Below are 230686 nucleotides of genomic sequence, written 5' to 3' on the forward strand. Positions count from 1 at the left end.
ATTCGCCTGGCATAATCATAAAATAACCGTTCGATCAATTTACATTGTCATTGAAAGTCTGGTAGTATATTTTCGTAACAGTAATTTATTTTACTGGCCTGAAAGCAAAAGCTTCACCGCAGCCTAAGGCCGTTAGCCGATTAAAACTATGGCCAAGAAGAAACAACCTGATGCCGCAAAGCCTGTTAACGAAAAGCCGCGTGTGCACAAAGATCTGGATGGATTTGATATTCAGATTAATTCCTTTGGTGAAATAACGACCAGTTTTGACATGGATCGTATCAATGCATTTTTGAATAAAAATGTGGATGATAAAAAACTTCGTGACCGGGAAGATATTCCGGGCAGGAAAACGAAGAAAGTGAAAGCCAAAAAAACAGAGGAAGAAGAGGAGGAAGAATAGTACTTGGTTGGTATAGTTACAGGTGAACTTGCGTGATTTTACTACAAACATATAAACTTCAAAAGCTAAAATGATCTCACACGAAATTGATTACAAGATTATCGGCGACGATATACAAATCGTGGAAATAGAACTGGATCCCAATGAAACGGTTATTGCCGAAGCCGGTGCTATGCTTTTTATGGAAGATGGTATTCAGTTTGAAACCAAAATGGGTGACGGATCTGAGGCCAATCAGAGTATCATGGGTAAGATCTTTCAGGCGGGAACACGTGTAATTACGGGTGAGTCGCTTTTTATGACACACTTTACAAACCGTGGTGTTGGAAAAAGAAAAGTCGCTTTTTCTGCTCCTTATCCGGGGACAATCATGCCGATCGATTTATCGAAAATTTACGGTAACGAATTGATTGTTCAGAAAGACGGGTTTCTTTGTGCTGCCTTGGGCACAAGTATGAAAATTCACTTCAACCAGCGTTTTGGTTCCGGCCTTTTTGGTGGTGAAGGATTTATTCTTCAAAAACTGAAAGGAGATGGAATGGCTTTTGTTCACGCTGGCGGCGTGGTGATAGAGCGACAGCTTAACAATGAATCGCTGAGAATTGATACCGGTTGCGTTGTTGCTTTTGAACAATCGCTTAGCTTTGATATCCAACGTTCAGGAGGATTAAAATCAATGGTTTTTGGTGGCGAAGGAATGTTCCTGGCAACACTTCGCGGAACTGGCCGTGTCTGGATCCAATCGATGCCAATATCTAAACTTATCCAGAGATTATCCATTGGCGGTGGAAATGCAAGAAAAGAAAGCGGTTCGGTAATTGGTGGTTTAGGGAGTTTATTTGAAGATTAATAAGGTTCAGTTCATATAGTAGAAGGTGAGTGTTTCGGCACTTACCTTTTTTTTATTTTAAAATATACACGCCTTTACCAGTTCCCAGCCAAATTTCACCTTCTGCATTTTGCCCGAAAGCGAAAATTCCTTCTGTACCTAAACGCTTGAAAACCCATTGATTGTCTATGAAAATTCCGCAATCATTTTCTCCTGAAAACGAAGCCCATAGCTGATCATTTTTATCTGTGAAAATCCTTTGTGTGTTATAAATAATAGCATTTTCATCAGGCAGGTTCAGGATTGTAGATTTGTTTCCATTGAATTTAAAAATTTGCGGACGTCCTGTTTTGATGGTACTTGAAAGTCCATAATTGAGGGATACAAACAGCTCATTTTGTTTGTTGGTAACGATATTCCCAAAATAATATGGTGTAAAGCCAATTTCGTTGGGGCCAAATACCGTCATTTGATCACCGGAAATCTGTGTGAGTGATAAGTTATTGATACCGTCATTAATTGCCAGCCAAATATTATCTTTCTGATCAATCGTCATGCTTTGAATTAGATTGCCAGGTAGTTTGGAGTTTTCCGGTGTAAAAGCAGTGAATTTCGTTCCGTCATATTTTACCAATCCGCCTGACTTAAAACTACTGCACGAAAACCAGATATTTTCAGCTTTGTCAATCAGAATAGAGCGGACATAATTTTTTTGTAAGCCGAAGGTTTTGGCATCATATCTCGTAAATTTTGAGCCATCATATTTGATCAGGTCATCGCTCCCAATCCAGATGTTGCCCGCTTTATCAATTTTAATGTCATTAATTGAAGCATTGGTAAGTAATGAATTAGAAGAATTAAATACCGTAGCAGTTTTTCTGTCATATTTTATCAAGCCTTGATTCAGCGTTCCCAGCCAGACTACACCGCTTTTGTCAAATGCAATGGAAATAATAAAATAATCTTTTAAAATAACATTAGAAAGTTCACCGGAATTGGGTTCTCCAGCTTCAAGTAATACAGGATTTGGACCGTCGCCTTTTTTACAGGAAACCAGTAATAAAAGAAGTACGAATAAAGTATAGTAATTTTTTTTCATTGTGTCAGAGGATATTAATGCATCATAGCATATTATTTACTGACAAATATAAATCACTAAAGGTTGTAATGTTATTGATAAATAGTTGGATTAAAGAAATATTACTAATTGTGTAGTAATTCCTGAATCTGTTACGATTTTTAAAATATAATTTCCGGTTGGCAGGTTATGTACAGGACGTATTGACAAAAGTCCGATGATCTCACTATCCGAAACAACAATCGGATGTTCACGGCCGCGAATATCAAAAATTGAACATTGAATGTCGGTTTCGATACGATCAGGTCTAATATAAAACTGTTGTTGGGTTACCGGATTTGGGAAAACCACAAAATTCGGCGGCGTTCCTTCTTTTAGAATTGCCAAAACCGTTGAATAAGATATCTCTCCATTTATATCTTCTCCTTTTATTCTGTAATAGAAACTTTCGTTGGCAACATTATCGTCAGAATAACTATAAACATGGGAGTTGATCTTATTATCCTGAGCGTCAAAACTGGCCAGATCGGAATATATTTCGCCATCAACGGTTTTTTGAAGAACCATCTTTTTAAGTAATGGATTAGCAGCAACGTGCCAGGATACTATGATGCTATTATCTGCTTTTCTGGCAGCAATGGTATTAATAAATTCAATTTTATTATAATTTTTGTTAACCAAAAATAATCCTGAAATACTTCCTGGAAGAATTGGGTTAATTGCTGACAATCTTATCCGGTAATGTCCATCGGGAATGTCAGTTGCAATTTGGATATTGGCCACATTTCCGCTGCCAGTACCAACCAACCGGACAAATTTCCCGGTTTCATCCAGTAATTCGGCTTGAACATTATTAGGGGCGAAGCCGGTACTATTGTAGGGTAAAGTAAAGGAAGCTCCAGGGAAAACTTTGGCAGGAACCAGACCGGTATGGATTGTAAATTTTGGTTGAAGTGGTATGACGGATTTAAATAATGAATCGGTAAGAATCCGGTTCCATGCCGTGGCTGCCAGTGTTAATCCTTGTTTCCCGCTAGTAATATTTTCAAAATGACCCTGTGATGGACGAGGAATTTGAACGGTGTCCAGATTGGGCCCTGCATAGGTATTAAAATTCGGCAAGGCAGATAATCTGATTTGCGCATTTTTAACCGCTGGTGGTGGATTTGGTAAAGTATAACTTACCGAGTTTCTGGCAATGATCCAGGAAGTGGGATAGCCCGAATCACGTCTGCTATTCTCAATCAGTGTTTTGATATTATTGAAATAATTTTCTTCTGTAAAATTAAGCTGAGCGTCATTTTCACCATGCGACCATAACACAGCTCTGAGTCCAAGTGACGAATTGAAATAACGAAGTGTGTTGACGACGTTACTATAAGGCTGCCGGTTAGGCCAGTATTTTCCTACATAAATATTAAAGGCATCTTTTCCAGAGGCAGCATCCCGGTAATTTTCAGAATTTGCGGCGGCCCAGGCTGCGTTGAAAAACAAAACAGGCGTATTCATTTTTTTTGAAATCATATCACCCAGTTCTCCCCAGTACCAGGAAGTTTCGCCGGAAGGGAAAATATTGCTTTTTGCAGTGATCGGAGCATATTCAGGCATTTGCATGGGTTCGTCCGCTGCAATGGTTATGTTTTCCGGGTTTAGGGTTTTATTAAGCGCATTGAAAGAAACCACCTGATCAGAGGCGTTTTTAGCGCCAAGATCTATTAAACCCATGGCGTTGGAATTTCCGGTAACCAGAAAAACTTCACCGATACCAACTCGGGCTATACTGGTAGAATCAACAATTCCTTTATCACCATACCCGATTATTTCCAGGCGATACCAGCCCGTTTCTGCCAGTAAAGTGGTATTTAAAAAACCTTGTTTTATTTGATCAGAAGTAAAAGAAAAATCTTGTCCGTTATGAGAATTAGTTTGATCGGGGATAAGCCGGGCTTCGATCCTGGAATATGAAAAGTGAGCGTAAGCAGTTATGGCAATGTTGGCGAAGCCGTTATTATCACGCTGAAATACCTGATTATTAACCGGATTTGAAATAATTAACTGGGCATATAAATTGGTAGTTACTGTTGTTAATAGTAATTCGATGATGATGAAAAATTGAATTTTGTAATTTTTTATTCTCATCCTGTTAGTTTTAGTCTCTGAACTTAAACGCAATTTGATATTAAATTTATATTTCAGACCATATTCTTAACGAAAAAAGCCAGCCCCGGCTTTTACGCTTGTGGGACTGGCTCAATTTAATCAGTACTATTTGAATTAATACCCAGGATTCTGAGGAGTCAGATTTGGGTTGTTTTTCATTTCCTGAATTCCCAATGGGAACAAAAGGTGTTTTGGTTGTAATGCAACACCCGCACCAACGTTCAGGTTAAGGTGACCAACAAACGGATCAAATCCTTTTGTTTTTTCATTGAATACTTTACGCAAACGAACCATATCAAACCAGGTAATTCCTTCGTAAGCGAATTCATACCAACGCTCTCTCAAAACGGCGTCGCGGAAAGAAGACTGGCTGAAAGTTCCGAAACCAGGTGTTGTCAGTTTAGAACGGTCATGCACTTTTTTGTAAGCATCATATGCTTCCTGTGTAGGTGCACCCAATTCGTTTTGTGCTTCTGCAAATATCAAAAGAACTTCTGCGTAACGAATCAACGGAACATTCAAATTGTTGTTACGTGTTCCCGGAACGCCTAGTGTACCATTTGCAGTCTGGTTGAAATGTTTGAAAACATAAGGAGCTCCCAAATCAAATTTCGCACCATTACCATTGGTATAGTAGGTCGTGTAAAACCATCCTTCCTGATCAACCGTACGAAGATCCCCTGTTTCATAAGAGCCGTAGAAAGAACGCGTTGGTACAGTACTTCCAGTTCCTCCCGGACCTGAATAGGTAACAGGCTTGAAGTTAGGATAATAATCTCCCAATGGATTACCTGCAACCGCAATGTTATACTGAATCATGAAGATGTGTTCAACGCGGTTTTTAAGATTTTCCTGATGAACTTCTTTATACGTACTGAACAGATTCAGTGTCGATGGGTTCGCTTTTGAATAATTGATTACTTCCAGTGCTTTATCTGCCGCAAGTTTGTAGTGCGTTGCGCCTTTACTTAGCGGGAAGCCAGCCATTGTCAAATAAACCTTTGCCAATAAAGACTTCACAGCCATTTGCGTAGCGCGACCGCTCGTTTCTGTAACTGGCAGACCAGCAGCTTCAGCAGCAAGCAAATCTTCAACGATAAGTTTGTAAACTTCTTCCTGAGGCGTACGTGACGGCAGGAAATCTGTGGAATTTGCTGTTTGCGGTGTAGTAATTAACGGAATGTCACCCCAAAGTCTTACTGCATAGAAATAAGCCCATGCACGAAGAAAGCGAGCTTCTCCCAGCAATTTTGTTTTCTGCGCATCAGTAGCCGGAGCAAGAAAAGGAATGGTAGGGATTTTGTCAAGTGCAAGATTGGCATTGGCAATAATTCTGTACAGACCATTATACCAGTTATTGACATGCGCCGTGTTTCCGTCATAAGTCAGCGAATAAAGGTTATTCAAATCTGAATTCTGACCTGTTTCTGTTGTAGCAGTTCCTGTCACTGCTTCCAGTAATTGCCAGTTTGCAGAGAAAATACCTGCTCCGTCACCATAAAAACGAAGTCCTGCATAAGTGGCAGCAACAGCCGCTTCTGCGTGATCCGGTATCGTGTAAAAGCTTTCCGGCGTCAGGTTGGATGGATCCTTTTCGTCAAGAAAGTCAGAACAACCTGTTGGGCCAAATAAAATGGATCCGCAGAGAAGTATCTTGGCTACATTTTTTAAATTATATAACTTCATAATCAATGTTTTTTAGGATAAATAAATTGGCCAATTAAAATGCGATCTGTAAACCTGCCATGTAAGTAGTTGGTTTTGGATAGCCGTGCCAGATCATACCTTGTGAGAATACATTGCTGTTTTGATCTCCGTTTGTTGGCGTAACTTCCGGATCACCATGTGGGTACTTGGTAAGCAAGAAGAAGTTCTGAGCAGAAAGATAAACTCTTAGTTTACTAAGTTTAAGTTTGCTGGTCACAGCCGATGGGAAGTTGTAACCTAACAAAAGGTTTCTTCCGCGAAGGAATGATCCGTCAAAAATCCAATGAGAATCCACGTTGGTAACATATCCTGCTCTTGTTTCCCGAATCTGAGCAACCGGTGTATTCTGGTTGGTTGGCGTCCATGCATTCAAAACAGTTGTGTAGCTGTTTGCAATAGAAACGCGGTCTTCACTTGGGTGAAGCGTCATGTCCATAACATCATTACCATAAGAATACTGAACATCAAACGTCAGATCAAAGCTTTTGAAACGAACTGTGTTTGAGAATGTACCCCATGCTTTCGGGCTACCATTACCAATGATCGAACGGTCAGCATCTGTAATGGCTCCATCACCATTAAGGTCTTTGTATTTAATGTCACCTGGCAACATCGTAAGGTTGTTACGGTAGCTGGTAAATTTGGCTGCTTCGTCTCTTTCAGCTTCGCTCCATGTTCCTAAACGAGTCAATCCCCAGAATGATCCTACTGGCTCGCCAATACGGATAATACCCGTTTGGTTTGTAAAGTTAGGACCACCTACTCCGAAGATATCCGAAGGTGTTGCCAATGAAAGTACTTTATTTCTGTTCAAGGAAATATTGAAACTTGTATTCCATGTGAAGTCACCTCTTTCGATATTAGTCGTGTTCAAAGTAAATTCAAATCCTTTGTTCTGCATAGAACCAATGTTCTTTCTGATTACAGCATAACCACTTGAACGTGGAACCGGTGCATCCAAAAGCATGTCGGTTGTTTTTCTGTAATAATAATCTGCCTCTACCGAAATTCTTCCTTTCAGGAAACTGATTTCAACACCTGCATCCGTTTGTGCCGTTTTTTCCCATTTCAAGTCGGGGTTAGCCAAACGGTTGATACCTGTACCGCTTACTTTCGTATCATTGTAAATTGTTGCATAAGTAGAGCTCAACAATGACAAAGATGAGTATGGAGGAATTTCAGAGTTACCAGTCAAACCGTAACTTGTACGAACTTTTAGGTTAGAGATCACTGAATTTCCTTTCAGGAATTCTTCGTCAGATACTTTCCATGCCAAAGCAGCAGATGGGAAAAATGCGAATTTGTGGTTTTCTCCAAATTTAGAAGATCCATCCGCACGTCCTGTAAAGGTAACCAGGTATTTGTCAAGCAAAGTATAGTTAACACGACCGAAGTACGAGTTAAACGCAAAGCTTTGTGCACCGGAAACATAAGGATTGCTGGAAGGAATATTAGCGCCAGCACCCAGGTTATCGAATCCAAAATAATCTGTTGCAAAGTTTTGAGCACCAATACCAGTTGTAGCTACATTGGTTTTTTGCCATGAAATCCCGGCAAGTGCATTAATTGCATGGATACCCCATGACTTGTTATAAGTCAAATAATTTTCCCATGACCAGAATGTTTCTTTCCTGTTCTCTTTCCTGGCAGTACCAAATTCAGAGATAGCCAATGTACGTGTCTGCGACTGATTTACTTCCTGGTTTATTACATTTATTCCCAATACAGAGCGCAATTCCAAACCTTTGGCAAGTGTAAGATTTCCATACAAGCTACCTAATGTGGTGGCTGTATTAACAATATACTTACGGCCAGACAATCTGTGGATCGAGCTGAAAGAGCCTTCAGCCTGTGGATAATCGCGGTTATTTGCAAAAGTTCCGTCTGGATATCTTACAGGAAGAAAAGGGAAATCCTCTACCATTTGACGAGGTACAGCATCGTTGATATCGACAAGGTTTTCACTTTGGTTGTTGTAGCTTAAAGTAGCTCCTATTTTCAACCATTTTTTTACCTGGTCATCAATGCTGAAACGAGTTGAATACCGTTTCAGATAAGATTCTTTCAACAAACCCTGATCGTTACGATAGCCAAGAGACAAAGCATATGTAGTTTTTTCATTTCCACCGCTAAAACCTAACTGATGGTTTTGAGAAATTTTATTCTGTGTTGCTTCTTTGAACCAGTCTGTATCGTAGTTTGGTTTGTAACTTCCATCAGCTGCCTGGGTGAAAACATCAGGATGCTGTAAACTGAAAGCAGCTCTACGTGTCTGAGGATTCAGGTTTGCATATTTTCCTGAAGACCAGCCAGCCGGGTCAAATTTTTCGATGTTTTTGTAGGCAAGATCTTCAACATCAAGATATTGCTGAGCATTCAAAACATGCGGTCTTTTTGGGCCTATTGTTGGAACGCTTACATCCACATTGTATGTTACAACGCCTTCACCTGATCTTCCTTTTTTAGTTTGAACAAGGATTACACCATTGGCACCTCTTGCTCCATAAATCGCCGTAGAAGATGCATCTTTCAATACTTCAACCGATACTATATCATTTGGGTTAATATAGTCAATGGCAGAGCTGTATTGATTTTGTGTTCCTTGCGGAAGCATTACTCCATCAACAACGTATAATGGGTTGTTTGATGAGTTGATGGAACTGAAACCACGGATACGGATATTACTTCTTCCACCCGGACGGCCTGAATTCACGTTCACCTGAACTCCGGAAACTTTACCCTGTAAAGCCTGATTTAAAGAAGGAGAAGGTCTTTCTTTCAATTGATCTTCTTTTACAGAACCAACAGAACCCGTTAAATCGGATTTTTTGGCAGTACCGTAACCGATAACAACAACCTCACTAAGCGCTTTTGTATCGGATTCGATAGCAACGTCAAGCGTAGAGCGGTTGCCCACCGCAACTTCCTGACTTACATAACCTACGAAACTGAATACCAAAACAGCACCGCTTTCAGGTACAGAAAGCGTGTAGCTACCCGTTCCGTCTGTTGTTGTACCAGTGCTTGTTCCTTTAATAACTACGTTAACACCTGGAAGGCCTTCGTTTTTATCTTTTTCAGTTACTCTTCCTTTAATTGTTCTGTCAGCCGTTTTTACTCCGGCCGAAGTAGAATTCGGTCCATTTGTTACTGTTTTCTCAATTCTGCCGTTGGCGTATGTTCCGAACGAACATACAAGCGCAAGCAGCATTAAAGTTGTTTTCTGTATGGCTCCTTTGAGAGGCATACTATTTCCGGTAATATTACTTTTCATACGATTGGTTGCTTAAATTATGAAAATGTTGTGGTATATTCTATTCACGCAGATGTTGTTAAAGTGAATGGCGTCATCTGCTGAATACAGCCTAAATTTTTGGTCAGGGGAGTTTTTTTCATAAGTGTTAATTGTGTTTAAGATTAAAATTGATTGGTACTAGGTAACTATCGCAATTTTCGATTGTTCAAATGCAGCGCCGTAAAGGCGAAATCTTTCATTCTTAATGATGTTACTGCTTGCCTGATTTAGCAAACTACTTATCATTGATAATTTCTGGATGGGGACTTTTCGAGTGTTTTTTTCTTTAATCTCTCTTAGTTTTATCTTAGAACGTATTTTTTCAAATACAGCATTGGAGTATTCACCATTTTGGGATTCGGGGAATACAGAATTAAGTTCTGGATTGTTCTCAAACGATTGATACCAGGCTTCCACTTCTTCACACTCTTGGGATGAGCAATTGCCGTTTAAATATTTATCCAAAAGTTCAGAAGGTACAGGTCTATTCATGAATTCATTCGTTTCGGATAAAAATTAATAGCTTTAATGCAAAAAAAAGAGCCTTTGTACAAGGACGTACAAGAGGCTCTGATACCTTAGTTGATTTATAAAAAAAAAGAAAATATTTTTATTTTAATGCTAAACTAGTTCAAGTGTCTGGTCTAATAAGTTGATTATGAGGGATAAGTAACAAGCTGCGGAGAATTCTCGAAGTTTAAAACGTATTGTATTTCTTGCTTTTAATAGGTGACTTTCAACCGTTTTTGGAGATACCTTAGAAAAGCTGGCTATTTCCTGAATCGTAAGTCCGCTCTCAAACATTTCGTAAGTGTTACGGCATTTATCTGGCAAAACAGAAATACTCTTGTCGTATGCAAATTTTAAATCATTATAAGCTATTTCTTCGTTTGTTGCTTGTTTATCTTCCTGTTCTGAGTAATTGTCGGGATAGGTAGCAATCTTGTTATTCTTACGGAAAAACGAAATGACAGCATTGCGTAAACAGGTGTGTACGTACGCATCAAACGTTTTAGCAACCATAATTTGATGTCTTTTAAGCCAGATTCCAACAAATAATTCTTGCACAAGTTCTTCAGACTGATCGCGATCGCGCAGCCTTTTATAAGCGTCGTTAAGCACCCGGTAAAAGTAGCGGCTATACAACTCTTCGAAAGCATCATGATTATCAAGCTTTATTTCAAGGAGTAGTTTTTCATCACTAAATTCCATAAACTGAATCCGCTTTGTTTTCATAAATTGATGTTTTTGTCGGGATGAGAGGAATACAATTTTAATATTGGAAATCTCTACTTTTTAATATTTCATGGCAATATTAGGATAAATAAGTAGAATATTTAAATACTATTTTAATATTAACATTAAAACCTCATTGCAAACGTTTGCAAAAAAAAACTCCTGCCAAAAAATAACCGTTTGTTAAAACAGCAATTTCCCGACAGGAGATAAATTTGAAACTTTATAACTTATACCAGATCAATTGTTTTTCCACCATTATGAACGGATTCGTCACAGGCAAATGCGATTTGTAAACTCGTTACGGCATCTTCCAAGTGATCTGTCAGATCAATATCTTCTTTTACGGCTTTCAGAAAATAAGCTTGTTCACGATTACACAATTCCTGATGATCCGGCTCGTCTTCCAGATTGATCCAGGTATCTTCGTGTACAAATTCATCTTTATCATTCAGCGCCGCATGGTGTACCCGGATAGATTCCGTTTTGGTATGCGCCTCTACCGATGAAGATTTTCCGGCTCCACCTGCATCTTTGGCAACGATGGAAACAGAACCTTTTGGTCCGATCACATCTTTTACAAAAAACGCCGTTTCACTGATCATCGGTCCCCAGCCTGCCTCGTACCAGCCAACCGAACCATCCTCAAACCAGATCTGAAGCTGGCCATAATTGTAATTTCCTTCCGGAATATCATCTGTCAAACGTGCTCCGATCGCATTGACGCGAATCGGTTTTGAGCGCGTCATCTGACACATGACATCAATATAATGCACACCGCAATCCACAATCGGGCTAAGGCTTTTCATTAAATTACGGTGAACCGTCCACATATACCCGTGGCTTTGCTGATTCAGGTTCATACGCATCACCAAAGGTTTTCCGATATTCTGTGCTTCTTTGACAAAACGTTCCCATGACGGATGATGGCGAAGAATATAACCAACTACTACTTTTTTGCCCGCTTCTTTTGCCGCTGCAACAACTCTTTTAGCGCCTTCAACAGAGGCAGCCAATGGTTTTTCTATAAATACATGCGCACCGGATTGTAAGGCCTGGATGGCAAAACTTTCATGGGTATCCGGATAAGTGGAAATACAAACCGCATCAGGTTTGGTTTCTTTTAAAGCCGTTTCATAATCACTGTACAAGGCATAACCGCCGCCAAGTTTTTCATTTAAAACTTCCTTGCTTTTTCCGGTTGAGACGATTCCGCAAATTTCGAAACCATCGGATAATTGATAGGCAATGGCGTGGGATGCGCCCATATTACCACAGCCGACCACCAGGACGCGCAACGGATTTTCTTTCATTGAAGCAGACATACGAAATGTTATTGTTTAATGATATTGGGTTGATAGGAATATTAACCCCAAAAATAAGGATTTAAATCCGTTTTAGGGAAAAATCCGCTGGAAGCAGTTCGGTTACAATTGACGGCGATATTGCTGCAAACTTCTCCTGAAATATAAATTGTAATATCTTTTTTTAAATGAACTAAAGGTTGCATACTGCACGAAATTTATCACCTCTTATAAGATGTTTTTCAATTATTCCGTTTCGGTTCCAGTTAACGGAGCCAAGTTTTTAACTTGCATTTGCATTCTTTTTGCCCTTACGATTTGTAACTGCGCATCCGCGCAGGAAGATTTTAAACCAACCCACGGACTTATTGACCGCGCATCTCTGGAAATGAATGCGTATCCGGAGGATAGCAGCGCGGAAGCTTTGGTACTTTATGATTTCGGAGAACTTAAATTCAGTTACCAAAATCATATCGGGCTTGTGCTTATTTTTGAATATCGAGCCAGAATCAAGATTTTGAAAGAATCCGGACTTGACCGTGCGTCGGTTTCCATTCGCTATGGTGAAGGAGGAAATCCCGAGAAGGATGAAAGTATCAGCGACATCTCCGGCTTTACTTACAACCTTGTTGGAAATAAAATTGAAACGGTTTCCATGCCGAATAAGGCTATTGTAAGAGAAAAACTTTCTGACAAATACTGGGTATGCAAATTCAACCTCCAAAATGTGAGAAAGGGATCTGTAATTGAATACACCTACACCAAAACTACGCCTTTTGCTTTCCGTTCGGAGCCGGATGACTGGACTTTTCAACAGGATATTCCCTGCAAATGGAGTGAGTACAAAATTACAATCCCAAATGTTTTTTATTATAAAATTATTTTTGGAGGTTATTTGCCGCTTCATATTGATAAGAAGGAAGATATTACAATCAATATCGGGCATCGGCAAATTGATGGCTCTGGGTTGGTGTATCGATTTGTTGTCAAAGATGCACCGGCGTTTGCAAACGAGTCTTACATTACAACATCGAAGGATTATGTTTCCAGGATCGCATTCGAACTTGCCAGTGTTCATATTTATGGAGAAGGAACGAAAAGTTACTCTCAAACCTGGCCTGATGTGGATAGAACTTTGCTTAACATCGGCAGTTTTGGGGGACAGTTGAAAAATTTTTCATTTATAAAGGAAATTACGGAAGATTTAGCAAAAAAGACATCAGATCCGGAAGGGAGAATGACGCTGGCGTATGACTACATTCGGCAAAATATTAAGTGGAATGGAGAGACCGGTCTTGTATCCGAAGGAGGCGTAAAAAAGGCCTTTGAAAATAAAAAAGGAAACGACAGTGATATTAATATGATGCTTACCAATTTGCTAAGACAATTGGGGCTTGAAAGTAATCCTGTCGTGCTGAGTACACGTTCACATGGAAGGATCAATGAAGAGATTCCTCTAATTGATGGTTTCAATTATGTGGTGAGTCATGTTAAAATTGGCGAAAAAGAATATCTGCTGGATGCAACGCAAAGAAATACAGCTTTGGGAATGTTACCTGAAAATGCACTTAATACAAAAGGAAGATTGGTTTTGGATGATGGGAAAGGACGTTTTGTTGATTTAAAATCAAAAGTTACTCTGGGGAAATTTCAAAGAATTGATGCTGACGTTTCACCCGAAAATGGGTTATTAAAAGGAAAGTATGTCATGGCCTTGAGTGGCTACGAAGCTTTGAGATGGAGAGATAAATATCTCTTGGAAGCGGAAGGAAACTTTTCTGAACAGGTGAAAAAGACGAATCCGGAGTGGGACATTGAAAATTTCAAAGTGTTAAACAGAAATGAAAAGTTAGGAGAACCCGTAGAAATTGCATACGATTTTGAAGTCGAAAATGATGGATCATCATCTGACATTTTTTATTTCAATCCAATGCTGGCCGGGAGGATTCATGAAAATCCATTTAAAGCTTTGAACAGGATATATCCGGTTGATCTGACGACGATGAGTTCAACTACATTTATTGGAAACTTTAAATTTCCCGAAGGTTATTATTTAGAACACATTCCCAAAACAGTCATTATTGCATTGCCGGAAAAAGGCGGGAGATTCACTTTTCAAGTAAAGCAAGAAGGAAATATGATTTCTGTAAACAGTATTCTCATGATTAACAAGTCCTATTTTTCTGCCTCGGAATACGAGGTTCTGCGGGAATTTTACGACCGGATCGTCGAAAAACATGCGCAGTCACTTGTTTTTAAGAAAAAGAAATAGACTTTATTGCGATGAAAAAGATAAATATTTCTTTTACGAAGACACTTCTTACTTTTTGTTTTTTTACAATAAACGGTTTATCCTATGCCCAGGATTTTAGCGTAAGTAAAATACCTTCAGAACTGCTTAAAGATGCAAATGCTGTCGTTCGGCTGGACGAAGAAACCTTTGAAATTTTATCCAAGGCAGAAGCTAAGCAACGCAACCGTTTAGTGGTGACAATCCTGAATGAAAAAGGAGAAGATACGTATAATGAGATGGTGGTCCGTCATGATAAATTTACGAAGATCACGGACCTTGCCGGAAACATTTATGATGCAGACGGGAAGCTGGTCAGAAAAATAAAAAACGCTGATATAAAAGAGTTTGGCTACGGCATAATTGGAAGTGATATAACGGATGCCAGGTTTAAGGTGATAGATTTTGGTCGAAAAAGTTACCCTTATCCTTATTCAATCGAACTTAGCTACGACACCAGAGATCGGAATATGATGTTTTATCCAAGTTGGGTTCCGACGAATAATGGCAAAGTTTCGATCGAATACTCTTCCTTCAAAATAAAAACACCTGTTGGTTTTACATTCAGATATAAAGAATACAATGGAGCTTCTCCGGTAAAAAAAACGATTGATACAGACGGTTTGCCACTGTACGAATGGACGATGAGAAACCACGCGGTTCTTGATAAAATGCCTTATCCTTTACCAGAAAATGAATTTTTGCCAAGAGTATTGACAGCACCGATTGCGTTTGAAATTCAGGAGTATTCGGGAATTTTTAATAACTGGGAAGATTTTAGCAAATTTTATTATACGCTGAATAAAAACCGTGATCAACTTCCAGCCGAGACGGTTGCAGAAATAAAATCGGTTGTGAAAGATGCCAAAACAGATCGCGAAAAAGTATTGCTCCTTTATAAATGGCTGCAGGCAAGGAGCCGGTATGTGAGCATTCAACTTGGTATTGGAGGTTGGCAAACAATTGACGCAACGACTGTTGCCGCGAAAGGTTATGGAGATTGTAAGGCACTTAGTAATTTTATGGCAGCGAGCTTAAAACAAGTTGGAATTACTTCGTACGTCGCTCTGATCAAAGCTGGCAATGAAGCTAAAAACAATCTGGACTTTCCAAGTAGCCAGTTTAACCATGTGATTACCTGCGCAATCTTACCAAAAGACACGATTTGGCTTGAATGTACGAGTCAGAATACGTCTGCTGGCTTTATGGGATCGTTCACGGGTAATCGAAAAGCTTTGCTGGTGATGCCTGAGGGAGGAAAACTTGTAATGACACATTTCTACGAACCTGGTGAAAATGCAGTGAGTCGCATCACAAATGCCAGGTTGGATGAAAATGGTAACGGAGAATTAAGTGTCAGGACTGACTTTAAAGGAATGCAACTGGAGGGCCGGGAAAGACTTTTGTATGGCTACACGAAGGAAGAACAAAAGAAATGGCTGCTAAGTAATTTGGAACTACCCAATATGGAGTTGGAAAACATTGAATATAGCAAGACTGATAACGGAATTCCAGTAGTGACAGAAAAGTTAAGAATTGTGGTTCGGAATTGCGCTACAAGGACAGGTGTCAGATTGTTTGTTAAACCTAATTTATTGACCAGACAGTTTGGCTTGCCAAATTCTTCAAAAGAACAAACGGCGGATTTTTATCTGCCTTTGTCTGATTATAATTTTACCGATTCGGATAGTGTGTTCTTTGAAATTCCGGCGGGGTTGAAGTTGGAAACTTCACTGCCGGTCTTAAAGATCGAATCCATTTTTGGCACGTATGATGCCAGTGCTACGTACGATAATTACAAACTTTCATATTCCAGAAAAGTTACCATGAAAGGAGGCCGTTTCGCCGCGGCGGATTATCCGAAGTGGATTGAATTTATCAAAAAAGTCAGAAAAGCGGACCGCGCCCAGGTTGTTTTTATTGAGACCAAAAGCTGAGCACCGGCGTTCATTTTTACCAATATTGATATTTTTCTCTTTTTGCAGTTGTTTCATGGCTTTTTAGGTATGAGGCAGCTGCATTTATGTTAAAATCTGTGTATTATTGATTAATACTAGAAATGTTTCCGCCAATTCAGCGAATTATCTTTGTTAAAAATCAGAATTCTTAATTTTATCAAAACATATATTATGAACAAGGCATCATGGCAGGGCGTATTTCCTGCACTCTTAACTCCGTTTAACGCTGACGATACAATTGATTTTGACATGTTTGAAAAAAATCTTTTGGCTCAGGTTGAAGCCGGAATTACCGGTGTTATTGTTGCAGGATCGTTAGGAGAAGCTAGCACTTTAACAACCGAAGAGAAATTCGAATTGGTAAAGTTTGCTAAAAAAGCACTTCCTGCCGACATGCCGGTTGTATTGTGTATCGCGGAACAATCCACTTTTGTAGCGGTAAATATCGCGAAACAAGCCGAAGCAATTGGTGCGGACGGACTGATGGTTTTACCTCCAATGCGTTACAAAGCGGATGATCATGAAACGGTTGTATATTTTTCAACGATCGCACAAAATACTGCGTTGCCTTTGATGATATATAACAATCCGGTGGATTATAAAATTGAAGTAACGCTGGATATGTTTGAGCAGTTATCTGCTTACCCAAATATTCAGGCGATTAAAGAATCAACGCGTGATGTAAGTAATGTAACACGTATTTTTAACCGTTTTGGAGATCGGTTCAAGGTTTTCTGTGGTGTGGATACGTTGATCATGGAAGAGGTTATGCTGGGCGCTGATGGTGTTGTTGGCGGACTTATTGATGCATTTCCAAAAGAAACGGTTGCGATTTTCAACCTTGTGAAAGCAGGTCAATACAAAGAAGCGCTTGCGGTTTACAGATGGTATCTTCCCCTTTTGGAACTTGATATTCATGCTAAACTTGTACAAAATATCAAGCTTGCTGCAACACTTGCCGGCATAGGTTCGGAGTTCGTAAGAGCGCCAAGATTAGTTTTGGATGGTGCGGAAAGGGAGAAAGTTTTGGCGATTATCAACAAAGCAATTGAAACACAGCCTGAGTTGCCGGAGTATCTTAATTTGGTAGTAGATTCTTCTCTGGTTTAGTATTTCATTGTTCCAGGATTTTCGGTAAGCTTTCGTTTTATGTTTTTGATTTGATAAAATCGGGAGCATAAAACGTAGCCAGATTTAATGATATCCAGTACTAAGCTATAAGAAGAGCTTCAAACGAAGCTTGCAAAAAGGAATAAAATTCTAAATGCGGATAGCAGGCAGTCAAAAGTTACAAAACAATGGATATCTCAAAAGAAGAATTAGACAAAATAGTTCAGAAAGCGCAGGACGCTTTTTTGATAAGCAAGAAATTTTCAATCCAAAAACGCGTCTCTTTTATGCGCGCCGTGGCGGATGAAATTGAAGCATTGGGTCCTGAATTAATCCAGACGGCTCAACAGGAATCCAATTTGCCTGAGGCTCGTTTGACAGGAGAAAAAGGCAGAACAATATTCCAGTGGCGTAGTTACGCAGATGCTGTTGAACGCGGCGATTCTCTTGACGCCAGCATTGATACTGCCAACGCAGAACGTACACCTCCAAAACCTGATTTGAGAAAAACATCTGTTCCTTTGGGGCCTGTTGTGGTTTTCGGAGCAAGTAATTTTCCGTTTGCCTTTTCAACGGCTGGTGGTGATACGGCAAGTGCTATTGGTGCAGGTTGTCCGGTTATAGTGAAAGCGCATGAAGGTCATCCGGTAACATCGGGAATTATGGCAGATGCTATTTCGCGTGCGGCGGAAAAAAGCGGAATGCCGGAAGGTACTTTTGCTCATGTTTACAGTTCCACCTACGAAACTGGTCAGCAATTGGTAAGTCATCCGTTGGTTAAAGCGGTTGGTTTCACAGGTTCTTACCTTGGAGGAAAGGCGTTGGTGGATCTGGCAAATCAACGCGAAGAACCAATACCAGTTTACGCTGAAATGGGTAGTGTAAATCCATTGTTTTTATTACCGGGGAAATTAAGCTCAGTTCCTCAGGAATTGGCAAAACAATATGCAGGTTCGCTGACTTTGGGTGTTGGTCAATTTTGTACTAATCCGGGATTGGTGGTCGGCATCGCCGGTGAAGAACTGAATCAGTTTATTGAAGCACTCAAAGAAGAAATTGTAAAAATTGCGCCGGGCGTAATGCTCAATAAAAAAATTGCAACCGGATATGCTGAAAGCCGTGAAAAAGTAATCGGTCAATCGGGTGTTGAAGTGCTTGCGGTTTCAGAAACGGAGGCAAAAGAAGGACAAGGAGTGCCAACCGTAGCAACCGTTGCAGGTGTTGAACTACTTGCGAACCCAGCCTTGCTTCATGAAGTTTTCGGGCCGTTTGCATTGATCGTTCAATGTAAAGATGCGTCTGAAATGTTAGCTGTAACAGAAAAACTGGAAGGACAACTTACCGTTTCTCTTTTTGCAACAAACGAAGATGTGGCTTCTCAGGAAGAAATTGTATCGCTTTTACAAACCAAATGCGGAAGGATTTTATTCAACAACTATCCAACCGGCGTTGAAGTTTCCAAATCAATGCATCACGGCGGACCGTTCCCATCAGCGAGTAACAGCGCGTTTACTTCGGTTGGTGCTGATTCGATCAAACGTTTTGTAAGACCATTGAGCTTTCAGAACTGGCCGGATGAATTTTTACCGGAAGAATTGCAAAACGCCAATCCGTTGAATATCTGGCGGACGGTTAATAATGAAAAGACAAAAGAGGCAATAAGCTGATTACAAAACGTATCAGTTAAGAACAACAAAGTAATTAAGATTAACCGCCAAGCTAAAAGCCAATTGCTATAAGCTAACAGCTAAAAAAATGCGTAAGACTTTTTTCTGTATAGATGCCCACACCTGCGGTAACCCGGTAAGAGTGGTTGCCGGTGGCGGACCATTGCTGCAAGGCAATAGTATGATGGAGCGCAGGCTTCATTTTTTGAGAGAATTTGACTGGATCAGAAAAGGATTAATGTTTGAGCCTCGCGGTCATGACATGATGAGTGGCAGTATTTTATATCCACCTGTTGATCCTGAAAATGATATTGGTGTTTTATATATTGAAACCAGCGGTTGTTTGCCAATGTGCGGGCACGGAACGATTGGTACGGTTACGATTGCGATCGAAGAAGGATTAGTAACACCGAAAATTCCTGGAAAATTGAGACTTGAAACGCCAGCCGGTTTGGTGCTTGTTGAATATGTGCAGGAAGGGAAAAAAGTCAAATCGGTAAAACTAATTAACATAAAATCGTTTTTAGCTGCTGAAAAGTTAACCGTTGAATGTCCTGATTTGGGAATACTAACCGTTGATGTTTCCTATGGTGGAAATTTCTACGCCATTGTGGATCCGCAGGAAAACTTCAAAGGTTTGGAACATTATACAGCTGATCAGCTGATTAGCTGGAGCCGTGTTTGTCGGAAAAGGATGAATGAACAATATACTTTTGTGCATCCGGAAAACGAACACATCAATGGATTGAGCCATTTCTTATGGGCTGGTGCCGTTTTAGATCCAACGTCAACGGCCAGAAATGCAGTTTTCTACGGCGATAAAGCCATTGACAGATCACCTTGCGGAACCGGAACTTCGGCTCGCATGGCACAATGGCACGCAAAAGGAAAATTGAAAAAAGGCGATAAATTCATTCATGAAAGTATTATCGGTTCCAAATTTATCGGAACTGTTGAAGATGAAGTAACGATCGGTGATAAACCGGCGATCATTCCAGGGATTGAAGGCTGGGCGATGGTGACTGGTTACAACACGATTATCATTGATGATGATGATCCTTATGCTTATGGTTTTCAAGTAATTTAAAGAAGCTTTTGGCTATTAGCGGTTGGCTTTTGGCTTTCGTTATTGTCTGATTTTTCAACCGAATTAATTATAAAATTTGTTGAAATAATTTTATAATTAATTCGGTTGGGATAACATAAAATTGTAAATTAAACCCGGTGGCCACAAGGCTAACAGCTTAACGCTAACGGCTAATAATATCATGGAATCAGTAGAAAAAGGAAAAGTTGTCATTATCGGAGGCGGGATTATGGGTTTGGCTTCTGCTTATTATTTGCTGAAAAGCGGATGGAAAGTAACGTTGCTGGATAAAAGTGATATGACAAATAATTGTTCTTTTGGCAACGCCGGGATGATTGTACCAAGTCATTTTATTCCTTTGGCTGCACCGGGAATGATTTCGAAAGGTATCAAATGGATGTTCGATAGCCATAGTCCGTTTTATGTAAAACCTTCACTTGATTTTGCACTGATTTCCTGGGGTTTGAAATTCATGAAAAGTGCCACGGCAAGTCATGTTGAACATTCGGCACCTTTTCTTCGTGATTATCATTTATTGAGCAGACAGCTTTACAGAGATCTAGCGAAAGAACCTGGCTTTGATTTTGGTTTGGAAACAAAGGGAATTCTGATGCTTTACAAAACAGAAAAAGCGGGAGAAGAAGAAATCCATGTAGGCCGTGACGCTCAGAAATTAGGATTAAATGTTGATGTTTTAAACAAAGAACAGGTTCAGGCATTGGAACCACACGCAAATCTGGACGTGATCGGAGCTGTTCATTATCGCTGTGATGCTCATTTATATCCCAATGCATTGATTCCGCAATTAATGGATTATGTCAAAAAAAATGGCGGAGAAATAAAAACAGACACTGAGGTTACCGGTTTCAACATCAAAAATGGAGAAATAAGAGCGGTACAAACCAACTCCGGAAATTTTGAAGGCGATCTGGTTGTGATGACGGGAGGTACCTGGCTTCCGCAACTTTCCAAGCTTGCCGGATTAACGATTCCGGTTATGCCAGGAAAAGGTTATTCGTTTATGGAATCCAATTCCGAGCATGAAATTATTCATCCATCCTTACTGATCGAAGCAAGAGTTGCCGTAACGCCTATGAACGGAAAAGTTCGTTTTGGCGGAACGATGGAAATTGCGCCGGTGAATGACAAAGTAAATATGAACCGTGTGGAAGGAATTGTCAATTCGATCCCAAATTATTATTCAGATCTGAAAACAGAATTGCCGGAAGTAAAAGATATCTGGTATGGTTTCCGCCCATGTTCTCCGGATGGGTTACCTTATCTTGGTTACAGTAAAAAATTGAAAAACCTGATCGTTGCCGGCGGGCACGGAATGATGGGAATAAGCCTGGGGCCTGCAACCGGAAAAGTGGTAGCAGAGCTGGCAGACAGGAAACCGACTTCCATCAAGATCTCGGTTTATGATCCACAGCGTTATAACTAATAACTGATTTCAGTATTTTAAAGGCGGGTATTTTCTCAAAAAATGCCCGCCTTTTTTATTTCAGGTCATTGCCAAGGATTTACTTTTTTTAAGAATAATATTCCTGACTTTTAAATTGTTACAATGAAATACCTCGACGTTCAAAGATTCACTTCCTGCTATTATCTTCTTTTTGGTTTTCTTTTTTGTTTTGGAAAAATTGAAAACGTAACGGGCCAGACTTCCGATAAATTCAATCTTTATAGTCAAACCAGCGAAACGGCTGGATTAGTTATTCAATACGATCAGGATCTGATCGCGATCCGGGATTTCTATTCTCCCGTTGTTCAGGGCCGTGGAGGATATGCGAATTACAGTCGCAACCAACCCTTAAATTCACCGGAGCAACGTAAACGCCAGACAGACCTTGATAACAATTATCTGGATCAGCTTGGTAAGCTGGACTTCAACGCCATGAGTATTTATGGTAAAGTTGATTATGTTTTGTTAAAAAGGAATATTGACGATCATTTAAGAGATTTGGCTATTGAAGAAAAACAATACGGACAAATCACAAAGTATATTCCGTTTGCCGATAAACTGTACCTGCTTGAAAAAAACAGAAGAAGAGGTGCAACGGTGAATGGGCAGGAAGTTGCCGGAATGTTAAACACCGTAAATAAAGAAATAAAAACAGCTTCTGATAACCTGAAAAAAGTTGAATTTCTTGATATGGCGCTGGCTTCGTTTAGCGAACAGGCGGTGAAAGGCCTTCAGGCCAGATTGAAAGGCGTAAACGATTTTTATCAGGGTTATGATCCGCTTTATTCCTGGTGGGTTCCGGAGACGTATGAAACGTTGGACAGTGCGTTGATGTCTTATGCCAAATTGCTAAAAAGCAAAGGGAAACTGGCTACCTCACAAAAGGATGATGGAAGCGGAATCACCGGCGTTCCCATTGGACGAGATGAATTGATCAGGCAACTCCAGGTAGAAATGATCAATTATACCCCGGAAGAATTAATTGAAATCGCCAATAAGGAATTTGCCTGGTGTGATAAGGAATTATTGAAAGCGTCCCAGGAAATGGGTTTTAAGGACGATTGGAAAAGTGCGCAGGAAAAAGTAAAAAACAGTTACGTTCCGGCTGGTTCACAACCCGAACTGATCCTGAAACTTTATAACGATGCCCAAAGATTTATCAAAGAATACGATTTGATGGATATTCCTCCAATCGCCGACGAAACCTGGGGAATGATCATGATGACCCCACAACGGCAATTGGTCAATCCGTTTTTTACGGGAGGTCGGGAAATCAGTATTTCTTATCCGACCAGCACGATGTCGCATGAGGATAAGCTGATGAGTATGCGTGGAAATAATCCTTATTTTTCCAGAGGAACAGTACAGCATGAACTCATTCCGGGGCATCATTTACAATATTACATGAGCAGTCGTTACAAATCGTATCGTGAAAGTTTCGGGACTCCATTTTATACCGAAGGCTGGGCTTTGTATTGGGAATTGTTACTTTATGACAAAGGATTTGCCAAAATGCCGGAAGAACGGATCGGTATGTTGTTCTGGCGGATGCATCGTTGTGCGCGGATTATTTTTTCGCTCAACTATCATTTAGGCAAATGGACACCGCAGCAATGCATCAATTTCCTGGTCGATCGGGTGGGGCATGAGAAGGCAAATGCCGAAGGTGAGGTCAGAAGATCCTTTGAAGGCGGTTACAGTCCTCTTTATCAGGTAGCATATCTTTTAGGTGGTTTACAGATTTGGAGCTTGAAGAATGAATTAGTGGATAATGGCAAGATGACCTATAAAAAATTCCATGATTTGATGATGAAGGAAAACAATATTCCGGTAGAAGTGCTTAGGGCAACTTTGACAAATCAGCCACCTGCAAGAGATTTTAAAACCAAATGGAAATTTTATAGTTCTAAATAATATTGTAGTTTCGGGAAACAAAAACAAAGCCTGAGTAAATCCAAACCTTTTATGTCACAAGAAAGTACGTCAGAAACTACTTCGTTTAAACCTACCCTTGGCCTTGTAGATGCCACCATGCTCGTCGCCGGAAGTATGATCGGTTCCGGGATTTTTATAGTAAGCGCCGATATTACGAGAAATACAGGAAGCGTTGGCTGGCTGATGGTTGTTTGGCTGATCACGGGCTTCATGACGCTGACTGCTGCATTAAGTTATGGCGAATTAAGTGCAATGTTTCCAAAAGCTGGTGGACAATATGTTTACTTAAAAGAGGCCTACAATCCATTAATCAGCTTTCTGTACGGTTGGAGTTTTTTTACTGTAATTCAAACAGCAACGATTGCCGCAGTTGCTGTGGCTTTTGCAAAATTTACAGCTTATCTATTACCGGTTTTTAGTGAAGATCTGGTCGCGATTGATCTGGGATTTATGCAGATAACGCCTGCGCAACTACTGTCGATTGTCGTCATTGTGCTGCTTACGTTTATTAATACACGTGGTGTAAATAGCGGCAAAATTATACAGACAACCTTCACTTTGGCAAAACTTTTAAGTCTTTTGGGACTTATCGTTTTTGGACTGCTTTTCATGAAACCGGAAATCTGGCATATCAACTGGGATTCAGCCACGATGTGGGATTTACATAAATTGAATCTTGACGGAAGTATAGAATCTTACACCACTTTTGCTGCTTTCGGAGCCATTGCGGCGTCTATGGTTGGATCTATTTTTAGTAGTGATTCCTGGAATAATGTAACTTTCATCGCAGGAGAAATTAAGAATCCTCAGCGTAATATTGGGTTAAGTCTGGCGCTGGGAACAATCATCGTAACCGTAATTTACGTGATGACAAATGTAATGTATACCGGTGTTTTGTCATTGCCTGAAATTGCGTCAGCTGATAAAGACAGGGTTGGGGTTGCCGCTTCTCACGTCATTTTTGGAAACTCGGGAACAATCATTATTGCGATTATGATCATGGTTTCGACTTTTGGTTGTAATAATGGCTTGATCATGTCAGGAGCCCGTGTTTATTATTCGATGGCGAAAGATGGGTTATTTTTCAAAAAAGTAGGGCAGTTGAACAAGAATTCTGTACCTGAAATCGGACTTTGGATTCAGTGTGTGATCGCTTCGTTATGGGCTTTGAGTGGAAAGTACGGTAATTTGCTGGATATGATTTCTTTCGTGGTTGTTGTATTCTATATGCTCACGATCATCGGAATTTTTATACTTCGTAAAAAGAGACCGAATGCCGAGCGGCCTTATAAAGCATTTGGCTATCCGTTTTTGCCGATTATTTACATCGTGATGGGCATGGCATTTTGTGTATTGCTTATCATTTTCAAACCGGAATATACCTGGCCGGGTTTAATCATTGTGTTACTGGGAATCCCGGTTTATTACCTGATCGCCAAAAAAGAAATTGTCTCCTAAATCCTGATTATAAAAATAATAAACAAGCTCATGAAAAGAATTTTTTATCCGATGCTGATGCTTTTTCCTGGTGTATTATTTGCGCAGGAAATTGATATGGATGCCATGGCCAAAATACGTAAAGAAGGTCTTGATAATTCAAAAGTAAAAGAAATTGCTCATCAGTTGACTGACGTTTCTGGTCCAAGACTTACCAACTCACCAGGTTTTCAACGCGCGGCAGAATGGTCGGTTGGTGAAATGAAAAAATGGGGTTTGACCAATTCGCGTATTGAAGAATGGGGTGAATTTGGAAAAGGCTGGCAGGTGGAAAAAAGCTATCTGGCGATGACAAAGCCTTATTATATGCCATTTATTGGTATACCAAAAGCATGGACTTCCGGAACTTCCGGCCCGATCAAGGGAGAAGTTGTGGTTGTTAATATTCAGAATGAAGAAGATCTTAAAAAATATGCAGACGGAAAGTTGAGCGGTAAAATTGTGTTGATGAAAAGTAACGTTGATACTGATCCAACTTTTAAACCGGATGCCGTTCGTTATACAACCGAGGATCTTGACAAAATGACGAATTCCCAGGCTTTTGGTCAGGGAAATTTTACACCGGAACAAGCGGAAAAAATGCGTACGATGCGATCTTTCCGCAGTAAGGTGGATAGCACGTTGAAAACGCAGAAAATTAAACTGGAATTAGCTGCAAGAAGTGGGAAACATGGAACCTTTTACACCAGTAATGGCGCTTCTTATTTAGGTAAATCTCCTTTGGCAGGCCCGTCTTTCGAAATGTCTCCTGAACATGCCGGATTAATTACCCGTTTGGTTGAAGATGGAATTCCGGTTACATTGGAAGCAGAATCGGCAACGACTTTCTATGACAAAAAACTGACAACTGGAAATGTAATCGCTGAAATCGCCGGAACTGATCCTAAGTTAAAAGACGAAGTGGTTATGCTTGGCGGCCACCTTGATTCATGGCACAGCGGAACCGGCGCGACTGATAATGCAGCCGGTTGTACGGTGATGATGGAAGCGATGAGAATCCTGAAAGCGTCAGGTTTGAAACCAAAAAGAACAATCCGGATTGCCCTTTGGTCCGGTGAAGAACAAGGATTGCACGGATCACGTAATTATGTAAAAAATACATTTGGCGATCCGCAAACGATGAAATTGCTTCCGGCGCATGAGAAATTGTCAGCGTATTATAACATTGATAACGGTACTGGCCGCATCCGTGGAATTTACTTGCAAGGCAACGAAGGTCCGCGTGCTACTTTTGAAAAATGGCTGAATTCATTCTCTGACATTATCGATCATCCAACGGTTACTTCAAGAAATACAGGTGGGACTGATCACCAGAGTTTTGATGCAGTTGGACTTCCGGGTTTCCAGTTTATTCAGGATGGAATTGAATACGGAACGCGTACACACCATTCCAATGCAGATACCTACGAACGTTTGGTGATGGATGATTTGAAACAAATGGCTGTTGTCGTTGCTGCTTTTGTGTACAATACGGCGCAAATGGATCAGAAAATTCCTAGAAAGGAATTGCCAAAAGCAAGAGGAGAACAGGGCGCAAGAAGATAGTTTTTCCTTACTGATATGTTAAATAATTGGCTAAAATACCTGAGGGTGTTTTAGCCTTTTTGTCTAATATAGCCGCATTAGCGAAAACTATAAAACTGTCTTTTGCTCTCGAAACGGCCACATTAAGCATATTGGGTTTGTTGTCGCGATCAAAAAACATAGTTCCGGAATCTCCTTTTCCATAAACCATAGAAAATAAAACAATCGATCTTTCTGCTCCCTGCAGCGCATGAACTGTACCGATTTTGAAAATACTGGTATTGAATCCTGCATTTTTCAAGGCAAGTTTTAAACTGTTTTTTTGTCCTGCAAAAGGTGTAATGATACCAACTGCATTTTCAATATTTCCATAATGCGTTTCGATTTGCTCTTTGTTTAAAATCAGCCAATTCACGATTGCCTCAACTTCATAAGGATTTGTTCTGCTGGAATTTACAGCGGTCGAATTTCCATCCACGTGTATGCAGTACATAGGCGGAAAAAGATTTGTCTTTTTCGCTTTTCCTTTCAGCGGTTTTCAATTGTCCGTTATAAGCTAAAACATTGCAATAGTTTATAATTTCATCATAACAACGTCGATGCTCAACCAGAATTACACCTTTTTCGTCCAGACCTATTTCTTTATATTGGCAGGCATTTTGCGCCATTTTCATGATACTTCCGGTAGATGCTAAAAATCCTTTTGGATCAAAAGACGTCTCAAAAATCGGATCAGAATAATCTTTAATTAACCCGACTTTTTTCAAATTACCGACGTCAATTTTATTGATAATATTCCAAACCGGTTCAATTTGTTTTACATCACCAACAATCACCGCTTGTTTGGCAAGAGAGAATGTTGCTGCACCAACTTCCGGAGAAACCTGCCCTGCTTCGTCCACAATCAGTAAATCGATAAAATCAAAAAGAGGCGGATTGTCGAAAATGTTTTTCCCATCTTCACTTTTCTTCAAAAACTTGAAAGCACTGAAAAACTTGGGTGACATATAAAACGTACTTACAAAACAGGGCGTCAACATAGCCTGGCGCGTCCATCTATTTTTCACCGCGTCAATACCTTTTTTATCAAAATTTGGGTCTTTCAAATCGGTATCGATTTTTGACAGCCACCGTGCCTCCCAATAATGCAGACTTAGCTGAAATGCTTTATGCCTTAGCGTTAGATCCAATTCGTCAAAAAAACAATTTGGTTTTGCTTTTTCCAAATTGCCTTCCTTTGAGCCATCGATTTTCAGATATTCAAACTTCCAGTATTCTTCCTCTGTTTTTGGTGGATTTCCCTGTATTGAATTTTTATTCTTCCAGCTTTTCCATTCAGTAACGGCTTTACTTATAGTTTTCGCAATTTTGATTTTTTTATCAATACAATCGAGTATTGCACTTTTTATAAATTCCTTATTTTCAAATAGTAACGAATCTCTCAGAATAATCCGGATTTCGGCAGCTCTGTTTTTTAAAGCAGATTGTAGGCCTAATGAGCAAAACAGTTTTCGGAAAAAGGATTCATTTTGGAAATATTGAATAATTTTTTCTTCTAAAATCATCAGGTTCGAGATGTCGTTGTTTACTATTTTTTCATCAATTATAGCTTTGGAATAATATGTTTCTTCCAGCAAGATTTGGTCACCGACATAGGTAGCCAAAATATTTTCTGCATTTAAGTATTCTTTCCATTTTAAAGAAGCGTCTTTTAAAGAAACCTGGATATCCATTATTTCACTTCGAAGTTTCTGGGTAATTTCTTCAATACTTAAATGTGAAGCATTGAAATAAACAGCACTTTTTTGAAGAAAACATTCCGTTGCCTTTTCCAGATATTCCTTGTTTTCGACTTTGCTGAAAAGTCCGTTACCATTCTGTTTTTTGTAATTTATTCCTTTTAATTCGGCCTCCGTTTTCCCATTTGAAGGCAAATAAGTTGCATAACCATCCAGCTCCGGAAGCCATCTTCCTTCCAGTTTTCCGGGTTGGGTTGATGATTTTGAAAAGCTGTCAATAATATTGGTAACGGCCTGGTTGTTGGTTGAGCAGGCTAATATCAAAGGTGGATTTTCACCAGTAATGGCACTTTCAACGATTTTATTAGCGACAATACTTTGCAGCAATGTCGTTTTTCCAGTTCCGGGAGGTCCGTTAACTGCGAAGATTCTATCGCTGTTCTGCAAAAATGTATACAAACCTTTTCTTTGGGAAATTGAAAGGGGGAAATCATATCCCATTTGCCCGACATGCAAAAAGTTTGCATCCATTAGTTTAGAAACGGGTAATGGCAAATTTTCTGTCTTATTATCCAGACTAATAAAGTCGGACAACAGTGGCGGAATAATAGTTTCGGCTGCAATCTTTTCGTAAAGCTGAATTATTCCAGCTGCGGCATTGATGTCTTCATCCGGCAATAAAATAATTGCACGATGTACTGTTTCATATCCGTCAGCCGAAAAAGTACTTATAGTTTGTTCAACAGCCTTCTGGAAAACATCTTTTATGTAGGTGATATAGTCTTGAAAAAATTTGTATTTCTCTTTTCTGAATGGCGTTGCTTTATCCACCTTTTCAACGGTACTGAAAATAAATTCGGATCGCTCATCAGCCAGTGGTTCAAGGTATTTTCTTTGAAAAACAGGAAATAATTCTTCGGGAATTGACAGAATTCCTTGTCTGTTAATCTTGGTATAATACCAAAACGGAAACTTGGTTTTTTTGTCTTTGAAGAAAATTAAATGTTCTGGTAAGGGAGTGATTTTTATTGGTGCTATTAAAATCTGAATCGTTTCCAGTCGTTCCCAACTTTTGCTGTCTTTGTCGGTGATACCTTTTTTCTTATTAATCCGCTCTTCTTCAAAGTCAATAAGTTCATTGACTTCCACTATTGAGGCAATCGTTTGAGAATCCATTTTGAAATCCTGTATTTCAAAATGTTTTAGTTTTTCGATATCAATGTCTGCTTTCAAAGAATCACTCAAACTCTTTTTCCAATAATTAATCCACTTTTTTTGCTGCATTTTTTCAATTTCTAATGTGTGATATTTGCCGTGAACGCTGCAAATTCTGATCAATTAATATACGTACTTTTTTCTCAAATCGCCTTAATCCCTAACCCCACCATCACCAAAACCACGATCCATCCAATAATTTGCAGAAAATAGGGATGTTTGTAAAGTCCCATAATTTTTGATTTCCTACTTGCCACTAACAGGATTCCCAGTGCTATTGGTAAAACGAATCCGTTAAGCGTGCCCACAAAAATCAATACTTTCACTGGTTTGCCAACAAAAAGAAAAACGGTGGTGGAAATAAGAATGAAAACGATGGTTAAGTAGGTATGGTATTTTTCGAGCAACGGGTGGAAAGATCTTAGAAAGGATATTGAAGTGTAAGCCGCGCCAACAACGGAAGTTATGGCCGCGGACCAGATCATCAATCCAAACATTTGTTTTCCAAATTGTCCTGCTGCATTTTCAAAAATAGAAGCGGTCGGGTTATCCGGATTGATATGTGCTCCTGTCAGAATTATTCCCAACGTGGCCAGAAATAGCAAGTATCGGATTATTGCAGTCACTAAAATTCCCGTTGCCGCGCCACGATTCACTTGTGGTAATGCCTCTTTTCCCTTCATGCCGGAATCTAAAAGTCGGTGTGCGCCGGCAAAAGAAATGTATCCGCCAACCGTTCCTCCAACCAAAGTCAGCGTGGAAGCGGCATCAAATTTTTCAGGTAAAAAGGTATGGTGAATAGCTTCCAAAAATGGAGGATGCGAAGTGAAAGCGACGTAAAGAATTAGCCCGATCATGATTAATCCCAAAATTTTGGAAAAAGTATCCATCGCTTTTCCGGCTTCTTTGAATAGAAAAATTCCTATTGCCATAGCAGCGCTTACGATAGCGCCTGTTGTTACTGGAACGCCTGTCATCGCCTCAATTCCTAATCCTGCACCGGCGACATTTCCGATATTAAAAGCAAGTCCGCCGACGACGATCAGAAAGGCCAGGAGATAGCCAAGTCCGGGAAAAAGCTCATTGGCAAGATCCTGCGCATGCTTTCCAGAAACTGTTACAATTTGCCAGATATTGAACTGAACACACAGATCAATAACAACAGAAATGAGGATTATAAAACCAAAACTGGTAGCAAGCTGGCTTGTGAAAACCGTAGTTTGGGTCAGGAAACCTGGCCCAACAGCAGAAGTTGCCATTAAAAAGGCTGCACCTAAAAGTGCTTTGGAGGATTTATTGGAAGCCATCTATTTTGTGTTACAAGGAGTGAAAAATGGGAGGTTACACAGAGTTTCACAGAGAAAAGGAGAGAGCCACAGAGGTTTATTTCTGAAATATTTAATCTCTTTGTCCCTCCTTTTTGAACTCTACGGTTCTCTGTGAAATCTAAACCGACGCACCGTATCCACCACCACCGGGCGTTTCGATTGTCAGGATATCGCCTGCCTGAACTTCCAGGCTGCATATTCCAGTTAGTTTTGTAATCGTATGATTTTTAGAACTCAGGGTATGTTGGCCAGTTTTTCCATCTTCACCGCCATGCAATCCGTAAGGTGCATAGTTACGATGTTGCCCTAAAAGTGTTACCTGCAACGGTTCAAGAAATTCAACTTTCCTGACAATTCCATCTCCGCCGTTAAATTTTCCATCGCCACCTGAATTTTTCCGAATTCCGAATTCTAATAAACGTACCGGATATTTTCTTTCCAATTGTTCAGGATCCGTGATTCTGGTATTTGTCATATGCTGATGAACTGCGGCTCGACCGTTAAAACCTGGCCCTGCGCCGACACCACCACCAATGGTTTCGTAGTATCCAAAGTTTTTATTTCCAAAAAGGAAGTTGTTCATCGTTCCCTGGCTGCAAGCCGCTAACTCAAAAGCCTTTAATAAGGTATCAACAAGTCGCTGGCTAACTTCTGTATTTCCTCCAACAACGGCTGGACATTTCAACGGATCATCAGAAAAATCAGGATGAAGAAAACTGTTATCGGGCAGAATAATTTCTACGCTTTTCATCAATCCGTCATTCAGCGGTACTTCCTTATTTATGAGTAATCTCAGTACGTAGAGAATGGCACTGTGTAAAATGGATATGTTGGCATTCAGATTATTGGGGTGAACGGAGGAAGTTCCTGTAAAATCAAAAACTTGTTTATCTTTTGAAATAGAAATGGAAACCTGTATCCGGTGATCGTCATCGAGAAATTCTGTGGCTTCAAATGTTTTGCCTTCTAACGGCTCTAACGCATTTTTCAATTGGAGAATGGCACTTGTTTTAAGCAAAGTCATGTATTTTTTTACAACATCAATTCCATGAATTTCGACCAGTTTTAATAGTTGCTCACTTCCTTTTCTTAATGCAGATAAAGCGGCAATGATATCGGCTTCGTTAGATAAAAAATTACGGGTTGGATAAGCGCAATTTGTGAAAAGATCATGAATTGTTTCCCATTGAAATTCACCCGCTTTCACCAGATATTGTGGAAGGATCACAACCCCTTCTTCGGCAAGACATGTAGCATCCGGCGGCATGGAGCCAGGCGTTTTTCCACCCATTTCAGCATGATGTGCGCGGTTTATAACATAACCCATACATTCTCCCGAATCTGTAAAAACGCCTGCAATCAAGGTAATATCTGGTAGGTGCGAGCCTCCATATTTTGGATGATTGGTGATAATTACATCCCCCGGACCGATATGAATTGCATCCCGCACCAGCCTGCCGCAAATTCCCATACTTCCCAAATGTACCGGAATGTGCTGTGCATTGACCAACAAATCTCCATCTGCATCCAAAAGCGCACACGAGAAATCCAGTCGCTCTTTTACATTAACCGAAAAGGCCGTTCTTTGTAACTGAACGCCCATTTCTTCTGCTATTGCTTTGAAACGATTTGTGAAAAGCTGTAGTGAAACTTCTTCACTATGTTTTTCCGAAACACTGGTTTGATTGCTCGTTTTGAAAACAATTGCATCTTTATTTCCCTGGATTACCAGTTTCCAACCTGCCGGAATATAGGCTGTGGAGGTATAACTGAGCAGTATGGCAGGGCCCGAAAATTCTTCTCCGGCTTCTAAAAGATCCCATTCATACAAATGAGAAGTGGGAGAATTATCCTGATTTTTTGATTTAAATATCGGTTTGACTTGTCGTAGAGAAGTAGCAGGATTACCATCTTTCAGAATGGTTTGTGATACCGGTTTTTCGGTTTTCTCCTGCACTTTAAGTCGTATACTTTCCAGCTCGATGACCACGTTTTCAGGATAATAACCAAATTGAGTTGTGTATAGAAGTTTGAATTCTTCAACGATCTGCTCATTTTTAAGGGCAATTTCAATGGTATTTTCTTGTCCCGCGAAACGTAAGAAAAGTGAGCAAAAAGCAATTTCATAATCAGTGATGTTTTGCTTTTGAAGTTCAGTTTCTGCGTTTTTCAATAATTCATTTTTCCAGATTTTGAGGTGAGCTTGGGCTTCTGTTAAAGGAAGTAAAACTTGTTTTGACACAATAGTACTGATCAGCGCTTCACCGATTCCTACCGCACTGAAAAGTCCTGCATCGTAAGGGATGATCACACTTTTTATGTCTAAAAGATCCGCTAGCTGGCAGCTGTGCAAACCACCGGCTCCTCCAAAGGTGATTAAAGTATAGTCCAAAGGATCAATACCTTTTTCAACCGAAATTTTTCTAATCGCATCGGCCATTTTTTCATTCGCAATTCTTTCAAGTCCGGTCAGGATTTCCTGTTCTGAAAGTAAATTTCCATTCTTTTCAAAAATGGTATTTTGTAATTTTTTGGTTGCTTCGATTGCAGCTTCGGGACGGATTGGAATACCAAATTTTGCAGGATCCATTTTTCCGAGCAGCAGATTTATATCTGTGATTGTCAACGGTCCACCTGCGCCATAACAGGCCGGACCGGGAGATGCACCTGCACTTTCTGGCCCGACTTGTAAAGTAAAACCATCAAACCAACAAACAGAACCTCCGCCAGCTGCAACCGTTTCTATGGCCAAAGTGGGATTGTGGAATTCAATTCCATCAATTTCCGTAATATATTTTAATTCCGGCTCACCATCAATTCTGGCTACATCCGTACTTGTACCACCCATATCGAAAGTCAGTACTTTGGAGAATCCATGACGTTTTGCAGCATGTGTTGCCGCCACGATTCCGCCAGCGGGTCCGCTAAGTAAACTGTCTTTTGCCTTGAAACCAGCTAACTGGGATAAACTTCCGGTGCTTGTCATGATTTTCAGGCTGCCTTCGTTCAATGCATTTTTAATATTGGTCAGATATTGATCTAAAACCGGATCAAGATAAGCGTTGACGACAGCCGTTTGTGTCCGTCTCAAATAATGTGAAAAAGGAAAAAGCTGAGAAGATGCCGAAACATATTTGGATCCGTTTTGTTTAAAAGCCGAGGCGACTGCGGTTTCGTGCTGATCATTTTGGTAAGAATGCAGCAATGAAATGGCGATGGAGTCAAAATGAATTCCCGGAAAAAGACTGAAATCCGTACTTTCCAGTTCTTTGATAACTTTCCCGTTCGCATCAAGTCGTTCATGAAGTTCAATGACATCATGATATAATAATTTAGGCTCCGGAATGTTGAGTTGAAAAAGTGAAGGGCGTTGCTGATTTCCTATATAAGGTAAATCTTTAAATCCTTTTGTAACAACCAGCAATGTTTTTGCACCTTTTCTTTCCAATAATGCGTTGGTGCCTTTTGTTGTTCCAAGACGCATTTCAATCGGTGGCAGCGGATTTTTTAGCGGTGTTTTGGTTAATAATCGGGCCGCCAGAACTGGCGCTTCTTCTCCACTGAATAATTCAAAATCTACACCTCCATTTTCAGGAATATCAGTATCAAGTGTAATGGATTGTTTTTCGTAATCAACAGAAACTAAGTAAGCCGAGGTTGCTGAAGTGCCAATTTTGACCTGATATCCTGTTAATAAATCTTCAGCGTGTTTCCAGGGAGATTCAAATTCGAAAGTAAACGGCCCGGTTTTACGAATAATTCTTCCTCGCAAACGCGCGGAACTGAGCACTTTTATTCTGGTGATTTCACCATCCGGATGAGTAGCAAGACAGTCTGTGAAGGTTCCTCCGGTATCAATACTGATTTTCCAAATGGGTTTTATTGACGTATTCAAAGTAATAGGATTAGCGCGAAAATATTCAGTTACCAAATTACATCGTATTTTCTACAAAACCACAGCGTGAGGAAAGGGATGATTAATTAGAAGAAAATCGATGATGTCCTGATATCTTACAGCGCTATATAACCTTTGGCGATTTTACTGTTTCCGAAATTGTAAACTTCGCCGATGTGACTGAGAAGTTTGTGATTAAAGTGCGGAAGAGTTTAAATAAATAATTTCTATACACTACCAGAAAAAATTAAAGGCTCCATGAAGGAGCCTTTTATAAATAACTGTTATCTTCAAATCTTAATTCAATCGTTTTGAAATAATATAAGTAATCCTCCTTAAAGCATCGTATGAATTTTTGTTTACTCTTATTATCAGTTCTTTTAAGTTTTGTGCTCTTTTTTTTAACATCTGTAAAATGTGGGTTATACAGTAAAATCAGGATTTCTTTTATATATTCTCTTGTTGCCAATGCAACGGCAGTGTTTATTTACAATGAAGTATTTTCATATTTTGATGCGCTGAATTCTACCTCAGCTTTCGTTTTCTGGCTGGGAGATATTGTACTGCTTCTTGCACTTGCAAGCTATTGGAAATCAGTAGGAAAAGTTGATTTTTCTAATTTGTCGGATATCATTGACGTCGTTAGATTGAAAGGGATAAGTCGGAGCAATAAGATAATTTTGATTGCCGCCTTCTTGTTTTTTATCCTTCCCCTGTCATTTCTGGCTGTATATTCTCCTCCAAATAATTTCGACGCACACAGTTATCATCTCAACCGAATTCTTTACTGGATTAATAACGGTAATCTTGATCATTTCCCAACCGTTCATATTCAGCAGCTTTATCTTAATGTATTTGCCGAATATATTGTTCTGGACACCGTCTTGCTGTCGGGCTCCGATTATTTTGCCGGATTGGTGCAGTTTTGTTCTTTTCTGGGCTCCCTCGCTGCAATAAGTCTGCTGGCAAAAAGATTCGGTTTAAAGCAGGAAGGACAACTGCTGGCGGTTATAATTTTGCTAACTCTTCCTATCGGTATTTTTGAAAGTACAAGTGCGCAGGTAGACTATGTCGCATGTTTTTTCTTTATTACTTTTGTATATTTTGGATTTGAGCTGCTGGAGAGAAAATCATGGCTTACATTATTGGTAATGCTTTTATCCTTGTCCTTTGGCGGATTCACAAAGTATACTGTATTCATTTTTGCTCTTCCTTTTACAGTTTATTTTGCGCTTCGAATATTGTTGCAGTACGGGTTTTTGTATGGTGTGAAAGTGCTGATACTGGCACTTGTCTTACTGGTTTTAACCTTTACTCCATTCTTTTATAGAAATTATCAGCTTTTCGGAAGTGTGATGAGCCCACCGGAAGATTCAACATTTTTTGCAGAGAAAATTCCGGTAGACAAGCATTCGGTCCTCTTTGCACTTTCGGGGATAATCAAAAATGTGGGTCTGCATCTCGGGCTTCCCAATACCAGTTTTAATGCGTTTCTATCTTCAAAAATAAATAACTTTCATCAGGCAATCGGCGTTGAAATCGATGACCTGGCGTTAAGGCTTGATCCGTTTTCCGTGCGTTATTCAGTACACGAAGACATGGTTCCTAATACGATACATATCTGGTTAATGTTACTAGCTACCATACCATTACTTTTTTTTAAGGGGACCCGCAATATCAAATGGTTCTGGCTCTTTTCTGTATTGGGATTCGTGTTGTTTTGCTCACTTTTAAAGTTTCAGCTATGGAGCACGCGGACGCATATGCCATTTTTTGCCATGGGGGCTGTACTGATAGCATACGTGTATTCCAAGGTTTTGAATTGGAATACCGGTTATCTCATTTTCCCTCTTATGCTGGTTTCTACGCTATTTGTATTCGGAAATCCGAACAAGGCTTTGCTTCCTGTCGGTTATTTTAGTAAAAAAATACTGGGACATATTCCGGTTGCCTTTTGTGTTACAGACAGCTTGCAGTCGAAAAAATACGAAAAAGATTTAGGAGCTTACTATGATTTTCCGGGAAAGGATAATTGTCATCCTTTAAAACAATTACCAGGTTATAAAGAACGCGTGAAGATTTTTAATATTCTTGAAAAGGAAGGATATTATGACGATGATAAATCGGCGACGGTTTTTGGTACAACCCGTACCAAGGCCTATTTTTTAAGTCATTTGGATGATTATTACGCTTTTGAGCCTTTATTAGAACATATTACCGGCGATAATAAAAATATCGGGGTTATGTTTAAAAAGGATGGGTTTTACAATTATTGGGCTGCTGTGGATATAAAACTGAAAAATCCCGGGCAGATGAGATACATCCGTTATCTGAAAGATTTTACTGCACTGAAAAATGGGCAAAATGATTTTTGTTATGATTATATTTTATGTGATGATGCAAGCTTGCTGAAAAAATTTGTACCAGAAAATAATATTGCAGAAATCCATAATACTTCTGTGTTTTACCTGGTTAAACTCAAAAATAGGAGTTGTGAACGGTTATTGTACTAAAAATCTGTTTACTTTAAACATTGGTTCGTTTTATCTGCTTTTTACTTTAACATGAAAAGAAATATACATTTTTACTGGATTATCCTGACGGTTTTTCTGCTTAAATCGGCAACTGTTTTTGCACAAACGCAGGATCCCGTTCAATTCACAATAACGATGGCAAATCCGGCGAATCATACTTTTCATGTGTTGATGGATTGTAAGGTTGGTCCGCACGAAACATCCAGATTGAAAATGCCCGCCTGGTCTCCGGGATATTACCAGATCATGGATTTCGAATCTTTTGTGAGCAACTTTCAGGTTACGGATCAGGCAGGTGCTAAATTGTTTTTTGATAAAAAAGGTAAAAATGAATGGCATGTGGAAAAAGCAAAAGCGACTTCTCTGCATGTCGAATATGATGTTTTAACAACAAGGGAGTTTGTAGGGACCAGTTTTGTAGATGAGGACCATGGCTACATTATTCCCGCTGGTTTATGCATGTATCTTGAAAACGAGATAAAAAGGCCTGTGGAATTGACCATTAAACCGTTTGACAAATGGAAGGATGTGGCAACCGGGCTGGATTTAATTCCGGGAAAGAATTTTACTTATGCTGCTCCCGATTTTGATATACTTTATGATAGTCCGATTCTGATAGGAAATCTTGAAGAATTGCCTGCATTCGACGTCAAGGGAATTCCACATCGTTTTATTGGTTATAAAATGGGAGATTTCGACAAGGCCAAATTTATGCAGGATATCAAGAAAATGGTTGAAGCGGCTTCCGCTGTGATCGGTGATATTCCTTACAAACATTATACATTTCTGGCCATAGGTCCTGGTGGCGGAGGTATTGAACATTTGAATTCGACGGCCGTAAGTTTTGATGGGAATCTGCTTAACGATCCCGTAAAACGCATCAAAATACTGAGCTTTTTAACACATGAATATTTTCATCATTACAACGTGAAAAGGATTCGCCCGGTGGAACTGGGGCCGTTTAACTATGATAAAGGAAGCAAAACCAATATGCTTTGGGTTTCGGAAGGATTGACCGTTTATTACGAATATCCGGTTTTGAACAGAGCAGGTCTTATGACCCAGACACAGGTTTTGGATGCCTACAAAGCTTTGATTTTAGCTTTGGAAACACAACCGGGAAGATTGTATCAATCTTTGGCGCAGGCAAGTGCGGAAACCTGGTCGGATGGGCCAAGCGGAAGAGTTACCGATGAATTTAACAAAACAATTTCCTATTACATCAAAGGCCCGATTGTGGGCTTGATGCTGGATTTTAAAATCAGGCATGAAACAAATAATAAGAAATCGCTGGACGATGTTATGCGTACTTTGTATCAGGATTTTTACCAAAAACAAAACCGCGGATTTACGGAAACGGAATTCAGAAAGGTTTGTGAGAAAGTAGCAGGAGCTTCACTGGATGAAATTTTTCATTACGTATATACTACCAAGGAATTGGATTATGTGAAATATTTCAATTATGCAGGATTGAATATTGATGTAACATCGAAACAAATACCTGGTGCTTATTTGGGTATAAAAGCAAAATTGCGGGATGACAGTTTGGTTGTTTCCAGCGTTGATTGGGATTCTCCGGCCTGGAAAGCAGGTGTGCGCAAAGGAAATGTGATACTTGATGTGGACGGCGCGCCGGCTTCCGAGACAAATATTGCGTACATTTTTATCGACAAAAAAGCGGGAGAAAAGATGAATCTGAATCTTGTGAAAAATGACACAAAAATTGCTTATCCGATTATTTTAGGAACAAAATCTGAACGTTCTTTCGCCATTAGTCCGGTTCAAAATCCGGATAAATTACAAATGTCGATTTTGAAAGACTGGGTGAAATAATGTCCGTTTTACAAAATTATTTCAGAGAAGTTTTTTGAAGAAATCACGATGATATTCACGCGGGGATTTTCCGATTGTCTTTTTAAAAACCCGGTTAAAATTGGTAACATTATCAAAACCTGTTTTATAGGAGACATCGGAAAAACTGTCGAATTTGCCCGAAACTACAATTTTACAAGCTTCATTGATCCGTACTTCATTTAGGAAACTGATCAATGTTTTGCCGGTATGTTTTTTGAAATAACGACAAAAAGCCTGTGGTGTAAGATTCGCGATGGAAGCGACTTCATTCAGGGTAATGTGGTTTTTATAGTTTCCTACAACGAACTGGAAAATCTGATCCATCCTTATTCCTTCAACATCGGACATTATTTGTTCATTGTTGTTGGTTGATAGCGGTTTGATATTTTTTAAAGTAGAAAAAAGATGAAGCAATTCAATGAAAGAAGCCACTCTCAAACTATCTGCTTTTTCCATTATTTCGGTCATTGTCTTTTTGACCAGATCATACGAAGTTTCCTGAATTTGCAGACCATTATGCATTCCCTCCACAAATTTCCGGATAGCGCCCATTTCCGGAAGCCGTAAGATATTTTGAAAAAGATGATCAGGATTAAAGAAAAATGAGATTTCATGTACGATCTTGTTTTGTGAAGGATCGTAATAGGACTCGTCACTTTTAAAAACATGTGACTGATTTGCACCGATAATATACACATCACCAGGTTTGAAGCGCTGCATATAATTCCCGGCAATGAGCATTCCTTCGCCTTCCTTAATCCAGGTTATCTGCACCTCCGGGTGTCTGTGAAGATGATTATAGAAATGTGGAATTACATTATCCTGGACTACAATCGTAGTTTCTTTGGCAACGGGAATAGTGAATTGGACAACTTTCATACTGGGTCAATTTCAACGGTACATTTCGGTAATTAAATATGCAAAAATTATCTATTTATTGATTGGGTTAATCTTGTTTAGGTTAATATTGGTATATTATTGCTTAATATTGAACAAAAAAATAGCCATCACTTTTCGGTGATGGCTATTTTTTATATTTAAAACTTTATTCCTTTACAACTTTCATAACACCCGTCATTAATCTCCAATGTCCCGGGAAAGTACAAACGTATGGATAGTCGCCCAGATCTTTCGGAACAACAAATCGCAGACGATAGGTTTGTTCAGGATTTACAAGCGGAGTTGAAGCGATAATTTGCGGAATATTCGGTACGTAATTTTTCTCTGCACCGTCTTTTGCCGTGATCATTTTATCAGCTGCGGCCCCAATAATTTCCTTTGTTTTCGGTTTTCCGATCACCATGTTATGCTGCATCGCATCCGGATTTTCAAAAACAATTTCAACCGTTTTTCCGGCAATTGCAGTGAATTCAGTAACGCTGAATTTCATTTCTTCACGAATCGCTTTAATACGAACGATCTGAACATTAGGATCCGACGTCACTTCATCTTTTATTCCGTAAGATTCCATCAGAACAGTAAGTTTTGCGCTCATGTCATCCTGCGTATTGGCTTTTATAGTCGCAAGTAAAGTACGATCAGCAGCGGTTGCAGTTTCCTTACGTTTTGGATTCCATGCACCAAGCACACCTTTCATGACAGCACTTCTTCCTTGTGGATCAAGATATTGTGCAGTATTGATCAGATCAATAACCTCACCGCCGGTTGCATAAGAAGTATATCCACGTGCAGCGCGTTCCAACGAAAAGTCAGAAAGGCGGTCCAGACGTTTAACTTCGAAACTTTTAGTCAATGTATTATTTTTATTTTCGTCTTTTTCAGGAACAACATTGTCAACGTCAACGGTCGCTGTTACATTAACTTTTCCAGCTTCATCAGAAGAAAATCCAAAAGTGCTTCTCCATGGGCCGTTATTACCTTCGGTAAGTTTAATAGTTTCGCCAGGAGCGATACCATTAACCAGCTGGCGGCTAACATAATTTGTATTTAACGAACGGCTTCTGATACCAACATTGACAATCGGAACCAGATCTTTCGGTACGGCAACGCTGCCCTGATTGGTAATTTCAATCGTCACTTTGGCGTATTCACGAACATATGGAGTCGCTGGTTCAATCGTAATATTGGTAATCGCCAGTTCCGCAGAACCCTGAACGGTAACCTTATTGGCTTCATTTCCTTCATGGTTCATTTTGGAATGATCCATAGCCATTTTGTTTTCACCAATGGTGGAAGGCTTTTGTAGTTTGGCCTTTTTAACACGTTCAGCTAAATAATCTTTCCGAAGTTTTCCATCATGGGAGTTTAAAATCGCAGCAAAAGCATCCGGCATCCAGCGATCATCAACTTGTGCATACGTGTCAAGAAGTCCTAAAACGGCACTTTCAATTTCAGGCGTCAATGGAATTTCACTAAAAGCTAAAAGACTGTTTAGTACCACCAATTGCTCTTTATCGTGCAAAGCATCAACAGAAAGTAATGTTTTTCCTGTTGTAGCCGTGCGTGGCAAAAACTGAACCGCTGTTTTACGAACAGCATTGCTTGGATGATTCAATGCGGCAGTCACAGCAGCTAAAACTGCCGGATCTTCAATGGCATTTAATCCTTGCAAAGTCCATAGAGCATGAATAGCAGCAGTATTTAATCCAACTTCGTCAACGGATTTATCATTAACCAAAGCAATCAATTGAGGAACAACATCTTTTTGTCCACGTTCAACCAGCAATCTTTGTGCATGGCGTCTCCATAACATATTGTTGTTTTTCAAAGTAGCAACCAATTCTTCCGGGCGACTTTTGCTCAAAGAAATCGGTGTATAAGCCGGTGCTTTTTTATATGCTACACGATACAAACGACCATGTGTGAAATCGCGCAAGCCAGTCTCATAAGCATTCCCTGCACCATTTTCAGATCCTTTTGGTGTTGGGTTATGCTGAATAATGTAGCTGTACCAGTCAGCAATCCACACAGCTCCATCCGGCCCAACTTCGGCGAAAACCGGAGCAACCCATTCATCAGCACCTGCAAGGAGGTTAAAGCCAAGATTATCTTCATAATCCGTTCCCTTTTTTACCATCATATTCTGGTGAAGAATATGTCCGGTCGGCTCAGAAACGAAAGCTACATTGTTCCAGTATTTTTTTGGAAATGCACGAGCAGTATAAAAATTTTGTCCTGCTGCGGCTGTAAATCCACCAAAAACATCCACCTGACGTACTTTTGGGGTAATCGGCTGCATGTCTTTATGCGTATCTGTACTGCGACTTCCGTTATCAACTTTGCTTGCTCCAAAATAACGGTTTGGAATAGCGCTGTACCAGCCGTGCGAGTTATTTGCAGTAGATCCAAATAGATCCCCAGCTTCGTTGAAACCTAAACCCCAGGTATTGTTGGAAGTTTTTGCAACGATTTCCATATCGGAACCATCCGGTTTGAAACGGAAAAGTGCCTGCCCGAAATCCAGAGAATCAGCTTTGCCAAATTTTCCTTTGTATCCCGAATATCCAACGGAACCATAAACCCAGTTGTCAAAACCATAATGCAAATTAGATGGGCCCGCATGTGTATCACCAGTACCAAAACCGCTGAAAAGAATTTTCTTCACATCCGCTTTGTCATCACCGTTAGTATCCTGCAAAAACAACATATGCGGAGCCTGAGAAACGATCAGACCGCCGTTTGCGAAAACAAGTCCGGTAGGGATACTCAAATCGTCGGCAAATTTTGTGAATTTATCCGCTTTGCCATCTTTGTCCGTATCCTCACAAATCAGGATATAATCGCTCCCGCCTGTGTTTTTACGTTCGTTTGGATAATCTTTTGTGATCAGTACAAACAATCTTCCCCGCTCATCCCACGTCATCGCAATCGGGTGCATTACGTCAGGTTCGTGTGCAAAAACATCCAGCGTAAAGTCTACCGGAATCTGGATATGCTTAACTGATTCTTCCGGAGAAAGCGGTAATTGCTGTAATTGAGGGCCAGGGCGCTGTTCGTAGTTAGGAAGTTTTGCTTCACGGTATTCGAACGGTTTTGGAGCCAAAGCGACGAAGGCCTTTTTTGCATCGTCATTGACAGCCCAAAGAATTCCTTTTTCTAACAAATCCTGAAATCCGGGAGTAGCCCAGGTACGCTCGTCGTGTCCGTAAGCCGTGTAAAATACCCGTCCTTTTCCATGCGTACGAACCCAGGTATAAGGTTCTTTTTCAACGCCTGGTTTGTCTTTCGCCTGATCTTTCTGGATAATGCGTTCGGTAAGGATTACATTGTCAGGCTGTAATAATTTGTGCAAATAGGTTTCATCAACCGTTTTGAATGGTTTTACACCGGCGATTGCAGGATGATCAGGTTTTGTCCAAACAGGCTGAATTGTATCCCAGGTATGTCTCCAGAATTGTCCGCCGATCAGCTTGACCACTTCCGGATTGTTACGGAAACAGTAAGAAGCACAGTGAACCGGAATAAAACCTTTTCCGCTCGCAACATAATCCAGTAACGCTTTTGCTTGCTGGGGAGCGATAGAATCCCAGTTTGCATAAAGCATTAATGCATCGTATTTATTTAAAGTCTCCGGATTAAGATCATTTAAGTCGTCCGTGTAAGTGAAGTTAATTCCCTTTGGCCCCAATGCAGCCATAATCTGTGGAACGCGTTCGGAAGATTTGTGATGACCAATGGTGTCACCCAGAAATAATACCTCAATCCTTCGGCCTTTGGCTTCTGTTTTACTCACAGCCGCGGTCTGCGAGGATTGATGGACGGCACATCCCAAAAGGAAAATGCCTAGTAAAAAGGATAAGGCTCTGGTTTTCATTTAATTGTTTAAATATGTTTTTGTATGCTGGTAAATGTTATAAGTGCTATACATCTTCTTTCTGTGATGCAGAGCATCATAATATTTTATAATACTCTATTTGTAAAGCTAATGTGGAATTCCATTAATCTCAACCAAACAACTTACGCATTCTTAAAATCAGGCAATTGAATCAACGCGCCACCTTGCAAAGCGGATTCATGTGCCAAAATCCCAACACTTGTCCAATTGGCTGATTGCCATGCATTTGGGAATGGATCACGATCTTCTATCAATGCGGAAATAAATTCGTTTGCCAAATGTGGATGTGAACCGCCGTGCCCACCGCCCTGAACGAACGAAAGGTGTGAATTATCATCCGCGTCATACACGCCATGGCCTGTAAATTGTTGAATTTCGGCAGGCAGCAAATGTGCATAATCCGGTGTTTTTACATGCTCCGCAATTTCATGTTCCGGTTTTTTTGCTGTATGAATCACCGGATCTTCACCTTCAATTAATGGCCATTCAAATGATTTTTTACTTCCGTATACTTCAAAACTTTCGCGATACTGGCGTGCCACATCAAAAAGAGAACGGTACACATATGCCGACAAATCACTGTCTTTAAATTTGATATGCGCCGATTCCACAGCAAAAGGAGAGTTGTGGATTTTGGCCAGATCCTCACTGATTGTTCCAGAACCGAAGCAGGAAACATATTCAGCTTCCAATTTTAACAAACCTGCAACAGGCCCAACGCAATGCGTTGCATAATGCATCGGAGGCAAACCAGGCCAATAGTCGGGCCATCCTTCCATATCCTGTTGGTGACTGGCTTTCAAAAATTGTATTTTCCCCAGTTCTCCTTTTTCGTATAATTCTTTCACAAACAGAAACTCACGTGCATAAACCACGGTTTCCATCATCATATATTTTTTTCCGGTTTCCTTACAAACTTTCACAATTTCCATGCAATCTTCAACACTGGTTGCCATAGGAACCGTACAAGCCACATGTTTTCCAGCACGCAATGCTTTTAACGTTTGTTCAGCATGGTTTGGAATAGGAGAATTAATATGAACGGCATCAACTTTTGGGTCATTCAAAAGGTCTTCATAACTTGTGTATCGCACATCAATACCATATTGGTCGCCAACGGCATTTAATTTCGATTCTGTACGCTGACAAATTGCGTACATATTAGCGTTGGGATGACGCTGATAAATAGGAATAAATTCGGCTCCAAAGCCGAGACCAACAATAGCAATGTTAATTTTTTGTGACATATAAAAGTAAAGGATTAGAGATTCGGTTTGGCTTGTTTGAAATTCAGATCCGGAATTTGAAACAGCAGATTTCAGGATATTTTCAATTTTAATAAGAATGAGTAATCGGATAGACCATAACTCGTTTATTGACAATACAATTTTACAGCAAAATAATGCTAAAAACTTTCTTTCTTTTGATTAGTAATGATCGTATTTTGACTTTTTTTTAAGTTTTAAATCTATTTAAAGCAAAATATGGCTATAAGGTGAAATTGACTAAATGAATATTTCAATCTTAATTATAAGTAATAAAATATGATTAGATCTGCTACACCGGCTGATGCGACGGCCGTAGCTCCGCTGATGATATTGGCGATGGGACATATTGCAGGGATTTTCGCAAAATCCGAAAATTATAAGGATGCCATTCCATTTTTTGAGATGTTTTTCAGGATGGAAGATAATCAATATAGTTACGCGAACACGTTGGTTTACGAGAATGAAAATGGCATAGCAGGTTCTGTAACTGGTTATGATGGGAAACGTCTTCATGAATTACGACAGCCCATACTAGATGAGTTAAGGAAATCAGATCCTGATTTTACCCCGAATGACGAAACGGAAGCTGGCGAATATTATCTGGATTGTGTCAATGTTGATGAAAACCAGCAGGGAAAAGGGATTGGGAAAATATTGATCAATGCTTTTTGCGATCTTGGTTTTAGTCTGGGTTATAAGCGGATCGGATTAATTGTTGATCTGGATAATCCGGCAGCAAAAAAATTGTATAAAAATCTGGGTTTTTATGAAGCCGGAAAAAGAAAATTTATGGGACATGACTATTTTCATATGGTAAAAGATTATGATAAAATAATGGGAAATGATTTCGCTAAATAGATTTAGCGTGATTCTTCCTTCGTAATTTGAAAAAACATTAACTTGTGCTCTCCTAACCTTTACAAAAGAATCATTTCTTGATGAAAACCCGTCTTATTTCTCTGGACGTCCTGCGCGGACTGACCATTATTCTCATGACGATCGTCAACAATCCGGGCGATTGGGGACATGTTTATTCACCGCTTTTACATACAGAATGGCATGGCTGCACACCAACAGATTTGGTGTTTCCTACCTTCCTTTTTATTGTAGGTGTCTCTGTCGTTTTAGCAACGCCGCAAAAAATCCTTAATGCAAATTCTTTTCAAAAAATAATAACCCGGACGCTTCGGATTTTCTGTCTGGGGCTGTTTTTAAGTTTTTTTTCGAAAATTCATGGGTTTGGACTGGAAGGTTTGCCGCTCTTGGGGTTTCGATTGATTTGGACAGCAATAATCGTTTTAGCTCTTTTCAATGATTATGATAAAAAGCTGCAATTTTACGTAGCGCTTGCTGTTTTTCTAACCATGCTAATTTTGGCCTTTGGTGGATTTAAGGACTATGAAACCGTCAGGATTCCAGGTGTTTTACAGCGGATCGCTATTGTTTATTTTATCGTTTCAATATTATATCTTAAAACAAACTGGAAAACGCAAGCTTTTTTTGGGGTTATAGTTTTGCTGACTTACTGGGCTTTAATGACATTAATTCCTGTGCCGGGCGTTGGAGAACCGAACTTTGAAAAAGGTACAAACCTGGGAGCCTGGCTGGATAATTATCTGCTTCCGGGCCATTTATGGGTTACTTCCAAAACCTGGGATCCTGAAGGAATTCTGAGCACGCTTCCAGCAATTGGAACAGGCATTGCCGGATTGTTGGTTGGGACTTTGCTTACAAATTCTTTTTCAAAAGACAAAAAGGCTCTGCATTTGTTGATAGGAGCTATTTTCGCTATTATTATTGGTTTGATCTGGAATGTTGTATTTCCGATTAATAAAGCACTTTGGACAAGTTCCTACGTCTTGTATGCCGCAGGAATTGCTTCACTTTGCCTCGTTATTTTGTACTACATTATTGACGTTTTAGGTATCTCGGGCTGGACGAAATTTTTCGTGATTTTTGGTGTCAATCCGATGGTTGTGTTTTTCTTTTCGGGGATTATTCCAAGGGTTTTGAGTGGAATAAAAGTGGCGTATCCAAATGATCCGGCGCACGAGCCGATTGGCTTGCAGGCTTACTTTTATGAATTTCAATTGTCACCGCTTTTTTCAGATCCGATCAATGCTTCACTGGCATATGCGCTAACTTATCTTGCGTTGTGGTTTGTGATTTTGTATATTCTGTACCGGAATAAGCTGGTGTTTAAGGTGTAGTAAGGTGCAGACTTTTTGTTTAAATTGTTAGTCTTAAAGAGAAACCGGCTTCGATCATTTTCGGAGCCGGTTTCTTTTTAATGTTTCCACTTTCCAAATTTTCCTTCCTGATAATCAGCATAAGCTTCCTGGATTTCCAATCGGGTATTCATCACAAACGGCCCCTGTGCTACAACCGGTTCATTGTTTGGCAATGCATGACCGATTAATAGCAGACTTTTTTCCGTTGCTTCCAGTTGAATTGTTCCTTCTTTCTCATCAAATTCGACCAGATTCAGTTTGTCGATTTTTTCGTTATTAACAATTAACTCGCCACTGATAAGATAAAACAATACGGTTCTTCCTTCCGGAATTGCAATAGAATATTTTCCTTGTTTTTCAAAATAAATTGTAGCGAGATGAATATCTGCTAACGATTGAATTGCGGCTTTTTCTCCTTCCCAATTTCCGGAAACGGCGTCGATTATTACTTTTCCTTCATCCAGAATTAAATGTGGAATTTCATCTTTTTGAAGACCAATATAGGCAGGATCAACATTTTTAAATTTGGCAGGAAGATTAACCCAAAGTTGAAGAATTTCAACATTGCCGCCATTTTTCAGGAATTCTTTTGACGAGTTTTCCGAATGGATAATTCCTTTTCCGGCCGTCATCCATTGAATTCCGCCGGCTTCAATTTTGCTGTTGTAACCCGTGCTGTCGGTGTGGACAATATCGCCGTCAATGATAAAAGTTACCGTTTCAAAACCTTTATGCGGATGTGGGCCAAAAGGCAAGCCGCGATTGTTGGCTGGATAAACCTGTGGTCCATGGTGGTTCAGGAAAAGGAATGGTTCGAGTGCATCGATCGCTACTTCCTGCGAAGGCATCACGCGATAGGTGTCCAAACCACCCATATCCGTATAACCGGCTTTATATTTTGCTGTGATCTTTTTCATCTGTTATTCTTCTGAAATGTATTTTACTAATGCGTTTTCCGGAAGAATAGTTTAGAAGACAATAGACAAGCTGGATTGTTATTTGCCACGAATGCACGAATGTTCACAAATTATTTATTCGTGAGCATTTGTGCATTCGTGGCATTTCTTTTTTTAGATGGTAAGGCATTTTTTTTTACCCGTCCGACCGGTATTGAAAATATCAATTTTAAAGAGAAATCAATTTGGGAATCGGTGGATTTTCAATATTTGATTTGATAAAAGAAAAACCGTCTTTGAAAGAATAGTTTAGAAGACAAGAGACAAGCTGGATTGTTATTTGCCACGAATGCACGAATGTTCACAAATTATTTATTCGTGAGCATTTGTGCATTCGTGGCATTTCTTTTTTAGATGGTAAGGAATTTTTTATTACCCGTACGACCGTTATTGAAAATGTCAATTTTAAAGACAAATCAATTTGGGAACCGGCGGATTTTCAATATTTGATTTGATAAAAGGAAAACCGTCTTTGGAAGAATAGTTTAGAAGACAATAGACAAGCTGGATTGTTATTTGCCACGAATGCACGAATGTTCACAAATTATTTATTCGTGAGCATTTGTGCATTCGTGGCATTTCTTTTTTTAGATGGTAAGGCATTTTTTTTTACCCGTCCGACCGGTATTGAAAATATCAATTTTAAAGAGAAATCAATTTGGGAATCGGTGGATTTTCAATATTTGATTTGATAAAAGAAAAACCGTCTTTGAAAGAATAGTTTAGAAGACAATAGACAAGCTGGATTGTTATTTGCCACGAATGCACGAATATTCACAAATTATTTATTCGTGAGCATTTGTGCATTCGTGGCATTTCTTTTTTTAGATGGTAAGGAATTTTTTTTTCCCGTCCGACCGTTATTGAAAATGTCAATTTTAAAGAGAAATCAATTTGGGAACCGGCGAATTTTCAATATTTGATTTGATAAAAGAAAAACCGTCTTTGGAAGAATAGTTTAGAAGACAATAGACAAGCTGGATTGTTATTTGCCACGAATGCACGAATGTTCACAAATTATTTATTCGTGAGCATTTGTGCATTCGTGGCATTTCTTTTTTTAGATGGTAAGGCATTTTTTATTACCCGTCCGACCGGTATTGAAACTGTCAAGTTTAAAGAGAAATCAATTTGGGAACCGGTGGATTTTCAATATTTGATTTGATAAAAGAAAAACCGTCTTTGGAATAATAGTTTAGAAGACAATAGACAAGCTGGATTGTTATTTGCCACGAATGCACGAATATTCACAAATTATTTATTCGTGAGCATTTGTGCATTCGTGGCATTTCTTTTTTAGATGGTAAGGAATTTTTATTACCCGTACGACCGGTATTGAAAATATCAATTTTAAAGAGAAATCAATTTGGGAATCGGTGGATTTTCAATATTTGATTTGATAAAAGAAAAACCATCACGCATCAATTGCTCTTCTGAATCAAACATTTTACGCCAAATATTAGCAACAGGCAGTTTCGGACTGAATGCTTCAATACTGATCCAGCCGTCATATTTCAGATCACGAATGGCTCCAAAAATTCCGTCCCAGTCAACATTTCCTTTTCCGGGTGTGGATCTATCATTTTCAGAAAGTTGGATGAAAGAGATTCTGTCGCCCATTTTTCTCATCGTGTCACCAATGTTTTTCTCTTCAATATTGGCATGAAAAGTATCAAACATAATCTTGCAATTCGGATGATTTACTTCGTCCACAAAACGAATTAATTCATCTCCGCAACTTGTCAGATATAACTCGAAACGGTTCAAATATTCGAGACCCAGAGTGATGTCAAGTTCTCCGGCATAATCTGCCAGTTCCCGGATACTGTCAACGCCCCATTTCCATTCGTCCGACGTCGCGGGCTGGCCGGTGAAAACGCCTAACGCGGAATGATATGGCCCCATTAATTTCGTTGCACCCAAAACCAGAGAACAGTCAATAACGCGTTTCAAATGCTCCAAAGTTGATTTGCGCATTACAGGATCGGCACTGATCAAATGATTGTCCGGACCGCAAATGGTATCTGTTTCACAGGATAATCCCAGGTCGTCCAGTTTTTTACGGAATTTAAACCAGTGCTCAGGATTTGTATTAAATATAGGGACCTCTACTCCGTCAAATCCAATTTCTTTTATCAGTTCGAGGGTAGGGAAAAGTGAGTCGTCAATTTGGTTTCCCCAAAGGAGAAGATTCATGCTGTATTTCATGCGGAGTATTTTTTTTAATACAATTTTACAACAACAAAATACTAAATACTTTTCGTCATTTGATTAGTACTAGCTGTATTTTGACTTTTGTTTAAATATGTTTGCTAATTTTGGCAAAATTCAGATAAGTCGTTTACTATGAAAGCTCCGATCCATAAAAATATTGAAAGTCAGGTACGCCTGGTTACGGTGCATGAATTAAAAGAGCCTCATTTTGATCCTAACTGGCATTTTCACCCGCATTACCAGCTTTTTACGGTTTTGGAAGGAACCGGAAAACGTTTGATCGGAGATTCTATTCATACTTTTGAACCCGGAGATACCGTTTTCCTGGGACCGGATATTCCACATTTATGGAGAAGCGATCCTGCTTATTTTGGAGGAAATTCAGAGATATCCACGCATGGTATCGTACTTTATTTTCAGGAAGATTTTTTAGGAAAAGATTTTTTTGAAAAATCGGAAATGCTTGCTTTGAAACAACTTCTGATAGATTCCAAACGCGGTATTGCTTACAAAGGAACGCTGCGTGATCATATCCGTCAGGAACTTTTGGAATTAAGAAATACCGAAGGATTTTCAGGGATTTTAAAGCTCCTTACTTTACTAAACAAACTTGCACACGAAGAAGGAGGCACACCGATAGCGAGTTATGGTTATGTCAATACCTACAAAGTTTCTGAAACAGAACGTATGCAAAAAGTGCATAATTATGTTCTTCAGCATTTTGCCCAGGAAATAAGGCTGGGCGATGTTGCTTCCTTGGCTGGTATGAGCGAGGCCGCATTCTGCCGTTATTTCAAAGCCCGTTCAAACAAAACATTTATTGATTTTGTCAATGAAATCAGGGTAGGGCACGCTTGTAAATTGCTCCTGGAAGATCAATTTACAATCGCCCAAATTGCCTATGACAGTGGTTTTGATTCCTTATCAAATTTCAATCGGAATTTTAAAAGATATATTGGACATACGCCACGGGAGTATAAGGGAAATTATTGATAATTATTTTGCTACTCGCTGTAAGCTGTCTGCCAAAAGCTACTTTAATTTAATACATACCCCAATTCCTTCATACGGTTGGTGAAAGCAGTTAATTTTGTATGTTCAATTAATATATGGTACTGTTCTGCCTTGACCACGAGTTTTCGTAAGACCTCGTCCTGTACAATCATACGCTGCAAGATTTTATTCCCCGGTGGAATTGAGAAGACGTGAATTTCCGATTGACTGTTAATACTTTTGCTGTTTGATACAAGTTCCTGTAAGTAGTTTTCCCAAAACGCAGGAAGTTTTTCACCGATGGTTTGTTTAAACAATACGATTTTATTCTGGATATCCCTGGTTGATTTGCATTCTTTCAAAAACTTTCCAGGGCTGAACTGATACCGGTTTTCGCTGACTTTATTCGCGTAACTACTTAGCATAGTATCCGCCAGAACGGGATCTCCTTCCACTCGAATGAAGGTACTGTTTTCATCAAAAGACAAAGTCGTTTGAAAATCAGTGGTAACGGGCGTGTAATCTTTGCTCAATCCCAGCACATAAGCGCCCATGGCTGTAATTCTGAACGCAAGAAGATTCTGATAGGCTGATTGCAGATTGGGAATGGCAGGATCCAGTGCAATGTCCATAAGTCCGAAAGAGGCCATCAAAAAGACATGAGCGGCGAGGTAGGGCTCCCCAACAAATTGTTGTGCGTTTCCGGAATACACGGAAATAGTTCTTTGGACCATCAAACCCTTACTGGATATTACAGAATATTCTGCTTCAATTTTGTCTCTGATCTGCCAGTCGAGCAGAGGTGAGATGTTGATAAAACGACTGTTAACGAAACTATTCAGATTGTCAAAACTTATCCATTGCCCCGGGGAAAGCTTACGAAATATTTCGATGATTGTTGCGGTGGTATTGAGCCTGTATTCATGATACTGAAAATAATTTATTCCTTTCAGATGCGTCAGCATATAAGGGGCCGCCTGCTTTTTGTTAAAGTCCCGCGCTAAAAGTGTTTTAATTGTTTCATGCGCAGACTGAGAAATCACCTTCATCTTGAAATCATCCGATAGCAAACCTGCGATGAGCAATGCTCTTACCGGCGTATCATCTGCGTTACCAAATGACGAAAGTTTCAGCGTTCGTGACATTTTTTTAGCAGATGCTGCATTCGGGTTTCCCTTCTGTGAATACTTGATATTTCCCTGGCTGTGGTACGAAATGATTCTCGGGAGTTCGGCGGTAATGATACTTTCAGTCAGATAGGTGACAAAAGGTTCGCCGGGTTCCTGGATAGGTTTGATATAGTAACCCTCAGGTTTAGGAAGATGGATAGCCAGTAATTTTCGAAGTTCATAAGGGATTGACAGCGAGATGCCTGTGTCCCGCAATTCTCCTTTTCTGTCTTCGTAATATCCGCTCGGCTCATAAAGCGTGATGAAATCTCCCCAGCGGGCCTTTATTTCCGGAATCAGCTGAACCACAAGATAATTGCTCCACAATTTTGCCAAATGCAGGAGTGGAGTGCCCAGAATTTCTTCCAGCTCTTTTCGGTCCAATGCATGGTTCCAGGTAGCCTTGGTCAGGATAGTTCTTTCATCTTCACTTAAATCGGCCACGTATCCGAACGCAATCTCTTCGTCGTTGTACCACATACATACGAGATCTGCTATTTCCTCTTTTGTAGTAATTTTCCGGATATCAATTTTACTGTAACTAAGGATCCGGCTTTCATATTTCGTATAGTTACGGATCAGAAATTTCTGGATTGGCGAATAGAAAAATTTCACAATGAAATCTTTGTTATTCTTCATGAGGTTTGCTTTAATAGCCTCAGATTCCTGCTTCGTCATCATTTTCCTAAAATAAATTCAATATCATCCTCACTCAGACTTTTCACAGAAGCGCTGTCACTGGAAATAATTGAATCCAGTAATGCACTTTTAACTTCCTGAAGTTTCAGTATTTTCTCTTCTATCGTACCCAGTGTAATCAGTTTGTAACTCATTACCTTTTTATTTTGTCCAATCCGGTGCGCGCGGTCAATGGCCTGGTTTTCTGCCGATTTGTTCCACCACGGATCAAAAATAAAGACCATGTCCGCAGCAGTAAGGTTCAGCCCTGTGCCTCCTGTTTTCAGGGTCAGTACAAAAACTTTACAATCCGGGTCATTTTGAAAACGGTCAACGAGCTGCTGCCGGTTTCTGCTACTTCCGGTCATGGTCACAAAGTCAATACCTCTCTTGTCCAATTCTTCGCCAATATCTTCCACAGCGGCCAGGTAATTGGCAAACACCAGAACCTTATGTTTGTTCGCAATGGCATCTTCGAGCTGCTCAATAAGGAGTTCTGTTTTTGGAGAATCTATTTTTCCGTCCGTTTGTGCTCCCGGAATGGACGCGATCTGCCGCAGTTCGTTCATAGCCTGAAAAACAAAAAACTGGGATTGTTGAATACCTTTCATCGCAACCTGCTGCTCAATGGCATCTTTATAATACAGCCGTCGCTGCTCGTAATATCTGGCCTGTTCAGGGCTCATTTCAACGAATAAAGTTTGCTCTATCTTATCGGGCAATTCTTTAAGTACATCCTTTTTTAATCTTCTGAGAATGAAAGGATAAATCTTCTTTTTTAATTCTATTGTTGCATCCTTGTTGTCATACTTTTGAATGGGCGTCAGGTAGTGCTGATTAAAACCCTCGGCGCTTCCAAACATAGCCGGGTTCAGAAAACGGAATAGGGCATACAGTTCTGAAAGATTGTTTTCAACAGGCGTTCCACTTAATGCAAGGCGGTAGGATGCGTTGAGAAGCAATACTGCTTTATGCAATTGACTGTTCAGGTTTTTTACAGCCTGGGATTCGTCCAGGATTGCGTAAAGGAATTTTTCATTCTTCCAAAATTCAATATCATTACGCACCATGGCATAGGTGGTCAGGATGATATTTACCTTTTGGACTTCTTCTTTATCACGGTTGGTACCATACCAGGTGTAAAAAGTGAGTTGTGGTGCAAACTTTTTCAGCTCATTTTCCCAGTTAAAGAGTAGTGATTTTGGCATGGCGATAATCGAAGGTAAACCGGTTTTATCTTTTTCATAAACTTCCGCCAGCAGTGTGATTGTTTGCAGGGTTTTACCCAAACCCATATCGTCGGCCAGGCAGCCGCCCAGTTTGTTTTGATGCAGATAGAGTAGCCACTTATAGCCCTGCTCCTGATAAGGACGCAGTTTTGCATTTATTTTTGGCAGTTTTATCTTTTTATCGGCAATCTGGTTAAAGCCTTCGAATATGTTTCTCGCTTTGCTGAACTGCTCCTTCGCTGCACGTTCTTCGATCAGTTCTTCAACCAGCGGAAGATCAAAAAAAGAAATTTCGATTTTGTCCTTATCTTTTTTCTTTTTGAAAAGCCGCTGGAGTTTCTGCATATACTGCTCATTGACCAGGGCCTGGCTGCCATCGGCAAGAATGATGTAGCGGTTTTTGTTGAACTGGTTTATCGCATCAAAAAGTGAAATCTTTTGGTCACCAAATTCGAGTGTGGCTTTTCCTTCAAGAAAATCAATACCGTGACCGACCTGCACATTCAGCTTCGGTGGGTTTACATTGATTTTGTAAGATTTTAACTTTTCGCTGCCTACAAGCGCATATTCTCCGATCAGGGAAGGGATATCCCGGTATATAAATTCCGAAGCGATATTCTCCGGAATAATAAGAAGGTTTTCTTCCTGGATAATTCCACCGGATACTTTCTTCTTTCCTTTTTCTACATGTTTATTAAGGGTTTTTTCAATATACGCTACATGCTGCTCAATGTGTACCTGCTCAATCGGACGGACGGTAATGGTTTCTTCCATTTCATTGATTACCGCAAAACGGAACAAGTCGTAGTCGTCCAGAAAATCAACATCGGTATTGGGCAAAAGCTGGCCGATGCGCAGGTAAAGCGAGTTATCAGCATCTACTTTTTCAAATATAAGTGCCGGTCTTGATTTTACAGGTTCGGCATCTTTCTGCACCGTATAATTTTCGTAAGACAACGTTACATTGTCGAGGTACGAAAAAAACAGAGAAAGAAATTTCTGCAAATCTGCAAGCGGTAAGGTTTTTAGATTGAAATTTTCCAATGAATGAAATAGAGCACCCACAGGCTCGGTTTCCAACACAGCGTTACTGCCAGCAAGCCATACATGTTCTTCATTAATAAACTGAAAATGGTTATGTTCGGCTTCAGGCGTATTCAATTCCAGTTGAGACGACAATGACTTATCACCTGTTTTGCTGAGTATTAATCTGAGCTGCGCTGTTCCATTTCCGGCTTTTATTACTTCATCGTCAGCATTTATAAACAGACCGCTTTCTAGTAATTGTGGGATCAGGTATGGATGCTCGTGAAGGTATAACCTGCTTTCAGGATTTTCCCAGTCAATAGTGAAATGGCTGCGGTCCCGGATCATGTGGATCGTTTTAGCTATACTACGCAATACGCCACTATACTGACGGTAACCAAAGGTTGCGTTTTTACCCGATTTGTCTACCGTTTCAATAAACGCACCCTGTGCATCGAACTGAAGAAGGAAAAAAAGTCCGTTGTCTTTCTTAGATGATATTTCTTTAAATTCTGTAAAAGACTTATTTCGCCTTAATTGCTCGAAAATAGACATGTTCGAAAATGTGTGATTGCTATTGTGTAAAATAAATCATCCATTATGATTTTGCCAAGTTTATAAACCGAATCTAAAGTGTATTTACGAAATACTTGCTTAGCTCATTATAGCCTGTCTCAATCGGGATATCAAATACATCAGTAGAATATTCTCCCGTCCAAACTCCGAACAATTGATGATTTTTTTCATGCTTGTTTTGAATTAGGGCTCCAAGTAATGTTACTAAATCTTTCTTACCCTGAACTGTGCAAAATTCAGTTTTATCTCTATTTATCCAGTTGATGGTAAAGTACCATAATTCTTTGTCTCGGACCTGAAACGGGAAATTTTTTAAATCGTTTCTGAAAGCCATTATATCTATTTTAACGTGGACAGATTTTACTCTCGTTTATTTACTTCTTATATCCTGGGCCTTTGACAAATCTTCCGGGTGTAGCACCAGTATGTTCACCATTTTTCAAAACAGCTACGCCGTTTACAAAAACATCAGAAATACCCGTGGCAAATTGCTGAGGTTTGTCGTAAGTAGCGTGGTCCTGTACTTTTTCAGGATCGAAAATTACTACATCGGCGTAGTAACCAACTTTAAGTTCGCCACGTTTTTTGAGTTTTAAATTGGTTGCGGGAAGTTTTGCCAGTTTATAAATGGCTTTTTCCAATGGTAATAATTTTTCTTCTCTCACATAGTGCCCGATCACACGTATAAAATTCCCATAAGATCTTGGATGAGGCTGGGATTTGAGGAATACGCCTTCAGGAGAATAACTTCCTGCATCCGAACCGAAACTCACCCACGGCAGCGCCAATTGTTTTTTTACAACATCTTCATTCATCATAAAAAACGCGACACCAATCCGGGTACTATCCTGCACGATCAGATCCATAGCAGTTTCTTCCGGCGATTTACCTCTGATTTTAGCTACGGCTGCAAGTGTTTTCCCAGTATATTTTTTCAATGAATCCTGATTAAAACCAAGTAACAAAACATTTTCCGGCGAACCTGCGGCGTAATACAAATTTTCCCAGTCAGCAGGATTTGTTTGCATTGCTTTCGCCATTTTAGAACGAATAGCCGGATCCTGCAAACGTTGCCATAATTTGCCAAAACCGCCATCCTGCAAAGAAGGCGGAAGTGAAGCGGTAAGTCCGGTAGCACCGGCCAGGTATGTGTACATATCCGCAGTTATATGCAGACCTTCGGCTCTTGCTTTTTCTATGCGTTTGATCACGTCGTCCATTTTCTTCCAATTGTCTTTTCCAGCCGCTTTCAGGTGATAAATTTCGGCAGGGATATTGGCTTCTCTTGAAATAGTAATCAATTCTTCCACGGCTTCGTCCAGTTTATTGCCCTCACTGCGCAAATGCGAAATATACATACCCCCATGTTTCGATGCTTCCTTGCAGAGCGCAATCAATTCTTGTGTATCTGCGAAAAAATCGGGAGGGTAAATTAATGAAGAACCAACTCCCATGGCACCTTCTTCCATGGCTTTTTTTACCAATAATTGCATAGTTTCCAATTCGGCAGGCGTGGCTTTGCGGTTATCTTCGCCCACAACATATGTCCTTACGGTGCCGGCTCCAATGAATGAAGCGACATTACAACTTATGCCTTTCTTTTCCAGGAAATTCAAATATTCTCCAACGGTATTCCATTCAACTTTGTATTTAATATCTCCCTGTCCATTCTGCATTTCGCTTTTCATTTTGGGGTTAAGCGGGCCCATGCTGCTGCCTTCTCCCATTACTTCCAAAGTTACACCCTGACGAATATCACTTTGGCTGCGGCCATCATGAATTAAAGATTCCGTTGCCCAGCTCAGCATATTAATAAAACCAGGTGCGATAGCTTGTCCTTTTACGTCTATTTCATTTGTAGCCGTTTCATTTTTCAGGTCGCCAATGAAAGCGATCGTATCAGCGTTAATGGCAATATCAGCTATCACAGGTTTTTCTCCGCTTCCATCGTAGATTGTTCCATTACGGATGATGGTGTCGTATTTTGTTTTGGAGGTGCAGGCGAAAAATATTGTACAGAAAAGGAGTGCAAGAGAATATTTCATTTTGGTTGAGGTTTATACTTCGCTAATATATTAATTACAGCAATAGTATTTACTCATAAGATCTATCTTTAAAGAGACATCTTAACCCCATTCACTTTTAACCAATTCTCATATTCCCGGAAGTTTGGCATTTGTTTATCAAGTTCATTCCAGAATTCCGCAGAGTGATTCGGATATTTAAGATGAACCATTTCGTGGGTAATAATATAATCAAGGACAGATACCGGTGCCATGGCGCATTTCCAATGAAATTTTAAACCATTACCCGGAGTCCAGGATGCCCAACGATTTTGAAGTTCCAACACTTTAACAGAAGTTGGTTTTAAAGGGAATTTTGCTTCTATCAATTTTAAGCGCTCTGTTATTTTTTGTTCAGCTTTATCCTTGTAAAAATCTTTGAAAAGTTTTTCAGCCTTTGAAAGATATTTTTTGTCTAACTGAAAATTCCCTCCTATAAGTTTTAAGGGCACCATTTGATCTTCTAAAATCGATAGGCGATAATTTCTTCCGAAATAAAGAAAGGATTGGCCATTGACAAATTCACGATTTACTTTTCCATGATTGAGCTCTTTCCATTGCGCAAGCTTTTTAAAAATTTGATATTCTTTTCCTTTTATCGCCGTTTCGATTATTTCGTCATTCAATGTTGCAGGTGCCAACACACTTACAGAACCGTCACGTTCGATAAAAATACTTACCGTTTTTCGGCGCTCGGTTTTGTTAATTGTTATGTCGATACCTTCTAGTTTCATCTCAAATCTGTTTCTCTGTTTTTTGCCAGTTTCATTAATTCAGCGGTCAGCTCCGCGGCTTTGTTGAGCAAACCTTCAATATTTGAATAATGTATTTCATCTTCGATAAGTCCTTCCATCTTCCGGATTTCAGGCTGCCTTGTCCAGAAATTTGTAACCGTTGCTGATTCTTTCAGCAAGCTTACAACCAGGATAGTTAACGCTTTTGTTTGTGCAATATTAGTCTCATCGTCGGTGATCAGGTTATTTTTTAGCAATTCGAAAAATGGAGCTTCTATTAGAGATATACCTTCTATTTCCGGTTGTCTTCCTTCGGCCATATCTGTTGCCAAAGTATTGAGTTCCTTTACAATTTCTTCCCAATTCTCTTTGTAGGCATTCAGGATCATTTCAAGGCGATCCTTGAAGCGGCTGTAAAGCGTTGGATCTTTGTCAAGATTTACTTTGATATGCCAACGAATGGCATGTTCCATTTCTGATGCTTTAGACCTTGGCGTTTTGTTTAAGTAATCAACCTTTTTATTAAATTCAGGAGAAAGGATTGAAACCTGTTGGACTTTTGTATCGATTCCTAAGGAAAGCAGATGTTTATCGATTAGTTTACGAACTTTTTCTGAAGCCCATTTCAAATCCATCGTATCATCTTTATATCTGTCTTTAATTCTCCAAAGTAAATAGCCCAACCGCTTGGCCGGAACCCAATATTCTACACCCGCTTGTATATTGAAAAGTAAATCCAGGCTATCAAAAAAGCTTTTCGAATAAGTAAGAAGTTCTGCTCTGAACTTCATATTTTTTGCTTTTTCAATACACTCCTCAGCAAAGTCAAACTCCTGATCCGAGTTAGTGAATTTCTGTTCCAGAAAGATATCGATCTGATTTAAATCATTATCCTTGAACAAATCGGTAAGTCTCTTGTAACGTGCTTCAAGTATTGGGATCTCTTTATTTATATCCCGAAACACTTCCATGAATTCTTGCAGACTGCTTTTATCCTTATCTGTATAAATAGCCAGTGCATCACTTAAATGTTTTGTTACTCCAAAATAATCAACAATCAGGCCGAAAGATTTTCCTCTTTTGGTTCGATTAACACGCGTGATCGCTTGAAATAAATCATGCTCTCTTAAACTTTTGTCCAGATACATTACCTGTTCCACCGGGGCGTCAAATCCTGTAAGCAGGCGATCACAAACACAGATCATTCCAATCCCTGTTTCCGGTTTGTCAAAATTGAAATCGGCTTTGAAGTTTTCGATTGCATTCATTTCAGAAGCATCTTTCCTGGCTTTACTGATATATCCCGGCTCATTGTTGCCAATACTGGAAACGATTGCAGCGACTTTTAGAAATTCCAGTTGTCTTAATTGTTCCGGATCTGCTTCATTTTCCGGCAATAGCTTCAACTCCGAGATTTTATTTTTGATCGCAATTTCAAGTTCATATTTATAACGAACCGCAGCTATAATACTGGAAGCAACGACTTGTGCCTTAAAACGATTGACAAGAATGTCGGTATAATAATGCTCTACAATATCTTTTGCTATGGCAGCAATACGCTCTTTTGATTCCAGATAGGCGATGACGGAACCGTACCGGCGTTGAATTTCTTCTTTTTCAGCCTGGGTTCTTTGCTCAAACATATCTTCAAACTCGGTATCGAAGGATTCCTTATCATCAAGCTGGTCTTTGGAAACCTTGCCGATATATTTGATTTCAACAGTTGCCCGATCTTTTACTGCTTTATCAAACTTGTAAAAATCAATAAAACCGCCGAAACGTTCATGTGTTTTTATCTCATGTCTCTCGGTTAACAGAGGCGTTCCTGTAAAACCAATCCGGACGGCTTTTGGAAATGCAGAAAATAAATTGTCTCCCATATCACCGCCCTGCGTCCGATGTGCTTCATCGATAAGCAGCAATATCCTTTCACTGTCATTAATGGTTTCAAACTTTTCAAACTTAGGAACAACACCGGCTTCAATAAGCGATTGGGCGGAAACGTTCTGGCTTTCATCCAGAAATTTGTGAATCATTACCATGTTCACGTCCCCGGTGTCATTACTTAAGCGAAATAATTTATTTCTTCTATCGATTCTGTGAACGGGTTCGCCAGTGAGCGCGGCAGTTTCCCAAAGCTGATCTTCCAGATCCGTCCTGTCAATGATAAAAATAATTTTTAGATCTCGCAGATCATCGCAGCTGCGAAGTTTGCGAATTAGGAAAACCATAGTCAAGCTTTTTCCGCTTCCCTGGGTATGCCAAACCACACCGCCTTTTTCCAACGGTGTATTCCCGGACCGGTAGTTTGCGATGATTTTTCCAACCGCACGGTATTGATTATAGCGGGCGACAATCTTAACTTCCACGCCTTTTTTTACTTCCATAAACAAAGTATAGTGTTTCAGGATGTCGACCAATATTTCTTTGTTCAACATGCCATGTATCAATACTTCCTGCCTTTCTTCATTGGGGGAAACAGCCACAGATCTGTATTCTTCGGGAAAAATATCGACCCAGTTGTTATAGAAATCAAAATCTGCATTGATCGTACCGACGCGCGCTTCTTTGCCGTGGGTAATGATGCTGAAAATATTGTAGTGGAAAAGCCGTTCTTCCCCTTCCTTAAATCCATAGTCGTCGTTTCTTGTATTGGCATAGCGTGTGACTTGTAAGTAAGCCTCACTTAATGGCTCAGCTACATCAAAGTCTTTGGCTTCTACTACTACAATTGGCATTCCGTTGAGGAATAAAACGATATCAGGAATAATTCCCGTACGGCTTGCACCCGGCGTGAGCAAGCGAAACTGATTAATGGCGATGAAAGAATTGTTGGCATAATTCCTGAAATCTACCAGACGAACCGTTGGGTTTTGCTCACCGGTTAATTCATTTTTTGCTACGCTTGTACCTTTTACCAGCAAACGGTGGATTTCTTTATTGGCATCGTGCAGACTTTTATTTGGAAAGTTTTGCAGCTCAAAAAGAATTTCATCGAGCTGTTTATCCGTTAGCCAGGTACGGCCATCGGCGGTAACATTTATTTTTTTAACGCTGTCTTTGAAAACTTTTGTCAGCATTACTTCTTTGAAACTGCTGCGCAAACTTTTAGCAGCTTCCTGCGGTACACCAAGTCCCTGATCTATCACCTGCCAACCCAAATGTCTTAGTTTTTCTAAAAAAGGTTTTTCAACATTGATGTACTCCGCCATATTAATTTTCTGTTTCTGAGAGGATAGATTCTTCCACGTTCACCAACTTTTTGCCGGAAAGCAAATCTGACATTAAGCCGGATTTTAGTTGGTTGAGTTTTTGAAGGTAGGTTTGTTCGTTTATTATTTTTTTGTTCAAAGTATTCAATCGCAAGCCAATTTGAAACTGTTCATTTGTTGAAGGAAGACCAATTTCATATTCACTAAAAAAAGAAGTTGGAACTCTCTGTTGGCCAGCAGAGCCAGACATTTTCCCTTCTGCTTTTAATCTAAATTCAACAGATGTAGTTAAAAAGAACAGAAAATGAATGGACTTTCTATCTATTGCTCTCAATACATGAAATTCCGTACTGCCAAAACCAAACATATTTTTAAGATTAACAGCCAGCGCTCCTTTTCCATTTTCCATACAAGGAGTAATTTTCGCAAATAGAATATCATTTTCTGTGAAGGAAGTAAACCCTTTCTTTACTACTTCTCTAATTTTTTTAGTATTGTTATTAATTATTTCGGCATCGTTACTTACGTCCTCCATCTTGAAAAATGAAACTTCATCATTGGTTGAAAGTTTACTTGACAAACTTGCTAGCGGATTTATTTCACTTATTTTTGACAAAGGTCCAACTTCCCATTCCTTAGGTACCATTCCCAATTTACTCTCCTTATACAACTCCGGCGCATCTTCATATTTAGGACGAAGTTTCCCCGTTTTAATATCAATGCCCCGTGTGAATAAATCTTGCAGCATACCTTGTTTGATGGCTTTGTATTTGGAAATGGCTGCTTGGGTTTTGGAGATTAGGGAATCGGCTGTTGAAAGTATTTGAGATATACACTTTTGTTCTCTTTTCTGTACTGGATACGGAAATTTAACTAATTCTAGATCTCCCTTTGAAATTTCAGCAAAGGTTGAGCCCGCACCTAAACGCTTTATTCTTTCAATGTAAAAACTTATACAATAGTATAGATAAAGTGAATCAAAATTAGAATTGGGAATTATACTTTTGCAACCTTGATTGGTTGTAAATTCCTTTTTTGCGATAGCGATATATCCAATTGGTGCTCTTGAAGAAATGATTATACTTCCGGCAGGTAGTAAATTTGCAGAAGAATTAAGCAGTCCCTCTTTTGAAATTTTTCTTGCACTATTTTCTATAAATGCAGATTTGGCCTTACTCAAATCAAATGGTGTAACAAAAAGAATTTCTCCATTCCAAAATCCAGCAACCGAGGTACTTGGAGTACCACCAGAAACTACATTACCTATTGTATTTAATTCAGTTTCTTTCCAATCACTCATGTCTTTTTTCTTAATAGATTCTTTTTCTTAAAGTGGCTTCTATGTGTGGTTTTTCCCATTTCTTAAAACCCACTCATTATCCAACTCAAACAAAATCCGATCCTGTTTGATCAGTTGTTTTAATTCTTCTTCTTTTGGTAAATAAAGCCGGTATTTACTGGCGAAGAGTTGTTCGTTTTTTGCCAGGACACTGTATTTCTACACGGCTTATAATTCGGTAATGCGTCCAGCTCAATTCAGTACGCACTGCGTTCCAAATTGGGAATGCTCTGTAAAAAGCACGGATATTATTCAGGTTATGTTCATCAAATCTCCTTTACTGAGGCAAAAAGAACATGCTACGATTCGATATTATTCATAACCCAATTCAACTAAAAATGAATTTAACAATTCCGTTTCTTTTTCACGTTGGCTTAGTATGCTGTGTAAAGGTGTTGTGTATTTGTTGTACAGGTTTTCAACTGCCAGCAATAAATTACGGTTATGTGTTTGTAAATATCCGTTGATGGTCTGATGCAACACAAGGTTCCATCTTTTCAATATAAGTTCTTTGGATTGCCCGGATGTTATTGCTTTTCGTGCGATGTCAACAAGGTTCTGTTTGCGGTTTTTAATTTCCCGGATTACTTTTTTGCATTGTTTCAGTTCTTCTTCCAATGCAGTATGTTTTGCAAAACGGCTTTCATCGGCTGAAATTTGTATATCCAGTTGTGTTATCCTGGCGCTTAATCCGGCTGCCTCAACTTTTAATAAATTGATGTCATTATTAAATAAATCGCCGGATTTTTCATTAGCTTTAATTCGCTTCTGCAAATTCCTATATTCTTTTTCTGCCTCCTTCTGCTCGCTTTTCAATACTTTGACAGACTCTTTATGCTCTTTTAGTTCTTTGTTTGGCCATACTTCATACTCTTCCTCTGTCCAGGTATCTTCTTCCAATTCATTTACTTCTGAAAAAATGGCCTCCAACTCCTCTTTTCTGGCTTCATTTGCGCGCAGTTCTCTCAAAATATCGGGATACTGACTTTCAAGGATTTCGTCGTCCGGTATCAGTTCCGCATTCCAGCCACTGGCAGCAACACTTTTCAAATCAATATTCAGCTCGTTCCAATAAGCAGCCAAAGCACCGCGGCTCTGGTAAGTATCCAAAACGGTACCGCCTTGATTTTTACCAAAAGGAAGAATTTCAAGTGATTCGGTAAAACTTTCAGAGAATTTTCTGTAAAGCGCAAATACATTATTGGTTTCGGGTAAAGATTCAAAATCTTTGACCACCTCAGACCACCATTTTTGAAGTCCTGTGGTGTAGTTTCCGAGCGTAGTGGTAACTTCCGGACTTTCGTCCAGTAGTCTTTTTATATCTTCTTTGCTTTCAATCGCGCCTGTAAATTGGAGATAACCGTCTTTTTGTCTGACAAACAATTTGTCACGAAGACCGGGATACGAATCAAATATATTTTGTAAAGCATCCACTTCACTTACCGGAACCCCGCCTTGTAAATGAGCGTGCACGTCGTGCGGTTCAGCCGGAGGGGCATTGTCCACAAATCTTCTGATGTTTAAATTATATTCCTCGGCAGCCAGATCTTTCTTCGTAACCAGTCTGCTGTATTTATCAATTGTTTTTTTGTGGCGATAGGTGAAAGCAATTTTTTCAATGTCTTCCGGACGCAATTTATTCTGGACCTTACCTTCTTTGAATTCGCGGTCAGCATTGATAAATAAAACCTGATCCCGTAAATGCGCTTCATGTTTATTGATGACAATGACAGAAGCAGGAATTCCAGTTCCATAAAATAAAGCAGGGGGTAAGCCAATCACTGCTTCAAGATACCCTTTATCAATCAGCCATTTGCGGAAGTTACGCTCGTCACCACCGCGGAATAAGACGCCATGAGGCATCACTACGGCCATTCGTCCGTTATTTTTAAGTGAAGCAACCATATGCTGGACAAACATGAAATCAGCTTTACTTTTGACGGGCATCCAGTAGTTGAAACGCTCCTTGAACTTCATGCCATCTTTGCTATAATTCTGGGAGAAAGGAGGATTGGCAATCACAATATCAAAAGTTCTTAACTCGGCACTTGCGCTTTTAAGTATTGGATTCATGAGCGTATCACCGTTCACAATATCACTATCGTAAATACCATGAAACAGCATATTCATTTTGCAAAGGCTCCATGTCGTGCCACTTTTTTCCTGTCCAAAAAGTGATAAGTTCCGGGAAGAGCCATACCGGTTCTCCACATAGTTTTTGCTTTCAATAAGAAGTCCACCGCTGCCCACAGTAGGGTCGTAAATCTCGGCATTCTGGTCCGGTTCAAGAATGTTGACCAGCAAACGAACAACCTCGTTGGGTGTATAAAATTCACCACCCTTTTTTCCGGCACTATCTGCAAAATATTTAATCAAAAATTCATAAGCGGCACCCAATAAATCAGGGAATTCGAGGTTTTCATCCTTTAAATTCTTCTGATTGAATTCGCGGATAAGATCCCGTAAATCCTCATCCGTAATTTGCTTGTTATTTTTACCAATACTTTTATTAAAGTTGATGGATTTTAATACGCCTTCGAGTTTATCAAGATTGGCATCTTCAAGGGCCCAAAGTGCCTTATTGAGCTGATCTCCAATTTCTTCCTGCAAATCTTTGATATAAGGGCGTTTCTCTCCTTTTTCATCTTCAATATAATCAGGATCACCATCAAGTTTTTTCCATCGGGCTGCCAGCGGGACATAGAAGTCGTACTCCGGGCATTTTGTTTTTCAAGTTCTTTGTAAATTACTTCTGGTTCCTGAAGGTGTCTTTTATCAATTAAATTCGTTTTTCTGGTATCCCTATGTGCTTCAAACTGATCATTTACTCTTTTAAGAAATAACATGGCAATGATATATTCCTTGTATTCCGAGGCGTCCATATTGCCACGCAAACTTTCGCAAGCTTCTTCAAGAAATGTTTCTAAACGGGAAAGGGAAAGCTTTTGTGTTGCCATTAAAGTAAATTGAAATCAAAAATCGATAATAAGCAAAGGTACGATTTAAGTAGATTGCAAAAGATTGATCCTGCAAAACAAAAAATCCTCCTCACCAGAAAAGTGAAGAGGATTTTTTGCGATAAGAAATTTTCAGCCTTTCACCTTGGTCGTTCCATAAGGTCCGCGTTGCGGTCTTGACAAAGTTGCGCTTGCCTCTTTATCACCTATAAAATCTTCTTTTTTGGGATCCCATTTAAGTTTTCTGCCAAGTTTCATAGCCGTATGAGCAAGGAGACAAGCGGTGCAGGAGCGCTGTGCGATTTCTGCATGACTTATCGTTTGTTTGCCGCTTTGGATACTTTCAATCCAGTTTTGATGTTGTTCCGGACTTTCATACAAATGAATTTCATTTTGTCCGATAACAGATCCCAGGATTTTCGGGTCACTGGCGTAAAATGCCTTATTTTCTTTGGCCGATTGTGCGGCACCTGGGTCAGAGGCTGTTACTCCCACATTGCCACGTGAAACAAAAATCCAGCCTTCTGTTCCTTCGAATTTTACGCCGTTTGGATTTGTTCCGCCAATTTCCATTTCGACTCCGTTAGCATATTTGGAATTAACTAAAAAGTCGCCATGAACGTCCCATAAGCCAGAGCCCGGAGCCGGAAATGTTGCCTTTCCTTCAATTTCAATAGGTCCTGTAAGTTCAGTATCCATTCCCCAGTGAGCTATATCAATATGGTGAGAACCCCATCCGGTAATCATTCCCGCGCCAAATTGTTCCAGGCGCAACCATCCCGGACGCTCGTTGAGCATATCTGTTTGGGAGTGAACACGATCAAGTGTGTAATAAATATCCGGAGTTGAGCCCAGCCACATATCATAATTCAAGTTAGAAGGAACCGGCATTTTTGCGGGATTTCCACCAGCAGGATCTCCCGGAAGTCCAACATACACTTTTTTCAACTTCCCGATTCTTCCGTTTCTTACCAGTTCACAAGTTCTTTTAAATTGCGGCCACGGGCTTATCGATCTTTGCTGACTTCCCAATTGGAAAATAACTTTTTTCTTGATCACCATGTCAGCCATTTGTCTTCCTTCACGGATCGTCAGGGAGGTTGGCTTTTGCATGTAAATATGTTTTCCGGCCACAGCCGCTTCCATAGCTGGTTGTGCATGCCAGTGATCTGGTAGGCTGATAATGACGGCATCAATATCTTTTCTTGCCAGGATTTCATGATAATCGTCGTATGTTTTTACGTCCAGATAATTTGCTTTTCCTGTACGTTCTGCATATTTTTTTTCAATCCAGATTTTTCCTTGTGCCAAACGGTTTTTGTCCAGATCCGCTACCGCTATCACGTGCGCAGCTTCATTTTTTATGATTTCGGGTAAATCGTGGGAGGAGCCTATACGGCCGAATCCGATTTGTCCGATATTGATTTTATTACTTGGTGCATTTTTGCCAAAAACACTAGCTGGAACAATAGTCGGGAACATGGACGCCGCTATAATACCTGCGGTACCTGTTCCGGCAGTTTTCAGGAATGATCTTCGGCTTTGATTTTTTTCTTCTGAGTTATGCATTGGATTCAGGATTTTAACTATGAATGAGATGGTCGCTCCATAGGGCCGATGCCCTATGTTAAGATATGTCGGCCTTTCAGGCCTTTGCTGTTTTGCTTTGTATTATGGCTCCGTAGGGCGTTGCCCTATGCTGAGATATGTCGGCCTTTCAGGCCTATTTCGTTTGGATTTCGTCTGATGGGGTTTTTGCGTAGGCTTTACTGTAATTTCTTGGCTTTTGAGGTCCGATTGCCCATTCAATTCCTCCGAGAATATGTTTACGTAAATCTTCTTTTAAATAATCCTCTTTTTCGTGTCCGATGGAAGTGTAGAAAGCGCGGCCTCCATCGTATTCGTGCCACCAAACAGATGGAAATATATTTCCGAAAGTATCAAGCGCTTTTCCCGCAGGTTTTTGAATGGTAGTATGATCGTTTACTGCCAGGACATTTAGATTCACGCTCATTTCTTTGAGGAAGTAAAATTCATCTTTATCACGGTTCCACTTTTTGGGTAAATGTGATAGGGAAGGATTTTTCGGATCAAGCACATTGACGGTAAAACTTTGTCCTGGTTCGTGCCAGAAGAAAGTTCCTCCCAACAAATTTTTAAACCATTTCCAGCTACGTTCGGTACCGCAAGCGGAATGCAAACCGACGAAATTTCCACCTGCCTGGATGTACCGCATCAATGCAACACGTTGTGCATCTGTATCAAAAACGTCATTGTTGGTGTTAGAAAATACCAATGCGTCGTATTGTTTAAGGTTTTCATCGGTGAATTTTGAAGGATCATCGCTTGCATCAACCGTAAAACCATACTGTTTTCCAAGGGCCTGAATCGCTTCAATGGAATTGGCAATATTGTCATGAATATAACCTTTGCCATTTTTGGTATAAACCAGGATCTTAACTTTGTTCCACTTGATTTTTTGTGCCTGTGCAGGTATGCTGAAAAATGCCAGTGACAGCACCACGATCAGGCATGTTAATTTTTCAAAAACTGTTCTTTTCATTATAGAATCGTTGACTTTTGAATTATGGTTAGGACTATTTTATCAAAACCCGATCGAGTTTCCGCCATCCACCGGAAGCGAAACGCCGGTAATAAATTTCGCTGCATTTGATGCCAGAAATACTGCTGCCCAACCTACATCATCTGGTTTTCCCCATGTTCCCATAGGCGTACGGTCCATGGCTTTATCTCTTCGTGAAGGATCACCGTTCATGGCGGTCAGCATCATGGGCGTTTCGATAAAGCCAGGAGCAACCGCATTTATTCTGACATTATAAGGTGAAAATTCTGTCGTTAAGGCTTTTACCATTCCTCCAACAGCAGATTTGGAAGCGGTATAAGCTACAACTCGGTCAATTCCGTAAATGGCTGCCATGGATGTGATCATGATAATTGATCCGGATTTTCGTTCGATCATTCGCTTTCCACATTCTCGTGTCATGGAGAAAACAGCGTGCAAGTTCGTTTGAATTACTTTGTCAAAATCTGCATCTGTCACTTCCACCGCGAACTTTTTCATATTGATCCCGGCATTATTAACCAAGATATCAATCGGTCCGCATTTGTTTTCAATCGCTTCTACAAGTGCCGGAATGGTTTCCAGTTGTGTAATGTCATTGACGAAATAAGTAGCTCCTGACCCTAACTTTTCCACTGTTTCCTGCAAGACACTTTCCCGACGGCCAGTCAGGACAACTCTTGCTCCGGCTTGAACCATACACTGTGCAATGTAAAATCCGATCCCGCTGCCGCCTCCGGTAATCAGGGCTAATTTACCTTCTAGTGAAAAAACTGTGGGCTGTGAGATTTCTTCTTTAAGAATTGATTCAGGCATTTTATTGAAAAATATAGAATGACAAAAATTTGTAAAATTATAAATTGGTACAACCAGTTAACAATTTCGACGTAACGGGTATAGTTATAATCTTTATATAAGGGATCTATTCAACGATCTTGAAATCCCCATTTCCAATCCTCTCAATTCTGCCAAAGCTTTCAAACGGCCTATGGCTGAGTAACCTGGATATGTCTTTTTATGTAAATCATCCAGCATTTGAAAACCGTGATCCGGGCGCATTGGTAATGCGAAATCAGGATAACCAGCTTCTTTACGTCTTTTTTCTTCTTTCAATAATGCTTTTACAACTTCATACATATCCACATCGCCGTTCAAATGTGGTGCTTCGTGAAAATTTCGGGTTCCTTCTTCACGTTTGGTGGTACGCAGATGCACAAAATGGATTCGGTCGCCAAAACGTTCGATCAATCCGGGAAGATCATTATCTTCTCTCACGCCCAAAGAGCCGGTACAAAAGGTAATGCCATTGGCCCGCACATCGCAAGCGTGCATTAATTGTTCAAAATCGTATTCTGTGCTTACAACACGTGGAAGGCCTAAAAGTGACCTTGGTGGATCGTCCGGGTGAATGCAAAGATTTATGCCCAGTTCCTGCGCCAAAGGTGCTACCTGGGAAATAAAATAATAAAGATTTTTTCTTAACTGGCTGTCATCAATATCCGCATATTGATCCAGTAAACTTTGAAAAACGTTAAGATTAAATGCTTCTTCCGAACCGGGTAATCCTAGCAAAACAGTGTTTGTCAATACCGAAATCTGATAGGACGACATACTCTGAAATTTGCTTTCGGCGGCAATTCTGGTTTCCGGCTCGTAATCCTGTTCTGCGCCGGGTCTTTTTAAAATAAATAAATCGAAAATGGCAAAATCCACCCAAACAAATCTAAGTGTTTTTGAACCTTCCGGCATTTCATAATCCAGGGCAGTACGCGACCAGTCAAGCACCGGCATAAAATTATAGCATACCGTTTTGATACCGAAGGCAGAAAGGTTTTTTAATGATTGTTTATAATTTTCAATATATAAATCTCGGGATGGAAGGCCTTTTTTGATATCCTCGTGTACCGGAAGACTTTCTACAACGGACCATTCCAGCGAAGAATATTGATTATTTTTTTCTTCAATTAATTTTTTGCGATTTTCAATTTCGGACAAAGTCCAAATATCACCAACCGGAATCTGGTGAAGCGCACTGACTACGCCGCTACATCCGGCCTGACGAATATCCATTAAGGAAACGGGATCATTTGGCCCAAACCAGCGCATGGTATGTATCATAGAAGAGCGGATTGAAAAGATTCGGAAATTTTAAAGGTATAAATATCTGAATATTAATTTGCATTGCAACCGATTGCAAAATTTTTTATCACAAAGCATACTTTTGTTGTTATCTTTCAATTTTACAATTATTATCCTCCGCTATGGACCGGGAAATTACCATTTACGATATCGCCAAAATACTTGAAATTTCACCGGCCACGGTCAGCAGAGCGTTGAATGACCATCCGGCGATTAATATTAAAACAAAGCTTTTGATATGTGAGAAGGCAGCAGAGCTGGGTTATCGTTCCAATACTTTTGCAAGTAATTTACGCAGACGAAGTACCAACACGTTAGGAGTAATTGTTCCGCGCTTGAATAGCCATTTTATGTCAGCGGTACTTGCGGGAATGGAGGTGGAAGCAAATGAATCCGGCTACAATCTTTTGATAAGTCAATCGCTGGAATCTGTTAAAAAAGAGATAGCCAACGCCAAAACAATGTTTAATAGCCGTGTGGATGGTTTGTTGGTATCTGTTGCTTATGATACTGATACTTTTGAGCATTTTGAAAGTTTTATAAAAAGGGGAGTTCCAATTCTGTTTTTTGACCGGATTATTGATCATCCAAAATGTAGTGGTGTGGTTATTAACAATGAACTTGCCGGATTTGAAGCGACGTCTCATTTGATAAATCAAGGCTGCAAACGAATCATGCACGTTACCGGGAATCTGAAAAGGAATGTTTACTCAGGACGATTACAAGGTTATCAAAATGCACTTTTTCAGAACGGTTTGACTTTGATGGATGATTTTGTGATGATAACGGATTTGAGCCAGGAAGCTGGAAGATCTGTCGCTCAGAGAATTGATGAAATGGAATTAAAACCGGATGGAATCTTTATTTCAAATGATATTTGTGCGGTAAGCTGTATGAAAGCTTTGACAGAAAAGGGATATAGTATTCCAAATGATATTGGCGTAGTGGGATTTAATAATGATCCGGTTTCACAGGTTATAGAGCCTAATTTAACAACTGTTCATTATCCTGGCCAACAAATGGGGGAAGTGGCTGTTCGGAGTTTAATTAATCATTTGAAGGGTATTGAGTATATTGATGTGTCCAGAACAATTGTCCTGGAATCTGAATTAATTATAAGGAAATCATCTGTAAAATAGTCTTTTTGTTTTGGTTAATTTCTTCAAGTTTCGTATGAAATTTAGCATAGTTTATTCTTAAAATGAATACTATGTTATTCAATTACAAATAATTATGAAACATTTGATTAAAATATAATCAAGAGGAATAATCGTTTACGATTTCAGATTTAAAATGTATTTTTGATAAAAATGAAAATCTTATGGAAGCGGTAGCCGAAAAACTTCACAGCCTGGAAGAGTACTTTAAGTTTTGCGAAACGCACGAAGGACGTTTCGAATTCGTAAACGGAGAAATCACAGAGATGTCGGGAGAATCGGTTACAGCGAATCAGATCGCTGGAAATATTCATAGGTATTTGGGAAGTCTGCTGGAAGATGAGCCTTATGTTTTTATTCAAAATTCTGTCAAATTACAAGTTGAAGAAGGAAAGATTTTTCGAATCCCTGACTTCTTCATTTTCAAAGAAGATGGTAATAAAGAAAAATACGCGACTGAACCACTATTGATTGTCGAGGTAATTTCTAAAAGTACCGAAAAGACTGATCGCACAGTAAAACTTAACGAATACAGATCGATAGCGTCACTACAGTATTATATTATCGTTGAACAGAACAACTGCCTGGCAGAAGTCTATACCCGTGAAGGCGAACGCTGGTATGTTGAATTTTATGAAAAAATGGATGAAACAATTAAGCTCATCCATTTCAACATAACATTACCGCTAGACAGGATTTATAAGAAAATTTCCTTTGAGAAAGAGGTCTGATTTCTATTTTGACGTATAAGATTTTACAAATATCTGCAAAGTCGTCCCCTTACCATTTTCATCTTTCACAGGTCTGTTAAAAGCAAATGTTTTTCCATCAAGCGCCCAGACAATATTGGTCGGAGCCGGTTTTGATGCTGTTGTTAGGGTTTGAAAACGATCTTTAAATGGGGCATTTCCCGTTTGACATAACATTATACTTCCATTGCATACATAACTTAGATGTTTGCCATCCGGATGCCAGCGTACATTCCCTGAAACATCCGATTCATGTTCTGTCAATTGTAAAGGTTTTCCGCCAGTTGGGGACAATAGAAATATTTGTACTATACCTTTTTCATCCTTCGCCAAATAAGCAAGAGAATTTCCATCTGGCGAAGACCGGACAACACCGGAACAGCCTGGAAATTTAGTATTAGCAGTGAAAGTCAATCTTCTTTGGACGGTACCTTTTGGCGGCATTGGAAATTCAGTTTTCGTTCCTTCCAATGGGCCATATTCTCCGGGTTTAGTAATATCATCAGGAATGTCAACCAAAAATACTTCTGGTATAGGCTTGCTATTTTTATCAACGACTGTACCCAGAAATGCTCTTGCGATCTGCATTTTTCCATCGGTGCGACGATAACCATGTGTTCCAACCCAGCTATCACTCACGGCATGGCTGATTTCATCACTGCCCGGTTCGGGCTCAGGTACTACACGAACCACCAGTGCACTGAACCATTCGCCGGAAACATTTTCAGCATTTTTGTCAACGTGAACCGACTTTATTTTTTTTGAAACACCAATCGTTCTGAGATTTTTTTTAACTCCGGTGGCATCTTCCAATGCCTTTAAAATTGCATCATTGTAAGTAAAACCAATCCAACGGCCATCTCCGCTCCATTCGTGACGGTGCGTTCCGCCGCGTAAAGCACCCGGCGTATATGGGTAAGTTACATCCCGCGCATCCACATATATAGGAACGTTAGGTTTTGCATCTTCAATGATTACACCGGTACGACGCCATTGCTGATATGGATTTTCTTTGGTACTATTTTCCAAACCATGAATAAAAACAACCGCTTTTTCCTTTGGACTATAGCTTACGGCACCAGCGCCTGGTCCCCAGGGTCCATTATTTTCAACCTTGAAAAGTACTTTTATTTCTCCCGTTTTCAAGTTGACTTTTTCAATTCGCGGAGATTCAGGAATTCCACCATCGTCCGTGCGGGTATCGTACACAAGCCATTCGTCGTCTGGAGAAAAATTATCATTATTATCCAGATCATGATTATAGGAGAGGTCATGCGTAATCTGTTTTTCTTCGGTTTCCTTTTCCAGTTGAGGAGATGACATGGATAATACTATTAACGTGAGAAATGCGGATAAAAATAAAGAGCTCATATATTCGATTATTTTGCCGGAGCGCTGATTACTCCCAGATATCTTCCCATCCAGTAAGGCAAAAGCCAGATGTCACCGGCACTTTCTTCGGATGTTCCACCCATGCCATTGCGATCCAGATCAAAAGTATTGCTGTTGTGACGTTTTACGGGTTTTTCATCTGGTGGTAAAACTTCCCTGGTTGTTTGTTTCCGGAAATTAGGCTCCATCAGTTCAATATCTTTTCTGTGGCTATTTTTGATTGACCAGTTGATCATGTCCATTGGATATTCCTGCAAGTACCAGACAGCCTCTTTCAAATCAAATTCATCTGTACCAGTTAAGGCGGTGAAAATATTCCAGGCACCGTCCTTTTCCGGTCGCTCTACTTGCCAATGATCCAGGATTTGCTTTTTGTAAGCCGTTTTCAACGTATCATTAAATGGATAGCGATACAATCCCCAGTAACCGATAAAGTACATTTCGTCATCCGAATGGTTCCATCCATCCGACATGTGTTTGGCATGTTCGTCGGCATCCGCAGGCGCTTTTCCGATTTCGCTCATCGGGCGCATCATGTTTTCATAGTAGCCGTATTTATTCATCAATTCGAACGCTTTGGCTTTATATTTTTCTTTTTTGGTAAAATAATAAGCCGTTTGAAGCATCGCAACAATATTGGAAGAATTCAGTTTCCTGTCTCCCACGTTGGTAGGAAAAGAATTTACATATTTAGGATTCCATTTTCCCCACATCGTAGGTTTTCCATCAAAATCGATCAGATACATATCATTTTTAACAATATGAGACATAACTGTATCCAAAAGCATAACGGCTTTTTTCTTCATAGGCTCATCATCGATCAGCTCGGCAATAGCACCAAAGGCGAAAACGTGGCCAATAATTTCATCGCTGCTGGTAGTTGATTTCCAGGTCCATTCCTTTTCAGGAGAAGGCTGCCAGCGATCAGAGTCAGAAAGATTTTCCTTATGTCCGCTTCGCTCAAAAGAGCGCGAAGGAAAACCCGGAACCGGATTTACAGTGTAAAGTCTTTCAATGGCATCCAGTGATTCGCGGCAATTTTGCAACGCAACCGAATCTTTGGTAGCGGCATAACGGAAAATTTCTCCACCCAAATACATCGTAGTCCAAAGTCCGTCATTGTCAGAATCGGACATATATCCCGTGGACAGATTTCCTTTCTCCATACCATCCAGGGAAGCGTTAAATCCATTGCGGATATGTCTCAAACGAACTTGCTCTTCAAAATAAATTGCCTTGTCCTGAAGAGTCATTTCTTTAAATGCAATTTGTCCCAAACCAGTCGTTGTCAATATTAAAACCGAATGCTCAGGACCTTCGGAAATTTGGATTACTTTATTGCCCGGTAGCCAGCGCTCGCCATAATAATAGTCGAATTTGTTATCAGACCGAAGAGCAAATGCACCCTGATCAGATCCAAACCAGATTTTTTCATTCACTTCCTGAACAAATGTGATGTTCGTTACAGGAAGTTTTTTATTAATGGCTCCAATTTGTTTTTTAGCAGCAGCATCAAATTCAATAATTCCGTCCGTTGTACCAATGATCAGTTTTTGATCCTTATTAACAACATCAAAGGAGGTGAAACCGGCACCGTCAAAAACTTTTGACAATGCATTTCCAGAAGATAAAACATATAAAGTTTTCTTGCCAAGAATCCAGAAATTGTCACCCTTTTCCTGATAACGGATCGCTACCGCCTCGTCGTCCGGTAAAACGCCACTGTAAAGATTTTTTGAATCTTTGATCAATTGTAAAGATTTTCCATCCGAAACCAGAAATGTGAAATCCTTTCCGCCTGCAAAAAGCTTAGCTCCGGGTAAGGTATGTTTTGAAAATAATGTTCCGGCCCAGGCATTACTGAAAAGGACTGAATCGCTCAAATACACCAGCTGTTTGTAGTAAATACCCGTTGCGGAAATCTTCTTGGATTTCATAAAACGGTAGGAATTATCAGGTTCTATCGAGCCGTGATACAGGAGTTTTCCATTGAAAGGATGTTGTAATCCCTCCTTTGCAAGAATCTGGATCACTCCGTTTCTGTCTGAATAAGCAGCCAGTAAATTTAGTTTTGTGGTGTCAGAATAATATTTGATGCTGTAATCCTGAACGAAAGGGTTGTCCTGGTGAACAGGCTGCTTCATAGATGATTTGCTGCATGAATAAAAAGTTAAAGCAGCACAAAACAGGAGGAGTGTTAAATAAAAGGGCTTATGCATAGGGTAAAATAAAAGGTTTAAGAATTAGGGTAGGGGGACCGCCATTATTGGTTCTACGACTACTTCACATTTTTCCGTCTTTCAAGCATTTCTTTCCAGGTAGTCAAAATGATTCCTTCGGATTTTATATAAGCTTTCAAATCCGGATCCAGCATCGAAAGCATATCCGCATAACGGGATCCGCCCGAAGCGCTGATGTGTTTGAACGCATCGGTAATATCGCTGCTGTGAACGATCATCATTGCAACACCTGGCTGCATTTTACCGAGCGTTTCTTTAAATTTTGTGGCTTTGTATTTTCCCCATTGTTCGGGAGTAACGTTATTTCCTTCGGGTTTCCATTCGCCGCTGTTTGTGTGTAAATCATCCAAAACAGGCAGACCCGCATTCCAGATTTTTTCACCAACAGCTTTTGATTCTTTTGTAATAGCAGTCTCAGGAAGTTTGGTGCCTTCTTTCCACTTTCCTTCTGCTCTTAATTTTTTGATCACCGGCGCATTCAGACATTCGATAAGTAATTTGTTATTTCCGCCGGGAAACATGACCGGAATTCCATATTCCATCCCGACTTTAATATATCGTTCGAGAAATGGGCCATGGGCAAATAATGTTCCCATGTGTGAATCCAGGTGTGTCGGTTTCAAACCCATTTTCAAGGCTCTTTCAACTTGTGCGCGGATTTCCTGTTCCACCATATCTGCATTTGCATTTTTAACAACCTGTTCTACTTCATGCCACATGCAGCCTTCGTCATCAACCAATCCCGGAGAATGTGCAATTCCGCCCAGCGGAGGCCAGCGATATTCCTGCCATTCGGAAGTGAGCGTAAGGTGCAGACCTGCGTCCATTTTCGGGTTTTTTACGGCATATTTTGTAAAAGCTGCTGCCCAGGGACAAGGCATCATAATACTGCACGAAGTGGCGATACCGTTTTCAATGGATTTAATTGCTCCCTGATTGGACGAATAAGACATACCGGCATCATCCACGTGAAAAATAATAACCTTCGCACCTTTTGGCCAGCCCAGTTTCTCAGCATAGGTCTGGGATGGCTGCGCCTTTACCTCGATAACTTTAAAAGATATCAGGATAAGAAATAGAAATAACGATGCTGTGTTTTTCATGTTTGTTAAAAGTCTGTTGAAGGTATACTACATTTTTAGGGTAAGGGACTAATAAAAAAATCACTTTATCATTCCCAGATACCTCCCCATCCAGTAAGGAAGCTGCCAGAAAACGGGCTCTCTTTCCGTTGAAGGATCGCCTCCGGTAGCTGTCCAGGGATTTTTGTCCCATCGTACGGTCATCCGTATACTTGCAGGTTGTATCACATCAACCTGAATATCTTCCAACACCGGTTTTCTGACAATTTTCAGATCTTCCCTTTTGCTGTGATCAATGTGCCAGTCGACCAGGTCAAGTGGGGTATCAACCAGAAAATCGACCGAGTTTTTTAGCTCCGTTTTTTTATTGGTACTATAACAATAAATGAAATTGATCAACGGGTTGTGATCTCCTTTTCTTTTTTCAAACCAGCGTTCCAAATGGGTTTTGTAAAATGCCAGACGTTCCGGATCCTTTTCACAATGGATAAGAATCGGGTAGAGGTAAGCTTGTAAAACAACGTCGAAATAAATAAACCAGGCAGGATTCTGATTGGTAACTTCCGACATATTTTTAAGGTAATTTTCTTTTTCAATCAGACGGAGATATTCTTTCTGATATTTTTCGTCTTCTGTCATATGATGTGCAAGCAGAAGAAAAGTCAGCATTTCCATGGAATTTTGGTTTCTGTCTGGAAGCCATTCCGGATCACGGTTCAGCTTATTCGGCGACCAGACTGACCATCGTGTTGGTTTTCCATCCACATCCATCAGATCAAGATTGTGTTTCATCAAATAATCAACAATCCGGCCAACATGTTTGGCAATAATTTTCTTTTGACTTTCATCCGCGGCCAGTGTATAATAAAAATAGTAACCGAACATATGTCCACACATTTCATCGCTGCTGGTATCGCCTTTCCAAAGCCATTTTCCATCTTTTGATTTATGCCAACGAACTTCAACCGGTTTGTTACGAGGTTCTTTTACAAGTTCATCCGCCAATTCTTTTTCAGTAAAAATGCGGTTGCCATCGTGTACATTTTTCCAGTCAGCAGGAACTATGGTACGGGCAAAAAATCCATCTGTACCGGTTACTTCCTGTAATAATTTCAAAAAGCCAAAAGCTTTTTTTGCGTTTTCTTTGGCTTCCGGATTTTTAGTGCTCGCATATCTGAAACTTTCCATGGCCAGGTTATTTCCTGTATATTCTCCGTCATTGTCGTCGTCCTCGGGAAGCCAGGAAGTGGTATCGCCCGGGGTGGTGAGATGGCACTGTCCCGCGATCCAGGGAGTACGGATGTGGCGTTTCATCAATACATCATTAAAGAAATCCTGTTTTTGTGCCAAAGTCATTTTCTTCTTTTTGATCGCGCTTACACCTTTTGGCGTCGCAATCCAGGCATTTCCATCGTTGTCAAAAGCAATGTCATTTACCTGATCATCCATCAGCCAGCGTCTGCTGAAACGTAATGAATGCGAGCCATTAGGTTGATAGCGAACAACGCCCGTTTGCGTACCAACCCACATAATACTATCTGGCGCATATTTTACAGAAGTGACATATACAGAAGGAATTCCATTTTCCGGTTGTAAAGTTCTTTCTGCTTCATCCGCATTTAGTATGGTAACGCCTCCCAATCCGCCTGCCCATAATTTTTGGTTCGCATCAAGCGCAAGACCTTTAACATAACCGCTGAGCAATTCTTTTGGTTTGTAAAAGTGCTGTGTTTCTTTTTCAGTCCAATGATACAATCCCACATCGGTTGCAATCCACAAACCATGCGCCTTATCGGAAATTACATCACGAATGGATTTAGGAAGAATTGTTTCTATTTTGACAAATCCTTTTCCCTTGTCAAACCAAAATCCATTTGGTCCCAAGGCATAAAGACCGTCGACAGTTTTACAAATAACAGAAACCGGACCTTTCGGTCCGGTAATCTTTTCTAATTTATTATTTTGAAAACACCAGAGCCCGTTCCAGGTACCAAGCCAGATTGTTTTGTTGTCAGTTGAAACGGCAAAAGAAGGTCCTGATTCACTTTCCGGAAGCATGGAATTCCATGTCGCGGAATCTTTCTTTTTTTGAAAAACGCCCGCCGCCGTAGCAATCCAGACATTTGATTCACCATCGACCGCTATGCTGCGTACGTTATTTGATTCAGGAGAATTGCCAACAGAATAACCTTCATGATATTCCTGCCAAAAAGGTCTATCCTGATAAACAGAATCATCAGAACCACTCTTTTTCCCACAAGAAAAAACAACCAAGCAACCCAAAAACAAAACCCCCGAAACTCGGCGCCAAAACTCCCGAAACCCTGCGTTTAACAAGTTCATGACGCGTAGTCAACGTTTTCCTGGAACAGCAAAGAAATTAATTTTTTATGCTGAGAGAAATCAGGAATAAGCAATTGTGCTCCTGCGCGGACAAGGCGCGGACGTTTTGCCGGATTGTGTCCGAAACGCTGCAATTCATTACTGGTTATCCCGACCGATACACCGCCAGCACGGCGACCTTCGCGGATTTCATCCGGACCGTCACCGAAAACAGCCAGTTCATTTCCTCGCAGATTATTGTCACGAATGATTTTTTCAATAATCATCTTTTTGGAAAACTTAGTATAATCTCTTAAAGCACCATAAATTCCACCATCAAATAAGTGCGCGTAGCCAAGCATTTCGGCTTCATGGCGGACATCTTCCGCATCCGTTCCACTGGCCAGATACATCGTCACGCCGCGTTCTTTTAATTCATAAAGGAAATCCACGGCACCTTTCATTATAAAATCACTTGGGCTTAATTCTCCGGCTTCAAGCTTTTCCATGCGCTTGTTCACCATTCCCATCAGGCCATCATTATAGATTTCTTTATATTGAAACTTATCCAGAATTTCATGTTCCGGGACATAGCCAAATTCACGAACCAGATTAACCAATCCTTCCATTTGGAAAATGGTCTGGATACCGGTTGTTTTCTGGATAAAATCCTTACATTTTTCATGCACTTTGTTAAATGTTGCGGAATCAATGGTATCATACTGACTGCCCAGGATCGATTTCATCATGACGGGTTCCATGATTTCTTCCCATCCCTGGCGCATAGAACTGATTGTTCCGTCGTGATCAAAAACGGCATAGCGAATATGCCCAAGACGCTCCATCACTTCCGGGCCGCAAAGTTCAAATTCCGTTTCCGGGACATATACTGCCTGCCGTTCATTTTCTGCAAGATCGGCGTTGTAGATGTAATCGGGCTCATGGCTGATCTTAATAATTTCTTCTCCTGTTGCAGTTCCAGTGGTATATAATTTCTGAACTGTTACTGCCGCTGCCAGGTTTGCAAACTCGGCAGCTTCGTCAGCCGGAATTCCAGCGGCCAGGCATAAAGTAAGTGCACTGATCGTTGTGTCTCCTGCTCCAACGGTATCCAGCTTCGCTTTTAATTGTAATCCGTGGATTTTGTAAATTCCATTTTCATCAAAAGCCAGAATTCCTCGCTCTCCGGATGTTACAAACACAGGTTTATTTGTTTTATCAAAAACCGCTTTACCATATTTCTTAACATCACCTGCAGGAATTATTTCGTCAGGACTAACCTGAACGCCTGAAAGCGAGGCGATTTCTCGATCATTTGCTTTCAATAAAGTATTTTTAAAACGATCATTGAAATGACGGGAATCCAGCATAACGATTTTATCGCTGTATTTTTCAAAAAGTTCATTAGCACGCTCAATGAACGATTCATTATTAATACTTCCGGTAACCTGCTGGTTGAAAATAACAGCGTCGTATTCGATCAGGGCATTTTCTATCGCTTCCAATATTTTTTCGTCGGTATCAATACTCCGTTCATTGAAAATACCGAAGTCAATTCTTGGTTCTTCCTGCCCGTCGATAAGGCGCTTTAGATAAGTATAGGTATTGAAATTATCTTGTTGTACAAAAAGTGACGTCGTATCTGCACCCAAAGCCTGTAACTGAGCATTTAATTCTCTTCCAAAAATATCATTTCCTATGGCACCAATAACCTTGATTTTGGAGGGATTCAGCGCTGAAAGATTGGCGACAACATTGCCGGCACCACCCGGCGTATAATAGTGGCGGGACACCGCTTGTGTTTTTAGTCCGGTTTCAACTGAAATCTCGGAACCCTGTTCATCGATAATCCAGTAGGAATCCAGGCAATAGTCACCATAAACCGCAATTTTAACAGTCGAAATTTTCTCCAGAATATTTTCAATTCTATTTTGATCCATTGGTCAGGCAGATTGTTATGTTTAGGAATTTAATTTTTTGAATATATTTTAGCACCTACGGGTTATCAATATATACTCAGCATGTAATAGGTTGGACTATCGGGGAGTGACTGATTTTTTACCCGGAGCATTCACATTTAGGAAGTTTATTTTTCTTTTTTATAATCCGGAAAAGGACTAAGAAAAATATTTTTTTAGATTAAAAACTGCCTGATTCTGAGCATTTGTGGCCTTTTTGAGAAATTATTATTACCTAATTATTAAATAAGTCTATTTTGCGCAAAATGAAGATATATTTACGCAAGTTGCGATATCAATTATCGAAACACCCCGTAAATTTATGATCATAATTCTACCTTCTTCATCAATACAAAACATTATAGAAGATTATAATTGCAAAAGATACAATTGTTAATATAGTGTTTCAACATATTTTATTTCACAATGCGCGGTTTTTAGGTTATTAATTAAGTTCAGTTTGTTCGAAATAAAATGAAATATTGAAAATAATATTAATTTGAGAATAAAATTAACGAAAAGCAGAACTTTAAAATAGACCGATTTTAGTTTTAATCCTGACCCAGTTTCCTTGACATAAACTTTTACGAACGTGGCCTATCCTGACGAAAAAACGCTGATCAAAGTAACGCAAGGCGATGAAGCAGCCTTTGCTGAACTTTACAATTATTACAAAATGCCCGCCCTGCGGTTTTCTATCTCGCTTCTGAAAGACGAAGAGGAGGCTGAAAATATGTTGCAGGATGTATTTGTGAAAATTTGGCTGAAGAGAGAGCAGATCAAACCAGACCTGAATTTTAATTCCTATTTGTTTACTTGTCTCAGAAACATGGCGTTTGACCATTTCAAGAAAATTGAGAAAAGTGAATTTCTTCGTAAACAATATATGGAAGCTATGAAGGTTTCTGTGGATGATGAAAAGGAAGAAAAAGAAAGACGTATTTCTTTGGTGCAGACGGCGGTTGATTCCTTGTCTGCGAAAAGAAAACAGATTCTTCGTCTCAATATTGAAGAGGGGAAATCGTATCAGGAAATTGCAGAATTTCTTCTGATTTCAAAAAATACGGTAAAAAACCAGCTTGTCAAGGCTAAACAAATTTTAAGAGAAAAGGTTGATTTTGCTTCTGCCTAGTTTCGTTATTTACTCATCGCTCGAATATTACCTTACCATTATACCCCGATAACTCTACACAAAATTCCTAAACCCGAAAAAGGAGCCGAAAGGCTCCTTTTTTTGTCAATACAAAAATAAATTTATTTCAAACCCGAAAGTTTATCAAGATCGATTGCACCTAAAATGCTTTTCAACTGGTCCACAGAAAGGTTATTTCCATTGACGTTAACAACAAATCTGTCAGCAACGAGCACGTTTAGTTCTCCGGATTTATTTTGGTTATCGTATTTTTCGTATCCTTTATATCCTTCCAGTTTCGTAGTTTTTTCATAACCTGTCGCAGTTTCCTTGTCGATATCAGCCATTGTCCACGCGGCTAATGCCATCGTAGCAACACCCGCTACGCCGCCTGTATCAAATATTTCAACGTGTGCAGATGCATCGCCGTCTCCGCTATACTTTGCCTCAGCTCTGGAAATTGTAAAACCCATCGCTCCGTTTTTTTCGCCGGTTGCTTCGGTTCTGCTCATTCCTTCGGCCTTTTCGGGTAACAATTCTTTCAGTTTGCGAAAATCAACCGGATCAACAGGCTCTTTGTTTTGCATCGTTTTTGCTTTGTCGGCAAACTGCTGCAATGCTTCCACCGCATTAGCGGGTGCTTCTTTTTCCTTTTCTTCCTCTTCTGTTTTTTTGCCACCGCAACCAGAAAGAAAGAGCACGGATGCAAAAGCCAGGGATAAAATAAATCTGTTTTTCATACGAGTAGGTTTATAAAATATTCGGGATAAGTGCAATTTAACAAAAAAACTATTCTGTTTGACAATCACGTAATTGACTACTCATTTCAGTTTATTACCCTATTTTTTGCGGCGCATTTTTTCTGGATTGTATGATGAAATAAAGGCCAAGAATAACGACAGGAATACTAAGAATTTGTCCCATATTCAGGGCGTAATTTGCTTCAAAAGCTTCCTGGTTTTCTTTCAAAAACTCATACAGGAATCTTAACGTAAATATCCAGACGAAGAAAATGCCAAGCAAAAGTCCACGCGGCGTGTTTTCCTTGAATTTATTCCATAAACCCAGTAAAATGAAGAATAAAATAAAGCTGGAGATCGATTCGTATAATTGCGCCGGGTGTCTCGGGATTTGCAAAAACTCGGTATTTTTCATGAAAATGAATCCCCAGGGCAGATCGGTTGGGCGTCCAACAATTTCAGAATTCATCAGGTTTCCAAAACGAATAAATGATCCTGCAAGCGCTACTAAAATAACCATGCGGTCGGATATCCATAAAAATGTTTGTCCTGTGGCTTTTCTGCTTCGTGAATAAAGAAGTAATCCGGCTATAATACCGATGACAGCTCCGTGACTGGCCAGGCCGGCATATGGTGGTAAAATTACTTCCAATGGATTTTTAAACAGCACTTCGGGCTCGTAAAAAAGGAAATGTCCAACTCTTGCGCCAACAACAGTAGAAATTACCATGTACAAAGTCAGTGCATCAATATCTTCAAGCGGTTTTTTTTCTTTTTTGAAGATATGGATCATAATTTGTTGCCCGATTAAAAAACCGGCAGCGAACAGTAGACCATACCAACGAACAGGAAAAGGGCCAAAACCCAAAGTTTGAGGGATTGTAAAGATTTCGGGATTAACGTCCCAAATTATATAGGAAATCATGCGTTTATGATGTTATTTGTCAAAGATAATACTTTACACAACGAAGCAAAATGAAATTTCTACTCATTGGACTGGTACGAATTTATCAAGGTGTGCTATCGCCGTATTTACCCAATTCATGCCGCTATACACCTACCTGTTCACAATATATGATTCAGGCCATTACAAAATATGGTGTTTTGAAAGGTGTTCCGATGGGGCTGAAACGATTTTCGAGATGCCATCCCTGGGGCGGTCACGGACATGATCCTGTGCCCTGAATGATTCAGGATTTAACAATTATCCAATCGCTACTTTTCTCAAAATAGAATCAATAATCGTTGTGGTTTTTACGCCATCCGCTTCTGCTTCATAATTCAGTAAAATCCGGTGGTTCATGATATCAGGGGCCAGCTCTTTAATATCTTCCGGTAAAACGTAATCACGTCCTTCCAGATAAGCCAATGCTTTTGCCGCTCTGTTCAGATAAATCGTTGCGCGGGGAGAAACACCAAACTGAATATAACGGGCTTCGTCACGCAGGCCATAATCCAGTGGCCTGCGGGTAGCAAAAACGAGCTCTATAATGTAACGTTCCAGCGTTTCTGAAATGTTCACATTGTTTACGTTTTCACGGATCGCAAAAAGATCTTCTTTATTTAGGATCGGTTTGATCTTATAGTCGAAATTGATGTTGGACATCCGGCGCATTACTTCCAGTTCTTCCGTTTTATTGAGATAATCTACATAGACTTTCATCATAAAACGGTCAATCTGCGCTTCTGGTAACGGATAAGTTCCTTCCTGTTCAACCGGATTTTGTGTGGCAAGAACTACAAAAGGTCTATCGAGCAAATAAGTCTGATCGCCGATTGTAACCTGTTTTTCCTGCATCGCTTCCAAAAGTGCGGATTGTACCTTTGCAGGAGAACGGTTTACTTCATCAGCAAGAATAATATTGGAAAAAATCGGTCCTTTTTTTACTTCGTAATCCCCAATTTTTGGTTTGTAGATCATCGTGCCAATCAAATCGGCCGGTAATAAATCGGGAGTAAACTGTATACGGCGAAAATCCAGTTGCAGAACTTTTGCCATCACGTTAATCGTCAGCGTTTTGGCTAGTCCGGGAACACCTTCCAGAAGAATATGTCCGCCGGTAAAAAGTCCGATTAGTAATCTGTTGAGCAGCCTGTCCTGCCCAACCACTACTTTTTTCATTTCGTCAAGTACTTCTTTTACTTTTTCTAAATACATGTAGTGTTTATTTTACCACGGATTGTCCCGGGTTTAGCAAAGAAATTTTGTTATTGACAATTAGTTGATAATCATATTTCACCCCTTCGGGGTTTATTGGTCGGTAGGCGAATATCTGGCTATAATAATGTCATCCCTTCGGGATTAAATTCGGACAAACAAATTATATCAAAAATCAACTTTGACCTTTAAATTATTTATCCCAAACCGCACGCACAAACCTGTCTTTTCCGTGAATGTCACGAAGGATTTCTACCTGCTTATAATTTCTTTCTTCAAAAACCTCTTTTGTGCCTGCACCAAAATGTTCGTTGATTTCAACATAACATTTTCCGCCGGTTTTAAGATGATGAATTCCAAAATCAGCGATGGCTTTATAGAATAATTGCGGATCGCTGTCTTCTACAAAAAGTGCTTCATGCGGTTCAAAACGCAATACATTCGGGCGCATGGTCTCTGCTTCCGAATACGTTACGTAAGGCGGATTACTAACGAGACAGTCAAATTTGATGATATTTCCAGGCAATGGGAATGTTACATTAAGCATATCCTGTTTGGCAAACTGCACATCTGCAATGAGTTGTCTTGCATTTTCACGCGCCACAGAAAGTGCTTCATCCGAAACATCCCAGGCATGAACGGTAACATGTGGAAGAAAACGGGCCAGAACAATCGCGATACAGCCGCTGCCGGTACCAATGTCCAAAATAGAAACATCTTTATCAGGTTCGGCATAATCGCGCGTTACCATTTGTACAAGTTCTTCTGTTTCCGGACGAGGTATCAAAACGGATGAAGAAACGCGGAATTCAAGCCCGCAAAATTCTGTTGATCCTATGATATGCTGAACGGGTTCATTGTTATTTAATCGTCCAATAATTCCTTCCCAGTCTGGCTGCGCGGTATTTTCAGGAACAGGGCGGTCAACGAGCACATCTATGTTTCGCAACCGCATATAATGTTCCAGAAGCATGAACGCTATGGCCTGGGTTTCCTTGGGCGGATAAACTTTAATTCCACTAACAATATGTTGATATAATTGACGAGCCGAAGTCATTTTTAGTTGATTTTTTATTCTGATGTCGGAAAGTTAGCAAATTATAAGAACTCACGAAAGTTGAGTTTGAAACGAGGTTTGTATTTTTGTCAAATGAACGAGGATATCAAGTGGATGCAGCGGGCATTATTGCTTGCAGAATATGGTCGCGGAAGTGTGAGCCCTAACCCAATGGTTGGTTGTGTGATTGTGCATAATGACCAGATTATCGGAGAAGGCTGGCACCGGCATTATGGCGGCCCTCATGCGGAAGTGCGCGCCGTTGAGGACGTGATCAAAAGAAATAATGAACATCTGTTTCCCGAAGCTACGGCATACGTCACGTTGGAACCTTGTTCACACACAGGTAAAACGCCTCCTTGCGCCGATTTATTGGTAAGTAAAAATATCAAAAAAGTAGTTATCTGTAACGGTGACCCTAATCCGTTGGTTTCTGGCAGGGGAATTGAACTTTTACGTTCTGTGGGAATTGAAGTAGTTTGTGATGTATTAATTGATGAAGGATTAGTGCTAAATAGGCGGTTTTTTACAAGTTTTATAAAAAAGCGTCCATATGTCATCTTGAAATGGGCTGAAACAGCGGATGGATTTCTTGCTGGAAAAAACGGAAAACCGATACAAATCAGCGGTGAATTTTCCGGTATGCGTGTGCATAAATGGAGATCAGAAGAGGATGCAATTTTGATTGGACATAATACGGCGATAAATGATAATCCGAAATTAAATGTCCGCAATTGGGCGGGAAGGAATCCGGTAAGAATTGTTCTGGACAGAAATCTTCAACTTCAAGAATCTTTAAATTTATTCGATAACTTACAACCAACTATTGTGGTTAATTATGGTAAAGAAACCGAACCTGCTAAAATTCCGGAAAGGTATTCAGAAAATTTTGGCACTACCTTTTTGAAAATAAATCAGGATGAAAATGAAATAGAAGAAATTCTGCACAAGCTTCACAAGCGCGGAATTCAATCGATCATCGTAGAAGGTGGAGCAAAAGTCTTGACCTCGTTTTTGGACTCAGGTTTGTGGGATGAAATTAGAAGATGCCAGAGTTTGAAAACAATCGGCAGCGGAATTAAAGCTCCACTGCCGATTGGAATATTGACAAAGTCCGAAAAAGTTCAGGATGATTTGTGGAGTTATTATTCGAATTCCTAAATACTCCACATTTCCTCTTCCGAAGTCCAGATATCCCATGATTTTTCTGCCTGCATTTCCAACATCTTTAATCCGTTGTGAACGGCAGCTCCCTGAGCGGTGCCGTTTTTCATGAAAAGTGTTGTAGTAGGGTTGTAGACTAAATCGTATAAGAAATGGCCTTTTGAAATAAACTGGTAGGGTATATCCGGGCAAGTTTCCGTGTTTGGGAAAGTTCCCAGTGGTGTAGTATTAATAATAAGAAGATGACTTTCAATAATCTCCTGAGTTAACTCTTCATACGCAATGGAATCGGCGTTTTTTTGTCTTGATACTACCACATATTCTGTTTTCATATCTTCCAAAGCTGTTTTTACAGCTTGAGCTGCACCGCCATTTCCTAACACGAGCGCCTTAAAGTTGCAGCAAGCTTCCCCGCGGCGGTCCATCCATTCGGATATGGATTGTCTGAATCCGTAATAATCTGTATTGTAGCCTTTTGTGCTTCCGTCTGCAAAAATTTTTATCGTGTTTACTGCACCAATTCGCTCCGCAGAAGCGTCATCTAAATCATCTAAAAATGGTATTACATCTTGTTTGTAAGGAATTGTAACATTCAAACCTTTTAGTTCAGGGTGTCTTTTTAGTAATGCTGAAAGGTTTTCAAGCTTTGGCATTTCATAAAGATCATAGCTGGAATTCAAAATTCCTTCACGTACAAATTTTTCGGAGAAATAACGCTTGGAAAAAGAATGTGTAAGGGGGAAACCTATTAAACCATATAAATCCATAAGTACAGAATTAGGGATCATAAACGCTGTATAGGGTGAACGGCAGCAGTTTATGAGGTGAAAAACGAATTGTTTTATGAAATATTCTCTGTTAGAGACAACGAAGTTACTCCACTCTTTCATGAATAACAAAAACACGTTTCGGCGGTAAGAGATCTGATTTAAATAGAAAATACATTTTAAACATAGAATTTATTTAAAGGTTGTTTTTAGTTGACAAATTTTTGTAATAAAAAAATATTGTCCAGATATTGTATCTAACTAATTTTTAATTATTATTAGAAGTAATTATCGTAAACCAGCTTAAATACTTCTACTTTAAAAATTAACAATATTGAAAAAATTCTACATACTTGCTACATTGGTTATTCTGGTCTCTAATGTTGCATTTGCACAATACCGGCTTTTATTAAGGAATGAATCATTCACTCCCGAGAAAAATATTTCTGTAACTGGTGTTGCTGAATTGAATCGGAAAATGATTTCGCTTAACAGAAAGTCTTTCGTTATTATACAATTTGAAGGAATACCAACAGAAGCGGAAACCCGGGAATTAAAAGAAAATGGTATACAGCTGCTAGACTACATACCTAATAATGCTTACACCGCTACTACAACGGGTACTATTTCTGCCTCTGCCTTACTGCGTGTAAAGGCAAGATCGGTCATCGAATTAACGGCAAGACAGAAAATGCAGGTTTCCCTTGCCAATGGGAATTTTCCGGCTCATGCAGTCAAAGTAGGGGGCACAATTGATGTTTGGGTAAGTTTTCCTAAAACATTTTCCTTTCAGGAAGTTTCAGATGAATTAAGAAATAAAAGCTTTTCCATTACTTCGGATCTTTTCAAGAATTACGGAGTTCTGGAATTACGTATACCGGTAGGCCGTGTTGGGGAGCTGGCTTTGCTACCGTTTGTTCAATATATTCAGGCGGCTCCAAAAGAAGATACACCTGTAAATGACCATAGTACTGTTAACGCACGAGCAAATGTATTAGGCTCTTCGATGTCAGGAAATCGTAATTTACATGGGGAAGGTGTCGTAATCGGAATTGGAGATAATTCAGATCCACTTTTACATGTAGATTTTACAAACCGGATTATTAACAGGGAAGCTGTCGAAGTAAGTGGCTCGCATGGTTTGCACGTAATGGGAACGCTGGGCGGAGCAGGTATTATTGATGAAAGATATAAGGGATACGCTCCCAAAGCAACGATTCTGGCTCATTATTTTTCTAATATTCTGGCCTGTTTGCCTACTTATGTCAAAGATTATGGCATGGTCGTTACCAACAATTCTTACGGGAATGATGTTACGAGTTGTGAATCATTTGGCACTTACGACTTGTATTCTCAGATATTAGATCAGCAGGCTTTTCAGATGCCCTATTTGCAAAACGTGTTTGCGGCGGGTAACAGCGGAGCAACTGAATGCAGTCCTTTTCCGGGCGGTTTTGGAAATATTCTGGGAGGATATCAAAGTGCAAAAAATATAATTAGTGTAGGTAACACAACGATAGATGGAAATCTTTCGGGAAGTTCTAGCAGAGGTCCGGCAAAGGATGGCCGTATTAAACCAGAAATTGTAGCACAAGGAACAAATATTACGTCGACAATTCCAACCAATTTATATGGAACTTCATCCGGAACAAGCATGGCGACGCCAGCGGTGACCGGGAGTGCAGCCTTGCTGTATCAACAATACAAAAAGCTAAATAGCGGTGCAACACCGAAAAGTGCATTGATTAAAGCACTCATTTGTAATGGAGGAATGGATAAGGGAAATGCCGGACCGGATTATAAATATGGTTTTGGCTGGCTAAATCTCCTGCGCTCTGTGAAAATGATGGAAAGTAAAAGTTTTGTGAACGATTCTCTCACCAATGGATCTTCCAAAACCCACGTTATTCAGATACCTGAAAATACTGCGCAGCTAAAAGTAATGTTGTATTGGAATGATCCTGCCGCGGCTATTCTTTCGAGCCAGACATTGGTAAATGACCTTGATCTTGAAGTTGCCGATGCATCTTCGGTAAAAACCTTGCCAAAACTTTTGGATGCGGCTCCGGCAAATGTAGATAATCCGGCAACCACGGGTGCTGATCACATCAACAACATTGAACAGGTCGTGATTGACAAACCAACGGCTGGAAATTATACGATAACAATTAAAGGAACTGCAATCAACCAGAATCCGAGACAGGAATATTTTGTCGTTTATGATGCCGTTCCAATTGAGACTACTATAACGTATCCGATTGGTAATGAGCATGTGAAAGATGGTGATGTCATGTACATCAACTGGGATTCTTTCGGGAATGAATCAAACGGATTTTCAGTTCAGTATTCTGTTGATAATGGTTCGAACTGGATTGATATTAACACGGCTGTTGATCCGGGTATTAGTCAGTTGGCCTGGACAATTCCAGCCGTAACTACGACCCAGGCGAAAGTGAAAATTACGAAAAATGGTACAAATCAGGTTAGTATCAGCGAAGCTTTCACCATTGTTGGCGTTCCCGTACCGGTATTAAGTCCGGTTCAATGTGAGGGATACATTGCCATGAACTGGGATGCGGTTCCGGGTGCTACGGATTATGAGGTTATGATGCTGCAAGGTGATGAAATGGTTGCTATTGGAACAACAACGGGTAATAATTATACTTTTAGCGGTTTATCAAAAGATCAGACGTATTGGGTAACGGTCAGAGCGCGTTTGAATGGAAATCCAGGAAGAAGAGGAGTTGCCTTATCAAGAAAACCGGATAGCGGAACATGCGCAGGAACGATGTCAGATAACGATTTGAAAATTGACGCCATTATTTCTCCGGCATCTTCCGGGAGAAAACTTACGTCTACCGAATTGTCGGCCGCGGCAAGCATTAAAGTCAGAATAAAAAATCTGGACGATGCCAGTAGCAACGGAAATTTTACTATCAGTTATTATTTGGATAATAATCTTGTAAGAGAGCAGAATATTTCGCCTGCTATCGCCGCAGGAGGTACTTATGACCATACTTTTGATGTAACTGCTGATCTTTCGAATGTTAAATCTTACGTATTGAAAGTGATCGTAAATAAAGCGGGTGATGCCATTACTGCTAATAATTCCATTACCAAAACATTTGTCCAGTTGAGCAATGCCAATGTAGCCATGCCATTTATGGACGACATGGAAACATTACCGCAACAGGAATATTTTTCCAGACAAATGGGTTTGTCTGGTGCTGATCGTTACGATTTTACCGGAAGTACGGCTTCCGGTCGGATACGTACTTTTGTGAATTCCGGCGTTGCTTTTTCTGGTAACAGGGCGCTGACATTGGATACGGATCGTTACATGGCTGATGGAAATACAAATTATCTGGATGCTACTTTCAATTTGTCGGCTTTCAACGCCGCGTCAGATGACATCCGAATGAATTTCAGATACAAAAATCACGGAGAGGCCAGCAGTGCAGATAATAAAGTTTGGATTAGAGGAAAAGATACCGACGCCTGGATTGAAGTATATAATCTTTTTAGCAATCAGAGCGGTGTTACCGAAACGGCCAAATTATCAGCGGATATTGAAATTAGTCACATTCTCGCAGCAAACGGTAAAGCATTTTCCCCAAGTTTCCAGATCCGCTGGGGACAGTTTGGCAAACTTCTGGTTTCTGATGTATACAATGGAGCCGGATATAGTTTTGATAATATTCAACTGTTCCAGGTCTCAAATGATGCGCAGTTGGTAAGCCTGAACAATCCCGTTGGCGGCTGTGGAATGGGAAATTCCGAGCTTGTTAAAGTTACCGTCCGTAATAATTCTGCCAATAATCTTTCACAAATTCCTGTGAAATTCCAGATTGATAACGGCGCCATTATTACAGAAACAATTGCTTCATTAAATGCAAAAGCCAGTGTGGATTACACTTTCCAGGCGACGGCGAATTTGTCTGGGCCCGGTCCGCATACTGTAAAAGTATGGACGGATTTAGCATCAGATTCGAACAGATCAAATGATGTGGTAATGACAGATATGTACAATTCACCTGTTATTTCTTCTTTCCCCTATCTGGAAGATTTTGAAAAAGGAAGCGGATATTGGTATACCAGCGGAACCAATGTTTCTCTGGCCTATGGCACACCGTCGTCTCCCAAAGTAAGTAGTGCTGCCAGTGGAACAAAAGCCTGGAAAACAGGTTTGGCCGGAACTTATAAAGTAAACGAAACATCGTATTTGTACTCACCGTGTCTGGATGTTCGTGGAATGGTTGCACCCACTTTGAGTTTCAATGTGGCACTTGATTTTGAAGATTGTGGAAAAGCGGCCTGCGATTTTGCCTTCATGGAATATTCAACAGATGGAATTACCTGGCTACGCCTTGGTGCAAACAATATCGGGACAAACTGGTATAACAAAACTTACACAAATAATAACGCCTGGAGTATACAGGATTATACCCGCTGGCATGTTGCAACCATTGCTTTACCAGCAGGTAGTGCCAATTTGCGCCTGCGCTTTGCAGTGAAAAGCGATGGAGATATTACCCGGGAAGGAATTGCGATTGACGATATTCACATTTACGATAATCGTAATGCTATTTATGACGGGTCAAGTATGTCTGTGGCCGCAACAAGTTCAGCTGGGGAAAAACAGTGGGTTAATTATACTTCCAACGGAGCTTTAATTGCGTCGGTTTTCGCTAATAATCAAAATCTTGGCGCAACGGATGTAAGGGTATATATCAATTCAGGATCCATTCGTAATACTAATTCTCAGTATTACGGAAGTAGAAATATTACCATCAAACCTGCTAATTACTTGCTTTCTGATTCCGTATCGGTACGTTTTTACTTTCTTGATACGGAAATAGAAAAGCTGATCGCTGCGACGGGTTGTGCTAATTGTGGAAAACCAGCCTCCGCAATGGAGCTCGGTATTTCAAAATACAGCGACCCTAACGATGCCAATGAAGATGGTAATGTGGCCAATAATACGAGTCCCGGCTGGCTATTTATCAATGCTCCACAAGTAAGAAAAGTGCCTTTTGATAAAGGTTATTATGCCGAGTTTAGGGTTAAAAACCTATCGGAATTCTGGCTTAGTAAGGGAGCTATGAGTGCAATTGCTGCACCGTTACCTGTTGAATTATTAAGTTTTACAGCAAGAAAAAAAGACGGTATCGATCCTTCTCTGGATGTGATAACCGACTGGGTAACAACGTCAGAAGTTAATTTCAGTCATTTTGAACTTGAAGTTGCCAAAGGAAATGATGCTTTAAAATTGGGTCAGTTTACAAAGTTGGGTGATGTTTTAGCAGACGGAAATCCCAAATCAGGCCAGCATTATTCTTTTGTTGACTATGAAGCTAATAAATCAGACGTCAGATATTACCGTTTAAAAATGGTTGATCTGGATGAAACCTTTCAGTATTCAAAAGTGGTCTCTGTGGTGATTGAAAATAAAATTGAATGGCAAATTTACCCGAATCCTTCTAAAGACATTTTTAACATCTTATATCAGGCCAATGTCGGCGAGCAGGTTTCTGTTAATGTCATTGATTTGACAGGAAGATATTCATCTCAAAACAATTTAGCTGCAAACGGGTCCATTCAAAAGCATCAGATAAATCTGGGATCCGCGCAGTTTTCGCCCGGATTATATCTCGTTGAAGTTGTTGCAGGAAAGAAAAAAGAAGTATTCAGGGTAATGAAGTCTTCAAACTAAAACTAAAAAACGCACAAGCTACTAAAATAGGCTTGTGCGTTTTTTATAATTCAGGGCACTTTAAATATGGTTTATAAACTTCGGTGCAGTTCTTTTTTTTGAAGATTGTTCGTATCCATAAGCAATGCTTAAAAGTCCGGGTTCGTCAAAAGATCTTCCCAAAAAGGAAAGCCCGATTGGAATTTCACTGACCAATCCCATAGGTACGGTAATGGATGGATAACCTGCCATTGCCGCCGGACCGTAAGATCCGTAACCCGTCCAGAAATCTCCGTTTACCGGATCAATACACCAAGACGGACCCGTTGCCGGGCCACACAACGCGTCAAGTTTTTGCTCGTCCATAAGCCGGTCGATAATTTTTCTGACGCCGGTAATTTTTTCATACGCTTCCAGATATTTTGCACTTTTCAAATCGCCTCTCGTTTGTGATAGTTCCAATAGATCCTGCGGGAATATCGGCATTGCTTTTTCCTTATTGTCATTATTGAATTTAATGAGCTCTTCCAGAGATTTTACTTTGCCATTTGCTTTGCTGAGGTATGCATTCAAACCGTCTTTAAATTCATATTGGAGCAATTGTCCTTCGGAATTTCCAAGATCTTTTATTTTCACAAATTCCAGTTCAACTAGTATTGCACCTTTACTTTTCATCAAATCAATCGCATCTTTAAACAAAGAATCTACGCCTTCGTGTTTTTTGAGAAAGGTTTTTTCAATTCCAATTCTTTTTCCATTTAAGCCGTCGGCTTTTAAAAATGTCGTATAATCGGTCAACGCTTTTCCTTTGCTGCCCGCTGTCACTTCATCATTTGAATCAATTCCCGTCATTCCGCCTAAAAGTAAGGCGGCATCACGAACAGTTTTGCCAAACGGCCCGGCCGTATCCTGCGTTTTGGAAATCGGGATAATACCTGATCTGCTCACAAGTCCAACTGTGGGTTTAATCCCAACCACATTATTCATCGAAGCCGGACAAGCGATGGATCCGTTCGTTTCCGTTCCAACCGAAACAACACATAAATTGGCGGCAACAGCTACTGCCGAACCAGAACTGGAACCACAAGGAGAACGATCCAGTACATAAGGATTTTTCGTCTGTCCGCCGCGACTGCTCCATCCGCTCGATGAACGATCCGAACGAAAATTGGCCCATTCACTCAGATTGGTTTTTCCTAAAATTACGACCCCGGCATTTCGCAATTGTTTTACGACAAAAGCATCCGTTTTGGCAATATTACCTTCCAAAGCAATCGATCCCGCGGTGGTTTGCATTTTGTCAGCCGTGTCAATATTGTCTTTTAATAAAACAGGAATTCCGTGTAACGGTCCTCTGATTTTTCCGGCTGCTCTTTCCTTATCAAGTTCGGCTGCGATTTTTTGTGCATCCGGATTTATTTCAATTATGGCATTTATTCCCGGTCCTTTTTTATCAATTTCAGCAATATGTTCCAGATAAAGTTTTACCAGAGATTGTGAAGATTCCTTGCCTGTCTCCATCATATTTTTCAGATCATCGATCGTCAGTTCATTTAGTTTGAAGTCTTTTGCCGCACTATTTTTCGGGTGAATTGTTGTAGACTTGAAGTCGAACATGGTTATCCCAAAAAGTGACAAACCGGCAAATGAACCTGTATGAATAAATTTTCTGCGTTTCATAAATCTGTGACAAGAGTGAATCTAAATATACAGGCTTTTCGCCCGATCCTGATTATTTTTTTACAAGAAAAATTGTGAGGTCTGCAACAGAATTTCTGGCTTATCCGAAAGTATAAGTAAGGTTAATTTATGTTTACATGATTAAGTTTATGAATCCGCAATACATCCTTTCTATCAAAATGAAGTATTATTTAGCATCCTTTTTTCTTCTGGTAAATCTGCATTGTTCCGCACAAATTTCCCGCACCCAGCAAGTTTCCATGATTTTGGATACGGATATAGGGCCTGATTATGATGACGTTGGAGCCATCGCCGTGATGCACGCGCTGGCAGATCGGGGAGAAGTAAAACCGTTAGCGGTGATCGCTAGTAATCAAAATGCGTTGGTCGCTCCGACTATTGAAATACTGAACACCTATTTCGGAAGACCTGAATTACCAATAGCCGGGCCAAAAGGAAAGGCCCCGAATATGGGTGCATCGCAAAAATGGCCGGAAATGCTGGTCGATAAATATCCGCATAAAATAAAATCCACGGAAGAAACACCGGATGCCATTCAAACTTACCGGAAAATATTAGCCGCACAGCCTGATCAGAGTGTAACAATTGTTACAATCGGTTTTCTCACCAATCTGTCAAATTTATTGGAATCCGAGCCCGACAAGATTTCAACGTTATCCGGTATGGATCTTGTGAAAAGAAAAGTAAAAGAGCTGGTTTCAATGGCCGGAGGTTTTCCAAATGGCCGGGAATTTAATGTTTATATCGATTCAACAGCTTCTGAAAAAGTATTTTCCAAATGGCCTACGCAGATTATTTTCAGTGGTTTTGAAATAGGAAAAGAAATAAAAACAGGATTAAGATTGGTTGCAGACCAGAATTTAGACAGTCCTGTGAAAGGCGTTTATGCTTTGGCAATGCCGCAAAGTAAAGAGGATGAGCAGGGAAGAATGAGTTGGGATCAGACGGCCGTGCTCGTAGGAATCCGAGGCGCCCAGCATTATTTTGACTTGAAAAGAGGGAAAATGGTCATGGATGGAGCTAAAAATGCATGGCGCGACGACCCAATGGGGCCTCACGCTTATCTGACACCAGAAATGCCATTTAATGAATTGGCGATGATTATTGAAACTTTGATGATGTATCGGGGAGGAAAATAATTTCAAGATGTATTTAAACAAAGAAGACAGTTTCAAATAATGATAATATTCCCAATTTCAAAATATTAAAACCAACTTTAATCACCTCTAGCTAATTTTATGGAAGACTCTACAAATGAAGGAATGTCGCTATGGAAAAAAATCCTAATCGGGTTTGTACTTCTTGTGTTTACAGCCAATATTATTGATGGCTATTTTATTAAGCATGACTCGAAACCTGAGGAAGGTGTAAAAGCTTTGTTTAGTATTAAAGAAATATCAGGAAAATCAATAACTGATGTAGAGAAAATTTTTGGAAAAGGTCACCTAGAATCAAAGTGGAAAGATAAGAAATCTGGATGTAAGGCTTGTCCAAAATATTTGTATCAGGGAGGTAAATACGAAGTAATTTTTATAGATAAAGTTGCGGACAGAATAACTATTAATAAACTGAATGATTATGAGTTTACTAACAAGGCAATAATGGGGATAATAGGATTAAGTGAGGCTACCCCTTCTTTTCAAACAGATTTTGTTAAGCGATGGAATTTTCACGGAGGATATAGAGAGATTATGGCATTTGAGGAGAAAAATAAAGTCAACTATATTCTGATACTGTCAAAAGCTCCCTGAAATTTTAATAAGTAAGGAGTTAGTTTTTATTAGTGGTGGGACGCTATCTAATTGAAAACGAATTGTTGAAAGAGGCTATCCGAAAGAATTTGAGACAACCTCTTTGCTTTGAGAATGAAAACTTCAAACAACCATCGAAGTATTATCCCCCAGATTTTTCGCATCACCAACAGCTTCTTTTATAATATCAAAATCATGTCGCAAACGTTGTGCGAAAAGTGCAACATCGAAACTGTGAACTACAATATTGGCTCCTTCTTTAATCCATTGGATCTGGCGTTCCGGTTCCAGTGAAAAATGAATACCGATTGAAAGTCCTTTAGCCCTGGTTTTTTTGATAATGGTTTTCACCGAAGCTTCAAATTCAGGATGATCATATTGCTCCGGCAATCCCAGACTTACCGACAAATCATGAGGACCAATAAAAACGGCATCCAATCCTTTGACCGACAATAAATCATCCAGTTTTTCCATAGCCGGAACGCTTTCAATATTCGCTATACAAATATTTTCGGCATTATGATTTTCAACATAACTTTTTACAATTTCTGGAATCGGTTCGGTTCCGTTCAAATATTTTGTAAGCAATTCTCCTTTCAAAGGCCGGTATTTTGTTGCGCCAACAAGTTCCAAAACCTGATCAACCGATTCAAGATACGGAGCTACAATTCCCAAGGCTCCGCCATCAATTGCCTGACAAGCCAGAAATGGATCCGGACAGGGAATCCGTACGATGGGCGTAATATTCAAAGCACGGAATTGCTGACACAAAACTGCCAGCTCATTTCTACCCAATGGAATATGTTCGGTATCAATAAAAACGAAATCTACTCCGGTGCGTTTGATGGCAGCGGGCCACATCGGCCCCGTTGAGGTAATACAAGTTCCGTATACGTTTTCGCCGTTTTGTAATTTTTGTAAAAGTCCCATTTGACAATCTTGTTAAGATATTTATTTTTTAATCAACCAGATTTCCGTAACCTGTGATCCCCGTTCGCCTTCTCCGCAATTCCAGATAAATGTCACTACGCCATCTGCTGTGGCGGCTTTTGGTACATCAAATTCAAATATCGGCGTTTCTCCGGTTTGTAAGAAGTCGTGTACAACCTGGCCGTCGTCCGTAGTCATTTTCATGCGTGATCGGAAGCGTCCGGTATAAGCGATGCGTATGCGGTAATTCGCCTTTGCATCAAGTTCATTGTAATGAATTTTCAGCGGATGATCGTACAATGTTTTGGCCTGTTTCATCCAGACGCGAGGCGTTACCTGACCTTTAAATCCGGTTGCCTGGATTTCATCAACCCATTCTTCGCCTACCAACCCAACACCAAAACTTGTTCGTGGCGATAACAGACTTCCCGGATCGTCCTTCCAGCTCAAATTCTGAACAACGCGATACCAGCTTTCAGAATCTCCAAAATGATCATAAAAACCGCCGGGACCCGGATCAGTACGATGCAGCATTTCATTGATTTTTTTGAGTCTTTCGGTTTCGTCCGTAATTTTTTCAATTTGTACAAACTGATCCAAAAGCCAGGGTGCATCGTTCAGCGGCATATTGATCAAATCAATGAAATTACCCCGGCCCGACATGGCACCATGTTTTTTAATAGTCAATTGCGCGCCAATACTTTTAAATAAGGAATCTGCCAGGGAATTACATTTCGCCTGATAATCTGATAAAATCGGTTTTTTCCAGGCTGTTTCTAAAATCGCTTTTGCTTGCTGAATCGATGTCAACGATGTTCCGGCTTTCGCGTTTCCCAAAATCTCTTTTGCCTGGGATTCTAACGCTGTTTCATAAATTAATCGCTGGCGGGTATAAGCATCAAAATAAGCGCGGATTAATCCCATCTGAAAGCGGGCCGTTTGCTGGACTTTCAAAGGCGCCTGTTTTTCAATTTGCTGCCATTGTAATAAGGTACGGTCAACACTTTCATTGGTAAGTAATTCGCCCCGCCAGTTATTTTCAAGCGCGACAATTCCCTGTGCGAAATTTTCCGTAAAATCCGGGCTTATAAACAAACGTGCGTAGTCGCGAAGTGTTTCAATCACAGGCCTTTCAGGATCCCAATCCTGATCGCTCCATACAAATTTGTTGACGTCATCATTTGTTCCCTCGGAATAACTTATGCTGCCGACGCCATATTGGTCAAATGCATTATGGATCGCTTTTTCATCATGCGGACGAGGATTGATACTTTCCCGTCCTAGCGTCATGGCATAAGCCAGATCCCAGTTTGGAACAGGGTATTGCGAACTATAATTATGGGTGATATCGGGATAATGACGGATAGGAATTGAAGGTTTAACAAGTTCCCGGATTTTCTGAACCGGCAACTTTATCCAGGGGCCGAAAACGACACCTCCAAACCAGGAATATTCTTTATTAACATGACCAAAGAATGAATCAAACCACTTTTGCGTAGGTCGGAAAACCTGCGGCGAAACCCAGATTTTAGCATTTGGATGATATTTTTGTAATAATACAGCTTCTTTTTCCAGCCAGGCAAAAAGTACATCAGGCTCCAGATCTCCCGGGTCGCCGGCGGGTACAAAAACAGCATCCAGCTTTGGCAAAATGGAAAATATTTCTTCTCTTTCTTTTAGCTCTTTTTTGATAGAATCCGGATTTGCGTAATCTTTTCCAAGGTTAGGATACCAGATTGAAACGTTCAGACCATATTCTTTACATATTCTCGACTGTTCCATGATCATTTTTACCGCCGGTAATTTCATATGCGGACTGGTGAAATCATCGTCAGTCCGTGGCGGCATAATTTCAATGCTATTGGCACCAAAAAGCGCAAGATCTCTTATGTACTGATCAAATCCGGCTACTGTGAAAGCGTCATATGCATTTGTTTTTGGCCTGTATCCAAGCTGGTGACCGCGGATCGGATATCGTGGACTGGTTGCTATGGCGAGATTTTCTTCAACATGAATTTCACCCTGCCGTATTTCCATATTACGTAACAAACGGCCAACGCCATAAAGAATTCCTCTTGTATCTTTTCCAACAATAAGCACCGTTTTATCTGTTGGCAAAACCAAAAGTTTAAAACCTTCACTTTTGATTTCGGGCAATTTATTTAACGCCGTTTTATACGAATCTGCAAGTTTCAGTATATCGCTTTCCAAGGCAACGACAATAATTTGCTGTCCTGCTTTTGGTAGTTTTTTAACGATTTGATACTTGATACCACTTCGTTTTTCAATTTCATTTTGCAGCACTTCCAGACTTCTCAGTAAAGTATTTTTGTCGGAAATTGTCGTATAAATCTGTGCTTTTGAAAGATCAAGAGTTTGCGCTTTTGCATTTTGTGTAAATGGAGAGAAGTATGTAATGAATAAAAAAATGAAAATGTACTTATGCATAATAGTTAATATTTTGGAAACCAGATATGTATTGCCGGTTTATTCAAGTTATAGTTTGATAAAAACCTTTTTTCTGTAAAGAAGCAACGCGGGGATGAAATTGATTGAAACAAAAAGTAAAGCATAAATCAGACTTGCCAGTTTTGGAGCAAAACCTGCTGAAATGAAAGTATCTACAAAGTGCTGGTTCAGAGTTTTTTCGCCAAAAGGAAGGAGATAAAGGAAAAGCGCAAAAACATCCGCCAGAACATAAATGGTAATGGCATTTGCTCCAAAAATAACGCATGGTTTTGTACCTTTTTGATAACCTGAAATATCAACTACAAAATATAACGCGCCAAATAACAGCGCCGCAAATCCCGAAGTAACCAGGACAAAAGAACTCGTCCAGAGATTTTCATTTACCAGAAAACCCAGTCCCCAGAAATATCCGGCGGCTGCGGTAAAAAGACCAATTGTCATCAGATAACTTACTTTTTCAGTTGGGGGATAATTACTAAGCATCAATCTGCCAGCCAACATTCCGGTAATACCTGTTACGATGGAAGGAAAAGTGCTCAGGATTCCTTCCGGATCCCAGGTTCCCTGCCACATTTTTCCGGGTAAATACTGTTGATCGACCCAGGCTGCAAGATTTACACCGCGTTCGAGCATGACTTTCCCATATCCCGGAGTTGGGATTAATGTCATCGCAAGACAATAGAGAACCAGAATAGTAATGCCTATGAGTGCTTGTTGTTTCCAGTTGGTATTCAAAAATAAAATAGCACAAACTAAAAACACGATAGCGATTCTATGCAGAGTGCCGGTCCAGCGCAAGTTCATCAAATCAAAATCCGGCATCATGTTCAGAAACATACCTACTGCAAATATTTTGAAAGACCGGATGACGATCTTTTTATATAATTCGTTTTTAGGGCTGTCGTCTTCCAGTTTTTTTGAAAAAGCAAAAACGATGGAAACGCCTACAATAAAAAGGAAAAACGGAGCGACAAGATCGGTGAAAGTAAGTCCGTTCCATTTGGAGTGACTTAACGTGGCGTAAACAAATTCTTCACTTCCCGGAAAGTTTACGGTTATCATCAATGCAATGGTAAAACCGCGCATGGCGTCCAGGGAAACTAGGCGGGAAGGTGCATCACTGCGATTAATCATATTTTCCGTTTTTAGATTTATATACGGAGCTAAATATGTTAAGGGCTATCTTGTTAGGAAATCCTTTTAATAATGGTATGTTTTAATCAATTTGCAGTATTACAAATACGATTAGGCGGGATATTTTATTTCCGGGAAATAATTTTGAAAAATCCTTAACGAATCCATTAACCTTACAAAATGAAGAAATCGTTTTTATCAATTATTGCCTCGTTTATGCTGTTGGCCGCATGTAGTCCATCAGGTAAGTTTTCCAAAGAAGAAGCGCAGAAAATCGCGGTTTCATGGAAACTGGTTACAAACTTTACAAGCGTAGATGGTCAATTCAACGCCAAATTCACTATTAAAAACGGAGGCAATATTGCTCTGAATGATAAAAACTGGACTTTGTTTTTCAACATGTCGCCAAGGCCGATCCAAACAAATAAAACACCTGAACCAGGAATTGTTGAACATATCAACGGCGACTGGTACAAACTTAAACCGGGCAAAGATTTCAAATTAAATGGCGGCGACTCCATTACCATTAATTATACAGGTACCGAAGGCGTGATCAAAGAAACTGATGCACCAATGGGATTGTATTTTGTTTTTTATGACAATGATGGAAAAGAGCAGGATATCGTTGAAGTTGCCAATTTTACGGTTGAGCCTTTCACGACGAAAGAACAGATTTTGCGTGGGAAAATGGATTTGGAACCACTTCCAACTGCTGAACTTCGTTACAATCAAAATCTGGTTATGTCAACTTTGGGCGGAGATCAACTTCAAAAGATTATTCCGGCACCGGTTAAAGTGGTGAATAGTGCAAGGATTTTTAGTTTAAATAATGAAACCGCTATTTATTTCGAAACTGGTTTTGAAGGAGAAGCAAAATATTTAAGTGAAAAATTAAAAACGCTTACTGGCAAAGATTACGAACCGAAAAGTGGTTTGCCAGCTACTACGGTAACAAACGGAATTATTCTTAAATCCGGGAAAATTCAGGTTAACGGAATTTCCCGTGAAGCTTACAATCTGGGAATAAACGGTAGCGGAATCACGATTACTGGAAGTGATGCTGCCGGTGTTTTCTACGGGATACAAAGTTTATTGGCACTTGTTCCATTAGAAATTTATCAAAAACCAACTGCTTCCATCGCCTTAGGTTTTACACAAATTGAAGATGCGCCACGTTTTTATTTCCGAGGATTGCATCTGGATGTAAGCCGTAATTTCCAATCCAAGGAATCGGTAAAACGTATTGTTGATTTATTGGCGACTTACAAGGTAAACCACCTTTTATTCTATACAACAGAAGATGAAGGCTGGCGTGTAGAAATTGACGGTTTGCCTGAATTGACGAAAGTGGGTTCGCAACGCCAGCATACAACGGGTAAAGAAACATCTGTTTTGCATCCTTCTTACGGTTCTGGTCCGTTTGCAAACGCAGAAGGAAAATATGGAAGCGGATTTTATACAAAAGCAGATTTTATCGAAATACTGAAATATGCAAATGAAAGACATATCAAGGTTATTCCTGAACTGAATTTTCCAGGACACGCCCGTGCTGCAATCAAATCCATGGAAGCACGTTACGAGCGTTTGATGAAAGAAGGCAAAGAAAAAGAAGCCAACGAATATCGTTTGATCGATCCGGATGATAAGTCTGTTTACCTTTCTGCGCAGGCTTATAAGGATAACGTTGTAAGTGTCGGCCGTGAATCGACTTACCATTTTTTCGAAAAAGTAGTGGATGAAATGGCGAAAATGTACAAGGAAGCGGGTTTGACGATGGATACTTTCCATACCGGCGGTGATGAAGTGGCGGAAGGTGCCTGGACGGCTTCGCCGATGGCTGCCAAACTGATCAAAGAAAATCCGGAAATTAAAAGTCCTAAAAATCTACAGGCGTATTTTTTTAGAAGACTAGTGCCGCGTTTGGAAAAACGTGGTCTTAAAATCCATGGTTGGGAGGAAGTTGCGCTTACAAAAACGCCTGCTGGAAAATATCTGGCAAATCCTGAATTTTCTGGTCGCCAGGTAGTTCCTTATATCTGGAATAACGTATTTGATGTGGATTTGGGAAATCGTTTGGCGAATGCAGGCTATCAGGTTGTGCTTTGTAACGTTACCAATTTCTACTTCGACATGTCCTACAACAATGATCCGAAAGAACCGGGATTGTACTGGGCAGGTTTTGTAAATACGTGGGACAATTGGGCTTTTGCACCATTTGATATGTTCAAAACGACATATGCAACCGGCATGGGAAAACCGATGAAGGAAGAATTTGTCGGAAAAGAGAAGTTGAAACCGGAAGCCAGAAAAAATATTCTTGGTCTGGAAGCAGAGCTTTGGAGCGAAACGATCAAAGGAAGGGATATGATGGAATATTCAATCCTTCCAAAATTATTAGGGTTCTCAGAAAGTGCCTGGTCCAAGGAAAGAAGCTGGGAAAATATTGAAGATAAAACAACGCGCGACAAAGCAATTGCAACGGGCTGGAATGTTTTTGCAAATTCTATCGCACAAAAAGAAATTCCAAGATTGAGTTATTTGAATGGCGGTTACAATTATCGCTTGCCACTTCCGGGCGCTATTATTGACGGCGGAATGTTAAAAGCCAATGTGGACTTACCAGGATTAGCCATTCGCTACACAACGGATGGTTCGGAGCCAACTGAGCAGTCGGCGTTATATAGTAGTCCTGTAAAAGTTTCGGGTACTGTAAAACTGAAAAGTTTTGATAAGGCCGGGAAATCAAGTCGGGCAAGTATTATTGAGGCACAATAAATCCTATCAATCGCTATCAGTTTTCGCGTTAAAGTTTTTTTCAAATTAGTCCGAAAACTGATAGCCTGTTACTCACCAAAAAGACTATTACAAAAGCATATCCAATAAAATTAATCACTTCTGTTTTTTTGATGAATATAGGCGTAGATATCGGTGGGACCAACATGCGTGCCGGGATAGAATTGGGCGGATCCATTACGAGTCAAAGTAATGTGCTGCTCGAAAATAAGGATTCACTTTCTTCTACCTTGACCCAACTCATGGATTTAATTCGTCCCTATACCAAATATCCGGTAAAAGGGATAGGAATTGGTGTACCCTCAGTGGTCAATGTGGACAAAGGCATTGTTTACAATGTGATGAATATTCCATCCTGGGAAGAGGTAGCGTTGCGGGATTTGGTAGAAAAGGAATTTAATCTTCCTGTTTCGATCAACAACGATGTCAATTGCTTTACATTAGGAGAGCATCGTTTCGGCGCAGCAAAAAAATATAAATCGGTCGTGGGAATGGCAATTGGAACCGGTATTGGGTCAGGCGTTATCATTAATAATGAATTGTATCCCGGAAATAACTGCGGCGCGGGTGAAATCGGCATGCTTCCTTATCGGGATTCCATTCTGGAAAATTATGTTTGCAACCGGTTTTTTGAAGATACCATAGGAATGGATGCTTTTGACGCGCACGAAGCTGCGTTGAAGGGTGATTCCAAAGTCATAAAAATATGGGAGGAATTTGGTGTACATCTTGGTGTTGTCATTAAAACGATCATGTATACCTACGATCCGGAAGCGATTATTTTGGGCGGTTCTCTGACAAAAGCACACAGGTTTTTCAAAGCCACTATGCTGGATAGTCTGAAAGATTTTGCCTATCCCGAATCCATCAAGCGTCTTACCTTACTGCTTTCTGAAAATGAAAATATTGCTTTGTTAGGCGCAGCGGCACTTATGGATCAATAATCCTCTCATTCAAACCTACCTTATGAAGCGAAATGCATTTATCGTTATATTGATATTACTGATCTTCTTTGTAATATCTTTTCTCACCAATATTTTAGGCCCAATCATCCCTGATATCGTTGAAAGTTTTGATCTAAGTATCGGATTGGCTGGTTTTCTTCCCTTTGCTTTTTTTGTGGCTTATGGCGTCATGTCCATTCCGGCAGGATTGATGGTTGAGAAGTATGGTGAAAAAATGGTTTTGCTGCTGGCTTTTATTCTTTCTTTTGGCGGGGCATTACTTTTTGCTGTTGTTCCGGGTTTTTCCATTGCGCTGTTTTCGCTTTTCCTGATTGGCGTGGGTATGGCCATGTTACAAGTTGTGATTAATCCCCTTTTACGGGTTGCTGGCGGGGAAGAGAAGTTTGCCTTTAATTCTGTTCTTGCCCAGTTATTTTTTGGAGCTGCTTCCTTCCTTAGCCCGCTGCTTTATAGTTATCTGGTATTGAATGTTCATTCTTCTAATTCAGGTTTTCTGATTGATATTTTAAATAAACTGGTTCCTGAAAATCTGAAATGGGTTTCGCTATACTGGGTTTTTGCAGTTATTTCTTTGCTGATGGTGGTGATCATAGCATTGGTGAAATTTCCGAAAGTTGATTTGAAAGAAGATGAAAAAATAGATGTGGGAAAAGCTTTCAGTGAGCTACTGGCTAACAAATCTGTACTGCTTTTCTTTTTTGGAATATTTGCCTACGTTGGTACCGAGCAGGGAATTGCCAACTGGATTTCCAAATTTCTGCAAACGTATCATAACGTCGATCCGGCCACTACGGGTGCTTCCGTTATTTCTTATTTCTGGGGTTTATTGACCATCGGATGTTTTCTGGGACTTATCCTTTTAAAACTTCTGGATAGCCGGAAAGTTCTGATTTTCTTTACTGTTGGAGCCATAGTTTCCTTGTTAGCTGCACTTTTCGGATCAAAGGAGATAAGTTTATATGCCTTTCCGCTGACCGGTTTTTTTGCTTCGGTGATGTATTCTGTGATATTTTCACTCGCTCTCAATTCTGTTCCCAATCATCATGGAACATTTTCCGGAATTTTGTGTGCAGGAATTGCTGGCGGCGCCGTGGTGCCGCTGATTATTGGCGGATTGGGTGAATTGTTCGGATTGAAACTGGCTATGCTTTTCTTGCTTGTCACGCTTGGCTATATTCTTAGCATCGGCGTTTGGGCGAAACCTTTGGTCAATAATGATACGGTTAAAAGTTTCAAGGAATTATTTACGTAGCGAAATTTGTGTGAGAAAATTCTTAAATTCTGATCGGATTCTATTAAATCGAGCATATTAGCGCACAATCTTTTATGTATAAAATTATCTTACTGATTGATTTTGCCGAGGAATACAGCAAAGCTTTGTTGAAAGGTATTGCCAAATATTCAAGAGAAAACGGACCATGGATTTTCACCAGAATGCCACTTTTTTATCGTGAAACTGTTGGTATTGAAGGCATTTTGAAATGGGCACTGGAATGGGGCGCTGATGGTATGATCGGCCAGTTTTATAATGACCCCAATATTGGTAAAATTATAGAAGCGGGAATTCCAGTTATAGCGCAGGATTTTAAAAAACGTTTTGACGAAATCCCGAACATTACCGGCGCACACCATGAAGCCGGTAGAATGGGCGCGGATTATTTTTTGAAAAAAGGATTTAAAAATTTTGCTTTTTATGGGTTCAAGGATATCGTCTGGTCACAGGAAAGATCAGAAGGATTTGAGGAACGTATAATACGAGCAGGTTACAAGGTTCATTTTTTTGAACATAAAATGGCGCGACCTTCGGAGTTGTGGTACTACAAACCCAATTCAATCGGAAAGTGGCTTAAATCACTTCCTAAGCCCATTGCTTTAATGGCTTGTGATGATAATCAGGGACAGCATATTACAGAAGCATGCAGACTTTATGGAATCCGGATACCTGAGGAAATGGCTGTTTTAGGTGTTGATAATGACGAAATGATCTGTGAATTTTCGGATCCTCCGCTGTCCAGTGTGGGACAGGATGCTGAAAAGGGTGGGTATGATGCAGCCAAATTGCTTGATCATATGATCAAAAACGGAATGCACAATTTTCATGATGTCATCGTCAAACCAACGCAGGTAATCACGCGTCATTCAACGGATATTTATGCTACCAACGATGATCATATTGCTACGTCGTTGAAATACATTCATCAGAATATTGATAAAAACCTTCATGTGGATGAAGTCGTAAAACAGGTTCCGTTATCAAGACGCGCTTTGGAAAAACGCTTTATTGAAGTAATGGGTTACCCGATTTATAAATACATCTATAATCTTCGGATTGAAAAATTTACCCAAAAATTACTGGATACGGATATGTCCGTTTTTGAAATTGCGCTGGATATGGGATTAACTGATAGTAAAAATATTGCGCGGCAATTTCGTCAGGTGAAAGGGTGCAATCCAAGCGAATATCGGAACCGACACCTGGCAGGGAAATAATATTTAAGAAATTTTCAACAAAAAAGAGGAGCCGAATTTGAAAATCCGGCTCCTCTTTTTTGTTGACAAAAATATATATCTGAAAAGTTTTCTACCAAATAACTACTCTTGAAGCTTCTGGTAATACCATTTTACTTCCCGCGCCGCAGCTCCATGCATCCTGGAATTCTTTCAAATGCGGCAATGGTCCGTTGATACGATCTTTTGCTGGTGCATGAGGATCCGTTTGGATTTGATTTTGAAGTGCTTCGTTCGTTGTGTTCATATGCCACACCTGCGCCCAGCCCAGGAAGAAACGTTGTTTCCAGTTGAATCCGTCAATCGGAGCCGGTTCCGGTTTTCCTTTTAGTGATTTTTCCAATGCGTAGTATGCAAGTGTCAATCCACCCAGGTCCGCTACGTTTTCTCCAATTGTTAAAGCACCGTTGATTTTGAAACCAGGTAATGCTTCGATTCCGCTAAAATAATCAATATACTTTTTCGTCAGTTTGTCAAAATTGGTGCGATCCGACGCTGTCCACCAATTTTTAAGGTTTCCTTCTTCATCAAACTGCGACCCCTGGTCATCAAATCCGTGCGTAAATTCGTGACCGATCACCGCGATAATACCACCGTAATTGATAGCGTCATCCGCATTCCGGTTGTAAAATGGAGGCTGTAAAATCCCGGCTGGGAAAACGACTTCATTATTTAACGGATTGTAATATGCATTCACGGTTTGCGGCGTCATTAACCACTCGCTTTTGTCAACTTCTTTTCCGATTTTTTTGATGCTTTCTTTATGTTGAAACAAAGAAGAAGCGATTACGTTTTCAAATAATTTGTCGGAAGCAATTTCAATGGAAGAATAGTCTTTCCATTTGTCAGGATAACCGATTTTATACGTAAATGCTTTCAGTTTTTTATGTGCTCTCGCCTTGGTTGAATCACTCATCCAGGTAAGTTTGTCAATTCTTTCACCATAAACGCTGCGGACGTTTTCAATCATTTCGGACACCTTTTTCTTGTCATCTTCCGGGAAATATTTCTTGGAGAACAATTTCCCCAAAGGCATTCCCAGAAGTCCGTCCGTTGATCTGATCGCTCTGTCGGTGCGATTTCTTTGCTGTTTCGTTCCACGCATTACCGTGCTGAAAAAACGAAAATCTTCTTTGTCAAAACTCTTTGGAAGATATCCTGCAAAGTTAGAAAGCAACTGCCAGCGGGTATACAGTTTCAATGTTTCTAATGGCGTAGCTTTCAATAAGGCATTTACACTTTTCAGATATGGGATATTCTGAACAATGACTGTGTCCGTTTTGATATCCTGTTTATCGGCAAATTCCTGCAAATCAAAATCCGGAGCAAGAAGTTTAAAATCCTTGAAAGAGGTTTTGTTATACGTTTTTACCGGATCGCGTAACTCAACATTGCTCAGTTGAAGTTTTGCTATTTTTGTTTCAAAATCAAGGACTGTTTTGCCCGGATTTACATCTTTAAAACTGGCAAAGCCAAACATGTTATTCACATGTTTAACAAATTCCGTACGCACTTTTACAGTGCTGGAATCGGTTCTTTCATAGTAGCTTTTTTCACCCAGACTCAATCCGTCCTGGCCTTCATAAAGCACGTTCATTTTACTATTTTTCAAATCGCCTTCAACACCAAAACCCACAACTGTTGAAACGCCTACTTTTTGTAATTCACCTGTAACCGAGGCAAGATCTTTCAGCGATTTTACAGCTTCGATTTTATCGAGATAAGGTTTTAAAGGTTCAATACCTCGTTTTTCGACAGTAGTCGTGTCCAGAAAGGATTGATAATAATCAGCAATCTGCTGTTCTTCACTTCCTTTTTTGCGGTCTTTCTGATCGGTTATTTCCTTAATAATCCCTTTCAACCGGACTTCCTTATTTTCTTTGTCCAAAATACCGAATGCTCCCCAGCGACTTTCTGTTCCCGGAATCGGGTTCAGTTTTTTCCAGCCTCCGTTGACATAACTGTCAAAATCGTCACAGGCCTTAGCGGTAGAATCCAGTGAAGTGAGAGAAAATCCAGGGACTTTTTCAGTCGTTGATTCTTTGTCTTTTTCTTTGTTACAGGAAGCTCCGACTACCACAACGGATGCCATCAGTGACCATTTCAAAAAAGCTGATTTCATAATAAATATTTTGCTGTTGAATATACTACGTTAGCAAATGTAATTATTTAAACAAATAAGTTTATTAACATAATGATGATCGGTTTATCTTTATCGTTTAACAAAAAAGTACTATGGTTTCTGTTCAGGGCAGAGATTTTCTAAACACATTATCGCTTATCAAATGAAATTAAAAGTCATTCTCTGTTATGTTGCGGTTTTTAGTTTTGTCCTCACCGGTTGTAAAAAATCTGAAAAGACGGAACGGGATGTACCCTTATCGCCTATTGACGGTAAAGTTTTTTCAAAACAAATCGCAGTTTTGGCCTCAGACTCACTGGAAGGAAGAAAACCATTTTCGGCAGGTGAAGAAAAAACGATTCAGTATCTGAAAACAGAGTTTGAAAAACTGGGACTTAAACCGGGTAATGGCGACAGTTATTTCCAGAAAGTCCCGATGGTTGATATTATGTCAAAACCGTCCGGATCTTTGGTGATAAAAAGCAAAAAGGGAAATGTAAAGCTGAAATATCTTGATGATTTTGTTGCCGCTTCAAGGCGTGTGCAGGATCAGGTTAAAATTGAAAATTCAGAATTAATTTTTGTCGGTTATGGAATTTTTGCTCCTGAGTATGGTTGGAATGATTATGAAGGTTTGGATGTAAAAGGAAAGACGGTAGTCGTGATGGTTAATGACCCTGGTTTTGTTGATAGTACTTTGTTCAAAGGAAAAACGATGACTTATTACGGCCGCTGGACTTATAAATTTGAAGAAGCTGCACGACAAGGCGCAGCCGGTGTTTTGATTATCCATGATACCAAACCGGCTAGTTATGGTTGGGCCGTGGTCAGAAGCGGTTGGTCAAAATCTAAATTGTATCTGGATTCAGAGGATAATAATATGTCTAGAGCGAAAATGGAAGGCTGGATTACTTCCGAATCTGCGAAAAAATTATTTAAACTTTCGGGAGTTTCGGATAGCTTGCTGTTTCAGGCAGGAAAAAAAGGATTTAAACCAGTTTCTTTAAATCTGAAAACATCGCTTGTCATTAATAACAAGATCAAAAAATCTGCTTCCAATAATGTGCTCGCTTTATTACCCGGAACTGATCGCAAAGACGAATACATTATTTATTCAGCACACTGGGATCATTTTGGAAAAGGCGAAGCCATCAACGGAGATTCCATATATAATGGTGCGGCAGATAATGCTTCCGGAACCGCGGCTTTACTGGAAATTGCCAGTGCTTTTACCAAATTGAATAAGAAGCCTTCAAGATCGATTTTGTTTTTGTCTGTAACAGCCGAAGAACAAGGTTTGCTGGGATCGGAGTATTATACTTCACATCCGGTTTATCCTGTTAATAAAACCGTTGCTGATATCAATATGGATGTTTTGCAGCCGTTTGGTAAAATGAAAGATATTATCCTGGTTGGAAAAGGACAGTCGGATCTTGATGATTATGCAGATGAAGCTGCCGCACGACAAGGACGTAAAACACGTGGAGAGCCGGATCCGTCAGGAGGCTGGTATTTCCGTTCCGACCATTTCAATTTTGCTAGAGTGGGAATTCCGGCTTTGTATATTGAAAACGGATCTGAATCGGTAGAGCACGGAGAGGCGTGGGGAGAAACGCAAAAAAAGGATTATAATGATAATCGGTATCATTCGCCTGCTGACGAATATTCGCCTTCCTGGGATATTTTAGGAATTATCGAAGACATCCAGCTGCTTTTCAATGTCGGATATGGTTTGAGCAATGAGGCTACTTTTCCTGGCTGGAAAAAAGGTTCGGAATTTAAGGCGGTGCGGGATAAGTCGATGGGTAAATGATATTAGAAAAAGTAAAAGGGAGACAACTTTTAAAGTTGACTCCCTTTTGAACTCTTGATTAGTATTAATTATTTTCCGCTAACCGCTAACCGCTAACCGCTAACCGCTAACCGCTAACCGCTAACCGCTAACCGCTAACCGCTAACTACTGAATTCCTCCCATCCAGTTTTTTACCGGTTTCCAGAATATTAACAATAGCAATCCAAATCCAACAGAGAATAATGTTACCTGGTGGAATAGTGCTGGCATCTGCTGTAAATTTTCTTCATCGAAACCTCCTGCAAATAATCCGGCGATCAGGTTTCCTAATGATGCAGCGACAAACCATATTCCCATTAACTGGCTAACGTAACGTTTTGGTGCCAATTTTGTATAGGAACTCAATCCAACAGGACTCAGACAAAGCTCGCCGATTGTATGGACAAGATAAGTAAGTGTCAAAAAGAGTGGTGAAGCCAATTGTCCTGTAACTGCAACTTTGGATGCCATTTCCATGATGAAAAATCCGGTTCCGACCAATAACAGTGCGATTGCAAACTTTATAGGCGTAGCCGGATTAATTCCTTTTGCTGAAAGATAGATCCACAGACTTGCCATCACCGGAGCGAAAATCAGGATGAATGTTCCATTGAAATTCTGGAACCAGCTTGAAGGCATTTCCCATCCGCCAAAAGTACGCTGCGTATAACGTTCTGCGAAGATTTGAAGTGAAGATCCTGCCTGCTCAAATCCTGACCAGAATATAGCGGCAGCCAAAAAGAAAACGATTAATACGTAAATACGTTTTCTCTCTACCGGAGATAATCCTCCCGCGACCAAAATGTAGATGAAGTAAAATAAAGAAACAGTTACGATGATAATACCTGCTCCTTGCGCAAGACCCTGAGCGGTGCTCATATCAATGAATCCTTTTAACTGCAATGCGGATAGAAATAATACTAACATAGCAACCAGTCCGTACCCAAGTTTTTTCTCTGAACCAGATTTGGCAACGGATTCCGGTGTACTTATTTTAGCAGCTGGTACTTCACCAAATCCTTGCAGATATTTTTTACTTCCGAATTTGAAAACGGTTAAACCCAACGCCATACCAATAGCCGCTGCGCCGAAACCCATATGCCAGTTTATTTTCTGACCTAGAAATCCTACGATGGTAATTCCTAAGATGGATCCCAGATTAATGCCCATATAAAAAATAGAAAAGGCAGCGTCACGTCTTGCTCCGCCTTCCGGGTATAATTCTCCAACTATAGAGCTGATATTAGCTTTTAGTAATCCGGTTCCAATAGCAACAGTGATCAATCCGATAAAGAAGATGCTTGTGGGACCCGGAATTGCAAGAATAATATGGCCGAGCATAATGACAATTCCGCCATACCAGATCGCTTTTTTCTGTCCAAGGATATTATCTGCAAGCCAGCCGCCCGGAAGTGTTAATAAGTAAACCGCAGACGTGTATAATCCGTATACCGCAGCAGCTTCGGCGGCTTCAAGCCCCATGCCTCCTCTGACATTATCCAAAAGGAAAAGCAGAAGAATGGCCCGCATACCATAATAACTAAAACGCTCCCACATTTCAGCAAAAAATAAGACGTAGAGACCGCGCGGGTGCTTTTGTGATAGAGTCGAAGTCATATAGAGAAAAGAAGTATTTTATTTGGTTATAAGCTTGTGCCAGGTGGTTTTAATAGCGCAAGTTAGGAATTATGGCCAAATTTTAAATATTTATTTGTTGAAGCAATTATTTCAGAATTTTTAAAGAGGTGGATAGATTAATTTAACTGATTAAATTATTGATTTCTTTTCTATGACAAAAAAAAGCCGGAAACAGAGTTATGAACCCTATTCCCGGCTAATAATAATATTCTGGTTTTACTTCACAGAAAATGTTCCTTGTCCAACCTGGAATCCTTCTGAATACAGTTCAATTGTATAAGTTCCCGATTTGAAAGCAGCATTTCTATCGTATAAGATGCTGACATCCTGGTTATTGTTGCTATACATTACATCCTGGCTAATGGTGTAACCTTGTTCTTGTCCATTAAACTCAAACTTGCCTGAACCGGTTGCATCATCAGCGATAGTAGCTCCGCTAGGATCAATCACGCGCAAATAAACTTTCTTGTTATCTGCCATGGTCAATGGATTTTTTTCTAGTATGAAGTCGACACGTATTTTATCGATTCGTTTCGATTTTACATTTTCACCTTCACGAACTTTTCCTTTTGATGAAATTGCATATACTTTCACATTACGTGCACGCAAAGCAGCTGCTGTTGTAACTTTGGATTCCAACTCTGCATTCTTTGTTACTACACCCGTAAGAGAATCTGAAACAGCTTTTTTGCTAGTTTCCAGTTCTGCTTTTTCTTGTGTTAGTGTTTCAGTTTTACTTATTAATTGTTGGTTTTCTTCTCTTAACTGAGCGATTTCCTCATCCTTTTTGGTAAGGAATGTTTCATATTCCTTGATTTTATTACCCAAAGTTTTTGTGCCTTTACGTAAAGCTACACGATCTTTTTCCAAATCGGCCTTTGCTTTTTGAAGTTCTTCAATGTTTCCGCCAAGACCTTGTACTTCTATAATTTTTGCATCAAGTTGTTTAGAGATGGAATCGAGTTTAATCTCGTTCATCGCGAGTTCGTTTACTCTAACTTCCAGATCGGCTTCCTGTTTTGTTGTGATATTACGTTCCTGATAATACAAATATCCGAACACTGCCGCCACAACGGTCATAATGATTAGGCCAATAACAAGACCGGTATTATTCTTATTCTCCATAACATTTAATTTAGGTTAAACTTATTCTTGTTAATGTTCTATAAATAATTGTGCCATGCTATACGTTTTAGAATTTTATATTCCTGAAAAAGAAAAACCCGTTCAAAGTAAGATACTTCAAACGGGTTTTTTCTGAATATATAGACGTTTGCTGGAAACGTGGGTACTGAACAATAAACAAACTGGCGAATAATTCCGCAATTAATAATCTCCGCCGGCTCCACCGCCTCCGAAGCTGCCGCCTCCGAAACCGCCAAATCCACCGCCGTCACCTCCACCAAAACCTCCTCCCCAGTTTCCTGATGAGCTTCCTCCGCTGGAATGTGTAGTGTATGGAAAGAAAATCGGTCCGCCTCCCATGTTACGGAATCCACCACCTCCACCACCTTTATTACGGGAAATGATGAAAATAATCACAATGAAAACGACAACCAGAATTAGTAAAGGGGAAGTACCACCACCACCGTCATCCTCTTTTGCATCGGCTTTATATTCTCCTGTCGCATATTTGATGATCATATCGACACCCTTATCAAGGCCGCGGTAGTACATGCCGTTTTTGAATTCCGGCGTTATTACCTGGGTGATAATTCTTTTTGCAATCGCGTCAGGAACTGCGCCTTCCATACCATATCCCGTACTGATATATATTTTCCGGTCGGTGGAAGCCCATAGTATCACGATGCCGTTATTTTTTCCTTTTCCTCCCACGCCCCATTCTCTTCCGAGTTTCAGGGCATAGTCGGCGATCGGATAGTCTCCGGTTGTTGGAACAACAACGATGGCAATCTGTGAAGATGTGGAGTCACTGTAAGCGTCCAGTTTTTGTTCAAGCGCGCTAATTTCCGTTGGATTAAGCTGCTTGGCAAAATCATTTACCAAACGTGGCGGATTAGGCTTTGCAGGTACATCCTGAGCCACAACGCGGCAAAGGAGGGAAAGAAACAGGAAAGAAAAAATGATATATTTTTTCATAGATAATTACCCGAAAGAAATATCGTCAGGCAGTTCATTAACATCGTCTGAGCGATATGGGAAATGAATTTTTAATTGAAGTCCGGCCTCTCTGATTCCGGCAGAAAGTCCGTCTGTAAATTTACCTTGAGAAAAATAACTCCGCAGCAAATCTTTTGTACTATTCCAAAAATCAGCCGGTACTTTGTCGTTTATTCCTTTATCTCCCAAAACAGCAAATTTGCGGTCCTCATAAGCGAGATAAAAAAGTACCCCATTTTGCTCTTGAGTGGCATGCATACCCAAAATACTGAAAACTTCTTTTGCTCTTTCCAGAACATCATTGGTAGCACAGTTCTTTTCGATGTGCACCTTAACCTCCCCGGAAGTTTGTTTTTCAGCTTCCTGAATTGCAGCAATTATCTGCTTTTGTTCCTCATCTGAGAAAAAAAGTGAATCAGGCATGGATTAGTTGAAAGTTGAGAGTGGAAAATCGGGTTGAAGGAGATTCCTAAAACCCGATTCTTTTATTAAAACTTAACAGTTGGAGCATTTTCAGAACCCGCTGCGGCTGTGAAGTAACCTTTTTGAGCAAAGCCAAATATACCAGCGAAAAGATTGGTAGGGAACGTGCGTACTTCCTGGTTGTAATCTTTTACTACCGTGTTAAAGTCATTACGGGCAACAGCAATACGGTTTTCAGTTCCTTCTAATTGTGCCTGAAGTTCCAGAAAGTTCTGGTTTGCTTTCAGGTCAGGATATTTTTCAACCGATACCAAAAGGCGGGATAAAGCACCGCTTAGCTGATCTTGCGCTCCTTGAAATTTATCGATATTTTCGGGAGTAAGCTGATCTGCGTTGATGGTTGTTGACGTTGCTTTGGCACGTGCCTCGATAACAGCTGTCAATGTACTTTTTTCAAAATCCGCTGCACCTTTTACGGTACTTACGAGGTTAGGAATAAGGTCTGCGCGGCGTTGGTACTGGCTTTCGACTTTTGCCCATGATTCTTTCACGACTTCATCTTTGCCTACCAAGCCATTATATTTGCCACATCCAACAAATCCGAAAATAAGAAGAATGACAACAACTGCGATTAGTCCTTTTGACATTGTAATATTTGATTTAGAGTTAATGATTGGGTCCAAAGTTGACCAAAGCTAGCAAAATCTTTAAGAAAAACTACATAACCGGCAACGGGACATTATACAGCGTCTTAACCCGTGATGACAGGATTAAATACTGCCCACTCCGGCAATTGTATTCCATCGTACCCAGTTCCCGGAAACATTGTAATCAATGAGAAAACTTTCAAAAAACATAGCACCCCAGGTCCAGTTGATACCAAGTTCGTTGCTCAAATAATCTGCTGCGAGATTTCTTTCCGTTGTGGTAAGATATCCGGTAGAGATTAATTTATTAATTGCTTCGTTCACTGCTTCATTTTCCGTTGTGGCACTGGTCCATTTTTCAAAAACAGGGAGTTCATTAAGCCAGCGTTTGTTGATTTCATGTTTTATTCCGCTTGGTTTAAAAAGTCTGGAACCGTGACGGAGTAATGACCAGTTGGCGAAATCCCTTTTTAATAGATCCCGAAGAACAATCGTTCCATCAGGATTTTGCGGTAAATAAGGATTTAAAGCAAAATAGACTGTTCTCGGTGAAAGACAGCCTAACGAAAGCCACGTCGATAATTTGTAGTCTACTATCGGTTCTGAGGATTTCAGAGTCTTTCCTGTTTTAATATATTCTTCAATAAACTGATCCAACTTCACCAATGCTATGGTTTCTCCACCTTTTTGTGAAAAATCAGATGAATTTTTATTTGATTCCGTTATTTCAAATGGATCAATAGAAATCATCGGAAGTGATGGAATTAACCCTGCTTCATAGCCCTGAGGCAAATTAATATGCTCGGGTTCAGGAAAAACTGCTTTTACTTTTAATCCACCCTTCATTTTTTCATAAAACTCAGGAAAGTCAAAAGGAAGTTTGTTGATAGAGAATGGTAGATCGATTGCGCTTCCCAGTGTTGTCATCCAGAAAAGTTTGATATCAACGTTCATAACCTTGATATTTTTACTCAACGAAGTTTCGACGCTGGTTTCATCGGGCGCAATTTCTTTGCTTGTATAAATATATTGAGCGGCATATTCCTCGGCGAGTTCGGCGATAATCTTTTCGGGTTCACCAATACGGATCAAAAGGTCGCCACCTTTTTCGCGCAAACGGTTTCTCAAATCCAGAACTGATTCCAATAAAAACTGAGCTCTTAGTGCTCCTGCACGACGAAAACCATATTTTGTTTTTTCAAATTGACGAGGGTCAAAAACATAAACCGGAACAACTTCCTGGGCGGATTGGGTGGCAGCAAAAAAGGCTTCGTTATCCTGAAGTCTAAGGTCGTTGCGAAACCAATAAATAATACGGTGAATCATTGAAGGAAATAATAGAAGAAAAATTTATCGTTGTTAATGCAAGTATACTAAAATTAGCCCGGATGGCTGATGTTACCGGCAAGTGGCTATGAAACAAAAAATCCAACAAAATAGTCTCGAAAAGACTTATTTTGTTGGATTTATAAATTTTGGATTACTTTTTAGTAACTCAAAATCGTGAACTCTGTACGGCGGTTACGCTGATGTTCTTCCTCCGTTTTGGCATTAGGAATAATAAGCTGGCGTTCTCCATATCCTTTGGCTGTCAACCTTTCAGCTTCGATCCCTTTAAGATTTAAATATTTTACAGCCGATTCTGCCCTGTTTTGGGAAAGCGTCATGTTATAAGCATCCGTTGCCCGCGCATCCGTGTGAGAACTTAACTCAATATTCATTGTCGGGTTATCTTTCAGAATCTGCACCAGTTTATCCAGTTCGGTAGCCGCATCCGGGCGAATATTGTATTTATTCAAATCGTAATAAATATTGTCAAGAACAAATGTTTTGTTCAGTTCAAGTCTGTCCAGTTTGATAGAAACCTGGTAGGTTGTATCCGTTAGTACTTTTGTCAGGAAAATGGACGGGATACTACGTCCATTCATGGAGAATGGCTCTCTTTTACTAATAAAGCCTTTTTTCGTTACTAAAAGAACATACGATTTTCCCTCTTCAACAGGCTGCGTTCCGAATTTACCGGCAGCGTTTGTTTTGAGTTCTGTAATCTGTGTATCGGAAGTATCAGGCAAAATGTGGACAATGGCAGAATCTATTGGCGTAGGATTTGTAGCATTATCATAAACATCACCCGCAAGGAAATAACGTACTGACTTTAATTTTCCTTCGATGTAATTCGGATTTTGCGGATTCATAGGATCCAACGGATCTCTCACAGCAATGGTAGTATCTGGCGCTTTTGGTGTAAAGAAGTAGTAAATATCATCATCCCCTTTTCCGCCTTCACGGTTAGATGCAAAAAATCCCTGGTCTTTATCTTTGTAAAACATTAACCCAAAATCATCCTGCGGACTGTTAAAAGGTAGTCCAAGGTTTTCAATCGTAATCACACCTTGTGTACGGGTTGCAGAAAATAAATCCAGTTTTCCCAAACCAGGGTGTCCGTCCGAAGCAAAATAAAGTTTCCCACCTTCGGCAACGTATGGGAACATATCATCACCAGCGGTATTAATATCACGTCCCATATTAACCGGTTTGCTGAAACGGCCGGATGCATCAATATTGGTTCTGTACAAATCGATTCCACCTGCTCCACCGGCACGGTTTGAAGCAAAGTATAATGTTTTTCCGTCACGGGAGAAAGAAGGAGAACCGTCCCAGGCAAGAGAATCATTAATCGGCAGCATCGCTGGCGGTGTCCACTGGCCGTTTACATTGCGGCTTTGGTATAAATCAACGTCAGCAGTACCTTTCTTTTTTCCTGTATTACCTCTTGCAAAAATCAATGTTTTTCCATCAGGGCTAAAAGCAGGCGAACCTTCATTAGCGTCCGGTGCAAAAATATCTTTACTGAATAATTCTGACGTTCCCTGAGTTTCGCCAGCATCTTTTCCCAGCGTTATTTTGTAAAGGCCTAACATCGACTGGCCGTTATTTTTATAAACTTTTTCTTTTTTGGAAGAAGAAAAAACGAGTTCATTGCCCACAACAGTAGGAGAGAACTCAGAACCCGGTCCGTTGAAAGGAATATCTTTTAATTGGATATCGGGCATTTTTTCAATACTGAGCTTATCCGTGATTTTTAAAATTTCAATTTCACGTAAAGCGCGTTCCTGTAAATTTTTTGGACTGTTGGGTGCTTTTGCAAATAATGCAAACTGATCCGCAGCTTCTTTATATTGGCCGGCTGTTTTTAAAGCATAGGCATACTGGAATTGTGCTTCCGGGTTTGTCACTCCGGCATCTAATGCTTTTTTGTAATAAGGAATAGCTTGTTTGAACCGGTTGGAAAGACGGTAAGATTCCGCAATCAGGAAACTGGTCTGTATGGGTTCATAATTGGCAGCTGCCGCTTTTTCCAGTCCTTTAATGGCAAGGTCGTACTCGCCATTATCAAATTTCTTTACTCCGTCTTTATAAGCCTGCATGGCAGAATTACAACCAGCCAGCAACGTGCCCAGTACCAGAATACTAATAACGAGGGTAAAATTACACCGCAATATTTTCATATAATTATGTATAAATGCTAACGAATTTGATGAGCGTTTATGGGTTCTAAAAGACAATACTACTAAACAACGTTTGGAAATAAAATTCTGGATATGAAGGACAAATATTTTTATTGAAAAAATAAAATAGTCGTCACAAAATACTCAGTCATGGTCATTAATTTATAAATGACTTGATTATTTTGTTGAATAACAGTTACAAAATACTAGAGTTTTTCATCTTTTCCGCCTAAGAGACTAACAAAACGGCCGGATTTTAGTTTTTATAAAAAATCTTTCAATTTATTCCAATTACCCGATTCAAGCGTTGTTTTGTTGCAAAGTAACTTTTTAATATAACAAAACCTGCTGTGTTGGTTCCATTTAGACTTCTTTGACCGGTTTTTTTGATAGTTTAAAGTATAAGAAATGGTTTTTAAGTGGTTGATCTTAAGTAAGAAGTAAAAAAAAAGGATTAACATTTTGTAAATCAGTCTTAGTCTGTTACTTTTGCAGTCCGATTTTTCGGGAAAACCGTTTGTAAAACAATCGATTAGTTGATTAACTAGATTAAAATCAATTCATTAAATGCCAACTATTTCACAATTAGTCCGTAAAGGTAGAGAGACCATTACATGGAAATCCAAGTCACCGGCTTTGGATTCTTGCCCTCAGCGTCGTGGAGTATGTACTCGTGTATATACCACAACGCCAAAGAAACCGAACTCAGCACTTCGTAAAGTTGCGCGTGTTCGTCTTTCTAACAACAAAGAAGTGAATGCCTACATCCCAGGTGAAGGCCACAACTTGCAAGAGCACTCGATCGTTTTGATCCGTGGTGGTCGTGTTAAAGATTTACCAGGTGTGCGTTACCACATTATCCGTGGTGCATTGGATACAGCTGGTGTTAGCGGACGTAAACAACGTCGTTCTAAATATGGTGCAAAACGCCCTAAACCAGGACAAGTTGCAGCACCGGTAAAAGGTAAGAAAAAATAAAAAGTAACTCTCTCTGCTTTTATTAAAGAACTATTCTGATAAATAAAAGGGAAGTAATCCTGGATTCTGTTCAGGGTGAATAAGTTGCAAAACGAAACCTCGTGTAAAACATTAAGTATTAAAATGAGAAAGTCCAAACCAAAGAAAAGATATATCCTGCCTGATCCTAAGTTCAGAGATGTACAGGTTACAAAATTTGTAAACAACCTGATGCTTCAAGGCAAGAAAAGCATTGCTTTCACAATTTTTTATGACGCGCTAGAAGTGGTTGAGAAAAAAACCAGCGAAAGTGGTCTTGAAACGTGGAAAAAAGCATTGAACAATGTAACTCCATCTGTTGAAGTAAAAAGCCGTCGTGTTGGTGGTGCTACTTTCCAGGTTCCAACTGAAGTACGTCCGGAACGTAAGCAAGCTTTGGGTATGAAATGGTTGATCAACTACGCTCGTAAGCGTGGAGAAAAAACTATGGTAGACCGTTTGGCTGGCGAAATCGTTGCTGCTGCTAAAGGTGAAGGAGCTGCTGTTAAGAAAAAAGATGATACGCACCGTATGGCGGATGCGAACAAAGCATTCTCGCATTTCCGTTTCTAGGAAAGCGTTTTACAACGTATCTGTTAAATCCGGCTACTGCATTTTATGCGGTAGCCGGATTTTTTATTATATGCACGAATGGTTACAATTTCGATTTTTAGTTTAAATTTAAGGTTTGAATTGAGCATTTAATTTTCTGTTCAAAATAAGTTAATCAGCTTTTACTCAACAATTCACCTAAAAAATTCGGCTATGAAAAATTTTTGCATTCTGGGCTTATGTTTGATTATGACCTTTTCCTGTCGTTCCAAAAAGGTTGAACCGGATGGAGATTCAATAGACAACAGTACTCTTGTAAATTTCGACCTGGTTTTTGAAAAGGAATTAATTCGATTGGGAATTGATAAACAAGGGAAAGAGGATGGGTTAGTCCGATATGCGGATGTTAAAGATGTTGAAAGTCTTGAAATTGTTAATGGATGGAATCGTATTACAAGCGTGAAGGGAATTGAATATTTTGTCAATTTGAAATCCTTAACAATATACAAGCCGAAACTGGATTCGCTAAACCTGATTAAAAATACCAAATTAGAAAAACTGACTGTTTTTACCGGCGATGATGAAGGTGTGGAAGGCACACTGAAGTATTTGAATGTTACTGCCTGTAAATCTCTTAAATCGCTGGACTGTTATGGGAATATTCTTTCTTCTTTGGATTTGACTAAGAATTTGGCTTTAACAGATCTTAATTGCAGCAAAAATTCCCTAACACAACTTAATGTTTCTAGTAATACAAATCTCAAATCATTAAACTGTTCACGAAATCAATTAAGTGCGCTTGATTTTCGTAATAATAGAAGTTTGGAAAACCTGGATTTTAGTGAGAATAGATCACTAACATTATTAGATGTTACGAAGAATATTCAGCTTAAAGAAATTGGATGTGTTTATACAGGTTTGAAGACACTTGATTTTACAGGAATATCTGGTTTGAAATCACTTGATTGTTTTGGTACCAAAATTTCAAGTTTGAAAATTCCAGCAGGTTTGGAAATATTGAATATCAGAGGAACAGCCCTTTCATCTTTTGATTTTAATCAGACAAAAATGATGCGGGTTTTAACGATTGGGCCAGAATTAATCTCTGTCGATCTTAGCGTTCTGGTAGATTTGACACAATTACATTCTTATGATCTGACGCCGATTAATTTGGATCTTACAAAAAATAGTAAACTGGATACGCTGCATATTAGTAATGCGAAAATTTCAAAAATTGATTTTACAGATAATCAAAATCTGAAGTCCTTATTTCTGGAAAAGATGATAATTGATCAATTGGATTTGCGTCCGCTTAAACAGCTTAAAGCTTGTTCTATTCACGAATGCCCAAATTTGATGTCGGTTTGTGTGAATAAAGTACCAGTTTCGAATGGTGCTGACAATTGGTATGTATCGGGATTAATAAAGCTAGAACTTTGTAAATAAATAGCTGTCGATAATGTATGGTTATAGGGATCTCCGTTATCGAATTTGACTTCGGATTCGTCAGAGATAAGTAACTGTAATAATAATATTTAGAGTGATTTTTTATATTATCATCATTTTTGAATGATTCTCAAAAAAATTATCTCTCTACCATTGTTTTTATAATCAACTATTTATACTTTTGCACTCTGAATTTTTTGCAGTGGTGTGAAAATGCCCTAATAATGTTCAGAGCTTCTTCAAGAATTGAATTGCACAACGAATATAAATAACAGCACCATTTGCCATGGCACGTGATCTAAGATTAACAAGAAATATTGGTATTGCTGCGCACATTGATGCGGGTAAAACTACAACCACCGAGCGTATTCTTTATTACGCAGGAGTAAGCCACAAAATTGGAGAAGTACATGACGGTGCTGCTACAATGGACTGGATGGAGCAGGAGCAAGAGCGTGGTATTACCATTACTTCGGCTGCTACAACAGTAGATTGGACTTACCGTGATGAAAAATATCATATCAACATTATCGATACACCGGGTCACGTTGACTTTACGGTTGAGGTAAACCGTTCTCTACGTGTATTGGATGGTTTGGTATTCTTATTCAGTGCTGTTGATGGTGTTGAGCCTCAGTCGGAAACGAACTGGCGTTTGGCTAACAACTATAATGTAGCACGTATCGGTTTCGTTAACAAAATGGACCGTTCTGGTGCAGACTTCCTTAAAGTTTGTGCGCAGGTGAAAGAAATGCTGGGTAGCTACGCTGTACCTCTTCAATTGCCGATCGGTGCTGAAGATACGTTCAGAGGAGTAGTTGACTTGGTTAATTTCCGTGGTATTGAATGGAATGAAGAAGATAAAGGGATGACTTTCAGAGAAGTTCCTATTCCTGAAGATATGTTGGAAGAAGCAACTGAATGGAGAGAAAAACTTCTTGAAGCTGTTGCGGAATTCGACGACACTTTGATGGAAAAATATTTTGAAGATCCAGCTTCAATCTCAGAAGACGAAATTCTTGCAGCTTTGCGCGCAGCGACAATCAGCATGAAAATCGTTCCTATGGTTTGTGGTTCTTCATTCAAAAATAAAGGTGTTCAAACGATGCTTGATTACGTGATGGCAATTTTGCCTTCGCCTCAGGATCGTGAAAGCATCATCGGAACTGATCCACGTACTGGTCTTGAAATTTCTCGCCAGCCTACAGATGCTGATCCTTTCTGTGCATTAGCGTTTAAAATTGCAACAGATCCTTATGTAGGTCGTCTTTGCTTTATTCGCTCTTACTCAGGATATCTTGATTCAGGTTCTTATGTATTGAACAACCGTTCAGGAAATAAGGAACGTATCTCCCGTATTTTCCAAATGCACGCTAACAAGCAAAATCAAATTGATCGTCTTGAAGCAGGTGATATTGGAGCGGTAGTAGGTTTCAAAGATATCAAAACAGGAGATACACTATCTGACGAAAAGAACCCAATCGTTCTTGAATCAATGGTATTCCCTGAGCCGGTAATTGGTTACGCAATCGAGCCTAAGAAAGCTGCGGATGCTGATAATTTCAGCAAAGCAATCACTAAGCTGATCGAAGAAGATCCTACGTTACAAGTTGAAAGTAACGAAGAAACTGGTCAGACGATCATCAAGGGAATGGGTGAGCTTCACTTGGAAATTATTATCGACCGTATGCGTCGTGAATTCAAAGTGGAAGTAAATCAAGGTGCTCCTCAGGTTGCTTACAAAGAGGTTCTTACAAAGAACTTTGAACACCGTGAAGTTTACAAGAAACAAACAGGTGGTCGTGGTAAATTTGCCGATATCCTTTTTGAAATCGGACCAAGAGATGATAACGAAGAAGGACAAGAACCAAAAACTGGTTTGCAGTTTGTTAACCAGATTGTAGGTGGTACAATTCCTCGTGAATTTATCGCTCCAATCCAGAAAGGTTTCGAAGCTTCTATGTCTAACGGAGCTTTGGGCGGATATCCTTTGGATTCGATGAAAGTGCGTTTGTACCACGGTTCATTCCACGATGTCGATTCAGATGCGTTATCTTTTGAACTTGCAGCTAAGATTGGTTTCAGAGAATCAGCACGTCACGCAGGTTCAAAATTGATGGAGCCGGTTATGCACGTTGAAGTTCTTACGCCTGATGAATACACTGGACCTATCACAGGTGACCTTAACCGTCGTCGTGGTATCATGAGAGGTATGGATTCACGTAATGGTGCTCAGGTTATCAAAGCGGACGTTCCTTTGTCAGAATTGTTCGGTTATGTAACGGATCTTCGTACAATGTCATCAGGACGCGCAACTGCTTCTTTGACATTCGCTTACTACGAAATTGTTCCTCAGCATATCTCTGATACTGTAATTGAGAAAGCTAAAGGCTTAGTTAAAGCTTAATAAAGATATTAGCCACTGCTCTGAAAAGGGCAGTGGCTAAAAATATTTAAGCCAGTGAAGTAAATGGTTCTTTCACTGGTGGATTGTCGGGATTCGTTCCCATCAAGTTTTCAAGAACCGGAAATAAGCAAATAAGATGAATCAAAAAATTCGTATCAAACTGCGGTCATTCGATCACAACTTAGTTGACAAATCAGCTGAGAAGATTGTTAAGGCTGTTAAGGCAACAGGTGCCGTTGTTAGCGGTCCAATTCCATTGCCAACTAAAACAGAGAAATTCACTGTTTTACGTTCTCCTCACGTGAACAAAAAGTCTCGTGAACAATTCCAGCTTTGTACTTACAAACGTCTGGTTGATATTTTCTCTACAAGTGCAAAAACTGTTGATGCACTAATGAAGCTTGAATTGCCAAGCGGTGTTGATGTAGAGATCAAAGTTTAGTGATTCTTACCGGCTTATTTAGTTAGGTCGATTATATAATTGGATGAAGGTCCGTAATTATGGAAACCACATCTGAGCTCATTCAGGTAAATATTCGAATGTTTTTTAGTATTCGATTCATACCAGGAATTAATTGAGGTCAGATGTTTAGTACATCTGACCTTTTTTGCTGATTATCAGTGAGAATAAAGAAAATACTGCTTTGATATGCAAATTCAAATTTCTATCTTTGCAGTCCGTTTTAAGGAATAGGGTTTTTACCTGCTAATTTAAATTAATTACGATGTCTGGTTTAATAGGTAAAAAAATCGGAATGACTAGTTTGTACAATGCTGACGGGCAGGCTCTGGCATGTACTGTAATTCAAGCTGGTCCTTGTGTTGTTACACAAGTTAGGTCCGAAGGAAAGGATGGGTATAAAGCCCTCCAATTAGGTTTTGGCGAGAAAAGAGAGAAAAACTCTACTCAGCCGTTAATAGGTCACTTCAAAAAGGCCGGAACAACTCCAAAGCACAAGCTTGTTGAGTTCAAGGAATTTGAAGTGGAGCATGAACTTGGAACTTCACTATCAGTGCAAGATGTATTTGCAGAAGGTGAATTCGTAGATGTAGTAGGTTCAGCCAAAGGCCGCGGTTTTCAGGGTGTTGTAAAACGTCATGGTTTCGCAGGGGTTGGTGGACAAACTCACGGTCAGCATAACCGTGCACGTCACCCAGGTTCGATTGGTGCTTGTTCGTTCCCTTCACGCGTATTTAAAGGCATTCGTATGGGTGGGCGCATGGGTAACAATCGTGTAAAAATTCAGAATTTGCGTATTCTGAAAGTGATACCTGAGCAAAACTTGCTAGTAGTAAGTGGCTCAGTACCGGGTTCAAAGAATTCATTTCTAATCATTGAGAAATAGTACCATGGAACTGTCCGTATTAAATATAAAAGGAGAAGATACCGGCAAGAAGGTAACAATGTCTGAAGAAATTTTCGGCATCGAACCTAACGAGCATGCGATCTATCTCGACGTGAAATTGTACTTGGCCAATCAGCGCCAGGGTACACACAAGTCAAAAGAACGTGCTGAGATCAATCACTCAACACGTAAGATCAAGAAACAAAAAGGTACAGGTGGAGCACGTGCTGGTAGCATTAAATCCCCGGTATTCGTAGGTGGTGGTCGTATATTCGGTCCTCGCCCTCGTAACTATACTTTCAAGATCAACAGAAAAGTAAAAACGCTAGCGCGTATTTCAGCTCTTTCTGCGAAAGCGAAAATTGATGCAATTTCTGTTTTGGAAGCATTTACTTTTGATGCACCAAAAACGAAGTCATATCTGACTGTACTTAATTCACTTTCATTAGTGAACACAAAAACATTGTTGATTCTTTCAGAAGTTGATAGCAATGTGTACCTGTCAAGCAGAAACGTTCCTAAAGCGAAAGTTACTACTGTTGACTTGGTAAATACATATGATCTGATGAATGCAGACCGCCTTTTAATAAGTGAATCTGCTCTGTCTAATTTGGAAACCCTATTAAACAAATAGTGATGAGTGTACTGAAACGACCGATTATAACAGAAAAGGTAACGGCTCAGGGTGGTCAGGGAAAGTATGCCTTTGAAGTAGCTCTTACTTCAAACAAGGTTGAAATCAAAAAGGCTATCGAGAAACTGTTTGGGGTTACCGTAGAGAGCGTTCATACAATGCGCAGCATTGGTAAAAGCAAATCCCGCACATCGGGTGGAAAGTTTGTAAGTGGAAAAACGTCAACCATTAAGAAAGCTATTATAACAGTAGCTGAAGGTGAGATCATCGACATTTACGGTGAAGCTTAGAATTTTGGTTGATCTATTCAAATCTTAGAAGAGTTTAAGTATAGCAATGGCAGTTAAAAAATTAAAACCGACAAGTGCTGGTCAACGTTTTCGCATGGCTCCTGCTTTTGAGGAGATCACAGCGTCAAAACCTGAAAAGAGCCTATTAGAGCCTGTTAAAAGAACAGGTGGTCGTAATAGCTCCGGACATCGTACCATGCGTCATATAGGTGGTGGTCACAAACGCAGATACCGTGTTATCGATTTCAAAAGAAATCGTTTTGATGCACCAGCAATAGTTCTTACAATTGAATACGATCCAAACCGCTCAGCACGTATCGCTCTGGTACAATATGCCGATGACGAAAAAAGATACGTAATCGCTCCGAACGGATTGAAAGTAGGACAAGTAATTGTTTCAGGAAGTTCAGTAGCACCAGAAATGGGAAATGCGCTTCCACTGGGTTCAATGCCAATTGGTACAATTGTTCACAATATTGAATTGACACCTGGTAAAGGTGGTCAGTTTGCAAGAAGCGCCGGAGCTTATGCTCAGCTTGTAGCGCGTGAGGGTAAATACGCAGTAATTAAAATGCCATCTGGCGAAATGCGTATGATTCTTTCAACTTGTATCGCAACGGTTGGAACAGTTTCCAATTCAAGTCACATGAATGTGAATTACGGTAAAGCAGGCCGTAAACGTTGGTTAGGTCGTCGCCCAAGAGTTCGTGGTGTAGCTATGAACCCAGTCGATCACCCAATGGGTGGTGGTGAAGGCCGCTCATCAGGAGGCCAGCCTAGATCAAGAAACGGACAGTTCTCAAAAGGACTTAAGACTCGTGATCGCAATAAGCATTCTGAGAAATTGATTATCAGCCGTCGTAAAAAATAATTAGAATAATATGGCACGCTCATTAAAAAAAGGACCATACATCGACTTTCGTCTGGACATCAAGATTCAGACGATGAACAGCGCAGCACGTAAGTCGGTAATAAAGACATGGTCAAGACGCTCAATGATCTCTCCGGATTTTATTGGACATACATTCGCAGTTCACAACGGTAACAAGTTCATACCGGTTTATGTAACTGAAAACATGGTAGGGCACAAATTAGGAGAGTTTTCGCCAACGCGTAACTTCCGTGGTCACACCGCCAAAAAAGATAAAGGTAGAAAATAATTAGTCGACGATAGCTGGGTTTCGTCAATCGGAACCAGCCTATATCTGAAAGAACATGGAAGCAAGAGCTATATTAAGAAATGTGCCTACTTCTCCTCGTAAGATGAGATTAGTAGCCGACATGATTCGCGGACAAAAGGTCAGCAAAGCGTTGGCGCTGTTAAAGTTTCAACCAAGGGCTTCTTCACCAATTTTGCACAAAGTTTTACTTTCTGCAGTTGCCAACTGGCAACAATTGAATGAAGACGCTAAGCTGGAAGACGCTGATCTTTATGTTAAAACCGTATTTATTGACGGTGGACGTATGTTGAAGCGTTTGCGCCCTGCACCGCAAGGAAGAGCACACAGAATCCGTAAACGTTCAAACCACATTACACTTGTGGTGGATGACAAAGCGGAAGTTGCTACAACGGATGTTGCCGCAAGCGTGGAAAACAAAGTAATCACCGAATCATAAGTAAACGATCTATTTCGAATGGGACAAAAGGTTAATCCTATAGGTCTGAGACTAGGAATTGTTAGAGGCTGGGACTCTAGCTGGTATGGAGGAAAAGATTTTTCTGACAAACTTGTTGAAGACGAAAAAATTCGTAACTATATAAAAGCACGTATCCCAAAAGGATCAATCTCTAAAGTAGTTATCGAGCGTACACTGAAACGCATCACGCTTACAATTCACACGGCTCGTCCGGGTATCGTAATTGGTAAAGGTGGTAGTGAAGTTGACAAGATCAAAGAAGAGCTTAAAAAAATCACAGGAAAAGACGTTCAGATTAACATCTACGAAATCAAACGTCCTGAGATTGATGCAAAATTAGTTGGAGAAGCAATTGCACAACAACTACAAGCTCGTATCTCTTACCGTCGTGCCATGAAGCAGTCAATCGCTTCTGCTATGCGTGTAGGAACTCAAGGTATCAAAATTCGTCTTGCGGGACGTTTGGGTGGAGCTGAAATGGCTCGTACTGAAGAGTATAAAGAAGGACGTATTCCTCTACATACATTGAGAGCGGATATTGACTATGCAATCTCGGAAGCACAAACGATCTATGGTAAAATAGGTATCAAAGTTTGGATCTTCAAAGGTGAATTGTACGGAAAGCGTGACTTGACTCCAAGTGCAGCAACCGCTGCCGCTGACAGAAATGACAGAGGAACGGGATCAGGCGGCGGAAACGACCGTAACAAGGACAGAAGAGGTGGTCGTGGCGGAAACGATATTAACCGTGGCGGTGGTAGTGAAGGCGGTGGCGGCGGAAGCGAAGCAGATCGTCGTAAGAGAAGTAGAAATAAGAAGAAGTAATCAGACATTTTCCGATTTTGTGAAATCGGTTCAAATAGATTAGAATCATGTTACAGCCGAAAAGAACAAAATTTCGCAAGCAACAAAAAAACAAAGGTTCAGAAAAGGGACTAGCCACTCGTGGTGCTGAAATCGCTTTCGGATCTTTCGCAATCAAGTCGCTTGAGCCAGGCTGGCTAACAGCACGTCAAATAGAAGCAGCGCGTATTTCAGTTACACGTGCTATGAAACGTGAAGGCCAGGTATGGATTCGTGTGTTCCCTGACAAACCTATTACAAAGAAACCTGCAGAGGTTCGTATGGGTAAAGGTAAAGGAGCTCCTGAGTATTGGGTTGCACCAATCAAGCCGGGAACAATCATCTTCGAAGCAACCGGTGTTCCACTGGAAACAGCTAACGAAGCATTGCGTTTGGCTGCACAAAAGTTGCCAATTAAAACAAAGTTCGTGGTACGTCGGGATTATCAAGAATAGACCAACCCCGAACGTTATCTAAGAACGCTAATTATTAAAAGCAATGACTAGTAAAGAAATACAAGACCTGTCGCAGGATCAGCTGAAAGAACAGATCGCACAAGAAAGAGAGCGCTTACTTCGTTTGAAATTCGCACATGCTATTTCGCCGATCGAAAACCCTTTGCGTATTCGCGCCTCGCGTAAGGAAATTGCAAAACTATTGACCGAACTGTCGGCTAAAACTAACCAACAGTAAATCAGTTTAAGAAATTATGGAGGCAACAGAAAGAAATTTACGGAAAGAAAGAGTCGGTAAAGTAGTGAGCAACAAAATGGAGAAATCCTGTGTGATCACTGTTGAACGTAAAGTTAAGCACGAGAAATATGGTAAGTTTATGACTAAAACTACCAAATTGATGGTGCATGACGAAAATAACCAGGTTGGTATCGGTGATACGATCAAGGTTATGGAAACCCGTCCGCTTAGTAAGAATAAGCGTTGGAGATTAATTGAAATCCTTGAAAAAGCTAAGTAACAAATGGTACAGCAAGAATCAAGACTGTCGGTAGCAGACAACAGTGGAGCGAAGGAAGTACTCGTAATCCGGGTACTTGGCGGAACTGGCAAACGCTATGCTTCAGTAGGCGATAAGATCGTCGTAACAGTAAAATCTGCTCTTTCTTCGAGCAGCATGAAAAAAGGAACGGTTTCAAAAGCCGTGGTTGTACGGACTAAAAAGGAAGTACGCCGCAAGGATGGTACATACATTCGCTTTGAAGATAATGCAGCCGTTTTACTTAACAACAACGACGAACCACGTGGCTCACGTATCTTCGGTCCAGTAGCGCGTGAATTGCGTGAAAAACAATTTATGAAGATTGTTTCACTGGCACCTGAAGTGTTGTAAGAAATAAAGACAAAAGTATTTCTTTAGAACCGATAAGAGAATACCTCAAATGGAAAGCAAAAATAAAAACCTACCCGCTAAATTGCACATACGCAAAGGAGATACTGTTAAAGTAATTTCCGGAAATGCGAAAGGTGAATCAGGGGTTATCAAAACTGTGCTTATTGAGAAATCAAGAGCAACTGTGGAAGGTGTTAATTTGATTACGAAACACGTAAAACCAAATGCACAGAACCCACAGGGAAGCATCGAAAAACGTGAAGGTACTATTCATATCAGTAATTTGATGGTGGTAGATCCTAAGACTGGCGAAGCGACTCGTACGGGCCGTAAAGCAAACGATAAAGGAAAGTTACAGCGGTTCTCTAAAAAATCAGGAGACTTTTTATAAGTCTCCCGGTTTCAGGACCAGTTGTTAGTTTTATATACGAAGCGCGTGGGTCGGCAATCCACATAATTAACTCAGAAAAATGGCACAGCCAAGATTAAAAGAAAAGTACGTTAGCGAAGTAGTTTCGCAACTGAAAGAAAAGTTCGAGTACAAGTCTGTAATGCAAGTACCTCGTTTAACTAAAATTGTTATCAACAAAGGTATAGGCGCAGCCGTATCTGACAAGAAATTGGTTGATACAGGAGTTGAAGAACTAGGATTAATTACAGGACAAAAAGCAATTGCTACCATTTCTAAAAAGGCGGTTTCCAACTTTAAGTTGCGTGAAAACATGCCTATTGGAGCAAAAGTAACACTACGCGGAGATCGTATGTACGAATTCCTTGATCGTTTGACAGCTATTGCAATGCCACGTGTACGTGACTTCAAAGGGATCAGCGACAAAGGATTTGACGGTCGTGGAAATTATACTTTTGGTGTGAAAGAACAAATTATCTTCCCTGAAATCTCTATCGAAAAGGTAAACAAGATTACAGGTATGGATATCACATTTGTTACTTCAACTAATTCTGACGAAGAAAGTTATGAGTTGTTGAAAGCACTTGGTATGCCTTTCACTAATGCGAACAAACAAGGATAATTCTTAAGACTAAGATATTTACCGACAATGGCAAAAGAATCAGTAAAAGCACGGGAAAGAAAAAGACAAGCATTAGTAGCTCGTTATGCTGAAAAGCGTAAAACATTAAAGGCTGCTGAGGATTGGGTTGGCCTGGATAAATTACCCCGTAACTCATCGCCTGTACGTCTGCACAATCGTTGCAAAATCACAGGAAGACCTCGTGGATACATGCGAAAATTCGGAATCTCAAGAGTTCTGTTCCGGGAAATGGCCTCAGATGGTAAAATTCCGGGTGTTACAAAATCAAGTTGGTAGGAATACTTTCAATTCTGATTTCAATTACTTAACTTTGCACTCCCGTTTTAAGGGAGTGTTTAAACTAGGCATAAAAAATGTTAACGGATCCCATAGCAGATTATCTGACGAGACTCAGAAACGCCATTAAAGCGAAGCACAGGGTTGTTGAGATACCTGCATCCAACATAAAAAAAGAAATAACGAAGGTACTTTTTGATAAAGGGTATATCCAGAGTTATAAATTTGACGAAGTCGGCCCTCAGGGTGTAATCAAGATAGCCTTGAAATACAATCCTGTTACCAAACAAAATGCAATTGTGAAATTGCAGCGTGTTAGTAAGCCAGGGTTACGCAAGTACTCCGGGACATCTACACTACCTCGCGTTTTGGGTGGTCTTGGAACTGTAATTATCTCTACATCGAAAGGTGTTATGACAGATAAGGAAGCCAAAACACTGAATGTAGGTGGAGAGGTGTTATGTTTCGTGTACTAATATTTTAAAGTTATTCAGGAAATGTCACGAATAGGAAATAAATTAATCACTATACCAGCAGGCGTTACGATCTCAGTATCTGACGACAACCTGGTATCAGTTAAGGGTCCAAAAGGAACGCTTACTCAGGCAGTTGACACAGATATCGCAATCGAGATCGAAGGAAACGAATTGAAAGTAAAACGTCCTAGCGAACAAAAGCGCCATAAAGCGTTGCACGGTTTGTACCGCTCACTAATTAACAACATGGTAATTGGTGTTGAAGCTGGATACAAAAAGGAAATGGAAATCATCGGTGTGGGTTACAAAGCCAGCGCCGTTGGTAACGTTTTAGAGTTGCAATTGGGTTATTCACATAATATTTTTATGTCTATTCCTGATGAACTAAAAATTACAACCACTTCCGAAAAGGGTCAGAATCCAAAAGTAATTTTGGAAGGTATTGACAAGGAATTGATAGGTTCTGTTGCTGCTAAAATTAAGTCTCTACGTAAAGTAGAACCTTATAAAGGTAAGGGTATCCGTTTTGTTGGTGAAATCGTTCGCCGCAAAGCTGGTAAGTCTGCTAAGAAATAGTGCGTAGCCACAGGATGATTTTGTTAACTAAGTTTAGATAAGATTTAAAATGGCTACCTCAAAAGTAGATAGAAGACAACGCCTTAAATATCACATTCGTAAGAAAGTGAAAGGTAGTGCTGAACGTCCCCGTCTTTCGGTTTTCCGTTCAAACACTAGCATCTATGCTCAAATCATTGATGATATTCAAGGAATAACCCTGGTAAGTGCGTCGACACTGGACCTTGGTGAGAGAAAAGAAAGTTCTAACGTAGAGGCAGCTCTTGCAGTTGGAAAGAAGATTGCCGAAAAGGCGCAGGCAGCAGGTATTCTTGCGGTAGTATTTGACCGTAATGGATATTTGTACCATGGTAAAGTTAAAGCATTGGCCGAAGGAGCTCGCGAGGGTGGCCTGAAATTCTAAGAATAAGCAAAGACTATGTCTACAAATACAAAACCTTCAAAGGTTAACGAATCGGATCTGAAAGAACGCGTTGTTGCGATCAATCGGGTAGCAAAAGTAGTAAAAGGCGGTCGTCGTTTTAGTTTCTCTGCCATCGTGGTTGTGGGTGACGGAAAAGGTGTGGTAGGTCATGGACTAGGTAAGGCAAATGAAGTAACAGATGCTATTGCCAAAGGAATTGACGATGCTAAAAAGAATTTGATTCAAATTCCTATGCTGAAAAACACTGTCCCTCATGCGATGGAAGGTAAATTCAGCGGTGGGTTTGTATTGATCAAACCAGCGGCTCCTGGTACAGGAGTTCTTGCGGGTGGCCCAATGCGCGCCGTTCTTGAAAGTGCCGGTATCAAAGACGTCCTTGCTAAGTCAAAAGGTTCTTCGAATCCGCACAACGTTATTAAAGCTACAATTGACGCTCTTTTGAAAATGAGAGCTCCTCATCAGGTTGCTTTCCAACGTGGGGTTAAATTGGACAAAGTATTCAACGGATAATCCTTACAAGGGATTATCCTTTTATCTGAGAGTAATTATGTCAAAAGTACGTATTACACAAATTAAAAGTGTTATCGATCGTCCGGAAAGACAAAAGTTAACTATCAAAGCGTTAGGCTTGGGTAAGATTAACCGTTCGGTTGAGCAGGAAAATACCGACGCCATTGCGGGTATGATCCGTAAGGTAAGTCACTTAGTTTTAGTTGAAGAAATCTAATAAATACTAAAAGTATGAATCTTAGTTCATTAAAACCGGCAGCTGGATCCGTTAAAGTCGGAAAACGTGTCGGACGTGGTCAGGGATCCGGTTTAGGCGGAACTTCTGCACGTGGACATAATGGAGCACAGTCTCGTTCAGGTTACAGCCGTAAATTGGGTTTTGAAGGTGGCCAGATGCCTCTTCAAAGACGTTTGCCGAAATTCGGTTTTAACAACATTAACAGAGTAGAATACAAAGCATTAAATCTTGATGCGATTCAGGCTCTTGTTGAAAAAACAAATGCTACTGTAATTACGCTTGAATTGATTCGTGAAAACGGACTTTGCGCGAAAAAAGACCTTGTGAAAATCCTTAACCGTGGAGAGATTACATCTGCTGTTGAAGTTCAGGCAAATGGTTTTTCTGCATCGGCCATCGAAGCGATTGAAAAAGCAGGTGGTAAGGCAGTTAAATTGTAACCTTGTTGGTTCAGTTCTAAACCGTGTATGTTTGATTATCGAACAGATAATGTAAGCCCCATAACATGAAACGATTTTTTGAGACGATAAAACATATATTTTCGATTGAGGAGTTGAGAACTAGAATTCTCAACACTCTTTTGTTTATAACAATATTCCGTTTAGGGTCTTATGTAGCTTTGCCTGGTGTAGAACCGGATCAGATGAATTTTTCATCACAGGGTTTATTAGGTCTTCTTGATACCTTCCTTGGTGGAGCTTTTAGTAAAGCTTCCATCTTTGCTTTGGGTATCATGCCTTATATCTCTGCTTCCATTGCGATTCAGCTGTTGACTATGGCTTTGCCGTATTTCCAGAAGATGCAGAAAGAAGGAGAGTCTGGGCGCAAGAAGTTAAATCAAATTACAAGGGTTCTCACGATTGTTGTTACCTTAGTTCAAGGAACAGCGTATTTGAATACAACTGTTCCTGATGAAGCACTATTGGTTTCACGCAGCTTGTTTTCTATCTCATCGGTGTTTGTTCTTGCAGCCGGGACTATGTTCTGCATGTGGCTGGGAGAGCGTATCACGGATAAGGGTGTAGGGAACGGGATCTCTATGTTGATTATGATTGGTATTGTTTCCCGTTTTCCGGGTGCTATTCTTAAAGAATTTCAATCAAGAGGTACAGGTGGAATCTTGCTTTTCGTATTAGAAATTGTAGCCTTGTATTTTGTAATTATGGGTGCTGTTATGTTAACACAAGCAGTTCGCCGTATACCGATACAATACGCAAAACAGGTAGTTGGTAACCGGGTTATGGGTGGCCAGCGTCAATACCTTCCTTTGAAATTGAATGCGGCTGGTGTAATGCCAATCATTTTCGCTCAGGCGTTAATGTTCATTCCTTCACTTGGAGCGTCTTATTTTGCTGAGAAAAGTGATTTCGCTAGTAACGTTGCTACTATTTTCGCAAACTATACAACCTGGCAATATAATCTGTTGTTTGCTTTCCTTATCATCGTTTTCACATTCTTTTATACTGCTATCTCGGTTAACCCGCAGCAAATCGCAGATGATATGAAAAGAGGAGGCGGTTTTATTCCAGGTGTAAAGCCGGGACAGCAAACTTCTGAATATATCAGTTCTGTACTGGATCGTATAACGTTCCCTGGTTCACTAATGTTGGCTCTTGTAGCTATTCTGCCGGCTTTTGCAAGCATGGCTGGTGTATCAACAGACTTTGCGCATTTCTTTGGGGGAACATCTTTACTTATCATGGTAGGTGTTGTTTTGGATACCTTGCAACAAGTTGAAAGTTATCTTCTAATGCGGAGATATGAAGGTCTTATGAAGTCAGGACGTGTAAAAGGTAGGACTGAAAGTGTCGCTATCTGATTTGGAATGATCTATTTGAAAACAGAGGAGGAAATAAACCTCATTAAAGAGAGTGCTCAGGTTTTAGGTAAGGCACATGCCGAAGTGGCGCAATGGGTTAAACCGGGCATCACTACTAAAAAGCTTGACACAATCGCTGAGGATTATATCAGAAGTTTTGGAGGTATACCTTCTTTTAAAGGCTTCAATAATTTCCCTGCTTCACTTTGTATGTCTGTAAATGAAGTAGTAGTTCACGGTATTCCCGGGAATTATGAACTAAAAGACGGAGACATTGTTTCAATTGATTGCGGTGTTAAGTTAAATGGATTCCACAGCGACAGTGCTTATACATATCCTGTGGGTGAAGTGTCGAAAGAGGTCATGGATCTTTTAACTGCAACTAAGAAATCTCTTTACAAGGGAATCGAGCAGGCAGTTGACGGATTAAGAGTTGGCGATATTGGTTTCGCGGTTCAGCATTATTGTGAAGAAAGAGGTTACACAGTGGTTCGCGAACTTGTTGGTCATGGCGTTGGAAAAGAACTCCACGAAGCTCCGGAAGTTCCTAATTACGGAAAAAGAGGAAAAGGATTACGTTTGAAAGAAGGAATGGTCCTTGCTATCGAACCGATGATTAACTTAGGTACTAAGTCAGTTATGCAGGAAAAGGATGGCTGGACAATCAGAACAACGGATCGTAAATACTCAGCTCATTTTGAACATACTGTTGTGGTGCGTAAAGGTAAAGCTGAAATACTTACCACTTTTGATTATATAGAACAAGTCACGGCGAATACCAGCCTAATGGTTGAAGTAAAGTAATAAAAGCTACGAATGGCAAAACAAGCATCAATTGAACAGGACGGAGTAATTTTAGAGGCGCTCTCGAATGCAATGTTTCGTGTAGTATTGGAAAATAAGCACGAAGTAATAGCACACATTTCAGGTAAAATGAGGATGCATTATATTAAAATTTTACCTGGCGACCGTGTAAAGCTTGAAATGTCTCCATACGATTTATCGAAAGCGAGAATTGTATATCGTTACAAGTAAGCTAAGAGTTTGAATAGATTAGTTTAGGAAATAACTATTGTTAGAAAGATGAAAGTTAAAGCATCAGTAAAAAAGCGCAGTGTAGACTGTAAAGTCATACGCCGGAAGGGTAAGGTCTACGTAATAAATAAGAAGAACCCACGGTATAAACAAAGACAAGGTTAATAAATTATGGCACGTATTTCAGGAGTTGATATCCCCGACCGTAAAAGAGGCGAGATTGCCTTAACTTACATTTTTGGAATTGGTCGCAGTACTGCGAAGAAAATTCTGGACAAAGCAGGTGTGGATCTGGATAAAAAGGTACTTGACTGGTCAGATGAAGAGTCAGGGGCTATTCGTTCTGTTATTTCAGGCGAATATAAAGTTGAGGGAGCACTAAAGTCGGAGGTTCAATTGAGTATCAAACGCTTAATGGATATTGCTTGTTACCGTGGCCTTCGTCATCGTAAGGGATTGCCATTGCGCGGACAGAGAACCAAGAATAACTCTCGTACTCGTAAGGGTAAACGCAAGACAATCGCGAACAAGAAAAAGGCTACTAAATAAACAATGAGTGTGGCATCACAGCCACATCTTATTCCATAAGCAATGGCACAAAATAAAAGAAAAGACAAGGCAAAGAAGAGAGTTGTTGTAGTAGAGTCGGTGGGTCAGGTACACATCAGAGCTTCTTTCAACAACATCATCATCTCTATCACTAACAGCAATGGACAGGTGATCTCATGGGCTTCGGCTGGTAAAATGGGATTCCGTGGTTCTAAGAAAAACACTCCTTACGCAGCTCAGACTGCGGCACAGAACTGTGCTCAGGTAGCGTTTGATCTTGGAATGCGTAAAGCTGAAATTTTTGTTAAAGGACCTGGTTCAGGTCGTGAGTCGGCAATTCGTACGATTCAAAATGCAGGAATTGAAGTAACCACGATCCGTGATATTACTCCACTTCCTCACAACGGATGTCGTCCTCCGAAAAGAAGAAGAGTTTAGTTTATTTTTTATCCAATGATTCCTTCATTCGTAATTTGGACACTGGGGTTACAGAATGGTTATCATTAACATTACAAACAATTAGTATCAAATGGCTCGTTACACAGGTCCCAAATCCAAGATTGCAAGACGCTACGGAGAACCAATTTTAGGCCCTAGCAAAGCACTTGCAAAGAAAAATTACCCACCCGGAGTACACGGAAAGGGTCGTCGTTCCAAAAAATCGGAATACGCTTTACAATTAATGGAAAAGCAAAAAGTTAAGTTTATCTACGGTATTCTTGAAAGACAGTTTCGTAATCTATTCGAAAAAGCGTCTGTAAAAGAAGGTCTTACCGGTGAAAACTTACTTCGTTTCTGCGAAGCTCGTCTTGATAACACAGTTTATCGTTTAGGTATCGCTCCTACAAGACGTGCAGCTCGTCAGTTGGTTTCTCACAAACATATCCTTGTTGATGGAGAAATCGTAAACATTCCTTCATATTCTTTACGCCCTGGACAAACTGTTACAGTGCGTGAAAAATCGAAATCTCTTGAAGCTGTTTCGGAAAGCTTAGCTGGCCACAGTTCAAAAGGATTCAACTGGTTGGAATGGAACGGACAAGAGCTTTCAGGTAAGTTTATAACTTTCCCTGACCGCGAGCAGATTCCTGAAAACATCAACGAGCAACTTATCGTTGAGTTGTACTCGAAGTAATAAGTAATCTTCAAAATTTTATGAGCACGCTTCATTTTTGGAGCGTGCTTGTAGCCGAAAAACGGCAATATTTGCGATCGCAAAGGTAACGGTAGCGTGATCAACTATCATTTACTACTATAAAAGGAGCAAGGACTATGTCAATATTAGCTTTCCAAATGCCTGATAAGGTCGTCATGGAAAAAGCAGACGACTTTCACGGGTTGTTTGAATTTAAGCCTTTAGAGAAAGGGTATGGCGTAACAATCGGTAATGCGTTACGCAGGATTCTTCTTTCATCTTTGGAAGGCTATGCCATCACGAGCGTGAAGTTCCCTGGTGTGCTTCATGAATTTTCGTCCATTGAAGGTATTGTTGAGGATGTAACAGAAATCATCCTGAACCTTAAAATGGTTCGATTTAAAAAAGTATCGGATTTAAACGAAAGCAGAATAGTTGTTAATCTTAAAAATGTTTCGGTTATCACAGCCGGCGACATCAGCAAGTTTACCAGCGCTTTTGAAGTTTTGAATCCTGATCAAGTAATTTGTCATATTGACGACAACAAGGAGTTCGAAATGGAACTTTTGTTGGATAAAGGAAGAGGATACGTTCCTGCTGATGAGCCAAGAGCAAATGAATTGCCTTTCGGATACATCGCAATGGACTCGATCTATACGCCAATTAAAAATGTTAAATACAGCGTTGAAAATACGCGTGTTGAACAACGTACCGATTACGAACGTCTTTTAATTGATATTCAAACGGACGGGTCAATCCACCCTGAAGATGCTTTGAAAGGAGCTGCGAATATTTTGATTCAACACTTTATGCTATTCTCTGATCAGACAATGACGTTTGAGAAACAGAAAGCTGAAGAAGATAATCAGGTTGATGAAGAAATGTTGCGTATGAGGAAATTGCTTAAAACTTCATTGTCGGAGTTGGATCTTTCAGTTCGTGCATACAACTGTTTGAAATCTGCTGATGTGAAATCTTTAGGTGATTTAGTAAGACTTGAAATTTCGGACATGATGAAGTTCCGTAACTTCGGTAAAAAATCTCTGACTGAGTTGGAGCAACTTGTTGCTGACAAACAACTCGTATTTGGAATGGATGTTGCCAAATATCGTTTGGACGAAGAATAAAATAAATTCCATAATAAGTCTGTATTCTGTAGCGCGTAGCAATGCGCAGCTCGAAGCAACTAAACAAAAACAAAATGAGACACGGAAGAAAAGTAAATCACCTTGGAAGAACGCATTCACACAGAAAAGCAATGCTTGCGAATATGGCTTCCTCGTTGATTCTTCACAAAAGAATTGAAACAACGCTTGCAAAAGCGAAAGAGCTTAAAAAGTTTGTTGAGCCTTTGTTGACTCGTGCTAAAGAAGATACAACGCACAATCGTCGTGTGATCTTTGGTTATCTGAACGACAAAGAATCAGTTAAAGAACTTTTTGGTACTATTTCTGATAAAATTGCAGACCGTCCGGGCGGATACACGCGTATCATCAAATTGGGTAACCGTTTGGGTGATGCAGCTGAAATGTCTTTGATGGAACTTGTAGATTTCAACGATGCTCTATTACTTGCTAACGCAGACAAACCTGTGAAAACTCGTCGTAGCCGTCGTGGTGGTAAAAAAGAAGGTGGTGAAACAACAGCAGTAGAGGCAGCACCAGCGGCTCCTAAGGCGGATTTCACAATCGTACCGGAAGATGAAACACCAGAAGCTCCGAAAGCAGCGTCTGATGAATCTCAAGAAGATGCAAAAAGCGAATAGTATTGTGCAAAGCATCAGATAAATATTAATTAAAAGGGTTAAACGTTTTCGTTTAACCCTTTTTTTTGACTAAAAATATATACTTTTGCAGCGCCAAATTTAATAGCAAGATGGCGCTTATCTCCTACGACTTTGAAATTGAACTGCTTTAATCGTTGGAGTGTTATAATTAGCAAATCGATTTAACCATATATGAATCAAAAGAAAGAGGCTTTATTACTGCTGGAAGACGGAACAGCATATAGAGGGTTAGCTTTAGGGATAGACGGCACAACCGGTGGCGAGATCTGCTTTAACACGGGAATGACGGGGTATCAGGAAATTTATACTGACCCTTCCTATTTTGGACAAATCATAGTGAACACCAATTCTCATATCGGGAATTACGGTGTGCAGCTGGAAGATGAAGAAGAATCAAGTTCAGTGAAAATTAAGGGAATGGTTTGTAATACCTTCTCGACGATTTATTCACGGGACACCGCTGATTATTCTTTACAAGAATATTTTGAAAGAGCCAAGATTGTCGGTGTCAGCAATGTTGATACAAGACATATCGTACGCCATGTTCGTGAAAAAGGAGTAATGAACGCGATTATTTCATCTCAGATTCTTGATGAAAAAGAATTGATGGATGAATTGCACAAAGTGCCTTCGATGGATGGTCTTGAATTATCGTCTTATGTAACTACGGATGTACCTTATTTCATGGGTACAGAAGCTGGGAGCAAATGGAGAATTGCGGTAATGGATTATGGTATCAAGAAAAGCATTCTTAATAATCTTACACAACGCGGATGTTACTGCAAGGTTTTTCCTGCGCAAGCGTCTTTTGAAGAAGTAATGAGTTGGAACCCGGACGGATTTTTTATCTCGAACGGACCAGGCGATCCATCGGCGATGCCTTATGCAATCAAGACTGTTGACGAAATGGTAAAAACAGGTAAGCCATTATTCGGTATTTGCCTTGGACACCAGTTGCTAGCGCTTTCAAGCGGGATCAATACATATAAAATGCACCATGGACACCGTGGTTTAAATCATCCGGTTAAAAACCTGATTACTGGGTTGTGCGAGATCACCTCTCAAAATCATGGTTTTGCTGTAAATCCTGACGAAATCCAGAGTCATCCGGATGTTGAGATTACGCACATTAACCTGAATGACAAAACGATTGAAGGAATTCGTCGTAAAGATTATCCTGCTTTCTCTGTGCAATATCACCCGGAAGCTTCACCAGGACCGCATGATTCGCGTTACTTGTTTGACGAGTTTGCTAAGCTTTTGTCAGAGGTTTAGAAATAAAACTAAAATTTGAACAAACAAAAAATCCCGCCGATTTCGGTGGGATTTTTTGTTTGTTGTAAAATAACTTTCTAAATATTTTCTTCAATCAACTTTTTAAATTCTGCTTCTTCCATTAATCCGTTTTTCCGAAGAATCAATTTTCCTTTTTTGTAAAAAAGGAAAGCGGGAATTTCGTCGATACCAAGTTCTTTTGCCAGCGCTTTATTCTGGTCGTAATGGATTGTTTCAATGTTAGCTTTTGACTTATATTCTTCTGCCAGCTTATGAACTGTGGGCAGCATTTTGATACATGGAGCACACCACGGCGCATAAAAATCAACCATAACCAGTTTATCAGAGCTAATTAGTTTTTTGAATTCTGCGGTACTCATTCCCTTATTCACGGCGCCAGCATCTTTTGGTGCATCAATCATTTTACCAGAAGAGGTCCATTTCATAAAACCGCCTTGCATTTCATACACATCGGTAAAACCTTTTTCATGAAGGACTTTGGCCGCAGCTGAACTACGCCCGCCGGAAAGACAATAAACAAATACAGGTTTATTTTTATCAAGTTTTTCAACCTGATCTTTAAACGCGGCATTTCTGTAATCGATATTTTCTGCTTTTTCCAGATGTCCCTGACTAAATTCTTCCGGCGTTCTTACATCCAGTAACTGCGCTTGTTTGGATGCATTCAGCTTATTTTGAAAATCATCAGTGCTCAACTGAGTCTGTGCCACTACCGCTGAGGCCGTTAGCAATATGCCCAGAATTGATATGAGAATACTTTTCATGTTGTAAAATTTAATTCTGTGATAATGTAAATTTACCTTAAAATAGATTAACAGCTCACGTATGACATTTTTTTTGTGTTATTTTGTACCGTTAATATATCCAATTTCAAATCAAACCCAAAGCTGCAAATGAGTACGATTCAGTCAGTACATGCAAGACAAATTCTGGATTCAAGAGGAAACCCTACAGTAGAAGTAGATATTCGTACCGAAAATGGTTATTTAGGACGCGCTGCGGTGCCGTCTGGTGCATCAACCGGTAAACACGAAGCAGTAGAACTTCGCGATGACGACAAGAGCGTTTACGTTGGAAAAGGAGTTTTGAAAGCTGTTGAAAATGTTAACGATATCATTTTCCCTGAATTGATCGGCGCTTCTGTTTTCGAACAAAACCTGATTGATAAAATAATGCTTGAATTGGATGGTACGCCAAACAAAAGCAAGCTAGGAGCTAACGCAATTCTTGGGGTTTCTCTGGCAGTTGCCAAAGCTGCTGCACAGGAGGCAGGTCTTCCTTTGTATCGTTACATCGGTGGTGTTAATGCAAACACACTTCCAGTTCCGATGATGAACATTTTGAACGGTGGAAGCCACGCAGATAACTCAATCGATTTCCAGGAATTTATGATCCTTCCTGCGAAGGCTGATACGTTCTCTGAATCTCTTCGTATGGGTGTTGAAGTGTTCCACACTTTGAAAACTGTATTGAAAAGCAAAGGATATTCTACCAACGTTGGTGACGAAGGTGGTTTTGCTCCAAACATTAAATCAAACGAAGAAGCGATCGAAATCGTTATTCAGGCGATCGAAAAAGCAGGTTACAAACCAGGTGAAGATATTTTCATCGCAATGGATGCTGCTGTTTCTGAATTCTACGAAGATGGTTTCTACCACTTCAAAAAATCAGACGGACGTAAATTGACTTCTCCTGAAATGGCTGACTACTGGACTCAGTGGGTTGCTAAATATCCAATTATCTCGATTGAAGATGGTATGGACGAAGATGACTGGGCGGGTTGGAAAACACTTACCGAGTCAATTGGTTCTAAATGTCAATTAGTAGGAGATGATTTGTTTGTAACTAACGTAACACGTTTGCAACAAGGAATCGAATCTCAGATCGCTAACGCTGTTTTGGTTAAAGTAAACCAAATTGGTACCTTGACTGAAACTATTGATACTGTAAATCTTGCTAAAAGAAACAGCTATAAAACAATCATGTCTCACCGTTCAGGTGAAACTGAGGATTCAACAATTGCTGACCTTGCAGTAGCCTTGAACACAGGACAGATCAAAACTGGTTCTGCTTCTCGTTCTGACCGTATGGCGAAATACAACCAACTTCTTCGTATTGAAGAAGAATTGGGAGAAAGCGCTTACTTCCCAGGATTGAAATTCTAATTTTAGTATAATGAAACCGGAGCCCAGGCTCCGGTTTTCTCTTTCTCAGCATGATCGATTTCAAAAGTCTTATACCCCACATGCGCAAATTCTATACTGCAACCTTTGTGGTATGGCTCGTCTGGATATTGTTTTTAGATAACAACAACCTCAAAGTAGTTTTGTCAAACCGCGTCAAAATGAAAGAGCTGGAAAAAGAGAAAGTGATCCTGGAAGATAAGATCAAACAGGTTAAAAAAGAGCGGAACGAAGTATTCGGTACGCCGAAAATGCTTGAAAAATGGGCGAGAGAAAAGTATCTTATGCGTAAACCGCATGAAGATGTTTACGTAATCGTAGACGAGAATAACCAACCTATTGAAAGTAAAAAAGAAGAATAAGTTTCAAACATTCTTCGAACATCAACCAATATTACTCCTGCGCCTTGATTAATGTACTTTTTATTTGTTTAGGGAATATTTGCCGGTCTCCCATTGCAGAAGGCGTTTTTAAAGCACTTGTTAAACAAAAGGGATTAGATCATATTATTCAATGTGATTCTGCCGGCACAGGAGCCTATCACATTGGCAGCTTACCAGATAAGCGCATGAGAAAAGTTGCATTATCTCATGACATCACACTGACACACCAGGCAAGACAACTATCTTTCGAGGATTTCATAAATTTCAATTACATAGTCGCAATGGACGAATCCAATTTCGAAAATATTCGAAAGGAAAGCTTCCGCGCACATGGATTTTATTTACCTGAAGATCAGTTATATTTATACAGAATGTTTGATCCTGAAAGAGGAGAGGCCGTTATTGTTCCGGATCCTTATTATGAAGAGCTTTCAGCTTTTGACAACGTATATGAAATTGTGGAACGAAGTGGGAATGCCTTTTTAGATTTTTTGATAGAAAAACACGGATTGACAAAAGAGAAAAATTATCAGGAAAGTTAAGTCTGGTGATCGGATGTCAGATAATTAATATAGAAAGCAAGAATTTTAAACAAGTACGAAATTGGGAAAAAAAGTAATTCTTATCATCATGGACGGCTGGGGAATTGCCAAAGCCGGAGAGGAAAATCGTTCTGCTGTTTTAGCGGCGAACACACCTTTTTATGACAGTATTTTACAGAGATATCCTCATAGCAAACTGGAAGCAAGCGGACTTGCCGTTGGTTTGCCTGATGGACAAATGGGTAATTCCGAAGTTGGGCACACCAACCTGGGTGCTGGTCGTGTCGTTTATCAGGATCTTGTTAAGATAAATCTTGCAGTTTCTTCGGGAACATTAGCCAATGAACCGGTACTGAACGATGCGTTGACTTTCGCAAAAGAAAATAACAAGAAAGTACATTTCATCGGACTTGTATCTGATGGTGGTGTTCATTCACATATCGATCACGTAAAAGGTCTTTGTAAAATTGCCGCAGATAAAGGTTTGAGCAATGTTTTTGTTCATGCTTTTACAGATGGCCGTGATACGGATCCTAAAAGTGGTTTAGGCTTTCTTACGGAATTACAGGAAACAATGGCCGCAACAACAGGCCAGATTGCCAGCGTTACCGGACGATATTACGCAATGGACCGCGACAAACGTTGGGAGCGCGTAAAACTTGCTTATGACGCCATGGTTTTAGGCGAAGGTAAACATGTTAAGGCTGATGGTATTTTAGCAGCGATAGAGGAATCTTACGAAGCCGGTGTCACGGATGAATTTATCCTGCCAATTATTACTGTTAAAGAAGACGGTTCACCAATAGCTGTTATTGAAGAAAATGATGTGGTTGTTTGTTTTAATTTCCGTACAGACCGTGGCCGTGAAATTACAGAAGCACTTACGCAGCAGGATTTCCACGAGCAGAATATGCACAAGTTGAACCTGCGTTATATTACAATGACAAATTATGACGATACATTCAAAGGTGTTTCTGTCATTTTTGACAAAGACAACTTGAATAATACGTTGGGAGAAGTTTTGGAAGCTGCGGGTAAGAAACAAATCCGTATTGCAGAAACTGAAAAATATCCACACGTTACTTTCTTCTTTTCAGGTGGTCGTGAAAAACCATTTGAAGGTGAAAGCCGTTTGTTAAGTCCTTCTCCAAAAGTAGCGACTTATGATTTACAGCCAGAGATGTCTGCCTTCGGATTACGTGATCTTATCGTTCCTGAATTGATAAAAGAAGAGGTAGATTTTGTTTGTCTGAATTTTGCCAATGCAGATATGGTTGGTCATACTGGTGTTTTTGAAGCAGCTGTGAAAGCTTGTGAAACCGTAGATCAGTGTGTGCAGTCGGTTGTTACAACAGGTTTGGAACATGGCTATACTTCGATCATTATTGCCGATCATGGAAATTCCGATTACATGGCGAACGATGATGGTTCACCAAATACGGCGCATTCCCTGAATCTGGTTCCTTGTATTTTGGTTGACAATGATTATCAAAAACCAATCAAAGATGGTAAGCTTGCCGATATGGCACCGACTATCCTGGAATTAATGGGCATAGCAAAACCGGAAGAAATGACTGGTAACAGCATTCTTTAAACTATACGCCAATAAAAGGTGTTATTTTTGTCAGAGGGTCTGGGTCAGGCTCTCTGATTTTTTTGTGCCGTAACTGTTAAATTTTTGTTTTTGCTTCTTCACGGAAATATGAATAATAAAGTAATTAATTCGTCTTCTAAATTTTCCTTTTTTACCCAGATACTATATCTGTTCTGTGGTATTTTTCTTTTTCTGACAAGCTGTGATTCTGCACAGGAAAAGCAAAGTAAGGTGATGACTTATTATGATTTGAAAGGATTTATTGAATCACAGATTTCTGTGCTTAACAAAGAAAAGCCGGAAGTGGTCAAAACCATGAGCGTATCCGGAAAAAATGAAACACGAACTTCCCGGGAAATGGATTGGAAAAAGGAACTGGAATTGTTTATCCAGGCTGATATTAATAAACCGGCATACAGTAAAAGCTATTCAATTACGAAACCGGATTCACTTACGATTGTCTACGCTTTAACAACGGGCGAAAGTCTTCCTGTTCGATATCTGAAAATTGAAATGGATAAAACTTCCGGAACGCCTGTGCTGGTTCAGGCGCTGTTGCGTGCTGAGAATAAATTATATCAATCTGAGAAAAATATAGAAATGCATGGATCGGTTAAAGGCGGTCTGTGGTACTTAAAAACGTACAAGATTACAGGATATCAGAAACTCGCGACGATGGATAAGAAAGTATTTTACGTAAGTGCACATGTGCAACGTTAAGCTTCTTACGCAACATTTTGTCCTATTTTGCCCTATTTTGTGTGTGGTATACGCAGGATTTCAGGCCTTAGGGCGTACTGATTTTCATATAAGCCAAATTTATATTAGATGCACTAATAATTCATAATAGGCCTTATTTCTACGGAAAGGCAGTTTTGGTTTTTAGTGTATTATCTTTTCATTGTTGCTACTGCTATATTTTGATTAAATGAAATATTGGGGAATGATATTGGCTAAATGGATTCAGAATTTAACTAAATCTAGATAAATCAAATTATTACATAACCTAAATTAGTATCAATGCAGCAGCCAGAACAAAAAAACAAGCAAACAATAGCGTGGGCAATGGTAGTTGTCCTAGGTCTAGCAACAGCCATGTTTGGCTATCTTTTCACAACTCAGAAAAGTGAATTGACTCAGCAGGAATCAATGGTCGTAGAAAAGGCAAGGGAATTGGCACTTACAAAAACAAAACTTGATTCTATTTCAACCGTGCTTGACACAAAAATCGCGGAAATTGAGAAATTAGGTGGAGATGTTTCAGAGTTAACTAAAATGAAAACTCAGCTGGAAGCGGATAAAGCAGCTTTCAGAAGAAGTAACAAAGTTGAAACTGGAAAATATCTTGTTAAAATTAAAGAATACGAAAAATTCCTTGTTGAAAAAGACGAAGTTATTGCACAGCTTAGACTTGAAAATGAGCATCTTGTGGCTTCCAATGATTCTCTAAGCACACATGTAGGAACTTTGACTAACGAAAGAGTTAGACTGGTACAACGTCAGGCAGAATTGACTGACTCTGTTGTAACTTTTACAGCTGCTAATAAAGAATTATCTGCAAAAGTTAGCCAGGCGGCTGCTCTTAAAGCTCAAAATCTTAAAGTTCTTACTGTTAATTCAAGAGGAAAAACAAAAGATAAAGAGGAGTACAAAGCAAAACGCGTTGACAAACTTAAATTGGTTTTCAACCTACCTGAAAATGCACTTACAGCACAGGAATCAAAAGATATTTATTTAAGAGTTCTTGATCCGCAGGGAGCTGTTGTTGCAAATGATGCAACAGGTTCAGGAGATTTCGAAGTAGATGGTGCACCTTCAAAATTCACAGCACGTGAATCTGTGGCTTACCAGAACAACAATCAGAAAGTTGAAATGCTTTATGATAATTCTCAACTCCGTCCTGGAAAATACAGCGTAGAACTTTATTCGGAAGGTTATAAAATCGGTGGAACAAACTTCACTATCAAATAATAACTCTGACAGTGTTTTGGGAATAAAAAGAGAGAGCCGGACTTTTGCCTGGCTCTCTCTTTGTTATTTCAAAATTGTAATTATTAAGCCTCAGTCTGATTTCTGATAATCTGGATAAAACGTTGAAGTTCTTCTGCTCTTTCCGGACTTACTTCCGGATAATTCATATCCATCTTTTTCAATTCTTCAATAATAATACTGCCAACAATTAGCCGCGTATTTTTCTTATCATCCGCAGGAACAACAAACCAGGGAGATTTTTTTGTTGCCGTTTCATTAATTGCGTCCTGATAAGCGTTCATATATTCATCCCAACTATCACGTACTTTTACATCCTGCTCTTCAAATTTCCAGTTTTTATTAGGATCCTCAATCCGTTCGATCAGGCGGTCAGCCTGTTCCTTTTTTGAAACATTAAGAAAGAACTTGATAACACGAATCCCGTTGCGATACAGATATTTTTCAAGGTTTTTGATATCTGAGTAGCGTTGATCAAAAAGCTTGTCAACATCTTCGGTAAGTTCGGTTGGAAGTCTTTGTGATGAAGTTAATATACTTGGATCTACTTTTACAACCAGAACTTCTTCGTAATAACTGCGGTTGAAAATCGTAATGGTCCCACGGTTTGGCAATACATTATTGGTCCGCCATAAAAAATCATGGCCGAGTTCAGTATCTGATGGCCTTTTGAATGAGTGTATTTGGACACCCACAGGATTTACGCCAGACATCACATGTTTTATTGTTCCGTCTTTTCCAGCCGCGTCCATGGCCTGAAAAATAATAAGCAGTCCATATCGGTTGTGCGCATACATTTTGCTTTGTAGCTCATCCATTTCCTGGACAAAGTCTGCCAGCATGGAAGCATATTCTTCTTTATCATCATAAATATCTTTAAAGCTGGTTTTGGCTTTGCTGATATCAAATTTTTCCGTACCGTCTACGCGAAATTCGCTTGACTTGAACTGAGACATAGTGATGGGATTTGGTTAATTGGATGAATGCAATGAAAATTCTTTCAAATGGTTTTATTTGAAAGGAGAGAAATGCTGTTACACTTCGTCGTTATAAGTTTTTAGAAATTGTTCAAGTTTTGCAAAAGCACGGGCTCTGTGACTTAATTCTCCTTTTTCTTCCATGCTCATTTCAGCAAAAGTTCTATCGTGGCCTTCCGGAACAAAAATAGGATTATAACCAAATCCGTAAGTGCCACGTTTTTCCATTGTAATCTTACCTTTTATTTCTCCGTCAAACTGGTAATATTTACCATCAAGGACCAGCGTGATCACTGCTACAAATCGAGCATTGAAATTATCCTTGCCGACCATTTTCTCTAGCACGAGATCCATATTGTCGTCGGCACTCCTTTGAGGACCTGCATAATAAGCAGAATGAACACCCGGCTCCCCATCCAGCGCATCAATTTCAAGTCCGGAGTCATCCGCAAAACAATTGACAGCATAGTTATTCCAGACAAATTCAGCCTTCTCGTTGGAGTTTTCTGGAATGGTATCGTGCGTTTCCGGAATTTCTTCTTCACAGCCAATTTCTTTTAATGTAGTCAAAGTGAAAGAATCACCAAGCAAGGCCTGTACTTCTTCCAGTTTATGTTGATTATTGGTAGCAAAGCAAAGTTTCATTAGTAAAGTCGCGTAAGAGTGATTTGGAAATGCAGTTTAACAAAAAACGGCCACTTCAGAAGAAGCAGCCGTCTATTATTTTATACCCTGACCTGGATTATTTCGTAGGAGCAGGCATTGGAGGAGTTGCTGGTTTAACTCCTTTTGTAAAGTCGATCAATTCAACATCGAACAACAAAACAGAATTTCCCGGAATTGCACCTGGCGATCCGTCAACACCATAAGCCAATCCTGATGGGATGATCAAAGTGCGTTTCCCGCCTTTTTTCATCAACATAATACCTTCTTCCCAACCTGGAATAACCATACCAACACCAACCTGGAAGTCAATTGGTTTTCCTGTGTTTTTAGAACTGTCAAATACTTTTCCGTCCAAAAGTTTACCTGTGTAGTGAACTTTCACATTGTCGCCCTGAGTAGGAGCGTCACCTGTTCCTACAACATCGTCAACATAATACAGGCCAGAAGCTGTATGCTGTGCTTTTGCAGTCAGGTTATTTTTTGTAAGATATTCCTGTATAACTTTTTCGTCAATCGCTTTTTGTTTTACACCTGCTTCTGACTGTGATTTCTGGAATTCTTCAGATGTAAGAACGCTCAAAACTTTAACAGTGAAAGTAATTTCTGATCCTTTTTTGATCATTGGAGGCAAAGGCTGCATCATTTTTGCAAAAAGTGTATCCGCATTGATGAAGAATTTCGCGCTGTCACCAGCTGCAAGCATAGCCAAACCTTCTTCAAAACTTCCTTTGAAAGGAGGAGCCTGAAGAACCAATTTTACAGGAGTTTTATCTTTGTAAGTATCACGCAGCGTTGAGTCAGCTCCATTTTTAAGAACCAGGTGGAATGACATAATATCACCAAGTTTTGCTTTCCGGGCAGCATCATCGTGCTCGAAAATCTGATACTTCAGGCCACTTTCAGTAACTTTTGTCTTATACTTGTCGCAGGCTGTGGCGAGAAGAGTTATGCCTAGTACATAACCGATTGTTTTAAGATTCATTGGATTGTATTAATTAGAAAATATTTATGTGAATGTTATATTATTTGGTTCTTGTTACTAATCAACTTTCAGTAATTCGTCCTTGTATTTTGGAAGAATAGATAAAAAGAGATCAACTGTATCATTGATGGAAAGCTCTGTTCTGCCACCTGATGCATTTTTGTGTCCGCCTCCGTTAAAATAAGTACTCGAAACATCACGAACTGAAAAGTCGCCCACAGAGCGGAAAGAGATTTTTATTTCCCCTTTTCTTTCAATAAACAATGCAGACATGACCACGTTTTCAACCTGCAAACCGTAATTAACAATACCTTCTGTTTCACCCGGACTTGAATTAAACCGAGCAAGTTCTGCATCGGTAAGTACCATATAAGCGGTACGGTATTCAGGCAGGACAATTAATTTTTGAGATAAAACATATCCCAGAAACTGTAAACGGGACAAAGGTGAGTTATCATAAATTAACCTGTGCACCCGGCTCGTATCAAATCCTGTAAGCATCAGATCCGCAATCGCCAAATGGACAGCCGGCGTTACATTTCCATGTTTGAAAGACCCTGTGTCCGTCATTATTCCGGCATAAAGATTCTCCGCCATTGGAATATCAAAAATCGATGTTGTTGGAACATCGCCCTCGATTTCCTTAATTAACGAATAAACAAGCTGCGCCGTTGCGGCCGCCGTGGTATCCCAGATCATCCATTTTGCGAAATGTTCGGGTTCCAGGTGGTGATCAATCAACAATTTAGGTGCTTTTGCATCCTGAACTAGTTTTCCAAGATCTTTTAATCTTGACAATGCTGAGAAATCAAGACAGCAAATTAATGTTGCCTCTTCAATTTTCCTTCTGCATTTTCCCTGTTCACCAGACTTTTCATATACCAGAACTTCGCTCATGCCAGGAAGCCAGCGAAGGTTTGCAGCATAATCTGTCGGACTGATAACGGTTACAGTATGTCCTTTTTTAGATAAATAACTTGCCCATCCAAGCGAAGAGCCCAGCGCGTCGGCGTCAGGATCTCTATGCATCGTGATGATGATTTTTTGAGGAGTAGATAGAAAAGCTACTAGCTCTTCAACAGTTTGATTCACAGTTATTTAATTCAAAAAGAAAATTTGGACCCGGCAATTTGATGACAAAATTAACAAAACTGTTGGGATTTGTTTAATGTTGACTACGAAAGGCTTATTCAGAAGCGAATGTTTTTGTCTGAAAATGAGGTTCCGGGCAGATTTGATGGCTATATAAAATGAAAATTGTAGTTTTGCATTAAAATAAATTTTAGCAAACTGTATGTCAACCAATAAGACCTTCACGATGATTAAGCCTGACGCCGTATTAGACGGAAATTCAGGTGCTATCATCAAAATGATCGAGGCTGCCGGATTCCGTGTTGTAGCTTTGAAGAAAACACAATTAACGCCGGAACGTGCGGGTGAATTTTACGAGGTACACAAAGACCGTCCTTTTTACAATGATTTATGTGCTTACATGTCATCAGGACCAATTGTACCGATTATTCTTGAAAAAGAAAATGCTGTGGCAGATTTCCGTACTTTGATTGGTGCTACGAATCCTGCTAATGCTGAGGATGGAACAATCCGTAAATTGTTTGCAAAATCAATTGAAGCAAACGCAATCCACGGTTCTGATTCCGATGAGAATGCTGCAATAGAAGGAAGTTTCTTCTTTGCTCATACAGAGCAGTTTTAAGGAAATGAGTAATTTTAAATAAAACAGGCCTGATGTTTTAAAACATCAGGCCTGTTTTATTTTGGAAAGATTGTATTATTTAAAAATTTTCAAAGTATGGTCAATAACCTGAATGGTACCATTATCAGCGTTGACATTTTTAGTGATAACAAAAGCTCGTTTATTAATTAGAAATGGCGAATCTTTGGTTTGTGTCACTGTAATGCTATCTCCTTTCAAAATGGTTGGATATTTTTGAACCTTCAATGATTCATAACTAAGATTTTGGTTAAGTATGTGTTTGTAAACAAATGCTCTTATCGAATCCTTAGGCATTGCATTGATTTGCGCGCTGGTAATACTTGAGTTTACAAATGCAGCGTTGTTAGGAGCGAACAATGTAATGTTTTCAGTTCTTAACCCGTCACTCAAATCATTTGCAAGAATTATTTCACGCAATGTTGAAAATTCACTGTTTTCAAGAATTACATCTGTAATTGTCTTAGGTTTTACAATGTCGCTATCTTTCTCAGTACAGGATGATACTATACCGCCAAATAATGTGACAATCAAAAAAAATGCCGCATAACGACCTATAAAGTTAATTTTTTTCATAGCTTCGGATCAGTTTAATTTTTGTAAAACTAATGTAAATTGTAGTTTGGTAAATTTTAAAACTAATTTTTTTTAATCCTAATCCCAAAAACGAGATGTTAAAGTTTAAATTTCTGGCTGCATTATGTGCAGTGATTTTGTTTACCAGTTCTGCTTTTTTAGCAACTAAGGATGATGTAAATGCACCAAAAAAGAAAGCTGTAAAGCTGTTTAATGGTAAAGATTTGACTGGCTGGAAAATCAACGGTACCGAAAAATGGTATGCTGAAAAAGGCGAGTTAATATGCGAAAGCGGCCCGGACAAGGAATATGGTTACTTAACAACGGACAAATTTTACAAAAATTTTGACCTGACACTTAAATTCAAACAGGAAGCCAACGGAAACAGCGGTGTGTTTTTCAGATCAACGGTTGAAGGTACAAAAGTTGCAGGCTGGCAGGTAGAAGTAGCACCACCAAACCACGATACCGGTGGAGTTTACGAATCTTACGGACGTGAATGGTTACAGAAAATTCCAGACGAAAAAGAAGGATTTCTTAAAATGGGAGAATGGAACACGTTGCGTATCCGCGTAAATGGCCCAAAAGTACAAACCTGGCTAAACGGCCATGATATGGTTGATTTTGAAGATGCTAAAATTGGTGCCGGAGACGGATCAATTGCTTTGCAAATTCACTCAGGCGGTGGAATTAAAGTTCGTTGGAAAGATATCATGCTTGAAGAATTGTAGTAATATCAGTCTCCTGATTTTATTTTCATTTCCATCGTTGCGAAGTTCATGCCGTATTAAACCGCAGTTCGTCGGAAATAGATAACAAAACGGCCTCATGGCTAGTAGATTTGTGTCATTAAAAACACAGTCTGTTAGCCATGAGGTTTTTTATTTATATTCTTTTACCAAATATAAAATCGAAAGCCACGCTTTGAAATGAAGATTTTATCCTATAATCAAGAATGGAAGAAACCAAAAAGAAACCGCTCCGCATGAATGGAACTTCTCTGGAAGGAAGGGATTTTAGCAATATGAATCTGGAAGGAGCGGATTTTAGCTTTTCAAGTCTGGAAGGAATAAATTTTGACGGATCCAATCTTCGTGGCGCGAAAATACGTTTTGCTTCTCTTGAAAAAGCAACTTTTAGAAACGCCGATCTTACCAACGCCGATTTAAGTTTCAGTAGTCTTACGGATGCTGATATGACCGGAGCTAAAATTGAAGGCGCAAATTTTAGTTTTTCTTCCCAGGGAAAATCTTTTAAATGGCAGGATTTTAAATTAATCGGGCTGATCCAAAGTCAAAGCTGGATAGGAACGCTCATTGCCATTATCATCGGCGCCTTGATGCTGTATGGAACAAGTGCGATTATATATTTTACACTTGAAATTTTATATACTTCCAATCCGGTACAGGTACAGCTGAATCAATATCTCATTGTTCAAAATGTAGTTTGCGGAGTAATAGTAGTGCTTATAACGCAGAATATGGCCATATGGCTTGATGCGATGATTGAAAAGGTTTTGTTGAGACACCTTACCTTAAGTACTGTGGTAACGGTGGTCTTTTTCGGGATCAATGTGGGAATGTATTATGGCTTTGGACACAAAATATTCAGGGCCATGGCAGCGCAGTCACCACAACAGGCAAGGCAAAATGGCGTCTGGTTTTGGTATGCAATTGGTCCGCTTATTATTGCCAATGTATTTTATTATCTGAATCGTCAGGGAAGGCAGCTGTCAACAAAAATTTCCGAGCAGGAGTATCAGCTTCTTAATCTTGAAAAACTAAAAACCAGGGCTGAGCTGGATGCATTGCAAGCGCGAATCAATCCACACTTTTTATACAATGCATTAAATAGTATCGCCAGTCTCGTACATGAGGACCCGGATAAGGCGGAGGAAATGACTTTATTGCTGTCCAAACTTTTTCGCTATACAACAGGGCGGAAAAATAATGATTACTTTGACAGTATAGAGAACGAGCTGGAAATGGTACAGACTTATCTTCAGGTTGAAAAAGTTAGATTTGGTGATCGTTTGCAATTTGAAGTGGAAGTGACAAATCAGAAATTGAACCGTCTTCCGGTGCCGAAATTTATTCTTCAGCCTATTGTTGAAAATGCTATCAAACACGGAATTTCAAAACTGGCTGATCAGGGAAAAATTATTGTAAAAATTTATGAAGACAACGGATGGCTGCATCTTTGCGTACATGACAACGGTCCTCTTTTTTCGGATACGATGGGAGCCGGTTACGGAATCCGGAGCATACAGGACAAGCTGAAATTATTGTATGGTGAAGATGCCACAATCGAACTTCACAACGACCCGGTCAAATCCGTAAACATTTCCATTCGCAAAGCTGCTATTGAAGCCAGCGAAGAAAAGGCAAGTTGATTTTAACTATGTTTCAACTGATGTAAAATAATTGAAAACTCTGCGGAGATTTCATCACAAAAAAATAATCTGAAATGACATTTCCTCTAAAAACAATATTGATTGATGACGAACCGCTTGCATTAAGCCGGTTGAAAAGATTGTTGGAAAAACATCAGGATACTTTTGTCATTGTTGCGGAGGCGAAAAACGGAGCAGAGGGTTTGCTTGAAATTGATAAACACAATCCGGAAGTGATATTTCTTGATATAGAAATGCCGCTTTTAAATGGATTTGAAATGCTGGCAAAACTTACCAAAATGCCTTTGGTGGTTTTCTCCACCGCGTATGACCAGTATGCGATCAGAGCATTTGAGGAAAACTCTGTTGATTATTTATTGAAACCTGTTGAAAACGATCGACTGCTAAAAACGATCGATAAAATCCGTAACATCCTTCAGGCGGGCTTTAAAACGGGAGAAAGTAAGAATCCTTATTCCGATAACCTGCTTCGTCTGATTGAAGAAATGAAGCCTAAAAAAGAAATATTTTCATTGTCTGTTAAGTCTGGAGATCGTATTCTATTAATTCCTTTAACCGAAATAACGCATTTTGAAGCGGAAGAGAAATACGTTTTTTTGAATACGCTGGACGGACAAAAATATCTTCTCAATTATACACTGACTTCGCTGGAAGAAAAATTGCCTGCTCACTACCTGCGCATCAGCCGGGCAGGCATAGTGAATTCTCATCATATCAAAGAGATTCAGAAGCATTTTAACAGCAAATATCTGGTTGTCATGCGCGATCGGAAGGTCTCTCAACTGCAAAGCGGAAGCACTTATACAGAAGTCATCCGTCATCTTCTTGATAATTAATCACCTTCCTTCATGGCGTCTTGTTCAAAATATTGATTTTGAAGACGCCATACTTATTCCTAAATTGCGCCCTTGTTAAAATCCGACAACTCTGTTTTTGGTTTAATGTGCTGTTTGTCAGTATCTTTATACTATTAACCTAAATTATTGTTGTTGAAATTTATTATTTTTCGACACAATTGGGTGACAAACTGCGTACACAAATGGGAACAGATGGTATGCATTGCACGTCAGATTAAAAAAAACATCAAATAGAATTTATAAGATCGGCGTATAATGGTTCGTTTGTTTTTGTTAAAAAAGGTTAAAAGAGTTCAGCGATAATGAAAGAACTCATTGATTCGGGCAATCTGCCAAAGCACATCGCCGTTATCATGGACGGTAACGGGCGTTGGGCACAGAACCAGGGAGCGGCACGTGTATTCGGCCATCGGAATGCAATTAAAGCAGTGAGAGAAGTGACAGAGGGTTGTGCAGAACTTGGCGTTTCCTATCTGACACTTTACGCGTTTTCAACTGAGAACTGGGCACGTCCACAGTTTGAAGTACGTGCTTTAATGGAGTTGCTTGTACAATCTATCCGCAATGAAATTCCTACCATGCTGAAAAATAATGTTCGGCTGGATACTATTGGGGATATGGAAAGCCTGCCCGTAAGTTGCCAAAAACAACTTGCAGAAGCAGTCGAAATTACCCGGGAGAACACAGGGCTGAATCTTATCCTTGCACTGGGATACAGTGGGAAATGGGATATTCTGCAAGCTGCCAGAAAGCTTGCGACCGATGTGCAGAAAGGAATTTTAAAGCCGGAAGAAATCAACGAAACTTTGTTGAATAAACATCTTTCCACACAAGATCGTCCTGAGGTGGATCTTATGCTGCGTACAGGTGGTGATCACCGGATCAGTAATTTTTTATTATGGCAGCTCGCTTATGCGGAGCTGTATTTTTATAAAGACCTTTTTTGGCCTGATTTCCGCAGGGAACATCTGTATGAGGCAATTTTGGCTTACCAGAAAACGGAACGTCGTTTTGGTAAAACCGGTGAACAAGTTAAAGCGAATGGAGCTAAGTAGAATTATATGAACCTGGTGAGAAACTTTATTAAAACATTCGTACTAAGTAATTGGGCACTAACAGGAGTTTTGTTATGCTGGTGTTTTTCGGTTGAGGCGCAAAAGATAGGATTAGGGAGCAATGCAAAGCCCGCAACACCCACTGCCAATTTGGGAATTGATCCCGCCAACCCAAAAGAATATACAATCGCAGAAGTTACCGTTTCTGGAACACAATTTCTGGATCCTAATTCTATGGTTTCTATTTCAGGTTTAAAGCCTGGCGATAAAATCCGTGTTCCTGGTCCGGCAATTCCTTCTTCTATTAAAAGAATGATGGATTTTGGTACACTGGATGATGTTGAAATCGCTGCTACGAAAGTGGAGGGAGAGAAAATATGGCTGAATATTCATATAAAAGAACGCCCGAGACTTTATAAAGTTTCGTTTTCCGGTATTCGTAAAGGAGAAAGAGAAACGCTTAACGATAAGGTAAAGCTGATCAAAGGACGTGTTATTACACCGACAGTTATAAAAAATACACAGCTTGTAATCAAGAAATATTATCTGGATAAAGGTTTTTACAATACGAAAGTAAAAGTTTTGCAAATCCCGGATTCTACGCGTGGACAGGCAACGTTGAACTTTACTATTACAAAAGGTAGTAAAGTTAAAATCCAGAAAATTGATATTGAAGGTAATGAAGATATCAGCGATGGTACGTTGAAACATAAAATGAAAGGTACAAAACAGAAACGCATTGGCCGTTTGTTTAACCCTTCAAAATATATTCCTAAAAAATACGACGAGGATAAAGAAAAACTGATTGCTTTTTATCGTAAAAACGGTTACCGTGATGCTACAATCGATTTCGATACCATTATTAATAATGGCGAAACGATCAGTATAAAAATGAAAATTGATGAAGGTAAAAAATACTTTTATCGCAACATTACCTGGACTGGTAACTATTTATATCCATCAAAAGCACTGGGTGAAAAATTAGGTATCGCAAAAGGTGACGTTTACAATCCGGAAGAACTTGATAAAAAGATCAATGGTATTCCTGGAAATGATATCAGCTCGATTTACATGGATGACGGTTATTTGTATTTCCGTATCGAGCCTACTGAAAAAGCGGTTGAAGGTGATTCTATTGATGTGGAACTTCGTATGTATGAAGGAAAGCAGGCAACAATTAACAGGATTATTTTGAATGGTAATACCAAAACAAGTGACCGCGTAGTATTGCGTGAGCTTTTTACATTGCCAGGACAGAAATTCAGCAAAACGGAGATTATCAATACGCAGCGCCAGTTATCTCAAATGGGTTATTTCAACCCTGAGAAAATTGTTCCAAATCCGGTTCCAAATCCTCAGGACGGAACGGTGGATATTGAATGGAATGTGGAAGAAAAACCATCTGACCAGATCGAACTTTCCGGTGGTTGGGGTGGATACATTGGTTTTGTAGGAACGTTGGGTCTTGTTTTCAACAACTTCTCATTACGCAATATTCCAAACAGAGAAACATGGAGACCGCTTCCATCCGGTGACGGACAGAAATTGTCACTTCGTTTCCAGGCAAATGGTAAGCAATATCAAACCTATTCGCTTTCGTTCAGTGAGCCTTGGCTAGGCGGCAAGAAACCTATCAACTTTGGTGTTTCCTTACAACACACGGTATATCGCGTAGCAAATTATAATTCGATTTATTCAACTGGTGGTTCAGGAAGTCTTAGCTATCGTGGAGGATATTATAACACAGGGATTACATTTTCACTGGGCCGTCGTTTGAGAGAGCCGGATCGTAACCTTGTCATGACGCATTCTATTTCTTATCAGCGTTACCGTCTGGATAGTTTGGATATTTTCCGGATTGGGTATAGCAAAGGGGTATCTAACAATATTTCATTCAACACTACGATTTCAAGAAATACTTTAAGTGATTTCCAGTTCCCAAGAAGTGGTTCGAATATCTCGTTGAGTATGACCCTGACTCCTCCTTATTCTTTAATTCGTAAGAATGGCTATAAGGATATTAGTGATACATACCGTTGGGTAGAATATAACAAATGGATGTTTGATGCGACGTATTATGCAACCATTACCGGCAAACTTGTAATAAGCGCCCGTACCCACATGGGTTACTTGGGACGATATGGCAACAAACTTGATTTTAGTAAATTCGGACGTTTCATCGTCGGTGGATCGGGTTTAGCAGGTCAGGGTTCATTCTCGCTGGCTGATCAGGACATTATCGGTTTACGTGGTTATGAAGATCAGAAAGTTGGTCCTTTGACGGCTACTGGTTATCCGGCATCTGGTGGTGGTGTTGTTTATAACAAATTTGTATCCGAACTTCGTTATCCTGTATCCCTGAACCCACAAGCAACAATCTTTATTTTAGGTTTTGCCGAAGCGGGTAATAACTGGGGGAATTACAAAGAGTTTAATCCTTTCGATCTGAAACGTTCAGCCGGTGTTGGTGCACGTATCTTTATGCCGGCATTTGGTCTTTTGGGTATTGACTGGGGTTACGGGTTTGACAGTATTCAGGGTCAGACAAAGAAAAGTGGTGCACAATTCCACTTTACTATCGGTCAGCAGATCAGATAATATAATAGTTTGCTTTTCGTTAAAACAGTTTAAATTATTAGCGGGCCAGGCATGAAGAAGATTATTATTTTGCTAGTTTTGTCCTTTATTTCAATCGGAAAAGGAATAGCACAGAAATTTGGCTATGCTGATATGGAATTCATAACCAGTAAAATGCCGGAATATCAACTGGCACAAACGGAAATGAAAAAGTTTTCCGAAAAGTGGGCTAAGGAAATTCAGGATAAATTTGCTGAGGTTGGAAGAATGCAAAGGGCTTATATGGCTGAAGAAGTTTTATTAACGGATGATCTCAAAAGAAAGAGGCAATCGGAAATAAAAGAAAAGGAGCAGGAAGCCCGGGAATATAACAGTAAGATATTTGGCATGGAGGGTTTGCTTTTCCAAAAGAAAAAAGAACTCATGAAGCCATCGATGGAAAAAGTGCAAAGGGCTGTTTCCAAGATATGTATTCAGAAAAGGCTTGATTTTATGTTTGACAAGTCAAGCGATGTCGGGATTATTTATTCAAATCCGAAACATGATTATTCGGATTACATTATGGAGGAGCTGGGAATAGACGGCCAGGCGGCGAAAGCAGCAAAAGAGGAAATAGCAAAGGAAAAATCGACGGTAGCGCCAAAGGAGAGCTCCCCTAAACAAAAAAGTACAAACAGTAAACTTAAATAGTAACAAAACAATGAAACAAAAATTAATAGTGTTTTTGGTCGCGATGGCCATGCTTAGTACCCCTCTATTGGCACAGACAACTCCTGCTGGCGGTCTTACGAAAATTGGATATACCAACGTGGATTATGTCATCAGCAAATTGCCTGAGAGCAAACTAATGCAAAACCAAATTGAAGTTACCAAAGCGCAGCTTGATAAGGCGTTGGGTGAAACTTATAAAGAGGCTCAGGAAAAGTATGAAGCTTATCAGAAAAATGGTCCTCAGATGACTGATGTGATCCGTGCTGATAAAGAAAAAGAATTGCAAAACTTGCAGACCCGTATTACTGAAATGCAGACAAATGCACAACAGTCGTTACAGGCAAAGCAACAAACATTGCTTGAACCGATCCTTACAAAGGTGAACAACGCAATTCAGGAAGTTGGTAAGGAAAGTGGTTTTCTTTACATTCTTAACATGGATGCAGGTCAGGGAACAACACCAATCATTTTGTTCGCAGCTTCTGAGGAAAACAATGCAACAAATCTTATCCTAAGAAAATTGGGTGTAGATCCTGATAAAATTGAAGCAGCAGCTCCCGCAGGTGCAAAACCTGCTACTACTGCGACACCAGCAGCAGCTAAGCCAGCTACAACAGCTCCGGCAGCGGCTCCTAAGAAGAAATAATCCGGAGTTTTTTATAAGTTGTTAAAATATAAAGTACCGGAGAATAGCCCTTAACAGGTTGTTCTCCGGTATTTGTTTTAGTAAGGTCTGCATTTCATTGTCTCGTTTGAAACAGATTATAAAGGAGTTAAAAATGAGGACTTATTCAAAAAGTACAAAATAGCATAATGGCGAATTCCTGAATTTATAGCTTCTAAAAAAACAGAACGATTCAGAACGTTAAGCATACGGGATTTGTTAATTTTGCGTTATGGAAGTTGCATCCCTAAGCTCATTAAAAAATTATATTTCTGAAATTATGGTTTTAAAAAATATCTTTTACTTTCTCATACTTACGTTTACCGTAATTTGGTCTCAACCTGTTTTGGCGCAAGATAATGGACATTCTGGTAATGGTGCTTTTCAATTGATTTTCCCAAAAGAAGCCGACTGGAATACACTACATGAAGGAAAGGAAATAGATTTTCATTTACAGTTTAGGGGTGGAAAGAGTGATTCTGTACGCTATACTATCGCAAGCGGATTCAGACGTGATATGAAATTTGATTCTTTGGGTCATTTCGTATGGACTCCAAATTATGATATTGCCGATCGTATTAATACTGTCAAATTGTGGCCAATTGTTTTTGAAGCTACTAATCAGGCCGGAGAAACGGTATCCCAACAAATTGCTTTTAAAATTGTCCATGTCAACAGAGCTCCGGAAGTTGATGAATTAAAACCTTTTTACGTTCAATATAAAACCCAGAATACGTATCAGATTGATATGAATTCTGTTCGGGATACAGATGGTGATCCGCTGGTGTTTATTCCTGTGCTGGAAGGAATGCCTGAGGGTATGAAAATGAGTGCGGCAGGAGAAATTGTTTGGGACCCGTCGACGACACAATTTAATTTGTTAAAAAAGGGGCCAAAATTTATTGATTTTTTCGTAGAAGATCAGCCTTCTAAAGTAAGGACAAAAGGTCGCCTGAAACTGGAAGTAACACAAATGGACCTTGAACCTGATTTTAAAGTTATACCCCAGAATCAGGTTATAAAAAGTAAAGAAAACAATCGGATCAACCTGAAATTTACATTGTCGGATCCCAATGGAGATGATGATATTACAACGTTTGGTTTTGTATCAGAAAACAAAAATGTTCCTGCATCTGCATTGGTCAAAAATGCACCAACCAGTTATGAGTTTATTTGGGAACCGGGATATACATTTGTAAATGATCCGTTTGACTCCCTGGCTTTCAATATTACTTTTTATGTATTGGATAAAGCGCAAAACAAAAAAGAAAGAACACTACGTTTTATCATTGAAAATACAGTGAATGAGTCTGAACGTGATGCTTATGTTTATGGCTTGTACCGTGGCGGTTTGGTAAATGCCTGGGGGATGCTGGAACAAATGAAAGAAAAAGAAGGTGAACTTAAAAGGTCTTATGGCAGAGCGAAAAAGGGTAAGAGGAGCCGCTCGCTGATAAATGCTTCCCTGGGCGCCACAACTGGCCTTGCTCCTGTTATTTCACCTAACAATGTTAATAACAGAGGTTATATCACTACACTAGGTGGAACTACTGTTGCTACATTAGGGACACTTGAAGCAACGGAAGTTATAGGGAAATCTACCAATAGCTTACTGGATCGTTTTAATTATGTAATGCAGAAGAAAAACGAGCTTCAGAATAAAGGGGATGTTTTCGCCAGAGAATATGCACAAAAAGCGGCTCGCCGTTCACCTGATTTTGTTCGTAAGCTGGATGAGTTTAAGGCTTTAATGAACCTGAGCGGATTGGTGGCTCTGGAACTGGATGCTAACTGGGAAAACAAAAAAGCAGCTGGCTATGACGATAAAAAAATAGACGCCGCGCTGAAAAAGACGTTCAAGGATTTTATGCCTTTGGAAAAAGAAGAACAATAAAAATTGTGATTTTTCAAGTAGGTAGATACCATATAACCAAAAAAGAGAGCCATCAGCTCTCTTTTTTGGTTATATATATTTTGATATATTGTATGATACAACGCAGGAGATTTTCTATTTCTCAGTAGATGATTCACCCGGTTTTAGTATCTCTTCATTTTCTAGATTAATCATAGAAGATGAAATATCCTGAGTCGAATCAATATCAACATTTTCATCTTCGGTTTCCACAGTTGAAATCAGTTTATCCGAAGGAGCAGATTCGATAGGCTCAGCAATTTCTCCTGTTTCAAGATTTACCATGGACGCAGCAACATTTCTGGATGGATCAAGATCCAAATTGTCATCAGTCTTTAAAACCGCTTCATCCTGCGCTACCGTTGTTTTGGCAACTTCATCAAAGCTGTGAGGCTCTGTCAGACTTTCAGCATCCTCATGGTCAGGAATGGCTGTCGGAGCAACTTCATCTTCCTCAGGCGTATAAAAATGACTTTGGAAGATAAGAATACTGCAAACACCAAGAAAAATACAGGAATCGGCAATGTTGAAAATCGGCGTGGAATAATATTGTCCGCCCCATACCGGAACCCACTCAGGAATAAATCCTTCCCAGAAATCCACAAAAATCATATCAATAACCTGTCCGTGAAACCATGGAGTCGGTGAGCCATAAGGTGCATTATCCAGAAATACGCCGTAAAACGTACTGTCAATCACATTTCCGACCGCACCGGCAAGTATCATGGATAAGGCCCATAACAATCCTTTGGAAGCACCGCCACGGGCAAGATGAACAAGATACCAGCCTATAGCGCACATCGCCAGCAATCTGAATAATGTCAGGAATAATTTGCCGTATTCATGCCCGAGCTGCATACCAAAAGCCATTCCCGGATTCAAAACGTAATGTAACTTTAGCCAGCTGCCAACCAGTAATATCTGCCCGGAAAAGCCAGGCTGCATGTATTTAAAAACCAATAGTTTAGACAATTGGTCAATTGCAATTAATAAGAGACTAAAAAGTAAATACCGGGCAGGATTTTTTGGTTGGTTCATTCTTTATTGATTACAATTTATATCACTATGCCTGCAAAAGTAATAAGTTCTTATATAGAACTTACGCCTCTTCTGTGCATTTCACTTTTTACAAGCAGATACTCTCTGCTGCTTTGTCCGGCAATAGAAGTATTTTCTTCTGCCCGGCGGATAAGATAAGGAAGCACCGAATCGATAGGGCCATAAGGCACATATTTAGCTACGTTATAGCCAACCTTGGCAAGATTGTAGGAAATATTATCGCTCATTCCCAAAAGCTGGGCAAAATAAATACGGCTGTCATCATTCTTTATACCAAGCTTTTTCATTTTGCAGGTACAATACTGAGAGCTGTACTCATTGTGCGTACCAAGGCAGATGGAAATATGTTCAACATTTTCAAGACAGAAATCGATTGCCGCGTTGTAATCTTTGTCCGTTGCTTCTTTTGACGTATGGATCGGATTGAAATATTCCTGTTCTCGGGCTCTTATGCGCTCTTTTTCCATATACGCGCCACGGACAAGTTTTCCACCCAGCGCATATCCCTTTTGTCGTGCAACCAGATAGGCACTTTTCAATGCCTGTAAAGTTTCATGTCTGTAAAACTGGTATGTATTGTAAACGATGGCTTTTTCCTTATTGTATTTTTCCATCATTTCGTAAGTAATGTCGTCGATCACATTCTGGACCCAGCTTTCTTCGGCATCAATAAAAATACGGACGTTCAACTGATGTGCTTGTGAGCAAAGTTTTTCAACTCTTTCTTTTACACGCTCATAAGCAGCTGATTCAGATGGCGAAAGCGTTTCTTTACGCTGTACTTTTTCTAAAAGGTCAGTTGACGCAATTCCGGTGATCTTGAAAACAGAAAATGGGATAGCCGTAGATTCAGAAGCCTTTTGAATAGTACGTAAAATTTCGGCAGCTGTGGCATCGAAACTATTTTCATCGTCTTCTCCCTCAACGGAGTAATCCAGGATGGTTCCAACGCCTGAATTGCCTAATGTTGAAATCGTTTGCTGGCAATCACTAATCGTCTCACCGCCACAGAATTGTTCAAAAATAGTATGTCGGATAAGATTTTTTATAGGTAAGTGTAGCTTTAGAGCAATCTTTATAAAAAAAGTGCCTAAATTTACCACTCGAGCCTGGTTCATCAAGCTAAACAACCAATAGGTTTTCCTGAGTTGAGAATCTGATTTTGAAGCAAATGCTATTGAAGTGTCTTCAAAAAATACAGGTATTTGATCTTTTTGTGAAGCGTACGCCATTTTTAAGTTTATCATAAGTGGGGTCTTCATGGTTTTTCATAAACCAATCAGGCAAAAGTTATACAAAAAAGGGTTGTAGGCTTTTGGAGGATCAAATGTACGGCAATCCATCAAATACGCATAATACCGAGTCGAAATATTATAGTTATCTTATTGTTTTATTAAGGACAAGTTTTTGAATATGAATGCTTCTTTAGATATCCTTCCGCTTAGTAGTTGGATCAATACCGAAGGAAAACCTTTGGTAATCGCCGGACCTTGCAGTGCAGAGACCGAGGAACAAATGTTGGAAACCGCAAGCCAGATCAAAAAAGAAGGATTTGCACACGTACTTCGTGCGGGAATTTGGAAACCAAGAACTCGTCCTGGAAGTTTTGAAGGGATGGGAGAAGCTGCTTTGCCATGGTTGCAAGCTGCAAAAAAAGAAACTGGATTGCCTGTTGCTATTGAGGTTGCAAATCCTCAGCATATAGAACTGGCATTGAAATATGGTGTAGATATTCTTTGGGTTGGTGCCCGTACTACGGTAAACCCGTTCAATGTGCAGGAATTAGCAGAAGCACTTAGAGGTGTGGATGTTCCTGTGCTTGTTAAAAATCCTGTTAACCCGGATTTGCAACTTTGGATTGGTGCTTTGGAGCGTTTGAACCAGGCAGGTGTTAAGAAATTGGGTGCAATTCACCGTGGTTTCTCCAATGCACAGGAAACAAAATATCGTAACTCTCCAATGTGGAATATTGCGATTGAATTGAAAACATTGTTCCCTGAACTTCCTGTGATCGGTGATCCTAGCCACATGGCTGGAAAGCGTTCATTGTTGTTTGAAATTGCACAACGTGCGCTGGATTTGAACTACGACGGTTTGATCATCGAATCGCACCGTGATCCTGATAAGGCGTGGTCTGATGCTTCGCAGCAATTGACTCCTTCCGCTTTGGCAGAAATGTTGCACGATCTTCACGTTCGCAAAGAATCTTACCCAACGGATTACCAGTCTCAACTGGAAGTTGTTCGTGGTAAAATTGATAACCTTGACCGCGAATTGCTTGAAAACCTTGCAAACCGTATGTCATTGGTTGAGAAACTTGCTGAGTACAAACGTGATAACAACGTTGCTGCTTACCAGGTTGATCGTTTCCGTGAAGTTTTGGATACACGTGGAGCTTGGGGCAAAAGCCTTAATCTTTACCCAAATCTTGTTGACGAGCTTTTCAAACTTGTTCACATGGAATCTATCCGTAAACAAACTGAGGTTATGAATCAGATCAACGCTTAGTAGTTGATTTAGATTTTTGAAATAATAAAAAACGGGTCACTTTCATTTGGAAAGTGACCCGTTTTTTATTTATATTTTCTCAGTTATTTACTGCCGTAAGAATAAGAGAAAATGCTATTATAAACCTGATTCGTTTTTGAATCCGTAAACTTTGCAAGTTTGCTTATCAACTGATTTTTTGAATCATATTGGTAATTGTAGGTAGTAGAACCTGAAATTACTTTTCCGGCTTTTGTGATATCCCAGGCCCCACTGCCGTTTCCGTACAGAACGGCGTTCATTCTGGAAGTGGTAATGATTTTCTCAGTTAATTCTCCATTTTCATTATAATTATTTTTTGTTAAAACTCTGTAAATGAATCGAAGATCAGTTTTTTCTAGAGTACTGGATTTTAAAGGTATATCATGACCAATGAAAACTGAATCTGTTTCCGTAATTATTCTATTACTGGCATCGTAACCAAAAGTTCGGTTTGTTTGCCAAAGTGGATAAGCAAAAACAAAAGTGCCGAGAGATGCTTTAAGCAAATAGTCTTTTAATACTCTTGCTACAACTCTTCCGTTTTGATAGATTAAAGTGTCAGATGAGGAAGGTAATTTGCGGCTTTCGTTATCAATCTCTACAATTTTTATTAATTGATTTGATAAGTTATAAGTAAAAATCCGGCAATATTTCAGACTTGCTTCTATCTTATTTAATTGCTCACTGTCCTTATATCCTTTTCTTGCACCATATTTCGAACTTTTTTCGAGGACGATTATACCATCACGGTCAACCTGATATTGAATGGTTAAGCTGTCTTCCGGAAGATAACGTTTCTCGGTAATTATGTTTAGAAGCTGTTCAGGAGCGGCGGTATCGTTTTCCTTATTACAAGAAATAATGGACAATGAAAAAATTGAGATAATAATCGAGAAGAGATTTTTCATTTAAGTCAGAAGTTGAGTGGCTAATAAGTCAATATATTACATCAATAGTACAATTAATTATATCAAAAGTAAAGATGTAACCGACTTTAAATTTTATCTGACTTCAATACCCTGTCAATCTCTCTTGCCCAGATTTTATACCCTTTTTCATTCAAATGTGTTTTATCAATCGCAAATTCCGATTTCAATCCTGTCGAGTCAGAAATGAGTGGATTTAGATTGATATATTTTATTCCATGTTCATGGCAATATTTAATCAAAAAATCATTGAGATGATCCACTTCTGATTTGCTGACCGGATCATTTTGTTCGTAAAATGTCAAAGTAACAATCGGGATAATGTTATTTTCTTCGAGGGTTTTTAAAATAGTAATATAATTTTCCTGGATTCTTGCGGCGGAAACACCAACGGTTATGTCATTAATCCCGGCTTCGACAAAACAGATTTTTGGATGTTTTTCAATGACGTTTTCTTGTAACAATGCAAGAAAATGAAATGTAGTCAGTCCGGGAAAACCGCTATTGAGTACATCCGTCCTGCTAAGAAGTTCAACCCATTTTCCCTGAGCCGTCAGCGAATTTCCAAACATGACGATTTTTGAATCTCCTTTCATCGCCACAATTTTTTGAATCCATTTATCACGAAAAATGTAAGCACAGACACCGATGAAAATTATATTGAATAACAGAGAAATAGCAAGGGAATATTTTAGTTTCATTTCAAATTCTGATTATTCGAATAGCCGGAACGATATTAATAAGTTACGATTTAGTCCTTATTAAAAATTATATTTTAAGATAGTTTTATTGTCGGCTTTCGCTAGGAACCAGGTATTAGTCCAGAATGTTGTTTATTGACAAAATCTGAAAGCCGACTGCTGACGGCCGATAGCGTTCCAAAGGAAATTGTGATAAGATTTATTTATTACCCAAACTTATTAGCTTTGAGTAACAGTGTTACACCAATAATAATTTTAATTAATGCAGTCAACAACAAAAATCATTAAAAAACTTGGCTTGCTCGGATTACTTTCTTTGGGAAATGTAATGGTTCAGGCGCAGGATATCAAGCTCGACTCTGTAAAAGCTGGTGAATTTGATATGGGTAAAATGTGGACTTTTGATACGCCGCCTGCCGAGTATTTTAAAAAGACATACAATTTTACCCCCGATGAAAAATGGTTTGAAAAAGCAAGATTATCCGCTCTACGCTTTGCGACTTACTGCTCCGCTTCTTTCGTATCTGCGGATGGTTTGGTGATGACAAACCATCACTGCGCAAGAGAATCAGGCGTAGCTGTGCAGAAAAAAGGTGAAGATTTTTTGGCCAATGGTTTTTACGCCACCAAACTTGCCGACGAAAGAAAAGTGCCGGACTTATTTGTCGATCAGTTGGTGAAAATCGAGGATATCACAACCAGAATGCAGAAAATTGAAGATCAGGGCGAAACGGATGAAGAGAAAACGCAATTGCGCGACCAGGCCTTTGAAACTATAAAAAAAGAATATCAGGAAAAGACGGACTGGAAAGGTTTGGAAATCCAGACGGTCAGTTTTTATAGCGGAGGCCGTTATTCTTTGTATGGTTTTAAAAGATATAATGATGTAAGAGTCGTTTTTATGCCGGAACTGCAGATGGGTTTTTTCGGAGGCGATCCGGACAATTTTACATATCCGCGCTATAATCTGGATTGTTCCTTTTTCCGGGTTTATGATGACAATGGCAAACCATTGCATACCGAAAATTATTTCAAATTTAATCCGGATGGCGTTAAGGACGGCGAGCCGGTTTTTGTTGTTGGAAATCCGGGAAGTACCGGTCGTTTGAGAACGGTTGATGAACTTGAATTTGACCGGGATCTGGTTATGCCTTTCACTTTGCAATTATTGAAAAACCGTTCACTGGCTTTGCAGGAATATAATAAAACGGCAAAAAGCGACAGTATCCTGAACGAGATTTTCAGTTACGAAAATAGTCTTAAAGCATACAAAGGAAGATATGACGGAATGAAAGATCCGGTGCTGATGGCGAGAAAAATGGATTTTGAAAAGACTTTCAAAAAGGCGGTTCAAGCAAATCCTAAACTTTCGGCAAGTTATAGCACCTGGGATAATATTTCCGAGAATGTCAAAATTTTGCGTTCTGCCCGTAATGATATTGCCATTATGCAGCCCAATCCATTTTCCAGAGGAGAGTTGTTAACTTTCGCACAACAATTAGTTGATTTTGCCTCACTTTCGAAAACAAATCCGGATAGGGCGGCAACCTTGAAAGGAACCTTAAAAGCTTTCAAGCCGAAAATTCCTTCTTTGGAACAATCCTACCTGATTTCTCATTTCGAAGAATCGGTAACTTTTTTGAAAAAAGATGATGAATATCTAAAAGTCGCGCTGGGAGGAAAATCGCCAAAAGAAGCTGCGATTGCTGCGTTGAAAAATACAAAACTTAGTGATGAAACCTATGTGAATTCTCTCCTGGATGGCGGCGCAACGGCAATTGAAGCTTCGCAGGATCCGCTGATTAAATTGGCCAGGGTTTCCCAGCCAAGATTTATGACAGGCGCAATCGCTTCCCGTGACGCCAACGCAAAACTGAATGTGGAACGTGCCAAACTGGGTCGCTTGCTTTATGACGTTTACGGGACCAGCATTCCGCCGGATGCAACATTTTCGCTTCGGATCAGTGATGGACTTGTTAAATCGTACAACTATAACGGAACAAAGGCGCCCATCAAAACGACTTATTTCGGAATGTATGATCGCTACGAATCTGCCAAAGGTGAATTTCCATGGTCTTTACCAAAACGCTGGCTGAACCCACCGCTTGATTTGTTAAAAGCACCAATAGATTTTATTTCAACGAATGATATTATTGGTGGAAATTCAGGATCGCCGATGATCAATCAGAAACTGGAAGCTGTTGGATTAATATTTGACGGGAATATGGAAAGTTTGCCGGGCTATTTCATTTTTGCACCGGATGCCGGAAATCGTACGATTTCTGTTCATGCAGGCGGTATGATTGCTGCCATGAAACATATTTACAAAGCAAACCGGTTAGTAGAGGAATTAACAAAATAGAAAATTCATGTTCTGGCGATTTTAAAAATCACCAGAACATGAATTTTAACAAGGCTGATCATAAGCGTCTTCTCCCAGATTAAAACATCTTCTGCACCGCGCTTCGTACAAATCAGTTTCTCCCAAAAGTACCTTTTCATTGGAAGAAGAAAGCCGGTAGGAGTGAGAAGCCACTTCGCCACAGACCATGCAAATGGCATGAACTTTGGTAACATATTCTGCGATTGCCATCAACTGAGGCATACATCCGAAGGGTTTTCCAAGGTAATCCAGATCAAGTCCGGCGATGATCACGCGCTTTCCAGCATTGGCGAGAGCATCGCAGACACTTATAATAGAGTCATCAAAAAACTGTGCTTCATCCAATCCGATCACCTCTGCATTTTCAGATAGTGAAATGATTTCTGCTGACAGATCAACCGGCGTGGCTTCCACGGAATTCTCGTTGTGCGAAACAATGTTCTCCACATGGTATCGTTTATCCAAAGCAGGTTTGAAGATTTGTATTCTTTGGCGCGCAATTTTGGCACGATTAAGTCTACGGATCAGCTCTTCGGTTTTTCCCGAAAACATAGATCCGCAGATAACCTCAATCCATCCGGTGCGCGGGTGTTGGTGGTGTCTCGTATGAGAAGGCTCGATAAACATAGCAGCCGTGTAATAAGTTGAATCTGTAATTGACTGCCCGAACAGCCATTTTTTAATTATCTTTACAAATCAAACACATTTTTTAAACACTCTCGTTACAAAGCTCGTATTCGTTATGCCGAATAGTTTGAATCCAAATGCTCTAAACCAATATGCTTCCCGTTTCACGGCAACTGTCCTGAACGAAGTGTATCGTAATCAGGCTGTTGTAAAAGGCTCGGAATTACTTAAACTCACACCGGTTCGTCAGGTGAATCTGGGTGTATTAAATCGTCTGTTTGACCAGTGGAAAAATAACGCTCAGGCTTTTCGGAGTATTTATTTTGATTTTGAAAGTGAAGAAGTAAAAGCTGCCTTGCAGGCTTTTATGAATACTGTTTCTCAAAACATATCTGTAAAACGTGCGGATCTTGAACCTTTGCTTCTGGACTCAGTAAAAGATACAATAACACTTATTTATACGCCGGAGGTTTATTTTGAAGACAAATTAAGAGCAATGCCGGAATCTGTTTTCACAGCAGAAAAGGCGGAGCAGCTTTCAAAATACACCCAAATCCATAATGGTATTGCCAAAGCATTAGCACAACGTCTTTCCGAAAGTAATTCCGATTCTGTTTATATGACGCAGGTGATTGGCTGGTTGTATGAAGTGAAAAGTAATGCTGAAATTCTGGATGATGTTACGCCTTATGTAAGCAAGTTTTCCCAGATTCTGGATCTTGATTCTTCGGAATTATTGCCGGTAAATAATCCGGTATATCCCCCAGCCCCAACGGGTGGCAGACAAGAACCGAAATCGTTTTTTGATTCCGCACTTTCTGAAATTGATGCCATTAAACCATCAATGCCATCTGCTTCACCTGTCCCACAACGTGCAGAACCGGGAGTGGAAATTCTCTCCAATATCGTTTCACAAACGCATTCTTCCGAAAGAGAATCTTTGAATAGTCGTTTCAAAGTAGATGTTCAGAAACCTTCTGAGGAAAACCGGTATGGAAATGTTCAGGTTAAGGTGGAAAGTATTGCAGGATCTATTCCTTTGGGTCAGCGTTTTATGTTTGTCAATCAACTTTTCAGTAAGAACAGCGAACATTTTGACAAAGCGATTTATGAGCTTGATCTTGTAAAAAGCTATGAAGAAGCGGAAAATCTGATCTGGCATCGTTATGCATCTAAATATGCCTGGGACGTAAACGGAGAAGCTGTTTTGGCCTTGCTGAATATTGTCAAACGCAAATTCAATTCGTGATATAGTTTTTTGAAATAGCATTTTACTGGTTTGGTAAATATGAAAGAGCAATCTGCATATTTTACTCGACAGAAAAACTTCCTTCGATCCTTCGTTATTTTTTCGATAATATCCTTTAAAAGCTTCGCCGATGGGAATCCCTTTCCCATCGGTGCAAGAGCTTGGGGTTTGGCAAATGCCACCGTTGCCCGTTCCGATTATTACGCCATTGGAAATAACATAGCCGGTCTCGCCGGGATTTCCAATCCAACGATTTTCTCCACTTACGATTCTCATTACGGTTTTGACGGAATAAATACATTGGGTTTTGGTGCCGTTATTCCGTTATCAAAAGATCTGGGAACCGGCTTTTCCATTCAGCGTTTTGGAGATAAAACTTATAATCAGATTGCAATCGGAATGGGTGCGGGACACAGGATTAACCGGTTCAGTTTGGGATTAAAAATCAATTATCTACAAACGGCTATCAATTCTTCAACGATTACATTAAGCAAAAAAGCACTGGTTTTTGAATTTGGGGGAATTGCAATGATTTCTTCGAAACTGTATTTTGGTGCACATATGTTTAATGTTACGCAATCACATTATTCAGGTGAAAACCATGAGCAAATTGATACGGCACTAAAAACCGGATTTTTGTATAAACCTTCAAAAACTATTCAGCTAAGTGCGGAAATTGAAAAAGTTACGACTTATCGACTAAATTTCCGGGCAGGATTGGAATATGAAGTGCTGCCCAATTTCTTTGTAAGAACGGGAATTGCATCACGACCGCAAACCAATCATTTTGGAATCGGTTTCAAAGGAATTAAATTTCATATTGATTATGCGGTTCACACGCATCCGCAACTGGGTTGGTCGCATCATTTTTCTTTGGGGTATTTACTTAATTCAAATAAAGAAAAAAGTAAGATTTTGGAATAATTTTTTGCTAATATCAAATTAAAATTTGCAGCAAATCTTTAACAAAAATGTTTTCATTGTGCTTCGAGATTACTTTATTTACTTGATTATGAATCTTCAAGAATAACAGATTATGGACGACTTTGGTGAAAATATAGATTTGGACGCAATTGAGTCCGCTTATAATCAGTTACTAAAAAGTAAGCCTTCTGATTATACAGAGAGTCAGGGGATAGCAAATAAGGAAAAGGTGATTCTTTGGAAGCATGCAAGTCTTTCGATATATGAAGGTGTTGAAAAAATGACAGTTCCATTTTTTCTGAAGAAGCGAATTTTTATAATCAGTGATACTGGTCGGTCCAGCTATGAAGGGATGTCTTTTTTTATTGTTTCAAAAACGGACGGAATGTATGAATTTGAAATTATGACCAGACTTCCAGATACTAAATATCAGGAAAGCTTTGATGCGTTTGTGGATTTTTCGGGTTTAATAATTCTTGAAGATATTTTTGGCGATTTTATCAAGGGATATTTCATTGAAGAAGGAGAAATTTCAGGTGCAGTGAGGAAGGTAGAAAGTAAAATAAGCGAAAGTTGTGTAACGATTGAATGGAATTTATTTTCGGAGAACGGAGAAATGTCACTGTCCGCAAGCCCTAGTCACATAGAGTATTATTGCCCTGATAGCTCTATCTTGGCGGTTAATAAGGATAATGTCTATACTTCAATTGGCCGTGTGACCGGATCTATTAGAGAAAGAAGATATGTGAACCCGGAACTTAGGCTTCAGTATCAACTGATCACTGGTAATCCAGACTAATGATCAATTAGTATTCGCTTCAAATCAACCTTAAAAACATTTCCTTAGCCTCATCAAACGCGTTCAAATCCAGCAAATTCGGTTCTTTTTTCTCAATCATAAAATCAAGCAGTCGTTCCGTTGGCATATTTCCAACCAGATCATCCTGAGCCATTGGACAACCACCATAACCCAATATAGCTCCGTCAAATCTTCGGCAACCTGCGTGATAAGCCGCTTCTATTTTAATTTTCCACTCTTCAGGTTTTGTATGAAAATGGGCACCAAATTCCAGATCAGAATTTGCAGGGATTAACTGGCTGAACAAAGAACTGATATTGTCAGCTGATGCTAAACCGACCGTATCAGCAAGTGAGAAAATAGTTATTCCAAGCGCAGATAATTTTTCAATCCATTGTAAAACAATTTCAGAATTCCACAAATCACCATAAGGATTTCCAAATCCCATCGAAATGTAAATGACCAGTTTTTTATTTTTTTGCTGACATAATTTCTGGATTTCCTGAACACGTTTTAAGGATTGTTCAATAGTCGCGTTGGTATTTCGCAGCTGAAATGTTTCAGAAATTGAAAACGGATAACCCAAATAACTTATCTCCTCAATAGCACAAGCCTCTGCTGCGCCTCTTTCATTGGCAACAATCGCCAGAAGTTTTGTTGTAGAATTGGAAAGATTAAGTTTGGAAACAATTTGAGCAGTATCGCTTACCTGAGGCATCGCTTTTGCGGAAACAAAACTTCCAAAGTCAATTGTGTCGAATCCGATACGAAGGAGTTTGTTCAGATATTCAACTTTTTGATCAGTGGGGATGAAGGGATGATGGCCCTGCCATGCATCGCGTGGGCATTCGATTATTTTCATGGAAAATTTGTGATTTAATTCTGGCGCACGGCGCCTGAACATTTATGCGCCTGAATCAACCTCTACAAATCGTATACCAAACTTATCTGGTGCCTGGTTTTTTAACCACTAAGATCACTAAGTTTTACACGAAGGGTACAAATTATAATAATATAACCCTTGTTTTTCTTTGTGTAAAACTTAGTGCGCTTTGTGTTTATTCTATTTCAAAATTGGCGCTAAATCCTTTTCGTTTTCAGCTAACCATGCAGTGATTTCTTCAACAATCTGGCGAATTCCGATTTTAGGTTCCCAGCCAGTCATGGCAGTTACCTTTGTATTATCTGTCAAATACAGACGTATATCTGCTGTCCGTGTTTCCGGAACAACTTTGATCGGAATTGTTTTTCCAGTTACTTCCTGGCAGATTTTTGTAAGTTCCTGCAACGACGCGCTGCTTTGCAAACCACCACCTGCATTCAGGATTTCTCCATTTACTTTGTCAAGATTGTGAAGCTGCCAGTCGATCAAACGGTATAAATCAGCCACGTGAAGCATATCACGCATTTGTTTCCCTGTTCCGCCGTAACCAAAATATCCTAATTGCTGCTCGAAATAATGTTTTGCAATCCAAAGTACCATCACGCCCTGATCCACTTTTCCCATTTGCCATGGACCCGTGATCACGCCGCAGCGGTTGATAACAGTACGTAAATTGTAAAACTCGTTGTATTCCTGAATGATCAGTTCAGAAGCCAGTTTGGTAGTTCCGTATAGAGAACGGGCACCATTTAACGGAAAATCTTCGGAAATTCCTTTTGAAGAAACACCTGGAACGGGCTGATCGTCAGCCAGAGAAAATCTTGTTTCTTCTTCAACAAAATTCAGTGTTTCGATTGTTTTAATCGGATAAACACGACTTGTTGAAAGAAATATGAATGCAGCTTTATGTTTAAGCGCGTAGTTCAGGCAGTTAACCGTTCCAACAAGATTGGTGTTGATCAGGTAATCAGGAGTTCCGTCCAATCCTGCCAAAACGGATGGTTCAGCTGATGCTTCAATGACAGTATCAACCGCTGGAAAAGCGTCGAAATCTTCTTTGTTGCGAATATCACCATGCACAAACTCTACTCCGGCTTGCTTTAACCTGCTAAGGTTCAGTTCCGAACCGCGACGTTTTAAATTGTCGAGTGCGAAAATCTCGTAATCAGGATAATTTAGTTTGAGTGATATCGCCAGTGCCGATCCAACAAATCCGGCTCCACCGGTAATAAGTATTTTCATGAATAATATAGGTATATAAGAGATTGAATGAAAGTGTGTTCATTTCCAACACCAAAGTTAGGAGCATTAAGCAAATTTGGGTAGTGAACAGAAGTATTTTTATAGAACGGTGTAGAATTAAGATTTTATTCTTTTTAGAAATAAATTTTCCAAGTATATAGTAAGTAACTAATTTTAATACCTTTAACACATAAAATGATTTTTGCCACAAACAATGGGTTTGCTTCGTAAGAAGATAAAAGTGATATCGATATATGAGAATTTTTACTTTCTGCTTTTTTCTGATTTATCTCATTGCGGTAAATACTTATGGGCAAATCGCATCCTTGCACCCTTCTGTTCCGTCCGATGTACCGGCATATCCTTTGTCACTTTATAGAGCCGCTACAAAAGATGTGCAAAATCTTTACAACGGGCGTCTATATTATATTTATGATTCGAGGGAAGAAGAACATCAGTTTTTCATTGACCGGAAATTTGAAAAGGGAGCTGTTTTTTATGACGGACAGCGGTATGATAGTATTCCTATGCTGTATGATATCGTTAAAGATGAGTTGGTTATAAAACATATCAATGGTTTTGAACCTATAATACTTCAATCTCCAAAAGTCAATTTTTTTACAATTTACGATCACAATTATCTGAACCTTAAATCTGGAAAAGATATCAGTCCGGAAATGCCGACAGGTTTTTATGACCTTATTTATAACGGTAAATCAAAAACACTTGCACGCAGAATAAAACAGCGTCAGGAGAAAATTAACGAAAGGAAAGTCATTGCTTTATTTCCGCAGAAGAATTTTTACTACATCTATTCCAATGGAAAATATAACAGCGTACATACCAAAAAGTCAGTGACCAGACTTTTTCCTAAACAGAAAGCAGAATTACGTAAGGCTTTACGTGAGCAAAATATCAAATTTCGGAAAGATCGTGAAAGGGCAATTGTAACGATGGTTGCACGCTATGACGAATTAACTAAACAATGAAAATATTCAGAAACTTTACGATTCTTATTTGTGTCCTTTTTTTCTCCCAGCTAGCCAGGGGGCAGAATGTCGCGGAGCCGCGTATCACAATCCATCTTGATTCTGCACGTTTCAACGATTTTGTCAAAGATGTGGAAAAACAGACCGGCTATTTTTTCTATTATGATGCCGCACGGTTCGACAGTCTTACCATCGATCTTGATGTAAAAGATCAAACGATCAGAACGGTTTTGGATCAGGTTTTTCGCGGTTCGGATTTTACCTATGCGCTGGATGCAGGCAAACGGGTTTATATTACCGAAGGCCAGAAGATCATCACGCAGCTGCAACCAGGTTTGTTTAATCCCAATAGTTCAGAAGCAGCAGAGCCTATTGCGTACGTGGGGCCTGACAATGAGGTGCAGGAAAAGTTGCTGTCAACGGCCGAAAGTAAAGTCCATGAAATTGGAGTGAAGCGGTATAAAATCCCGCCGGGAAATTCAACAATAACCGGATACGTACGCAGTTCTGTTACCGGAGAGCCCGTAATCGGTGCAGCGGTTTTTATTGAAACGCCTTCCATTGGTGTGACAACCGATGCACTTGGTTTTTATTCCCTGACAATTCCTCGCGGCAAGCAAAAACTGAAAATCAAAAGTTTTGGTATGCGCGAGACACAGCGTCAGGTGGTTCTTTATTCCGACGGAAAACTGGATATTGAAATGCGTGAAAGCGTTATAGCACTTAAAGAGGTTTTTGTAAAGGCTGGCATGGACAAAAACGTGGTCAGTACGGATATGGGCCAGGTGAAACTGACGATCAAAAACCTGAAACAGGTACCAACCGTTTTTGGTGAAACCGATTTATTACGGACCGTTTTGACACTTCCTGGTGTAAAATCAGTAGGAGAAAATAGTACGGGACTAAATGTTCGAGGAGGTTCTACGGACCAAAACCTGATTCTTTTTAATGATGCCGTAATTTACAATCCATCACACCTTTTCGGGTTTTTCTCAGCGTTCAATCCTGATGTTTTAAAAGATGTTGAATTATATAAAAGTACGATTCCTTCAAAATATGGAGGCAGATTGTCTTCTGTACTGGATATCAATAGTCGCGAAGGGAATAAAAAGAAATTTGTAGCGTCTGGTGGAATTGGCCTGGTTACAGGAAGACTTACGCTGGAAGGACCGATCATAAAAGATAAGACTTCCTTTATTCTTGGCGGCCGGTCAACGTATTCAAACTGGATTTTAAAACGCCTGGATGATAACAAATACAATAAAAGTGCTGCTAATTTTTATGATCTGAACTTGCAGATAAGTCATGAGATCAATCAGAAAAACAGTATTCTGGTTACAGCCTATATGAGCAAGGACAGATTTAGATTATTTGGTGATACCACATATTCGTATCAAAATCAGCTCGGTGCCATTAAATGGAAGCATACCTTCAATTCCCGTCTTTATAGCGAATTTACAGCAACACATAGTCAATATAAATATCACACGGAAAGCCAGGGCTTGCCGCTCAATGCTTTCGATCTGAAATTTGACATTAACCAGTCGCAGTTTAAAGCAGATTTTAATTATATTCTGAATCCAAAACACACGTTGAATTTTGGGTTAAGTTCTATTTATTACAAACTTCATCCGGGGTCTTTTACACCAAGGGGAGAGCAGTCTCTTGTGATATCGGAAAAGTTGCAGCAGGAACAGGCTTCGGAAAGTGCGCTTTATATTGAAGACAAATTTGAGGTTAGTCCGCGCCTTTCAATCAATGCAGGTTTACGTTATTCTTTTTATCAATATCTCGGACCAAGAACGGTAAACAAATATGTGGCGGGCTATCCGATTGATAAAATTTACGAAGACGGAACGCAAACCTATGCTTCCGGTAAAAAGATCAAAGGATATGGAGGCCCGGAATACAGGCTGTCCATGCGCTACACGATTTATGACAATCTGGCGCTGAAAGTAAGTTATAATACCTTGCGTCAGTACATCCATTTGCTTACAAATACGATGACAGTTTCACCAACAGATATCTGGAAACTGAGTGACCAGTTTATTAAACCACAAACGGGAGATCAGCTTTCTGTCGGGCTATATAAAAACCTGAGGGGAAATAAAGTGGAAGTTTCCCTGGAAGGATATTACAAAAAGATCCACAACTTCCTTGATTACAAAGGTGGTGATTCGCTGATCATGAACCCGCGTATTGAAGCGGCCGTTTTGGGTACACAAGGGAAAGCCTACGGGGTTGAGCTCATGGTTAAGAAAATGACAGGAAAACTGAATGGATGGATCGGTTACACGTACTCGCGGACACTTCTGCGCGCCCTTGACCGTGATTCTCCGGATGCTCCCAACAAAGGAAATTATTATCCGAGCAATTATGACAAGCCTCATGATTTTACGATGATCACCAATTATCGGTTTACCCATCGCATCAGTTTATCCTTCAATTTTACTTACAGCACTGGCCGCCCTTATACACCCCCAATTGGTAAATACATTATCGATGGCGCAGAGCGGGTTTATTATGCAGACAGAAACCAGTACAGAATTCCTGATTATTACCGTGCCGATATGGCTGTTAATATTGAAGGAAATCACCGTGTTAAAAAGCTAGCCCATAGCTCATGGACGGTTGCGGTTTATAATTTATTAGGTCGGAAAAACCCTTCATCGGTATATTTTCAGACTGTAAATGGACAGGTAAACGGGTATCAGCTCTCAATTTTTGGGCGTCCGATTCCAACAATTACCTATAACTTCAGATTTTAAATGAAAAGGATAAAAAAGTACTGCTTATTGGCTGGCAGTTTCGTCACTTTACTACTGATACTATATAGCTGCGTTGAGCCGTTTTCTCCTCCGGAAATTAATTCGGATGAACAATATTTGGTAATAGATGGCTTTTTAAATGTAGGTTCTGATAGTAGCCGGATTAATTTGAGCCACACGCAAAACGCAAGTGCTAACGAGGCTGTGCTCAATGAAACAGGCGCGACTATAACGGCAGAGGAAGATAAGGGGTCGACGTTTTCTTTTATTGAAAAAGGAAATGGGACGTACTTTTTACCGCCGCAAAATTTCAATAAATCGTCAAAGTATCGGCTGCGTATTAAAATAAAAGGTGGTAAGGAATATCTTTCTGATTATGTTGAAGTAAAAAACACTCCGCCGATCGATAGTGTAGCATACAAATATGACAGCCGCCAGCAAGGTGGTGTAATGAATGTCAATACGCATGATCCAAGTAATCAGACACGTTTTTACAGATGGAAATTTGAAGAGACCTGGGAGTATAGAACTGCTTATTACTCAGGCCTGGAACTTTTTAATAACCAACTTATCGGAAGAAGAAATAATATTAATGTATGCTGGCGAACCATAAAGTCAGGAAATATCCTGTTGGGTTCTACCATAAAATTGTCTCAGGATATCATTAAAGATCTTCCGCTTACCACAGTTTTGACTTCCACAAATAAGCTTTATTTTGGATATAGTATTTTAGTAAAGCAGTATGGCCTTACGCAGGATGCTTTTGAATACTGGACGAGCCTTGCTAAAACTACCGAAGGAACAGGAAGTATATTTGATCCGCTGCCCTCACAAGTAACCGGTAATTTTAAAAGTACAACGAATGCGAAGGAGTTGGTTTTTGGCTATTTCAGCGTAGCCGTCGAACAGTCAAAAAGGATATTTGTCCAACCAGGTTTAGGGTCTTATCCGACTTGTCCAATGCCAGATTCCTTATCAATTGCTGATGCTCTAAAATCATCACCGTCGCAGGTTTTGTTAAACACGGCAGGTGCAAAGCAGGATTCTGTCCTTTACAGTAGCGAATTTTGTGCAGACTGTCGGGTGCAGGGTGGAACTACAACAAAGCCGTCTTTTTGGCCATAATATTTACCATAACGATATCAAAACGTGAATTACAAAAGATTCATATGGTTATTCCTCAGCTTGTTATATTTCCCTTTTTTGGTAAAAGGGCAAGATAATAATTCTTCCGAGGTAGAAAAAAAATTCCAGCTGTATAGCCAAAAGGCCATTCAGGAAAAATTGTATTTACACCTTGACCGCAGTTTTTACGTGGTGGGAGAAACGATGTGGTTTAAAGCTTATGACATAAATGGAGCTTCAAATCAATTTATGGATTTGAGCAAAATTGCCTATCTGGAAGTAATGGATAGGGAGCAAAATGCTGTGATCCAGACCAAGTTTTCATTACTGGGTGGCAAAGGAAATGGCTCTTTGATAATACCGTCCTCCATCGCCAGCGGAAATTATAAAGTAAGATGTTATACCAACTGGATGAAAAATTTCAGTTCAGATTATTTTTTCGAAACGACAATTTCAGTCGTAAATCCATTTGTCAAATTTGATCCTAATCCGGATGAAAAGCAGGAAGTTACATATGATATTCAGTTTTTTCCGGAAGGAGGGCAATTGGTAAGGAATATTGAAAGCAAAATCGGTTTCCGTGCTGTGGCAAGTGACGGCAAAGGGATAGATTTCAATGGCGTTTTGGTCAATCAGAATAATGACACGCTGGTCAGGTTTTCACCAAAAAAATTCGGGATCGGCAGTTTTATGTTCAAGCCTGCTGCTGGAAATGAATACCGGATTTTGGTTAAAGATTCAAAAGGGAAAAGCAGTACATACAAACTTCCGGAAGTTCAGGAACAGGGTTATGTAATGCAGGTTAAGGATTCTACGGCAAATCTGATCAAAGTAAGTGTTACTACACAAGCAGAAAGATTGGAAAATAGCGTCAGCTTATTTGTCCACACCCGTCAGTCAAACAGTTATGCTGAATCGAAACCTCTGACTGCCGGAAAAGCTATTTTTGTTTTTGATAAAAATAAAATGGGAGATGGTATCAGCCAGATCACTGTTTTTAATTTATTGGGTAAACCTGTTGCTGAAAGATTATATTTCAAACGTCCTGCAAAGGATTTTGTACTTGATGGGAAAGTCAGCAAGCAGGAATACATAACGCGGGATAAAGTAATTATGGATCTGAGTTCGGCTAATGACGCCGGAATTGCAGAAATGGCCAATCTTTCTGTTTCTGTATTTCTGACAGATTCCATTCAAAATGATGACCAGGAAAACATCGGGAGTTATTTATATCTGTCCTCGGATTTAAAAGGAAATGTGGAGTCTCCGGAATATTACTCCAAAAGGAATAGCAAAGAAGTAGATGCTGATCTGGATAATCTGATGATCACCCAAGGATGGCGACGATTCAAGTGGGATGATGTTTTTTCAAAAGCACCGGTATCGTTTGCAAATCTCCCTGAATTTGACGGTCATTTTATTTATGGTAAAGTTTTTAACACGATTTCCAACGAACCGGCAAGAGGAATAGGAACGTATCTTGCCGCTCCCGATTTTCCGGCCAGATTATATTATGCGCAAAGTGATGCTTCCGGAACGATACGCTTTGAAGTCAAAGAGTTTTTCGGACCGAAGGAAATAACGATTCAGACAAATCTTAGTTTGGATAGTACTTATCGTTTTGAGATGGCGAATCCGTTTTCAAAACAACCGCTGAAAGTTGGGTTGAAATCCTTCTTTTTTGATAAAAAACAGGAAAATCAACTGCTAACCCGCACGGTTAATATGCAGACTGGCAATTCATTTTTGCCAAAAATATATAAAGAAAATAAATACGTTTTTGCAGATTCTGTTGCCTTTTTCGGAGCACCGGATGAAAAGTATTTTCTGGATGATTATACTCGTTTTCCAACGATGGAGGAAGTTATGCGCGAATATGTGCGCGGGGTAATGGTAAGAAGACGTCAGAAGGAATTTCATTTCAGGATGGTTGACAGACTTTTCCCTCAAACGCTTTTCAATACAGATCCCCTGATTCTGCTGGATGGAATTCCGGTTTTTAATACGGATAAAATCATGGCTTTCGATCCCTTGAAAGTTAAAAAGATTGAATTGATGAATGCACATTATTATCTTGGCTGGGGAGATTTTACCGGCATAGTAAGTTTGTCGACATACCGTGGCGATTTGGCTGGATTTGAAATGGATCCCCGTGTTTTGGTTTTACCTTATGAGGGAGTCCAGGTACAGAGAGAATTTTATGCTCCGAAATATGATGCGCAGGTAAAACTTCAAAGCCGTGTCCCGGATTTTCGGAATCTTTTACATTGGGCTCCGGATGTTGATACGGATGCGCAGGGTAAGGCTCAGCTAAGTTTTTACACCTCGGATCAGCCGGGGCATTACCGCGTAATTGTCCAGGGAATGACAAAAAGCGGATTAGCAGGTAGCAAAACATTTTCATTTGAAGTAGCACGAAGAAGCTTATAAATCTTACAGCGTCGTCCACCCAAATCCAGTGCAAAACCCGAAAAGCAATTTTTCGGGTTTTTTCTTTTGAAATTTAACATTTAAACGCAGAGTTTGGGGAGTTTCTCGCCGGGTGTGTTGAGTTTTTTTTATAGATTAATAAGACAAGTACACCCCCAATTTGCGTCTAAATAAAAGTTATTTAAACGTTGAGTTTATAGAGCGGTCCGCCCCGCAGTTTCTCGCAGAGCTCAGTGAGTTTGTATATTATTACAATAAAAACAAAACTCACCCGAACTCCGCGCAAAACTTCCCGAACTCTGCGTTTAATAAATCAAATATAGAATTCCGAAGTATGTTTGATTTCCTTCAAAACGAATGTACTATTAAGCACGCCGATATTATCAATTTTTGATAATTTATACTTTACGAAATCATGGTATTCGTCCAGACTCCGGACATTGATTTTTAAAAGAAAATCGACCTGCCCGGCCATGTGGTAACATTCCTGCACTTCATCCAGATTCTGGATTTCCTGTTCAAATTTTTCAATAAATGCTTCGTTGTGATAGCGCATGGAAACCTGACAGATCGTAGTAATAGGTCTGTTTATCAGTTTTTTATCAAGGATGGCGACGTATTGTTTTATAAATCCAAGATTTTCCAATCGACGGATCCGCTCGTAAATTGGGGAAATAGTCAGATTCAGAATATTAGCGATTTCCTTCGTCGTTTTCTTCGCATCTTTCTGTAAAATGCGTAAAATTTTAGTGTCTATCTTATCTATGTCTTCCATGATGGCACAATTTTTCCTGCGTTTATAAAAGAGAATACTTGCAATAAGTAAAATTTTCTTTGAATTGATACTCATGCAGTAATGTTTATTGAAATTGGGAGCAATTATTTAAAATATTATCTTAAAATGCAAAATTGCAAGTGATTAATACTTTATAAAAGTCTTGCAAGATGAAATCTGAACGAATTTTAGTGATCGGAGCAAATGGCCAGATTGGATCTGTCCTGGTGGATTATTTGCGTGGTATGTATGGTGAAAGCCAGGTTATTGCCTCGGATTTAAAAGTAAATTCAGAGCGGCAGGATTATTTTGAGGTTCTTGACGCTACGGATGCAAAAACTTTGGATAAAATTGTAAAATGCCATAGCATAACACAGATTTATCACCTTGCCGCGATCTTATCTGCCAAAGGAGAACAAAATCCTTTAAACACTTGGCAGATTAATATGCAGACGTATTTTAATGTACTCGAAGTAGCAAGAGAAAATGGTGTAAAAAAAATATTTTACCCAAGTTCAATCGCTGTTTTCGGTGCTCACGTGCATGGCTTGGCAGATCAGTTTTCTTATCTGGATCCTTCGACGGTTTATGGAATCAGCAAAGCGGCAGGTGAAAACTGGTCAAATTATTACTTCAATCGTTACGGTATGGATATTCGTTCACTACGCTATCCAGGCATCATCAGTTACCAATCGATGCCGGGAGGTGGCACTACGGATTATGCCGTTGATATATATCACAAAGCTGTAAAAGGCGAGCATTTTGATTGTTTTTTGGAAGAAAATACAACGCTTCCAATGATATACATGAATGATGCCATGGATGCGACCGTGCGTTTAATGGAAGCTCCTGCGGAAAAAATTACCGTTCGAACGGGTTACAATCTTGCGGGGATGAGTTTTTCTCCAAAGGAAATTTTTGAAAGTATCCGTAAGATTATCCCGAATTTTGAAATAAGTTATAAACCAGATTCCCGTCAGGCCATAGCCGAATCATGGCCGCAGCAAATTGATGACTCAAAGGCCAGAGCCGATTGGGGTTGGCGTCCGGCTTACTCGCTCGATAGAATGACAGAGGAAATGATTATCGAATTGAGAAAAAAATATGAAATAGTGAGAAGCTAAAAACTTCTGTTATTGATTCATTCAAAATATAAAAAACATGTACGGAGATATTAAAGAACAACTTCAGGGCGAAATTGAAGGCATAAGAGAAGCCGGGCTTTATAAAACCGAGCGCATTATTACAACGCCTCAGGCAGCAAAAATAGCGACGGATAACGGGAAGGAAGTATTGAATTTTTGTGCCAATAATTACCTCGGACTTTCCTCACATCCGGATGTAATTGAAGCTGGAATTGACGCGATCAGGACACATGGTTTTGGTATGTCTTCCGTTCGTTTTATCTGCGGAACTCAGGATATTCATAAGGAACTTGAACGTAAAACGGCAGAGTTTTTAGGAACGGAAGATTGTATTTTATACGCAGCCGCTTTTGATGCCAATGGCGGTGTTTTCGAACCTTTGTTAGGCGAACAGGATGCCATTATTTCGGATGAATTAAATCACGCTTCGCTGATCGATGGTATTCGTTTGTGTAAAGCAAAACGTTTCCGTTACAAGCATAATAATCTGGAAGATCTGGAACAGCAGTTAAAAGATGCACAGGGAAGTCGCCGGATTTTAATTGTTACAGATGGCGTTTTTTCAATGGACGGAACGATTGCACGTCTTGATGAAATCTGTGACCTGGCTGAACAATATGGCGCTATGGTGATGATTGATGAATGCCATGCATCCGGATTTATTGGAAAAACAGGCCGTGGAACACATGAATTCCGTAATGTTATGGGGAGAATTGATATCATCACCGGAACATATGGCAAAGCGCTAGGCGGCGCATCGGGAGGTTTTACGGCTGCTAAAAAAGAGATTGTTGAAATTCTTCGTCAGCGTTCGCGTCCTTATTTGTTTTCCAATACACTTGCTCCATCAATCGTTGGTGCTTCGATCAAGGTTTTAGATTTATTGACAAAATCGACAGCTCTTCGCGACAAGCTTGAAAACAGTACAAAATATTTCCGGGAGGAAATGACAAAAGCAGGTTTTGACATTCTTCCCGGCGAACATCCGATTGTGCCGATTATGCTATATGATGCAAAACTGGCTCAGCAATTCGCAGCAAAATTACTGGATGAAGGAATTTATGTGATCGGGTTTTTCTATCCCGTGGTACCACAAGGGAAGGCGCGTATTCGTGTACAGATTTCTGCCGGTCATGAGCAGGAACATCTTGAAAAAGCAGTAGCGGCCTTTACGAAAGTAGGTAAGGAACTAGGTGTGATAAGCTAAAAGAATTCAGATACAAAAACAGAAATCCGGGTACTGGGAAGTATCCGGATTTCTGTTTTTATAAGGACATTATATTTAATTATTCTGATCCGGTTCCGGTTCAAGAAGTTCTACTTCAACTGTTAAAGATTTCAAAGTTGCATTGCCATATTGTGTCACCATTGCCACATCAGCTGCATCACGACCATGCGCAATTTCAATGCGGTAACCTTCGGTTTTTTCCTGAACCGCATCAAAAGGATACCACTCTCCGCCAATATAAACTTCAAACCACGCGTGAAGATCTATGTCTTTTAATTTGTCGAGATATCCTACGGTCATCCGTGTCGGAATGCATAGATTTCTACAAAGTGCAATAGCCAAATGAGTGAAATCCCGGCATACGCCAAAACGATACCTGGCCAGATCGACCGCCGTTGTACTGGCGTCCGTAACACCATATTGGTACGTAATGTTATCATGTATCCAGCTTCGGATTGCCTCTACTTGCTCATAACCAGGCACTAGATTTCCCGCGATTTCCAAGGCCAACATATTGATTTCGTGTAAATCCGACTGGCAATACCGGCTGGGTAAAATATAAAGCATTATATCATCAGGCAAATCACTGACGAGCATAAATTTGGGCAAAGGATTGGGGATTTGTTTTGTGAGGTTCACCTGTGCCACAACTTCTGAGGTAATGGTAACCTGCCCTACCGGCAAAATAGTCCGCTGGCATGGGTTGCCATATATATCCTTATATTCTGAAAACGGTATCGGCGGTTCAATATGGAAACCTTCACTGATAATAGATTGGCCTTCTTCATGCCTTGGGCGCAGCATTGTGGTAATTGTTGTGGGCGCATATACGTTGTAAGTAAATATGCTGCGTCCCTTCATTTTCATGTAATATTCGTTTTAAGTAAAGTATGTAAAGATAGAAAGCATTATTGATGGAAATCAGGTGTGAGGGTTCATTTTAAAACTTTCTTTACAACGGAATACAAACAACTATGACAAAATTGAACATCTAAGAAATAATATAACAGAGATGAACAATATTTTAACAACATCATACGATCTTGTTAAAATATAAAAGATAATTATTAGTCAATTAAATCTTAGATAGTTAGTGAAATTGAAAGTTCTTTGAGGAGAAATTCCCTAAAAGAGAATATTAGATAAACATTAAAATCTTTTGACGGATGATCTAATTTTATTTAATTTCTGTTTTTGAAATCAAGACGATAGATTTATAGCAAAACCTGATGCAGGACTATAATTCACGGAATTAATGAACCGGTAGTGATGAATAGTTACCGCCGGCATTTTCAAATTTAAAGTTAACATTCCTATGACAGTTACAAAGTGGATAGTAGACCCGGTACATTCTGATGTGCAATTTAAAATTAAACATTTGGTAATTTCTTCAATTACAGGTTCTTTCAAGAATTTTGAAGGAGGTGCGACTTCTGATTTGAATGATTTTGAAAATGCAGAAATCCATTTCTCACTGGATGTTGATAGTATTGATACAAATCAGAATATGCGGGATGAACACTTAAAATCGGCTGACTTTTTTGATGCGGCTCAGTTCCCGCATATAACTTTTCAGTCAAACTATTTTCATAAGGTAAAAGGAGATCATTACAAACTGTCAGGTTTGCTTACGTTGAAAGGTATAACCAAACCTATAGAACTTGATGCGGAATATGGTGGTACCGAACGTGATACCGACGGAAATATCAGATTGGGTTTTGAAGTGGAAGGAAGAATCAGTCGCCAGGAATTTGGATTGAATTATATGCAGCTAACAGAGACCGGTGGCCTTTTAATCGGGGAAGATGTAAAGCTGATCGCTAATATACAGTTGATGAAACAGGAATAAGAAATCTGTTTATGATATCTAAATGCCCATTTCGCTTATGTGAATGGGTATTTTTTTGTTTGATGGTTTTCTTTTTTTTCGTGGGTTGAAACGCACGGCTATGATATCGGTCATGCCTACGGCATTTTTTCTTTGCTTGAGGTTTTTTATTTTCCGTGGGTTGAAACCCACGGCTATGATGTCGGTCATGCCTACGGCATTTTTTTTTGCCGTGGTTTTTTTATTTTCCGTGGGTTTCAACCCACGGCTATGATATCGGCCATGCCTACGGCATTTTTTCTTTGCTTGTGGTTTTTTTATTTTCCGTGGGTTGAAACCCACGGCTATGATGTCGGCCATGCCTATGGCATTTTTTTGTTGCCGTGGTTTTTGTTTTCCGTGGGTTGAAACCCACGGTTATGATATCGGTCATGCCTACGACATTTTTTTTGCCGTGGTTTTTATTTTCCGTGGGTTGAAACCCACGGCTATAATGTCGGCCATGCCTATGGCATTTTTTTGTTGCCGTGGTTTTTATTTTCCGTGGGTTGAAACCCACGGTTATGATATCGGTCATGCCTATGGCATTTTTCCTTGCTTGTGGTTTTTTATTTTCCGTGGGTTGAAACCCACTGCTATGATGTCGGTCATGCCTATGGCATTTTTTTGTTGCCGTGGTTTTTTGTTTTCCGTGGGTTGAAACCCACGGCTATGATATCGGTCATGCCTACGGCATTTTGTTGCCGTGGTTTTTATTTTTCGTGTGTTGAAACCCACGGCTATGATGTCGGTCATGCCTATGGCATTTTTTTTGCCGTGGTTTTTATTTTTCGTGTGTTGAAACCCACGGCTATGATGTCGGTCATGCCTATGGCATTTTTTTGCCGTGGTTTTTATTTTCCGTGGGTTGAAACCCACGGCTATGATGTCGGTCATGCCTACGGCATTTTTTCTTTGCTTGTGGTTTTTTATTTTCCGTGGGTTGAAACCCACGGCTATGATGTCGGTCATGCCTATGGCATTTTTTTTGCAGTGGTTTTTTTGTTTTCCGTGGGTTGAAACACATGGTTGTGATATCGACAGCGGCAATAATGTTTTGGTGAATTAGTGCCATAGGCACGAACGACATGATAGCCGCGGAATTTATTCCGTGGTTTTATGAATTTTTCGATTGTCAAAAAGTGCCTTCGGCACGGCCGATATTACGGATTCAGAGGATTAATGTTTAGAAGCCAATAAATAATCCTCTAATAAATTGTTTTCACTAAACACTGTTTATTATATTTGCATTGTAAATAATAAAATGAAATGGGGATTGTAGAACGGAAAGAAAGAGAACGCGAGGAAATGAGGGAACTGATTTTGGAGGCAGCTCGAAAATTATTCCTTGCCCAGGGATTTGATAAAACAAGTATCAGAAACATAGCAGAAGCGATCGAGTACAGCCCTGCAACTATATATCTTTATTATAAAGATAAAAATGAATTGCTTTTTTCTCTCCACGAGGCAGGTTTTCAGAAAATGATGCAGGAATTTGCCAACGTAGTTATTGTCAAAGATCCTTTCGAAAAGCTGGTTGCTTTAGGAAATCAATACTTGAAATTTGCGATTGAAAATCCTGAATTATACGACCTGATGTTTATCATGGACGCGCCTATGGAAACGTTGTCTTGCCGGGAGGAAGCTTGGGATGAAGGAGCACGATCTTTTGAATTTTTAAAAATCACCATATCAGAATGTATTGAGACCGGTCATTTTAAATCTACCACTGATATTGAAAATGCTTCCTTGACAATATGGAGTTTTATGCACGGATTGCTTTCATTGCATTTAAGAAAACGAATGGCTTTTTTTGAAGATAACCGAGAAATGGAACGTATTCAGGATTCTTTCAAATTGTTTGTTGAGATGCTTAAATGCACGTTATAATCTACAAAAGGTTTAAAATTTTATTAAAATCTAGGATGTTGCAGCAAGCATTTTTTGAAGTCGTTATTTAGCAATTGACATTCGCCTGGTTAAACTAATAGTATAGCTTTCAGCAAAGAGCATCTTCAAAATTGATATTTAAAAAAATTTACCCATTCACTAAACACTGTTTATTTAATTTTTATTAATCATTATAATTTATTAGCCATGAAGAAAATACTTATAATCAACGGACATCCTGATCCGGAAAGTTTTACAGCAGCAATGGCAGATGCCTATAAAAAAGGAGCGTCACAGGCTGGTGCAGAAATTAAAGAATTGATTCTGGGGAATATGGATTTTAACCCTATACTTCAATTCGGTTACCGAAAGAGAACCGATTTGGAGCCAGACTTGCTGGATGCACAACAAAAAATACTTTGGGCGGAGCACATTGTATGGATATATCCGATCTGGTGGGGTGAAAGACCTGCATTATTAAAGGGTTTTATCGATAGGACATTTCTACCTGGCTTTGCTTTTAAATATCGTGAAAATTCTGTTTGGTGGGATAAGCTTTTGAAAGGCCGCAGCGCACATATTATTAGTACACTTGACCAGCCAGCCTGGTATTACTGGCTCATTAATGGTCGCCCGACATTTTATTCAATGAAAAAAATGACTCTGGAATTTTCAGGTTTTAAGCCTGTTCGAACCACAACAATTGGCCCAATTCGGAAATCTACGGATGAGTACAGAGGAAAGTGGTTAATTAAAATTGAACAGCTTGGAAGAAATTTAAGATAATTTTTGAATAATCGTAATTTTAAAATAAAAAGGTAAAGTATAAATAGGATCCGTATTGCTATTATTGATTTGTATTGAATACTTTGATATTGAACAAATGAATAGTTTTAGAACCCGTTTTATTTTACTGACTTTCCTTTTCGGATTTGGCATAAAGGCCTATTCCCAAAGTAAATCTAATCCGGAATGGATATCTATTTTCAATGGAAAAGATCTGAACGATTGGGATACTTATATGCGGCAAAGGGAAGGTACCAGCGAAAAACCGTTTGGACTGAATAATGACCCGCTCAAAGTTTTTACTGTTTCAGAAGGAGCCATTCATGTTTCCGGTCAGCTTTGGGGGGGGAGTTAGTACGAAAGATGAATATGAGAATTATCATTTGAGATTTAAAGTAAAGTGGGGTGAGAAAAAATGGTATCCGATGCCGAATGATACCATCAAGCGGGATGCAGGATTACTTTATCATGCGACCGGCCCTTTTGATTTTGCATACGGATGCTGGTTGAGAAGTAATGAATTACAGATTCAGGAGGGAGAGATCGGCGATTTTTTTGGAGTAGGCGCGGGCTCTGCCGAGTTCCCGATGCAAAAGAAAAATGTTCGGGGAAAATCGCTCGATCAGTATAACCCTGATGCGACTTTACAAAGAAATGCGGATGCTGTCGGTGGTGGGAGAGTGTACCGGTCAGGTGATTTCGAGCTTCCGCACGGTCAGTGGAATACCTGTGAACTGATAACCCGTGGAGCAGATGCTGTTTATATCGTAAATGGCTATGTGGTGAATCGTCTGTTTAATACCTATCGCCCGGGAATAAAACAGCAGACAACGCGTGGAAAAATTCAGTTCCAGTCAGAAGGAGCGGAGGTTTTTTACAAAGATATAGAACTGCGGTCCGTTAATTTTAATCGTAAAAATGCTCCTCATTTGGTTGCTGATCAATCTACCCTCAAAAATATTAGTCCCGATAAACCGCAATTATTGAAGGTGACTAATTCTGGTGACGAGGTTGAATTGGTAGCTGTTGAACTTATTGGCACTTCCAACGATAAGTTTGTTATTAAATTACCATCTTTTCCATTTAAAATCGCCAAAGGAAAATCGTTTATCTTGCCGGTTTCATTGAAGTCGGGGATGGCTTCAAATACAATTGTTAAGCTGCGACTGGAAACTATATTTGGGCCGGTTCCTGATTTTGAGGTTATTTTGGAGAGTCGGTAAATTGTTATTCGTAATGATATGATAACAATTGATGATTATTTTCAATATAAGTAAACTGTAACTTTCATCTTCCCAAATTTACAATTCCTTCTCTATCTTTACTCTCTGAAAACAATCCTGCCCAAATCAATGAAATTCCTGAAAATCCTCCTTTATATCATCGGTTCAATATTACTTATTCTTGTAATAATGGTTGCAACGATGGTAACCACCATTGATCGGACGCCTTACAAGGAAATGTCTTATTACAAAGAGTGGAAAGAAAATATTGCTAAAATCAATAATCAGACTCCCGCAGATACGGTTTCAAATGCTTTAAGTGCAGGTTGGGCAAAAGTGAATATCACGCCTGCAACGCCGGGCCCGATGGCTGGGTATGGGAAAAGAAGAGGAAAACATTACGAAGCAGTACACGATTCTGTCTATGTGCGGACTGTAATTGTCGAAAATGGTACAACAAAAGCAGCTATTATTACGGCTGATATGCTGATTGTTCCGCCTAACATTACGGCACGGGTTAAGGAACTTTTGCCAGCTACCGGATTTACTTTTGATCAGATTTATTTTGGCGCAATCCACAGTCACAATAGTTTGGGAGGCTGGTATAACACCATTACAGGAAAACTTTTCGCCGGGCCATACGATGCCGCTGTTATGGAGACTGTGTCGCAGGCTATTATCAAATCCATAAACGATGCGAAGAAAAATATCCAGCCTGCAACCATTGGTTTTGGCGAAGTAAAAGATACTGTGGATATCAAAAATCGTTTGGTTGGTGAAGAAGGCATTGTGGATCCGTGGGTCAGAAATCTGGAAATTACGGGTGCTAACGGACAAAAAGCGATGATCAGTTCTTACGCAGCGCATTCAACGATTTTGAATGCAAGCACTATGGAATTATCTCGTGACTGGGCCGGTGCTTTGGTTGATGATCTGGAAAGCAATGAAGCAAATTTTGCTGTTTACATGGCTGGCGCGGTTGGTAGTATGGCACCGATTGAAAAAGGAAAAGATGATTTTGATGAAGTGAAAAACCAGGCCGGGAATGTTGAAAAGTCAATTCAAACCATTCTTGGGAAATTTGAAAGACAGCCGGGATTTCTTCGATCCGTTACGGTTGCGCTGCCTTTAAGAGATCCAAGACCTAAAATTATGCCAAATCTGGCATTGAGAAGCTGGGTTTTTCGTTGGGCTTTTGGTGATGTTCCTTCTTATATCAAAGCGTTACGGATCGGAAATATTTTGATGGTTGGAGTTCCCTGCGATTTTTCAGGAGAATTGATGCCGGAATTAACTGCTTATGCCGCAAAAAAAGGATTGCATTTAATGGTGACAAGTTTCAATGGAGGTTACGTTGGGTATATTACCAATGATAAATACTTTGATAGAGACCTGTATGAAACTAAAACCATGAGCTGGTTTGGTCCGTACAATGGTGCATATTTCCAGGAAGCAATAAAGGATTTGATCGATAAAATGTCTTGATTGGCTGTTGGCTATTAGCTGTTAGCAATTAGGGTGGCCAGTCGAAATGCTTCGCCGGGAATATGTATTTCTCTATTTCCCTAACGCCTAATCGCTAATACCTGAATGAAGTATTTACTATCAATTTTGCTGGTTGCCATGATCGCGACCGCTGGTTTTGCACAATCTCCAATGCGCCTTGCTGTGGCCGGATTAAGTCACGGACATGTTGGCTGGGCCTTTAACCGGTCGGATAAAAAGGACGCTGTATTGGTCGGAGTTTACGAACCGAATCAGGAATTGGTTGATCGGTTTGCCGCTAAATACAAGTTGGACAAAAAGCTTTTTTATAGTGATTTGAATAAAATGCTGGATGAGACCAAACCAGAAGCCGTTTCTGCTTTTGGCCCGATCAATGAGCATATCACAATCGTAAGAGCGTGTGCTCCGAGAAAAATCAATGTGATGGTTGAAAAACCGTTAGCAACAACTTTTGCCGATGCAAAGGAAATTCAAAGTCTTGCTTTGAAAAATAATATCCAGGTTCTGACTAATTATGAAACTTCCTGGTATGCCAGCAATCAATATGTAAATGATCTTTACACAGCAGGGAAACTTGGAGAAATTAGAAAAGTGATGGTAAATGATGGCCATCAGGGGCCAAAGGAAATTGGTGTTGGAAAAGAGTTCTTTGAGATTTTGACTGATCCTGTTAAAAACGGTGCGGGTGCTTTAACAGACTTTGGATGTTACGGTGCAAATCTTATGACATGGCTTATGAAAGGTGAGCGGCCAATATCGGTAACGGCTGTTGCGCATCAGAATAAACCGGATATTTATAAAAATGTAGATGACGAAGCTTCGATTGTTTTACAATATCCAAAAGCTCAATGTATCATCCAGGCTTCCTGGAACTGGACTTTTGCCCGTAAAGACATGGAGGTTTACGGAACCAAAGGTTATGCAATAGCGGTTGACCCTACAACAATCAGAGAACGTTTACAGGAAAAAGCACCGGAAGAAAAGAAGAAAATCGATCCGCGTCCTGCGCCTTATACAGATCCTTTTTCAGTTTTATCAGACGTCGTACAAGGCCGTTTGAAACTTGATAAAAATGATTTATATGGATTACCTGTTAACGTAACGGTTGTTGAAATCCTGGAAGCGGCCCGTAAATCGGCCAAGTCAGGAAAAACAGTTACTTTATAATTGCTATTCATTTAAAACCGATTACCAGTGCAGAAAACCGAACCTTTCCTCGACCCTAAACCAGTCAGTTTTTCACAAACGACACTCACAGAATTGATGATTCCTTCCTATGCCAATTTTGGTGGGAAAATACACGGAGGAATTCTATTATCACTGATTGATAAGGTTGCTTACGCCTGTGCCTCGCGCCACGCTGCTACGTATTGTGTGACTGTTTCTGTTGATGGTGTGGATTTTTTGAAACCGGTTGAAGTAGGAGATTTGGTATCTTTAATGGCGTCTGTAAATTATGTAGGAAGAACTTCGCTGGTTATCGGTATTCGTGTTATTGCGGAAAATGTGCGTAACGGAATACAGCGGCATACCAATACGTCTTATGTGACAATGGTAGCGAAAGGTGAGGATGATCTTCCGGCAGTGGTTCCGCCTTTGTTGTTGGAAAGTGAAGAAGATGGACGAAGATTTCTGGAAGCGATGACGCGCAGACAGTTAAGAGAAGAATTTCGTCACGCTTTTAATAGTGAAAAGGGCAGAATTGATGTCACGGAAAATCTGGATAAACTTGTTGAACAGCGCTGTGTAATCGGCTGGGATTTATAATATTATTTCTACTACCTAAGCAATTAAAAGCTTAGGTAGTAGAAACATTTCAATCTCAAAATCCAAATATTCCGCCTTTTTTAGTTCTTGTTGTTGACTTGCCAAACAACATTCCAAATACACCACGGACTACTTCTCTTCCAATTTGTTTTGCCAAAGGCGAAGCCAGCGCTTCTTCAAACATTCCTTTCTCCTGCTTGCCTCCTCCTTTTGCAATCGTAGCTTCTTCTTTTATTTCTGCTGCCTGTCTTGTTTGTTCTTCTATCCGTTTTGTCAATATTTCGTAAGCACTTTCAGGATCAATAGGATCTTTATATTTCAAATAAACATCCGACTGTCGCACATGATTTTCGTAATCCGATTGCGTCATTGGCCCCATGATCGACGTTGGAGGAAGCAAATGTGTTGCGGCAACTTCGGTGGGAATACCTTTATCATTCAAAACTGTAATCAGTGCCTGGCCGATACCTAAAGTTGTCAATATCTGGTCGATGGAATAAAAATCCGAACGCGGATACGTTTTTACAGTTTGTTTTAGTGCATCTGCATCTTGCGGCGTGAAAGCGCGAAGCACGTGCTGAACCCGATTTCCCAATTGTGCCAAAACAGAAACGGGAATATCCTGCGCCATTTGCGTACAAAAGAAAATACCAACTCCTTTTGACCGGATCAAACGAACAACTTGTTCGATCTGATCCAAAAATGCTTTTGGTGCATCTTTAAAAAGTAAATGTGCTTCGTCCAAAAAGAAAACAAGTTTTGGTTTGTCCAAATCGCCTGCTTCGGGCAAAGTTTGATACAATTCCGCTAACAAGCTCAACATAAAAGTGGAAAATAATGCGGGTTTGTCCTGAACATCAGAAATGTTCAAAAGACTGATCACGCCTTGTCCGTCAACTTTATTGATCAGATCTGATATGTCAAATGATTTTTCTCCAAAAATAGATCCAACACCCTGTTGTTCCAAAGCAACGATTTTACGAAGAATAGTACCAGCCGTCGACGAAGAAATCGTGCCGTAATCGGATTTAATTTCAGCTGCACCCGGACCTTCTGAAAGATAACTCAATACTTTTTTCAAGTCGTTAAGGTCAATCATCGGCAGCTTTTTATCATCAGCATATTTGAAAAGAATAGCCAGTACGCCCGACTGCGTATCATTCAGTTCAAATATTTTTGACAATAAAATAGGGCCGAATTCCAGAATTGTAGCACGCATTTGTGCACCTTTATTTCCGCTCAGAGAATATAGTTCAACAGGAAAACCCTTGGCTTCAAACGGTGTTCCTAATATTGCAGAACGTTCTTCAATGGCAGCATTTGATACTCCCGGCTGTGCGATACCGGATAAATCTCCTTTAATATCCGACATAAAAACGGGTACTCCGGCAGCCGAAAGCTGTTCCGCCAATACCTGAAGAGTGCGTGTTTTTCCTGAGCCGGTTGCTCCTGCTATCAATCCGTGGCGGTTCATCATACGAAGTGGCAAATTTACCTTTGCCTCTGTGATTATTTCGCCGTCAAGAATAGCCGACCCCAGATGAATCGTTGGTTTATCGGTTTGATAAGATTTCTGGATTGCCGCTACGAATAGGTCTCTTTTTGACACTTGTGTATAGAGTTATTGTTAATAATGGTCTAATTTACTAAAATTATATATTTTGTGATGATTTCAAGCCTCGAAAGGAATATTGGAAGTGAAATAATACTCTTTGAAGATCTTATATTATTTTTCGTAGTAGTTTGGTTTTGCGAAATATTATTAGGTATTTTGGTATCAACACTATGATATTATTCTGAAATAATTTATTAAATACAATTCTTGCCGCTTATGCTTAGTCGAGTTGCTAATTCAATCTATTGGATGAATCGTTATATGGAACGGGTTGAAAATTATTCCCGTTTTGTCGGAGTTAATTTTAACCTTGCACTTGACTTGCCGCCAGATGTGGATGAACAGTGGGAGCCGCTTCTTATTGCCACAGCGGATCATTTTCTGTTTCATAAATATTATGACAAACCGACCAAGGAGGATGTTATCCACTTTATGACGTTTGATAAACGCAATCCTAACTCGATTGTGAGTTGTTTATATGAGGCACGTGAAAATGCTCGTACGATACGTGAAACTATTTCGAAGGAAATGTGGGAAAGTATCAATGCATTTTATCTGACGATTCGCGGAACTTCTCCTGATGATTTTCGGAATATGGATCATATGCAGTCTTTTTTTACCGATATCCGCAAAAATTGCCAGCTTTTTCATGGTGTCGTAGATGCGTCGATCACCCGGAACGAGGCGTGGCATTTTGGCCGCCTGGGTCGTCATATTGAACGTGCTGATAAATGTTCGAGATTTCTTGATGTAAAATATTTTACGCTTTTACAGGATACGGGTACCTCCGGATCTACACTTGATTTAATGTTGTGGACGGCGGTTTTGAAATCCGTAAGTGCTTATAACATGTATCGCCAGACACACCGTGCGCTGACGCCTATGAATATTGTAGCGTTTTTGATTCTGGATAAATTATTTCCACGTTCTATCGCTTATTGTGTGCGCCAGGCAGAACTCTCTTTGTATGCTATTGGAGGATCAATTCCCGAACGCGGACATAATAACCCTGCCGAAAGAGCATTAAGCAAGCTGCGCAGCGAGCTGGAATTCACAGAGGTTGAAGATGTCTTTAAGATCGGTCTTCATAAATATCTTGATCTTTTTCAAACCAATAATAACGAAGTTGACAGTGCAATCTTCGATTTGTACTTTGGGCTTGAATCGGAAAAATCACAAATGCAGTCGATGGGACAAACTTCCGGACACATTAAAAGCCAATGGATGAACTGAACCAAATGTAGTCTGGCACGGGTTTGATATTTATAAGAAAAACAATATTTCGCTAAAAACCCGGGAAAATTCTATGAACCTTAAAGTTCGTCATTCACTTGACTATAGTTACGATTTTCCTGTTGAGCTGGATTCGCATACTTTGTATCTGTATCCCAGGGCCTATCCGCATCAGCGGGTACTTCAGTATTCGCTGGTGATAGATCCTTCGCCTTCTAATATTGTTAAAAATGTAGATGCCGAAGGAAATGTAGAACAAGTTGTTCACTTTTTTAATGGGAAGGTAACGAGTTTGAAAGTATTTGCCGAAATGACGGTATGCTCGGATCCGGTTAATGTTTTTGATTTTGTACTTTTTCCTTTTATCACAAAAAACATACCTTTTTTGTATGATAACAGGATTTATAAATATCTGATCCCATATCTGAGTCGCAGTGAGGCAACGACTTACGTTGAACAGTTTGCAAGAAAAATTGCAGCAGAGGTTAATTGGGGAACGGTTCCGTTTTTGGTTGAACTAAGCAAATACATTTCAGAAAATTTTTCTTATCAAAACAGGGAGTTTGGAGTTGCGTATCCTCCTGATGACACACTTCGTGATAGAACTGGGTCATGCCGGGATTATTCCCGGCTTTTCATTGCTGCATGCAGAAGTTTGGGTATTGCGGCCAGATTTGTGAGCGGATATTTATATGGAAATCCTATGCAGGCGCATGAATTGCACGCATGGGTGGAAGTTTATTTGCCAGGGGCAGGTTGGCGCGGATTTGATCCGACAGAAGGAAAGGTGATTGCTAATAACCACATAAGTTTAGGCGCATCCGCAGACTTTGACCAGTTGGCGCCGGTTATGGGATTTTTCCGAGGCTCTGCCCGGTCCTCTCTGGAGACACATGTGGACATTGAAGTTGTTTAAATTACAGGAACCAATTACTCAATTATAGGATTGTTTTAGTAAATTATCCGATAGACCGCGGGAAATTTGTTATTTTTGTATCGTAACAAACAGAGGAAAACCAGATCGTGACGTTAATAAAATCTATATCAGGAATCAGAGGGATAATAGGAGGGAAATCCGGAGAGGCACTGACTCCAGTTGATGTCGTTAAATTTGCAGCAGCTTATGGCACCTGGTTGAGGAGAACAAATCCACAAAATTTAAAAGTAGTTATTGGAAGGGACGCCAGGATTTCGGGTGAAATGGTAAGTCGTTTGGTAGCGGGTACTTTGCAAGGAGTTGGCCTTAATGTTATCGATTTAGGGCTCTCCACCACACCAACGGTGGAAATTGCTGTTACAGCGGAAGAGGCTGCAGGCGGTATTATACTTACTGCAAGCCACAATCCAATTCAGTGGAATGCACTAAAACTGCTAAACCATGACGGCGAATTTATTTCAGAAGCCGAGGGGACTGAGATTCTGAGAATTGCTGATGAAGAAGATTTTCTTTTTCCAGATGTGAAAAAACTTGGAAGTTATCGTACCGACGATACCTACCTTCAAAAACATATTGATCATGTTTTGGCATTATCGCTTGTCGATGTGGAAGCGATCAAAAATGCAAATTTTAAAATTGTTGTCGATGCCGTGAATTCAACAGGAGGAATTGTGGTTCCGATGTTGCTTGAAGCATTAGGTGTTGAAACAAAAAATATCAAAAAGTTACACTGTGAACCAACAGGGAACTTTGCCCATAATCCAGAGCCACTTCCTGAACATTTACGTGATATTAGTAAAGAACTCAAAGACGGAGCATTTAATCTGGGAATTGTTGTTGATCCGGATGTAGATCGTTTAGCATTAATCTGTGAAGATGGTTCTCCGTTTGGAGAGGAATATACCTTAGTAGCGGTTGCGGATTACGTTCTTAAAAATACGCCGGGCAATACTGTATCCAACTTGTCGTCTACGGCAGCTTTAAAAGATATAACACTGAAAGCGGGAGGTGAGTATTTTGCTTCCGCGGTGGGTGAAGTAAATGTGGTAACCACAATGAAAGCAAATAATGCAGTCATTGGAGGTGAAGGAAATGGTGGGGTTATTTATCCTGAAAGTCATTATGGAAGGGATGCGTTGGTTGGAATAGCATTATTTTTAACCCACTTGGCCAAATTTGGGAAAACTGCTTCTGTTCTTCGTAAGTCCTATCCAAGTTATTATATTTCAAAAAATAAGATAGAATTGACATCGGATATCAATGTTGATAATATACTCAGCCGTATTCAATCTAAGTATTCAAAACAGCCATTGAGCACGATTGATGGTGTGAGAATTGAATTTAACCGGGAATGGGTTCATTTGCGTAAATCAAATACAGAACCGATTATCAGGATTTATTCAGAATCAGAAACGTTGACAACGGCTGTAAATCTGGCAAATAAAATTATTTCCGATATCAAGGAAATTATATCAGAACCGAAGAATAAATAATGAAAGCCTATTTTGATAACGCTGCCACGACCCGTTTGGATCAGGAAGTATTGGAAACCATGTTGCCTCTGATGACAGAGACTTTTGGTAATCCTTCTTCAATCCATTCCTATGGCCGTGCAGTTCGTTCTGCTGTGGAAAGAGCGAGAAAAAGTGTAGCAGGGATATTAAATGCAGCGCCTGCGGAAATATTTTTTACTTCGGGAGGTACTGAGGCAGATAATACTGCCATTCGTTCGAGTATTGAAACGTATGGCCTTAAACATGCAATAACGTCAAAAATTGAGCATCATGCGGTACTTCATACTTTGGAGCATCTGGCAAAAACTGGTGTTATTGAATTGAGTTTTGTGAATTTAAATGAAAAAGGCGAAGTAGATCTTGCTCATTTGGAAACGCTTTTACAAACACATTCCCGTTCACTTGTTTCCTTAATGCATGGAAATAACGAGATTGGAAATTTATTGGATCTGGATGCAGTTGGTGATCTGTGTAAACATTATGATGCAATCTTTCATAGTGACACGGTTCAGACGATGGGTCATTACAAACATGATTTGCAGCAGTTGAAAACCAATTTCATTGTTGGTTCGGCACATAAATTCCACGGTCCGAAAGGCATTGGATTTTTATATGTTCAGCCTGGAACAAAAGTTTTTCCTTTTGTTCACGGCGGCGCGCAGGAGCGTAATATGCGTGGAGGAACTGAAAACGTATACGGAATTGTAGGTTTGGCGAAAGCATTGGAAATCGCTTACCGTGATATGGATCAGCACCATACCCTTATTGAAAATCTGAAAACGAGGATGATCCATAAGCTCAATGAAAATATTGAAGGTGTTTCTTTCAATGGAAATTCAGCATTACTTGATGAAAGTTTATATACTGTTTTAAGTGTAAGTTTGCCTCCATCGGGATTAAATGATATGTTGCTTTTCAACATGGATATCGCCGGCGTAGCGGTTTCAGGAGGAAGCGCCTGTGCAAGCGGAACTGATGTTGGATCTCATGTTTTGACAGAAATTCAGATAAATCCAGACCGAGCAAATGTTCGTTTTTCCTTTGGGAAATATAATACAGCCGAAGAAGTTGATTTTGCAGTAGATATCTTAGCAGAACTTTACCGGAAAGAATCGGTAATGCTATAATAAGAGATATCGAATCCTTTAAACAAAAAAGCAGTCAACCGTAAATTGACTGCTTTTTTGTTTAAAGGGATTCAAGAAAATTGCACATTTGAAATTATGAGAGTTACCAAACCAATCCTGACAACCCCTGACAAAAAATGACAATTTCCTGACCATAACATGACCAGAAAATTAAGCCTTCTTAACCATATCTTCCAAAGCCTCAATCCAGATATCACTGTCATTCAGACTTTCCACCAATTGCCAGTGTTCACCGCCTTCTTTTTCAAATATCTCTTTGTATTCTTCTCCAACCTCGATAGTCGTTTCCAGGCAGTCGGATACAAAAGCTGGGGAAAATGCCAGTACGCTTTTCACTCCTTTTTTTACAAGCTCGGGAATTAATTCATCTGTGTAAGGTTTAATCCACGGCGTTTTTCCAAGTCTTGACTGGAAAGCAACCGTATATTTTCCTTCTGGAATTCCCATGCCTTTTACAAAAAGTCGTGTTGTTTCGTAACATTGAGCACGATAACAATGTTGGTTTTTTTCGTTTAACGTATCGCAGCAAGTACCAAACTGACAATAATTAGCAACGTCACCTTTTGTGATTTGTCTTTCGGGAATACCGTGATAACTAAAAACAAAATGGTCATAGTCGCGTTGAGCCATGTATTTTTTGCCAAGAGTTACAAAGCCTTCAACAAATTTCGGATGATCCAAAAACCGGTTGATAAACTTTATTTCTGGTAAAACTTCCCAGTCTTTCACCACTTCCATTACTTTTTTGTAAACAGAACCGGTAGAAGCAGAAGCATATTGAGGGAAAAATGGAATAACGATGATTTCGGAAAGACATAATTTTCTAAGTTCCTTCAATCCATTTTCAATACTTGGACTTTGATAACGCATCGCTAATTTCACCACGAAGTCATCACCCAATACTTTCTGTAATTTTTTTTCAACAGACTCGCCGTAAATTTTTAACGGCGAGCCTTCCGGTGTCCAGAGCTCACGATAGATCTTAGCAGATTTTGGAGCACGGAAAGGTGCGATAATCAGGTTGATCAATAACCAGCGATTCAGATAGGGTATATCAATAACGCGTTCGTCCATTAAAAATTCACGTAGATATTTTCTTACGTCAGGAACGGAAGGACTATCCGGTGTGCCCAGGTTTACGATTAAAACCCCTGTTTTGCCAATCGGTTTTTCTGTATGTAAAGATGGATTTGTCAGCGTTTCGATATTCATTTTAAAAATTAAAATTTATAACGGGATGGGTTATTATTTATATAACTAAACCTGCTATCTACAAAGTTCGTCGGGTGAAATGTTTTATGCGTTTAAACCAAGCAAAATTTCTTTCAAAACTGCTTGTGCCGACCACTCTCTGTTTGCAGCTTGCTCTATAACCAGCGAACGCGGACCATCCAATACTTCGTCAGCCACTTTCATATTACGTCTCAATGGCAGGCAGTGCATGAATTTTCCAGTATCGGTCAAGGCCATCTTGGCTTCTGTGATCATCCAGGATGGATCTTGTGTTAAAACCTGTCCGTAATGTGTATAAGATGACCAGTTTTTTCCATAAACAAAATCAGCACCTTCCAAAGCCTTGTCCTGGTCGTAAATGACCTGTCCTTTACCAACAAATTTCGGGTCAAGATCATAGCCTTCCGGATGCGTTATCACCAATTCCACGTTCATCGGATTCATCCATTCACAAAAAGAATTTGCCACAGCTTGCGGCAGTGCTTTGAAATGGGGTAGCCAGGTTAAAACCACTTTCGGTCGTTCTTTTATTCTGAACTCTTCAATCGTGATACAGTCTGCCAAAGATTGCAGCGGATGGCGTGTTGCCGATTCCAGGTTAACAATCGGAACCTCGGCGTACTTTTTAAATTGCTGAAAAACCATTTCTGCGTAATCCTTATCACGATCTTCCAATTCGGCAAAAGAACGAATGGCGATGATGTTACAATAGCGTCCCATAATCGCTGCGGCTTCTTTTACGTGCTCGGCTTTGGTGCCGTTCATGACAACACCTTCTTCCATTTCTAGTCCCCAGCTGTCCTGCCCAACATTCATCACGATCACATTCAAACCCAAATTGGTAGCTGCTTTTTGCGTGCTGATACGAGTACGTAAGCTGGAATTAAAGAACATCAAACCGATGGTCTTGTGTTTGCCAAGTGTTTCGTCAGCAAAAGGATTACGTTTCGCTTCAATACCACTGGTGATGAGGTGATTAAGATCTGATACGTCTGCAAAGGAAAGAAAATGTTTCATTAATATTGTATTTAACCGCAATGGACGCAATGGTTTTCGCAATGGACGCAATCAATTATAATCCGTTTGCCAATCTTTTGACACCGTTTTTTATTAAAGCGACATTGAAATTAATCAATAGCCCAAGTTTGCAATTCGTTAATTTTAGATAAGTTAATAACTAAGCAGTATGCACATCGTTAAGAGCCTCGACGGCTTTAATTTCTACGATCACGCAATTCTCCACCAATAAATCTATTCTATATCCGACTTCAAGTCTGATATCTTCATATACAAGAGGAAGTGCTTTTTGCTTCTCAACGAAAAGACCTTCTTTTTTTATTTCATAATATAGGCATTCCTCATAAGCAGATTCCAGTAAACCAGGTCCAAGTGTCTTATGAACTTTCAGAGCACAAAAATAGATTTGTTTTGCAATTCTATTCTCAAAAATATCCATTGCATCCATTGCGAAACCTATTGCATCTAATGCGGTTAAGAAAGTTATATCAGAGCACAAAAATAGATTTGTTTTGCAATTCTATTCTCAAAAATATCCATTGCATCCATTGCGAAACCTATTGCGCCTATTGCGGTTAAGAAAGTTATATCAGAGCACAAAAATAGATTTGTTTTGCAATTCTATTCTCAAAAATATCCATTGCGTCCATTGCGAAACCTATTGCGCCTATTGCGGTTAAGAAAAACTAAGAAAGGCTAGTAACTTCTTTTCTCAAAGCTTCCAGAAACAAATCAGCCTCTAATTTACCCAATGCCAGCGAAGGCAACAATCTAATCGTATTGGCTCCGGCAACGCCCGTGAACATCTTATGCTCAAATAATAATTTATTCCGAAGATCTTTAACCGGGAAATCGTACTCGATACCAATCATCAAACCACGTCCCCGAAGTTCTTTGTATCCACCAATTTCTTTAATGCCAGCCATAAGATAGTCTCCGATCTCCGTAGCATTATCTAAGAGATTTTCGTTTTTCATGATATCAAGCACAGCAATTCCGGCTGCACAAGCCATGTGATTTCCGCCAAAAGTGGTGCCTAGCAAACCATAGCTTGCCTTAAATTTCGGAGAAATCAAAACGCCGCCAATTGGAAAACCATTACCCATTCCTTTCGCCATCGTCATCAAATCCGGATGAATTCCACTGAATTGATGCGAGAAGAATTTCCCGGTACGGCCATAACCACACTGCACACTGTCGAGAATTAAAACAGCTCCGGTTTCATCGCATCTTTTACGCAAAGCCTGAAGAAATTCATCACTGCTCACTTGAATTCCACCAACACCCTGAATTCCTTCAACGATCACAGCACAAACTTCATCAGTTATACCGTCTTCCAAAGCGTCAATATCATTGAATGGAAGAAAAGTAACGTGTTTGCTGTAATTTACAGGAGCAACAATGGATGGATTATCCGTTGCAGCAACAGCACCGGCAGTACGTCCATGAAATGCTTTTGTAAAAGCCACAACCTTGGAACGACCCGTATGAAAAGACGCAAGTTTCAAAGCATTTTCATTCGCTTCAGCACCAGAATTGACAAGGAAAAGTTTATAGTTAGGATAACCTGAAAGATCTCCAAGTTTCTCAGCCAACTCTTCCTGCAAAGATATTTTTACTGAATTCGAGTAAAAATTTATCGCATGAAGCTGCTTGCTAAGCATATCCACATAATACGGATGACAATGTCCAACGGAAATCACAGCGTGACCTCCATAAAGATCAAGATATTTAGTACCATTCGTATCCCATAAATAGCTGCCTTCAGCTTTTACAGGTTCTATATCGTAAAGGGGATATACATCAAATAAATGTGACATAGTAATATTGTTTATCAGGTCAATTTCAAAGAGTCGATTCTCTGAAAATGTTTTTGATTTAAGGTCTTTACAGGTAATTGAAAAGTTAAGGCGGTTGCTGCGATAAAAATATCCCAAAACTCAATCAATAAATTTTGCCTTCGCAGGCTATGATAAATTTCAGCAGCTTTTAATGAAACTTCGGCTGTAAATGGCAATACCGATACACCGTCCAATAATATTTCAACATCACTTTTCTTTTGCAAATCAGTTGCACCCATCATTAATTCATAAACAGTTACTGCTGATACAAAAAGCACCGAGTTGTTTGGTAATGACGCTAAGATGGTTTTTGACTTATCTTGTTTCCTAAGATATTCAATGAATATGCCGGTATCGATTACCATTCCGGAATTTGCCATTGATTTAATTTTTTGCTACTTTCTTCAATAATTTTAATTTCGTTATCACTCCAGGTGGAAACAGACTGAATTTTTTCTTTCCATCCTGCCAGGTTTCCCTCGGACTGTTTAGCTTTCTGCCGCGCCAATAAGGTATCGGCATAAGTAATTAATTGCCTCCGCTGAATCTCGTCAAGCTGGTTATAGGTCAGAAGTAAATCGTTCATAATAATGAAAATTAATCATTTCAACTTCTTGCAAAATAAAAATCACTTAAAATGATGGTGCCTTCAACCTCAACCCCGCATCTTCCGGTAATCCGAAGATCAGGTTCAGGTTTTGAACGGCTTGTCCGGAAGCACCTTTTGTTAAATTATCAATGATACTGCTGATCAACAATTGACCGTCATGTACTTCCAAATGAATAAAACATTTATTAGTATTGACAACCTGTTTTACATCAATTGGCGAATCGCTTACATGTGTAAAAGGATGTTCGGCGTAATAATTCTTATATAATTCTTTCGCTTCTTCAATTGTTCCTGAATACGGTGTGTAAACGTTAGCCATAATCCCACGGGTGAAATCACCACGATAAGGAACAAAATTTACTGCCTTATCAAAACCAGCCTGCAATTTCTTTAGGCTCATTTTAATCTCAGTCAAGTGTTGATGCGTGAAAGCTTTGTAGATCGACAGGTTGTTATTTCTCCATGAAAAATGTGTCGTTGCACTCAGCGATTGTCCAGCACCAGTGCTTCCTGTAACCGCACTTACGTGCACATCTTCTTTCAATAAACCAGCATTAGCCAGCGGTAAAATGGCCAGTTCAATACTTGTCGCAAAACAACCAGGGTTAGCTATTTTGGGTGAAGCCTTTATTTTTTCCTTTTGAAGTTCAGGTAAACCGTAGGTAAAGCCGTTCGATTCATCCCGGAAATCAGTACTCAAATCAATGATCTTAACGTTATCAGGAACATTATATTCATCCAGAAACTTTTTTGATTCCCCATGACCTGAACATAAGAATATAGCATTCAAACTTTCCTGGTTCAACAAAGTTTGAATATCTTCCCCTGAAAAAGTCAGCTCCGTATCACCCAATAAATCTGTATGCGTAGCATAAACCGGCTTCCCGATCTGGCTTTTACTATGTGCAAAGGCAATATTTATATTAGGATGGTTAATGACAATTCTCAACAACTCACCACCAGTATAACCCGCGGCACCAATGATGCCTATGTTTATTTTATTCATTTGATAATTGATTCAGCATCATTTAATGCCTGTCATTTTTTTATTCGAAAAGGTTTTCAAGCTTATCAAGAGGAGGTTGAACTCTCTCAGACATGAAATTCTCAGAAAAATTTGAAAGATTATCCCGCCAGCGTTCAAAATTAGAAAACTCACTTTTTAAATGAGTGGTTTCAGCCTGTGAAAATGCCGTTGGTTCCTGTTTTAACTTTTTAGCTGAAATTTTCTTTCTCATCATCAAGAGGTCATTTGCCCTATTAAATTGTTCGAGATTAATGATCCTTCGTGTAATTTTTTACCAACAAACTGTACTTATGGTAGAACCTCATTCGAGCAAATTCATTAACCGTTAACAATTAATCCTTAACAATTAATCATTCGACTCGCTTACTTTCTGATAAATCATCACCTGATTCGAAGCGACTTTTGAGAATCCTCTCACGTCATCACCAGTCCAGGCGTTGTTCATCTCACCATAACTTCCAAATTTCGAAGACATCAAGTCAAATGGTGATTCAATTCCTTCGACATAGAAGCGGTATGGAGCAAGATGTACGTGCACCTTTCCCGTTACATGCGACTGTGTATCAGATAAGAAAGATTCGATGTTACGCATTACCGGTTCAACGAACTGTCCTTTGTGAAGAAGAGTCCCGTACGTATTAGAAAGTTGTTCTTTCCAGTAAAGTTGTTGCTCGCTCAAAACGTGTTTTTCAAGGGTGTGGTGCGCTTTGATAATGATCAAAGGAGCCGCAGCTTCAAAACCAACACGACCTTTAATTCCGATAATCGTGTCACCCACGTGGATATCCCGGCCAATTCCGAAAGGCTGAGCAATAGCCGCCAATTTCTGGATTGCCTGAACCGGGTTTTCAAAAGTTTCGCCTGCTACGCCTTTCAATTCACCTTCAACAAATTCCAACGTGATCGTTTCCGGTTCTGTTTTACTTACTTGCGTTGGCCATGCTGATTCTGGCAAATACTGCTCAGAAGTCAACGTTTCCTTTCCGCCAACAGAAGTTCCCCAAAGACCTTTGTTGATACTATATGCTGCCTTAGCCCATTCGCGGCCAACGCCTTTTTTAGTCAGATATTCAATTTCAGCTTCACGTGACAATTTCAGATCACGGATTGGTGTAATAATTTCAGCTTCCGGAATGATGATACGGAAAGCCATATCGAACCGAACCTGGTCATTTCCAGCCCCTGTACTTCCGTGCGCAATCGCAGTTGCACCGATTTCTTTTGCATATTCAGCAACAGCAACAGCCTGGAAAACGCGTTCAGCGCTCACTGAAAGTGGGTATGTATTGTTTTTTAATACATTACCAAAAATCAGATATTTGATACAATCATTATAATAATCGGCTGTTTTGGAAATTGTCGCGTGTTTCTCTACACCTAGTGAATAGGCGTTAGCTTCTATGGTTTTTAAATCTTCGTCTGTAAAACCACCGGTATCAACCAATACCGAATAGACTTCATAACCTTTATCTTCGGCTAAATATTTTACACAAAAAGAGGTATCCAATCCTCCACTAAACGCTAAAACTACTTTGGGCTGTGACATTATATTTATTAATATGATTCTTGTTCTATTTTAAATTTTCACTAATTGTTACTAACCAACTGTTAGTAACGTATCTACGGGTATTCCTAAGTTCTTATTTAATTCCCTTATCATTTTAATTGTCAGGTTCCTTTTCTTATTCAATACCTCAGAAACTCTATTTTCTCCTCCAAAATAAGGTGCTACATCTTTTCGGGTCAGATGTAGTTGACTCATTCGTTCCTTTATTGCTTCAATTGGATCTGGTTTTGGAATTGGGAAATGCCTTTTTTCATAGTCAATTGCCAAAACCGTAACTGCTTCTAAAATATCCAAGGCTCTTTTGCGTAGTTTCAAATCTTCCAATAGATCAGCATCTATCAGAGCATCAATAATTTTAGATGCTTCCTCAAAATCTGCTGAATTGGTAATTGGTCTGATAACAATGTCATCCAAATTGATTGCAAGTGTTTTCATATTGCTTTGAATGATTAAATGTTTTTAATATTTTCAATTTTATCATATTCGTTATGAGTGCCTTAGAAACGAACAAATACAAACTGCTTTTCATATTCAAATTTGGCAATCAGTCGGTATTTATTATGAGTTATATTAAATACTATTCTTCCATTTCCGATTGTATCGGCATTTTTGAAAAACTTGATCACCTCATTAGGGCTCTTAAAATGCATTTTTTCGATAGTGTCGTACCAAAATTCCAAAGCAGGCCTTGCATCTGGCGATTTGTTCCAAAATTCTCTAAGTGTGCTTCTGGTAAAAATTCTCATTTTGTGTGTGTAAAAGTACTTAAGTATTCCCGAATTGGGAAAAGCTTATTCCCTTATCGTAATTTTAATTCTGTATATAACAAAAAAATACCTCGCATCGGGCTTTTAAAAGCTGCCGGGCGAGGTATTTAGAATGATATAATAATCAATATTATGAGTGCTGTACTTAATGTACGAGCATCGCCTCGGCATTTTTCTTTTTGGCACGTTCTTCCCTTCGCAACAAGATACGTTGCTTGATACGCATCCAACGCTCATAAAGGCTGGACTCTTTAAGGAAATCCCAGGTGTCTTTTTCAGGTTGTGCCTCGGTTTTTTTATGTTCTTCAGGATTGTACATCATACCAGTACACAAGCAATGTTTTCTGCCTGTACGGCTCAATACATCATAATTTACACAGCTTGCACAGCCTTTCCAGAACGCATCATCAGCGGGAAGTTCACTGAAAGTGACAGGCTCGTAACCAAGATCAGAATTGATCTTCATTACCGGCAAACTTGTGGTGATACCAATAATTTTAGCATCGGGATATTTTAGACGAGAAAGTTCAAAAGCTTTTTGCTTAATAGACTTTGCCATACCACTCTGACGAAAGTCAGGATGTACGATCAGACCGGAATTAGCAACAAATTTGCCATGTTCCCAGGTCTCAATATAACAAAAACCTACCCATACTCCCGTGTCAGTAGTGGCAATAATCGCTTTTCCTTCTACCATTTTTTCCATGATATAAACAGGGGAGCGTTTTGCTATACCAGTACCACGTTTTTTGGCACTCTCTTCCATTTCAGCACAAATTGTATCGGCGAAATGGAAATGATTTTCATTGGCGGTTTGTATAATGAACTTACTGCCTACTACTTCGGTATTTTTCATTGATGAATTTACTGACGAAAAATTGTTCGAAACAAAAATTAAATTCCCAGAAAACTACGATGGGACGTTTCAAAAATTTAAAAAAGACGGGGATAGAAGTTTTACCACATAGGTAAACAAGAGTTAGACGGTCCTGGGGGACCTAAACCTGAAAGGTGTAGTATGAAGCACAGTATGTATTCCGTTGCTATTCATTTGACTTGGTTGGTCCGTCTAATAAGATGCAAATTTTGCAAAAAAAAATGTTACTTGAAAGAAACATGGATTATATTTTTATAGTTCTTGCAATAGAAAAAATATTCGGGGATAACGACAATTTTTTTAGCTTGCATCAGTCTTATGAATTTGAATGAATATTTTTAATGACAACCCTTACGGCAGACGATCTTCTTTACGGATATATCAATGGAATTTTCCCAATGGCAGAGCCGGATGGGGCAATTTACTGGTATTCACCTGATCCCAGGGCTGTTATTCCTATATACTCTTACAAGCCGCACAAGTCACTACGTCCTGTCATTAATAAAAGAACATTTGAAATTCGGGTAGATTTTGATTTTGAAGGTGTTATGCACGGATGTGCAGCTCCGCGGGGGGTGGAGGACGAAACCTGGATTTCGAACGATATTATATTTGCCTATACCAATTTACATAAACTTGGTTATGCACACAGTGTGGAAGCTTACCTTGAAAATAAACTAGTTGGCGGCTTGTATGGTGTCTCCATAGGGGGTGTTTTTTTTGGAGAATCGATGTTTTACAAAGAAGCAAATTCTTCCAAAGTAGCTTTCCATTATCTGATCGAAATTCTGAGGGCAAACGGTTATCAGTTGTTAGACACTCAGTTTATAAATGATAATGTTTCAAGATACGGTGCAATCGAAATTCCGCGCACCGATTATATGGATAAGCTGAAAAAAGCGCTGCTATTGAACCGGAAATTTCTTTTAAATCCACAGCAAACACTTTCTTCAAAACATTCCGCTTTTTAATAACGGGGTAACTAAGTAATTTTAACGTGAAATGTTGATAAGAGCGTAAGAAGTATTTTAAGTATTCTCAAAGTGTCAAAACCAATCCTTGTTATAAAATTTGGGACGGCGTCTATTACGCTTCCTTCCGGTGAGCCAGATGTTAAGATTATTTCAGAAGTTGCGCGTCAGGTTTCTTTGCTGCATCCCAGATACCGCATCATCATTGTTTCATCAGGAGCGGTAGGAGCCGGAAAGGCTTACATCAATGATTATAAAGGAACGATGACGCAGCGAAAAGCGGCGGCATCTGTTGGAAATCCTTTGCTTGTTGGGCTATATGCTAGCTATTTTGCTCCAAACGGGATTTTTATCGCGCAAAGTCTTTGTGAACGCCAGCATTTTGCAAACCGTAACAAGTTTTTGCAGTTGAAGAATACATTTGAAGAATTGTGGCAGAATAATATTATTCCTATTGTTAATGAGAATGACGTTGTCAGTGATCGTGAGTTGAAGTTTTCTGATAATGATGAGCTTGCAACTTTACTTGCTGTTGGTTTTGGAGCAGAAACGATCATGTTCTGTACTTCGGTCGGTGGTTTGCTTGACGACGACGGAAATATTATAGGGAACGTATCGAACGTAAACGAGGTTTTTAAATTTGTAAAAACAGATAAATCTTTCCTCGGATTAGGAGGCATGGCTTCCAAACTTACCTTCGCCAAACTTGCAACCCGTATGGGGATCAGGGTGGTCATTTTTGGAATGAAACAAGAGGATGAACTTCTGAAAGCACTGGAGGGAAATGCTGGTACTGAAATGAATCCTGAGAAAAGTACTTTATCGGCAAGAAACCGTTGGTTAGGAAGCGGAGGATTGGTTTCAGGAAGGTTACAGGTCGATGAAGGTGCTACAAAAGCTTTACTAAAAAGGAAAAGTTTATTGGCGGTCGGAGTAATGGAAGTAACCGGAGATTTTGAAGCAGGAGAAATTATAGAAATATATTCTCACGATGCGGAAATGATCGCGGTGGCGCGTGCACGGGAAACTTCCGGCGCAATAAAAGAAAATTTAAAAACAGTGAATTTTGAAGTGGCTCACGCCAATGATATCGTACTATTATAATGGAAGTGGAATCTATAATACCTTTTTTAAAAGCGACAAAAGACGCCTCGGTGGCGGTTCGTAAATTATCTGATAACCAAAGAGCAGATTTACTTAACGTTTTGGCAGATAAAGTTTTGGCAAATACTGCTTATATCATTGCAGAAAATCAGAAAGATCTGGTATCGATGAATGATGCGGACCCCAAAAAGGACCGGTTGCTTTTGAATGAAAAACGGATTATAGATTTAGCACAAAGTTTACGCGATGTAGCTTCGCTGCCGGATCCGACGGGAGAAGTTTTGCTGGAAAAAACTATAGAGCAGGGGATGTCGTTACAAAAATTGACCGTTCCGCTGGGCGTCGTAGGAGTAATTTATGAATCAAGACCCAATGTGACGCTTGATGTGGCTTCTCTTTGTCTGCGTTCCGGAAATGCCTGCGTATTGAAAGGTGGAAAAGAAGCTCATTTTTCGAATACATTTCTTGTTGGTCTGATTCATGAAAGTCTGACAGAAATGGGTATTGATAAAGCCGCCGTCATGTTATTACCAACGGATCGGAAATTTGTCAACGAATTGTTGACGGCGACTAAATATGTGGATATTATAATCCCACGTGGTTCGGAAAGTCTGATCCAGTTTGTGCGTAAAAATTCACTTGTACCAACCATTGAAACCGGTGCCGGTGTTTGTCATACCTATGTTGAGAAAACGGCTGATCTTGAAAAAGCGAAGAATATTGTTGTGAATGCGAAAGTTTCACGTCCTTCTGCTTGTAATACACTGGATACTGTTTTGGTTGACAGAGAAGTTGCAGAAGCATTTTTGCCAATGCTGAAAAACGATTTTATTAAATGGAATATAGAAGTTTTTGCGGATGAGACTTCTTTTGATATACTTAAAAAAGCCGAATATCCTTTTTTGCAAAAAGCCGAACCGGAGGATTTCGGAAGAGAATTTCTGGATTATAAATGCTCCGTCAAGATTGTTGATGGATTAGATGCGGCGATTGATCATATTTATAATTTCTCGTCCAGTCATTCTGAGGCGATTATTTCAAAAGATACTGAGGCAATAGAGAAATTTTTAAATGAAGTGGATGCAGCGGCTGTTTATGCCAATGCGTCAACGCGTTTCACAGACGGTGGCGTGTTTGCTTTGGGTGCTGAAATCGGGATTTCGACGCAGAAATTACATGCGCGCGGGCCATTTGCTTTGGAAAAACTGGTGACAGAAAAATGGGTTGTGCGTGGGGATGGGCAGATTAGAGCATAATAAACTAATATTTGAAATGAGTATGGTGTAAGCCAATTCATTTTTTTGCCACGAATGCACGAATTTTCACTAATATTAATTAATGTATTTGTGGAAATTTGTGTATTCGTGGCATTTTTTCTTTTTATACCTTTGCCCAAAATATTGTTGTACCAGAAAGCCCGAATATGTCTTCTTTAACTGATTCACAAAATATCCAGCAGCTTACGCAGGAAGTAATTTCTTTACTGACAAAGCTGATCGAAACACCGTCATTCAGCAAAGAAGAAGACAATACAGCTGCCTTAATTCAGGATTTTTTCAGACAAAAAGATATTCCTTTTCATACTAAAAAGAACAACATCTGGGCATACAACAAATATTTTGACCCGGCAAAACCAACCGTTTTGTTAAACTCACATCACGATACGGTCAAGCCAAATAAATCCTGGACGCTCGATCCTTTTCAGGCATTGGTTGAAGACGATAAATTGTTTGGGCTGGGAAGCAATGACGCCGGAGGTTGTCTGGTTTCGCTGATTGCTACTTTTTGTCATTTTTATAATCGCGAAGATTTAACTTACAATATCGTGATTGCTGCCACGGCAGAGGAGGAAATTTCAGGGAAGGAGGGTTTGGAAATTGTTGTTCCTGAGCTTCCGGAAATTTCGTTTGCCATCGTTGGAGAACCTACGGAAATGCATCTTGCAGTAGCAGAAAAGGGACTGTTAGTACTGGATTGTACAGCAAAAGGTAAATCGGGACACGCTGCAAGAGAAGAGGGCGATAACGCGATCTATAAGGCGATAAAAGATATTGAATGGATACAGCATTACAAATTCCCGAAAGTTTCTCCGACTTTGGGACCTATAAAAATGTCGGTAACGATTATTAATGCCGGTACGCAGCATAATGTTGTACCGGACACCTGCGTTTTCACCATTGATGTCCGTGCGACGGATCAATATTCACTGGAAGAAATCATCGAGGTTATTCAGGAAAATATTCAGTCAGAGGTAAGTGCACGTTCTATCCGCCTTCGTCCTTCTAGTATTCCCATGGAGCATCCAATTGTACAAGCGGGTTTAAGCCGTGGCAGAAATGCTTATGGTTCACCAACAACTTCGGATCAGGCATTGCTGGATTGCCCTTCTTTAAAAATGGGGCCGGGACATTCGGAGCGTTCACATACAGCTAATGAATTTATTTATCTCCATGAAATTGAAGCTGGTATTCTGCAATATATCAGTATGCTGGAAGAAGTTGTGACTATGTAATTTCACATTAATATCTGTCGATTATGCATTTTTTCAAAGAAGAAGACGTTGCGAATTATGATTCGGTTGAATTTCTGTATATCAAAACTTCTTTGAAAGGAAACATTTTTGAAATTATCCTTAACCGGCCCGAAAAGCGAAACGCCTTCACGCCAACCATGGCCAATGAAATCGCATTTGCATTGGCTTATGCAAAAAAAATAATTGAAATTCGTTGTGTCATTATCAAAGCAGAAGGTCCTGTTTTCTGTGCTGGTGCAGACTTGAATGCTTTTCATGATCCAACAATAGATCAGAAAAATCAAACACTTCCCGAGCCAAAAGGAGAAGTAAGATTGGGAGACGCTTTTACGAATTTGCACAAGCCATCGATCGCCCAGATAGAAGGCTCTGTATTTGCAGGAGGATTTTTAATAATATGCGGATGCACTTTTGTCGTAAGTATACCAGAAGCAAATTTCAGCTTACCCGAAGTTAAAAGAGGAATCTGGCCGATGCAGGTGATGGCTTCGCTTTTGGATATCATCCCCAAAAGGAAAATACTGGAAATGTCGATAACGGGAAAAAGTTATACGGCGGAAGAAGTGTTGGATTTAGGCTTGGTCACCCAAATAGCTAATAAAGAAGTCATTGAATACGAAGTCAATAAACTTGCTAATCTAATTTGTTCAAATGCGCCCTACGCCATAAAATCAGGAATGGAAGCATTACAAAACTTATCAGATGTAGAAGAAAGCAAACGCCATGCTTATCTGAAATCTGAATTAGATAAACTTCTTAAATCCGAAGATGCAAAAGAAGGCTCAGTCGCATTCAAAGAAAAGCGAAACCCAATCTGGAAATCAAAATAAAGAAATAAGCAAGAAATAACAAACAGGCTACCCCAAAAGCTAAAACCTAACCGCTAACAGCTAAAAAATCAGCTTCCCGGAACAATCTCAATTTCTTCTCCATATTTGTTATGGAATTTGAAATCAATAACGCCTAATGAAGTATCCTTAATCAGCTTCACCCAGGTTTTGTATTGGAAGAACCACTTCACTTGCTCTGAAATAATTCCCTTAGTGAAATAAGCATAGATAAACGGATGAAGTGCGATGGTAATGCCACGTTCATTTTGTTTGGAAAGAATATAGTCCAGGTTAGACAAGATAATATCTGTCACCAGAATACTCGCCTGGATTGTTCCCGTACCGCCACAAGTAGGACAAGTTTCGCGGGTAACAATATTCATTTCGGGTCTTACACGCTGACGTGTGATTTGCAGTAACCCGAATTTCGAAAGCGGAAGAACCGTATATTTTGAACGGTCTCCTTTCATTTCGTCACGCATCATGTCAAAAAGAATGCGTTTGTTTTCCGCTTTCTTCATGTCAATGAAATCGACAACGATAATTCCACCCATATCACGCAAGCGCAACTGGCGGGCAATTTCTTTAGCTGCTTCAATGTTTACACTGAGCGCAGTTGCTTCCTGATCCTCTTCCGAATTGGACTTATTTCCGCTGTTCACGTCGATAACGTGCAGAGCTTCTGTATGTTCAATGATCAGATAACCGCCATTTGGCAAACTTACCGAACGGCCGAAAAGAGATTTAATTTGTTTTTCCAGGCCGAATTGTTCAAATATCTTGTTTTTGCCATTATGCAATTTCAGGATACTTTCTTTATCCGGTGCAATGTTGTGGATATAGGCTTTAATGTCTTCGTAAACTTCTTTTGAATCCACCGTAATACTGTCGAACGATTCGTTCAACATATCACGGATAATCGAAGAAGCACGATTCATTTCACCTATAACACGGTCACGAGGCTTGGCATCACGAAGCATTTTGATGCCATTTTCCCACTTGTCAAGGCAATCCTGAAGATCCTTATTCAGTTCATCTACATCTTTGCCCGTGGCAACTGTACGGATAATAACACCGAAGTTGGCTGGTTTGATGGAAGACATCAGACGCTGCAAACGTGTTCTTTCCTGTTTGTCAGTAATCTTTTTGGAAAGGTTTACTGAATTTGAGAAAGGAACCAAAACGATGTAACGACCTGCAATGGAAATATCACATGATAGGCGGGGGCCTTTTGTTGAAATTGGTTCTTTTACAATTTGAACCAAAATAGGTTGATTCTTAGAGAGTACTTTATCAATCTTGCCAAGTTTCTCAATTTCGGGCTCCATCTTGAAGTTACTCAATTTGCCCGAGTTGACACGCTTGGAAATTACATCTTTGGTTAACTTGTTGAGGGAATTAATGTTAGGCCCTAAATCCAGATAATGCAAAAAAGCATCCTTCTCAAATCCCACGTCTACAAATGCAGCATTAAGCCCAGGCACGAGTTTCCTAACTGTACCAAGGTAAATATCCCCAACGGTAAAGCTTTGATCCGGTGTTTCGACGTGGTATTCTAACAGACGTTTATCCTGCAAAAGGGCTATACGTTCTCCCTTTTGAGTAGAATTGATTAGTAATTCGTTACTCAATGTTCAACCAACCAAATGGCTATATAAAGTTAATACTCGACCTCCTGCTTTACATTTAAAGACAGGCAACATATATCTAGTAAGTGATAATATGACCGGATCCATATGATTGAATCCGGTCACATATCAATTATTTCTTCTTATGTCTATTTTTTCTAAGACGTTTCTTTCTCTTATGAGTGGAAATCTTATGTCTCTTTCTTTTCTTTCCGCAAGGCATAAATTTATGTCGTTTATATAATAAAAAATAATTGTTTTACTTATTTAATTGTCAAGACGCTGCTGAAGTTCGATAAGAGCCTGTTGGATAACGGGATCTTTCTCTTCTTTTTTTACTTCGGCCAACACTTTACGGGCTTCATCTTTGTTTCCTAATTCAACAAGCGTCAATCCTAAATAGAATTTCGCTTTTGTGTTGGCAGGATTGTTAGTCAGTATTTGCCTGAATCTGTCTGCTGCTTTCGAGTATTGATTCGAACGCATAGATAGAATACCAAGATTAAACAAAGCTAGTTCATTCGTTGGATCCGTATCCAAAACTTCGCGCAACATCAGAATTCCCTGCATCGGGTTTTCTGTATTTACATAAGTCATCGCCATATTGGCTTTCGCAGCAAGCAAACCTGGATTTTTTTCAATTGCCTTACCATAAAATTCGCGCGTTTTGTTACCAAGGCTTTTCGCTTTGGCATCATCCACGGCAAATCCATATGCTTCATAGTAACGGTCACCAGCTTTTGTGATATTCTCAACAGAAGGGGATAACTGGGCTACTTTTTCTGCATAACTTGCTGCGCTGTCAAACTTTTGAAGTTTTGCAAACGTATCAGACAATTTTAATCCGGCAGCTATTTTGTCTTTTCCACTTGCCTGATTGAAACCACTTCTCAGCTGGTCAACATTTTTTTGTTGTTCAGGGGATAAAGTGGCTCCATCATGCGCATTTGAGGGAGTTTCGGATGCCGGAGTAGCTGATGCCGAAGCACCTGGCGCTGTTGCAGCCTCACTCTTCTCGGTGTCCACTTCCTTTGCTTTTGTATTAACGACCACCTTTGGAAGACTGTAAAGTGTCCCAACCAAGGCTAATGCCAATACACAAGAAAGAATTATAGACTTTTTCATACTGTTTTAATCAAACCTATTAAGGCAAATTATTTCTCAGCCAGATCTTTTAATTTGTCGCTTACCTTCACTTGTTCAACAAAAACTTTTGCTGGTTTAAAGCTTGGTACGAAATGCTCGTCAATGATCATTGAAGTTCCTTGAGAGATATTGCGAGCTACTTTACGGGCACGCTTTTTATTGATAAAGCTACCGAAACCTCTAACATATAGATTTTCACCATCTGCAAGGGAGTCCTTTACAACAGTGAAAAACGATTCTAGCGTTTGTTGAACATCGCCCTTGTCTACACCTGTTTTCTCGGAAATTTGTGCGATTACGTCTGCCTTAGTCACTTTGATTGTTTACTTTAAGTGGATATTATTTCGTTTATTTATTTCCTCCTCTAAATTTTGGGAACACAAAGGTAGGGTAATTTTACCATAATTTAAAAGGTTAGCATTTTCATTTTTTTTCTAATTGGTTAAAAAACAGTGTATATAAGTCAAAACGTTATGCTACCCGATCATTTACAACTACTTGAATTTAACACAAAACTGAAATCCTGGTACCTGGAAAACCATCGTCCGCTGCTCTGGCGACAAACAACGGATCCATATAAAATTTGGCTTTCAGAGATTATCCTGCAACAAACACGTGTGGCTCAGGGCACTCCCTACTATGAAAAGTTCCTGATCAACTATCCGACCGTTTTTGATTTGGCTGCGGCTGATGAACGGGATGTTTTAAGACTTTGGCAAGGTTTGGGGTATTATTCTAGGGCCAGAAACATGCATCATACCGCGAGACAAATTGTGGAAGAGTTAGAAGGGAAATTCCCGGATAATGCCATCAAGCTTGCCAAACTCAAAGGTTTGGGTGCTTACACAGCCGCCGCCATTGCCTCCTTTGCTTTTAACGAGGCTGTGCCTGCTATTGACGGAAATGTGTTTCGGTTGATGTCTCGTTTGTTTGGAGTTTTCACCGATATATTAAGTTCGGGAGCTAAAAATGAGTTCACAAATCTGGCGAAACAGATTATTTCTCAGGAAGACCCGGCGACATATAATCAGGCAATGATAGAATTTGGAGCTTTGCAATGCGTACCCGTTTCTCCAAATTGTTCGGTTTGTCCTTTTACTTATATGTGTTATGCATACGAGTTTAACATGCAGAACAAGCTTCCGGTCAAAATGAAAAAGAATGCTGTGAAAAACCGCTATTTTAATTATTTCATTTTACAAAAAGGTGAAAACCTGGCGATGCATGAGCGGCGCGGAAAAGATATATGGAAAGGATTATATGATTTTTATTTAGTTGAATCGACTGCTGATATCAATAGTCCAGACGATTTGCCTGAAAATATTTATTTAGAATTCTGGAAGAAAAAGGGCCAGTTTCGGCAGGTTGTAAAAGAATATACGCATTTGCTAACCCATCAAAGATTAACGGTAAGATTTTGGTGGATTACCGTGTCGGAGGATGAAGTTATAAATCTGCCAGAAGACATGGCATTTTATTCCAAAAGTGAAGTCGAAGAATTACCAAAACCCATTTTAATGGATACGGTATTAAAAGAGGAAATGTTTATATAGCTGTAATTATTTTGCCACGAATACACGAATTTTTCACGAATTGGCTAATCGAACATTCGTGAAAAATTAGTGCATTCGTGGCAAAGTTATTTTTCAATTTGGTATGAGTATTGTTCGGTTGAATTGTGTTTTTAATAATATAAATTTGTACTGAACAGATAAATATTCCTGACATGGCGAAGATTAATTTAAATGAAGAACAAATTGAAACCTATCACCAAGATGGCTTTTTGGTAGTCAAAAATCTTTTTTCTCAGGAAGAAATTGACAAGCTATATAACAGCGCAATCGAAAACTCCATCATGCAGAAAAATGCGATGGATTTAAATGATCAAACCGGAAAGAAAACAAAACTTTCGCTGTGGTTTACGCCCGGAAATGACGTTTTTGGTTACCTGATCCGAAGTGAAAGAATGGTGAATTCTGTTGCCCAGCTCTTAGGTCAGGAAAGCGCTGTTTGTCATTTTCATACCAAACTGATGCAAAAAGAACCGAAAGTTGGCGGAGCATGGGAATGGCATCAGGATTATGGTTACTGGTATAAAAACCAATTTCTTTTTCCCGATCAAATGATGAGTGTGATGATTGCCCTGACAGCTGCAAATAAGGAAAACGGATGTTTGCAGGTCATCAAAGGTTCACATAAATTAGGAAGAGTAAATCACGGTTTTGCAGGAGAACAAGTTGGTGCAGATATGACGATGGTTAACAATGCATTGGAAACGATGGAGTTGATTTATTGCGAAATCGAACCGGGTGATGCATTGTTTTTCCATAGTAACCTGATGCACCGCTCCGAAGCAAATTTATCTGACAAGCCTCGCTGGTCTTTAATTTCCTGTTACAATTCACAATCGAATCTGGCATATGCCGAAACTTCGAATTCCTGGCGGGTGCCAGTGGATATCGTCCCGGATCATGCGATTACAGAATGGAATGCAACGCCTTTTGAAAATGCAGATTTTTTGAAAAAAGAAAATGATCCGGCGTTGAAAACGACAGGATGGGAGGAGGAAGTTAAAACCAAATAAAAAAGTCAGGGATTGTCAATTGTAGTCAGGAAATTGTCATTTGTTGTCAGGTGTAGTCATTTATAGTTTTCCTGACTATATCTGACAACCCTTGACAATTTCCTAACTATCCTTGACAAAACCTGACTATTTCCTGCCAATAAATGACAATCTCTGACTGGCTTCATAATCCTAATAACACCTAACCAAATTAATCTTTATGCAAAAAATAGCCATGCTCGGTTCCGGATTTATCGGACGTTTTTATGCGGAATCTATTCATGGCCAGCGCGGCCGGGATCGTGTTGTTGCGATTTATGCGAGACGGGAAGAAAGCGCGAAAAAATTCGCCGACGATTACGGTTGTGATTTTTGGTCAGATAATATGGAGGAGATTATTTCTCATCCGAGTGTTACTATGGTATGCATCGCGTTGCCTAATAATATTCATCAGGAAGCTGTCATGCTTTGTGCAAAACATAAAAAGGCAGTTGTTTCAACGAAACCACTTGGAAGAAATGCCGATGAAGCACTTCGTATGATGCAGGCGGTTGAGGAAGCCGGGATTTTTGCCGGTTATCTTGAAGATCTTTGTTATAGTCCAAAGTTTTTGAAATCTTTGGAAAGTGTTAAAGCGGGGTCGCTCGGCAGAATTATCTGGGCGAAATCGAGAGAAGCGCATCCGGGCCCGCACAGTGAATGGTTCTGGGATATTGAACAGGCAGGCGGCGGATGTATTCTGGATCTTGGCTGTCATTGCATCGAAATTTCGAGAAACTTTATTGGGAAAGATATTCGTCCGGTGGAAGTCATGTGCTGGGCAGATACGCAGGTAAAACCCATTGATGCAGAAGATCACGCCATTGCCTTAGTGAAATATGAAAACGGGGCAATCGGACAATTTGAAGTGAGCTGGACGTTCCGCGGCGGGATGGATTTGCGGGACGAGGTAATGGGTACAGAAGGAACAATCTGGATCAATAATTTCCTCCGCACAGGATTTGAAATGTACACGTCCGGAAGTGGGGGAGATTACGTTGCGGAGAAAGCGGAAAGTAAAAGCGGCTGGCTTTTTCCTGTCGGTGATGAAGTAAATGATCTGGGATATAATCACATGTTCACCGATATGTTTAATGCCGCAGAAGAAGGACGTGACGCCGCCGAAACTTTTTATGACGGTTACGTTGTGAATGCTGTAATAGATGCCGCGTACCGCTCTTCAAAAACGAAATTGTGGGAGAAAGTGGAATTGCCGGTGTGGCGTGGACAAGAAGGTGTTACCAAACCTTCAAATTATGTAGAATATGATGCAGAACATTATTTGATAAAACAGGAAGTGACGCATGATGGACGTAATAAATTGATCCTCAAAAATAAAATTTCGGGAAAAATCAGTGAACGGGATGTATGAAAAGTTAATCAGTTTATCGGAAATGGCCTTTAATCCGTTTATGCGAAATTTGAATTTGCATATTTAAACTAATATCCGGTATATTGAATTTAATTATCCACAATCATCACAAGCGCACAAAATCATGGCAAGTGTTAACAAAGTAATCCTTATCGGAAATTTAGGCAGCGACCCGGAAGTTAGATATCTGGAGAGCGGATCAGCAGTAGCAAAATTCAGTATTGCTACAACCGAAGCTTATACCAACAAAAGCGGAGAAAGAGTTGAAAACACAGAATGGCACCGCATTGAGTTATGGGAAGGACTTGCGAAAGTTGCTGAGAAATATCTCAAAAAAGGTAATTCTGTATATATAGAAGGAAGACTTCGTACCGATAACTGGACCGATAAAGAAGGGGTTCAGAAATCGGGCGTAACGATTCGCGCGAATAGCATGACATTATTAGGAGGACCGAATAATGGTGGTGGAGAAAATAACAATCAGGGTACTCAAAATTCTACACAGTCATCAGCTCCAAGACAAAATCAGGCACCAAGATCTTCGGATCCGATACCGCCGTCAATGGCTGCCGGAAATGACGATGACGACTTGCCATTCTAATATTTGAAGGAATTCTATCCAAAAATGGGGTTAATTTAAAATGTAACTGGATTGACCATACTTATTTTGGATAGAATTCTTATATTGAGGCTTATTATGAACTTTTCTTACTCTTTGTGATAGAAACTGCCGACAGTGACGATCCGTTGTCCCGAAAGCGTACGGGGATATTTTATCCCGTTAAAAGTGCGCTTCCTGTCCTGACCGGAATGGTCATACCTATTGACGAATTTGCCGTCTACGAATTAATTCTTGTCTTCATACTTTTGGCTGTTTCTCTTTTTCTTTCCGGGATCAGGGCCTCTTACGCAACAGCCGGCGCGATGGAAAATCCCTGGGAGCGAAAAGGCGTTTCCGAAGGTTATATACCAACCCGCATTCAGCAACTTGCACTTTCCATTATTCAGCGCGGCGTTACTTTGCTTGCACTATTGCTCGCCGCAAGATTTACCTGGATCCAGGTACAACATAATGACCAAACTATTTTTCACTGGATTTCTCTTGGATCACTTGCGTTCTGGATTTGGCTGGATGTAATTATCCGGTTTTATGCAGCGCGAAATGCGGTTGAATTTATTCCTAAAATTGCCGGAATAACGCATTTTGTGATAAAAGTCTGTGAACCGTTAACCAAACCCATTACAAAACTTGGTTACGTTTTTGGAATCCTGACGCCGGAAGGTTCTGAGATTTCTACGGAAAGATTGGAAGCAAAAGCAGAAAGTGAAGAGGAAACGGATCTGTTGAGAGGGTTGGCAAATTTCCGCCAGACGAACGCCAGAAAAGCCATGCAGCCGCGGATGAACATCAATGCTTTTGACATTGAGTTGAATTTTCACGAGCTGATGGACAAGATCAATAAGTCAGGATATTCACGTGTGCCGGTTTTTAGGGACACGTTGGATAGTGTGGAGGGGATTTTGAACGTGAAGGATTTACTGCCTCATTTACACCACAATGAACATTTTAACTGGCAAAAATTACTTCGTATTCCCTACCTGATTCCTGAAAGCAAACGTCTGGATGATTTGATGAAGGATTTTCAGAGTCGTCGTGTACACATGGCGATTGTAATCAATGAATACGGCGGAACAAGCGGTTTGATTACGCTGGAAGATATTATTGAAGAGATTTTCGGTGATATTAATGATGAATATGACGAGGAGGACGAAGTGAATTATACTAAGGTTGATGAAAATACCTATGTTTTTGAAGGAATGGTTTTGATCAACGACTTGTGCAGAATCCTGAATCTGGAATCGGATTATTTTGATGAAGTCCGTGGGAACAGTGAATCACTAGCGGGACTGTTGCTTGAACTATTTTCAAGATTACCTCGCACCGGAGAAATTGCCACACATCGTACTATTACTTTCAAAGTGCAGTCAGCCGATAAAAAGAGAATCAAAAAGGTCAGGGTTCTGGTCGGGTGAGGGGTGCTTATTTTAGTTTTTCAATAGCGATATTCCGAACCGCACCTTTGGAATTGTAAATTTTGATAGCGGATATATTCTCTTTTGGAATTAGTAAGGTTCGTGAAGATTGCGACAAATACCCGGAACCGTAATTCCATTCATGTTTTCTTTTACGACCGTTTTTAAAAGTAATTTCCGTCCAGGTATCGGTTGGTAGCGGCTTAATCCTGATGATTTTTTTTTCTGTTTTTTCAGATAAAAAAGTTTTGAGAACGTCATTATTCTGCGTTGCCAGGATTAATTTTTTTCCATCATTCATCTGCAATTCCGCCAAACCTTTTCCGTCACCTTCAACCAGAAATCCGCTTTTTGCTGAGGAAACGGATGAGAAGTTGCCTTTTCCATTTCCCTCAAGCAGCAGCCCGCTAAATGCATCAAGCCGTCCGCTGATTGATTCAGGAGCGTACGAATTTCCTGTCAATAGTAAATCCAAATGGCCGTCCTGGTCATAATCTCCGGCTACAATTCCATAAACTGGTCCGAGCTGCGCTGCTATTGGTAACGGTTTTATTTTGAAGTTTCCGTCTCCAAGATTTTCAATATAGACACTCTGCATTTCTTCACAACTAAGTTTTGTTGCGTCTTTCAATTCTTCTTTTGTGAAGATATCTTTCATTTCAGCCTTCGCATAATCACCATAATAAACGAAACGTTTTTTAAGGAAATTCATCTGGCTTGTCATCTCGTCACGTGGATGAATAGGATATAAGCTCTCTCCTGAATAGCGGAACATAACCGGGTCCATCGTTCCGCTTTTGTCAAAATCTTTGGCAAACATGGTGAGAGGTTTGGTTGCTGATGGACGTTCTTCGGAGTTTAGCCCAACATTTCCGGCAACATAATCTATATCTCCGTCTTCATCAAAATCTCCCGCAACAATACTGTTCCACCAACCATTTGTATTTGTTAAACCGGTTGAAGAAGTCACATTAACCAACTTCCCGTTTTTGTTTTTCAAAAAAGTTAGTGGCATCCATTCGCCTGCAAGTATTAAGTCCATCCATCCGTCATTATCAAAATCTGTCCAGAGCGATGTTGTGACCATGCCTACACTTTTTAACTCGGGACAAATCTGAGCAGTCACGTCTGTAAACTTGCCGTGATCATTTCTGAGAATTGAGCTTTTGGGTGAAGTTGGATATTGGCCGGGCGTAAGTCGTCCGCCTATGAACAAATCCAGATCACCGTCTTTGTCAAAATCAATTGCGCAAACTGATGAGCCGCTGGTTGTGTTGACAGGTAATGCAGATATATCAATTTTAAAATTCCCTTTTCCATCATTTATATAGAGCCTGTCCTGATAATATTTGGAATCAATAGGAAATTCACTGCTTCCGCTGACTATATATAAATCCAGATCACCGTCCATATCCGCATCAAAAAGCAGCGTGCCCATATCTTCTTCAAATTTCTGCTCTTTGGTTAGCGGCTTTTCGATAAACTTTCCACTAACATTTTGAACAAAAAAACTTCCCGAATGACGGAATGCGCCACCAATGTAGAAATCCTCACGACCGTCTCCGTTAATATCACCTACTGTAATTCCGGGCCCGTTTTGAGATAACAAATGAGGCAAAAGCGGCTGGACTTTAAAATCAATATATAATTCTTCTTTATGTGTATAATGAATTCCCAATACATCCGAAACTTCTTCAAAAATGGGTTTTACCGGTATCGGATTAATTTTCTGATTGGTAATCGCTTTGGTATGTTCAATTTTCAAAACCTGATCGGAAGCAATATTCGTTAGCAACTGTGTTTGATTATCAGGCCAAACCACGCGGATCGAATCAACTTTTTTGTTTTTTCCTAAACCAAAATGCAGTGTATTTTCAACGGTTGACTGATATCCGCGGTAAGGGGAATGCTCGATAAACTGTTTTTCGTTTTTAGTGTAAACTGTCACTTTCGTGCCAAATCCGTATGGATTCTCTTTTGTTCCGTTCAGTTTTACACAAAGATAATGATGGTCAGGAAGTTTTTCTGACTGGTTTTTGTATACAAAAGCTTCGTGGTCAATATTGTTGATGATCAAATCCAGATCGCCGTCATTATCCAGATCGGCATAAGCCGCGCCGTTTGAAAAAGAAGGCGTATCAAAACCCCAGGTTTCGGATTCGTTTTTGAAAGTAAGATCGCCGTTATTCTTAAATAAATAATTAGCCACATGTGCACCTTTCACTTCTTTCAGCGCCTGAACGGTTGGCGTATTATCAAGGTTTCCTGACTGAATCTGCTGCTGGTATTGGGCCATTCTGTAAACCACAAAATCGCGGTTGGTTATGTCTTTTGGATAACCGTTTGTGATCATC

The 230686-nt window shown here is 39.8% G+C and carries 198 protein-coding genes and 1 pseudogene (2 of these 199 running past the window's edge); 114 read left to right on the forward strand and 85 right to left on the reverse strand.

The genetic code is table 11. From position 1 onward, the window contains the following. The 3 genes from gltX to FZF08_RS12895 all read left to right on the forward strand — a co-directional run. Window positions 1-15, forward strand: partial view of a glutamate--tRNA ligase gene (gene gltX, locus FZF08_RS12885; protein ID WP_159469360.1) — the 3' end only. It extends 1536 nt beyond the left edge of the window; the window shows 15 of its 1551 coding nt (coding positions 1537-1551); the start codon falls outside the window, past its left edge; the stop codon is at window positions 13-15. A gap of 133 nt (window positions 16-148) precedes the next feature. Continuing rightward, window positions 149-403 (forward strand): hypothetical protein, encoded by a 255-nt coding sequence (locus FZF08_RS12890; RefSeq protein ID WP_137342365.1) that lies wholly within the window; start codon window positions 149-151, stop codon window positions 401-403. 70 nt (window positions 404-473) lie between these two features. After that, window positions 474-1253 carry a TIGR00266 family protein gene (locus FZF08_RS12895; protein ID WP_159469362.1) on the forward strand — a complete coding sequence of 260 codons (780 nt, stop codon included), beginning with the start codon at window positions 474-476 and terminating at the stop codon, window positions 1251-1253. A 52-nt stretch (window positions 1254-1305) separates the two neighbouring features. On the opposite strand, the gene FZF08_RS12900 is transcribed toward FZF08_RS12895, so the two are convergent. The 7 genes from FZF08_RS12900 to FZF08_RS12930 all read right to left on the reverse strand — a co-directional run bounded on the left by FZF08_RS12900 (window position 1306) and on the right by FZF08_RS12930 (window position 12033). Next, window positions 1306-2331, reverse strand: a complete 1026-nt coding sequence (locus FZF08_RS12900) for a two-component regulator propeller domain-containing protein (protein WP_159469364.1) — start codon at window positions 2329-2331, stop codon at window positions 1306-1308. A 90-nt stretch (window positions 2332-2421) separates the two neighbouring features. Then, a complete protein-coding gene (locus FZF08_RS12905) occupies window positions 2422-4449 on the reverse strand; it encodes a sialate O-acetylesterase (RefSeq protein ID WP_159469366.1) in 2028 nt (675 codons plus the stop codon). Window positions 4450-4584: 135 nt separating this feature from the next. After that, window positions 4585-6156, reverse strand: a complete 1572-nt coding sequence (locus tag FZF08_RS12910; protein ID WP_159469368.1) for a RagB/SusD family nutrient uptake outer membrane protein — start codon at window positions 6154-6156, stop codon at window positions 4585-4587. A gap of 34 nt (window positions 6157-6190) precedes the next feature. Further along, a complete protein-coding gene (locus tag FZF08_RS12915) occupies window positions 6191-9451 on the reverse strand; it encodes a TonB-dependent receptor (RefSeq protein WP_229216514.1) in 3261 nt (1086 codons plus the stop codon). Window positions 9452-9610: 159 nt separating this feature from the next. Beyond that, window positions 9611-9964 carry a hypothetical protein gene (locus tag FZF08_RS12920; RefSeq protein ID WP_159469370.1) on the reverse strand — a complete coding sequence of 118 codons (354 nt, stop codon included), beginning with the start codon at window positions 9962-9964 and terminating at the stop codon, window positions 9611-9613. Window positions 9965-10093: 129 nt separating this feature from the next. Further along, window positions 10094-10708: an RNA polymerase sigma factor gene (locus FZF08_RS12925; protein WP_159469371.1), complete on the reverse strand. Its 615-nt coding sequence runs from the start codon at window positions 10706-10708 to the stop codon at window positions 10094-10096. A 230-nt stretch (window positions 10709-10938) separates the two neighbouring features. Then, window positions 10939-12033, reverse strand: a complete 1095-nt coding sequence (locus FZF08_RS12930; RefSeq protein ID WP_229216515.1) for a Gfo/Idh/MocA family protein — start codon at window positions 12031-12033, stop codon at window positions 10939-10941. Between the two features lie 214 nt (window positions 12034-12247). Between FZF08_RS12930 and FZF08_RS12935 the strand changes: the two genes are divergently transcribed. The 9 genes from FZF08_RS12935 (at window position 12248) to FZF08_RS12975 (ending at window position 26566) form a co-directional block, all read left to right on the forward strand. Then, window positions 12248-14284, forward strand: a complete 2037-nt coding sequence (locus FZF08_RS12935; RefSeq protein WP_159469373.1) for a DUF3857 domain-containing protein — start codon at window positions 12248-12250, stop codon at window positions 14282-14284. 11 nt (window positions 14285-14295) lie between these two features. Further along, window positions 14296-16239 carry a DUF3857 domain-containing transglutaminase family protein gene (locus FZF08_RS12940; protein WP_159469375.1) on the forward strand — a complete coding sequence of 648 codons (1944 nt, stop codon included), beginning with the start codon at window positions 14296-14298 and terminating at the stop codon, window positions 16237-16239. A 192-nt stretch (window positions 16240-16431) separates the two neighbouring features. Next, on the forward strand, window positions 16432-17370 hold the full coding sequence (locus FZF08_RS12945) for a dihydrodipicolinate synthase family protein (RefSeq protein WP_159469377.1): 939 nt from the start codon (window positions 16432-16434) through the stop codon (window positions 17368-17370). 188 nt (window positions 17371-17558) lie between these two features. Further along, complete coding sequence (locus FZF08_RS12950) at window positions 17559-19037, forward strand: aldehyde dehydrogenase (NADP(+)) (RefSeq protein WP_229216516.1); 1479 nt, start codon at window positions 17559-17561, stop codon at window positions 19035-19037. A gap of 88 nt (window positions 19038-19125) precedes the next feature. Beyond that, a complete protein-coding gene (locus tag FZF08_RS12955; protein ID WP_159469380.1) occupies window positions 19126-20124 on the forward strand; it encodes a 4-hydroxyproline epimerase in 999 nt (332 codons plus the stop codon). Between the two features lie 181 nt (window positions 20125-20305). Then, on the forward strand, window positions 20306-21568 hold the full coding sequence (locus FZF08_RS12960) for an FAD-binding oxidoreductase (protein WP_159469382.1): 1263 nt from the start codon (window positions 20306-20308) through the stop codon (window positions 21566-21568). Window positions 21569-21691: 123 nt separating this feature from the next. Continuing rightward, window positions 21692-23503, forward strand: coding sequence for a DUF885 family protein (locus tag FZF08_RS12965; protein WP_159469384.1), 1812 nt, complete (start codon window positions 21692-21694; stop codon window positions 23501-23503). Between the two features lie 51 nt (window positions 23504-23554). Next, window positions 23555-24982, forward strand: coding sequence for an APC family permease (locus FZF08_RS12970; RefSeq protein ID WP_159469386.1), 1428 nt, complete (start codon window positions 23555-23557; stop codon window positions 24980-24982). A 30-nt stretch (window positions 24983-25012) separates the two neighbouring features. After that, entirely contained in the window at window positions 25013-26566 is a 1554-nt protein-coding gene (locus FZF08_RS12975) for a M20/M25/M40 family metallo-hydrolase (protein ID WP_159469388.1), read from the forward strand. A 7-nt stretch (window positions 26567-26573) separates the two neighbouring features. Here FZF08_RS12975 and FZF08_RS12980 read toward each other — a convergent pair whose 3' ends face one another. The 4 genes from FZF08_RS12980 to FZF08_RS12995 all read right to left on the reverse strand — a co-directional run bounded on the left by FZF08_RS12980 (window position 26574) and on the right by FZF08_RS12995 (window position 34722). After that, the gene (locus tag FZF08_RS12980; protein WP_159469390.1) at window positions 26574-27038 is read right to left on the reverse strand and encodes a DEAD/DEAH box helicase; all 465 of its coding nucleotides are present in this window, start codon (window positions 27036-27038) and stop codon (window positions 26574-26576) included. Next, window positions 26974-29568 (reverse strand): AAA domain-containing protein, encoded by a 2595-nt coding sequence (locus FZF08_RS12985; protein ID WP_159469392.1) that lies wholly within the window; start codon window positions 29566-29568, stop codon window positions 26974-26976. The genes FZF08_RS12980 and FZF08_RS12985 overlap by 65 nt, the downstream gene beginning before the upstream one ends. A gap of 74 nt (window positions 29569-29642) precedes the next feature. After that, window positions 29643-30806 carry an NRAMP family divalent metal transporter gene (locus tag FZF08_RS12990; RefSeq protein WP_159469394.1) on the reverse strand — a complete coding sequence of 388 codons (1164 nt, stop codon included), beginning with the start codon at window positions 30804-30806 and terminating at the stop codon, window positions 29643-29645. Between the two features lie 139 nt (window positions 30807-30945). Beyond that, on the reverse strand, window positions 30946-34722 hold the full coding sequence (locus FZF08_RS12995) for a hydantoinase B/oxoprolinase family protein (RefSeq protein WP_159469396.1): 3777 nt from the start codon (window positions 34720-34722) through the stop codon (window positions 30946-30948). Between the two features lie 347 nt (window positions 34723-35069). Here FZF08_RS12995 and FZF08_RS13000 point away from each other — a divergent pair, with 347 nt between their 5' ends. Next, window positions 35070-37235, forward strand: a complete 2166-nt coding sequence (locus FZF08_RS13000) for a glycosyltransferase family 39 protein (RefSeq protein ID WP_159469398.1) — start codon at window positions 35070-35072, stop codon at window positions 37233-37235. A 51-nt stretch (window positions 37236-37286) separates the two neighbouring features. Beyond that, entirely contained in the window at window positions 37287-39089 is a 1803-nt protein-coding gene (locus FZF08_RS13005; protein WP_159469400.1) for a M61 family metallopeptidase, read from the forward strand. A gap of 21 nt (window positions 39090-39110) precedes the next feature. Here FZF08_RS13005 and FZF08_RS13010 read toward each other — a convergent pair whose 3' ends face one another. From FZF08_RS13010 to FZF08_RS13020, 3 genes are all read right to left on the reverse strand, one after another. Further along, window positions 39111-39989: an AraC family transcriptional regulator gene (locus FZF08_RS13010; protein ID WP_159469401.1), complete on the reverse strand. Its 879-nt coding sequence runs from the start codon at window positions 39987-39989 to the stop codon at window positions 39111-39113. A 166-nt stretch (window positions 39990-40155) separates the two neighbouring features. After that, a complete protein-coding gene (locus FZF08_RS13015; RefSeq protein WP_159469402.1) occupies window positions 40156-43884 on the reverse strand; it encodes a PVC-type heme-binding CxxCH protein in 3729 nt (1242 codons plus the stop codon). A 143-nt stretch (window positions 43885-44027) separates the two neighbouring features. Beyond that, window positions 44028-45152: a Gfo/Idh/MocA family protein gene (locus FZF08_RS13020; RefSeq protein ID WP_159469404.1), complete on the reverse strand. Its 1125-nt coding sequence runs from the start codon at window positions 45150-45152 to the stop codon at window positions 44028-44030. 297 nt (window positions 45153-45449) lie between these two features. Here FZF08_RS13020 and FZF08_RS13025 point away from each other — a divergent pair, with 297 nt between their 5' ends. Next, complete coding sequence (locus FZF08_RS13025) at window positions 45450-46031, forward strand: GNAT family N-acetyltransferase (protein WP_159469406.1); 582 nt, start codon at window positions 45450-45452, stop codon at window positions 46029-46031. A gap of 80 nt (window positions 46032-46111) precedes the next feature. Continuing rightward, entirely contained in the window at window positions 46112-47383 is a 1272-nt protein-coding gene (locus tag FZF08_RS13030) for an acyltransferase family protein (protein ID WP_200837074.1), read from the forward strand. A gap of 77 nt (window positions 47384-47460) precedes the next feature. Here FZF08_RS13030 and FZF08_RS13035 read toward each other — a convergent pair whose 3' ends face one another. Together FZF08_RS13035 and FZF08_RS13040 are read right to left on the reverse strand one after the other, a co-directional pair. Then, window positions 47461-48321 carry a pirin family protein gene (locus FZF08_RS13035; protein ID WP_159469410.1) on the reverse strand — a complete coding sequence of 287 codons (861 nt, stop codon included), beginning with the start codon at window positions 48319-48321 and terminating at the stop codon, window positions 47461-47463. 1389 nt (window positions 48322-49710) lie between these two features. After that, a complete protein-coding gene (locus tag FZF08_RS13040) occupies window positions 49711-50568 on the reverse strand; it encodes a sugar phosphate isomerase/epimerase (protein ID WP_159469412.1) in 858 nt (285 codons plus the stop codon). A gap of 138 nt (window positions 50569-50706) precedes the next feature. On the opposite strand from FZF08_RS13040, the gene FZF08_RS13045 reads away from it, so the two are divergent. After that, on the forward strand, window positions 50707-51567 hold the full coding sequence (locus tag FZF08_RS13045) for an AraC family transcriptional regulator (protein WP_159469414.1): 861 nt from the start codon (window positions 50707-50709) through the stop codon (window positions 51565-51567). Between the two features lie 44 nt (window positions 51568-51611). Here the strand turns inward: FZF08_RS13045 and FZF08_RS13050 are convergent, their stop codons facing one another. The 14 genes from FZF08_RS13050 to uxuA all read right to left on the reverse strand — a co-directional run bounded on the left by FZF08_RS13050 (window position 51612) and on the right by uxuA (window position 71249). Next, window positions 51612-53375, reverse strand: a complete 1764-nt coding sequence (locus FZF08_RS13050; RefSeq protein WP_159469417.1) for a hypothetical protein — start codon at window positions 53373-53375, stop codon at window positions 51612-51614. A gap of 38 nt (window positions 53376-53413) precedes the next feature. Next, window positions 53414-56224, reverse strand: a complete 2811-nt coding sequence (locus FZF08_RS13055) for a DEAD/DEAH box helicase (RefSeq protein WP_159469419.1) — start codon at window positions 56222-56224, stop codon at window positions 53414-53416. 73 nt (window positions 56225-56297) lie between these two features. Then, window positions 56298-56579: a hypothetical protein gene (locus FZF08_RS13060; RefSeq protein WP_159469421.1), complete on the reverse strand. Its 282-nt coding sequence runs from the start codon at window positions 56577-56579 to the stop codon at window positions 56298-56300. 40 nt (window positions 56580-56619) lie between these two features. Beyond that, complete coding sequence (locus FZF08_RS13065; RefSeq protein WP_159469424.1) at window positions 56620-58290, reverse strand: amidohydrolase family protein; 1671 nt, start codon at window positions 58288-58290, stop codon at window positions 56620-56622. A 68-nt stretch (window positions 58291-58358) separates the two neighbouring features. After that, window positions 58359-59042 carry a M48 family metallopeptidase gene (locus tag FZF08_RS13070; RefSeq protein ID WP_159469426.1) on the reverse strand — a complete coding sequence of 228 codons (684 nt, stop codon included), beginning with the start codon at window positions 59040-59042 and terminating at the stop codon, window positions 58359-58361. Further along, on the reverse strand, window positions 59039-62254 hold the full coding sequence (locus tag FZF08_RS13075) for a type I restriction endonuclease subunit R (protein ID WP_159469429.1): 3216 nt from the start codon (window positions 62252-62254) through the stop codon (window positions 59039-59041). Before FZF08_RS13075 ends, FZF08_RS13070 begins: the two co-directional genes overlap by 4 nt. A 1-nt stretch (window position 62255) precedes the next feature. Next, the gene (locus FZF08_RS13080; RefSeq protein ID WP_159469431.1) at window positions 62256-63554 is read right to left on the reverse strand and encodes a restriction endonuclease subunit S; all 1299 of its coding nucleotides are present in this window, start codon (window positions 63552-63554) and stop codon (window positions 62256-62258) included. A 154-nt stretch (window positions 63555-63708) separates the two neighbouring features. Then, on the reverse strand, window positions 63709-63849 hold the full coding sequence (locus FZF08_RS32290) for a hypothetical protein (RefSeq protein ID WP_200837081.1): 141 nt from the start codon (window positions 63847-63849) through the stop codon (window positions 63709-63711). Window positions 63850-63905: 56 nt separating this feature from the next. Next, entirely contained in the window at window positions 63906-66203 is a 2298-nt protein-coding gene (locus FZF08_RS13090) for an N-6 DNA methylase (protein WP_159469433.1), read from the reverse strand. Next, window positions 66119-66550, reverse strand: coding sequence for a type I restriction-modification system subunit M N-terminal domain-containing protein (locus FZF08_RS31750; protein WP_159469436.1), 432 nt, complete (start codon window positions 66548-66550; stop codon window positions 66119-66121). Before FZF08_RS31750 ends, FZF08_RS13090 begins: the two co-directional genes overlap by 85 nt. A gap of 132 nt (window positions 66551-66682) precedes the next feature. Continuing rightward, complete coding sequence (locus FZF08_RS13100) at window positions 66683-68119, reverse strand: Gfo/Idh/MocA family protein (RefSeq protein ID WP_159469438.1); 1437 nt, start codon at window positions 68117-68119, stop codon at window positions 66683-66685. Window positions 68120-68273: 154 nt separating this feature from the next. Then, window positions 68274-69113: a ThuA domain-containing protein gene (locus tag FZF08_RS13105; RefSeq protein ID WP_159469440.1), complete on the reverse strand. Its 840-nt coding sequence runs from the start codon at window positions 69111-69113 to the stop codon at window positions 68274-68276. 42 nt (window positions 69114-69155) lie between these two features. Then, window positions 69156-69947, reverse strand: coding sequence for an SDR family NAD(P)-dependent oxidoreductase (locus tag FZF08_RS13110; protein ID WP_159469442.1), 792 nt, complete (start codon window positions 69945-69947; stop codon window positions 69156-69158). 93 nt (window positions 69948-70040) lie between these two features. Continuing rightward, window positions 70041-71249: a mannonate dehydratase gene (gene uxuA / locus FZF08_RS13115; protein ID WP_159469444.1), complete on the reverse strand. Its 1209-nt coding sequence runs from the start codon at window positions 71247-71249 to the stop codon at window positions 70041-70043. 143 nt (window positions 71250-71392) lie between these two features. Here uxuA and FZF08_RS13120 point away from each other — a divergent pair, with 143 nt between their 5' ends. Together FZF08_RS13120 and FZF08_RS13125 are read left to right on the forward strand one after the other, a co-directional pair. Continuing rightward, on the forward strand, window positions 71393-72409 hold the full coding sequence (locus tag FZF08_RS13120; RefSeq protein WP_159469446.1) for a LacI family DNA-binding transcriptional regulator: 1017 nt from the start codon (window positions 71393-71395) through the stop codon (window positions 72407-72409). A gap of 182 nt (window positions 72410-72591) precedes the next feature. Then, window positions 72592-73158 carry a Uma2 family endonuclease gene (locus FZF08_RS13125; RefSeq protein WP_159469448.1) on the forward strand — a complete coding sequence of 189 codons (567 nt, stop codon included), beginning with the start codon at window positions 72592-72594 and terminating at the stop codon, window positions 73156-73158. 3 nt (window positions 73159-73161) lie between these two features. Here FZF08_RS13125 and FZF08_RS13130 read toward each other — a convergent pair whose 3' ends face one another. Genes FZF08_RS13130 through FZF08_RS13150 form a run of 5 tightly spaced genes read right to left on the reverse strand, consistent with a single transcriptional unit; the run spans window position 73162 to window position 82152 of the window. Next, window positions 73162-74547 (reverse strand): DUF3748 domain-containing protein, encoded by a 1386-nt coding sequence (locus tag FZF08_RS13130; RefSeq protein ID WP_200837075.1) that lies wholly within the window; start codon window positions 74545-74547, stop codon window positions 73162-73164. Window positions 74548-74555: 8 nt separating this feature from the next. After that, on the reverse strand, window positions 74556-76787 hold the full coding sequence (locus tag FZF08_RS13135; RefSeq protein WP_159469450.1) for a hypothetical protein: 2232 nt from the start codon (window positions 76785-76787) through the stop codon (window positions 74556-74558). Window positions 76788-76846: 59 nt separating this feature from the next. Next, a complete protein-coding gene (locus tag FZF08_RS13140; protein ID WP_159469451.1) occupies window positions 76847-77911 on the reverse strand; it encodes a polysaccharide deacetylase family protein in 1065 nt (354 codons plus the stop codon). 60 nt (window positions 77912-77971) lie between these two features. Continuing rightward, complete coding sequence (locus tag FZF08_RS13145) at window positions 77972-80233, reverse strand: regulator (RefSeq protein ID WP_159469453.1); 2262 nt, start codon at window positions 80231-80233, stop codon at window positions 77972-77974. After that, window positions 80230-82152, reverse strand: coding sequence for a PfkB family carbohydrate kinase (locus FZF08_RS13150; protein WP_159469455.1), 1923 nt, complete (start codon window positions 82150-82152; stop codon window positions 80230-80232). The genes FZF08_RS13145 and FZF08_RS13150 overlap by 4 nt, the downstream gene beginning before the upstream one ends. A gap of 610 nt (window positions 82153-82762) precedes the next feature. Between FZF08_RS13150 and FZF08_RS13155 the strand changes: the two genes are divergently transcribed. Beyond that, window positions 82763-83302 (forward strand): RNA polymerase sigma factor, encoded by a 540-nt coding sequence (locus tag FZF08_RS13155; RefSeq protein WP_159469457.1) that lies wholly within the window; start codon window positions 82763-82765, stop codon window positions 83300-83302. 122 nt (window positions 83303-83424) lie between these two features. Here the strand turns inward: FZF08_RS13155 and FZF08_RS13160 are convergent, their stop codons facing one another. Then, on the reverse strand, window positions 83425-84042 hold the full coding sequence (locus FZF08_RS13160; RefSeq protein ID WP_159469459.1) for a hypothetical protein: 618 nt from the start codon (window positions 84040-84042) through the stop codon (window positions 83425-83427). 94 nt (window positions 84043-84136) lie between these two features. Then, window positions 84137-84967, reverse strand: coding sequence for a prolipoprotein diacylglyceryl transferase (gene lgt / locus FZF08_RS13165; protein ID WP_159469462.1), 831 nt, complete (start codon window positions 84965-84967; stop codon window positions 84137-84139). Window positions 84968-85017: 50 nt separating this feature from the next. Here lgt and yidD point away from each other — a divergent pair, with 50 nt between their 5' ends. After that, complete coding sequence (yidD, locus tag FZF08_RS13170; RefSeq protein WP_137342320.1) at window positions 85018-85227, forward strand: membrane protein insertion efficiency factor YidD; 210 nt, start codon at window positions 85018-85020, stop codon at window positions 85225-85227. A 19-nt stretch (window positions 85228-85246) separates the two neighbouring features. Here yidD and FZF08_RS13175 read toward each other — a convergent pair whose 3' ends face one another. Together FZF08_RS13175 and prmC are read right to left on the reverse strand one after the other, a co-directional pair. Then, the gene (locus FZF08_RS13175; protein WP_159469464.1) at window positions 85247-86200 is read right to left on the reverse strand and encodes a MoxR family ATPase; all 954 of its coding nucleotides are present in this window, start codon (window positions 86198-86200) and stop codon (window positions 85247-85249) included. 193 nt (window positions 86201-86393) lie between these two features. After that, on the reverse strand, window positions 86394-87257 hold the full coding sequence (gene prmC, locus FZF08_RS13180) for a peptide chain release factor N(5)-glutamine methyltransferase (RefSeq protein ID WP_159469466.1): 864 nt from the start codon (window positions 87255-87257) through the stop codon (window positions 86394-86396). Window positions 87258-87350: 93 nt separating this feature from the next. On the opposite strand from prmC, the gene ribD reads away from it, so the two are divergent. Beyond that, the gene (gene ribD / locus FZF08_RS13185; protein ID WP_159469468.1) at window positions 87351-88418 is read left to right on the forward strand and encodes a bifunctional diaminohydroxyphosphoribosylaminopyrimidine deaminase/5-amino-6-(5-phosphoribosylamino)uracil reductase RibD; all 1068 of its coding nucleotides are present in this window, start codon (window positions 87351-87353) and stop codon (window positions 88416-88418) included. Here the strand turns inward: ribD and FZF08_RS13190 are convergent. Then, complete coding sequence (locus FZF08_RS13190) at window positions 88415-89188, reverse strand: shikimate dehydrogenase (protein ID WP_159469760.1); 774 nt, start codon at window positions 89186-89188, stop codon at window positions 88415-88417. The two genes, ribD and FZF08_RS13190, sit on opposite strands and share 4 nt — an antisense overlap. Before the next feature lie 334 nt (window positions 89189-89522). Between FZF08_RS13190 and FZF08_RS13195 the strand changes: the two genes are divergently transcribed. Next, window positions 89523-94901: a S8 family serine peptidase gene (locus FZF08_RS13195; RefSeq protein ID WP_159469470.1), complete on the forward strand. Its 5379-nt coding sequence runs from the start codon at window positions 89523-89525 to the stop codon at window positions 94899-94901. Window positions 94902-94961: 60 nt separating this feature from the next. Here FZF08_RS13195 and FZF08_RS13200 read toward each other — a convergent pair whose 3' ends face one another. Beyond that, entirely contained in the window at window positions 94962-96560 is a 1599-nt protein-coding gene (locus FZF08_RS13200) for an amidase (protein ID WP_159469472.1), read from the reverse strand. Between the two features lie 137 nt (window positions 96561-96697). Here FZF08_RS13200 and FZF08_RS13205 point away from each other — a divergent pair, with 137 nt between their 5' ends. Next, window positions 96698-97720 carry a nucleoside hydrolase gene (locus tag FZF08_RS13205; protein ID WP_229216518.1) on the forward strand — a complete coding sequence of 341 codons (1023 nt, stop codon included), beginning with the start codon at window positions 96698-96700 and terminating at the stop codon, window positions 97718-97720. A gap of 99 nt (window positions 97721-97819) precedes the next feature. After that, on the forward strand, window positions 97820-98332 hold the full coding sequence (locus tag FZF08_RS13210) for a hypothetical protein (protein ID WP_159469474.1): 513 nt from the start codon (window positions 97820-97822) through the stop codon (window positions 98330-98332). A 123-nt stretch (window positions 98333-98455) separates the two neighbouring features. Here FZF08_RS13210 and FZF08_RS13215 read toward each other — a convergent pair whose 3' ends face one another. The 3 genes from FZF08_RS13215 to FZF08_RS13225 are packed head-to-tail and all read right to left on the reverse strand — an operon-like array spanning window position 98456 to window position 102865. Beyond that, a complete protein-coding gene (locus FZF08_RS13215; RefSeq protein WP_159469476.1) occupies window positions 98456-99262 on the reverse strand; it encodes an HpcH/HpaI aldolase/citrate lyase family protein in 807 nt (268 codons plus the stop codon). 21 nt (window positions 99263-99283) lie between these two features. Next, window positions 99284-101710: a hypothetical protein gene (locus FZF08_RS13220; RefSeq protein WP_159469478.1), complete on the reverse strand. Its 2427-nt coding sequence runs from the start codon at window positions 101708-101710 to the stop codon at window positions 99284-99286. Between the two features lie 48 nt (window positions 101711-101758). Then, window positions 101759-102865, reverse strand: coding sequence for an acyltransferase family protein (locus FZF08_RS13225; RefSeq protein ID WP_159469480.1), 1107 nt, complete (start codon window positions 102863-102865; stop codon window positions 101759-101761). Between the two features lie 180 nt (window positions 102866-103045). On the opposite strand from FZF08_RS13225, the gene FZF08_RS13230 reads away from it, so the two are divergent. The 4 genes from FZF08_RS13230 (at window position 103046) to FZF08_RS13245 (ending at window position 109113) form a co-directional block, all read left to right on the forward strand. Beyond that, entirely contained in the window at window positions 103046-105640 is a 2595-nt protein-coding gene (locus tag FZF08_RS13230; protein ID WP_159469482.1) for a family 20 glycosylhydrolase, read from the forward strand. A 131-nt stretch (window positions 105641-105771) separates the two neighbouring features. After that, window positions 105772-106602: an ROK family protein gene (locus FZF08_RS13235; protein WP_159469484.1), complete on the forward strand. Its 831-nt coding sequence runs from the start codon at window positions 105772-105774 to the stop codon at window positions 106600-106602. A 22-nt stretch (window positions 106603-106624) separates the two neighbouring features. Continuing rightward, window positions 106625-107875, forward strand: a complete 1251-nt coding sequence (locus tag FZF08_RS13240) for an MFS transporter (protein ID WP_159469486.1) — start codon at window positions 106625-106627, stop codon at window positions 107873-107875. Window positions 107876-107949: 74 nt separating this feature from the next. Then, window positions 107950-109113 carry a DNA-binding transcriptional regulator gene (locus tag FZF08_RS13245; RefSeq protein WP_159469489.1) on the forward strand — a complete coding sequence of 388 codons (1164 nt, stop codon included), beginning with the start codon at window positions 107950-107952 and terminating at the stop codon, window positions 109111-109113. A 91-nt stretch (window positions 109114-109204) separates the two neighbouring features. Here FZF08_RS13245 and FZF08_RS13250 read toward each other — a convergent pair whose 3' ends face one another. Beyond that, on the reverse strand, window positions 109205-111253 hold the full coding sequence (locus tag FZF08_RS13250; RefSeq protein ID WP_159469491.1) for a M13 family metallopeptidase: 2049 nt from the start codon (window positions 111251-111253) through the stop codon (window positions 109205-109207). Between the two features lie 163 nt (window positions 111254-111416). Here FZF08_RS13250 and FZF08_RS13255 point away from each other — a divergent pair, with 163 nt between their 5' ends. Then, complete coding sequence (locus FZF08_RS13255; RefSeq protein ID WP_159469493.1) at window positions 111417-113066, forward strand: M28 family metallopeptidase; 1650 nt, start codon at window positions 111417-111419, stop codon at window positions 113064-113066. A 145-nt stretch (window positions 113067-113211) separates the two neighbouring features. Here FZF08_RS13255 and FZF08_RS13260 read toward each other — a convergent pair whose 3' ends face one another. From FZF08_RS13260 to FZF08_RS13290, 7 genes are all read right to left on the reverse strand, one after another. Beyond that, complete coding sequence (locus FZF08_RS13260; RefSeq protein WP_159469495.1) at window positions 113212-114702, reverse strand: peptide MFS transporter; 1491 nt, start codon at window positions 114700-114702, stop codon at window positions 113212-113214. Between the two features lie 237 nt (window positions 114703-114939). Further along, the gene (locus tag FZF08_RS13265; RefSeq protein WP_159469497.1) at window positions 114940-115848 is read right to left on the reverse strand and encodes a hypothetical protein; all 909 of its coding nucleotides are present in this window, start codon (window positions 115846-115848) and stop codon (window positions 114940-114942) included. Window positions 115849-116049: 201 nt separating this feature from the next. After that, the gene (locus FZF08_RS13270; RefSeq protein ID WP_159469499.1) at window positions 116050-116823 is read right to left on the reverse strand and encodes a YgcG family protein; all 774 of its coding nucleotides are present in this window, start codon (window positions 116821-116823) and stop codon (window positions 116050-116052) included. Between the two features lie 6 nt (window positions 116824-116829). Further along, on the reverse strand, window positions 116830-117267 hold the full coding sequence (locus tag FZF08_RS13275) for a TPM domain-containing protein (protein WP_159469501.1): 438 nt from the start codon (window positions 117265-117267) through the stop codon (window positions 116830-116832). Window positions 117268-117332: 65 nt separating this feature from the next. Beyond that, on the reverse strand, window positions 117333-117914 hold the full coding sequence (locus FZF08_RS13280) for a LemA family protein (protein ID WP_159469503.1): 582 nt from the start codon (window positions 117912-117914) through the stop codon (window positions 117333-117335). Window positions 117915-118037: 123 nt separating this feature from the next. After that, window positions 118038-119240: a deoxyribodipyrimidine photo-lyase gene (locus FZF08_RS13285; RefSeq protein ID WP_159469505.1), complete on the reverse strand. Its 1203-nt coding sequence runs from the start codon at window positions 119238-119240 to the stop codon at window positions 118038-118040. 161 nt (window positions 119241-119401) lie between these two features. Further along, on the reverse strand, window positions 119402-121342 hold the full coding sequence (locus tag FZF08_RS13290) for an OmpA family protein (protein ID WP_159469764.1): 1941 nt from the start codon (window positions 121340-121342) through the stop codon (window positions 119402-119404). A gap of 648 nt (window positions 121343-121990) precedes the next feature. Here FZF08_RS13290 and rpsL point away from each other — a divergent pair. From rpsL to carA, 35 genes are all read left to right on the forward strand, one after another. Next, the gene (gene rpsL / locus FZF08_RS13295) at window positions 121991-122401 is read left to right on the forward strand and encodes a 30S ribosomal protein S12 (protein WP_137342297.1); all 411 of its coding nucleotides are present in this window, start codon (window positions 121991-121993) and stop codon (window positions 122399-122401) included. A gap of 123 nt (window positions 122402-122524) precedes the next feature. After that, a complete protein-coding gene (gene rpsG, locus FZF08_RS13300) occupies window positions 122525-122992 on the forward strand; it encodes a 30S ribosomal protein S7 (RefSeq protein WP_090341140.1) in 468 nt (155 codons plus the stop codon). Window positions 122993-123184: 192 nt separating this feature from the next. Next, window positions 123185-124417: a hypothetical protein gene (locus tag FZF08_RS13305; protein ID WP_159469507.1), complete on the forward strand. Its 1233-nt coding sequence runs from the start codon at window positions 123185-123187 to the stop codon at window positions 124415-124417. A gap of 286 nt (window positions 124418-124703) precedes the next feature. Then, complete coding sequence (gene fusA, locus FZF08_RS13310) at window positions 124704-126824, forward strand: elongation factor G (RefSeq protein ID WP_159469509.1); 2121 nt, start codon at window positions 124704-124706, stop codon at window positions 126822-126824. Window positions 126825-126960: 136 nt separating this feature from the next. Further along, window positions 126961-127266, forward strand: coding sequence for a 30S ribosomal protein S10 (gene rpsJ, locus FZF08_RS13315; protein ID WP_015813787.1), 306 nt, complete (start codon window positions 126961-126963; stop codon window positions 127264-127266). Between the two features lie 283 nt (window positions 127267-127549). Beyond that, window positions 127550-128170, forward strand: a complete 621-nt coding sequence (rplC, locus tag FZF08_RS13320; protein ID WP_159469510.1) for a 50S ribosomal protein L3 — start codon at window positions 127550-127552, stop codon at window positions 128168-128170. A 4-nt stretch (window positions 128171-128174) separates the two neighbouring features. After that, on the forward strand, window positions 128175-128804 hold the full coding sequence (gene rplD, locus FZF08_RS13325) for a 50S ribosomal protein L4 (RefSeq protein ID WP_159469511.1): 630 nt from the start codon (window positions 128175-128177) through the stop codon (window positions 128802-128804). Between the two features lie 2 nt (window positions 128805-128806). Continuing rightward, entirely contained in the window at window positions 128807-129094 is a 288-nt protein-coding gene (gene rplW, locus FZF08_RS13330; protein WP_159469512.1) for a 50S ribosomal protein L23, read from the forward strand. Window positions 129095-129140: 46 nt separating this feature from the next. Continuing rightward, complete coding sequence (gene rplB, locus FZF08_RS13335; protein WP_159469513.1) at window positions 129141-129965, forward strand: 50S ribosomal protein L2; 825 nt, start codon at window positions 129141-129143, stop codon at window positions 129963-129965. Between the two features lie 10 nt (window positions 129966-129975). Continuing rightward, window positions 129976-130254, forward strand: coding sequence for a 30S ribosomal protein S19 (gene rpsS / locus FZF08_RS13340; RefSeq protein WP_137342292.1), 279 nt, complete (start codon window positions 129976-129978; stop codon window positions 130252-130254). A gap of 55 nt (window positions 130255-130309) precedes the next feature. Next, window positions 130310-130711: a 50S ribosomal protein L22 gene (gene rplV / locus FZF08_RS13345; protein WP_090341163.1), complete on the forward strand. Its 402-nt coding sequence runs from the start codon at window positions 130310-130312 to the stop codon at window positions 130709-130711. Between the two features lie 18 nt (window positions 130712-130729). Continuing rightward, window positions 130730-131557 (forward strand): 30S ribosomal protein S3, encoded by an 828-nt coding sequence (rpsC, locus tag FZF08_RS13350; protein WP_159469514.1) that lies wholly within the window; start codon window positions 130730-130732, stop codon window positions 131555-131557. Between the two features lie 47 nt (window positions 131558-131604). Further along, entirely contained in the window at window positions 131605-132030 is a 426-nt protein-coding gene (rplP, locus tag FZF08_RS13355; RefSeq protein ID WP_159469515.1) for a 50S ribosomal protein L16, read from the forward strand. Between the two features lie 43 nt (window positions 132031-132073). Next, complete coding sequence (gene rpmC, locus FZF08_RS13360; protein ID WP_137342289.1) at window positions 132074-132268, forward strand: 50S ribosomal protein L29; 195 nt, start codon at window positions 132074-132076, stop codon at window positions 132266-132268. A gap of 16 nt (window positions 132269-132284) precedes the next feature. After that, window positions 132285-132548: a 30S ribosomal protein S17 gene (rpsQ, locus tag FZF08_RS13365; RefSeq protein WP_090341174.1), complete on the forward strand. Its 264-nt coding sequence runs from the start codon at window positions 132285-132287 to the stop codon at window positions 132546-132548. Window positions 132549-132551: 3 nt separating this feature from the next. Next, on the forward strand, window positions 132552-132920 hold the full coding sequence (rplN, locus tag FZF08_RS13370) for a 50S ribosomal protein L14 (protein ID WP_090341176.1): 369 nt from the start codon (window positions 132552-132554) through the stop codon (window positions 132918-132920). A gap of 49 nt (window positions 132921-132969) precedes the next feature. Next, the gene (gene rplX / locus FZF08_RS13375) at window positions 132970-133311 is read left to right on the forward strand and encodes a 50S ribosomal protein L24 (protein WP_159469516.1); all 342 of its coding nucleotides are present in this window, start codon (window positions 132970-132972) and stop codon (window positions 133309-133311) included. A gap of 79 nt (window positions 133312-133390) precedes the next feature. Further along, complete coding sequence (rplE, locus tag FZF08_RS13380) at window positions 133391-133951, forward strand: 50S ribosomal protein L5 (RefSeq protein ID WP_137342287.1); 561 nt, start codon at window positions 133391-133393, stop codon at window positions 133949-133951. A gap of 27 nt (window positions 133952-133978) precedes the next feature. Next, a complete protein-coding gene (gene rpsN, locus FZF08_RS13385) occupies window positions 133979-134248 on the forward strand; it encodes a 30S ribosomal protein S14 (RefSeq protein ID WP_090341179.1) in 270 nt (89 codons plus the stop codon). A 77-nt stretch (window positions 134249-134325) separates the two neighbouring features. Next, window positions 134326-134724 carry a 30S ribosomal protein S8 gene (gene rpsH, locus FZF08_RS13390; protein WP_090341180.1) on the forward strand — a complete coding sequence of 133 codons (399 nt, stop codon included), beginning with the start codon at window positions 134326-134328 and terminating at the stop codon, window positions 134722-134724. A gap of 21 nt (window positions 134725-134745) precedes the next feature. After that, the gene (gene rplF, locus FZF08_RS13395) at window positions 134746-135300 is read left to right on the forward strand and encodes a 50S ribosomal protein L6 (RefSeq protein ID WP_159469517.1); all 555 of its coding nucleotides are present in this window, start codon (window positions 134746-134748) and stop codon (window positions 135298-135300) included. A 49-nt stretch (window positions 135301-135349) separates the two neighbouring features. Next, window positions 135350-135703 (forward strand): 50S ribosomal protein L18, encoded by a 354-nt coding sequence (gene rplR / locus FZF08_RS13400; RefSeq protein WP_137342285.1) that lies wholly within the window; start codon window positions 135350-135352, stop codon window positions 135701-135703. A 15-nt stretch (window positions 135704-135718) separates the two neighbouring features. Continuing rightward, window positions 135719-136234 carry a 30S ribosomal protein S5 gene (rpsE, locus tag FZF08_RS13405; RefSeq protein WP_090341189.1) on the forward strand — a complete coding sequence of 172 codons (516 nt, stop codon included), beginning with the start codon at window positions 135719-135721 and terminating at the stop codon, window positions 136232-136234. A 37-nt stretch (window positions 136235-136271) separates the two neighbouring features. Then, complete coding sequence (gene rpmD / locus FZF08_RS13410) at window positions 136272-136451, forward strand: 50S ribosomal protein L30 (protein ID WP_159469519.1); 180 nt, start codon at window positions 136272-136274, stop codon at window positions 136449-136451. Window positions 136452-136465: 14 nt separating this feature from the next. Continuing rightward, window positions 136466-136912, forward strand: coding sequence for a 50S ribosomal protein L15 (gene rplO, locus FZF08_RS13415; RefSeq protein ID WP_159469521.1), 447 nt, complete (start codon window positions 136466-136468; stop codon window positions 136910-136912). A gap of 65 nt (window positions 136913-136977) precedes the next feature. Next, a complete protein-coding gene (gene secY / locus FZF08_RS13420; RefSeq protein ID WP_159469523.1) occupies window positions 136978-138291 on the forward strand; it encodes a preprotein translocase subunit SecY in 1314 nt (437 codons plus the stop codon). Window positions 138292-138297: 6 nt separating this feature from the next. Further along, entirely contained in the window at window positions 138298-139095 is a 798-nt protein-coding gene (gene map / locus FZF08_RS13425) for a type I methionyl aminopeptidase (protein ID WP_159469524.1), read from the forward strand. A 12-nt stretch (window positions 139096-139107) separates the two neighbouring features. Further along, window positions 139108-139326, forward strand: a complete 219-nt coding sequence (infA, locus tag FZF08_RS13430; protein ID WP_090341195.1) for a translation initiation factor IF-1 — start codon at window positions 139108-139110, stop codon at window positions 139324-139326. A gap of 48 nt (window positions 139327-139374) precedes the next feature. After that, window positions 139375-139491 carry a 50S ribosomal protein L36 gene (rpmJ, locus tag FZF08_RS13435; RefSeq protein WP_090341197.1) on the forward strand — a complete coding sequence of 39 codons (117 nt, stop codon included), beginning with the start codon at window positions 139375-139377 and terminating at the stop codon, window positions 139489-139491. A gap of 6 nt (window positions 139492-139497) precedes the next feature. Then, window positions 139498-139875 carry a 30S ribosomal protein S13 gene (gene rpsM / locus FZF08_RS13440; protein ID WP_159469526.1) on the forward strand — a complete coding sequence of 126 codons (378 nt, stop codon included), beginning with the start codon at window positions 139498-139500 and terminating at the stop codon, window positions 139873-139875. Between the two features lie 42 nt (window positions 139876-139917). Beyond that, window positions 139918-140313 (forward strand): 30S ribosomal protein S11, encoded by a 396-nt coding sequence (rpsK, locus tag FZF08_RS13445; protein ID WP_159469528.1) that lies wholly within the window; start codon window positions 139918-139920, stop codon window positions 140311-140313. Window positions 140314-140404: 91 nt separating this feature from the next. After that, entirely contained in the window at window positions 140405-141010 is a 606-nt protein-coding gene (rpsD, locus tag FZF08_RS13450) for a 30S ribosomal protein S4 (RefSeq protein WP_159469530.1), read from the forward strand. 137 nt (window positions 141011-141147) lie between these two features. Then, entirely contained in the window at window positions 141148-142137 is a 990-nt protein-coding gene (locus FZF08_RS13455; protein ID WP_090341206.1) for a DNA-directed RNA polymerase subunit alpha, read from the forward strand. A 74-nt stretch (window positions 142138-142211) separates the two neighbouring features. After that, window positions 142212-142775 (forward strand): 50S ribosomal protein L17, encoded by a 564-nt coding sequence (rplQ, locus tag FZF08_RS13460; RefSeq protein WP_159469533.1) that lies wholly within the window; start codon window positions 142212-142214, stop codon window positions 142773-142775. A 192-nt stretch (window positions 142776-142967) separates the two neighbouring features. Continuing rightward, window positions 142968-144071 carry a glutamine-hydrolyzing carbamoyl-phosphate synthase small subunit gene (carA, locus tag FZF08_RS13465; protein WP_159469535.1) on the forward strand — a complete coding sequence of 368 codons (1104 nt, stop codon included), beginning with the start codon at window positions 142968-142970 and terminating at the stop codon, window positions 144069-144071. Between the two features lie 77 nt (window positions 144072-144148). Here carA and FZF08_RS13470 read toward each other — a convergent pair whose 3' ends face one another. Beyond that, window positions 144149-144856 carry a thioredoxin domain-containing protein gene (locus FZF08_RS13470; RefSeq protein WP_159469537.1) on the reverse strand — a complete coding sequence of 236 codons (708 nt, stop codon included), beginning with the start codon at window positions 144854-144856 and terminating at the stop codon, window positions 144149-144151. Window positions 144857-144985: 129 nt separating this feature from the next. On the opposite strand from FZF08_RS13470, the gene eno reads away from it, so the two are divergent. The 6 genes from eno to FZF08_RS13500 all read left to right on the forward strand — a co-directional run bounded on the left by eno (window position 144986) and on the right by FZF08_RS13500 (window position 150765). Next, on the forward strand, window positions 144986-146257 hold the full coding sequence (gene eno / locus FZF08_RS13475) for a phosphopyruvate hydratase (RefSeq protein ID WP_137342274.1): 1272 nt from the start codon (window positions 144986-144988) through the stop codon (window positions 146255-146257). Window positions 146258-146337: 80 nt separating this feature from the next. Further along, window positions 146338-146637 carry a septum formation initiator family protein gene (locus FZF08_RS13480; protein WP_229216169.1) on the forward strand — a complete coding sequence of 100 codons (300 nt, stop codon included), beginning with the start codon at window positions 146338-146340 and terminating at the stop codon, window positions 146635-146637. Window positions 146638-146681: 44 nt separating this feature from the next. Further along, a complete protein-coding gene (locus tag FZF08_RS13485; protein ID WP_159469541.1) occupies window positions 146682-147200 on the forward strand; it encodes a low molecular weight protein-tyrosine-phosphatase in 519 nt (172 codons plus the stop codon). Window positions 147201-147261: 61 nt separating this feature from the next. After that, the gene (gene gpmI, locus FZF08_RS13490; RefSeq protein ID WP_159469543.1) at window positions 147262-148794 is read left to right on the forward strand and encodes a 2,3-bisphosphoglycerate-independent phosphoglycerate mutase; all 1533 of its coding nucleotides are present in this window, start codon (window positions 147262-147264) and stop codon (window positions 148792-148794) included. Between the two features lie 108 nt (window positions 148795-148902). Continuing rightward, window positions 148903-149514 carry a hypothetical protein gene (locus FZF08_RS13495; protein WP_159469545.1) on the forward strand — a complete coding sequence of 204 codons (612 nt, stop codon included), beginning with the start codon at window positions 148903-148905 and terminating at the stop codon, window positions 149512-149514. Between the two features lie 300 nt (window positions 149515-149814). Next, complete coding sequence (locus FZF08_RS13500) at window positions 149815-150765, forward strand: hypothetical protein (RefSeq protein ID WP_159469547.1); 951 nt, start codon at window positions 149815-149817, stop codon at window positions 150763-150765. Between the two features lie 83 nt (window positions 150766-150848). Here FZF08_RS13500 and FZF08_RS13505 read toward each other — a convergent pair whose 3' ends face one another. The 4 genes from FZF08_RS13505 to FZF08_RS13520 all read right to left on the reverse strand — a co-directional run bounded on the left by FZF08_RS13505 (window position 150849) and on the right by FZF08_RS13520 (window position 154500). Then, the gene (locus tag FZF08_RS13505) at window positions 150849-151739 is read right to left on the reverse strand and encodes a polyphosphate kinase 2 family protein (RefSeq protein WP_159469549.1); all 891 of its coding nucleotides are present in this window, start codon (window positions 151737-151739) and stop codon (window positions 150849-150851) included. 78 nt (window positions 151740-151817) lie between these two features. Continuing rightward, on the reverse strand, window positions 151818-152405 hold the full coding sequence (gene rdgB / locus FZF08_RS13510) for an RdgB/HAM1 family non-canonical purine NTP pyrophosphatase (RefSeq protein ID WP_159469551.1): 588 nt from the start codon (window positions 152403-152405) through the stop codon (window positions 151818-151820). Between the two features lie 97 nt (window positions 152406-152502). After that, window positions 152503-153408: an FKBP-type peptidyl-prolyl cis-trans isomerase gene (locus FZF08_RS13515; RefSeq protein WP_159469553.1), complete on the reverse strand. Its 906-nt coding sequence runs from the start codon at window positions 153406-153408 to the stop codon at window positions 152503-152505. Between the two features lie 57 nt (window positions 153409-153465). Continuing rightward, window positions 153466-154500 (reverse strand): bifunctional oligoribonuclease/PAP phosphatase NrnA, encoded by a 1035-nt coding sequence (locus FZF08_RS13520; RefSeq protein ID WP_159469555.1) that lies wholly within the window; start codon window positions 154498-154500, stop codon window positions 153466-153468. A 202-nt stretch (window positions 154501-154702) separates the two neighbouring features. Here FZF08_RS13520 and FZF08_RS13525 point away from each other — a divergent pair, with 202 nt between their 5' ends. Beyond that, entirely contained in the window at window positions 154703-155122 is a 420-nt protein-coding gene (locus tag FZF08_RS13525) for a nucleoside-diphosphate kinase (protein ID WP_159469557.1), read from the forward strand. 75 nt (window positions 155123-155197) lie between these two features. On the opposite strand, the gene FZF08_RS13530 is transcribed toward FZF08_RS13525, so the two are convergent. Continuing rightward, window positions 155198-155716: a fasciclin domain-containing protein gene (locus FZF08_RS13530; protein WP_159469559.1), complete on the reverse strand. Its 519-nt coding sequence runs from the start codon at window positions 155714-155716 to the stop codon at window positions 155198-155200. A gap of 95 nt (window positions 155717-155811) precedes the next feature. On the opposite strand from FZF08_RS13530, the gene FZF08_RS13535 reads away from it, so the two are divergent. The 8 genes from FZF08_RS13535 (at window position 155812) to FZF08_RS13570 (ending at window position 165887) form a co-directional block, all read left to right on the forward strand. Then, complete coding sequence (locus tag FZF08_RS13535) at window positions 155812-156447, forward strand: DUF1080 domain-containing protein (RefSeq protein ID WP_159469561.1); 636 nt, start codon at window positions 155812-155814, stop codon at window positions 156445-156447. A 224-nt stretch (window positions 156448-156671) separates the two neighbouring features. Further along, complete coding sequence (locus FZF08_RS13540; RefSeq protein ID WP_159469563.1) at window positions 156672-158108, forward strand: histidine kinase; 1437 nt, start codon at window positions 156672-156674, stop codon at window positions 158106-158108. A 74-nt stretch (window positions 158109-158182) separates the two neighbouring features. Next, window positions 158183-158965 carry a LytTR family DNA-binding domain-containing protein gene (locus tag FZF08_RS13545; protein ID WP_159469565.1) on the forward strand — a complete coding sequence of 261 codons (783 nt, stop codon included), beginning with the start codon at window positions 158183-158185 and terminating at the stop codon, window positions 158963-158965. A 323-nt stretch (window positions 158966-159288) separates the two neighbouring features. Continuing rightward, complete coding sequence (locus FZF08_RS13550) at window positions 159289-160041, forward strand: isoprenyl transferase (RefSeq protein ID WP_159469567.1); 753 nt, start codon at window positions 159289-159291, stop codon at window positions 160039-160041. 6 nt (window positions 160042-160047) lie between these two features. Further along, the gene (bamA, locus tag FZF08_RS13555) at window positions 160048-162639 is read left to right on the forward strand and encodes an outer membrane protein assembly factor BamA (RefSeq protein ID WP_159469569.1); all 2592 of its coding nucleotides are present in this window, start codon (window positions 160048-160050) and stop codon (window positions 162637-162639) included. Between the two features lie 51 nt (window positions 162640-162690). Beyond that, entirely contained in the window at window positions 162691-163308 is a 618-nt protein-coding gene (locus FZF08_RS13560; protein ID WP_159469571.1) for an OmpH family outer membrane protein, read from the forward strand. A gap of 10 nt (window positions 163309-163318) precedes the next feature. Then, window positions 163319-163975, forward strand: coding sequence for an OmpH family outer membrane protein (locus tag FZF08_RS13565; RefSeq protein ID WP_159469573.1), 657 nt, complete (start codon window positions 163319-163321; stop codon window positions 163973-163975). Between the two features lie 250 nt (window positions 163976-164225). Next, window positions 164226-165887: a hypothetical protein gene (locus FZF08_RS13570; RefSeq protein WP_229216519.1), complete on the forward strand. Its 1662-nt coding sequence runs from the start codon at window positions 164226-164228 to the stop codon at window positions 165885-165887. Window positions 165888-166001: 114 nt separating this feature from the next. On the opposite strand, the gene FZF08_RS13575 is transcribed toward FZF08_RS13570, so the two are convergent. Then, window positions 166002-166943 (reverse strand): lipoprotein signal peptidase, encoded by a 942-nt coding sequence (locus FZF08_RS13575; RefSeq protein ID WP_159469575.1) that lies wholly within the window; start codon window positions 166941-166943, stop codon window positions 166002-166004. 50 nt (window positions 166944-166993) lie between these two features. Next, entirely contained in the window at window positions 166994-168196 is a 1203-nt protein-coding gene (locus FZF08_RS13580; RefSeq protein ID WP_159469577.1) for a proline dehydrogenase family protein, read from the reverse strand. A 181-nt stretch (window positions 168197-168377) separates the two neighbouring features. Here FZF08_RS13580 and FZF08_RS13585 point away from each other — a divergent pair, with 181 nt between their 5' ends. Further along, window positions 168378-169472, forward strand: a complete 1095-nt coding sequence (locus tag FZF08_RS13585; RefSeq protein WP_159469579.1) for a chorismate mutase — start codon at window positions 168378-168380, stop codon at window positions 169470-169472. 83 nt (window positions 169473-169555) lie between these two features. On the opposite strand, the gene FZF08_RS13590 is transcribed toward FZF08_RS13585, so the two are convergent. Further along, complete coding sequence (locus FZF08_RS13590) at window positions 169556-170401, reverse strand: hypothetical protein (RefSeq protein ID WP_159469581.1); 846 nt, start codon at window positions 170399-170401, stop codon at window positions 169556-169558. An 86-nt stretch (window positions 170402-170487) separates the two neighbouring features. Continuing rightward, entirely contained in the window at window positions 170488-171120 is a 633-nt protein-coding gene (locus tag FZF08_RS13595; protein ID WP_159469583.1) for a GDSL-type esterase/lipase family protein, read from the reverse strand. Between the two features lie 262 nt (window positions 171121-171382). On the opposite strand from FZF08_RS13595, the gene FZF08_RS13600 reads away from it, so the two are divergent. Further along, a complete protein-coding gene (locus tag FZF08_RS13600) occupies window positions 171383-173482 on the forward strand; it encodes a S46 family peptidase (RefSeq protein WP_159469585.1) in 2100 nt (699 codons plus the stop codon). Window positions 173483-173527: 45 nt separating this feature from the next. On the opposite strand, the gene FZF08_RS13605 is transcribed toward FZF08_RS13600, so the two are convergent. After that, window positions 173528-174130 carry a thymidine kinase gene (locus FZF08_RS13605; protein ID WP_159469588.1) on the reverse strand — a complete coding sequence of 201 codons (603 nt, stop codon included), beginning with the start codon at window positions 174128-174130 and terminating at the stop codon, window positions 173528-173530. 115 nt (window positions 174131-174245) lie between these two features. Here FZF08_RS13605 and FZF08_RS13610 point away from each other — a divergent pair, with 115 nt between their 5' ends. The 3 genes from FZF08_RS13610 (at window position 174246) to FZF08_RS13620 (ending at window position 177102) form a co-directional block, all read left to right on the forward strand. Further along, on the forward strand, window positions 174246-175379 hold the full coding sequence (locus FZF08_RS13610) for a hypothetical protein (protein ID WP_159469590.1): 1134 nt from the start codon (window positions 174246-174248) through the stop codon (window positions 175377-175379). A 39-nt stretch (window positions 175380-175418) separates the two neighbouring features. Continuing rightward, entirely contained in the window at window positions 175419-176303 is an 885-nt protein-coding gene (locus FZF08_RS13615; protein ID WP_159469592.1) for a hypothetical protein, read from the forward strand. 112 nt (window positions 176304-176415) lie between these two features. Further along, the gene (locus tag FZF08_RS13620; protein WP_159469594.1) at window positions 176416-177102 is read left to right on the forward strand and encodes a hypothetical protein; all 687 of its coding nucleotides are present in this window, start codon (window positions 176416-176418) and stop codon (window positions 177100-177102) included. Between the two features lie 19 nt (window positions 177103-177121). On the opposite strand, the gene FZF08_RS13625 is transcribed toward FZF08_RS13620, so the two are convergent. Together FZF08_RS13625 and FZF08_RS13630 are read right to left on the reverse strand one after the other, a co-directional pair. Then, entirely contained in the window at window positions 177122-177964 is an 843-nt protein-coding gene (locus FZF08_RS13625) for a hydroxymethylglutaryl-CoA lyase (RefSeq protein ID WP_159469596.1), read from the reverse strand. 201 nt (window positions 177965-178165) lie between these two features. Further along, on the reverse strand, window positions 178166-179227 hold the full coding sequence (locus FZF08_RS13630; RefSeq protein WP_159469598.1) for an NAD-dependent epimerase/dehydratase family protein: 1062 nt from the start codon (window positions 179225-179227) through the stop codon (window positions 178166-178168). Between the two features lie 254 nt (window positions 179228-179481). Between FZF08_RS13630 and FZF08_RS13635 the strand changes: the two genes are divergently transcribed. The 4 genes from FZF08_RS13635 (at window position 179482) to FZF08_RS13650 (ending at window position 186539) form a co-directional block, all read left to right on the forward strand. Further along, window positions 179482-180216, forward strand: a complete 735-nt coding sequence (locus FZF08_RS13635; protein WP_229216520.1) for a hypothetical protein — start codon at window positions 179482-179484, stop codon at window positions 180214-180216. Next, window positions 180213-182984, forward strand: coding sequence for a TonB-dependent receptor (locus FZF08_RS13640; RefSeq protein ID WP_159469600.1), 2772 nt, complete (start codon window positions 180213-180215; stop codon window positions 182982-182984). Before FZF08_RS13635 ends, FZF08_RS13640 begins: the two co-directional genes overlap by 4 nt. Continuing rightward, window positions 182985-184109, forward strand: coding sequence for a DUF4249 domain-containing protein (locus FZF08_RS13645; protein ID WP_159469602.1), 1125 nt, complete (start codon window positions 182985-182987; stop codon window positions 184107-184109). Window positions 184110-184187: 78 nt separating this feature from the next. Continuing rightward, the gene (locus tag FZF08_RS13650) at window positions 184188-186539 is read left to right on the forward strand and encodes a hypothetical protein (protein WP_159469604.1); all 2352 of its coding nucleotides are present in this window, start codon (window positions 184188-184190) and stop codon (window positions 186537-186539) included. A 313-nt stretch (window positions 186540-186852) separates the two neighbouring features. Here FZF08_RS13650 and FZF08_RS13655 read toward each other — a convergent pair whose 3' ends face one another. Next, window positions 186853-187314, reverse strand: coding sequence for an Lrp/AsnC family transcriptional regulator (locus FZF08_RS13655; RefSeq protein WP_137342239.1), 462 nt, complete (start codon window positions 187312-187314; stop codon window positions 186853-186855). A gap of 170 nt (window positions 187315-187484) precedes the next feature. Between FZF08_RS13655 and FZF08_RS13660 the strand changes: the two genes are divergently transcribed. Beyond that, window positions 187485-188438, forward strand: coding sequence for an NAD-dependent epimerase/dehydratase family protein (locus tag FZF08_RS13660; protein WP_159469606.1), 954 nt, complete (start codon window positions 187485-187487; stop codon window positions 188436-188438). A gap of 37 nt (window positions 188439-188475) precedes the next feature. Beyond that, window positions 188476-189666, forward strand: coding sequence for a glycine C-acetyltransferase (gene kbl / locus FZF08_RS13665; RefSeq protein WP_159469608.1), 1191 nt, complete (start codon window positions 188476-188478; stop codon window positions 189664-189666). Between the two features lie 75 nt (window positions 189667-189741). Here the strand turns inward: kbl and FZF08_RS13670 are convergent, their stop codons facing one another. Continuing rightward, window positions 189742-190554 (reverse strand): transglutaminase family protein, encoded by an 813-nt coding sequence (locus FZF08_RS13670; protein WP_159469610.1) that lies wholly within the window; start codon window positions 190552-190554, stop codon window positions 189742-189744. A 448-nt stretch (window positions 190555-191002) separates the two neighbouring features. Here FZF08_RS13670 and FZF08_RS13675 point away from each other — a divergent pair, with 448 nt between their 5' ends. Then, on the forward strand, window positions 191003-191536 hold the full coding sequence (locus FZF08_RS13675) for a YceI family protein (RefSeq protein WP_159469612.1): 534 nt from the start codon (window positions 191003-191005) through the stop codon (window positions 191534-191536). Window positions 191537-191554: 18 nt separating this feature from the next. Here the strand turns inward: FZF08_RS13675 and FZF08_RS13680 are convergent, their stop codons facing one another. Continuing rightward, on the reverse strand, window positions 191555-191875 hold the full coding sequence (locus FZF08_RS13680; protein ID WP_159469614.1) for a hypothetical protein: 321 nt from the start codon (window positions 191873-191875) through the stop codon (window positions 191555-191557). Between the two features lie 234 nt (window positions 191876-192109). Between FZF08_RS13680 and FZF08_RS13685 the strand changes: the two genes are divergently transcribed. The 8 genes from FZF08_RS13685 to FZF08_RS13720 all read left to right on the forward strand — a co-directional run bounded on the left by FZF08_RS13685 (window position 192110) and on the right by FZF08_RS13720 (window position 198726). Further along, entirely contained in the window at window positions 192110-192574 is a 465-nt protein-coding gene (locus FZF08_RS13685; RefSeq protein WP_159469615.1) for a hypothetical protein, read from the forward strand. A 249-nt stretch (window positions 192575-192823) separates the two neighbouring features. Further along, window positions 192824-193444 (forward strand): TetR/AcrR family transcriptional regulator, encoded by a 621-nt coding sequence (locus FZF08_RS13690; protein WP_159469617.1) that lies wholly within the window; start codon window positions 192824-192826, stop codon window positions 193442-193444. A 207-nt stretch (window positions 193445-193651) separates the two neighbouring features. Further along, entirely contained in the window at window positions 193652-194230 is a 579-nt protein-coding gene (locus tag FZF08_RS13695; RefSeq protein WP_159469619.1) for an NAD(P)H-dependent oxidoreductase, read from the forward strand. Between the two features lie 97 nt (window positions 194231-194327). Continuing rightward, window positions 194328-194585: a hypothetical protein gene (locus FZF08_RS13700; protein ID WP_159469621.1), complete on the forward strand. Its 258-nt coding sequence runs from the start codon at window positions 194328-194330 to the stop codon at window positions 194583-194585. Next, entirely contained in the window at window positions 194554-195453 is a 900-nt protein-coding gene (locus tag FZF08_RS13705; protein WP_159469623.1) for a DUF1080 domain-containing protein, read from the forward strand. Before FZF08_RS13700 ends, FZF08_RS13705 begins: the two co-directional genes overlap by 32 nt. Window positions 195454-195582: 129 nt before the next feature. Next, entirely contained in the window at window positions 195583-196938 is a 1356-nt protein-coding gene (locus FZF08_RS13710) for a neutral/alkaline non-lysosomal ceramidase N-terminal domain-containing protein (protein ID WP_159469625.1), read from the forward strand. A 105-nt stretch (window positions 196939-197043) separates the two neighbouring features. Then, entirely contained in the window at window positions 197044-198126 is a 1083-nt protein-coding gene (locus FZF08_RS13715) for a Gfo/Idh/MocA family protein (RefSeq protein WP_159469627.1), read from the forward strand. A gap of 96 nt (window positions 198127-198222) precedes the next feature. Beyond that, a complete protein-coding gene (locus FZF08_RS13720; RefSeq protein ID WP_159469770.1) occupies window positions 198223-198726 on the forward strand; it encodes an acyl-CoA thioesterase in 504 nt (167 codons plus the stop codon). 55 nt (window positions 198727-198781) lie between these two features. Here the strand turns inward: FZF08_RS13720 and FZF08_RS13725 are convergent, their stop codons facing one another. Further along, entirely contained in the window at window positions 198782-200335 is a 1554-nt protein-coding gene (locus tag FZF08_RS13725) for a helicase HerA-like domain-containing protein (RefSeq protein WP_159469629.1), read from the reverse strand. Window positions 200336-200557: 222 nt separating this feature from the next. Between FZF08_RS13725 and FZF08_RS13730 the strand changes: the two genes are divergently transcribed. From FZF08_RS13730 to FZF08_RS13745, 4 genes are all read left to right on the forward strand, one after another. After that, window positions 200558-201574 (forward strand): alpha-E domain-containing protein, encoded by a 1017-nt coding sequence (locus tag FZF08_RS13730; RefSeq protein ID WP_159469631.1) that lies wholly within the window; start codon window positions 200558-200560, stop codon window positions 201572-201574. A gap of 73 nt (window positions 201575-201647) precedes the next feature. Next, on the forward strand, window positions 201648-202490 hold the full coding sequence (locus tag FZF08_RS13735) for a transglutaminase family protein (protein WP_159469633.1): 843 nt from the start codon (window positions 201648-201650) through the stop codon (window positions 202488-202490). A 107-nt stretch (window positions 202491-202597) separates the two neighbouring features. Further along, window positions 202598-204004, forward strand: a complete 1407-nt coding sequence (gene glmM / locus FZF08_RS13740; RefSeq protein WP_159469635.1) for a phosphoglucosamine mutase — start codon at window positions 202598-202600, stop codon at window positions 204002-204004. Continuing rightward, complete coding sequence (locus tag FZF08_RS13745) at window positions 204004-205152, forward strand: cysteine desulfurase family protein (protein ID WP_159469637.1); 1149 nt, start codon at window positions 204004-204006, stop codon at window positions 205150-205152. Before glmM ends, FZF08_RS13745 begins: the two co-directional genes overlap by 1 nt. Window positions 205153-205323: 171 nt before the next feature. On the opposite strand, the gene hemH is transcribed toward FZF08_RS13745, so the two are convergent. From hemH to FZF08_RS13805, 12 genes and pseudogenes are all read right to left on the reverse strand, one after another. Beyond that, window positions 205324-206385, reverse strand: a complete 1062-nt coding sequence (gene hemH, locus FZF08_RS13750; protein ID WP_159469639.1) for a ferrochelatase — start codon at window positions 206383-206385, stop codon at window positions 205324-205326. 84 nt (window positions 206386-206469) lie between these two features. Further along, complete coding sequence (locus tag FZF08_RS13755; RefSeq protein WP_159469641.1) at window positions 206470-207423, reverse strand: N-acetylornithine carbamoyltransferase; 954 nt, start codon at window positions 207421-207423, stop codon at window positions 206470-206472. Window positions 207424-207478: 55 nt separating this feature from the next. Then, a pseudogene (locus tag FZF08_RS13760) lies at window positions 207479-207871 on the reverse strand (GxxExxY protein). Window positions 207872-208109: 238 nt separating this feature from the next. Further along, on the reverse strand, window positions 208110-209243 hold the full coding sequence (locus FZF08_RS13765; protein WP_159469643.1) for an aspartate aminotransferase family protein: 1134 nt from the start codon (window positions 209241-209243) through the stop codon (window positions 208110-208112). A gap of 14 nt (window positions 209244-209257) precedes the next feature. Then, complete coding sequence (locus FZF08_RS13770; RefSeq protein WP_159469645.1) at window positions 209258-209644, reverse strand: type II toxin-antitoxin system VapC family toxin; 387 nt, start codon at window positions 209642-209644, stop codon at window positions 209258-209260. After that, window positions 209623-209850 carry a hypothetical protein gene (locus FZF08_RS13775; RefSeq protein ID WP_159469647.1) on the reverse strand — a complete coding sequence of 76 codons (228 nt, stop codon included), beginning with the start codon at window positions 209848-209850 and terminating at the stop codon, window positions 209623-209625. The genes FZF08_RS13770 and FZF08_RS13775 overlap by 22 nt, the downstream gene beginning before the upstream one ends. A 46-nt stretch (window positions 209851-209896) precedes the next feature. Further along, a complete protein-coding gene (argC, locus tag FZF08_RS13780) occupies window positions 209897-210880 on the reverse strand; it encodes an N-acetyl-gamma-glutamyl-phosphate reductase (RefSeq protein ID WP_159469648.1) in 984 nt (327 codons plus the stop codon). A 40-nt stretch (window positions 210881-210920) separates the two neighbouring features. Next, window positions 210921-211115 (reverse strand): hypothetical protein, encoded by a 195-nt coding sequence (locus tag FZF08_RS13785; RefSeq protein WP_159469650.1) that lies wholly within the window; start codon window positions 211113-211115, stop codon window positions 210921-210923. Window positions 211116-211247: 132 nt separating this feature from the next. Continuing rightward, on the reverse strand, window positions 211248-212447 hold the full coding sequence (gene argG / locus FZF08_RS13790) for an argininosuccinate synthase (protein WP_159469652.1): 1200 nt from the start codon (window positions 212445-212447) through the stop codon (window positions 211248-211250). 51 nt (window positions 212448-212498) lie between these two features. Continuing rightward, complete coding sequence (locus FZF08_RS13795; RefSeq protein ID WP_159469654.1) at window positions 212499-212903, reverse strand: type II toxin-antitoxin system HigA family antitoxin; 405 nt, start codon at window positions 212901-212903, stop codon at window positions 212499-212501. Window positions 212904-212965: 62 nt separating this feature from the next. Then, a complete protein-coding gene (locus FZF08_RS13800; RefSeq protein ID WP_159469656.1) occupies window positions 212966-213214 on the reverse strand; it encodes a type II toxin-antitoxin system HigB family toxin in 249 nt (82 codons plus the stop codon). A 166-nt stretch (window positions 213215-213380) separates the two neighbouring features. Further along, complete coding sequence (locus tag FZF08_RS13805; RefSeq protein ID WP_159469658.1) at window positions 213381-214091, reverse strand: GNAT family N-acetyltransferase; 711 nt, start codon at window positions 214089-214091, stop codon at window positions 213381-213383. A gap of 362 nt (window positions 214092-214453) precedes the next feature. Between FZF08_RS13805 and aat the strand changes: the two genes are divergently transcribed. The 5 genes from aat (at window position 214454) to FZF08_RS13830 (ending at window position 219550) form a co-directional block, all read left to right on the forward strand. Next, complete coding sequence (aat, locus tag FZF08_RS13810; RefSeq protein WP_159469660.1) at window positions 214454-215083, forward strand: leucyl/phenylalanyl-tRNA--protein transferase; 630 nt, start codon at window positions 214454-214456, stop codon at window positions 215081-215083. 72 nt (window positions 215084-215155) lie between these two features. Beyond that, window positions 215156-216187, forward strand: coding sequence for a glutamate 5-kinase (gene proB, locus FZF08_RS13815; RefSeq protein WP_159469662.1), 1032 nt, complete (start codon window positions 215156-215158; stop codon window positions 216185-216187). 5 nt (window positions 216188-216192) lie between these two features. After that, entirely contained in the window at window positions 216193-217443 is a 1251-nt protein-coding gene (locus FZF08_RS13820) for a glutamate-5-semialdehyde dehydrogenase (RefSeq protein WP_159469664.1), read from the forward strand. Between the two features lie 167 nt (window positions 217444-217610). Beyond that, window positions 217611-218699 carry a M20 family metallo-hydrolase gene (locus tag FZF08_RS13825; protein WP_159469666.1) on the forward strand — a complete coding sequence of 363 codons (1089 nt, stop codon included), beginning with the start codon at window positions 217611-217613 and terminating at the stop codon, window positions 218697-218699. A gap of 23 nt (window positions 218700-218722) precedes the next feature. Further along, window positions 218723-219550 (forward strand): enoyl-CoA hydratase/isomerase family protein, encoded by an 828-nt coding sequence (locus FZF08_RS13830; RefSeq protein WP_159469668.1) that lies wholly within the window; start codon window positions 218723-218725, stop codon window positions 219548-219550. A gap of 68 nt (window positions 219551-219618) precedes the next feature. Here the strand turns inward: FZF08_RS13830 and FZF08_RS13835 are convergent, their stop codons facing one another. The 3 genes from FZF08_RS13835 to FZF08_RS13845 all read right to left on the reverse strand — a co-directional run bounded on the left by FZF08_RS13835 (window position 219619) and on the right by FZF08_RS13845 (window position 222638). Further along, window positions 219619-221181 (reverse strand): Rne/Rng family ribonuclease, encoded by a 1563-nt coding sequence (locus FZF08_RS13835; RefSeq protein WP_200837076.1) that lies wholly within the window; start codon window positions 221179-221181, stop codon window positions 219619-219621. 264 nt (window positions 221182-221445) lie between these two features. Further along, window positions 221446-222303: a tetratricopeptide repeat protein gene (locus FZF08_RS13840; RefSeq protein WP_159469670.1), complete on the reverse strand. Its 858-nt coding sequence runs from the start codon at window positions 222301-222303 to the stop codon at window positions 221446-221448. Between the two features lie 29 nt (window positions 222304-222332). Further along, a complete protein-coding gene (locus tag FZF08_RS13845; RefSeq protein ID WP_159469671.1) occupies window positions 222333-222638 on the reverse strand; it encodes an HU family DNA-binding protein in 306 nt (101 codons plus the stop codon). Between the two features lie 159 nt (window positions 222639-222797). On the opposite strand from FZF08_RS13845, the gene mutY reads away from it, so the two are divergent. The 5 genes from mutY to FZF08_RS13870 all read left to right on the forward strand — a co-directional run bounded on the left by mutY (window position 222798) and on the right by FZF08_RS13870 (window position 228332). Continuing rightward, window positions 222798-223877, forward strand: a complete 1080-nt coding sequence (gene mutY / locus FZF08_RS13850) for an A/G-specific adenine glycosylase (protein WP_159469674.1) — start codon at window positions 222798-222800, stop codon at window positions 223875-223877. A 173-nt stretch (window positions 223878-224050) separates the two neighbouring features. Next, window positions 224051-224908 (forward strand): phytanoyl-CoA dioxygenase family protein, encoded by an 858-nt coding sequence (locus FZF08_RS13855; protein WP_159469676.1) that lies wholly within the window; start codon window positions 224051-224053, stop codon window positions 224906-224908. 199 nt (window positions 224909-225107) lie between these two features. Next, entirely contained in the window at window positions 225108-226298 is a 1191-nt protein-coding gene (locus FZF08_RS13860) for a Gfo/Idh/MocA family protein (RefSeq protein WP_159469678.1), read from the forward strand. A gap of 124 nt (window positions 226299-226422) precedes the next feature. Further along, entirely contained in the window at window positions 226423-226899 is a 477-nt protein-coding gene (locus tag FZF08_RS13865; protein ID WP_200837077.1) for a single-stranded DNA-binding protein, read from the forward strand. 116 nt (window positions 226900-227015) lie between these two features. Continuing rightward, complete coding sequence (locus tag FZF08_RS13870) at window positions 227016-228332, forward strand: transporter associated domain-containing protein (protein WP_159469680.1); 1317 nt, start codon at window positions 227016-227018, stop codon at window positions 228330-228332. 7 nt (window positions 228333-228339) lie between these two features. Here FZF08_RS13870 and FZF08_RS13875 read toward each other — a convergent pair whose 3' ends face one another. Next, window positions 228340-230686, reverse strand: the 3' portion of a protein-coding gene (locus tag FZF08_RS13875; RefSeq protein WP_159469682.1) for a VCBS repeat-containing protein. 1208 nt of this gene lie beyond the right edge of the window; 2347 of the gene's 3555 nt are visible here — the last part of the coding sequence; its start codon lies beyond the right edge, outside the window — the gene reads right to left on this strand; its stop codon occupies window positions 228340-228342.

This window comes from Dyadobacter sp. 3J3 (genome assembly GCF_009801115.1).
Lineage (GTDB): Bacteria > Bacteroidota > Bacteroidia > Cytophagales > Spirosomataceae > Dyadobacter.

Bases quoted from the DNA above. Each gene is read 5' to 3' on its own strand.
- FZF08_RS13160 (WP_159469459.1), bottom strand. From the start codon at position 84,042: ATGAAAAACAGATTTATTTTATCCCTGGCTTTTGCATCCGTGCTCTTT.
- secY (WP_159469523.1), top strand. From the start codon at position 136,978: ATGAAACGATTTTTTGAGACGATAAAACATATATTTTCGATTGAGGAG.
- FZF08_RS13125 (WP_159469448.1), top strand. From the start codon at position 72,592: ATGGAAGCGGTAGCCGAAAAACTTCACAGCCTGGAAGAGTACTTTAAG.
- FZF08_RS13645 (WP_159469602.1), top strand. From the start codon at position 182,985: ATGAAAAGGATAAAAAAGTACTGCTTATTGGCTGGCAGTTTCGTCACT.
- FZF08_RS13075 (WP_159469429.1), bottom strand. From the start codon at position 62,254: ATGGCGGAGTACATCAATGTTGAAAAACCTTTTTTAGAAAAACTAAGA.
- FZF08_RS13800 (WP_159469656.1), bottom strand. From the start codon at position 213,214: ATGAGAATTTTTACCAGAAGCACACTTAGAGAATTTTGGAACAAATCG.
- FZF08_RS13080 (WP_159469431.1), bottom strand. From the start codon at position 63,554: ATGAGTGATTGGAAAGAAACTGAATTAAATACAATAGGTAATGTAGTT.
- FZF08_RS12930 (WP_229216515.1), bottom strand. From the start codon at position 12,033: ATGTCTGCTTCAATGAAAGAAAATCCGTTGCGCGTCCTGGTGGTCGGC.
- FZF08_RS13495 (WP_159469545.1), top strand. From the start codon at position 148,903: ATGAATAATAAAGTAATTAATTCGTCTTCTAAATTTTCCTTTTTTACC.
- FZF08_RS13795 (WP_159469654.1), bottom strand. From the start codon at position 212,903: ATGAAAACACTTGCAATCAATTTGGATGACATTGTTATCAGACCAATT.
- FZF08_RS12985 (WP_159469392.1), bottom strand. From the start codon at position 29,568: ATGCAGCAAAAAAAGTGGATTAATTATTGGAAAAAGAGTTTGAGTGAT.
- FZF08_RS13190 (WP_159469760.1), bottom strand. From the start codon at position 89,188: ATGGATTTATATGGTTTAATAGGTTTCCCCCTTACACATTCTTTTTCC.
- FZF08_RS13730 (WP_159469631.1), top strand. From the start codon at position 200,558: ATGCTTAGTCGAGTTGCTAATTCAATCTATTGGATGAATCGTTATATG.
- FZF08_RS12975 (WP_159469388.1), top strand. From the start codon at position 25,013: ATGAAAAGAATTTTTTATCCGATGCTGATGCTTTTTCCTGGTGTATTA.
- FZF08_RS13255 (WP_159469493.1), top strand. From the start codon at position 111,417: ATGAAATTAAAAGTCATTCTCTGTTATGTTGCGGTTTTTAGTTTTGTC.
- FZF08_RS13500 (WP_159469547.1), top strand. From the start codon at position 149,815: ATGCAGCAGCCAGAACAAAAAAACAAGCAAACAATAGCGTGGGCAATG.
- hemH (WP_159469639.1), bottom strand. From the start codon at position 206,385: ATGAATATCGAAACGCTGACAAATCCATCTTTACATACAGAAAAACCG.
- FZF08_RS13710 (WP_159469625.1), top strand. From the start codon at position 195,583: ATGAAATTCCTGAAAATCCTCCTTTATATCATCGGTTCAATATTACTT.
- rpsG (WP_090341140.1), top strand. From the start codon at position 122,525: ATGAGAAAGTCCAAACCAAAGAAAAGATATATCCTGCCTGATCCTAAG.
- rpsK (WP_159469528.1), top strand. From the start codon at position 139,918: ATGGCACAAAATAAAAGAAAAGACAAGGCAAAGAAGAGAGTTGTTGTA.
- fusA (WP_159469509.1), top strand. From the start codon at position 124,704: ATGGCACGTGATCTAAGATTAACAAGAAATATTGGTATTGCTGCGCAC.
- FZF08_RS13525 (WP_159469557.1), top strand. From the start codon at position 154,703: ATGTCAACCAATAAGACCTTCACGATGATTAAGCCTGACGCCGTATTA.
- FZF08_RS13010 (WP_159469401.1), bottom strand. From the start codon at position 39,989: ATGAAAGTTGTCCAATTCACTATTCCCGTTGCCAAAGAAACTACGATT.
- FZF08_RS13290 (WP_159469764.1), bottom strand. From the start codon at position 121,342: ATGCAGGCTTATAAAGACGGAGTAAAGAAATTTGATAATGGCGAGTAC.
- FZF08_RS13855 (WP_159469676.1), top strand. From the start codon at position 224,051: ATGGCGAAGATTAATTTAAATGAAGAACAAATTGAAACCTATCACCAA.
- FZF08_RS12990 (WP_159469394.1), bottom strand. From the start codon at position 30,806: ATGGCTTCCAATAAATCCTCCAAAGCACTTTTAGGTGCAGCCTTTTTA.
- FZF08_RS12935 (WP_159469373.1), top strand. From the start codon at position 12,248: ATGTTTTTCAATTATTCCGTTTCGGTTCCAGTTAACGGAGCCAAGTTT.
- mutY (WP_159469674.1), top strand. From the start codon at position 222,798: ATGCTACCCGATCATTTACAACTACTTGAATTTAACACAAAACTGAAA.
- FZF08_RS13285 (WP_159469505.1), bottom strand. From the start codon at position 119,240: ATGATTCACCGTATTATTTATTGGTTTCGCAACGACCTTAGACTTCAG.
- map (WP_159469524.1), top strand. From the start codon at position 138,298: ATGATCTATTTGAAAACAGAGGAGGAAATAAACCTCATTAAAGAGAGT.
- FZF08_RS13700 (WP_159469621.1), top strand. From the start codon at position 194,328: ATGAATAGTTTTAGAACCCGTTTTATTTTACTGACTTTCCTTTTCGGA.
- FZF08_RS13610 (WP_159469590.1), top strand. From the start codon at position 174,246: ATGCCGAATAGTTTGAATCCAAATGCTCTAAACCAATATGCTTCCCGT.
- argC (WP_159469648.1), bottom strand. From the start codon at position 210,880: ATGAATAAAATAAACATAGGCATCATTGGTGCCGCGGGTTATACTGGT.
- FZF08_RS13620 (WP_159469594.1), top strand. From the start codon at position 176,416: ATGGACGACTTTGGTGAAAATATAGATTTGGACGCAATTGAGTCCGCT.
- FZF08_RS13210 (WP_159469474.1), top strand. From the start codon at position 97,820: ATGGAAGACTCTACAAATGAAGGAATGTCGCTATGGAAAAAAATCCTA.
- FZF08_RS13050 (WP_159469417.1), bottom strand. From the start codon at position 53,375: ATGAAGAATAACAAAGATTTCATTGTGAAATTTTTCTATTCGCCAATC.
- FZF08_RS13230 (WP_159469482.1), top strand. From the start codon at position 103,046: ATGAAGAAATCGTTTTTATCAATTATTGCCTCGTTTATGCTGTTGGCC.
- FZF08_RS12900 (WP_159469364.1), bottom strand. From the start codon at position 2,331: ATGAAAAAAAATTACTATACTTTATTCGTACTTCTTTTATTACTGGTT.
- rplX (WP_159469516.1), top strand. From the start codon at position 132,970: ATGGAAAGCAAAAATAAAAACCTACCCGCTAAATTGCACATACGCAAA.
- FZF08_RS13695 (WP_159469619.1), top strand. From the start codon at position 193,652: ATGAAGAAAATACTTATAATCAACGGACATCCTGATCCGGAAAGTTTT.
- rpsE (WP_090341189.1), top strand. From the start codon at position 135,719: ATGTCTACAAATACAAAACCTTCAAAGGTTAACGAATCGGATCTGAAA.
- FZF08_RS13175 (WP_159469464.1), bottom strand. From the start codon at position 86,200: ATGTATTTAGAAAAAGTAAAAGAAGTACTTGACGAAATGAAAAAAGTA.
- FZF08_RS12925 (WP_159469371.1), bottom strand. From the start codon at position 10,708: ATGAAAACAAAGCGGATTCAGTTTATGGAATTTAGTGATGAAAAACTA.
- FZF08_RS13745 (WP_159469637.1), top strand. From the start codon at position 204,004: ATGAAAGCCTATTTTGATAACGCTGCCACGACCCGTTTGGATCAGGAA.
- FZF08_RS12910 (WP_159469368.1), bottom strand. From the start codon at position 6,156: ATGAAGTTATATAATTTAAAAAATGTAGCCAAGATACTTCTCTGCGGA.
- lgt (WP_159469462.1), bottom strand. From the start codon at position 84,967: ATGATTTCCTATATAATTTGGGACGTTAATCCCGAAATCTTTACAATC.
- FZF08_RS13030 (WP_200837074.1), top strand. From the start codon at position 46,112: ATGAAAACCCGTCTTATTTCTCTGGACGTCCTGCGCGGACTGACCATT.
- FZF08_RS13720 (WP_159469770.1), top strand. From the start codon at position 198,223: ATGATTCCTTCCTATGCCAATTTTGGTGGGAAAATACACGGAGGAATT.
- FZF08_RS12955 (WP_159469380.1), top strand. From the start codon at position 19,126: ATGCGTAAGACTTTTTTCTGTATAGATGCCCACACCTGCGGTAACCCG.
- FZF08_RS12915 (WP_229216514.1), bottom strand. From the start codon at position 9,451: ATGAAAAGTAATATTACCGGAAATAGTATGCCTCTCAAAGGAGCCATA.
- FZF08_RS13675 (WP_159469612.1), top strand. From the start codon at position 191,003: ATGACAGTTACAAAGTGGATAGTAGACCCGGTACATTCTGATGTGCAA.
- rplD (WP_159469511.1), top strand. From the start codon at position 128,175: ATGGAACTGTCCGTATTAAATATAAAAGGAGAAGATACCGGCAAGAAG.
- FZF08_RS12965 (WP_159469384.1), top strand. From the start codon at position 21,692: ATGAAATACCTCGACGTTCAAAGATTCACTTCCTGCTATTATCTTCTT.
- rpsH (WP_090341180.1), top strand. From the start codon at position 134,326: ATGTTAACGGATCCCATAGCAGATTATCTGACGAGACTCAGAAACGCC.
- FZF08_RS13060 (WP_159469421.1), bottom strand. From the start codon at position 56,579: ATGGCTTTCAGAAACGATTTAAAAAATTTCCCGTTTCAGGTCCGAGAC.
- FZF08_RS13120 (WP_159469446.1), top strand. From the start codon at position 71,393: ATGGACCGGGAAATTACCATTTACGATATCGCCAAAATACTTGAAATT.
- FZF08_RS13245 (WP_159469489.1), top strand. From the start codon at position 107,950: ATGTATAAAATTATCTTACTGATTGATTTTGCCGAGGAATACAGCAAA.
- FZF08_RS13660 (WP_159469606.1), top strand. From the start codon at position 187,485: ATGAAATCTGAACGAATTTTAGTGATCGGAGCAAATGGCCAGATTGGA.
- FZF08_RS13840 (WP_159469670.1), bottom strand. From the start codon at position 222,303: ATGAAAAAGTCTATAATTCTTTCTTGTGTATTGGCATTAGCCTTGGTT.
- rplQ (WP_159469533.1), top strand. From the start codon at position 142,212: ATGAGACACGGAAGAAAAGTAAATCACCTTGGAAGAACGCATTCACAC.
- rplO (WP_159469521.1), top strand. From the start codon at position 136,466: ATGAATCTTAGTTCATTAAAACCGGCAGCTGGATCCGTTAAAGTCGGA.
- FZF08_RS12895 (WP_159469362.1), top strand. From the start codon at position 474: ATGATCTCACACGAAATTGATTACAAGATTATCGGCGACGATATACAA.
- FZF08_RS13830 (WP_159469668.1), top strand. From the start codon at position 218,723: ATGCATTTTTTCAAAGAAGAAGACGTTGCGAATTATGATTCGGTTGAA.
- FZF08_RS13220 (WP_159469478.1), bottom strand. From the start codon at position 101,710: ATGCATAAGTACATTTTCATTTTTTTATTCATTACATACTTCTCTCCA.
- FZF08_RS13100 (WP_159469438.1), bottom strand. From the start codon at position 68,119: ATGCATAACTCAGAAGAAAAAAATCAAAGCCGAAGATCATTCCTGAAA.
- FZF08_RS13205 (WP_229216518.1), top strand. From the start codon at position 96,698: ATGATTAAGTTTATGAATCCGCAATACATCCTTTCTATCAAAATGAAG.
- FZF08_RS31750 (WP_159469436.1), bottom strand. From the start codon at position 66,550: ATGGCAACACAAAAGCTTTCCCTTTCCCGTTTAGAAACATTTCTTGAA.
- carA (WP_159469535.1), top strand. From the start codon at position 142,968: ATGAATCAAAAGAAAGAGGCTTTATTACTGCTGGAAGACGGAACAGCA.
- FZF08_RS13275 (WP_159469501.1), bottom strand. From the start codon at position 117,267: ATGCCTGATTCACTTTTTTTCTCAGATGAGGAACAAAAGCAGATAATT.
- FZF08_RS13715 (WP_159469627.1), top strand. From the start codon at position 197,044: ATGAAGTATTTACTATCAATTTTGCTGGTTGCCATGATCGCGACCGCT.
- FZF08_RS13480 (WP_229216169.1), top strand. From the start codon at position 146,338: ATGCGCAAATTCTATACTGCAACCTTTGTGGTATGGCTCGTCTGGATA.
- FZF08_RS13240 (WP_159469486.1), top strand. From the start codon at position 106,625: ATGAAGCGAAATGCATTTATCGTTATATTGATATTACTGATCTTCTTT.
- FZF08_RS12905 (WP_159469366.1), bottom strand. From the start codon at position 4,449: ATGAGAATAAAAAATTACAAAATTCAATTTTTCATCATCATCGAATTA.
- rpsL (WP_137342297.1), top strand. From the start codon at position 121,991: ATGCCAACTATTTCACAATTAGTCCGTAAAGGTAGAGAGACCATTACA.
- rplN (WP_090341176.1), top strand. From the start codon at position 132,552: ATGGTACAGCAAGAATCAAGACTGTCGGTAGCAGACAACAGTGGAGCG.
- FZF08_RS13150 (WP_159469455.1), bottom strand. From the start codon at position 82,152: ATGGATCAAAATAGAATTGAAAATATTCTGGAGAAAATTTCGACTGTT.
- rpsC (WP_159469514.1), top strand. From the start codon at position 130,730: ATGGGACAAAAGGTTAATCCTATAGGTCTGAGACTAGGAATTGTTAGA.
- FZF08_RS13635 (WP_229216520.1), top strand. From the start codon at position 179,482: ATGAGAATTTTTACTTTCTGCTTTTTTCTGATTTATCTCATTGCGGTA.
- FZF08_RS13540 (WP_159469563.1), top strand. From the start codon at position 156,672: ATGGAAGAAACCAAAAAGAAACCGCTCCGCATGAATGGAACTTCTCTG.
- FZF08_RS13545 (WP_159469565.1), top strand. From the start codon at position 158,183: ATGACATTTCCTCTAAAAACAATATTGATTGATGACGAACCGCTTGCA.
- FZF08_RS13225 (WP_159469480.1), bottom strand. From the start codon at position 102,865: ATGATTAATCGCAGTGATGCACCTTCCCGCCTAGTTTCCCTGGACGCC.
- FZF08_RS13110 (WP_159469442.1), bottom strand. From the start codon at position 69,947: ATGCCTGAATCAATTCTTAAAGAAGAAATCTCACAGCCCACAGTTTTT.
- FZF08_RS13680 (WP_159469614.1), bottom strand. From the start codon at position 191,875: ATGGCCGACATCATAGCCGTGGGTTTCAACCCACGGAAAATAAAAAAA.
- rplW (WP_159469512.1), top strand. From the start codon at position 128,807: ATGAGTGTACTGAAACGACCGATTATAACAGAAAAGGTAACGGCTCAG.
- FZF08_RS13825 (WP_159469666.1), top strand. From the start codon at position 217,611: ATGTCTTCTTTAACTGATTCACAAAATATCCAGCAGCTTACGCAGGAA.
- rpsQ (WP_090341174.1), top strand. From the start codon at position 132,285: ATGGAGGCAACAGAAAGAAATTTACGGAAAGAAAGAGTCGGTAAAGTA.
- FZF08_RS13045 (WP_159469414.1), top strand. From the start codon at position 50,707: ATGAAAGCTCCGATCCATAAAAATATTGAAAGTCAGGTACGCCTGGTT.
- FZF08_RS13630 (WP_159469598.1), bottom strand. From the start codon at position 179,227: ATGAAAATACTTATTACCGGTGGAGCCGGATTTGTTGGATCGGCACTG.
- FZF08_RS13805 (WP_159469658.1), bottom strand. From the start codon at position 214,091: ATGAAAAATACCGAAGTAGTAGGCAGTAAGTTCATTATACAAACCGCC.
- FZF08_RS13785 (WP_159469650.1), bottom strand. From the start codon at position 211,115: ATGATGAGAAAGAAAATTTCAGCTAAAAAGTTAAAACAGGAACCAACG.
- FZF08_RS13605 (WP_159469588.1), bottom strand. From the start codon at position 174,130: ATGTTTATCGAGCCTTCTCATACGAGACACCACCAACACCCGCGCACC.
- rdgB (WP_159469551.1), bottom strand. From the start codon at position 152,405: ATGAAACTTTGCTTTGCTACCAATAATCAACATAAACTGGAAGAAGTA.
- FZF08_RS13455 (WP_090341206.1), top strand. From the start codon at position 141,148: ATGTCAATATTAGCTTTCCAAATGCCTGATAAGGTCGTCATGGAAAAA.
- rpmJ (WP_090341197.1), top strand. From the start codon at position 139,375: ATGAAAGTTAAAGCATCAGTAAAAAAGCGCAGTGTAGACTGTAAAGTC.
- FZF08_RS13020 (WP_159469404.1), bottom strand. From the start codon at position 45,152: ATGTCACAAAAAATTAACATTGCTATTGTTGGTCTCGGCTTTGGAGCC.
- eno (WP_137342274.1), top strand. From the start codon at position 144,986: ATGAGTACGATTCAGTCAGTACATGCAAGACAAATTCTGGATTCAAGA.
- FZF08_RS13615 (WP_159469592.1), top strand. From the start codon at position 175,419: ATGAAAGAGCAATCTGCATATTTTACTCGACAGAAAAACTTCCTTCGA.
- rplB (WP_159469513.1), top strand. From the start codon at position 129,141: ATGGCAGTTAAAAAATTAAAACCGACAAGTGCTGGTCAACGTTTTCGC.
- FZF08_RS13005 (WP_159469400.1), top strand. From the start codon at position 37,287: ATGAAAAGAAATATACATTTTTACTGGATTATCCTGACGGTTTTTCTG.
- rpsN (WP_090341179.1), top strand. From the start codon at position 133,979: ATGGCAAAAGAATCAGTAAAAGCACGGGAAAGAAAAAGACAAGCATTA.
- rplF (WP_159469517.1), top strand. From the start codon at position 134,746: ATGTCACGAATAGGAAATAAATTAATCACTATACCAGCAGGCGTTACG.
- FZF08_RS12980 (WP_159469390.1), bottom strand. From the start codon at position 27,038: ATGTACTGCATACACGTGGATGGAAATTCGACCGCTGTAAATTCCAGC.
- rpsJ (WP_015813787.1), top strand. From the start codon at position 126,961: ATGAATCAAAAAATTCGTATCAAACTGCGGTCATTCGATCACAACTTA.
- FZF08_RS13585 (WP_159469579.1), top strand. From the start codon at position 168,378: ATGAATGCTTCTTTAGATATCCTTCCGCTTAGTAGTTGGATCAATACC.
- infA (WP_090341195.1), top strand. From the start codon at position 139,108: ATGGCAAAACAAGCATCAATTGAACAGGACGGAGTAATTTTAGAGGCG.
- FZF08_RS13250 (WP_159469491.1), bottom strand. From the start codon at position 111,253: ATGAAATCAGCTTTTTTGAAATGGTCACTGATGGCATCCGTTGTGGTA.
- aat (WP_159469660.1), top strand. From the start codon at position 214,454: ATGACAACCCTTACGGCAGACGATCTTCTTTACGGATATATCAATGGA.
- FZF08_RS13015 (WP_159469402.1), bottom strand. From the start codon at position 43,884: ATGAAAACCAGAGCCTTATCCTTTTTACTAGGCATTTTCCTTTTGGGA.
- rplR (WP_137342285.1), top strand. From the start codon at position 135,350: ATGGCTACCTCAAAAGTAGATAGAAGACAACGCCTTAAATATCACATT.
- FZF08_RS13135 (WP_159469450.1), bottom strand. From the start codon at position 76,787: ATGCATAAGCCCTTTTATTTAACACTCCTCCTGTTTTGTGCTGCTTTA.
- FZF08_RS12970 (WP_159469386.1), top strand. From the start codon at position 23,555: ATGTCACAAGAAAGTACGTCAGAAACTACTTCGTTTAAACCTACCCTT.
- FZF08_RS13560 (WP_159469571.1), top strand. From the start codon at position 162,691: ATGAAGAAGATTATTATTTTGCTAGTTTTGTCCTTTATTTCAATCGGA.
- FZF08_RS13515 (WP_159469553.1), bottom strand. From the start codon at position 153,408: ATGAATCTTAAAACAATCGGTTATGTACTAGGCATAACTCTTCTCGCC.
- rplC (WP_159469510.1), top strand. From the start codon at position 127,550: ATGTCTGGTTTAATAGGTAAAAAAATCGGAATGACTAGTTTGTACAAT.
- rpsM (WP_159469526.1), top strand. From the start codon at position 139,498: ATGGCACGTATTTCAGGAGTTGATATCCCCGACCGTAAAAGAGGCGAG.
- FZF08_RS13270 (WP_159469499.1), bottom strand. From the start codon at position 116,823: ATGAAAAAATATATCATTTTTTCTTTCCTGTTTCTTTCCCTCCTTTGC.
- FZF08_RS13590 (WP_159469581.1), bottom strand. From the start codon at position 170,401: ATGAAAAATCTCTTCTCGATTATTATCTCAATTTTTTCATTGTCCATT.
- yidD (WP_137342320.1), top strand. From the start codon at position 85,018: ATGAAATTTCTACTCATTGGACTGGTACGAATTTATCAAGGTGTGCTA.
- FZF08_RS13140 (WP_159469451.1), bottom strand. From the start codon at position 77,911: ATGAAAAACACAGCATCGTTATTTCTATTTCTTATCCTGATATCTTTT.
- FZF08_RS12950 (WP_229216516.1), top strand. From the start codon at position 17,559: ATGGATATCTCAAAAGAAGAATTAGACAAAATAGTTCAGAAAGCGCAG.
- rpmD (WP_159469519.1), top strand. From the start codon at position 136,272: ATGTCAAAAGTACGTATTACACAAATTAAAAGTGTTATCGATCGTCCG.
- rplE (WP_137342287.1), top strand. From the start codon at position 133,391: ATGGCACAGCCAAGATTAAAAGAAAAGTACGTTAGCGAAGTAGTTTCG.
- FZF08_RS13200 (WP_159469472.1), bottom strand. From the start codon at position 96,560: ATGAAACGCAGAAAATTTATTCATACAGGTTCATTTGCCGGTTTGTCA.
- FZF08_RS13130 (WP_200837075.1), bottom strand. From the start codon at position 74,547: ATGAGCTCTTTATTTTTATCCGCATTTCTCACGTTAATAGTATTATCC.
- FZF08_RS13235 (WP_159469484.1), top strand. From the start codon at position 105,772: ATGAATATAGGCGTAGATATCGGTGGGACCAACATGCGTGCCGGGATA.
- FZF08_RS13625 (WP_159469596.1), bottom strand. From the start codon at position 177,964: ATGAAAATAATCGAATGCCCACGCGATGCATGGCAGGGCCATCATCCC.
- uxuA (WP_159469444.1), bottom strand. From the start codon at position 71,249: ATGATACATACCATGCGCTGGTTTGGGCCAAATGATCCCGTTTCCTTA.
- rpmC (WP_137342289.1), top strand. From the start codon at position 132,074: ATGACTAGTAAAGAAATACAAGACCTGTCGCAGGATCAGCTGAAAGAA.
- FZF08_RS13530 (WP_159469559.1), bottom strand. From the start codon at position 155,716: ATGAAAAAAATTAACTTTATAGGTCGTTATGCGGCATTTTTTTTGATT.
- FZF08_RS13655 (WP_137342239.1), bottom strand. From the start codon at position 187,314: ATGGAAGACATAGATAAGATAGACACTAAAATTTTACGCATTTTACAG.
- FZF08_RS13575 (WP_159469575.1), bottom strand. From the start codon at position 166,943: ATGAACCAACCAAAAAATCCTGCCCGGTATTTACTTTTTAGTCTCTTA.
- FZF08_RS13040 (WP_159469412.1), bottom strand. From the start codon at position 50,568: ATGAAATACAGCATGAATCTTCTCCTTTGGGGAAACCAAATTGACGAC.
- FZF08_RS13260 (WP_159469495.1), bottom strand. From the start codon at position 114,702: ATGACTTCGACTCTATCACAAAAGCACCCGCGCGGTCTCTACGTCTTA.
- ribD (WP_159469468.1), top strand. From the start codon at position 87,351: ATGAACGAGGATATCAAGTGGATGCAGCGGGCATTATTGCTTGCAGAA.
- kbl (WP_159469608.1), top strand. From the start codon at position 188,476: ATGTACGGAGATATTAAAGAACAACTTCAGGGCGAAATTGAAGGCATA.
- FZF08_RS13035 (WP_159469410.1), bottom strand. From the start codon at position 48,321: ATGAAAAAGATCACAGCAAAATATAAAGCCGGTTATACGGATATGGGT.
- rplP (WP_159469515.1), top strand. From the start codon at position 131,605: ATGTTACAGCCGAAAAGAACAAAATTTCGCAAGCAACAAAAAAACAAA.
- bamA (WP_159469569.1), top strand. From the start codon at position 160,048: ATGAACCTGGTGAGAAACTTTATTAAAACATTCGTACTAAGTAATTGG.
- FZF08_RS13025 (WP_159469406.1), top strand. From the start codon at position 45,450: ATGATTAGATCTGCTACACCGGCTGATGCGACGGCCGTAGCTCCGCTG.
- FZF08_RS13000 (WP_159469398.1), top strand. From the start codon at position 35,070: ATGAATTTTTGTTTACTCTTATTATCAGTTCTTTTAAGTTTTGTGCTC.
- FZF08_RS13860 (WP_159469678.1), top strand. From the start codon at position 225,108: ATGCAAAAAATAGCCATGCTCGGTTCCGGATTTATCGGACGTTTTTAT.
- FZF08_RS13735 (WP_159469633.1), top strand. From the start codon at position 201,648: ATGAACCTTAAAGTTCGTCATTCACTTGACTATAGTTACGATTTTCCT.
- FZF08_RS13065 (WP_159469424.1), bottom strand. From the start codon at position 58,290: ATGAAATATTCTCTTGCACTCCTTTTCTGTACAATATTTTTCGCCTGC.
- FZF08_RS13580 (WP_159469577.1), bottom strand. From the start codon at position 168,196: ATGGCGTACGCTTCACAAAAAGATCAAATACCTGTATTTTTTGAAGAC.
- FZF08_RS13705 (WP_159469623.1), top strand. From the start codon at position 194,554: ATGTTTCCGGTCAGCTTTGGGGGGGGAGTTAGTACGAAAGATGAATAT.
- FZF08_RS13640 (WP_159469600.1), top strand. From the start codon at position 180,213: ATGAAAATATTCAGAAACTTTACGATTCTTATTTGTGTCCTTTTTTTC.
- rpsS (WP_137342292.1), top strand. From the start codon at position 129,976: ATGGCACGCTCATTAAAAAAAGGACCATACATCGACTTTCGTCTGGAC.
- FZF08_RS12940 (WP_159469375.1), top strand. From the start codon at position 14,296: ATGAAAAAGATAAATATTTCTTTTACGAAGACACTTCTTACTTTTTGT.
- FZF08_RS13755 (WP_159469641.1), bottom strand. From the start codon at position 207,423: ATGAAACATTTTCTTTCCTTTGCAGACGTATCAGATCTTAATCACCTC.
- FZF08_RS13305 (WP_159469507.1), top strand. From the start codon at position 123,185: ATGAAAAATTTTTGCATTCTGGGCTTATGTTTGATTATGACCTTTTCC.
- argG (WP_159469652.1), bottom strand. From the start codon at position 212,447: ATGTCACAGCCCAAAGTAGTTTTAGCGTTTAGTGGAGGATTGGATACC.
- FZF08_RS13670 (WP_159469610.1), bottom strand. From the start codon at position 190,554: ATGAAAATGAAGGGACGCAGCATATTTACTTACAACGTATATGCGCCC.
- FZF08_RS13215 (WP_159469476.1), bottom strand. From the start codon at position 99,262: ATGGGACTTTTACAAAAATTACAAAACGGCGAAAACGTATACGGAACT.
- FZF08_RS13570 (WP_229216519.1), top strand. From the start codon at position 164,226: ATGGAAGTTGCATCCCTAAGCTCATTAAAAAATTATATTTCTGAAATT.
- prmC (WP_159469466.1), bottom strand. From the start codon at position 87,257: ATGACTTCGGCTCGTCAATTATATCAACATATTGTTAGTGGAATTAAA.
- FZF08_RS13595 (WP_159469583.1), bottom strand. From the start codon at position 171,120: ATGAAACTAAAATATTCCCTTGCTATTTCTCTGTTATTCAATATAATT.
- FZF08_RS13770 (WP_159469645.1), bottom strand. From the start codon at position 209,644: ATGGCAAATTCCGGAATGGTAATCGATACCGGCATATTCATTGAATAT.
- FZF08_RS12960 (WP_159469382.1), top strand. From the start codon at position 20,306: ATGGAATCAGTAGAAAAAGGAAAAGTTGTCATTATCGGAGGCGGGATT.
- FZF08_RS13070 (WP_159469426.1), bottom strand. From the start codon at position 59,042: ATGAAACTAGAAGGTATCGACATAACAATTAACAAAACCGAGCGCCGA.
- FZF08_RS13280 (WP_159469503.1), bottom strand. From the start codon at position 117,914: ATGTCAAAAGGACTAATCGCAGTTGTTGTCATTCTTCTTATTTTCGGA.
- FZF08_RS13690 (WP_159469617.1), top strand. From the start codon at position 192,824: ATGGGGATTGTAGAACGGAAAGAAAGAGAACGCGAGGAAATGAGGGAA.
- FZF08_RS13775 (WP_159469647.1), bottom strand. From the start codon at position 209,850: ATGAACGATTTACTTCTGACCTATAACCAGCTTGACGAGATTCAGCGG.
- FZF08_RS13550 (WP_159469567.1), top strand. From the start codon at position 159,289: ATGAAAGAACTCATTGATTCGGGCAATCTGCCAAAGCACATCGCCGTT.
- FZF08_RS13105 (WP_159469440.1), bottom strand. From the start codon at position 69,113: ATGAAAAGAACAGTTTTTGAAAAATTAACATGCCTGATCGTGGTGCTG.
- rplV (WP_090341163.1), top strand. From the start codon at position 130,310: ATGGAAGCAAGAGCTATATTAAGAAATGTGCCTACTTCTCCTCGTAAG.
- FZF08_RS13505 (WP_159469549.1), bottom strand. From the start codon at position 151,739: ATGTCTCAGTTCAAGTCAAGCGAATTTCGCGTAGACGGTACGGAAAAA.
- FZF08_RS13865 (WP_200837077.1), top strand. From the start codon at position 226,423: ATGGCAAGTGTTAACAAAGTAATCCTTATCGGAAATTTAGGCAGCGAC.
- FZF08_RS13535 (WP_159469561.1), top strand. From the start codon at position 155,812: ATGTTAAAGTTTAAATTTCTGGCTGCATTATGTGCAGTGATTTTGTTT.
- FZF08_RS13600 (WP_159469585.1), top strand. From the start codon at position 171,383: ATGCAGTCAACAACAAAAATCATTAAAAAACTTGGCTTGCTCGGATTA.
- rpsD (WP_159469530.1), top strand. From the start codon at position 140,405: ATGGCTCGTTACACAGGTCCCAAATCCAAGATTGCAAGACGCTACGGA.
- FZF08_RS13765 (WP_159469643.1), bottom strand. From the start codon at position 209,243: ATGTCACATTTATTTGATGTATATCCCCTTTACGATATAGAACCTGTA.
- FZF08_RS12945 (WP_159469377.1), top strand. From the start codon at position 16,432: ATGAACAAGGCATCATGGCAGGGCGTATTTCCTGCACTCTTAACTCCG.
- FZF08_RS13055 (WP_159469419.1), bottom strand. From the start codon at position 56,224: ATGTCTATTTTCGAGCAATTAAGGCGAAATAAGTCTTTTACAGAATTT.
- FZF08_RS13470 (WP_159469537.1), bottom strand. From the start codon at position 144,856: ATGAAAAGTATTCTCATATCAATTCTGGGCATATTGCTAACGGCCTCA.
- FZF08_RS13565 (WP_159469573.1), top strand. From the start codon at position 163,319: ATGAAACAAAAATTAATAGTGTTTTTGGTCGCGATGGCCATGCTTAGT.
- FZF08_RS12920 (WP_159469370.1), bottom strand. From the start codon at position 9,964: ATGAATAGACCTGTACCTTCTGAACTTTTGGATAAATATTTAAACGGC.
- FZF08_RS13265 (WP_159469497.1), bottom strand. From the start codon at position 115,848: ATGGAGAATAAGAATAATACCGGTCTTGTTATTGGCCTAATCATTATG.
- FZF08_RS13145 (WP_159469453.1), bottom strand. From the start codon at position 80,233: ATGAACTTGTTAAACGCAGGGTTTCGGGAGTTTTGGCGCCGAGTTTCG.
- FZF08_RS12890 (WP_137342365.1), top strand. From the start codon at position 149: ATGGCCAAGAAGAAACAACCTGATGCCGCAAAGCCTGTTAACGAAAAG.